Here is a 225,019-nt window from a genome sequence, read left to right as displayed (position 1 = left end):
GCGATCGCCTCGTACGAGCAGCCGCTGGACTACATCCTCATCGACTGCCCGCCCTCCCTCGGTCTGCTGACGGTCAATGCGCTTGTCGCGGGCCAGGAGGTGCTGATCCCGATCCAGTGCGAGTACTACGCGCTGGAAGGGCTGGGTCAGCTGCTCCGCAACGTCGACCTGGTTCGAGGTCACCTCAACCCGACGCTGCATGTGTCGACCATCCTGCTCACCATGTACGACGGCCGGACGCGACTCGCGTCCCAGGTCGCGGACGAGGTACGCAGCCACTTCGGCGAAGAGGTGCTGCGGACGAGCATTCCCCGCTCGGTCCGTATCTCCGAGGCCCCGAGCTACGGGCAGACGGTACTGACCTACGATCCAGGATCGAGTGGAGCCCTCTCCTATCTGGAGGCGGCACGTGAGATGGCGCTGAAGGGCGTGGGCGTCCAATACGAGGCGACGCACGCTCACCTCGGCGCACAGAATGACCCGAACATGGTGGAGGGGATCCAGTGAGTGAGCGACGGAGGGGGCTGGGCCGCGGTCTGGGCGCACTGATCCCCAACGCCCCGACGGAGAAGTCGGTGGCTTCGGCAGCGCTGGGGAACGCGGCCTCCGCTTCTCCGGGGACGATGCCGCTGCTGCCGAACGAGCGCGGGGTGGCCGCGGCGAAGGTGGCCACGCTGCCTCCTGTTTCACGTGAAACAGAGGAGCCGGTGGCTTCCGGTGGCGCGGAGGGCCTCCGGGCACCCATGGGGGCGCATTTCGCCGAGGTGCCTCTCGACGCCATCACGCCGAACCCGAAGCAGCCGCGTAAGGACTTCGACGACGACGCGCTGGCCGAGCTGGTCACCTCCATCAGGGAGGTCGGGCTCCTCCAGCCGGTCGTGGTCCGGCCGATCGGCCAGGGTCGCTATGAGCTGATCATGGGCGAGCGTCGTTTCCGGGCCTGCCGCGAGCTGGAGCTGGAGGCCATCCCGGCCATCGTCCGGGCCACCGAGGACGAGAAGCTTCTCCTGGACGCCCTCCTGGAGAACCTGCACCGCGCCCAGCTGAACCCGCTGGAAGAGGCCTTCGCCTACGACCAGCTGCTGAAGGACTTCAACTGCACGCACGACCAGCTGGCCGACCGGATCGGGCGCTCCCGGCCCCAGGTCTCCAACACGCTGCGTCTGCTGAAGCTCTCGCCGAAGGTGCAGAACCGGGTGGCCGCGGGGGTGCTCTCCGCAGGGCATGCCCGGGCGCTGCTCTCCGTCGACGACCCGGAGGAGCAGGACCGCCTCGCGCACCGCATCGTGGCCGAGGGGCTCTCCGTGCGGTCGGTCGAGGAGATCGTGACCCTGATGGGTTCCCGGCCCCAGAAGCCGCAGCGTGCCAAGGGCCCGCGTGCCGGTTCCCTGGTCTCCCCGGCGCTCTCCGACCTGGCGACGCGGCTGTCCGACCGCTTCGAGACCCGAGTGAAGGTCGACCTGGGACAGAAGAAGGGCAAGATCACCGTGGAGTTCGCCTCCATGGACGACCTTGAGCGGATCCTCGGAAGCCTCGCCCCCGGCGAAGGTCCCGTGCTGCAGAAGGGGCTCCTGGACGACGAGGACGAAGACCTCGACTCCTGAAGCACAGGCCGCCAGGGCGGGCCGTGTCCGGTGCATACCGGAACACGGCCCGCCCTTTGCTTTGCGTCGGTGTCGGGGCCGGTGCATCGTGGATACGATGCGATCGGGATGCGTCATCACCTGGCAGTACCTCTGAGAGGAAGGCAGGGGCCATGCGCACGATGGGCCGCACCGGACTGGTGAGCGCGGGCTTGGGGCTGGGCGCCGTCGGTGGCTTCATCGGCAGCCTGCTCAGGGAACGGAGCGCTCTGACAGCCGCTCGTGACGCGGCAGGCGAAGGAAGCGAGGAACAGCCTTCATGGGGCGCCGGCTCGTACCGCTCACGCTGGACAACCTTCAGGACCTTCCCCAGGGCTGTCGCTCGTGCGTCTTCTGGGAACTGGATCCCGTCAGCGGCGAAGCCGCGGTAAAGGCCGGGACGCCCGCCCTGGAGAAGGAGTCCTGGATCTCCGCCGTGCTGCTGGACTGGGGATCGTGCGGCCGGGTGGTCTATGTCGACGATGCGCCGGTGGGCTTCGTTCTCTATGCCCCGCCGGCCTACGTGCCCCGCTCGACAGCGTTCCCCACCAGCCCCGTCTCGTCCGACGCGGTGCAGTTGATCACGGCGTTCGTGATGCCGGGCTACCAGGGACAGGGGCTCGGGCGCGTGATGGTCCAGACGGTCGCCAAGGATCTGCTGCGCCGGGGATTCAAGGCGATCGAGGCTTTCGGGGACGCACGCTGGAAGGAGCCGGCCTGTGTCCTGCCCGCGGAGCATCTGCTGGCCGTGGGCTTCAAGACGGTCCGGCCCCACCCACGCCATCCGCGGCTGAGGCTGGACCTGCGGTCCACGCTGTCCTGGAAGGAAGACGTGGAGTTGGCGTTGGACCGTCTGCTCGGAGCCGTTCAGAAGGAACCCGCGCTGCGTCCGCTGTAGCGGTGGGCCGGGACGAGGAAGCCGCCGTACACGAAGGGGCCGACCCATCCGGGTCGGCCCCTTCGTGTTTCACGTGAAACGTCAGTCGGCGATGAAGTCCTCGAGGTCGCGAACGATCGCGGCCTTGGGCTTGGCGCCGACGATGGTCTTGGCCACCTCGCCACCCTGGTAGACGTTCAGCGTCGGGATGGACATGACGCCGTACTTGGCGGCCGTACCCGGGTTCTCGTCGATGTTCAGCTTGACGATCTCGATCTTGTCGCCGTACTCGGCGGCGATCGCCTCGAGGGACGGCGCGATCTGGCGGCACGGACCGCACCAGGCAGCCCAGAAGTCCACCAGGACGGGCTTGTCGCTCTTGAGGACGTCCTGCTCGAAGGAGTCGTCGGTCACTTGCTTCAGGGTGCCGGCCACGGCGGGCTCCTTAACTGGTTGGTGCGGGGGATGGGGGGTCAGACGGCGGTCTTCTCGGGCTCCGCCTTGTCCTCGTCGCTGAGCGCGGCGAGGAAGCGCTCGGCGTCGAGAGCGGCGGAGCAGCCGGTGCCGGCCGCGGTGATCGCCTGGCGGTAGGTGTGGTCGACCACGTCACCGGCGCCGAAGACACCGGTCAGGTTGGTGCGGGTCGACGGAGCCTCGACCTTCAGGTAGCCCTCCGGGTCCAGGTCGAGCTGGCCCTTGAAGAGCTCGGTGCGCGGGTCGTGGCCGATCGCGATGAACAAGCCCGTCACCGGCAGGTCCGAGAGTTCGCCGGTCTTCACATTGCGCAGCTTCAGGCCGGACAGCTTCTGGTCGCCCTGGACCTCCGCGATCTCGCTGTCCCAGACGAACGTGATCTTCGGGTCGGCGAAGGCGCGCTCCTGCATCGCCTTGGAGGCGCGCAGGGTGTCCCGGCGGTGGACGATCGTCACGGACTTGGCGAAGCGGGAGAGGAATGTGGCCTCCTCCATCGCCGTGTCGCCACCGCCGATCACCGCGATGTCCTGGTCCTTGAAGAAGAACCCGTCACAGGTCGCGCACCAGGAGACGCCGCGTCCGGAGAGGGCGTCCTCGTTCGGCAGGCCGAGCTTGCGGTGCTGGGAGCCGGTGGTGATGATGACGGCCTTGGCCTGGTGGACCGTGCCCGCGGTGTCGGTGACGGTCTTGATCTCGCCGGAGAGGTCGACGGCGACGACATCGTCGGGGATCAGCTCGGCGCCGAAGCGCTCGGCCTGGGCCCGCATGTTGTCCATGAGCTCAGGGCCCATGATGCCGTCCTGGAAGCCGGGGAAGTTCTCCACCTCGGTGGTGTTCATCAGTGCTCCGCCCGCGGTGACGGCTCCTTCGAATACCAGCGGCTTCAGCGAAGCGCGCGCGGTGTACAGAGCCGCCGTGTAGCCGGCGGGCCCGGAGCCGATGATGATCACGTTTCGGACGTCGCTCACGGCTGCATTCCTCGTCTCTGGACTAGCTTCTTCGGGGCCGGGTGAAGCTGCACTCGGAACTCTCACCCGACCTAACGGATCCTACGGGGCGCGCATTCCCGCCGTGCCCGGGCACACGGGAACGGCGCCGGGGCGCGGTACGGGCGCGAAGAGTCTGATCTCTACGAACGTGCGTAGGAGTGCTTCAAGAGGATCTCGGCCTTGCTGACGGCGGGCTCCCGCACGCACGACGAGTCGACGATGTAGGCGGTGACCCGCGAGTCGTTGGAGGCGTCGGGCAGGACCACGAGCAGGACGTCCTTGCCCTGGTAGATGCCCTTCTCCGTGGCGATCACAGCGTCGTCGCGGCCGATGCCCTTCTCGATGCACTCCGGGATCGTCGGCTGCTTGAAGACATGGTTCTCGGCACCAGTCTCGTTGCCGTTCTCGGACTCCGTGCCGAAGGTGCGCGGGGTACGCGGTCCGCTTTCGTTGGGCTGCCCGCCCGCGAGGAGGCCGGTGACCTTGTCCTGGAGCTTGCCCTCGGAGAAGGTGTCCGCCGGCGCCGACTGCTGTCCGTGGGCGGTTTCGTCCGATGGGCTCCCCCCGGTCAGGGAGGACACGACGACCGAACCGAGGCCGATGGCGGCTGCGGCGGCCACGGCGCCGAGTACGGCGATCCTGCGCCTGCCGCCACGACGGCGGTCCTTGCGGCCCGGGCCGGTGGAGGAGGGACGGGCGTGCCCGGCGGGACGGTCGGCTGCCGCCGATGCCGAGGGTGGTGCCGATGTTTCACGTGAAACGCGCGCGCTGCCGTCGCTGGACGCGGTTTCCTCTGTGGTGGCCCCCAGCGCCGCCTCGGCCTCGGCTGCCAGGGCGGCGTCGATACGCTGGGCCACGTCGTCCGGCATCCGTTCCGGCTCCGGCAGGGCGCCGAGCAGTCCCTGGATCTCCTCCAGTGAGGCGTAGACGTCCGAGCAGAGGTCGCACCCCTCCAGATGCCGCCGTATGTCGGTCGTCCGGGTGGTCGGGAGGAGGCCTTCGGCGAGGTCGGAGATCTCCACGACGTCCGGGTGCCCGGCCCTGTCTGTCGTCGACGACGTCACGCTCGTCCACCTCCGCCCTTCACTGCGGCTGAATCGCTCGACCCGTTCTCCGGCGGACCCGCGCGGTGCGGTCCCGCTGCCGGTGGGACGGATGTCCCCGGCGTCCGGTTCCGCTCGGCGCCGGACTTCCTGTCCTCACCGCTCCCGCCGCTGCCCTCCGGGCGCAGATGGGAGAGTTGCGGCAGGAGTCTGGCCCTCCCCCGGGCGCACCTGCTCTTGATCGTGCCGGTCGGTACGTCGAGAATCCGGGCGGCCTCGGCGACGGGGTAGCCCTGCATGTCCACCAGGACGAGGGCTGCCCGCTGGTCGGCAGGCAAGGTGCCCAGGGCCTTCAGCAGCTGGCGGTGCAGGTCGTTGCGCTCGGCGGGGGCGGAGGCCGACTCGTGCGGCTCCAGGAGCTGCTCCAGGCGCTCGGTGTCGTCGACCGGGGCGGTCTTCCGGGAAGCGGCCTTGCGTGCCCGGTCCAGACAGGCGTTCACGGTGATCCGGTGCAGCCACGTCGTGACGGCCGCCTGTCCGCGGAAGGTGTGGGCGGCCCGGTAGGCGGAGACAAGCGCGTCCTGAACGGCGTCGGCCGCCTCCTCCCGGTCTCCCAGCGTCCGCAGAGCCACGGCCCAGAGCCGATCGCGGTGACGGCGCACGAGCTCACCGAAGGCGTCGGGATGGCCGTCGACATGGCTGGCCAGAAGGTCCTGATCGCTCATGTCGCCGAGCGAAGGCTCTTCCTGCACGACTCCCCTCCCTCCGCGGGCAACTTACGAACGCGTCAGCTGGTCACCTTGACGTCCACTACTCTCCCGCGGAAATTGCCGTCGTCAGTCGGCGGCAGCTGGGTCAGCCAGACCAGCAGGTAGCGCGCCTGGAGCGGCGCACCGGGCTTGAGCGTCACCGTGGTACCGGTGCCCTCGGCGGCCTTCGTGTACCCCCCGATGCTCTGCGGCTCCGTGGTGTCCGTTCCGGCGGACCGTAGCTCGACGGAGGTGTTCCCGACGAACGATACGGTCACCTCGCCCACCTGCTGGACCTTGCCAAGGTCGAGGACGACGCCGAGCCCGGACTTCAGGCGCCCGAAGTCGGCGCTCCTGTAGTAGTCGGTCTGCCAGTAGGTACCGGAAGCGCCGTCGTAGACATTGCCGACGTCGGACGGCTTCTCGGAGCCGTCACCCAGGGGGTCGAAGTCACGCGCGCCCGTAATGGCGACCGGCTGCCCGCCGGCGGCCGGCTTCTTCGGGCTCTTGTCGTCGCCGTCCGTCGTCTGCGTCTGGTTCTGGTCGTCGGACTTGCCGCCGCGCTCCATGAGCGCGTCCGCCAGTTGCCAGCTGCCCAGGCCGAGGGCGGCGATCAGCAGAGCGGAGACGCTCCACTTCAGTGCCTTGCCGGTACGGCTCTGCAGCGGGGGCGGCGGCGCCTGCACCGCCTGGGTGGCGCCGGGGCGCGGTGCCGGACGGCCGTACGCGCCCTGCTGGTAGGCGGTGCGCTGGTAGTCGGGCGGTGCGGTGTACGAGGGCTCCGGTGGGCGGATGCGGGGCATCTCGCCGATCGCCTTCACCAGCTCCTCCGGCGTGGTGCACGGGGCCTCGTGCCGGGAAGCGGTCGCGCCGTCGTTGGCGAGCGCCCGCATGGCCAGTTCGGACAGACCGCGATGGACGCCCGCGCGGACCTGGTCCGGCGGGATCAGCCCGATGTCCTTGGGCAGACCGGCCAGACCGTGGGCGTCGCTCTCGTACGGCCAGCGCTGGGTGAGCGTGGCGTACAGCAGGGCGCCGATGGCCTCCGTGTCGGTGCGCTGGGGGGACGCGGAACTGATGCCGCGCAGTGCGGCGTTGACGGCGAGGCCGCGGATCCGCCACTGGCCCGACGACGTACGCAGCACCGCGTTGGGGCTCAGCCGCAGATGGGCGAGGCCCTCACGGTGGGCGGCCGCCATGGCGGACGACACCTGACTGACCATCTGGTAGGCGTCGTACACCTCCAGCGGGCCGGAGGCGAGGAGCGCGGTCAGCTCCGTGGCGTCGGGGAGCCACTCGTGGACGACGTAGACGAGGTCGTTGTCCTCGACGGCGTCCAGCACCTGGACGAAGCGGGGGTCGCCGAGCAGCGCGGAGGAGCGTGCCGCGGCCAGCACGGAGCGGGCCCGCGTGTGGTCGCTCGGCAGGATGTGGACTCCGACGGCGCGGCGGAGCTTCTCGTCGACGGCCCGCCAACTGCTGAAGCCGTCCAGACGGGTGACGCACTCCTCGAGGCGGTAGCGTCTGGCGAGCTTGTGCCCGCTGTGCAGTTCGGGCGGCGAGGCCTTGCCGGTTTCCTCGCTCGTGGGGGTCCCCTGTGCCTCGTCGCTGTCCGTGTCCCGCTCCCGGTTGTTGGCCACCCCGTCGGCCGTGGACTGGTCCGCCTGTGCGGTCAGCGGCTCATCACCGCTGTTGTCTGCCACGTCGACGGCAGCTGTGCTCCGTTCCGCCACCGTCGTTCCTGCCTCCCCATTCGATGCGCGTCGGCCGACTCCCGATGTGCGCGTCCGACGCCGAACCCAATTGTGCCCACAGTCCGGCGCTATGCACGACACACGGCGGCGGACGATGGTTGTGCGCCTACCCCGGGTCTCAGCGTCCCAGGCGTCCGCGCACCATGCCGACCAAAGAGTTGACCTCCTCGATGCGCATCCGGCGGGCGGCGACGAAGAAGACACCGAACAGCAGCAGCCCGCCGGCCAGCAGCGCGGCGAAGGATCCCACGACACCCTGACCGAGCGACTTGGTGATGGCGTAGCAGGCCGCGCCACTGAGCAGGACGGCCGGGACGGACGCGATGCACAGCCGGGCGTACGTCCGCAGCACCCGGGCGCCGTCGAGGTCGCCGCCGAGCCGCTTGCGCAGCCTGCGCCAGGCGATGCCCACACCGATCACGTAGGCCAGGCCGTAGGAGGCGGCCATGCCGACCACGGCCCAGCGCGCCGGCAGCAGGAGGAAACAGAGTCCCGAGGCGGCGGCGTTGACCGCGGCCACGATGACCGTGTTGTAGAAGGGCGTCCGGGTGTCCTCGTAGGCGTAGAAGGCGCGCAGGACGACGTACTGGACGGAGTACGGGATGAGTCCGAGGCCGAAGGCCATCAGCATGTAGCCCATGTTGGTGGCCTCGCCGGTGCCCGAGGAACCGAACATGAGCGTGCACATCGGAATGCCGAGCGCGACGAATGCGAAGGAGACAGGGACGATGGCGACGGCCGTGGTGCGCAGACCCTGGGAGATGTCGTCCCGCACCGCTCCGCCGTCCTCCTCGGACGCCGAGCGGGAGATGCGGGGCAGCAGGGCCGCCATCAGGGAGACGGTGATGATGGCCTGGGGCAGGCCCCAGATCAACTGCGCGTTCGCGTAGGCGGCGAAGCCGGTGCCGTCGACGGGTGAGGCCTTGCCGGCCGCGGTGGAGAGCTGAATGACGATCATGGCGCCGGCCTGGTTGGCGAGCACGAACAGGACCGTCCACTTGGCGAGGGTGACGGCCTTGCCGAGTCCGTGGCCCTTCCAGTCGAAGCGTGGCCGGAGCCGGAACCCCGTCTCTCGCAGGTAGGGAATCATGGCCAGGGACTGGACGATGAGGCCCAGCAGCACCCCGATACCGAGGAGCTTCTCGCCCTCCGGCGGGATGCTGGTGACCTTCATCCCGGAGTTCTCCGCGGTGCCGTAGACCCAGATGAACATCCCCAGGGTCACGATGATGACGATGTTGTTGAGGACCGGCGTCCACATCATCGCGCCGAACCTGCCGCGGGCGTTGAGGATCTGCCCCATCACCACGTGCAGGCCCATGAAGAAGATCGAGGGCAGGAAGTAGCGGACGAAGGTGATGCCGACCTCGTTCGCGGCCGGGTCACTGGCGACCGGGTTGGACAGCAGCCGGATCAGCAGGGGTGCGGCGAAGACCGTGATCACGGTCAGGGCGCCCAGCGCCACCATGACCAGGGTCAGCAGACGGTTGGCGAAGGCCTCGCCACCGTCCTCGTCGTCCTTCATCGCCCTGACGAGCTGCGGTACGAAGACGGAGTTGAGGCCGCCACCGACGGTGAGGATGTAGATCATCGTGGGCAGCTGGTAGGCGACCTGGAAGGTGTCTCCGAGCAGCCCGACTCCCAGAGCCGAGACGATCAGCGCCGATCGGATGAATCCGGTCAGTCGCGACACCATCGTGCCCGCGGCCATCACGGCGCTCGACTTCAGCAGGCCACCCGCGCGCCCGCCCTTCTTGGCGGTGCCGGCCGGAGCAGTCGCGGGACCCGGCTCGGGCTCCACGAGGGGGGCTTCGGCCGCTTCCGGGGTCGGGGCGACCGCGTACTGGCCGGGAGCGGGTGGCGCGTGCTGTTCGTGCCCCGGTGCAGGGCCGCCGTAATGGCCGGGTGCCGCAGGGTTTCCGTAGGGGGCGGGCCCGTGCGGGGCGCCGTACTGCGCAGGTCCCTGTGGGCCGCCGTACTGCGCAGGTCCCTGTGGGCCGCCGTACTGGGCGGGGCCCTCGGGTGCGCCGTACTGCGCCGGGCCCTGTGGGCCGCCGTACTGGGCCGGGCCCTGGGGAGCGCCGTACGGCCCCGGTGCCTGGGCGGGGGCGGGTACGCCGGCGTGGTCGTCGTACGAGGGGTGGCCGCCGCCCTGCTGCTGGTCGCGGAAGAGGTGCGCGAAGGCGTCCGGCTCGTGCCGTTGGTCACCGGCCTGGGTGACCAGGTCGTCCACGCCGACGAACTGGGTGGTCCGCGGGTCGTCGCCGTACGGCAGGTACTGCGTCGGGCCCTCCGGTTCGGGGGCCGGGGTCTGCCCCCAGACGCGCGGGTCGGGGGCGTGCGGCGACTGCGCGGGCTGGGAGTACAGCGGCTGCTGCGGCGGGTACGCGGCCGGCGGCGGCGGGGGGTGCGCGGCGCGGTCGTAGAGCGCCTCGGAGACCGGGTCCTGGGCGGAGAGGTCCTGTGCCCGGTAGGGATCCTGGTCGTAGGCGTCCTGGAGGTACATGTCCGCGGGCGGCTGCGGCGGCGTCTGACGGGGGTCCTGCGGCGGGCCCTCGGGGTGGCCCGAGCCGTCCGCGGACCGACCGCGGTCACCGTCGTACGGCGCGTTCATCGCTACCCCACCTCATCGTCCCGGGCCGACCGGCCACGACATCCTCAACGGTCCACTCTCTCACCCGTGCCGGACGGGTCCGTGCTTTCCGTTGCGGCGTTTGGTGTCGGGTCACTCGGCTGCTCGGGGTCGCCTGCCCGGGGCGGTGCCTCGGACTCCTTCTTGAGACGCCCCTCGGTGCCGTCCGGGTTCTCCGGTCCGTCCTCGGGGTCCTGGGACGCCTCCGACCCGTCGGACCCGTTCTTCTCGGCGTCCCGGGCCGCGGCGCGCTTGCGCTGCGTGTACATCCGGAAGCCGGCGAGGACGAGCAGCAGGACACCGCCGCCGATGACGAGCATCACGGTGGCCGTGATCTCGGTGACCTTCACGTCGAAGGTGACGGGCTCGCCGTACTTGCGTCCGTCCATCGTGTACAGCTGGGCGATCACCGTCGCCCGGCCGTTGGCATTGGCGGACGTGGGGAACTTCACCGACTGGCTGTGGCCGCCGGAGACCGAGATCGGCTGCTCCTCGTACCGGGCGCCGTCGATCTCCAGGCGCGTCGGGTTGGTCGAGGTGAGCCGCAGGACCAGGGGTCCGACGTCCTGCACCAGGTTGTTCTGCACCGTCACCGGGATGGTGGCGCTGCGCCCGGAGAGCTTGGTCTCGGACTTGTCGATCAGTCTGACCCGGCCGGTGAGCCCGTCGAGGTAACGCTTCACGCCGTCGCGGAACGACTCCGCCTCGGTGGCCCGGCCCCGCCAGGAGACGGACATCTCCCGGTTGAGGGCGCGTCCGAAGGGCGTCACCACGCGGGACGGGTTCGACAGGACGACCTGGAAGTTGTCGAGCGTGCCCTGGGTCCGGGCGATCTCCTCGAAGGCCGACCGCGGCAGCTCGTTCCTGCGCAGTTTCGAGGGGTACGACGAGGTCCCCGGCACCTCAGTGGTGGCGTCCGGATCCGGCTTGGCCGCCGCGGCGGCCCCCAGCTTCTGGGACTCGGACCAGGTGCTCCCCTGCAGGGCGCGCAGTGCCTCGGCCATCGCGCGTGCCTGGCTCCCGGACGGCATGCGCTGCGGTGCGATGACGACGCTGCGCTGCTTCCCGGTCTGGAGGCCCAGGCCCAGGCTCTGGGCGAGGAACCGCTGCACCGCCAGCGTGGACGAGGACGCCTTCGTCAGGTCGCCCTCGAACGCCGTGGACAGCCGGGCGTCCGCGACGACGGCCGTGGTGCCGCCGCCGACGGGGCGGGCGGCGGAAGGCGTGTACGACAGACCGTTGCCCTCCTGGAGGCTGTCGCTGCGGGCGATCACCTTGTCGGCGCCGGCGGACGTCGCGACCTTGACGATCGACCGGTCGACGGCGCCGTCCACGGGCCAGGCGAACTCGGTGCTCGGCTTCACGTGGAGGATGGTCCCGACCGTGTCCTCGATCACGTCCGTGGCGCTCTTCAGCTGGCTCAGCGAGCCGGTGACGTCCGTGCCGTTGTGGGCCAGGGACGCCAGGTCGGGGTCGGCGAAGGGGAGGGCGACGACCTCCTTGTCGGCCACCGCGTCCTGCAAGTCGGCGAGCCACTGCTTGGCGACGTCCTGATGGGTTCCGGCGACGGTGTTCTCGCCGTCCCGGACGCGGTAGCTGCCGGTCATCGCGTCGACGGAGGCCAGCAGGTCCGGGTCGACCACCCAGGTGACGTCGAGATCCTTGCCCAGCGCCAGCATCTGGTTCAGCCGGCCGCCGGGGGAGATCTCCTTGGCCAGGTCGTCATTGAGGAGGACGGGGGTCTGCTCCTCGTTCGGCCCCGTCTCGGCGGCCATGTGCGTGGTGGAGATCAGCGGCCACAGGGCCGTCGTCTTCGTCTTGGTGTCGGCCCCGCCGGGCTGCCACGGCAGGAAGGTCCGCTGGATGCCGAGGATCTGCTCCCAGGGCTGCGCGGAGGTCTGCCCGGAGAGCGAGACGGCGAACTCGTAGACGCCGTCCTCGCCGAGGTTCAGGTCGTCGGCGGGCACGGAGATGTTGAAGTGCTCGGCCACGCCCGGGACCAGCTTGGAGAACTTCTCGGTGTACTTGTTCTCGATCTCCGGGGCGATGGACCCCTGGAGGTCGTCGCTCTCCTTGGCGATCGAGTCGACGGACGAGCGGGTGTCCACCTCGGGGCCCACGCGCAGGCCCACGTGGGCGTCGGTGACGGCCTGCTTGCCGTTGTTGGTGACGGTGCCGGACACGGTCACCGTGTCCCCGTCCGTGGGTGCCGAGGGGGTGAGCGAGTCGACGGCGACGGCCACCGGGCCCGAATCGGCGTCCGCCCGGGCGGGCGGCTTGCCGTCGGCGTGTGCCGCGCCGGCCGCGGGCAGCTGGACCAGGCCGGCCAGCAGCGGCGCCCCGGCGAGCAGTGCCGTGGTGCGCCGGCGCCACCGGCGGGCAGGTGAGGGACTGGTCCCCTGGAAGTCTGCCGCCTCGGCCACGCGCTCGCCCGTCCCTCGTCGTGATCAGTGGTCGTCGGAATGTGCGTCCACGCATGGTAACGATGTGCGCCGAGAGGAAGTGCCGCGGCGTACACCACAAGATCGCCCGCGGGGGCGGGCCGCCCCGTATGTGCGCCTATAGAGGGAGCAGGGCCGGACTGGGGGATTCGGGCGGCGATCAATGGGGGCGCCTGGCTCCGCCCGGGCCACGTACCCTGTCCTGTTGTGCCGAACGTCAACGAAGCCAGCCCCAGCGCCCTGAGCCCGGAGCCGTCCCCCGCGGTGGGCGAACCGCTGCGGGTCGCCCCCGTCGCCGACGATCTTGCCCGCCGTTTCCAGGAGGCCGGGTTCTCTCTCGCCCTGGTCGGCGGCTCGGTCCGGGACGCGTTGCTCGGACGGCTCGGCAACGATCTGGACTTCACGACCGATGCCCGTCCCCAGGACGTACTGGCGATCGTGCGCCCGTGGGCGGACGCCGTCTGGGAGGTCGGGATCGCCTTCGGGACGGTCGGGGCGCAGAAGGACGGCTACCAGATCGAGGTGACCACCTACCGCTCCGAGGCGTACGACCGCACCTCGCGCAAGCCGGAGGTGTCCTACGGCGACTCCATCGAGGACGACCTCGTCCGGCGCGACTTCACGGTGAACGCGATGGCGGTCGCGCTTCCGGAGAAGGTGTTCATTGATCCGCACGGCGGGCTCGAGGACCTCGCGGCGCGTGTGCTGCGCACGCCGGGCACTCCGGAGGACTCCTTCTCGGACGATCCGCTGCGGATGATGCGTGCCGCGCGCTTCGCGGCGCAGCTCGACTTCGAGGTCGCGCCCGAGGTGGTGGCCGCCATGAAGGACATGGCCGGCCGTATCGACATCGTCTCGGCCGAGCGGGTCCGGGAGGAGCTGAACAAGCTCGTCCTCTCCTCGCACCCCCGCAAGGGACTGACCCTGCTGGTGGAGAGCGGCCTCGCCGACCGGGTCCTGCCCGAGCTGCCGGCGCTGCGTCTGGAGCGTGACGAGCACCACCGGCACAAGGATGTCTACGACCACACGCTCATCGTCCTGGAACAGGCGATGGCCCTGGAGAGTGAGGGTCCCGATCTGATCCTCCGCCTGGCCGCCCTGCTGCACGACATCGGCAAGCCCCGCACGCGCCGCTTCGAGAGCGACGGCCGGGTCTCCTTCCACCACCACGAGGTGGTCGGGGCCAAGATGACCAAGAAGCGCATGACCGCGCTCAAGTACTCCAACGACCTGGTGAAGGACGTCTCCCGCCTGGTCGAGCTGCACCTGCGCTTCCACGGCTACGGCACCGGCGAGTGGACCGATTCCGCGGTCCGCCGGTACGTCCGTGACGCCGGCCCGCTGCTCGACCGGCTCCACAAGCTGACCCGGTCCGACTGCACCACCCGCAACAAGCGCAAGGCATCGGCTCTCGCACGCGCGTATGACGGCCTGGAGGACCGGATCGCCCAGCTCCAGGAGCAGGAGGAACTGGACGCGATCCGCCCCGATCTGGACGGCAACCAGATCATGGAGGTCCTCGGAGTTCCCCCCGGTCCGGCCGTCGGCCAGGCCTACAAGCACCTGCTGGAACTCCGTCTGGAGAACGGACCGATGGAACACGACGCGGCGGTGGCTGCGCTCAAGGAATGGTGGGCGCAGCGCGCGGAGTCCGCATGAGGAGAGGGCGCTACGTTTCACGTGAAACGTAGCGCCCTCTCCTCTCTGAGGCGCTGCCGCTGTGCCGCCGTCGCACTGCTTCGGGGTCATGTTTCACGTGAAACATGACCCCGAAGCAGTGGTCGGGCTGAGCCCTGGATTCCTCAGGCCTCGCCGAGGCAGAGCAGGAACTCTTCTCCGTCGCCGGTCTCGGCGTAGAAGCCAGTGGCTCCCTCGACCTTCCGGCACTCGGTCTCGGCGCTGATCGAGGTGAAGTGCCCCTTGACCTTCTCGAGCACCTTGCCCTCGGCCTCCGAGGAGGAGCAGTCCACGACCTCCATGCGGTCCGAGGACGACGACGCGGACTTCAGGCAGTCGCCCACGCCTGCCTGGTCGGCGTCGTCACGGCTGGCGATGTACCCGCCCACCGCGACACCCACGACGACCACGGCGATGACGATGTTCTTGATCATCTTGAAGCTCGGCTTACGCCGGGCCGGCTGCGGCGGGACCGGCGCGTACGGCGCACCCTGCGGGGGGACGCCGGGCTGACCGGGCTGCTGCGGGAAGCCCTGCTGCCCCTGCGCGTAGGGGTTCTGTCCCTGGGGCTGCTGCGGAGCCTGCGGCTGGCCCTGGGCGAACGGGTTGCCCTGCGGCGGCGGCTGAGTGGTCACTGGGGGTCCCCCTGGAAAATAGGCACGTGTCGCGGACATGCCGCGAGATAAGACGCACGTAAGTTATCGGGTCCCACTGACAAGTCCGTACTCCGGTAGGGCTCTGTGTCACTGATGTGACACTTACTGGCTCTCAAACCGGGTCATAGCCGCAGTAACCGCTCCGTAGATCACGGCGACCGTCAACACCAGCGGGACCGACCGGCCGTCCGGTGGCAGCATCAGCGCGGCCACCCCGGCGGCGCCGACGAAGGCGACGTTGAACAGCACGTCGTAGACGGCGAAGATCCGGCCGCGGAAGGAGTCGTCGACCGAGAACTGCACGACCGTGTCGGTCGCGATCTTCGCCCCCTGTGTCGTCAGGCCCAGCACGAACGCCGCCGAGAGCAGCGGCACCGTGGCGAACGGCAGGCCGAGTACCGGCACCAGCACCGTGGCCGTGGCCGCGCAGACGGCCATCCAGCGGCCAGGCCCCAGCCGCCCCGCTGCCCAGGGGGTGACGACCGCGGCCGCGAAGAAGCCCGCCCCGGAGACGCCGAGAGCCAGCCCCAGCAGGGCGAGCCCTTCCTCCGTGTCCGAGGACAGGGCGTACCGGCACAGCATCAGCAGCATGACCAGCAGGGCGCCGTAGCAGAACCGCATGAGGGTCATGCCCGCGAGCGCCCAGGCCGCCTCCCGGCGAGCGGGTGCGGCGAGGTGGCGTACCCCTGCCACCAGGTCGCGGGCGGTGCCGGCGAGCGCGGAGGCGACCCGCGGCGGGATGCGCCCGGGGTCGGGGCCCAGCAGCTCGACGGCGATGCGCAGCGAGGCGAGCGCCCCGCACAGGTACAGGGCCGCGCCGAGCAGCACCACGGCCGCGTCGGAGTCCGCGATCACGAGGCGGACGACGAAGGCGAGGCCGCCTCCCGCGGTCGCGGCCAGGGTGCCGGCGGTCGGGGAGAGTGAGTTGGCGATCACCAGGCGCTCGGCGTCGACCACCCGGGGCAGCGCGGCGGACAGTCCCGCGAGGACGAAGCGGTTGACGGCGGTGACGCAGAGCGCGGAGACGTAGAAGAGCCAGTCCGGGACGGAGGCGATCATCAGTACCGCCGTCACCGAGGCCAGCACGGCGCGCAGCAGGTTGCCGTACAGGAAGACCTGGCGGCGGCGCCAGCGGTCCAGCAGGACGCCGGCGAAGGGGCCCACCAGGGAGTAGGGGAGCAGCAGGACCGCCATCGCGGAGGCGACGGCGGCGGGCGAGGTCTGCTTCTCCGGGGAGAAGACGACGTAGGTGGCGAGCGCGACCTGGTAGACGCCGTCGGCGCCCTGGGAGAGCAGGCGCACGGCGAGCAGGCGCCGAAAGCCCTTCAGGCGCAGCAGGACGCGCAGGTCACGGACGACGGGCATGGGGCACAGCCTCACATACGGGAAAGGTCCCCGGGTCACGCGACCCGGGGACCTTCTGCGGAGTTGAGTCCTCGCGCGTCAGCGCTCGACCTCGCCCGCGATGAACTTCTCGACGTTGGCACGGGCTTCGTCGTCGAAGTACTGGACCGGCGGGGACTTCATGAAGTAGCTCGACGCCGACAGGATCGGGCCGCCGATGCCGCGGTCCTTGGCGATCTTCGCGGCGCGCAGGGCGTCGATGATGACACCCGCGGAGTTCGGGGAGTCCCAGACCTCGAGCTTGTACTCCAGGTTCAGCGGGACGTCGCCGAACGCGCGGCCCTCCAGGCGGACGTAGGCCCACTTGCGGTCGTCCAGCCACGCGACGTAGTCGGACGGGCCGATGTGCACGTTCTTCTCGCCGAGGTCCCGGTCGGGGATCTGCGAGGTGACGGCCTGCGTCTTGGAGATCTTCTTCGACTCGAGGCGGTCGCGCTCGAGCATGTTCTTGAAGTCCATGTTGCCGCCGACGTTCAGCTGCATCGTGCGGTCCAGGACGACGCCCCGGTCCTCGAACAGCTTCGCCATGACGCGGTGCGTGATGGTGGCGCCGACCTGCGACTTGATGTCGTCACCGACGATCGGGACACCGGCCTCGGTGAACTTGTCCGCCCACTCCTTGGTGCCGGCGATGAAGACCGGGAGGGCGTTGACGAAGGCGACCTTGGCGTCGATGGCGCACTGGGCGTAGTACTTCGCCGCGTCCTCGGAACCGACGGGCAGGTAGCAGACCAGAACGTCGACCTGCTTGTCCTTGAGGACCTTGACGATGTCGGCCGGCTCCTCGGCGGACTCCTCGATGGTCTCGCGGTAGTACTTGCCGAGACCGTCGAGCGTGTGGCCGCGCTGGACCTGGACGCCGCTGTTCGGCACGTCGCAGATCTTGATGGTGTTGTTCTCGGAGGCGCCGATGGCGTCCGCGAGATCCAGGCCCACCTTCTTGGCGTCCACGTCGAAGGCGGCGACGAACTCGATGTCACGGACGTGGTAGTCGCCGAACTGGACGTGCATCAGGCCCGGGACCTTGGACTCCGCATCGGCGTCCTTGTAGTACTCGACGCCCTGAACCAGCGATGCGGCGCAGTTGCCCACACCGACGATGGCTACGCGAACCGAACCCATTCCGGTTGCTCCCTGTGTGTACGAGTGAGGCCCTGACTGGGCGCTCACGTGGCGGTGTCGCCGGGCGTGTCCGGCAGGGGGTCGTCCCCCGGCCGGGGCAGGCCGCCCGTCGCTCCAGATGTCGTGTCCTGATGTGCGGTCCCCTCGGCGGCGGGACCTCGCAGGTCCCGCCCCGCCCGCTCGCTCTCGATGAGCTCGTTCAGCCAGCGCACCTCGCGCTCCACGGACTCCATTCCGTGGCGCTGCAGCTCAAGCGTGTAGTCGTCGAGCCGCTCCCGGGTGCGGGCCAGGGAGGCCCGCATCTTCTCCAGGCGCTCCTCCAGCCGGCTGCGCCGGCCCTCGAGCACGCGCATGCGCACGTCACGCGACGTCTGCCCGAAGAACGCGAAGCGAGCGGCGAACGTCTCGTCGTCGTACGCGTCCGGGCCCGTCTGTGAAAGGAGCTGCTCGAAATGTTCCTTACCGTCGGCCGTCAACCGGTAGACGATCTTGGCCCGACGTCCCGTGAGGGAGGCCGCGGCCTCGCCGATGTTCCCGGGTTCCTCGATCAACCAGCCGTTGGCGACCAGCGTCTTGAGGCAGGGATAGAGCGTCCCGTAGCTGAACGCCCGGAACACACCCAGTGATGTGTTGAGCCGTTTGCGCAGCTCATAGCCGTGCATGGGGGACTCGCGGAGCAGGCCGAGTACGGCGAACTCGAGGATGCCGGATCGCCGGCTCATCGTCGCCTCCTCTCGCCCTTATGCCGCTCTGATGTATCGAGTCGATACATCAGCACGATAGAACGAGGTGGCGCGTGCGACAAGAGCGGGCGTGGTGAACGGGATCACATCAGGGTTTCATCGTGAGCAAGTTGCCTGATTTGAGGTGAACTTCGGGACTCGGGGGTTTTGGCGGTGCGTAGTCTGTGCGCCATGCAAATCACCGGGAACCGCGTGACGCATGGGGGCGTCCCTGTCCCTGGTGCAGTACGGGTGAATGCGGAAGGGGCCGCATCCGTACTTCGGGGGGACCGGAAACCAGCCGCCTTTTCCAGGTGCGCAAAGGTGCGCCTGCCCGAGGAGTAGTCGTTCGATGAGCGAGCACCGTCGCAAAGCGCCGCAGCCGCAGGGAGGCGGACGTGCCGCGGCCCGACGCGGTCAGTCCGGCTCGTCCTCCGGCCGCCGTGCGGCGCCGCGAGGCGCCACAGGGTCTCCGTCCGGCTCGTACGGTCCGGAGAGCGAGGAACGTCAGTACGGCAGTCGCGCCGAAGCCCGGCGCGCGGCACAACGGGGCGGTGGCCGCCGCAGAGCGGCCGAGCCGGGCCGCGGTGGCCGGCGAGCCGCCGCCGTGGCCGGTAAGAAGCGGATGATCGACTATCCGCGCTACGACCGGGACGGGTGGCGCCGCTGGGTGCCCTCCTGGAAGCTCGTCTCCGGGCTGTGCATCGGGTTCTTCGGCACGATGGTGGCCGCCGCGGGCATCGCCTACGCCATGGTGAGCGTCCCCGTCGTCGACGATTCGGCCACGGCGCAGAACAACGTCTACTACTGGGCCGACGGCAGCCGGATGGTCGCCACGGGTGGTGAGCGCAACCGGCAGAGCGTCGACCTCTCCCAGATTCCCAAGGAGATGCGCAACGCGATCATCTCCCAGGAGAACAAGACGTTCTACTCCGACAGCGGCATCGACCCCAAGGGCATCGCCCGCGCCGTGTTCAACATGGCCAAGGGCGGTGACACGCAGGGTGGCTCCACCATCACCCAGCAGTACGTGAAGAACGCGATGCTGAACGACCAGTCGCAGACGATCTCCCGCAAGGTGAAGGAGATCTTCGTCTCGATCAAGGTCGGCACCGATGTGTCCAAGGACGACATCCTTGAGGGCTACCTCAACTCCGCGTACTACGGCCGCGGCGCCTACGGCATCCAGGCCGCCTCACGGGCGTACTTCAACGTGGACGCCGTCGACCTGAACGCCGGGCAGTGCGCCTTCCTGTCGGCGGTCCTCAAGGGCGCCACGTACTACGACCCGGCGGGATCGACCTCGATCGACCCGGCGGCCACGCCCGAGGCCAACCAGGACCGTGCCAGGAACCAGATGCAGGACACCCTCGACAAGATGGTGGAGTACGGGCATCTGAGCCAGGCGGACCGGGCGAAGTACACCGAACTTCCCAAGTGGAAGAACCCGGAGTCGAACGCCCAGCTGGGCGGCCAGATCGGCTACCTCGTCAGGCTCGCCAAGTCCTCCGTGATCAAGAACACCGACGTGTCGGAGCAGCAGCTGGAGAAGGGTGGCTACTCGATCTACACGACCTTCGACAAGAAGAAGGTCGACGAGCTCGAGAAGGCCGTGCAGAAGGTCTACAAGAAGAACATCGACCCCAAGAAGCGCCCCGAGAAGGACACCCACGTCCAGTTCGGCGGGGCTTCGGTGAACCCCGAGACGGGTGCCATCGAGGCCATCTACGGCGGTGAGGACGCCACCAAGCACTTCACCAACAACGCCGACGTCACCGGCGCCCAGGTCGGCTCGACCTTCAAGCCGTACGTACTCGCGGCGGCGATGAAGTGGGGCGTGCGTGATCCCGACGGCGCCGAGACCCAGGCCCAGGACGAGCGCACGGTCGTCTCCCCGAAGAGCCTGTACAGCGGCAAGAACAATCTCAAGATCAAGAACTTCGACGGGTCGATCTGGCAGAACGAGAAGGGCGAGCAGTGGCGCCAGGAGAACGACGGCAAGGATTCCGTCGGTGAGGCGCCCGACTACAAGATCGACCTTCGCGAGGCCATGCGGGAGTCGGTGAACTCCGCGTTCGTCCAGCTCGGCATGGACGTCGGGCTGGACAAGGTCAAGGAGTCCGCGGTCGACGCGGGACTCCTGGAGGACAGCCTGGCGGGAGCGGGTTACCCCTCGTTCTCCATCGGTGTCTCGGACCCGAGTGCCATCCGTATGGCGGGCTCGTACGCCACCTTCGCGGACAGCGGCAAGCAGCGTGATCCGTTCTCGGTCACCAAGGTGACGAACAAGGACGGCACGCTCTTCTCGCACAAGGTGGAGACCAAGCAGGCGTTCACCGCGAAGGTCGCGGACAACGTCACGGACGTCCTCAAGACCGTCGTCGAAAAGGGCACGGGTACCAACGCCCAGCTCCAAGGGCGCGAGGTCGCGGGCAAGACCGGTACGACGGACGGCAACAAGTCGGCCTGGTTCGTCGGCTATACCCCGCAGTTGTCGACCGCGATCAGCATGTTCCGCTACCCGGACGACGAGACCATCAAGAACCGTTCGTTCCTGGAGATGTACGGGACCGGTGGCGAGGAGAAGATCCACGGTGCGTCCTTCCCGTCCGTGATCTGGCAGGACTACATGGAAGACGCGATGAAGGGCGAGAAGGTCGAGAAGTTCCCGAAGCCCGAGCCCATCGGCGAGGTCATCAACGACGCCCCGTCGCCGACCCCGACTCCCTCGCCCTCGGTGACGGAGGAGAAGCCGAGTCCGTCCCCGACGCCGTCGCCCAGCAAGACGGAGGTCACCCCCTCCCCCACGCCGACCGAGTCCTGTGGTCCCTTCGACTTCAACTGCGACGACGGGAACAACGGCGGCAACGGGAACGGTGGCAACGACGCAGGGGGGACAGGGAACAGTCCATCGCCCTCGACATCACCCAGTGAAACGGGCGGCGAAGAGGACGACGGAGGGTTCATCCGGGGTCCGAACGGCTAGCTGCCAAAACGTCCGGCTTGACTGTTTCACGTGAAACACGGGGAACAGTCGCAAGTTTCACGTGAAACAGGGGCCGCCGCATCCAGCAGGGTGCGGCGGCCCCCGCGCGTTCCCAGGTGCGTACGGCAGGATGTGCCTCATGCCCAGTGCAGAATCGACGCCAGCCAGCGTGCACGAGCCGGACCCGGTGCGGCCGACCAGGGAGGACACGGTCGCCGCGGCCGGCAGCGAGCTGATCGGCGGCCCCGTGGGCCGACGCGCCCTGCTCGGCAGGTCCTGGTGGACCCCCGTGCGCGTGATCGCACTCGTGGCGATCGGCATGTTCGCCCTCGGTCTGATCCAGAAGGCACCCTGCTACAACGGGGCCTGGTTCTTCGGTGCCAGTTCCCAGTACACGCACGCGTGCTACTCGGACATTCCGCACCTCTATCAGGGGCGTGGCTTCGTCGACGGACTCGTGCCGTACTTCGACAAGCTCCCCGGCGACATGGAGTACCTGGAGTACCCCGTGCTGACCGGTGTGTTCATGGAGGTGGCGACCTGGCTCACGCCGGGCAGCGGCACGATCCAGGACCAGGAGCAGTGGTACTGGATGGTCAACGCCGGGATGCTCATGGTCTGCGCGGCCGTCATCGCGGTCTGCGTCACCCGCACGCACGCCCGGCGCCCCTGGGACGGTCTCCTCGTCGCCCTGGCGCCCGCCTTCGCGCTGACGGCCACCGTCAACTGGGACCTGCTGGCGGTCGCCCTGACGGCCGCCGCGATGCTGATGTGGTCACGGGAGCGCCCCGTGGCCTTCGGCGTGCTGCTGGGCCTCGCCACGGCCGCCAAGCTCTATCCCTTCCTGATTCTCGGCCCCCTGCTCGTCCTGTGCTGGCGCGCGGGTAGATGGCGGGAGTTCGGAAAGGCCTTGGGAGGCGCGGCCGGCGCCTGGCTCGTGGTGAACCTGCCGGTGATGCTGTTCGCCTTCGACGGCTGGTCGAAGTTCTACACGTTCAGCCAGGAACGCGGTGTGGACTTCGGTTCCTTCTGGCTGATCCTGGTCCAGAACACCGACAGCCCGCCCAGCACCGAGACCGTCAACACCCTTGCCACCCTGCTGATGCTGCTGTGCTGCGGCGCCGTCGCGGCGCTCACACTGACCGCACCCCGGCGTCCGCGGTTCGCCCAGCTCGCCTTCCTGATCGTGGCGGCCTTCATCCTCACCAACAAGGTCTACTCACCGCAGTACGTGCTGTGGCTGGTGCCGCTGGCCGCGCTGGCCCGGCCGAAGTGGCGGGACTTCCTGATCTGGCAGGCGTGCGAGGTGGCCTACTTCCTGGGCATCTGGATGTACCTCGCGTACACGACCAGCGGCGACGCCCACAAGGGCCTGCCCACGGACGGCTACCACTGGGCCATCGCCGTTCACCTGCTGGGAACGCTGTTCCTCTGCGTGATGGTGGTGCGCGACATCCTGATGCCGGACCGGGACCCGGTCCGGCGGGCGGGTGACGACGACCCGTCGGGCGGCGTGCTCGACGGCGCCGAGGACGTCTTCGTCCTGGGCCCCGCCGCTCAGACCGATCAGCACACGGCCCGCTTCGAGGGCCCGCGGGTGAAGTGGGGCACGCGACGGCCGACCGGCACTTCGCTCTGAGCGAACGCGTGGGGGGCCGTCCATGGAGAAGGGCCGTACACGGAAACGCCGTGTACGGCCCTTGCCCCGACTGACGCGCTAGCGGTCGAGGATACGGTCGAACTGCGTGGTGGTGTGCCGCAGATGGGCCACCAGCTCGTCGCCCACCGTGGGCTCCGCCGCGTCCGAGGGCACGAACAGGATCGACACCTGCATGTGCGGAGGCTCCGCGAACCAGCGCTGCTTGCCGCTCCAGACGAACGGCGAGAGGTTGCGGTTGACCGTGGCGAGGCCGGCCCGGGCGACGCCCTTGGCTCGCGGCATGACGCCGTGCAGCGCCTTCGGGGCCTCCAGACCCACACCGTGCGACGTACCGCCCGCCACGACCACCAGGAAGCCGTCCGAGGCGGCCTTCTGCTGCCGGTAGCCGAAGCGCTCGCCCTTGGCGACCCGCGTGACGTCCAGGACCGCACCGCGGTACTCGGTCGCCTCGTGGTCGCCGAGCCACAGCCGCGTGCCGATCCGCGCGCGGAACCGGGTCTGCGGGAACTGCTGCTGGAGCCGGGCCAGTTCATCGGCCTTGAGGTGGCTGACGAACATGGTGTGCAGCGGCAGCCGGGCCGCGCGCAGCCGGTCCATCCAGCCGATGACCTCCTCGACGGCGTCCGAGCCGTCGGTACGGTCGAGCGGCAGGTGGATGGCGAAGCCCTCCAGCCGGACGTTCTCTATGGCGGCGTGCAGCTGGGGCAGGTCCTGCTCGCTGATGCCGTGCCGCTTCATCGAGGACATCACCTCGATGACCACACGGGCGCCGACGAGGCCGTACACGCCGTCGATGGACGACACCGAGCGCACGACGCGGTCGGGCAGCGGCACGGGCTCCTCGCCGCGCCGGTACGGCGTCAGGACCAGCAGGTCACCACCGAAGAAGTCCTTGATCCGGGCGGCCTCGTACGTGGTGCCGACGGCCAGGACGTCCGAGCCGAGCCGCGTGGCCTCCTCCGCCAGCCGCTCGTGCCCGAAGCCGTAGCCGTTGCCCTTGCAGACCGGGACCAGTCCCGGGAACTGCTCCTGCACGTGCTTGTGGTGCGCCCGCCAGCGCGCGGTGTCGACGTAGAGCGTGAGCGCCATGGCCGGACCTGGAACCTTTCTCGTGGCTGTCAGAGGTGCGGGATGAGGGGTGGGTGCGCGGTCAGCGGCGCGACATGTAGATGTCGAGCGCCTTGTGGAGCAGCTTGTTCAGCGGGAAGTCCCACTCGCCGAGGTACTCGGCCGCCTGACCGCCCGTACCCACCTTGAACTGGATCAGACCGAAGAGGTGGTCGCTCTCGTCCAGCGAGTCGGAGATGCCGCGCAGGTCGTAGACGGTCGCGCCGAGCGCGTAGGCGTCGCGGAGCATGGCCCACTGCATGGCGTTCGAGGGCCGGACCTCGCGGCCGATGTTGTCGGAGGCGCCGTAGGAGTACCAGACGTGCCCGCCGACCACCAGCATCGTCGCCGCCGACAGGTTCACCCCGTTGTGCCGGGCGAAGTACAGCCGCATGCGGTTGGGGTCCTCGTTGTTGAGGGCCGCCCACATGCGCTGGAAGTACGACAGCGGACGCGGCCGGAAGTGGTCGCGCACGGCCGTGATCTCGTACAGGCGCTGCCACTCCTCCAGGTCGTGGTAGCCGCCCTGGACGACCTCGACGCCGGCCTTCTCGGCCTTCTTGATGTTGCGGCGCCAGAGCTGGTTGAAGTTCTTGTGGACCTCTTCCAGCGACCGGTTGGCCAGCGGCACCTGGAAGACGTAGCGGGGCTGCACGTCGCCGAAGCCGGCGCCGCCGTCCTCGCCCTGCTGCCAGCCCATGCGGCGCAGCTTGTCGGCCACCTCGAAGGCGCGCGGCTCGATGTGGTCGGCCTCTATGTCCCGCAGGCGCTTGACGTCGGGGTCCTGGATGCCCTTCTTGATGGACGTGGCGTCCCAGCGCCGGATGATCACCGGCGGACCCATCTTCACCGAGAAGGCGCCCTGCTGCTTGAGGTGCGCCAGCATCGGCTCCATCCACTCCTGGAGGTTCGGCGCGAACCAGTTGATGACCGGGCCCTCGGGGAGGTAGGCGAGGTAGCGCTTGATCTTGGGCAGCTGCCGGTACAGCACCAGACCCGCGCCGACCAGCTCACCCGTCCGCTCGTCGAACCAGCCGAGGTTCTCCGAGCGCCATTCAGCCTTGACGTCTGCCCATGCGGGGACCTGCATGTGACTGGCCGCCGGCAGGCTCTGGATGTAGGCCAGATGCTGCTCGCGGCTGATGGTCCTCAGGGTCAGGCTCATTCGGGGCGCTCCTCGGGCTGGTGTGTCCCCATGGGTACAGGGGCTCCGGCTCTCGCGCGAAGCCTACTGCGCCCTGTGCGCGCCCCGTCCGGCGTCCGGCTGGAAGGTGTGGTCCGGCGGTCGGGCGGCGAACGGATCAGCCGATGAGCCCGCCGTGGTAGATGCCGAAGAAGAGTCCGGCCGCGGAGGCTCCCAGGCCCAGGATCAGACCGAAGCGCTCCCGCGTCGTCTCGGAGACGTACTGGCCGTATCCGCCGGTCAGGACACCGAGCAGTCCCGCCCAGGAGGTCAGGACGTGCAGACCCCGGAAGCTCGCCGTGGCGAGGGCGAGCACGCCGAGCACCACGGTCGCGGCGAGCAGCGCGTGCTGGAGGGGGTGCGGTTTGCCGTCGGTGGCCAGCAGCCCGGTCCGGGGCCTTGCCGGTCGCATGATCTGTGCCATGGGGAACCTCCTGCCGAAGGCAGTGCGTCGTCGCCCTATCACATCCGCTGGGTATCGATTGTGTCCCCTCAGGGGCGGATTTCAACCGCAAGCGCGCGGCCGGGTACTCTGTAGCTTCTGCACTGGTGTCCGCTGCCTCCCACGGCCGGGCCGCCTTCCTGGAGGAGGCCCGATTGTCAGTGGGTCCTGGTTTACTCGCTGATGCCGGTGCCAACGCATCGCAACCCTCCTGCCACGGAACGACCGTGGCCGCTGAGTCCAAAGGAGGTGGGTTCCACATGCGTCACTACGAGGTGATGGTCATCCTCGACCCCGATCTCGAGGAGCGTTCTGTCTCCCCGCTGATCGAGAACTTCCTCTCTGTCGTCCGTGACGGCGGCGGAAAGGTCGAGAAGGTCGACACCTGGGGCCGTCGTCGTCTCTCGTACGAGATCAAGAAGAAGCCCGAGGGCATCTACTCGGTCATCGACCTGCAGGCCGAGCCTGCGGTCGTCAAGGAGCTCGACCGCCAGATGAACCTGAACGAGTCGGTCCTCCGGACCAAGGTCCTCCGTCCCGAGATGCACTGAGCTTCCGCTCAGCTGATCCCGGGATCCGAGTAGCAGCAACCAAGCAGCCAGAGCAGCAAACCCGCCGAGAGGTACCCCCATGGCAGGCGAGACCGTCATCACGGTCGTCGGCAATCTTGTCGACGACCCCGAGCTGCGCTTCACCCCGTCCGGTGCGGCCGTCGCGAAGTTCCGTGTCGCGTCGACCCCCCGCACCTTCGACCGCCAGACCAACGAGTGGAAGGACGGCGAGAGCCTCTTCCTCACCTGCTCGGTCTGGCGTCAGGCGGCGGAGAACGTCGCCGAGTCGCTCCAGCGAGGCATGCGCGTCATCGTGCAGGGCCGGCTGAAGCAGCGGTCCTACGAGGACCGTGAGGGCGTCAAGCGCACGGTCTACGAGCTGGACGTCGACGAGGTCGGTGCCAGCCTGCGCAGTGCCACGGCCAAGGTCACCAAGACCTCGGGCCAGGGCCGCGGTGGCCAGGGCGGTTACGGCGGCGGTGGCGGCCAGGGTGGCGGCGGCTGGGGCGGCGGCCCCGGTGGCGGCCAGCAGGGCGGCGGCGCTCCGGCCGACGACCCCTGGGCGACCGGCGCTCCCGCCGGTGGCCAGCAGGGTGGCGGCGGTCAGGGCGGCGGCTGGGGCGGTGGCTCCAGCGGCTCCGGCGGCGGTGGCGGCTACTCGGACGAGCCCCCCTTCTAGGGCGGGCTCCACCCCACACTTCTTGATCACACAGGAGAAACATCATGGCTAAGCCGCCTGTGCGCAAGCCGAAGAAGAAGGTCTGCGCGTTCTGCAAGGACAAGGTCACGTACGTGGACTACAAGGACACGAACATGCTGCGGAAGTTCATTTCCGACCGCGGCAAGATCCGTGCCCGCCGCGTGACCGGCAACTGCACCCAGCACCAGCGTGACGTCGCCACGGCCGTGAAGAACAGCCGTGAGATGGCGCTGCTGCCCTACACCTCCACCGCGCGATAAGGGAAGGGTGACCGAACAATGAAGATCATCCTCACCCACGAGGTCTCCGGCCTCGGTGCCGCGGGCGACGTCGTCGACGTCAAGGACGGTTACGCTCGCAACTACCTGATCCCGCGGAAGTTCGCGATCCGCTGGACCAAGGGTGGCGAGAAGGACGTCGAGCAGATTCGTCGCGCTCGCAAGATCCACGAGATCCAGACCATCGAGCAGGCCAACCAGGTGAAGGCCCAGCTCGAGGGTGTGAAGGTCCGTCTGGCCGTCCGCTCCGGCGACGCCGGTCGTCTCTTCGGTTCCGTTACCCCGGCCGACGTCGCTTCGGCGATCAAGGCTGCCGGTGGCCCCGAGGTCGACAAGCGCCGCATCGAGCTGGGCTCGCCGATCAAGACCCTGGGCGCTCACGAGACGTCCGTGCGTCTGCACCCCGAGGTTGACGCCAAGGTCAGCGTCGAGGTCGTCGCTGCCTGAGCGCTCTGCTCTCGCTGAAGCGATGTGAGAGGGGGCCGTATCTCCCGACCGGGAGATACGGCCCCCTCTTCATTGTGTTTCACGTGAAACGGTCACCGCGTCGCGCCCGTGACGATCCAGCGGCCCGACCTGGTGCGCAGCCACAGCGTCACCAGACGCATCGCCATCATCAGCGTCATGGCCGCCCACAGCACGGTGAGCCCTCCGCCGACGGCGGGGACGAGAAGGGCCGCGGGAGTGAAGACCGCCAGGGTCAGCAGCATCGCCCAGGCCAGGTACGGGCCGTCACCCGCACCCATCAGGACACCGTCCAGGACGTAGACGACTCCGCAGATCGGCTGCGCGACGGCCACGATCACCAGCGCCGGCAGCGCGGCGTCCTTGACCGCGGAGTCACCGGTGAACAAGGGCAGAAACGCTGGGCGGGAGACCACCACGAGCAGTCCGAGTACGACGCCGACCGCGACGCCCCACTCCACCATCCTGCGGCAGGCTTCGCGGGCGCCCTGGGCGTCCCCGGCACCCAGGTAGCGGCCGATGATGGCTTGCCCGGCGATGGCGATGGCATCGAGCGCGAAGGCCATCAGGCTCCAGAGGGACAGAATGATCTGGTGGGCCGCGATGTCGGCGTCGCCGAGGCGGGCCGCCACGGCCGTCGCGATCATGAGGATCGCCCGCAGCGAGAGCGTGCGTACGAGCAGCGGCATCCCGGCCTGAGCGGATGCCCGGATGCCGGCGGCGTCCGGACGCAGGGACGCTCCGTGGCGTCGTGCCCCGCGCACCACGACCCACAGGTACACCGCGGCCATGCCGTACTGAGCGATGACGGTGCCCCAGGCGGAGCCCGCGATGCCGAGGTCGGCGCCGTAGACGAGCAGGACGTTGAGGACGGCGTTGGCGACGAAGCCGCCGATGGCCACGTAGAGCGGGGTCCGGGTGTTCTGGAGTCCGCGCAGGACACCGGTCGCGGCGAGGACGACGAGCATGGCGGGGATGCCGAGGGAGGAGATGCGCAGATAGGTGGTGGCGTACGGGGCCGCCGTGTCGGAGGCGCCGAAGAGTTCCACGAGCGACGGGGCCGTGGGCAGGACGACGGCGATGACGGCGGCTCCGAGCAGCAGCGCCAGCCAGATGCCGTCCATGCCCTGGCGGATCGCGGCTTGGAGGTCGCCCGCGCCCACGCGTCGGGACACGCCCGCCGTGGTGGCGTAGGCGAGGAAGACGAACACGCTGACGGCTGTGGTGAGCAGGGCCGAGGCGATCCCGAGTCCGGCGAGTTGCGCGGTGCCGAGATGGCCGACGATCGCACTGTCGGCCATCACGAAAAGGGGCTCGGCGACGAGCGCGCCGAAGGCCGGAACGGCCAGCGCGACGATCTCTCGGTCGTGCCGGCGCCGGACGGTTCGGGGACGCACGGGGGCCTGTGTCATGAGCACCAATCTAATCGTCCACAGGTAAGAGATGCAAAGCTTTTGAGACCCTTACGCATCGTCTCACCCCGTGTACTTCTGGGCACCGTTCGAAGTGATCTTGAGCTGACCGGGCAAGTTTTTCTTCTGCACAGGCCGTGGACGGTGTAGTTGCAGGTCAGGGTGGTTTCCATGATCTGGGTGCGGGCTTGTTCACAGGGCTGTCCACCGGGTCGTGCACAGGTTTGGCGGAGTTCTCCACAGCATCTGGCCCGTCGTCCACATGGCCTGTGGATAACCAGATTGGCTGACGGTGCCGACGGGCCTACGGTGGTCCGGCGCCCGCTCCGTCCGTCGGCCTGTGAACCATCACAAAACCGACGCGCCAGAACCGGAGTTGGGCGTCTTATTTGTCAGTGCCGTGCCGTAGAACTGAGGGGCACGGCGAGGTCCGCTCGGCGGACGGGAGGAGGTGGCTCGGTGAGCATTTCCGAGCCCTTGGACGACCCGTGGGCCGACAGCGGTCCCAGTGATCGTCTGCCTGCTTCCCGTCGGCGCGGTGACGGGGGCCGGGGCCGCGACGACCAGCACGAGCGCGGCTCGGACAACGGCTCGTGGGACGGCGGCGGACCGTCGTTCGAGCGTGTCCCCCCGCAGGACCTGGGCGCCGAGCAGTCCGTCCTCGGCGGCATGCTCCTGTCCAAGGACGCCATCGCCGACGTCGTCGAGATCCTCAAGGGCCACGACTTCTACAAGCCCGCCCACGAGACGGTCTACCAGGCCATCCTCGACGTCTACGCCAAGGGCGAGCCGGCCGACCCCATCACGATCGCGGCCGAACTCACCAAGCGCGGTGAGATCAACAAGGTCGGCGGCGCCTCGTATCTGCACACCCTCGTCCAGACCGTGCCGACGGCCGCGAACGCCGCCTACTACGCGGAGATCGTGCACGAGCGGGCCGTCCTGCGCCGCCTGGTGGAGGCCGGCACCCGGATCACGCAGATGGGGTACGCGGCCGACGACGACGTCGACGAGATCGTCAACCGGGCCCAGGCCGAGATCTACGCCGTCACCGAGCAGCGCACCAGCGAGGACTACCTGCCGCTCGGCGACATCATGGAGGGCGCGCTCGACGAGATCGAGGCGATCGGTTCGCGCAGCGGCGAGATGACCGGCGTGCCCACCGGCTTCACGGACTTCGACTCCCTGACCAACGGCCTGCACCCCGGTCAGATGATCGTCATCGCCGCCCGTCCCGCCATGGGCAAGTCGACGCTCGCGCTGGACTTCGCCCGCGCGGCGTCGATCAAGAACAATCTTCCGAGCGTCATCTTCTCGCTCGAAATGGGGCGCAACGAGATCGCGATGCGTCTGCTGTCCGCCGAGGCCCGCGTGGCGCTGCACCACATGCGGTCCGGCACGATGACGGACGACGACTGGACCCGCCTGGCCCGCCGGATGCCGGACGTCTCGGCGGCCCCGCTCTTCATCGACGACTCCCCGAACCTGTCGATGATGGAGATCCGGGCCAAGTGCCGCCGTCTCAAGCAGCGCAACGACATCAGGCTCGTGGTCATCGACTATCTCCAGCTGATGCAGTCCGGCGGCTCCAAGCGCGCCGAGAGCCGTCAGCAGGAGGTCTCGGACATGTCCCGCAATCTCAAGCTCCTGGCCAAGGAGCTTGAGGTCCCGGTCATCGCGCTCTCCCAGCTGAACCGTGGTCCCGAGCAGCGCACCGACAAGAAGCCGATGGTCTCCGACCTGCGTGAGTCCGGTTCGATCGAGCAGGACGCCGACATGGTCATCCTGCTGCACCGCGAGGACGCCTACGAGAAGGAGTCCCCGCGCGCGGGCGAGGCCGACCTGATCGTGGCCAAGCACCGCAACGGCCCGACGGCGACGATCACGGTCGCCTTCCAGGGCCACTACTCGCGGTTCGTGGACATGGCGCAGACCTGAGCGCGGGTCCGTCAGCCCGGCTGGAAGAACGCGAGCATCTTCTGGGCGGCGTCCGGTGAGGTCAGCAGTTCGTGGATGCCGGCGGACATCCGGGCGGCGGCGCCGGTGCGTTCGAACATCTCGCGTTCGTACGCGCTGACGGCGGCGCCCACGTCGTCCGGGCGCGCGGCCAGCCCGAGGCCGAGCAGGGCGCCGTCGAGCAGCGCCATGTTGGCGCCCTCTCCCACCGGTGGCATCAGGTGTGCGGCGTCGCCGAGCAGCGTGATGTCCGGCCTCGACTGCCAGGTCAGCCCGACCGGGAGCGTGGTGATCGGTCGCGGCACGACCGTGTCGTCGCAGGCCGCGATCAGCGCGGTGAACCGCGCGTCCCAGCCGGGGAGCAGTTCGATCAGCCGGGCCCGGGCGGCGGGCGGGTCGTCGAACGGGATCCCGCTGGTGGCGAGCCAGCCCTCGCCGGTGTTGTAGAAGCTGAGGCCGATGCGGACGCGGCCGTCGCCGTTGCGCTGCGCCGCCAGGGACAGACCGTCGCCGAGCACCCAGTAGTTGCCGCGCCCGATCATGGCCGCGAGGCCGGGATGCGTGCGGTCGATGTCGGGAATGCCGACCTCGACGATGTTCTGGCCGATGTGCGACGGGCGGGCGTCGGTGAGCAGCGAGCGGACCCGGGACTGCGCGCCGTCGGCGCCGACCAGCAGGTCGTACGGGGCACTGCCGCCGTCGGCGAAGTGCAGCAGGCCGTGATCGGCGGTCCGGAACGCGTGTCCCCAGCGCACCGTGCCCTCGGGGAGGGAGTCCAGCAGCAGGTCGCGCAGAGCGGCCCGGTCCACCTCGGGCCGGTCGAGTGGCGCGTCGTCGGGTGTGTCCTCCTGGAGGAGCAGGGTGCCGTCCGGCTCCAGAAGGCGCATGTCCTGGCCTTCACCCCGGGCGATCGCGTGGAACTGGTCGATCAGACCGGCCTCGCGCAGCGCCCGCTGGCCGGAGTGGATGTCCAGCATGCCGCCCTGACCGCGCGCGACGCGTGACGATTCCCTCTCGTAGACGACCGCGTCCATGCCGTTCACGTGCAGCACACGGGCGAGCGCGAGGCCGCCGAGACCGGCTCCGACGATGGCGATGGTCGTGGATGCCATTGGTTGTCCCTCCCTCTGATCGATACGCCGTACTGATCGATACACTGTATCGTTCCATGCGTTGTACGGTTGGCGGCATGTTGGTGTGGGAGAGGCCGGAGCCGCCGGAACGACCAGTTCCGGCCCCGCTGAACCGGGAAAAGATCGTGCGGGCCGCGATCCGGCTGGCCGACGCGGACGGCCTGGAGGCTGTCTCGCTGCGCAAGGTCGCCACCGCGCTGGGCGTGGGACCGATGCGGCTGTACGGCTACATCGCCGGCAAGGAGGAGCTGCTCGACCTGATGGTCGACGCGGTCTACGCCGAGATCCGGCCGGTCGGAGACAGCTGGCGGGAGGTGCTGCGGTCCCTTGCCGAGACGACTCGGCGGGCGGCTCACGAGCACGAATGGCTCGCCGACCTGCTCGGTGGGCGACCGCAGCTCGGGCCGCACGCGCTGGCCAGGGGCGAAGCCGTGGTGGCCGCGCTTGACGAGGTCGACACGGACGCCGTGATGCCGGTGGTCACCTCGGTCGACGCCTACGTGATCGGGGCGGTGCGCCGGGAGATCGCCGACCGGCGTGCGGAGCGGGACACCGGGATGGACGAGCGCCGTTGGCAGGCCTCACTGGGGCCCTATCTGGAACGGACCTTTGCCACGGGCCGATTCCCCGCGCTGGCCACGGTGGTGCGCGATGCCGCCCACCTGGACGCCGACGAGACCTTCCGGATGGGCCTGGACTTCCTGCTCGACGGCATCGAAGCCCGTCTCTCGAGGTGACGCGCTCGCCGAACGGGCCGCGGGCCCGGGCCGCGGCGTAATCGGCTCGACGTGGACAGCCCGGGAGGGTGGACTGGGGGGCATGACGACACCTCAGGATGAGCTGCTCCCCGCCACCCGTCGGCAGCTGCTGCACCGGATCGCCGTGGCACAGGCCGAGGGGCGCACGCCCTCGCTGGTGGCGGCGGTCGTCCGGGGCGGGCGGACCGTGTGGCACGGTGCGCGGACCTCGGTCGACGGGCACGGCCCCGACGAGAACGTGCAGTACCGCATCGGTTCGATCACCAAGACGTTCACGGCTGTCCTCGTCCTGCGGCTGCGTGACGAGGGTCTGCTCGACCTCGGTGACCCTCTGGAGAAGCATCTGCCGGGTACCGGGGCGGGTGAGGCCACGATCGCCGAACTGCTGGCCCATTCGGGCGGACTGGCCGCCGAGTCGCCCGCGCCGTGGTGGGAGCGGACGCCGGGATCACTGCGGCCCGAACTGGCCGACGTGCTGGGCAAGCGGCCGCTGCTGCACCCGGTGGGCCGTCGGCACCACTACTCCAACCCCGGCTACACCCTGCTCGGTGCGCTGGTCGAGGAGGTCCGCGGTGCCTCGTGGGAGGACGTGCTGCGGCGTGAGGTGCTGGAACCGCTGGGCCTGGAGCGCACGGCCGCGCGCCCGAGCGCTCCGCACGCGGGTGGCTGGGCGGTGCATCCGTGGGCCGACGTGTTGTTGCCCGAGCCTGCCGAGGATCTCGGCAGGATGGCCCCCGCCGGACAACTCTGGTCCACCACCGGGGACCTGGCGCGGTTCGCCGTCTTTCTGACCACGGGGGACGACCGGGTCCTGTGCGCGGACACCGTCCGGGAGATGCGGGCCCCCGCGGCAGCGGTCGAGGCCGCGGACGTCGCGGACGGAGCGGCGTACGGCCTGGGACTGCAGATCCAGCACCGGGACGGGCGGCTGCTCGTGGGGCACTCCGGCTCCCTCCCGGGCTTCCTGGCCAACCTCACCATCGCCGTGGAGGACGACGTCGCCGCGGTGGTGCTGACCAACTGCACCTCTGGACCGCTGCTCGGCGGGGTGGGTGCCGACCTCGTGCGTATCGTCGCCGAGGCGGAACCCCGGATCCCCGAACCGTGGCGTCCGCTGCCGCAGGCGGACGCCTCCGTACTGGAGTTGGCCGGGCAGTGGTACTGGGGGACGCACGCCTTCGCCCTGCGGCTGATCTCCGACGGGGGAGTGTCGCTGGAGCCCTTGTCGGGTCAGGGCCGACGGTCGCGCTTCCGGGCCAACGGTGACGGGACCTGGACGGGCCTGGAGGGCTACTACGCCGGGGAGCTGCTGGAGGCGGTACGACGTCCGGACGGAAGTGTGAGCCACCTGGACCTGGGATCGTTCGTCTTCACTCGGCAGCCGTACGACGCGGGTTCCCCCGTGCCGGGCGGGGTGGACCCGGAGGGCTGGCGAGGGATCGGTTAGGCGTTGTCCAACGGCTGGGGGTCTTGTTTCACGTGAAACAGGACCCCCAGCCGTTGAGCGCTCCGGATGGCGGTGCTGCTCACAGCTGGAGCTTGAACCCTGTGTGCGAGGCCGAGAAGCCCAGACGCTCATAGAAGCGGTGGGCGTCGGTTCGCGTCTTGTCGGACGTGAGCTGCACCAGCCGGCACCCCTGTCGACGGGACTCGTCGATCGCCCACTCGATGAGCTGTGTGCCCAGGCCGCTGCCGCGCTCGTCGGCGTGGATGCGTACACCCTCGATGATCGACCGGGTGGCGCCACGCCGGGACAGGCCGGGGACGATCGTCAGCTGGAGGGTGCCGACGACACGGCTGTCGCGGACGGCGACGACCACGTGCTGGTTCGGATCGGCGTCGAGCCGTTCGAGCGCGGCCAGATACGGTTCCAGGTCGTCCGGTGACTCACGCTGGGCGCCCAAGGGGTCGTCGGCGAGCATCGCGACGACCGCCGGGAGGTCCGCTGCGGTGGTCCGGCGTATTTCAAGATCTGCCATGACCGCACCCTATGTCCGTGGGTCGCGCTCCGGGTCGGGCTAGGCGGGCACCGGTGCCTTGAGGGTCTCCACGGCCCGGACCAGCGGGGCCAGGTCGGGGTTGGCGGCCGCCTCGTCGAGGGCCTCGCGCAGCGCGGCGTCGTTGGTGGGCCGGGCCTCGTCCAGCAGCTTGAGGCCGGCCGCTGTGACGTTGGTGTAGATGCCGCGACGGTCCGTGGGGCACAGGTAGCGCTCGAGCAGCCCGCGGTCCTCGAGCCGGGTGACGAGGCGGGTCGTCGCGCTCTGGCTGAGTACGACCGCGTCGGCGACCTGCTTCATCTGCAGGTGCCCCCCGTCGCCGTCGTGCTGCCGGCTGAGCACGTCGAGCAGGGAGTACTCGCGCACGCTCAGGTCGTGCCCGGCCTGCAGCGCGCGCTCGATGTGGGCCTCGATCCTCCCGTGCAGCAGGGAGAGTGCGCACCAGCCCTGGGAGAGGGCGGTGAGCGCGGGGTCCGTCGCTGTCATGTGGTTCCTCCGTCCCGGAGTGATTGAGACCAGGGTAGACCAGGCCCGCGATAGTCCGCGTTTGCATATAGCCCGCGCGCGCAACTATTGTGAACGCACGCAAAGCGCTCCTGCAATCTTCTGGGAAGGTGTACCCCTCCATGCCTCTCGCGCTTCTGGCCCTCGCGATCGGGGCCTTCGGTATCGGAACCACCGAATTCGTGATCATGGGCTTGCTGCCCGAGGTCGCCGGCGACTACGGGGTCTCCATCCCCACCGCCGGCTTCCTGGTGACCGGATACGCGCTCGGCGTGATGTTCGGCGCCCCGCTGATGACCGTCCTCGGCACCAAGGTCCCGCGCAAGCGGATGCTGATGCTGCTGATGGGCCTGTTCATCGTGGGCAACCTGCTCTCCGCCCTCGCGCCGGCCTTCTCCGTCATGCTGATCGGCCGCGTGGTCGCGTCCCTCGCCCACGGAGCCTTCTTCGGCATCGGCTCGGTCGTCGCGGCCGACCTGGTAGCCCCGCACAAGAAGGCCGGTGCCATCGCGATGATGTTCACCGGTCTGACCGTCGCCAATGTCGTCGGCGTCCCGCTGGGCACGCTCATCGGGCAGTCCGCCGGCTGGCGCGTCACCTTCGCCGTCGTCGCCGCGCTCGGCGTCGTCGGTCTGGCCGGTGTCGCCAAGCTGGTCCCCGACGTGCCCAAGCCCGAGGGCGTGCGGCTGCGCCACGAACTGGCCGCCTTCAAGAACGTCCAGGTCCTGCTGGCGATGGCCATGACCGTCCTCGGCTTCGGCGGCGTCTTCGCGGCCATCACCTACATCGCGCCGATGATGACCCATGTCGCGGGGTTCGCGGACGGTTCCGTCACCTGGCTGCTGGTCCTCTTCGGCCTCGGCATGGTCGGCGGCAACCTCGTCGGCGGCAAGTTCGCCGACCGCGCCCTGATGCCGATGCTGTACATCTCCCTGGGTGCCCTGGCCGTCGTACTGGCCCTCTTCACCCTCACCGCGCACGACAAGATCGCGTCGGCCGTGACCGTCTTCCTCATCGGCGCCCTGGGCTTCGCCACCGTGCCGCCGCTGCAGAAGCGCGTCCTGGACCACGCGCACGGCGCCCCGACGCTGGCCTCGGCCGTGAACATCGGCGCCTTCAACCTCGGCAACGCGCTCTCCGCCTGGCTCGGCGGCGTGGTCATCGGCGCCGGCTTCGGCTACACCGCCCCGAACTGGGTCGGTGCCGTGCTGGCCGCCGCCGCCCTGCTCCTCGCCGTCCTCTCGGCCGCGCTCGAACGGCGCGAGGGCGCGCCCGCCGCGGTCGTCGCGGGCGCCACGCCCGCGGATCAGCGCACCGCAGCCGTCCACCACTGACCGACCCGGGCCGCGGAGTGCGGGGCCAGGGCCGTCCCCGCGTCCTGCGGCTCACTCCGCCCCGGCGCTCACCGAAGCACCGGCCCAGGCGCCGCACCGCACCGCACCGCCGGCGCACTCCCGCACCGGCACCGCGCCACCCACCGCCCTCACCGGGCACCGATCAAGGAGAAACCCCATGAGCACCACCGCTGTCGCCCCGCTGACGATCGAGGACGCCGAGTCCCTCGTCACCGCTGCCCACCGCGCCGCCGAGGCCGCCGGGGTGACCGTCAGCGTCACCGTCCTCGACGCGGGCGGCCACCTGCTCGCCTTCCGGCGCGACGACCGTGCCGTCCTGATCTCCGGCGAGACCAGCACCCGCAAGGCCTACACCGCGCTCCAGCTGAACGCCCCCACCGCCGACCTCGTCGACGCCGTTCAGCCCGGAGGGCTCTTCCACACCCTGCCCACGGCGCTCGACCGCCCCCTGCTGTTCATCGCGGGCGGCGTTCCCGTGCACCGTGAGGGCCGGCTGATCGGCGCGATCGGAGTGGGCGGTGGCGCACCCGACCAGGACCACGGCTTCGCCTCCGCCGCCGTGAAGGCCCTCGCCTGACGGCAGGCGGTCAGGACGCCCCGGTCAGCCCGCCGCCACCGTCAGCGGCGCGAACCGCCGGCTCCAGTCGCCGGGCAGTTCGGTGATGCCGTACGTCATCACGGCGTTCGAGGCGACCACCGCCAGGCCGCGTTCACGCACCCAGGCCAGCAGTTCCTCGTGGCGCACGTCGATGTCCGTGCGCAGCGGACGGTCGGTGCGGGCGGCCAGGGAACCGATCAGCGCCTTCGCCGTCTCGGTGTCCCGGGCGATCAGCGGACCCACGACGTGGGTGTCCATGTTCGGCCAGGCCGCGGCGTACCCGATGATCCGGCCGTCCTCCTCGGCGACCCGCAATTGATCCGCGAAGGCGGGCAGGCGCGTGACGATGGGGGTGCGGTCGGCGCCGAACACCTCCTCGTCGAGCCGGAGGATCGTGGTGAGGTCCTCGGCCGTGGCCGCCCGCGTGGCGATCGCGGGCTCGGGCCCCACCGGGGTGAAACGCCCGCGGACCATCTCCGCCCGGCCGGTGACCTTGAAACCGAGCTCCTCGTAGAGCGGCCGGCCGTACGGGGTCGCGTGCAGGGTCAGCGGGGTGGTGCCCAGTCCGGAGACGACGCGGCGCATCAGCCTGCGGCCGACGCCTTGGCGGGCGTGGCGCTCGGCCACCAGCACCATGCCGATGGCGGCCAGGGAGGGCCGGCCGTGCGGACCGTACTCCGTGACGGTGCAGGCGGCGACGAGGCCGCCTCCGGGATCGTCGATGCCGTACCCCGTCCCGGCGGTGAGGAGGAACCCCCACTTGTGCTCCTCGCGCGGCCACCCCCGGTCCTCGGACAGGTCGGCGCAGGCGGTGAGATCGCGGAGCGTCAGACGGCGGATCGGAGCGGAGGCGGAGGAAGGTGTCGGCACGCAGGTCAGGCTGTCCGACAGCGGGTGCCCGCGTCCACCCGTTTCCGGGGGAACGGGCAAGCTTTTGGCCATGTCGTGCCCGAGCGGCTCAGCCGAGATCGGGGGCGTGCAGAGCCCGCACCCCTTCGATGTTGCCGTCCAGGTAGTGCCGCAGCGACAGCGGCACCAAGTGGACCGAGGCGATCCCGACCCGGGTGAACGGCACCCGGACGATCTCGTACTCGCCGGCGGGCTCGTCGACCTCCGGGCCGTGCCGCAGGGCCGGGTCCATGGACCCCAGACGGCAGACGAAGAAGTGCTGCACCTTCACGCCGGTCGCGCCGCCGTCCTCGCCGATGTGCTCCACCGTGTCCACGAAGCAGGGGACGACGTCGGTGATCTTGGCGCCGAGTTCCTCGTACACCTCGCGGTGCAGTGCGTCCACCACGGTGGCGTCCTCGGGCTCGACCCCGCCCCCGGGTGTGACCCAGTAGGGATCGACGCCGGGCTTGGTGCGCTTGATCAGGATCAAGTGCTCGCGGTCCAGGAGAACGGCGCGAGCGGTGCGCTTGACCACGGGTCGGACGGTCATGGGAGAAATGTGGCCCGGTTGGTTCCACGTGAAACATTGCCGCGCACCCACAGCTCGCGAGCCCGTCGGCTCAGTTCCAGTCGGCCGCCGCGCGCAGCAGCCACTCATGGGCCCGGGCGATGTGCGGCATCGCCAACGTGCCGGTCCGCACCACCAGGAAGTACGTCCGCAGCGGTGGTACCGCCGGGTCGTGCAGTGCGACCACGTCGCCGCGCTCCAGCGCCGGTGCGCACAGATAGCGGGGCAGTACGGCGAGACCCGCGCCGGCGGCCGTGCAGGCGAGAACGGCACGCAGGTCGGGGGCGACGATCGTGCCGGGGGCGGATGGGCGGGCGTCGAAGACGGAGGCCCAGTAGCGGGCGACGAAAGGCAGCGACTCGTGCACCTCGACCACGGGTACGCGCTCCAGCGCGGGCGCGTCGGTGCTGTGGGGCTTGTCGATGCCCGCTCGCTCCGCCCAGCTCGGCGCGGCGACCAGGACGTGTTCCTCGTCGCAGAGCGGAGTCGCCGTGAGCAGCACGCCCCGGGGACGCGCCGTGCCGATGGCCAGATCATGATGTCCGGCGGACAGCCCGTCCAGTGTCTCCTCCGCGTTCCCGAACGAGGCGCGCAGCGCGAAGCCCTGTCCGTCCTCACCGGTGAGTTCGGTGAGGACGGGCAGCGCCCGCTCGGCGGTGAACTCGGGCGGCCCGGCGAGATGCAGGGTCCGCAGCGAGGAGTCGTCCTGGACACCGGTCTCGGCGATCTCCACGAGGGCATCGAGATGGGGTGCGGCCTTGTGCGCGAGTTCGTCGCCGATGGTCGTCGGGGTCACGCCGCGGGCCTGGCGCAGGAACAGCGGGCGGCCGAGCTGGCGCTCCAGCGTGCGGATCTGCGAGGTCACGGCGGGCTGTGAGAGACCGAGCAGGGCTGCCGCGCGCGTGAAGGAACCGGCCCGGTGCACGGTGACGAAGGTGCGCAGCAAGGCCAGATCCACGGCATGCCCCCTCTTGCGAACGACTCCGGCCCCCGGCGTGGCCAACTATAAATATGTCGATAGGTCGCTGTCGCTACTGTGATTGGACACTGACACACAGTCAACTAGCCTTGGTCGCGCGGTTCTTCGAACGCGGAACCGGAGGGCGGTCCGAGCCACGAGGGGGGAGGCTCGGACCGCCCGTTGTACGGCCGTCGTACGGCGGTTCAGTCCGCCGTCTCGTCCAGTGCGCGCAGCAGATCGGCCACCAGGTCCTCGGGGTCCTCCGCGCCGACCGAGAGCCGCACGAAGCCCTCCGGCACCGCGTCGCCGCCCCAGCGCCCGCGCCGCTCGGCCGTGGACCGCACCCCGCCGAAGCTCGTCGCACCCTCCACCAGCCGCAGCGCGTCGAGAAAACGATCTGCCCGCGCGCGCGTGGCCAGCGTGAAGGAGACGACGCATCCGTAGCGCAGCATCTGCTGCGAGGCGATCTTGTGCGAGGGGTCGTCGGGCAGCCCCGGATACCGCAGACCGGTGACCTCGGGCCGCGCCCGGAGCGCCTCGGCGACCCGGAGCGCGGTGGCGTTCTGCCGGTCGACCCGCAGTTGGAGGGTGGCGATCGAACGGTGCGCCAACCAGGCCTCCATGGGGCCGGGGATCGCGCCGACGATCTTGCGCCAGCGCCGTACGGCGGTCATCGCCTCGGCGTCGCGGCCCGCCACGTATCCGAGGAGGACGTCTCCGTGGCCGGTGAGCTGCTTGGTGCCGCTGGCGACGGAGAAGTCGGCGCCGAGCTCCAGCGGGCGCTGTCCGAGCGGTGTGGCGAGGGTGTTGTCGACTGCGACCAGGGCGCCGCGCGTGTGTGCCGCCTCGACGAGCCGTCGTACGTCGCACACGTCGAGACCGGGGTTGGACGGCGTCTCGATCCACAGGAGCTTCGCCCCGTCCAGGACGTCGAGCTGGGCGTCCCCGCCGGTCGGCGCGGTGCGCACCTCGATGCCGTACGCCTCCAGCTGGGCACGGACCAGCGGCAGCACCTGGTAGCCGTCGCTGGGCAGCACGACCACGTCCCCGGCGCGCAGCTGCGAGAAGAGCACCGACGAGATCGCGGCCATGCCGGAGGCGAACACGAGCGTCTCGACGCCGTCCCGCCCGGGAGACTCCAGCTCGCCGATGGCCTGTTCCAGGTGCGTCCAGGTCGGGTTCTCGTCGCGGCCGTAGGTGTACGGGCCGGTCGGCTCGCCGGGCAGATGGAAGTGGGCGGCGAACACCGGACCGGGCAGGGTCGGCTCGTGCTTGACGGGTTCGGGCAGCCCGGCCCGTACCGCGCGTGTGCCGTCGCCGGTGCCGGTGGGCGTCCCCGGCCCGTGCCCGCCGTGCTCGTCGTTCGTAGCGGAATCACTCATGCCGCCCGTCCCTCCACTTGCTCGCGTACCGCGGCGAGCAGTCCTCCGCTCGCCGCCTCCACCATCTCAAGGCACTCCTCGAAGCCGTCCGTGCCCCCGTAGTACGGATCCGGAACGTCCAGGTCACCGTCGTCGGCGGCGGGATCGTAGGAGCGCAGCAGACGCACCTTGGCCGCGTCCTCCTCCGTGGGCGCCAGGCGGCGCAGGGCTCGCAGATGGCCGGCGTCGAGGGCGATCACGAGGTCGAGGCGGGAGAACCAGGACTGATGGAACTGCCGGGCGGTGTGGCCGAGGTCGTACCCGTGCTCCGCCAGGACGGCCACGGTGCGCGGGTCGGCCCCGTCGCCCTCGTGCCAGCCCCCGGTACCGGCGCTGTCGACCGTCACCAGGTCGTCGAGCCCGGCGTCCGCCACGCGCGCGTGGAAGACGGCCTCGGCCATCGGGGAACGGCAGATGTTGCCCGTGCACACGAAGCAGACGCGGTAGGTCATCGCACACGGTCCCCGTCGGGCAGGAACGCGTTGAGCGCCCAGGAGACGATCGAGATGATCAGTCCGCCCAGGACGGCGGTCCAGAAGCCGTCGACGTGGAAACTCACGTCGAGCTTGTCGGCCACCCATGAGGTGAGCAGCAGCATGAGCGCGTTGACGATCAGTGTGAACAGACCGAGGGTCAGGATGAACAGCGGGAAGGTGAGCACCTGCACGATCGGCTTCACCACCATGTTCACCAGGCCGAACACCAGCGCCACCACGATCAGCGTGACGGCCTTCTCACCGGTGCTGCCCCCAGTCAGGGTGATCTTGTCGAGCAGCCATACGGCGACCGCGAGGGCGCCGGCGTTGGCGATCGTCTTGACTAGGAAATTCTTCATGTGTCTGATCGTGGCAGACGCGATCGGAAACGAACGGTGAGGCAGGGGCGGACGAGGCGATGAAGGCATTCCGGCTGGACGAACTGGAGGCGGAACGCGCCGCCAACGACGGTGCCTACCTGCAGTTCCTGCGTGAGCGGAACATGTCGGTCGGCCTGTACGCCCTCGACGCGGGCACGTCCGATCCACAGAACCCGCACGCGCAGGACGAGGTGTACTTCGTGGTGAGCGGACGGGCAGCGATCACCGTGGGCATGGAGACCACCCAGGTCGCCCGCGGCAGTGTGGTCTACGTCCCGGCCGGGGTCGCCCACAAGTTCCACCACATCAGTGAGGATCTGCGGGTTCTCGTGGTGTTCTCTCCGCCGGAGAGCTGAGTCTCCACCCCGGGGTTCCCTAGGGGAACGGTCAGGGGGAGACAAGGGGTGCGTGCGCCCTGCGGGGACCTTCGCGGCCCTAGCATCGGGTGCAGGACATCAGAGCATTCCCAGCGGGAGACCGGGCCCACGCAGGGCCCGGTCCTCGAACGGGTGGAAGGTAAGGACGAGGGCCATGCGAGAGATCTTCACGGGACTGCCGTGGTGGGTGAAGTGGATCGCGGTGCCGGTCATCGCCCTGGTCGTGTTCGGCGGACTCATCGCCAGCGTGGTCGGGTTCGTGATCGGACTGCTGTTCAAGCTGCTCGTCTTCGTCGCGCTCGTCGGCGGACTGATCTACGTCGTGCGCAAGTTCATGTCGAGTTCGTCCTCGCGCAGCGACTGGTGAGCGCCGTGGGACAAGGGTGGCGGTAACGGGAACCACCGGTTCCCTCGGGCGGGGGAAGTTTCCCGGACGGGCCGTCGGCGGGCGGTGACCGGCGATTAGAGTCCGGAACTCCACGCGGGGGCGACCTCGCGAACGGCGCCCACCCCACCCGTGTTCCCCGCACGGACGGCCTCCTCGCGTTCCCGGGAGTGAACCTTGGCCACGGCTGACACCGCATTCGCACCGCTGCACGCCCTGCCCGTGCAGCCCTACTCGACGCCCCCGCCCCCACCCCCGTCCGCCGATCCGCCCTCGGCGACCCTCATCGGCTCCGTGCAGCGGGCGATGCGTCTCCTGGAATGCGTCGCGGAACACGAGTACGGAGCCCCCGCCAAGCAGCTGGCTCGGGAGACCCGGCTGGCGCTCCCCACGGCGTACCACCTGTTGCGCACCCTGGTGCACGAGGGGTATCTGCGCCGGGAGAAGGGGCTGTTCTTCCTCGGTGACGCCGCCGAGCGGCTGGGCGGCAGCGGGGCCGCGCAGAAACGTCGCAGCACGGTGGTCGACGCGCTCGCGCAGGTGCGCGACGCGATCGGCGCCCCCGTGTACTACGCCATGTACCGCGACGGCGAGATCGAAGTCATGTGCGTCTCCGACACCCCGGGCAACCCGGCAGTCGAGGAGTGGGCGGACTTCCGCGAGACCGGGCACGCGCACGCCGTCGGGCAGTGCCTGCTGTCGCAACTGGACGAGGACGCCCGCCGGGACCACCTGAACCGCTACTCGGTGCAGTCGCTCACGCCGTACACGGTCCGTGATGGCAATGCCCTGCTGAGACGCCTGGAGCGCATGCGGCGGACGTCTCCGGTGACCGAACGCCAGGCGTACGCCCTGGGGACGGTGTGCGCCGCGATCCCCATCACCGTCGGCACCACGGTGGCCACGATGGCCGTCTCCCTGCCCCTTCACCAGGCCGACCGGCTGCTGTCGGCCGCGGAGCGGTTGCAGGACGAGGTGGGGCGGCTCCTGGGGTCACTCGCGATCTCTATCAGTATCTGAAAACTCACTCCTTGTGATCTGGTGTGTACGTTGAGCAAGATGCCATCAGTGTTAGAGGTTTGATTCCCGGACAGTCGACGGCGAATGACGGGTGTGCGATGGGCGAGTCCGTACAGGCAGAGGTCATGATGAGCTTTCTCGTGTCCGAGGAGCTCTCGTTCCGCATTCCGGTGGAACTGCGCTACGCGACCTGTGATCCCTACGCCGTGCGGTTGACCTTCCATCTCCCCGGGGACGCCCCGGTGACCTGGGCCTTCGGCCGGGAGCTACTGGTCGACGGGGTGGGCCGGCCGTGCGGTGACGGGGACGTGCGCATCGCACCGGTAGAGCCGGAGCCGCTGGCCGAGGTGCTGATCCGCCTCCAGGTCGGCTGCGACCAGGCACTGTTCCGTTCCTCGGCGGCGCCGCTGGTGGCGTTCCTCGACCGCACCGACAAGCTGGTGCCCCTGGGCCAGGAGGGCGCGCTCGAGGACTTCGACACCCACCTCGACGAGGCGCTGGACCGCATCCTGGCGGAGGAGCAGAGCGCGGGCTGAACCGTTACGGCAGGCCCGGTGCGGGCGAAACGCTTCGCCCGGGGCGCGTCAGCGCTTGCGGCGACGGCCGCGTCCGCCGCGTACGGGAGCCGCGTCCCCGCCCGGCGTCGCCCCGGCGGACTGTGCCGGCGTCCGGTCGGCCGAGACGACGAGCGCGGCGAGGGCCGTGGTGACCGGCACGGACGCCACCAGGCCGATCGAGCCGACCAGGGTGCGCACGATCTCCTCCGCGACCAACTCACTGTTGGCGACCGTCCCCACCCCGCTCTGCGCGATCGAGAACAGCAGGAGCAGGGGCAGCGCGGCGCCCGCGTAGGCGAGCACGAGCGTGTTGACGACCGAGGCGATGTGGTCGCGGCCGATGCGGATGCCCGCGCGGTACAGCCCGCGCCAGCCCATCGTCGGGTTGGCCTCGTGCAGCTCCCAGACCGCCGACGTCTGGGTGACCGTCACGTCGTCGAGGACACCGAGCGAACCGATGATGACGCCGGCGAGCAGCAGACCGCTCATGTCGATCGACGGATACAAGCCGTGGATGAGGCCGGTGTTGTCGTCCGTGTTGCCCGTCAGCGCCGCCCAGTCGATGAACAGCGACCCGAGAACGCCGATCAGCAACAGGGAGATCAGCGTGCCGAGCACCGCCACGGACGTGCGCGCGGAGAGGCCGTGACACAGGTACAGCGCGATCAGCATGATGGCGCTGGACCCGATCACCGCGACGAGCAGCGGATTCGAACCCTGGAGGATCGCGGGGAGGATGAAGAAGTTCAGCAGCAGGAAGCTGATGGCCAGGGAGATCAGCGCCATCAGGCCCCGCAGCCTTCCGACGACCACCACGGCCAGCGCGAAGATGCCGGCGAGCAGGGCGAGGGGGAGCCGGCGGTTGATGTCGGTCACCGAGTACTGCAGGTCCCGGGGCGCGGAGGGCTCGTAGGCGACCACGACCTCCTGGCCCTCGTGCAACTGCCGTGACTGGTCCGGCTGCACGATCTCCTCGAACGTGCGGCCCTTGTCCTTGCCGCTGTCCACGCGGATCGTCGCCCGCTTGCACTCGCCGTTCGCCTGCTGCACCGCGGAGGAGCCCTCGGCGGTGGAGGTGTCGCCGGTGGGGGTGGAGCCCGAGGCGTTGACGGACTGGCAGCTCAGTTCCACCACCTTGGTCACGGTGGCCTGCTGCGTCTGCCGGTCGAAGCCGACGCCGGTGCGCTCGTGCGGCGGCGCGCCGCCCGGCCACAGGACGGCGAGCCCGATCAGGACCGCCGCGGTGAACGGGATCAGGATCGCGGCGATGACCTTCCGCAGATGCCGGGAGACGGGCGCCGCGGGGCCATGACTGTGCGAGTGCCCGTGCCCTCCTCCGGGCCCGTGGCCGCCGCCTTCTCCGGGTCCGTGGCCGCCGCCCGCTCCGGGTCCGTGGCCGCCGCCCCCTCCGGGTCCGTGGCCGTGTCCGTGGTCGCCGGCGCCACGGGCGGCGCCCTCTTCGGCGTGCGGTCCGCGGCGGGGATCGTGCGGCGGAAAGGGGGGATGCTGCGGTGTGGTCACCGACCGATCATCGCAAGAACAAGGGGGGCCCTCTGTTCACCGCGCCCGAGTGGGCGTTAGCGTGGACACACCTTTGTACACGCGGGAGCTCGGAGCACCGGGCTGAGAGGGCGCTGACCTCCGTCCCAGCGATGTTTCACGGGAAACGTCACCGAAGTCGAGTGATGTATCCCACGAAGCGTCGGCGGACGGAATCCGCTGCGTCGACCGCCGAACCTGTTACCGGGTAATGCCGGCGTAGGGAGTAGGTCTCATGACCATCAAGGACGCACGCACGCCTGCCTCCACGCAGAACTCCTCCCCGGAGGAGACCGCGGAGGCCGGGAAGTCCATCGGCTGGCACAAGGCGTACGTCGAGGGCTCGCGCCCCGACCTGCGGGTGCCGGTCCGTCAGGTGCACCTCACCAACGGGCAGTCGGTCACGCTGTACGACACCTCCGGCCCGTACACGGATCCGCTCGTCGACACCGACGTCCGCAGGGGACTGGCGCCGCTTCGGGAGAACTGGATCATCGCCCGCGGCGACACCGAGGAGTACGCGGGCCGTCCCGTCCGTCCCGAGGACGACGGCATCAAGCACACCTCGCCACGCGGCGGGCTGCGCAACCTCGACGCCGTCTTCCCCGGACGGCCGCGGCAGCCCCGACGGGGCCGGGGCGGCACTCCGGTGACGCAGCTCGCGTATGCCCGCCGGGGCGAGATCACGCCCGAGATGGAGTACGTGGCCGTCCGGGAGAACGTCTCGCCGGAGGTCGTCCGCGAGGAGATCGCGGCGGGCCGTGCCGTACTGCCGGCCAACGTCAACCACCCCGAGATCGAGCCGATGATCATCGGCAAGCGGTTCCTGGTGAAGGTCAACGCCAACATCGGCAACTCGGCGGTGACGTCCTCCATCGAGGAGGAGGTCGACAAGATGACCTGGGCGACCCGGTGGGGCGCCGACACGGTCATGGACCTCTCCACCGGCCGCAACATCCACACCACCCGCGAGTGGGTCCTGCGCAACTCCCCCGTCCCCATCGGGACCGTGCCGCTCTACCAGGCCCTGGAGAAGGTCGACGGCCGGGCCGAGGAGCTGACCTGGGAGGTCTACAAGGACACCGTGATCGAACAGGCCGAGCAGGGCGTGGACTACATGACGGTCCACGCGGGTGTGCGCCTGGCGTACGTGCCGCTGACCGCGAACCGCAAGACCGGCATCGTCTCGCGCGGCGGCTCGATCATGGCGGCGTGGTGCCTGGCGCACCACAAGGAGTCGTTCCTGTACGAGAACTTCGAGGAACTCTGCGAGATCCTCGCCGCGTACGACGTCACGTACTCCCTCGGTGACGGCCTGCGGCCGGGCTCCATCGCGGACGCCAACGACGAGGCGCAGTTCGCCGAGTTGCGCACGCTCGGGGAACTCAACCGGACCGCGAAGCGTTTGAACGTTCAGACCATGATCGAGGGCCCGGGACACGTCCCGATGCACAAGATCAAGGAGAACATCGACCTTCAGCAGGAGATCTGCGATGAAGCTCCGTTCTATACGCTCGGCCCGCTGACCACGGACGTCGCGCCGGCGTACGACCACATCACCTCCGGCATCGGTGCCGCGATGATCGCCTGGTGGGGCACGGCCATGCTCTGCTACGTCACGCCCAAGGAGCACCTGGGCCTGCCCAACCGTGACGACGTCAAGACCGGCGTCATCACCTACAAGATCGCCGCCCATGCCGCCGACCTCGCCAAGGGTCACCCAGGTGCGCAGGAGTGGGACGACGCGCTGTCCGACGCCCGCTTCGAGTTCCGGTGGGAGGACCAGTTCAACCTGGCCCTCGACCCGGACACGGCACGGGAGTTCCACGACGAGACCCTGCCGGCCGAGCCCGCCAAGACGGCCCACTTCTGCTCGATGTGCGGGCCGAAGTTCTGCTCGATGAAGATCTCGCACGACATCCGCCGCGAACACGGGGGAAGCGCGGCCGAGATCGAGGAGGGCATGGCCCAGAAGTCGAAGGAGTTCGCGGCCGCCGGCAACCGCGTGTACCTGCCACTCGCGGACTGACCAGCCGAGCGCGTCACCGTGCGGTGGGGAGGGCGGACGGTCGGTCCGCCCTCTCCCCGCCGACGGGTCCGTCTCGGCAGACTGGGGGCATGACATCCACCTCCCTGAGCAAGGGTGCCAACCTCGCCGTCGACTCCCCCGCGGTGCGGGTCGAACTCGCCTGGGCCGCCGGGCCCGGGGTTCCCGAGATCGATGCCTCCGCGCTGCTGCTCACCTCGGCCGGACGGGTGCGGGACGACGGTGACTTCGTCTTCTACAACCAGCCCCGGCACGCGTCCGGCGCGGTGGGGCACCTGGGCAAGCGGGGCGGACCCGGCGCGCCCGCGGGCGTCACTACCGACGCGGTCGAGGTGGACCTGGTCTCGGTGGAGCCGGCCGTCGAACGCATCGTGCTGTGCGCCTCGGCGGACGGCGGGACGTTCGGCCGGGTACCGGGGCTGTCGATGCGGTTGCTGGACGCCGCCTCCGGCACCGAGCTGGCCCGGTTCGACATGACCGCCGGGACGGAGACCGCCCTGGTCGGCGGCGAGCTGTACCGACGGCAGGGGAAGTGGAAGTTCCGCGCCGTCGGGCAGGGGTACGCCGCCGGACTCGCGGGGCTCGCCACCGACTTCGGCATCACCGTGGACGACGACGCTCCCCCGACGCCGACGCCGACGCCGACGCCGACGCCGACGCCGACGCCGACGCCGCCCCCTCAACCTCTGTCTCCGCCGCCGACCGCATCCACTGGGCCGGCCCGCCTCACCAAGGGCGAGGAACAGCTGCCCGTGGACATGCGCAAGCGGCTGTCCCTGCGCAAGGAGCAGGTCGCCGTCAGCCTGCGCAAGCACGGCGCCGACGGCGTCACCGCGCGCGTCATCCTCGTACTGGACGCCTCCGGTTCCATGTCGTTCCTCTACTCCAAGGGCGTCGTGGCGGACGTCGTGGAGCGGATGGCCGCCGTCGCCGCGCAGTTGGACGACGACGGCGAGATGCAGGCATGGACCTTCGCCTCGAACCCGGCCCGCCTGCCCGACCTGCGCCTGGGCGAGCTGCCCGAGTGGCTGCGGCTGCACGTTCGCGTGGGGGAGATCAGCCTCTTCCGCCGCGGCCGGAAGAAGGGCCTGGAGCCCCGGCAGGTCGACATGCGGGCGGTCGGGATCCAGAACGAGGAGCAGAAGGTGATCGCCCAGGTCCGTGACTTCGTCCGGGAGAATCCGGCACCGGTTCCGACCCTGGTCCTGTTCTTCTCCGACGGCGGTGTGTACCGCGACGCCGAGATCGAGCGGGAACTGCGGGAGGCGGTGGAGGAGCCGGTCTTCTGGCAGTTCGTGGGGCTCGGCCGGGCCAAGTACGGGGTGCTGGAGCGTTTCGACACCCTGACGGGCCGCCGCGTCGACAACGTCGGCTTCTTCGCCGTGGACGACATCGCCACCGTGCCGGACCCGGAGCTCTACGACCGCCTGCTGTCCGAGTTTCCGTCCTGGATCACAGCCGCCGGCCGGGCGGGCATCCTCTGACGCGCCGCCCGCCCGGACCGGTGGCTACTCGGGCCGGTGTTCCGGACCCCCGAAGTCCGGGCTGCTGTAGTCCGGGCTGGAGTAGCTCGGACGGTGACCGGTCTCGGGGCCGCCGTCGGGACTGGTGAACCCGGGCCGACCGTATCCGAGGTGCGGCATGCGGCTGCTCGGGGCCTTCGGTCCCGTGCGGTGCAGTGCCGCGGTGCCCGGATTGCCCAGCGCCTCCTGCAGGAAGGGCAGGATGCCGCGTTCCAGCAGGGCGTCGTGCCAGGCGTCCCTGGCCCGGGCCACTTCCTCGTCGAGTACGCCGTAGGAGCCGGACTCGGCGGACGGCCGGTTGCGCAGCGCGGTGATCAGCAGCCCCACCGCGGCGACGAGGATCGCCACCGCGGTCACGGCGCCGAACATCCATCCCGTGGTGAGCATGGTCTGCGCGAAGGCCTGCTCCGGATCCAGCATCTTCAGGATGTAGCCGACGAGCAGGAAGATCGCCGCGGCGGTGCCGGCCAGGACGGGTGCCAGGACGGCGACGACGGCGACGGCCCCCGCACCGGTCGCCTCGGCCACCTCCCCCATGGTGGCGGCGAGTCCCACCGCGTTGCCGCCCTGCTCGTCGGAGCCGGACTCGCGCGTGGCGGGCGACGTGGCGGAGGACGCGGGGTGGCGCAGTTCCTCGCGGGCCTTCACGTAGTGCTGGTACTCGGTGGTGGCCGCCGCCGTGATGAGGGCGGTCGCGTTGAGTGCCATGGTGCGCAGTTGTTCGGAGTTGAGCCGCTGTCCGACAGCGGCCAGTTCCGGGCGGTGTGGTGCGGAGCGCAGCGCCTCGTCGAGGATCCGCTCGTACTCTTGGCGGTCCTCGTTGGACAGGTGCTGCGGAACGCTGTTCATGTGCATCCCCCGATGCTCCGTAGGGCTTGGGGCTCGCATGCCAACGAGCCGTCGGGCAGAAACGGAGGGGAGCCTGCTACGGATAAGCCGATGGTAGAGCGGTGACGGTGGAGGGTGACAGGGGGTTTCCAGAAATTGGGTGCCGTCCCGTACGGGTCCCGCCGTCGAAACGCTCAACCGCCGAACGGTCAGGCGTCCAGCGGAAGTTGCTGGACCAGCAGCTTTCCGGCCATGGTCACGCCGCCGTCCATCGCGATGGCCAGCCCGTCCGCGTAGACGTGGGGTCCCTCGACCGCCGTACGGGTGTCGTCCTCGCCGTCCTCGGAGCCGACCTCGCCGAGCAGGTAGGGGATGGGGCTGTGTCCGTGAACGATCCGGGTGCCGCCGTACGTATCCAGCAGTGAGCGCACGGCCTCGGCGCCGCCCTCGTCGCGGAAGGAGAAGCGCTTGGTGAACTTGCGGAACAGGTCCCAGACCTCTTCCGCGTCGTTACGGGTGAGGGTCTCGCGGACGGTGTCGTTGACCTCTTCGATGGAGCGGCCGTAGTCGAGGTAGGTGGTGGTGTCGGAGTGGACCAGGAGGTGGTCGTCGACCTCTTCGAGGGCGTCGAGGCGGGCCATCCACTGAAGGTGGTGGTCCTGGAGACGGTCCATGTCGGTCTTCTGGCCGCCGTTCAGCAGCCAGGCCGCCTGGAAGGTGGCGGTGCCGGCGCCGGAGTTGACCGGTGTGTCGCCGAACCGCTTGGCGCCGAGCAGCAGCAGCTCGTGGTTGCCCATCAGCGCCTTGCAGTAGCCGCCGGCCGCGGCGGCCTCGGCGGACAGCCGCATCACCAGGTCGATGACGCCGATGCCGTCCGGGCCGCGGTCGGTGAAGTCGCCGAGGAACCACAGGCGTGAGGTGCCCGCGCACCACTGGCCGTCGGCGTCGACGAGGCCCTTCTCGCGCAGCGCGGCGAGCAGCTCGTCGAGGTAGCCGTGCACGTCGCCCACGACGAACAGCGGACCCTGGCCGGTGACGGACTGCCCCACCTGGATCGGCTCGGGGTCGACGGGCACCTGAACCGTGTCACCCCGACGGATGACGGGCAGATCCCGCTGCGTGGGCGTGTACCCCTCCGGGTAGGGCTCCTCGGCCCCCTCCTCGGAGGGCGGCGCGGGCTCGCCCGCCTGTGTGCCGGGGCCGGCATACGGAGCGGTCTCGTGGACGTAAGCGGGCACCCGGAAGTCGCGCACCGTCGCGGTCCGCTCCACCTCGGGTCCCTGACCGGCCCCCTGAGTCATTGACCCCTCCACCATCGCGCCGCATCTGCACCGCTTCGGACTGCCTGGTCGCAGCGGCCCGCGGTGTGTGGGCCCATCATAGGAATGCGGATCGCGCTGTGTGATGACCCAGGGGTGGTGAATCAGAACAGGACTCCGGTTCACCGCGGCTTTCGCCCCGATTGGGCCGGTCTTCGCCCGTCCATGAATGCCGTCCGGCCGTGTTGCGGGCGGGCCGGGTGTGGCGTTCGCCGCCTTTCGCGCGCCCGGTGCGCCGCCCCTTTGCGCCCCGTTTCGGACCGGGGCGCGCCGCCGTACGCGCCGAGCGTGTGGACCGGCGCGCTCCTAGTCGCTCTCCGGTGATCGCGGCGGGCTGACCGTCGTCCGGGGCGGGCGGCGCTGCGAGGACGTGCGCACGATCAGTTCGGTCGGTATGACCTGCTCGACCGGCTGGTCCGAGTGCAGCCCCTCGATCGCGTCGATCAGCACCTGGATCACGGCCGTACCGATGCGGCGGGGTTTGAGCGAGAGGGTGGTGATGGGCGGCTCGGTGCTGGCGTAGACGGTGGACTCGCTGCAACAGACCAGCAGCAGGTCCTCGGGGACGCGCAGTCCGTAGCGGCGGGCGGCGGCGAGGAGGTCGGTCCCGTTCGGGTCGAACAGGCCGTAGACGGCGTCGGGCCGGTCGGGGCGGGCCAGCAGCCGGTCGGCGGCGACCGCGCCGGCGCACGGGTCGTGGGCGGGGTAGGCCTCATAGACCGGGTCCTGCCCGACGCGCTCGCACCAGCGCAGGTAGGCGGTGGTCGACAGGTGGGTGTACGTGTCCGTCGTGGTGCCGGTGAGCAGGCCGATCCTGCGGGCGCCGGCGTCGGCGAGGTGGTCGAGGATGCCGAGGACGGCCGCCTCGTGGTCGTTGTCCACCCACGCCGTGACGGGGAGCGTGCCGGCCGGGCGGCCGTCGGAGACGACCGGTAAGCCCTGGCGGACCAGTTCGGTGACGACCGGGTCGTGGTCCGATGGGTCGATGACGACCGTCCCGTCGAGTGCGACGTTGGACCACACGTCGTGACGGGAGGTCGCCGGGAGGATGACGAGGGCGTAGCCGCGGGCGAGCGCGGCGGAGGTGGCGGCGCGCGCCATCTCCGCGAAGTACGCGAACTCGGTGAAGGTGAAAGGTTCATCCCCGTACGTCGTCACGGTCAGGCCGATGAGCCCGGACTTGCCGGTGCGGAGTGTGCGGGCGGCGGCCGAGGGCCGGTAGCCCAGACGGTCGGCGACCTCGCGCACATGGCGCCGGGTGGCATCCGGGAGTCTGCCCTTGCCGTTGAGTGCGTCGGAGACGGTAGTGATGGATACTCCGGCGGCGGCGGCCACGTCCCTGATGCCCGCCCGGCCCGGCCGGCTGCCTCGACGTGAGGTTTCCGCGCGGCTCACCTGGTGCTTCCCTGCTGCTGTCATGGCGAGCCGATAGTAGGGCTCATGGGGTGGGGTAGGGCGGACGCATATGCACGCGTTGACAGTCACGTTTCTGCATGATCATTAACGCAGAACAGCCTTGGAAAGCAAGCTAGTTGGGCCCAGTCATGCCAGTACCTGGCGTGTCGACCAGTGAGGGCCTGCCATGGGGCGGATGTTGCGAAGAGGTCTCAACTCACCTGCACGGGTGATGCGCGCCACGGCGCAAGCCACCGGCGCGTAGATATATGTGCGGCGCGCCCCCTGAATCGTGCGCCTTCGTGCCCAGATGCCCCTGTTGCCAGTGTGACGGAGGAGGTCCGGCCTCACCTATACGCAGCGGCGGCGAATCCTCATAAGGTGAGAAGTATTCGATGCCGGTGGTGGTCACGAGGAGGACTGCGGTGAGCGAGACGAGCCCCAAGCTGCGCGCCGAGCTGGAGGGAATTCCCACCTACAAGCCGGGCAAGCCCGCCGCGGCCGACGGCCCGGTGGCCTACAAGCTGTCCTCCAACGAGAACCCCTATCCGCCCCTGCCGGGCGTCATGGAGACGGTGACGGCCGCCGCCGAGTCCTTCAACCGGTACCCGGACATGGCCTGTACGTCCCTGATGAGCGAGCTGTCGGACCGCTTCGGTGTGCCCCTCACCCACCTGGCCACCGGCACCGGGTCGGTCGGCGTGGCGCAGCAGCTGATCCAGGCGACCTCGGGCCCGGGCGACGAGGTGATCTACGCCTGGCGCTCCTTCGAGGCGTACCCGATCATCACCCAGATCAGTGGCGCGACCTCCGTGAAGGTCCCGCTGACCCCGGGCGACGTGCACGACCTGGACGCGATGGCCGACGCGATCACCGAGCGGACCCGGCTGATCTTCGTCTGCAACCCCAACAACCCGACCGGCACGGTGGTGCGCCGGGCCGAGCTGGAACGCTTCCTCGACCGGGTGCCGAGCGATGTGCTGGTGGTACTGGACGAGGCCTACCGCGAGTTCATCCGCGACCCCGAGGTGCCGGACGGCGTCGAGATCTACCGGAAGCGGCCCAACGTCTGCGTCCTGCGCACCTTCTCCAAGGCGTACGGCCTCGCGGGGCTGCGGGTCGGTTTCGCGATCGCGCACGAGCCGGTGGCGGCGGCGCTGCGCAAGACCGCGGTGCCCTTCGGGGTGAGCCAGATCGCGCAGGAGGCGGCGATCGCCTCGCTGCGCGCCGAGGACGAGCTGATCGGCCGGGTCGGGTCGCTGGTGTGCGAGCGCACGCGCGTGGTCGACGCGCTGCGCGCACAGGGCTGGACGGTGCCGGAGACCCAGGCCAACTTCGTATGGCTGCGGCTGGGGGAGAGCACGGTCGCCTTCGCGAGCGCGTGCGAGCAGGCCGGCGCGGTCGTCCGACCGTTCCCGGGCGAGGGTGTGCGGGTCACGGTCGGGGAGAGCGAGGCGAACGACATCTTCCTGAAGGTGTCGGAAGCGTTCCGCAAGGAGCTGTAGGCCGGAGGGAGCCGCAGGTCAGGCGGCGGACCGGGGCGCTCCTGTCAGGCGGCGGACCGGGACACGACCGTCAGGCGTCGACGCGCTCCACGCGTACCGGGTCGCCGTTGCGCACCGTGGCCAGTAGGCGCGGGTCGCCGTCCAGGCGGCCCATGACGTTGCACGGACTCGCGAGGCGGCACTCGTCGCCTCGCGAGATCGGTGTGGGCCCGTAGGGGAGGGCCAGGGCGTCCCCGTCGGTCCAGAAGGCGACCGTGCCCGGCTCGACGACCTCCCGGGCGTCCGTTTCACGTGAAACCGACACACCTGTGTCGAAGTACACCTCCTCGCCCCAGGTGTGGGCGGAGGCGGTGAGCGGCAGGGCCTTGAGAAGCGCCTGCGTGGTCGGGGTGTCGTCGAGTGTCGCGGTGAGGTGTCCCGCAGGCCATGAGATCCGAATCTGCATGCCGCGGATTCAACAATATGTTGAAGTCCCTGCCAAGGGGTTGACGTCACAGGGGACCCCCCTTCCGATGCCGAAAAGCGGTAGGTCATAATTGCTTGTGAATGTGAACGCGTTCACAAGCGTGTCCCGGTTACGCCCGCGTTGGGTGTGACATACACGTTCAAAACGCCGCTGACCACGGCGATGTGGCGAGGTAAGGAGAGTGACGACGTGGACATGGCTCTGGCGCCGGAGACCCTGGCGCGGTGGCAGTTCGGCATCACGACCGTCTACCACTTCCTGTTCGTCCCCCTGACGATCTCACTGGCCGCCCTGACGGCCGGGCTGCAGACCGCATGGGTCCGCACGGAGAAGGAGAAGTACCTCAGGGCGACCAAGTTCTGGGGCAAGCTCTTCCTGATCAACATCGCCATGGGTGTCGTCACCGGCATCGTGCAGGAGTTCCAGTTCGGCATGAACTGGTCCGACTACTCGCGCTTCGTCGGCGACGTCTTCGGCGCCCCGCTCGCCTTCGAGGCGCTGATCGCCTTCTTCTTCGAGTCCACCTTCATCGGTCTGTGGATCTTCGGCTGGGACAAGCTGCCCAAGAAGATCCACCTGGCCTGCATCTGGATGGTCTCGATCGGCACCCTGCTGTCGGCGTACTTCATCCTCGCGGCCAACTCCTGGATGCAGCACCCCGTCGGCTACCGGATCAACGAGGAGAAGGGCCGCGCCGAACTCACCGACTTCTGGCAGGTCCTCACCCAGAACACCACCCTCAACCAGGTCTTCCACAGCTTCTCGGCGGCCTTCCTGACGGGCGGTGCCTTCATGGTCGGCATCGCCGCATTCCACCTGATGCGCAAGAAGCACATCCCGGTGATGCGGACCTCGCTGCGGCTCGGCCTGGTCACCCTGGCGGTCGGCGGCCTGCTCACCGCGGTCAGCGGCGACACCCTCGGCAAGGTCATGTACGAGCAGCAGCCGATGAAGATGGCCGCCGCCGAGGCCCTGTGGGACGGCGAGAAGCCCGCGCCCTTCTCGGTGTTCGCCTACGGGGACGTCGACAAGGGGCACAACAAGGTCGCCCTGGAGATCCCCGGACTGCTGTCCTTCCTGGCGCACAGCGACTTCGAGTCCTACGTGCCCGGCATCAACGACACCAACAAGGCCCTCCAGGAGAAGTACGGCCCCGGCGACTACAAGCCCATCGTCCCCGTCGCCTACTGGGGCTTCCGGTGGATGATCGGCTTCGGCATGGCGTCCTTCTCCCTCGGCCTGCTGGGCCTGTGGCTGACCCGTAAGAGGTTCCTCCTGCCGGCCCCGCTGCGCACCGGCGAGGACGAAGTGCCGCATCTGGTCCTGCTGAGGAAGCCGCTCGGGGCGAGGCTCACCCGGTGGTACTGGCTGCTGGCGGTCTGGACGATGGCCTTCCCGCTGATCGCCAACTCGTGGGGCTGGATCTTCACCGAGATGGGCCGCCAGCCCTGGGTGGTCTACGGCGTGATGCAGACCCGGGACGCGGTCTCCCCCGGTGTCTCCACCACCGAGGTCATCATCTCGATGACCGTCTTCACCCTGCTCTACGCCGTCCTGGCCGTGATCGAGGTCAAGCTGCTGGTGAAGTACGTCAAGGCCGGCCCGCCCGAGCTGTCCGAGGCCGACCTCAACCCGCCCAAGAAGATCGGCGGCGACCTCCGTGACGCCGACAAGCCGATGGCCTTCTCGTACTAGGCCGAGGGAGCTGCACAGTCATGGAACTGCACGACGTCTGGTTCGTACTGATCGCCGTCCTGTGGACCGGCTACTTCTTCCTGGAGGGCTTCGACTTCGGGGTCGGCGTGCTCACCAAGCTGCTCGCCCGGAACCGGCCCGAGAAGCGGGTGCTGATCAACACCATCGGCCCCGTGTGGGACGGCAACGAGGTGTGGCTGCTCACCGCCGGCGGCGCCACCTTCGCCGCCTTCCCCGAGTGGTACGCCACGCTCTTCTCCGGCTTCTACCTTCCGCTGCTGGTCATCCTGGTCTGCCTGATCGTCCGGGGCGTCGCCTTCGAGTACCGCGTGAAGCGGCCCGAGGAGAGCTGGCAGCGCAACTGGGAGACCGCGATCTTCTGGACCTCGCTGATCCCGGCGTTCCTGTGGGGCGTGGCCTTCGGCAACATCGTCCACGGGGTCAAGATCGACCGGGACCTGGAGTACGTCGGCACCGTCTGGGAGCTGCTCAACCCGTACGCGCTGCTGGGCGGACTGGTCACGTTGACCCTGTTCACCTTCCACGGAACGGTGTTCACCGCCCTCAAGACCGTCGGTGAGATCCGAGAGCGCGCACGGGTCCTGGCGCTGCGGGTCGGGCTGGTCACGGCCGTGCTGGCCCTGGTCTTCCTGATCTGGACGCAGGCCCACAGCGGGAACGGCAAGAGCCTGGTCGCCCTCGTGGTGGCCGTCGCCGCTCTGGTCGCGGCTCTGGTGGCGAACCAGGCCGGGCGTGAGGGCTGGTCGTTCGCGCTCTCCGGCGGCACCATCGTCGCCGCGGTGGCGATGCTCTTCCTGACGCTCTTCCCGAACGTCATGCCGTCCACGCTCAACCCGGACTGGAGCCTCACCGTCACCAACGCGTCCTCGAGCGCCTACACGCTGAAGATCATGACCTGGCTGGCCGTGATCGCCACACCGGTCGTCCTGCTCTACCAGGGCTGGACGTACTGGGTGTTCCGCAAGCGCATCGGCACCCAGCACCTCGCCGACGCCAAGCACTGAGTGCCGGGGAGGACTGTTTCACGTGAAACCCATCGATCCACGTCTTCTGCGGTACGCCCGCGCGACCCGGTTCTTCCTCACGGCCGTCGTCGTCCTGGGAGCCGTCGGGGCGGGACTGCTCGTCGCGCAGGCGATGCTCATCGCCGAGGTGGTGGTGGGCGCCTTCCAGCACTCCATGACCGCAGCCGAACTCCGCACTCCCCTGCTCCTGTTGGTCGCCGTGGCCTGCGGCCGCGCGCTGGTCGGCTGGCTCACCGAACTGGCCGCCCACCGGGCGAGCGCGGCGGTGAAGTCGGAGCTGCGGGGCCGGCTGCTGGAGCGGGCCACCGCGCTGGGCCCCGGCTGGCTGAGCGGACAGCGGACCGGCTCGCTGGTCGCCCTGGCCACCCGGGGCGTCGACGCCCTCGACGACTACTTCTCACGCTATCTGCCGCAGTTGGGCCTCGCGGTGGTCGTACCCGTGGCGGTGCTGGCCCGCATCGTCACCGAGGACTGGGTCTCGGCGGCCATCATCGTCGGGACCCTGCCGCTCATCCCGGTCTTCATGGTGCTGATCGGCTGGGCCACCCAGTCCCGGATGGACCGCCAGTGGCGCCTGCTGTCCCGGCTGTCCGGACACTTCCTGGACGTGATCGCGGGACTGCCGACGCTGAAGGTCTTCGGACGGGCCAAGGCCCAGGCCGAGTCGATCAAGCGCATCACCGGTGAGTACCGGCAGGCGACCATGCGGACGCTGCGGATCGCCTTCCTGTCGTCCTTCGCGCTGGAACTGCTCGCCACCCTGTCCGTGGCCCTCGTGGCGGTCACCATCGGCATGCGGCTCGTCCACGGGGACATGGCCCTGTACGACGGCCTGGTCGTCCTCGTCCTCGCACCCGAGGCCTACCTGCCCCTGCGGCAGGTGGGGGCGCAGTACCACGCGGCCGCCGAGGGGCTCGCCGCCGCCGAGGAGATCTTCGAGGTCCTGGAACGGCCCGTACCGGCATCCGGGAACGCCCCGGTTCCGGCCCGGGGCGCCCTCGCCTTCGAGGACGTCACGGTCCGCTACCCCGGACGCTCCGTGGACGCCGTCACGGACGTGAGCCTCACCGTCGAGCCCGGGGAGACCGTCGCGCTCGTCGGCCCGAGCGGGGCGGGCAAGTCGACACTGCTCAACGCCCTCCTCGGCTTCGTGACCCCGAGCGAGGGGCGGATCCGGATCGGCGGTACCGACCTCTCCTCGCTCGACCCGGGGCAGTGGCACGCCCAGGTCGCCTGGGTGCCGCAGCACCCGCACCTGTTCGCCGGGACCATCGCGGAGAACGTACGCCTGGCCCGGCCCGACGCCGACGACCTGGCAGTATGCCGGGCGTTGCGGGACGCGGGCGCGCTGGAGTTCGTGGACGCGCTGCCCGACGGCACGGGGACCGTCCTCGGGGAGGACGGGACGGGGCTGTCCGCCGGGCAGCGGCAGCGGCTCGCGCTGGCCCGGGCGTTCCTCGCGGACCGGCCGGTGCTGCTGCTGGACGAGCCGACGGCGGCCCTCGACGGGGCCACCGAGGCCGAGGTCGTGGCCGCCGTGCGCAGACTGGCGGAGGGGCGGACGGTGCTGCTGGTGGTGCACCGACCGGCGCTGCTGGAGGTGGCCGACCGGGTGGTGCGGCTCGCGGAGCCGGCGCCCGCCGACCCGTCCGACGGCACCCTTCCGGTACCGGCCGGGCGTGGTGCCGAGGAGACCGCCGCATCCGCCGTTCCCGTCGCCCCGGACGTCCCGGTGCCCGTGACGGAGGCCCGGGGCGGTGTCCTCGCCAGGGTCCGTGCCATGTCCGCCGCCCGGCGCGGACGGCTCACCCTCGGGCTGCTGCTCGGCAGCCTGGCACTGGGCAGTGCCGTGGGCCTGATGGCCACCTCCGGGTACCTCATCTCACGGGCCTCCGAGCAGCCGCCGGTGCTGTACCTGATGGTGGCCGTCACGGCGACGCGCGCCTTCGGGATCGGGCGGGCCGTGTTCCGCTACGCGGAGCGGCTCGTGACGCACGACGCCGTGCTGCGGATGCTGGCCGACACCCGGGTCGCCGTGTACCGGCGGCTGGAGCGGCTGGCGCCCGCGGGACTGCGCCGCACCCGCCGGGGCGACCTGCTGTCCCGGCTCGTCGCCGATGTCGACACCCTGCAGGACTACTGGCTGCGGTGGCTGCTGCCCGCCGGTGGCGCGGTCGTCGTCTCCGCCGCCTCGGTCGGATTCACGGCCTGGCTGCTGCCGGAGGCCGGTGCGGTCCTCGCGGCCGGTCTGCTGGCGGCCGGGGTCGGTGTCCCGCTGGTGACCGGGGCGGTGGCCCGGTGGGCCGAACGCAGGCTCGCCCCCGCGCGGGGCGTGCTCGCCACCCGGGTGGCCGACCTGCTGACCGGCACCGCGGAGCTGACCGTCGCCGGAGCCTTGCCCGGCCGGGCCGCGGAGGCACGCCGGGCCGACGGCACGCTCACCCGGATCGCCTCCCGCGCCGCCACCGCCACCGCGCTGGGCGACGGACTCACCGCGCTGATCTCCGGCCTGACCGTCGCGGGCACCGCCCTCGTCGGCGCCCAGGCGGTGGCCGACGCCCGGCTCGCCGGCGTGGCCATGGCCGTCGTCGTCCTCACGCCGCTGGCCGCCTTCGAGGCCGTACTCGGGCTGCCGCTGGCCGTGCAGTACCGGCAGCGGGTGCGCAGGAGCGCCGAGCGCGTGTACGAGGTCCTCGACGCACCCGAGCCGGTACGCGAACCGGAGACACCCCGGCAGGCTCCCTCCTCGCCGTTCCCGGTCGTCCTGAGGGGACTGTCCGCACGGCACGCCGGGCAGGACCGGGACGCCCTGGCGGGCCTGGACCTCACGCTCGCCGAGGGCCGCCGCGTCGCCGTGGTCGGGCCGTCCGGCTCCGGCAAGACCACCCTCGCGCAGACGCTGCTGCGCTTCCTCGACGCGGACGCCGGCTCCTACACGCTGGCCGGGGTGGACGCGTACGCCCTGGCCGGTGACGACGTGCGGCGCCTCGTCGGGCTGTGCGCCCAGGACGCGCACCTCTTCGACAGCTCGGTGCGCGAGAACCTGCTACTGGCCAGGAAGGACGCCACCGAGGGCGAACTGCGGGACGCGCTGGCCCGGGCCCGGCTGCTGGAGTGGGCCGACAGCCTGCCCGACGGCCTGGACACCCTGGTCGGTGCGCACGGGGCCAGGCTGTCCGGCGGCCAGCGGCAGCGGCTGGCCCTGGCCCGGGCGCTGCTCGCCGACTTCCCGGTCCTGGTGCTCGACGAGCCCGCCGAACACCTCGACCTGCCGACCGCGGACGCACTCACCGCCGATCTGCTGGCCGCAACCGAGGGCCGGACGACCCTGCTGATCACGCACCGGCTGGCGGGCTTGCGGGCCGTGGACGAGGTGCTCGTGCTGGACCGGGGCCGGGTCGTGCAGCGGGGGACGTACGCGGAACTGGCGGCCGTGCCGGGTCCGCTGCGGGAGATGGCCGGGCGCGAGGCGGCGGCGGAGCTGCTGGTGCCACAGACGCGGCCGTAGGCGCGGTCACCGGCGTGGGCATGAGCACGGGTGTGAGCACGGTCGGAAAATCTTCGGTAATCCGACTTTCCTGAACAAAGGGGTCTCATTAGGCTCGGTTCATGCACCCAGCGCCGCCCCCCGGCCCCCCGCCGCCCCGCGAGGGTGCCTCCGCCGAGCTGCTGGCCCGGGTGCCGAAGCTGCTGGAGGCGATGCGCTCCGTCGGCAGCGGACTGGAGCTGCACTCCGCGCTGAACCGGATCTGCGAGACGGCCGCCGACCTGGCGAACGCCCGGTACGCGGCCATCGGAGTCGTCGACGAGGACGGGGACGGACTGGCCGACTTCGTGCACCACGGCCTCGACGAGGCGACCGTCCGGCGCGTCGGCCACCTCCCCGACGGCCGCAAAGGGCTGCTCGGCGCCCTCATCGCCGACCCCGAGCCGGTCCTGCTCGCCGACCTGACCGAGGATCCGCGCGCGTGCGGCTTCCCCGAGGGCCACCCTCCGATGCGGAGCTTCCTCGGGGTCCCCATCCGGGTGCAGGAGGAGGTCTTCGGCAACCTCTACCTGACCGACAAGCACACGGGCGAGCCGTTCAACGACTACGACCTCGCCATGGTCCGGGTCCTGGCCACCGAGGCCGGCATCGCCATCGGCAACGCGCGACTGTACGAGGCCGCACAGCAGCGGGAGCGGTGGATCGACGGGTCGGTCGCCGTCACCACCGCGCTGCTGTCCGGCGGAGACACCGACGACGCCCTCCAGACCGTCGCCGAGCAGGCCCGCCGGCTCTCCGGAGCGGCCGCCGGCATCGTGCTGCTGCCCGCCGACGGGGGTGGCCTGGAGATCGTGGCGGTCGCCGCGCCGCACCGCACGAACGCCCTCGGCAAGGTCATTCCACCGGAGAACGGCATCGTCGCCGAACTCCTCGCCGGCCGTCCCGTGTTCGTGGACGACGCCGCCACCGACCCGCGTCTGGACGCCGGACCGGTGCGCGCCTACGGACCGATCATGCTGCTGCCGCTCTGCCGGGACGGGCGGATCCTCGGCGGCCTCGTCATGCCCCGCGCCCGCGGGGAGCGCCCGTTCACGCGGACGGAGCGCGCGCTCGGCGACCAGTTCGCCGCGCAGGCCGCACTGGCGCTGATGATGGCCGACGCCCAGCGCGACCGGGAACGGCTCGCCGTGTACGAGGACCGGGACCGCATCGCCCGGGACCTGCACGACCTCGTCATCCAGCGGCTGTTCGCGACGGGGATGATGCTGGAGAGCGCACAGCGCAGGGCGGCGGCGCCCGAGGTGCGCGACGGCGTCGGCGGCGCCGTCGACGAACTCGACGTCACCATCCAGGAGATCCGCTCGGCGATCTTCGCCCTGCGGCAGCCCGCCGAGGCACCCGCGGGGCTGCGGACCCGCCTGCTGCGCGAGATCACCATGGCCGCCGTACCGCTGGGCTTCACGCCCGCGCACCGCTTCGTCGGCCCGGTCGACACCGCCGTCGGCGAGCTGACCGGCAAGAACCTCATCGCCGCGCTGCGCGAGACCCTGTCCAACGCCTTCCGGCACGCCCACGCCACCCGGATCGAGGTGGCCGTGGACGCGACGGCAACCCTGCCGGACGGGCGGCCCGGCGTGCGGCTGACCGTCGCGGACGACGGTGTCGGCATCCCCGAGGGCGGTCGGCGCAGCGGCCTGCACAACCTGGAGCGCCGCGCCGAGACGGTCGGCGGCACCAGCGGGATCGGCCCGGGCATCGGGGCGGACGGCGGCGGTACGACGGTGTGGTGGGAGGCGCCGTACTGAACGTCGCCGGGGCGCGGTTGCCCCGGTTGCAGCAGCCGCGCTGCGCCGTGTGCAGCAACGGTTCCCCCACTCGTACGACGTGAAGGAGACCCGGCGGCCCCGCACGGTCCACGATCGCTGACATGCGCTCATCCCGCCGACATCCGCTGCTCGTTCCGGTGTTGCTGTGCGCGCTCGCCGTGCTCGCGGCCCGCCCCGCCGACGGCACGGACGCCGGATCGGGTGCCGACCCGGGCCCGGAGGTGGCACGCCTGTACGAGGACGCGGCCAAAGCGACGCAGCGGTACGAGGAGGGACGGCGCGCGGCCGAGGCGCAGCGGTCGAAGGCGCTGGCGTACGAGAAGCGGCTGGACCAGCAGCGGCAGAAGATCGACGCCATGCACGCGGACCTGGGCCGGATCGCCCGTGCCCAGTACCGGGGTGGAGGCGGCGGGCTCCCCCTGACCGCGCGGATGTTCCTCGCGGACGACCCGGACGAGCTGATGCGCGGTCAGCGGGCTTTCACCCGGGCGGATCTGGCGGTCGACAAGGCCATCGGCAAGAGTCTGCGGGCCGAGGCCCGGCTCGCCGCCGACGAGGCGAAGGCGCAGGCTGCCTGGCAGGCGCTGGAGAAGCGCAACGCCGACCTGGCGGCGCTGAAGACCGGGGTCGAGGGCAAGCTGGAGGCGGCGCGTGCGCGGCTGGAGGGACGGGCGGACGCCTCCGTGGCGGCCGGCTCGTGCCCCGGCGCGGTCCGCCTCGACCAGCAGGACCTGCCCGTCGGCCGGTCCTGGGTGGCGCCGGTGGAGGCGTACGAGCTGTCGGCGTCCTTCGGCAGCGGCGGCTCGCGGTGGGCGCACCGGCACACCGGCCAGGACTTCGCGGTGCCGGTCGGGACGCCGGTGGGTTCGGTCGGTACGGGCCGGGTGGTGCAGGTGTCCTGCGGCGGCGCCTTCGGCATCCAGGTCGTCGTCCAGCACGCGGGGGGCTACTACACGCAGTACGCCCATCTCGCCTCGGTCGCCGTCGACCAGGGCGACCGGATCCGTCCGGGTCAGTGGATCGGTCAGTCGGGCAGTACCGGCAACTCCACCGGACCGCACCTGCACTTCGAGGTACGGGTGACGCCGGAGATGGGCTCCGCGCTGGACCCGGTGCCCTGGCTGTCGCAGCGTGGAGTGCCCCTCTGACCTGACGCGGGCGCGGCCGTCAGTCCAGGCCGGCCAGCAGCCGCTCGATGACGACCGCCACGCCGTCCTCGTTGTTGGCGACCGTCCGCCCCGACGCGGCGGCGATCACGTCCGGGTGCGCGTTGCCCATCGCGTACGACTGTCCCGCCCAGGTCAGCATCTCCACGTCGTTCGGCATGTCTCCGAAGGCGACGACCTCTTCGTGCGAGATGCCGCGTTCGGCACAGCACAGGGCGAGCGTGCTGGCCTTGGACACCTCCGGCCCGCTGATCTCCAGCAGGGCGCTGGGGCTGGAGCGGGTGACGTTGGCACGGTCGCCGATGGCGAGGCGGGCGACGGTGAGGAAGCCGTCGGGGTCCAGCTCGGGGTGAAAGGCGAGGATCTTGAGGACCGGCTCGTCGGCGGCGCGGCCGCCGGGGGCCAGGATCTCCTCGGCGGGCAGGAGGTCGTCGGGCACCTCCATGTGCAGCTTCGGGTACGCGGGCTCCTGGTGGAAGCCGTACGTCTGCTCGACCGCGTACACCGTGCCGGGCGCGGCCTCGCGCAGCAGGCGTACGGCGTCCAGAGCGTTCTCCCGGGCCAGCTCCCGCACCTTCACGAAGCGGTGGGCGCCGGGGCCGCCGTGCAGGTCGACCACGGCGGCGCCGTTGCCGCAGATGGCGAGCCCGTGACCGTGGACGTGGGCGCTGACGACGTCCATCCAGCGGGCGGGGCGGCCGGTGACGAAGAAGACCTCGATGCCCGCCTTCTCCGCGGCGGCCAGTGCGGCGACCGTGCGCGGGGAGACCGACTTGTCGTCGCGCAGCAGTGTGCCGTCGAGGTCGGTGGCGATGAGCCGCGGGCGGGTGGCGGCGGCCGGGGGATCGGGCTGTCGGGTCGCTGAGGTCACCGGGTCATTGTCACGCACATGCGTGCACGCCCGTGCGGCGGTCCGCACATCTGTGAGCTACGGCTCTCAGCCCTTCAGCTGTGCCGGGGCCTCCATGGCGATCCGCTCGAAGATCTTCTCGTCGGCCGTGAAGTCCGAGTCGGCGATCGGCCAGTGGACGACCAGCTCGGTGAAGCCCAGATCGCGGTGGCGGCCGGCGAAGTCCACGAAGGCGTCGACGGACTCCAGCGGGCGGCTGCGGTCCGGGGTGAAGCCGGTGAGCAGGACCCGGTCCAGTTCGGCCACGTCGCGGCCGATCGCGGCGCAGGCGTCGGCCAGCTTGTCGCTCTGCTGCCGCAGGGCCCGGTCGGACTGCTCGGGAGTGCCGTTCTCGTAGAGCTTCGGGTCGCCGGTGGTCACCCACGCCTGTCCGTACTGGGCGGCGAGCCGCAGCCCGCGCGGACCGGTCGCGGCCACCGCGAACGGCAGCCGGGGCCGCTGCACACAGCCGGGGATGTTGCGCGCCTCGTGGGCCGAGTAGAAGTCGCCCTCGTACGAGACGGCGTCCTCCGTCAGCAGCCGGTCGAGCAGGGGCAGGAACTCGCCGAACCGGTCGGCCCGCTCACGCGGCGTCCACGGCTCCTGGCCGAGCGCGGTGGCGTCGAAGCCGGTGCCGCCTGCTCCTATGCCCAGGGTGATCCGGCCGCCCGAGATGTCGTCGAGGGAGATCAGTTCCTTGGCCAGCGTCACCGGGTGCCGGAAGTTCGGGGAGGTGACCAGCGTCCCGAGCCGCAGCCGCTCGGTGACCGCCGCGGCGGCGGTGAGCGTCGGTACGGCGCCGAACCACGGGCCGTCCCGGAAGCTCCGCCAGGACAGGTGGTCGTAGGTGTACGCGGTGTGGAAACCGAGCTGCTCGGCACGGGTCCAGGACGAACGTCCGCCTTCGTGCCAGCGGCGGTACGGAAGGATCACGGTGCTCAGACGCAGACTCATGCCCCCGAGCCTAAGCGGCCGACCCTGTTTCACGTGAAACATCACCCGCTGTCACCACACGCGACGCGGGGTCAGTGGCCGGAGGGGAAGCGCAGGTACTGCGGGGGAACGGTCCGCGTCAGCCAGACGCCGTTCGCGCTGACATGGAAGACGTGGCCGTCGCGGTGCATGGCGGCGCTGTCCACCGAGAGGACGACCGGGCGGCCGCGGCGGGAGCCCACCCGGGTGGCGGTCTGGCGGTCCGCCGAGAGGTGCACGTCGTGCCGGTTCATCGGCCGCAGTCCCTCGGTCCGGATCGCGTCCAGGTGACGGGCCACGGTCCCGTGGTAGAGGTACGGCGGCGGAGTCGCCGCGGGCAGTCCGAGATCCACGTCGACGCTGTGCCCCTGGCTGGCGCGGATCCGGGTGCCCTCGACGGCGAAGCGCTTCTTGTCGTTCGTGGCCACCACGTGGTCGAGCTCTTCGCGGGTGAACCGGAAGCCGTGCGCGGCCGCCGCGGCGATCAGCGTGTCGATCTCGGTCCAGCCGGCCTCGTCGAGGGTGAGCCCGATGCGCTCCGGCTGGTGGCGCAGATGCTTCGACAGGTACTTGGACACCTTGACGGTGCGCCTGTCGTCGCTGTGCTCGCCGCTGCGTTCGGGTCTGTGTTCGTGTTCCATGGAACCAGCCTGCCGAGAGCGACACGCTTCACGCGATCGATTTAGCCTCCGAGGTTTGATCCACAGCCAAGTCTGGTTATCCACAGGCTGGTTGGGCGTTCCTGTGGAAACTACAGCGGTGGTTTCACCCGCGCGAGACGCCGCAACACCCGTGGGGCGAAGCGGGACATGAGGTGTGCTCCGCGCGCCTCCGGCGTCACGGGGACGACGGCCCTGTTGTGCACGACGGCTTCGAGGACCGCCTCGGCCACCTTCTCCGGCGGATAGTTGCGCATCCCGTACAACCGCGCACTGCGCTGCTGACGCCGCCTCTCCTCGTCGGCGTCCACACCCGCGAAGCGCGCCGTCGAGGTGATGTTGGTGTTGACGAGGCCGGGGCAGATCGCCGTGACCCCGATCCCCTGCCCGGCCAGTTCGGCCCGCAGGCACTCGCTCAGCATCAGCACGGCCGCCTTGGACGTGCTGTACGCGGGCAGGGCCCGGGAGGGCTGGAAGGCGGCCGCCGACGCGGTGTTCACGATGTGGCCGCCCTGCCCGCGCTCGGCCATCTGCCGGCCGAACAGGCGGCAGCCGTGGATCACGCCCCACAGGTTGACGTCGAGGACCTTCCGCCAGTCCTCCGCGGTGGTGTCGAAGAAGGAGCCCGACAGCCCGATCCCGGCGTTGTTCACGAGCACGTCCAGCACGCCGTACTCGGCGGCGACCTTGGCCGCCAGCTTCTCCATCGCCTGTTCGTCGGAGACGTCGACGGTCTCGGCCCAGGCGTCCGGCGCGCCGATCAGCCGGGACAGCTCCGCGGTGCGGGCGGCGGACTCGGCGTCCCGGTCGACGGCCACCACGCGCGCCCCGGCCTCGGCGAACGCGAACGCCGTCGCCCGCCCGATGCCGTTGCCCGCCCCGGTGACCAGCACCAGCTGTCCGCCGAACCGGTCGGCGTGCCTGCCCTTCGGCGCCGTCTCGGGCCGTCCGTCCTCGGTGGAGGTGACGAAGTCCGTGATCCAGTCCGCCAGCTGGTCCGGCCGGGTGCGCGGCACCCAGTGCTTGGCGGGCAGCGTGCGGCGGGTCAGCCGGGGCGCCCACTCCTCCAGCCCGTCGTAGAGCCGCTCCGACAGGAACGCGTCGCCGAGGGGCGTGATGAGCTGCACGGGCGCGTGCGCGTGGGCGTCGTCGCGCGGGTGCCGCAGCCGGGGCCGGACGTTGTCCCGGTACAGCCATGCCCCGTGCGCCGCGTCCGTCGGCAGGGACGCGGTCGGGTAGTCACCGCCGGGCACCTGCTCCACGCGCTCCAGGATGCGCGGCCAGCGCTTGCCGAGGGGGCCGCGCCAGGCCAGTTCGGGCAGCACGGGCGTGTGCAGCAGGTAGACGTACCAGGACTTGGCGCCCTGGCCGAGGAGCTGCCCGACCCGGCGCGGGGTGGGGCGCCTGAGGCGCTTGTTGATCCAGTGCCCGAAGTGGTCGAGGGACGGACCGGACATCGAGGTGAAGGAGGCGATGCGCCCCTCGGTGCGTCCGACCGTGACGAACTCCCAGGACTGCACCGAACCCCAGTCGTGGCCCACCAGGTGCACGGGCCGGTCCGGGCTGACCGCGTCCGCCACCGCCATGAAGTCGTCCGTCAGCTTCTCCAGGGTGAACCCGCCGCGCAGCGGGCTCGGCGCCGAGGACCGACCGTGGCCCCGGACGTCGTAGAGCACCACGTGAAAGCGGTCGGCGAGGCGGCCGGCGACCTCGGACCAGACCTCCTTGCTGTCCGGATAGCCGTGCACCAGGACGACCGTGGGCTGCCGCGGATCGCCCAGCTCGGCCACGCACAGCTCGACCCCGCCCGTGCGCACCCAGCGCTCCCGCGCTCCGTCCAGCACCGTCATTTCGCCTCCGCCCAGCGCCGCACGTGCGGCAGATCGTCGTCCAGCCAGAAGGCGCTCTCCGCGGGATCCGTGGAGTCGGTGACGACCAGGATCTCCTCGAACTTCGCGCCGGTACCCCGGAAACCGAGGTGGGGTTCGACCGCCCACAGCCCCGGGCGGGGCGGGTGGTCGGAGAAGCGGTAGGGCGACCACAGCGGGGACCAGCCCTCGCGGTGGCCGTGCAGCGCGTCGCCCGCCAGGCCCTTGAGAGACTGCATGCCGAAGCCGAACAGGCGTGGCGACAGCCGCCGTTCCCGCACCCGGTCCACCTTGTGGGCGATGACGCCGAAGGGATAGGCGCGATGCCGGTTGGCATAGCCCTGACGGACCATGAGCCGGTCCACGTCCTCGTAGATCTCGCGCAGCGAACGGCGCTCGCGCACCTCGCGCAGGATCAGCTCGCGGTGAGCCGCCAGGTCGGCCGCCAGCCGGTGCTGGACCGGGTTGGGGCCGAGTGATCCGGAGTAGCCGATGTCGGCGGTGAAACCCCGGTACACCGGGGCCATGTCCAGGATGAAGGGCATCCCCGGCTCCAGGCGGCGGCCGGTGGGGAAGAACTGGAGCGGAACGCGGAAGTCCGTGAACGCCGTGCGGTCGCCGAACCAGGCGAAGGGCAGGTGGAACCAGTCCCGCACGCCCCGCTCCCGCAGCCACTCGCGCTGCATCCGGGCCGCCTCGCGCTCGGTCACCCCCGGCGCCAGCCGGGCCGCCACCGCCTCGGCGCACTCGTAGGCGAGACGTTGCACCTCCCGGAATCCCCGCAGCTCCGTACGGAGTTCCGCCGCCACTGCCGTCGCCATGCCACCCCGTTCCAGCCGTCCGGACGCGGTCCGCGCCGACGGTGCTACTCGCTCGTAACGTGACGCCGCCGAATCTCCCAGTTGTTAGACCCAACGTCAATAGGGCGGCCGACGCAGGTCCCCAAACCCCTCTTCGTGGCTCTCAAGTACGGCATCCCCTACGGGCCCGTACTACTCGAGTCTGACTCCAAGACGGCTCTGCGGTCTGACGACCTCAGTGGCGCGCGTCACTACTGTCGTGGATGTGACTGTGATCGCGACCGAAAGCCTGAGCAAGCGGTTCCCCCGGGTGACCGCGCTCGACCGGCTCTCCGTGGATGTCGGACCCGGTGTGACCGGACTCGTCGGTGCCAATGGCGCCGGCAAGTCCACTCTGATCAAGATCCTTCTGGGTCTGTCTCCCGCCACCGAGGGCCGGGCCGAAGTGCTCGGACTCGATGTCGCCACCAAGGGCGCCGCCATCCGCGAGCGGGTCGGCTACATGCCGGAACACGACTGCCTGCCGCCCGATGTCTCGGCCACCGAGTTCGTCGTCCACATGGCGCGCATGTCCGGCCTGCCGCCCACCGCCGCGCGCGAGCGTACGGCCGACACCCTGCGCCACGTCGGCCTCTACGAAGAGCGCTACCGGCCCATAGGCGGCTACTCGACCGGCATGAAGCAGCGCGTGAAGCTCGCCCAGGCCCTGGTGCACGACCCCCAGCTGGTCTTCCTCGACGAGCCGACCAACGGCCTCGACCCGGTCGGCCGCGACGAGATGCTCGGCCTCATCCGCCGCATCCACACCGACTTCGGCATCTCCGTCCTGGTCACCTCACACCTGCTGGGCGAGCTGGAACGCACCTGCGACCACGTCGTCGTCGTGGACGGCGGCAAGCTGCTGCGCTCCAGCTCCACCACGGACTTCACGCAGAACACGACGACCCTCGCCATCGAGGTCACCGACACCGACGAACACCCCGACGGCACCCGCGCGGTGCGCGACGCGCTCGACGCGCGCGGAGTGGCCGTCCAGGACGGCAGCGGCCTGCCCGGCGCCGGCCACGTCCTGCTGCTCACCGCGACCGGCGAGGAGACCTACGACCTGGTCCGGGACGTCATCGCCGACCTCGGCCTCGGCCTGGTCCGGATGGAACAGCGCCGGCACCACATCTCGGAGGTCTTCAAGGACAGCGACGAAGCACGGAAGGAGGCGGTCGGCCATGGCAGCTGAACAGCCCACAGCCACGGTCCCGGGTGACCAGACCCGTATCCACAACATCGGCTACCGCAACTACGACGGCCCCCGCCTCGGCCGCGCCTACGCCCGCCGCTCGCTGTACTCGCAGTCCCTGCGCGGCGCCTACGGACTCGGCCGCTCGGCCAAGTCCAAAGTGCTGCCGATGCTGCTGTTCGTGGTGATGTGCCTGCCCGCGGCCATCATGGTCGCCGTCGCCGTCGCGACCAAGGCGAACGACCTGCCCGTGGACTACACGCGCTACGCGATCGTCCTCCAGGCCGTCATCAGCCTGTACGTCGCCTCGCAGGCCCCCCAGTCTGTCTCGCGCGACCTGCGCTTCAAGACCGTCCCGCTGTACTTCTCCCGGCCGATCGAGACCTCCGACTACGTCCGCGCGAAGTACGCGGCGCTGTCCTCGGCCCTGTTCATCCTCACCGCCGCACCCCTGCTGGTGCTCTACGTGGGCGCGCTGCTCGCCAAACTCGACTTCGCGGACCAGACCAAGGGGTTCGCACAGGGACTCGTCTCCGTGGCACTGCTCTCGCTGCTCTTCGCCGGTCTCGGCCTGGTCGTCGCCTCGGTCACCCCGCGCCGCGGCTTCGGCATCGCGGCCGTCATCGCCGTCCTGACCATCACCTACGGCGCGGTCTCCACGCTCCAGGCGATCGCCGACGTCCAGGGCAGCTCCGGCGCCGTCTCCTGGATCGGCCTGTTCTCGCCCATCACCCTCATCGACGGGGTGCAGTCCGCCTTCCTCGGCGCCACCTCGGCCTTCCCGGGCGGGGTCGGCCCGAGCAACGGCGAGGGCCTGGTCTTCGTCCTCGTCACCCTGGGCCTGATCGCCGGCACCTACGGCCTGCTGATGCGCCGCTACAAGAAGGTGGGACTGTGAGCACCCTCAGCATCGACCACGTCTCCCGCTGGTTCGGCAACGTGGTCGCCGTCAACGACATCACCATGACGATCGGCCCCGGCGTCACCGGCCTCCTCGGCCCCAACGGCGCGGGAAAGTCCACCCTCATCAACATGATGGGCGGCTTCCTCGCCCCCTCCACCGGCAGCGTCACCCTCGACGGCCGGCCGGTCTGGCGCAACGAGGCCATCTACAAGCACATCGGCATCGTCCCCGAGCGGGAGGCGATGTACGACTTCCTCACCGGCCGCGAGTTCGTCCTGGCCAACGCCGAACTGCACGGCCTGGGCGCCAAGGCGGCCCAGGAGGCGCTCTCCACCGTGGAGATGGAGTACGCGCAGGACCGCAAGATCGCCACGTACTCCAAGGGCATGCGGCAGCGCGTGAAGATGGCCTCCGCCCTCGTCCACCAGCCGTCCCTGCTCCTGCTCGACGAGCCGTTCAACGGTATGGACCCGCGCCAGCGCATGCAGCTGATGGACCTGCTGCGGCGCATGGGCGACGAGGGCCGCACCGTGCTGTTCTCCTCGCACATCCTCGAAGAGGTCGAACAGCTCGCCTGGCACATCGAGGTGATCGTCGCCGGACGCCACGCGGCCAGCGGCGACTTCCGCAAGATCCGCCGCCTGATGACCGACCGGCCGCACCGCTACCTGGTGCGCTCCAGCGACGACCGTGCCCTCGCGGCCGCGCTGATCGCCGACCCGTCCACGTCCGGCATCGAGGTCGACCTCGCCGAGGGCGCGCTGCGCATCCAGGCCGTCGACTTCGGACGGTTCACGGCCCTGCTGCCCAAGGTCGCCCGCGACCACGGCATCCGGCTGCTCACGGTCTCGCCGTCCGACGAGTCCCTCGAGTCCGTCTTCTCGTACCTCGTCGCGGCGTAGGAGGCCGAAGAATGTACGACCCCACAGTCGCCCGGCTCACCTACCGAGCCCTGCTCGGCCGCCGCCGGGCCCTCATCCTCGGCGTGCTGCCCCTGCTGCTGCTCGTCATCGCCGTCGCGGTGCGCGCGCTCGCCGGAGTCGACGACCAGACCGCGGCGGACGTGCTGGGCGGGTTCGCCCTGGCCACCATGGTGCCGATCATCGGCGTCATCGCCGGCACCGGTGCGATCGGTCCGGAGATCGACGACGGCTCGGTGGTGTACCTGCTGTCCAAGCCGATCAAACGGCCGACGATCATCTTCACCAAGTTGATCGTCGCCATAGCGGTGACGATGGTCTTCTCCGCCGTACCCACGTTCCTCGCCGGCCTGATCCTGAACGGCAACGGCCAGCAGGTCGCCGTCGCCTACACGATCGCCGCGCTGGTCGCCTCCATCGCCTACGCCGCGCTCTTCCTGCTGCTGGGCACGGTGTCCCGGCACGCGGTGGTCTTCGGGCTCGTCTATGCCCTCGTGTGGGAGGCCCTGTTCGGCTCGCTGGTGCCGGGCGCCCGCACGCTGAGTGTCCAGCAGTGGTCCCTGGCGGTGGCCCAGAAGGTCGCCGACGGAAACCTGGTGACCTCCGACGTCGGCCTGCCGACCGCGACGGTGCTGCTGGTGGGCGTGACCGTCCTCGCCACCTGGTACGCGGGCCAGAAGCTGAGGTCGCTGACGCTCGCCGGGGAGGAGTGAGCGGGCCCCGGACCGACGGGGCCTCGCCCTGACGGGGCCTTCACCCCGGCCCGGGCACACTGGGCCGGGAAGAGAACGGGGAACACACGGGGGACGCGGGGCTGGGAGGACCGGGATGGCGGGCCAGACACCTCAGCAGGACGGCCACGGACGGCCGCGGGACGGCGGCGAGGAAGCCGCCAGGGGCGGCGCGGGACACAGCGCCGGTGACGACGGCTGGGACGGCCTCGTCCTGGACGAGGATTTCGTTCGCGAGGCCGGCACCTCCGAGCCTTCGGCCCGCGCCCGGATGCTCGCCGCCCGCTGGCGCCGCGAGAAGCCGGAGCCGCAGCCGTGGCGCTCCGACGAGCCGCCCGCCGGCTGGTTCTTCAGCAAGGGCCGACGCCGCAGGTGGCGCCGGAGCTGACGCGGCGTATGTCCGCCTTTATTCGGTGGCGCCCGGCTTTCCGCGGCGGCATTGTGGTGGATGCACGAGGCCGGACGGCGCCGGCGCATCGGGCGGCCGCTTCGAGCACGCGGGATGCCCCGCGTGGGCCGACCGACGGGGACGTCGGCGCCGTCCGGCTCGTCGGCTCCGTGCCGGGCGGATCAGCCCGACAGGCGCTCCAGGACCACCGCGATGCCGTCCTCGTCGTTCGAGGACGTCACCTCGTCGGCCACCGCCTTCAGCTCTTCGTGGGCGTTGGCCATCGCCACGCCGCGGGCGGCCCAGCCGAACATCGGGATGTCGTTGGGCATGTCGCCGAAGGCGATCGTGTCGGCCGCCTTCAGGCCGAGCCGACGGGCCGCGAGCGACAGCCCGGTCGCCTTGGACAGGCCGAGGGGGAGCAGTTCGACAATGCCCGCGCCGGCCATGGTGACCGTGACGAAGCCGCCCGCGGTGCGCCGGGCCGCCTCGGCCAGTTCGTCGTCCGACAGGGTCGGATGCTGGATGTAGATCTTGTTCAGCGGCGCCGACCACAGGTCCGAGGCGTCGGTGAAGGGCACCGCGGGGAGATCGCCGCCGACCTCGTACCCCGGGCCGACCAGGACGTCGCCGTCCAGGCCGTCCCGGCTCGCCGCCAGGTACAGCGGACCGGTCTCCGCCTCGATCTTGGCCAGCGCCACCCCGGCCAGCTGGCGGTCCAGCGTGACCGAGGTCAGCAGCCGGTGCTCCCCGGCGTGGTAGACCTGCGCGCCCTGGCCGCAGACGGCGAGACCGTCGTAGCCGAGGTCGTCGAGGATGTGCCGGGTCCACGGGACCGCGCGGCCGGTCACCACGATGTGGGCGGCGCCCGCCGCGGTGGCGGCGGCCAGGGCGTCCCGGGTGCGCGACGAGATCGTGTCGTCGCCGCGCAGCAGCGTGCCGTCGAGATCGGTCGCGATCAGCCGGTACGGGAACGTCCCGGCTCCACCGGCGTCGGCGGCCGTGGCGGAGGCGGTGTCGCTCACTTGGTCACCGGCTCCAGGACCTCCCGGCCACCCAGGTACGGGCGGAGCACCTCGGGCACGCGCACCGAGCCGTCGGCCTGCTGGTGGTTCTCCAGGATCGCCACGATCGTGCGCGGGACGGCGCACAGCGTGCCGTTGAGCGTGGCGAGCGGGCGCACCTTCCGGTCCTCGCGGACCCGGATCGACAGCCGGCGGGACTGGAACTCGGTGCAGTCCGAGGTCGAGGTCAGCTCGCGGTACTTGCCCTGGGTCGGGATCCACGCCTCGCAGTCGTACTTGCGCGCCGCCGAGGAGCCCAGGTCGGCCGAGGCCACGTCGATGACGCGGAACGGCAGCTCCAGCGATGTCAGCCACTGCTTCTCCCACTCCAGCAGGCGCTGGTGCTCGGCCTGCGAGTCCTCGGGGAGGACGTAGGAGAACATCTCGACCTTGTCGAACTGGTGCACGCGGAAGATGCCCCGGGTGTCCTTGCCGTGCGAGCCCGCCTCGCGGCGGAAGCAGGGCGAGAAGCCGGCGTAGCGCAGCGGCAGGCGGTCGGCGTCGAGGATCTCGTCCATGTGGTACGCCGCGAGGGGGACCTCGGAGGTGCCGACCAGGTACAGGTCGTCCTTGTCGAGGTGGTAGACGTCCTGGGCGGCCTGGCCGAGGAAGCCGGTGCCGGCCATCGACTGGGGGCGGACCAGCGCCGGGGTCAGCATCGGGGTGAAGCCCGCGGCCGTGGCCTGGGCGATCGCCGCGTTGACCAGGGCGAGCTCCAGGAGCGCGCCGACGCCGGTCAGGAAGTAGAAGCGCGAGCCGGAGACCTTGGCGCCGCGTTCGACGTCGATGGCGCCGAGCAGCTGGCCCAGCTCCAGGTGGTCGCGGGGCTCGAAGCCCTCGGCGGCGAAGTCGCGGTGCGTGCCGTGGGTCTCCAGCGTGACGAAGTCCTCCTCGCCGCCGACGGGGACGTCGGGGTGGACGAGGTTGCCGAGCCGCTGGAGCAGCTGCTGGGTCTCGGCGTCGGCCGCGTCGCGCTCGGCGTCGGCGGTCTTGACGTCGGTCTTCAGCTGTTCGGCGCGCTTCAGCAGCTCCGCCTTCTCGTCCCCGGAGGCCTTGCCGATGAGCTTGCCGAGGCCCTTCTGCTCGGCGCGCAGCTCGTCGAAGCGCACGCCGGACGACCTGCGTCGCTCGTCGGCGGACAGGAGGGAGTCGACGAGCGCGACGTCCTCTCCACGGGCACGCTGAGAGGCGCGCACACGGTCGGGGTCCTCACGGAGCAGGCGAAGGTCAATCACGCGGTCAAGGCTACCGGTGTGCGGTGACGGGTCTCGACCCACTATTGCCGAACGCCCGTCTCACGTTCCGTGCGGCCGGTCAATGAAATGCTGCGGCATCCCTGGAACGAGGCACCTCGGGGACGACGGGTTGACCGGATTTCCTTGTGGGGGACGGGACTTGGGGCGTGGCTGTCCACAGGAATCCACAGCCCGAAAAAGTTATCCACAGGCTGTGCGAAAGATCTGTGGACTCACGGGAGTGATCATTCCCAATTTCTGGAGGCGGCTCGTCCAAACCCTCCATGCCTGCACTTTCGAGTGGAAACGGGGCACCCGGTGTCACTCCGGAGGATGGGGTGCAAGAAACAGGTGGACGAAGGGTGGCTTGAGCCGCTGTGGACGAAGTGGGGGGCTGTAGGGGGATATATCGACTGAATGCCGTTACGTTGTCGACTTGTCCCCAGGTCGAGAAGCAGACCTGTGGATAACTCCTGTGGATAACGAAAATCAGCAGGTAGGACCGGTCGGACGGGGCAGTCGGAACCGGCAGTCAGAACCCGCTGTCGGAACCGGCAGTCAGAACCGGCAGTCAGAATCGGCCGTCCTGGCAGCGCGCCACCCAGTCCGCGGCCGCGACGAACGCCTCGTCCGAGGTGCCCGGCAGCAGTGCGTCCACATCCGCGACCCCGACCTCTGCGCGCGGGTACGAGCCCAGGTAGCGCACCTGGAGGCAGGTCCGCTTCAGGCCCATCAGCGCGTCGGCGACCCGGCGGTCGGAGATGTGCCCCTCCGCGTCGATGCAGAAGCAGTAGTTGCCGATGCCCGCGCCGGTGGGCCGGGACTGGAGCAGCATCAGGTTGATGCCCCGGGTGGCGAACTCGCCCAGCAGATCACGCAGGCCACCGGGGTGGTCGTCCCGCTGCCAGAGCACCACGGACGTCTTGTCCGCGCCGGTCGGGGCCGCGGGCCGGGCCGGACGGCCCACCAGCACGAAGCGCGTCTGCGCGTTCTCCGCGTCGTGGATGTCGGCCTCCAGCACCTCAAGACCGTATCGGGCCGCCGCGAACTCGCCGGCGAAGGCGGCGTCGTACCGCCCCTCCTGGACCAGGCGGGCGCCGTCCGCATTGGACGCGGCGGACTCCCAGGCGACGTCCGGGAGGTGTGCCTTGAGCCAGTTGCGGACCTGGGGCTGGGCGGCCGGGTGGGCGGTGACCGTCTTGACGTCCGAGAGCTTGGTGCCGGGCCGGACCAGCAGCGCGAAGGTGATGGACAGCAGCACCTCGCGGTAGATCATCAGCGGCTGTCCGGCGACCAGCTCGTCGAGGGTGGTGGTGATGCCGCCTTCGACGGAGTTCTCGATCGGCACGAACGCGGCCTCGGCCTCGCCCGTGCGCACCGCGTCGAGCGCGGACTGGACCGAAACGTACGGGACCAGCTCCCGGGTCGCCGTTTCCGGAAGTGTGCGCAGGGCGACTTCGGTGAAGGTGCCTTCAGGGCCGAGATACGCGTAACTGGCTGGCATGAACCTCACCCTAATGGGCCCGGGGAGACGCGGCTCACGTGTCTTGCACCGGCCCCTCGCACGGGTGGGACCCGGTTGCTCCCGGGCCGCCGGGTCACGCCTCCAGCAGCCGCTGGCCCACGTACTCACCCTCCGCGGCCCCGCCCGGCACCGCGAACAGACCGCTCGCCTCGTGCCGGATGAACTGCGAGAGGGCGTCGCCCCGGTCCAGCTTGCGCTGCACGGGTACGAAGCCGCGCAGTGGGTCGGCCTGCCAGCAGATGAAGAGCAGGCCCGCGTCCGGGACACCGTCGGCGTCGAAGCCGTCGTGGTACGAGAAGGGGCGGCGGACCATGGCCGCGCCGCCGTTCTGGTCGGGCCGGGTGATGCGGGCGTGGGCGTTGATCGGGACGACGAGGTTCCCCGCCTCGTCCGTCTTCTCCAGGTCCATCTCGGTCGTCTCACCGCCCCCGGACAGCGGCGCCCCGTCCGACTTGCGGCGGCCGATGACGTCCTCCTGGCCCTTGAGCGAGAGCTTCTCCCAGTCGTCGAGGAGCATGCGGATCCGGCGTACGACGGCGTAGGAGCCGTTCGCCATCCAGGTCCGATCGTTCTTCGCGGGCTGTTCGGGGACGAAGATCCGCCGGTCGAAGTCGGCCTCGGACGGCTTCGGATTGCGGGTGCCGTCGACCTGTCCCATGAGGTTGCGGGCTGTCATCGGGCGGGCGGTGGCGCCCGGTGACCGGTTGAAGCCGTTCATCTGCCAGCGGACACGGGCGGCGGCTCCGGCGTCCCGCTGGAGGGCGCGCAGGGCGTGGAAGGCGACCAGGGAGTCGTCCGCCCCGATCTGCACCCACAGGTCGCCGTTGCTGCGGTTCTTGTCGAGGTGGTCGGAGGAGAAGTCGGGGAGCGGGTCGAGGGCGACCGGGCGTTGTCCGTCCAGGCCGGTCCGGCCGAAGAAGCTGTGCCCGAAGCCGAAGGTGACGGTCAGCGAGGAGGGCCCCGAGTCCCGGGCCACGTCCGTGTCACGGGTGCCTGCCGGTTCACCCGCCATCAGCCGGCGTGCGGTGTCGGACCAGCGGCGCAGCAGCGCGGCGGCCTCCTTGCGTCCGGCGCCGGCCGCCAGGTCGAAGGCGACGAGATGGCCACAGGCCTGCATGGGGTCGGTGATGCCGGGCTGATGTTTCCCGTGAAACATCGCCCGCCCGCTGCCCAGCGAGGTGAGCGGGGCGGCCGCCGTGGAGGGGGCGGCGGCGTAGCCGGTGGCGCCGCCGGCCGCGCCGAGTACGAGCCCCGTGGCACCGGCGGTGCCGAGCAGCCGCCGACGCGAGATGCCCTCGCGGTCGGCGGTCTCGGCGTTCGGGGCTTGCGGAGTGGACTGGTCAGACATGGTGCGGTTCAGCCGATCTGCGCGTTCTTGGAGACGGTCACCTGGTCGATGTCGGAGGTCCGCACGGTCACCGAGACTTCCCAGTCGCCGCCGATCGGGATCTGCACTCCGCTCGCCGACCAGTGGCCGGTGGTGATGTGGTCCGGGGCGACGGGCAGCGGCCCGATGTCCTTGGCCTCCTGGGTCAGAGCGACCTTCACCTCGGGTAGGTCGAAGGCGGTCCCGTCCGGGCGCTCGACGTAGAGGTGCATCTCGTTGGCGCCGACCCGGGCGGGGTCGAGTTCGACCCGTACGACGCCCTTGCCGTTCTGGGCGCCGGTGTCGAAGGGCATGTCCAGGGTCACCGCGCCGGTGGACGGTGCGGGCGTGGTGGCGGAGGAGGCGCCGGTGGCCTTGGCCTCCTGCTCCGTCCGGCCCGGCTCGGTCTGGGTCAGCACGGTGGTGACGGCCAGCAGGACGACGGCGACGCCCGCCTCGGCGAGCACGGAGCGGCGCAGTCCGAAGCGGTTCGGGTCGGCGTCCCGCTGCCGCTTCTGCCGGGCGGCGTCCACGGCGGCGCGCTGCCGGGCGAGCTGAGCGGCACGCTGGGAGCCACCGGAGCCGTTCGAGGACCCGGAACCCTTCCCGCCTCCGACCCCCTTGGCGCCCGCCTTGGCACCCGTACCGGCCCCCTTGGCACCCGTACCGGCCCCCTTGGCACCCCCGGAGCCCTTCGAGCCACCGGTCGCCTTGCCGGAGGTCACCGCCTTGCCGGACGCCGCCGACTTCTCGGAACCCTTCGCCTTCTCGTTCCCGCGGCCGGACGACGCGCCCACCCGCTCCTTCTCCGCCTTCTCCCCCTTCTGGCCTTTCTCGCGCTTCTCCCCCTGCTCCCGCTGCCGGACCACGCCCGGGCTCGCGGTCCCCGCCAGCTGCGCCGTCCAGCGGCGCGAGAGGTAGGCGATGCCGACCAGCACCGCGACGAGCCCGATCTTGACGAGGAGCAGCTGTCCGTACCGCGTCTCGGTGAAGGCCGTCCAGGAGCCCAGCTGGCGCCAGGACTGGTACGTACCGGTCACCACCAGCGCGACCACGCTGCCGAAGGCGACGCGCGAGAACCGGCGTACGGCGACGGCCGGGACCGGGGTGTCCGCGGGGCCGCGGTACAGCGCGGCGAGGAGGGCGGTGAGTCCGCCGAACCAGGTGGCCACGGCGAGCAGGTGGACGATGTCGGCCGGCATGGCGAGCCCGGCCTGGAGGCCCACGGAGGCGTGCTCGGACATCGCCCAGGTCGCCGCGAGACCCGACGCGACGACGGCCCCGCCGACCGCGAGCCCGAAGGTGAGGTCCCTCTTCTCCTCGTCCTCCCGCTTGTCGTAGGCGCCGAAGAGCACGGCGACGAACAGCGCGGCGGCCGCGAGCAGCAGCAGCCGGGAGACCAGGGCGGCGCCGGTCTTGGTCTGGAGTACCTCGCCGAGCAGGTTCAGGTCGAGGATGTCACCGGCCTTCCCGGAACCGGTGTAGGAGCCGCGCAGCAGCAGGAGCATGAGGGTGGCCGCGGTCAGCGCGAGCCACCCGGAGACGACGACCCGCTGGACGACGCGGACCCCGGAGCCGCGCGGCCAGCAGGCCAGCACGAACGCGGCGCCGCCCACCATTACGGCGAACCCGGCGTACGACACGTACCGGCCGAAGCCGTAGAGAGCGCCGACGAACCCGCCGCCCGCCTCTTGGACGGAGGCGGAGACCGAGGTGTCGGACGGGGCTCCGACGGAGAAGGTGTACGCGCCGGCGACGGGGTGGCTGTCGGCGGAGACCACCTGGTAGGTCACCGTGTAGGTGCCGTCGGGCAGCCCGGTGTGCAGCTTCACGGAGTACGTCGTGCCCCCCGTGCCGGACGGGCTGCCGTCGTCGACGCGCTTGCCCTTGGGGTCCAGGACGCGCAGCGAGTCGTCGTCCACGGAGACCGACTCGGAGAAGGTGAGCGACACCTGGGCCGGAGCCCGGTCGACCACCGCCCCCTGCTGGGGGTCGCTGCCGGTCAGGGCGGCGTGCGCGGAGGCCGGTCCGGCGCCGGCGAGCAGGGCGCAGGCCGCGGCCAGGAGCAGCAGCACCAGGGTCCGGAAGCGTGGGGCGATGGTCTGCGTCAAGGTGGTCCCTCCCTCGGTGTCCGGTCAGTTTCCGGTGTGTGCGGAGTGTCCGTCGGCGGGCTGGTAGGTGGCCGCCTTCACGGGCACCTTGACCGTGACGGGGTCGGACTGGGCGAAGTGCAGTTCGACGGTGACCGACTGGCCCTGCTTCGGCTGCTGCTTCAGGTTCTCGAACATCAGGTGGTTTCCGCCGCTCTTGAACACGAGTTGACCGTCCGCGGGGATCTTGAGGCGGTCCACCTCCTTCATCGTCCCGTCGACGGTCTCGTGCACGGTGACGTCGCCGGCCCCGCTGGTGACCGAGGTCAGTTCGTCGTCCGAGTCGCCCTTGTTGGTGATGGTGAGGAACCCGGCGGCCATCGAGGCGGAGACCGGCTGCGGTATGTAGGCCGCGCCGACCGAGAGTTCGGCCCCTGAGGCACCGGAGGCGCCGGAGTCCGCGGCGCCGGAGTCCCCGCCGCCGCAGCCCGCGAGGGCCAGCGTGCCGATCACCGCGAACGCGGCGAGGGCGGGGCGGGTGCCGCGGCCGCTCACGGGTTCTCTCCCTTGACGAGCTTGGGCAGGTCCTTGGTGTAGTCGTCGACCGTGGCGTCCTCGCCGTAGAGGACATAGCCCGCGTCGGACTTCGGGGAGAAGGCGACGACCTGGGTGCCGTGGGTCGAGACGATCTTGCCGTTCTTGTCCTTGGCCGGCGGGTCGATCGAGATGCCGAGGGTGCGGGCGCCGGCCTGGATGGTGTCGAAGTCGCCGGTCAGCCCGACGATCTGCGGGTCGATGCCCTTGAGCCACTTGCCCAGCGCGGCCGGGGTGTCCCGTTCCGGGTCGGTGCTGACGAACACGACCCGGAGCTTGTCCTGCTCGGCCTGCGACAGCTGCTTCTTGGCCACGGCGATGTTGTTCATGGTCAGGGGGCAGACGTCGGGACAGTGCGTGTAGCCGAAGTAGACCAGCGTGGGCCGTCCGGCGGTCTGCTCGCGGAAGTCGTACTTCTTGCCCTGGGTGTCGGTGAGGACGAGATCGGGCTTCTCGAAGGGCTTGTCGAGGACGGTGGCGGCCTGCTGTGCGGTGTCCTCGGAGACCACGGTGACCGGCTTGTCGCTGTCGGCGCCGCTGCCGCAGGCGGACAGCGTCAGGGAGGCGGCGGCGAGCAGGGCGGCCGCGGCGAACGTCTTCTTGCGCATAGAAAAATGTCCCAGATGTGAGGTGCACCGGTGCGCGCCGAGGGCCGTCGGACCGACGGAACGGCGCGCACCGGACGTGAGGATGCGCCGACGGGGTGGCGTCGGCGCACCGGCGCGGGCGTCGTTACGCCGACGCGCCGGAGTCGCGCCGGCGGCCCGCCAGCACGCCGTAGCCGACGCCTGCCGCGCCGACGACGATGCCGACGATGCCGAGGACCCGGGCGGTGGTGTCGCTGCCGTCACCGGAGCCGCCGTCGGCGGAGGCCTCGGCGGCGGTGTCCTTGGCGGCCGCTTCGGCGTCGGCCCCGGCCTTGTCGTCCGACGAGTCCGCGGCGCCGTGGGCGTCGTCCTCGGCGGCGGCCAGCTCCAGCACGGGCGCCGGGTTCTCGGGCTCCTCCTGGCCCTCCTGCGGCACCTCGATCCAGCGCACGACCTCCTTGTTGGAGTACGTCTGGATGGCCTTGAACACCATCTGGTCGGCGTCCTCGGGCAGCGCGCCGATGGAGAGCGGGAACTTCTGGAAGTAGCCGGGCTCGACGCCCTTGCCCTCGGCGGTCCAGGTCACCTTGGAGACGGCCTCGGTGAGCTGCTTGCCGTGCGACTCGATCGGCTTTTCCAGCTTGGACTTGGTGACCTCGGCCTTCCAGCCGGGGACCGGCTGCGGCATGACGGACGCCAGTGGCTGGTCAGTGGGGAGGTTGATCTCCAGCTTGGTGGTGGAGGCGTTGTCGCGCTCGTTGGGGACCTTGAAGTTGACGGTCGCGTAGCCGCCCTTGGCGGCCGTGCCCTCCGGCTGCACGCTGACGTGCGCGAAGGCGGGGGCGGACAGGGCGAGGACGGCGATGCCGGAGACGGCGCAGGCGGCGGCGAGACGTGAAGCCTTCATAGCCTTCATGGACGGAGCACTCCGCTTCGAGTGGGCACCGGTACTGCACCGGTGCGGGTGAGGAGAGGGATGCGCGCACGCGCGCGTGCCGCACGACGACGGCCCCCTCCGTACTCCCTGGGCGGAAGCGGGGTGGTGGACGTGTCGTGTCAGGCGGCGAGGGCGAACACGTCGCTCGGCGGACCGCGCCTGATCACCGTGTGCTGGAGTGCGGTGGTACGGGGCCTCGACGGCGCCAGCAGGGCGGGACGCGGCGGGCGCGGGCCCGTACCGGGGGCGCCGGCGAGCCCGGCGTGCAGGGCGCGCACCAGGGAGAGCGCCGCGCGCAGGGCGCGTACGAACGCTCCCTCGGCCACCGAGTGCGCCGAGTGCGCCGACAGTTCGACGAGCCGGGCCAGTGCCAGGTCCCCGCGGCGCAGCAGCCAGCCGGCGGCCAGGGCCGCGAGGACGTGGCCGAGCAGCATCGGCAGGGACGGCAGCAGCGCGGCGGGGTCGCCGGCGCCGGCCAGCGCGTCGGCGGGATGGTGCGTGGCGCCGGCGGAGGCGTCCGGTGCGACCCGGGCGTCGTCGAGGATCCGCTGGGCCTGGGCCGGGCTGATCGCCGCGGCCGTGGTCCCGCAGACCAGCCGTGCCGCCTGCTGGACCAGAGAGGCGTCGGACAGCCCGCCCGTCGCTCCGGCGGCGCCGGCCCCGGCGGCCGTGCCGGATGCGGTGACCGCGGCGGTTCCGTGCTGGCCCAGTCCGAACAGGACGTGCAGCGCGGTCTGTCCGACGGCGAGCAGCGCCACGATGCCCGGCAGCGAGCGCAGCCGGCCGGCGAGGGGCGCGGCGACCACGACCGCCCCGAGGAATCCGGCCCCCAGCGACCACAGCGGAACCGTGGCGCAGGAGGCGAGGGTGTGCCCGGCCGCGGCCAGCACGACGCAGACCGCGGCGAACACCGCGGCCCGCAGGACCCGGAGATCGTTCCCGGAGCGCGCCGTTGGCGGGTGGGGGGCAGTCATGGCGGGCTCATCATCGCACTGACGCCCCCGGCGCCGTACGGCAGGTCCACAAGGTGCGGTACGCCCCGAAGTGAACCGGAAGATCACTCTCTGGTGTGAGCCGTGCCGCATACACCGGCGCACGACGGCGCCACATCCGCCAGATGAGCGGTGTCACGGCCCGGGCGTGCTTACACCGGGGTGTGAGGGGCAATACGTAACGGTATGTCGAGCCGCGGCCGGGAGGCTGGAGCATGAGCATCTGGTGGTCACTCCATTTGCGGCGCGAGGCTGCGAGCGTGCCCCTGGCCCGCCGCCTGCTGATCGGCACCATGGAGAGCGCGGGCGTCGACCCCGACATCTCCTTCGATCTCTCCGTAGCCCTGAGCGAGGCCTGCGCCAACGCCGTCGAGCACGGCGGGGACGACGGCGCGGGCGGCCCCACGGAGGCCTACCGGGTCACGGCCTACCTGGACGGCGAGCGCTGCCACATCGAGGTCTCCGACACCGGCCCCGGGTTCCCCGCCGCCGCGCCGGGCCGGCCGGGGAGCGTGGGCCGCCCGGTCTCCGCGGACGCCGAGAGCGGACGGGGCCTGTGTCTCATCCGGGAACTGGCGGACCACGTCCAGATCGGCAGCGAGCCGGGGCGCAACGGCGCGGTGGTGAGCTTCGACAAGATCCTCAAGTGGCGGGAGGACGCGCCGCTGGTGGCGGTCTGACCCGACGGCACGACCCAACGAGGAGACGACACGACCGGGCGGTACGACGACGGCCGGGCACCGTGAAGGTGCCCGGCCGTCGTTCGTGCGTCAGCCCTTCAGCGCCGCCATCCACTCCTCGACCTCGTCCGACCGGCGCGGCAGCCCGGCGGACAGGTTCCGGTTGCCGTCCGCGGTGACGAGGATGTCGTCCTCGATGCGGACGCCGATGCCCCGGTACTCCTCGGGCACGGTCAGGTCGTCGGCCTGGAAGTACAGACCCGGCTCGACGGTGAGCACCATGCCGGGCTCCAGGGTGCCGTCGACGTAGGACTCCACCCGCGCGGCGGCGCAGTCGTGCACGTCCAGGCCGAGCATGTGACCGGTGCCGTGCAGCGTCCAGCGGCGCTGGAGGCCCAGCTCCAGCACCCGCTCGACCGGTCCCTCGACCAGGCCCCACTCGACCAGCCGCTCGGCCAGCACGCGCTGCGACGCGTCGTGGAAGTCGCGGTACTTGGCGCCCGGCTTCACGGCCGCGATCCCGGCCTCCTGGGCGTCGTACACCGCGTCGTAGATCTTCTTCTGCAGCTCGCTGTAGCGGCCGTTGATCGGCAGCGTGCGCGTGACGTCCGCCGTGTAGTACGTGTGCGTCTCCACGCCGGCGTCGAGCAGCAGCAGGTCGCCGGAGCGGACCGGGCCGTCGTTGCGGACCCAGTGCAGGGTGCAGGCGTGCGGTCCTGCGGCGCAGATGGAGCCGTAGCCGACGTCGTTGCCCTCCACGCGCGCGCGGAGGAAGAAGGTGCCCTCGATGTAGCGCTCGCTGGTCGCCTCCGCCTTGTCGAGGACCTTCACGACGTCCTCGAAGCCGCGCACGGTGGAGTCGACGGCCTTCTGCAGCTCGCCGATCTCGAACTCGTCCTTGACGAGGCGGGCCTCGGAGAGGAACACGCGCAGTTCCTCGTCGCGCTCGGCGGTGACCTTGTCGGTGAGGGCGGCCTCGATGCCCGCGTCGTGGCCGCGCACGACGCGCACCGGGCCGGTGGCCTCGCGCAGGCTGTCCGGCAGCTCGCGGACGTCGGAAGCGGGGATGCCGTACAGCTTCCCGGCCTCGGTGAGGGAGTGGCGGCGGCCGACCCACAGCTCGCCCTGGCCGCTGAGCCAGAACTCGCCGTTCTCACGGTCGGAGCGGGGCAGGAGGTAGATCGTGGCGGTGTGGCCGTCGCCCCTGGGCTCCAGGACCAGGACGCCGTCCTCCGTCTGGTTGCCGGTCAGGTACGCGTACTCGACCGAGGCGCGGAAGGCGTACTCCGTGTCGTTCGACCGGGTCTTCAGGTTGCCCGCGGGGATCACCAGGCGCTCACCCGGGAAGCGGGCGGACAGCGCGGCGCGGCGGGTGGCGGTCTCGGCGGCCTGGGCGATGGGCTCCAGGTCGTACAGCTCCGTGTCGGCCCAGCCGGACTTCATGTTCTCGGCCAGCTCGTCGGACACGCCCGGGTACAGGCCGTTCTTGCGCTGCTTGACCGGCTCGTCGCCGTCCGCGTCAGCGGCGTCCTCAAGCACGGCCTCCGGGGTCTCCGGGATCTCCGGGTTCTCCTGGGTGAGCTCCTCCGCCACGGTCATCCTCCTCGATACGGCACTGGACCACCCCCATCGTACGGTCGTACGGAAGGGGGCCCAGGGGCGAAGGGCCTGTTACCGGGAGGTCGCTACCGTCCGTTATCCGCGGCCTCCGAGGCGTCATTGTCCGTTATTCGAACCGGACGGCCAGCAGGACGACGTCCTCCTCGGAGTCCGCGTCGGCCTTCCCGTCCGGCAGCACGGTGCGCAGGACGTGGTCGGCGATCGCGTCCGGATCGTGGCGCGCGGCCCTCGGTACACCGGCGGCGGCCGCGTGCAGCCGGGCGAAGGCACGGTCGGCCCGGTCCCCCGTGCGGTGCAGCAGCCCGTCCGTGTACAGCAGAACCGTCTCTCCCGCTTCGGCCTGCACCTCCACGCTGGGCGCCTCCCAGCAGGCGAGCATGCCGAGCGGCGCCGAGACGGAGGTCTCGACGAACTCCGTGCGCCGTTCCCCGATCAGCAGCGGCGGGCTGTGCCCGGCGCCGGCCAGGGTGATCCGGCGCAGCGCGGGCTCGCAGTAGCCGAACAGCGCGGTGGCCGAACGGGCGGGCTCGGTCAGGCGCAGCAGCAGCTCCAGGTCGGACAGGACGGCGACCGGGTCCTCGCCCTCCATCACGGCGTACGCCCGCAGCGAGGCGCGCATCCGCCCCATCGCGGCGACCGCGCTGGGCCCGGCTCCGGTGACGGAGCCGACGGAGAGACCGAGCGCGGCGTCCGGCAGCGGCAGCGCGTCGTACCAGTCGCCGCCGCCGCGCGGGCCGGTGCGGTGCCGGGCGGCGAGCTGGACGCCGGGCACCCGCGGCAGGCGGGAGGGCAGCAGCTCCTCGGCCATCGTCGCCATGCACGCGCGCGTGCGCTCGACCTCCAGGAGGCGGGTCAGGTGGGGCGCGGCGTACCGGACGTAGAGGCCGGCCAGGTGGCGCTGGTGCTCGTCCGGTTCGGCGGGTTCGTCGTAGAGCCACGCGGCGGCGCCGAGCCGTCCGGTGCCCTCGGCGGAGAGCGGGAGCGCGTAGCTGGCGGCGTAGCCGAGGCGGGCGGCGACCTCGCGGTGGCGCGGGTCGAGGCCCTTCTCGGCCAGCAGGTCGGGCTCGGCGACCCCGTCCTCGTCGACCGGCAGCCCGTCCAGGATCCGCCCGTAGGACAGGGAGGTCCGGGGCACGGTCTCGATGTGGCCGAGGTCGGCACGGGCCAGCCCGAGGCCGATGGTGGTGTCCGGGCCGAGTCCGTCGGCCGGCTCCAGGATGACGAGACCGCGCCGGGCGCCCACCAGGGCGGCACCGGCGCGCAGCAACTCCTGGAGGCCGTCGGAGAGGGTGTCCGTACGGACCAGGCGTTCGGTCAGTTCGTGCAGGGTCGTGAGGTCCGAGACCCAGCCGGCCAGCCGGTCCTGGAGGAGGAGGCCGGGGGCGGAGCCTTTGCCCGGGGCGTCGGCGGCGGCAGCGGCTTCCGAGGTGTCCGGCGGGGCGGCGTCGGGGGCGGCGGGCGCGACAGTGTGTGCGGGGGGCGGGACCACTGAATCGATTCCGGCCACTTTCGGAGGGTGCGGGGCGTTCATGGTGTCCGGCTTTCCGACCGGCGCTTACTGCTCAAAAGCATCGCAAACCCCCATGTCATTCTGCGCCGCTAGCAGTGTCTCCACATGTACACGCACTCGTAAGGGGATGTCCAGCATTGTCCTGCCGGGATTCCTGGTGTCCGTGGGGTGCGAGCGGCCTCCTTCCGGAACTCTTGCGGAAAAGCTAGATTGGCTTGAAACTGCCCCAGAGGACGGCTTGTTGCGGTCGACTGGGGGTGCTTCACGGAGCGTCACAGCGGTCGTGATGGGTACGTACTCGGAGAAGGCCGGGGGTGGTTGGGGGCCACCCGGAACCTGGCGACGGACCCGGGCGTCCTATCCACCGACGACCGTGCCCCATCCTCCCGTGGCGGAGGCGGAGAGAAATACGCGGAACGGCAAACGCCAGACTTCGCCACCCCCGCGCCACGCCCATGCTTTAGCCAGACGCAGTGTGGACGGACCGTCACGGACGCAGTCAGTGCTCGACCCACAGGGGTTTCCCCTGCCTTTGGCAGTGGCGTTCCCCGGCAGGGTGCCGCTCGGGGGAGCGCGCCCTGGTGTGGGGGTCGTCCCGCGGCACGGATGTGATGCGCCACCAAGCTACGCACAGCGAATGCTCGACACATGGTGTGAGTGACCACGGTGTTGCCAGGCGTGCAACGGAAAGGAACGAGCGCTCATGCGCGAGATCCTCGGAAGGCGACGCAGGCTCCTGTCCCGGCACGACGGCGGGCGGCCTGAGCTGATCGGCGCGGCCCTGACCTACGCGACGCAATGGCAGTGGCCCGTCCTCCCGGGCGTGGCGGCGGACCCGCAGGCGCGGACCCGCTGCGGCTGCCCCGATCCCGAGTGCACGGTGCCGGGCGCGCATCCCTTCGACCCCGGTCTCCTCGCGGCCACCACCGACGCGCGCATGGTGCGCTGGTGGTGGAGCAACCGGCCCTCCGCGCCGATCGTCCTGGCCACCGGCGGCGCCGCCCCGTGCGCGGTCTCGCTGCCCGCCCTGCCGGCCGCCCACGCCTTGGCCGCCCTCGACCGCGCCGGCCTGCGGGTCGGCCCGGTCGTCGCCTCGCCCACCCGCTGGTCGCTGCTGGTGCGGCCCTACTCCATGGAGCAGCTGGGCGAGCTGCTCTACGCCAAGGACTTCGTCCCCGGATCCCTGCGTTTCCACGGCGACGGCGGCTACCTCGCGCTGCCGCCGTCCGAGACCGGCGGCGGCGCCGTCCGCTGGGAGCGGGCACCGCTGCCCGGCTCCGCCTCGCCCTGGGTGCCCGACGTGGAGGCCATGGTGGACGCGGCCGTCGACGCCCTCACTCGTACGGGTGTGAGCGCGCCCGAGTTGTAGGGGTCTCCGGCGCGCGCGGAGGGTCTGCCCGGCCTTCGTCGTTATCGTCCGGACCATGCCGCTTCATGCAGGGGAGCACCGTGCCGCCGCGCCGCACCGCGTCGGCCTGCACCGCGCCGGGCCGCGCCGTGGAGGGCTGGACCGGCGGCGCGTCCGTCTGTACGGCATCGCCGGCGTCGTGGTCTGCGCGGTGGTGCTGCCGTTCGCCGTGGCGTCCGCGGGGCCGCCGCCCGACCCCGGGTCCGACACCCCCGCGACCGTCCGGCTCCTCTCGCAGGGCGGTGACTCCAAGGCGTCCGACGGTGCCGTCGGCGCCGCCGTGCCGAGTGGGGCCGCCGCTCCGCGTTCGCCGCTGCCGCCCGGCCCGGCCACGGCCGTGCGCTGCGGGCCCGAACTCACCTCGCCCGAAGGCGTCGAGGCGCAGACCTGCGTCCTGGCCCAGGGGCCGGAGACCTGGGCGCGGACCTACTACCGCAACGCCACCGGTGACCGGCTCGAAGCCGTGCTGAGCCTCATGGGGCCCGACGGGCGCAGCCTGCGGATGCGGTGCGCCGTGAGCGCCGAGGACGCGCCGGGCACCTGCGAGACACCCCGGGAACGCGCCCGGGGCGGATTGGCCGGATACACCGCGGTCGCGGAGTTCGCGAGCCGGGCCGGGTACGGGCCGCTGCTGCTGCGCACCGGCAGCAACAGGGACACCGGACGCGACGCGGAGAGCCAGGACGACGCGGGCGCCGGGAGTAGCGGAAGCAACGCGTTCGTCGGGAACCCCGACCGCGGGAGGAGCAACTCACCTGCGGAAACGGGGAGTTGACCGCCGGTCGCGGTGCGTGCGCGACCCGGGACATGGAAAGACCCGGTTGCTGGCGACGGGGGATGCACCAGCAACCGGGCTACTCGAACGGTAACAAGAGATCGGCTGTTAGCAAATTCGATCTCCTGTTTTCCGGTCACCGACTGGCTTGTCCGCGCCATGAGTTGTGACTGGAGTCACCCACTCCACGGCGGGCGCTCCGGCTGACCGGTCGGTCAGCCGGGCCGGCCCGTGCCGCCGCGCGTCAGCTGAGGGTCACCTGCCGGTTGGTCAGGCCGCCGCGCGCCCGGCGCTCGTCGTGCGTGAGCGGAGCGTCCGCGGACAGGGCCTCGGCGAGCCGCTCACCGAACTCGGCGGCGGGCTTCTCGATGTCCTGCGCGGTGACCTCGCTCGGCAGGTCCCACACCGGCACGGTGAGCCCGTGGGCGCGGAAGGAGCCGACGAGGCGCGTGCCCTCGCCGAGCGACGACCGGCCGGCCGCGTGGAGCCGCGCGAGAGCGTCCAGAAGCCGCTCCTCCTCGTGCGGCATGACCCAGCGCAGGTGGTTCTTGTCCGGCGTCTCGCACCAGTACGCGGCGTCCACGCTCTGCAACCGGACGGTCGGGATGGCCGCGGCGTTGGCCCGCTCCAGGGAGGCGGTCACCTCCGGCGTGGCGTTGTCCGGGTCCGGCACCCAGAACTCGAAGCCCGTGTGCACCTCCGGCTCGAACGCCCCCTCGGGCGCGAGCAGGTCCTGCAGCCTGGGACCCTCGGCCGGCGCGCGGCGGCCCTGCACCGGGGTGCCCGGCGCGGCCTCCAGTGCCTGCTTGAGGGTGTCGGCGAGGTCGCGGCTGATGTCGCCCGAAGCCGTGTCGTTCTGCAGGCCGAGCAGGACCGAGCCGTCGTCGCGGCGCAAGGCCGGCCAGGCCATCGGGAGCACCGTGGCCAGAGTGACGGAGGGGACGCCCTCGGGCAGGCCGTCCCGCAGGGTCAGCTCCACCGTGGCCGCCGGGACCAGCTCCCGCAGGGCCACCCAGTCGCACTCGCCGGGCAGCCCCTCGAAGGGGCGGTGCACCAGCGCGGTCGTGGCCTGCGCGGCCGCTCGGCCGTGGCACGCCTTGTAGCGGCGGCCGCTGCCGCAGGGGCAGGGTTCGCGGGCACCGACGACCGGGATCTCTCCGGCGGTGGCCTGCGGGCGCTTGGCCTTCGTCTGGGGTCGCTTCTTGGCCATCGTGGGTGTCTCCCGGTGGGCGGCTCATCTCGTACGGCGCGAGCCTAGCCGTTCGCGCGGGGACCGACGGGAACCTGTGGACAACGGGGCGTCTGTGGACAGGGGATGGGCCTGTGGGCCTGGACAGGTCCGGATGGGCCTGGGCGGCCCTGGGGGGAATCGCGACGGGCGGCTGCGCGAAGTCGGGGACCCTGCGAGGCCGACAACGGGAGTCGGCCCGGCCCGTGTCCTGGCTCGCCGCCTCTGCGCCGAACGCCGTCGCGCGCCACCACGCCTACTCGCCACCGCGCCACCGGGTCTCCCTGCCTCGCAGGGGCAAAAGGCACCGTGCGCAGTCGGCGGGGGTCAGCCCGCCTCTTCGACGACGTCCGCGAAGTCCAGACCGGGGATCTCCGACACCGCCGGTGCCGCGATGCGGGTGGCGAAGTCGTCCCGCCGATGTCCGGCGTCCGGGTCGTGCACGTCGTCGTGGACGACGACCCAGACCGTGACCTCGCCGCGCGCGTCGTCCCGTACGCCCCAGTCGTCGGCGAGCGCGGTGATGATGTTCAGCCCGCGGCCGCCGTGCGCGGTGACCGAGGGGGTCGCCGGCGTCGGTCGGGTCGGACCGCCGCCGTCCGTGACCTCCACGACCAGCCGGCCGCGCGGGTCCACCTGCCACGCGGCGCGCACGTCGCCGTCGCCGGCGAGGGCGTCGCCCAGCGGGCGGCCGTGCTTGCACGCATTGCTCAAGAGTTCGGAAAGGACCAGTACGGCGTCGTCGATGACCGGTTCCGCCACACCGCCGCTGCGCAGTTGCTCGCGCATCCGGTGCCTTGCTCTCCCCACGCCCGCAGGGCCATGGGGAACGGCCATGCTCGACGACGTGGGCACTTCCTGTGCCACCACCAACGCCACCCCCGAGACCTCCTTCGCCCCACGCCACGGTGTGGATGCCCCTCTGGCCTGAACCGGAAACCGGACCGTCCTCGCCCAGTGACGCATTCGACACGGTCGAACACGCAACGAACGCGCCGGAGCACTCCCTGTAATCACGTGGCTGGATTTCGTCGGTGTGGCCGAGACCGGAGAATGCGGCAGACGGGCCTCCGGGTCAAGGCCTGTGGACGAATCGACCCCCGATTCAGCGCCCGGTCAGCGCCCGATCAGCGCCCGAGGTGGTCCAGTACCGCGCGCGGCCGGTTGGTGATGATGGCGTCGACGCCCAGGTCGGCGCAGAGATCCACGTCGTCGGTGTCGTTCACGGTCCAGACGTGCACCTGGTGTCCGGCGCGCTTCAGGCGCTCGATGTAGGCGGGGTGGTTGCGCACGATCCGGATCGAGGGGCCCGCGATCCGGACACCCGCGGGCAGCCGCCCGTCGCGGAGCCTGGGTGAGACGAACTGCATCAGATAGACCGTCGGAAGCGTCGGCGAGGCGGCCCGCACCCGGTGCAGCGAACGTGCCGAGAAGCTCATCACGCGCACCGGGGAATCCGCGGCCGAGGCCGGGGCGTCGAGTCCGAACCGCTTCAGGAGCAGCAACAGCCGCTCCTCCACCTGCCCCGCCCACCGCGTGGGGTGCTTGGTCTCGATCGCCAGCTCCACCCGCCGTCCGGCGTCGGCCACCAGTTGGAGCAGCCGCTCCAGGGTCAGGACGGAGGTGTCCTCCCGGTCCTCGGGCCGGTGCTCCCAGTCCGGCTGCTCGTCGCGCGTGCGCCAGAACTCGCGGGTCCGGCGGGCCCCGAAGTCCAGCTCGGCCAGGTCGGCGAGCTCCAGCGCGGACACCGCGCCCCGGCCGTTCGACGTACGGTTGACGCGCCAGTCGTGAACACAGACGAGATGACCGTCCGCCGTCAGGCGCACATCGCACTCGAGGGCGTCCGCCCCGTGCTCGATCGCCTTCCGGTAGGCGGCCAGGGTGTGCTCGGGGGCCTCTTCGGAGGCTCCACGGTGGGCGACGACCTGAATCCGGTGCTGGCGTGCGTGGGTCACCGCGTCATGGTGCCACCGCGGGCGGGTAGACGTGCCATCGGGTCGAATCGACAACGCGTCCGTTTAGCCTTAAAAATCCCATATAAGGGATGGTCCGGGACGCACAGCAACCGCTTATGGTGCTCTGACGGCCCGTGGGAAAAGCTGATGGCATACAAAAAGGCCGGCACATCCGCACATCCGCATCGCGCCGGACCGTGGACCACCGCCTGAGCGCGGCCGAGCGCGACCAGGGTGACCGACACACTGCCGTGGAACTAGGAGAGAAGCTGTGAGCACCGAGAACGAGGGCACCGCGGTACCCCCGGCCCCGTCCGCACCCCCCGTGCCGGTGGACGCTCCCGCTGCCTCCGCCCAGCCCCCTGCCCCGCAGCAGGCTTCGGCTCCCCCGCCCCAGGACCCGGCCGCCACTCCCCAGGCACCGGCCGCAGCCCCGCCCGCCCAGGCACCGGCCGCGGCGGCGCCGCAGGGCCACACGCCGCCCGACGCCTCCTGGCCCCCGCCCCCGCCGCCGCCCGGCACCCCGTCGTACGGCGGAGGCGCCGGCGACGGTGGTCACGCCGGATACGGTCACGGCGGGCATGGCTTCGGCCAAGGCTCGGGCGACGGTACGGGAGGCGGCGGCTGGGGAGCCTCGTACCAGCAGCCCCCCGCGCCCAAGCCGGGCCGCGGCCGAAGTGGCCTGCTCGCCGGGATCCTGATCGCGGCGCTGGTCGCGGGCGGTCTGGGCGGCGGCCTCGGCTACACCCTGGCCAAGAACAACGACGACAGCGGCTCCACGACCGTCTCCGCGTCCGACACCGGCGGCTCCGTCAAGCGCGAGGCGGGCACGGTGGCCGGTGTGTCCAACAAGGCGCTCCCCAGCACGGTCACCATCCAGGCCGAGGGAAGCAACGGCGAGGGCGGCACCGGCACCGGCTTCGTCTTCGACAAGCAGGGCCACATCGTCACCAACAACCACGTGGTGGCGGAGGCGGTCGACGGCGGCAAGCTCAGCGCGACCTTCCCCGACGGCAAGAAGTACGACGCCAAGGTCGTCGGCAACGCGCAGGGCTACGACGTCGCGGTCATCAAGCTGGAGAACGCTCCCTCCGACCTGAACCCGCTCCCCCTCGGCGACTCCGACAAGGTGGCCGTGGGCGACTCGACGATCGCCATCGGCGCCCCCTTCGGCCTGTCCAACACGGTCACCACGGGCATCATCAGCGCCAAGAACCGTCCCGTGGCCTCCAGCGACGGCGGCGCGGACAGCAAGGCGTCCTACATGAGCGCCCTCCAGACCGACGCGTCGATCAACCCGGGCAACTCCGGCGGCCCGCTGCTGGACGCCCAGGGCAACGTCATCGGGATCAACTCCGCGATCCAGTCCACGAGCAACGGCGGCTTCGGCACCGGCCAGGCCGGCTCCATCGGCCTGGGCTTCGCGATCCCGGTCAACCAGGCGAAGTTCGTCGCCCAGCAGCTGATCAAGACCGGCAAGCCGGTCTACGCGAAGATCGGCGCCTCGGTCTCCCTGGAGGAGGCGACGAACGGCGCGAAGCTCACCGAGCAGGGCGTGGGCGGCTCCGACCCCGTCGAGGCGGGCGGCCCCGCGGCCGACGCGGGCCTCAAGCCCGGTGACGTCATCACCAAGCTCGACGACCGGGTGATCGACAGCGGCCCGACCCTGATCGGCGAGATCTGGACCCACAAGCCCGGCGACGAGGTCACGGTCACCTACGAGCGCGGCGGCAAGCAGCACACCACCGAACTCACCCTCGGCTCCAAGCTGGGCGACGACTGACCCACACCCCCGGACCGACCCGCTACCCTGGTCCCGCGCCACGATCACGACCGGCGCGGGGTGGGTTGCCCGAGCGGCCTAAGGGAACGGTCTTGAAAACCGTCGTGGCAGCGATGTCACCGTGGGTTCAAATCCCACACCCACCGCAGTGATACGGCCCCTGACCAGGCTTTACGGTCGGGGGCCGTTGGCGTGTGCGCTACCCGTCGAGCGCCGCTGTTCCCCGCGGTTTCCCGGCCGATCGGGCACGGAAGGGGCACGGCTGGGGCATGCCCTGAGGGGCCCTGCCGCATGGTCGCTTACGCGCGACTGATCGGAATCTCGTACACGATCTCGCAGTGAGCCGCGGGGACCACGATGTCCGCCGTCTCGACGGGCCGTCCCTGGTCGCTGTAGTACGTCCGCCGGATGTGCGTGACGAGCGCGGCTTTCTGGATGCCAAGTAGCGACGCCTCCTCGGCGGTCGCCTGCCTGGGCTCGGGCTGCTCCACGGCATGGCTGACGGTGATGCCGATGGCGGCCATCCGATTCACGACGCCTGCCCCTGCGTGCGGTCCTCCCTCGGGGAGGACGACGAGGCTACCGGCGGTGAGGTCGTACGGCTCCCAACTGGTGGAGAGCTGCACGGGCCTGCCGTCGGCCAGGAACTCATACGCGCTCCGGACACACAGCTCGCCCTCGGCGATCCCGAGCCGAGCGGCGATTTCCGCCGGGGCCGGCACCTTGGCGTCGGTCCTGCTCTCCCAGTCGCCCTGCCTGCCGACGGCCTTCATGTCCGCCCGGAACGGAGACCCTTCGGGCTGCTCGCGCGCCGACGACCGCACGACGCGCACGCGTTGCCGGGGATCGGCGACGTAGGTGCCCGAACCGGCTCGGCCCTCCAACACGCCTTGGGAGATCAGCAGCTCCTGAGCCCTGCGGACGACGTTCTCGCCCACGCCACACTCCTGGCCGATCTGCGCGCGGGAGGGGAGCCGGTCCCCCGGTTCCCACACGTGCTCCGCGATCCGCCGCCGTAGCTCGTCGGCGATGCGGAGATAGGGCGGCTGCTCAGGCATATGGAAAATCTAGTCCACTAGCTCTAATCTAGTTAACTAGCTTCACTCAAAGTGATCGCCGAGTGACGGAGGCTTCCCTGTGCCCGCTTCGCGAGTGAGCGCGGAGGACATCGCCGCTCGGTTATCGGCGGTCGGGCTCACCACACGCGTGGAAGAGCGCGACCGGTGCACGTCGGTCGAGGCGGAGGTGCCGGAATCGCTCTCCGCCGAGTCATGGCGGGAGGTCCTGGAAGTGCTGGCGGAGGCCGATCGATTCGGGCTCCACGCCACCAGCTTGAACGGCCGCACCCTTTGGGCGGTCGTACGCAAAGCGGCCCCCACGACGGGCGATGTCGGGGGACCGAGCTATCAGCGATAGGAGCTGAGCAGCGTGCTCAACCGTATCCGCCGTGCCGTCTCGCTCGCCAGAGCGCGGTACTTCCCCAAGGGCAGGCACCGCCGAGCCTTAACGCCGTCCCGGACGGCTGTGGCGCCCCCTCCCGTGCTCGCCGTAGAACCGCCGGCCGTCCCGGAATGGATGCCGGACACCGCTGGCCGCCTTCAGCTGCTCCTGGGCGAGGACAACGTGCTCGTCCGCCCGTACGTGCTGGCCTGGGAGCGGCAGCGTGCGCGCCAGCGCTCGATGATCATCGCGCCGCGACTGTCGGATGAGGCGTTCTCGACTCTGGCAGGTGTTCGCTGATGCCTCCACGTCAACGCCTCCACGTTTCGGAAACCGCGGCTGCCGCCTACCGGTCGACCGCATGCCGGTTGGGCACTCACGCAACCTGTGCGGAAGCGTCGCCACCCCTTGCGCCGGTCGATCTGCCGGTGATCTACGAGACGTGCGTCTGCCCCTGCCACCCCGGTCCCTGCCACCCCGGGCTGGACCACTCCACGCGACCGGCGGTGAAGCGGTGAGCGACTGGGCCCCCGGGGGTGCGCTGGTATCCAACGTCGAGATCACGGCGGCCACCGTTCTGCGGGGCGACATCATCCAAGTCGGCGGTCGAGCCTGCCGGGTTAGCGATCTCTTCCAGTTGCGCCAGGGCGCCAAGCAACTCCTGTTCGAGTCGGGAGAACTGCTGACCATAAACGGGCGGACCCGGCTCGTCGCCGTGCGGATGACGAGAAGGCGGTGACGCGGTCTATGACGTCTCGCCGCCTCGTCGTCGCCGATGACCTCAGACGAAAGATGACGACTGGCCGCCTCGGGCCTGGTGATCGGCTCCCGTCTGAATCCGACCTAGCGGACCGGTACAAGGTCAGCACGGCCACACTGCGAAGCGCCCTCGCCGTACTCCAGCGAGAAGGCCTCATCGAGAAGATCCACGGCAAGGGCAACTTCGTCCGCCGCCCACGGCGCAAGATCACGTACGTCGGTGGGTGGGGCACGCTGGATCCTCGGACTGCCGCAGACGTGGACCTGCGCGTGACGGTCCGCTCGACCGCGATGCCCGCGAGGGGACACCTGGCAGATCTTCTGAAGGTGGATGACGGCAGCCCAATGACCGAAATCCTGCGACTCAGCTACGAGGGAGAGTCGCCACACAGCCTGGCCCGCGTCTACGTACCGCGAGACCTGACACTGACCACGGCGCTCAGCAACCGGTCCTCAAGGGAGTGGGCGGAAGCCAGTCTCTCTGTGCCGGACCCGCCGCCGGCCGAGGTACAGGAGACGGTATCCGCCCGGCTCCCAACGCCGGATGAGGCGTCAACCCTGCGGATCAACACGGCCGTGGCCGTTCTCGCGATCACTCGCGTAGCGGCAGACAACGCCGGACGAGTCATTGAGGCGGCGCTACTGGTGTTCCCGGGGGATCGTGTCGACGCCGTCTTCAACACCCACCACGCGATCGAAGGAAGGCAGGCGCACAGATGACGCTGCAGAACGAACTGCGACTCCTCCCGTGGTCGGGCCCAGACGGCAAGCCGTGCTACCTGAGCACCGATGACAGCGGCGGATACATGTCCCGCTTGGCAGACAACATCGAGGCGGTACAGCTCGGGATGGCGACTGACCTCATGGAGCAGGTTTCGGCAGTACTCGGTGACCGGGACGCTGACTCAGAAGACCTGCGCCGCATGCTGACCGAACTGACCGGGGCCTTGCGAGACGTGCTCCGCGTAGCAACCAGTCGCGGTCACCGGTCCTATTGACCAGAGGGTCTGACGAAGCCCACGGCGCTGACTAGCTCAAACACCGTGGGCTTCTGTCGTGGTTGGTCCGCCTCGGTTGACCTTAGACGGCCCGGAGACGACCCAACTCTGCCGGCTGCGACTGAGGACTGGCACCCACGATTCGCCCCCGCTTGAGCCTCACCCGACGACATTCCGCCCCGATGACGGGTGCGCCGACTGACCACGCATGCATATGCCTCGCCTAACGTCTTCTGGCCCTCGCCCTGCTGGCAGTTGACCAGAACGAGCCACGACGGCCGCAGCATGACGACGGTGTCGGAGCCGGCCGTGGTGTTGCTAGAAGGACGTTCCGAGGATTCCTCCTTGCTCAGTGTCCAAGACGACCCTACGGGTGCCTTGGACGAACCACTCCTCATCCCGGACAAGATCCGGAACATCATTACTGTTCATTGTGCAGATGTACTGGCCGCCGACATTTTCTACCGTCTCATTGATCAGTCGCAGACCGGCCGCAACCTGTCGCGGATCTACGCCGTCGAATACAACTGAATCGTGAATTAGGAAACCTGGGTGATGCAGCTCATCGCTTTCGGCCATCAAAGTTAGGTCGAAACACAGGAGTTGCATACGGGTGACGCCACCACTGGCAGATGTAGAGACCCGGATAGAGAATTTGAAACCTAGGTCATCAACCTCTGCTGTTAGTACCCCTCCTACGTTATACAGATCCTGCATCATGCCGTCGAAACGCGTCGCAACAGAATCAAGCTTATGCCTATTAGTGCTGAGGTCGCGTGCTGTTTCTTGCCTGAGCTGCGCCTTCTGAACTCGAATGCCCTCTTGAGCCTCAGCGAGATCCCTCACGTTGCTTAGAGAGGTCTCAATTTCACTCACTCTCGCCGCAGCCTGCGCGCGCTCATTTTGTAGAGCGGACAGCTCTTCCAGTGCACCACCAGCGTCTAGTACTGAGAGGATGGAGTTTCGTGACGCGGTAAGTTCTCTTATCTGTTCATCTCGCTGTGCCTGCTGGACCCTGAGGCGTTCTAGCTCTGACGCGAGAAACCTCCTTCTGTTCCCCATGAGTTGCTGATGAAATGCCTCCACTTTTTCGAAGCTTTGGAGTGCTTCTGGATTGAAGGCGCGCTGCATTTCGCTGTACAGTCCAGCAACTGCCTCGCCGACGCCTTCGTCATTAGTTGTTTGCTCACCCTCGATTGACTCGGCATAGAGTTCGATCATTCGACGGTCAACCAGAGCATCGTTACGAAGTTCCTTGAGCTCCTCAGTAACTCTATCGGCTCGTGAGATAAGGCCGTCTGGATCGTCTACGACTTGGAAACCATTAACGCGAGATGAAAGTTCTTCAAGCGTGCGCTGGGCTTCCACCAATTCCAGCATGAGTTCCGGTTCAGGGCGAAGGGCACGAGGAAGCAGATTCTTCTTGGTGGCTCTTGCGATCGCCTTGTATGTATCAGAGTCCTCTTCGAGGCGAGAAAGGTCGCGCACCAATTCCCAATTGAGATTCAGCAGGTAGGCGACGTGCTCTCGACTGCTCCACGCGGGTTGCTGAGGGATGATCTTCAGAGGATCTTTGACTGCCTCTGTGCGAATTACGTAGGACAGAAGCGTCCGAGGGGAGATTCCTCTATCGCCTTGCTCGGGCACCCGATCGAGGGCAAATAGCCCCAGTCCTAGAAGAAACTTCCAATCGTCAACGGAGACCGTCGAGTTCTCATCCAGGTAGGGGTGGAGAGCACCAGTCAGCTCCGCCGGGTACGCCAACGAAAGCCTGGTGCCACCCTTGACTTTGCGCGTGACGGTTACGGTACTTCCGAAGAGATCTAGCTCAAGGCTAAATGCCCAACCGGTCGGCCCTAGCGGGGCCATTGACTTTGCAAGACTTCCTCCAAGGCAATAATTTATCGCCTGAATTAGAGTCGTTTTACCGCGAGCGTTTCTGCTGTGCCTATCGGATGCATTGGGGGCCATTTCAGCCAGGATGACATTGAATCCTGGCTTAAAGGCGATTGGTTGAAAAGATGAAAAATTGGATGAGATCCTACGCAGCATCGTTTGTCACCTTCACGAGTTGCTGGCCTTCGAGACGCAGTACGCCGAGGCCTACGAGTACATCCAACGTTAGGACGAAGCGCTCGAAGGGGAGGCTACCGAAGAGCTTTCGATAGGTCGCCCAGCCAGCACCTACCGACTCCGCAGGTGGCATGCTCCGGAATAGCTCGGCAGCGTGCACTGCGAGACTATCGGAAGGCTTCAGGTAACGGTTAGGCAGCAGGATGCTCATGCTCGAACAACTCGCAAAGTTGAAATAGGTAAGCTACAGTCGCCAGTGTCGCTGCTCGCAGCTTGTCGGTTTCCACGGGGCCAGCATTAGTCATCGCTACGGAGCAAATGAACTCGAAAAGTTCGTCTCCGGTGAGCCCTTCTGCGTAGCCGCCGTAGTATTCTCGCTTGAATCGCGCAGCGAGCCGGTTGCCGAAATTGGGGCGCATTTTGCTGATCGCGGATATGAAATCATCAACCTCGCCAGATTTTGCGAGGCCGATCCTGATTCTTTCCTCGGCTATCGTGCCGAGTCCGTTGAGTTCAATTTTTTGCTGGATGTCGATTGGGATTACGACGTCGTCGTTGGTCCTCTCGTCACCCATACCGATGAACTGACAAACGAGCTCTAGGTCGTCATAGCCGATCTTTCCCATGGCGTGACTCATTGCCCGAGCTACGGCTCGCTCGTGCTTGGTCTTGATACCTTGAAGGAACTCAACGGTGTGGTAGTTAAGTTGGGTGTCAATGACGTCATGGTGAGGCCCGCACAGGTATATGAGGTTGTCTGCGCTGCCTCGCTGGGCTGGCGTCATGCTTGCGTCGTACCGCGGTCCACCCACGCTAGCTGCCCGGATGTGGGCGACTTTTCCCACGGCCTTGTGCAAGTCCTCGGCTGCTTGGGCATCGATGCTGAGGGCTATACCGCAGCTAGGGTAAGCGCAGCAGTCACCGCTACGTTGGATGACGATTTTCTCCTGTGCCTTGGGCACTAGGTCGCGAGCCATCGCCCCCCCGATTCATCCGACTCAACCAGTGCTGCAGTTTACGACTCGCCCGAGCTGTCTCATAGGGGGCTGGGCCTCACGGCATCATCCTCCAGGACGCTAGGTCGGCGGAGCGGGTTTGGCCGGTGCCCTGCCCGGTTTGGGGTCGAGCATGATCAGGGGGCCGTACGCTGGCCGGCAACTCGGGCAGGCTGTGATCCTGCCCGGAATTTGAACGAGTGGCCCCCTGGTCTTGCTCGACGCGGGACCCTGACCGGGGAGGTGGCTAAAGCCGTGGAGCCGACCGCCCCAGCCACAGAGGGTGTCTCCCCACTTCATGCCCGCAGTCGCCGAGCGCGCCGCCGGGCGCGGCCAGCCGGGGCGAAGACAGGAGGCGGGCCGCGCCGTAGAGGCGGCGCGCGCCCGCGCCGTGCGCGGGCCTTGATGAAGTAGGGAAAGTCTTATCCCGCTGGGATGAGGTGCTTGCCGTCGTGGCTTCGTACGTGGGGGCCAGCCCCGTCTAGGGCGTCCAGGAGTCTGATCGCGTAGACCTCGGCCATGCGGTCGCTGACCTCGTCGGGTGTGAGCCAGGAGACGGCTGTTGACTCGCTGGAGGTGCGTTCGGTGCCGCCGGAGGGCTTGCAGCGGAAGACCAGGGCGACGATGCCTCGGGTGGTGTTCTTGTAGACGCCGGTGAGTTCGTCGACCTCGACGTGGATGCCGGTCTCTTCCCAGACTTCGCGGGCTACGCCGGCCTCTGGGGTCTCGTTGAGTTCGAGTACGCCGCCGGGGAGTTCCCAGGTGCCGTTGTCGGCTCGTCGGATCGCCAGGAGGCGGCCGTCTTCGCGCACGACGACTCCGGCTACGGATACGGAGTGCAGGGGCGGCGACGTTGCTTCCTGTGGTTGACTCATGTACAGGAGCATAGGAGGCAGAGAAGGACTATGGGAACTGCGGTAGAGGGGGGCAGGTCCGGGCCTCGGTACGTGCAGATCGCGGACGAGATCGTGCGGCAGATCCGGGCGGGTGTGCTCAAGCCCGGTGACATGGTGCCGAGTGAATCGGAGCTGGTGGACCGCTACGGCGTGTCCGGGGGCACGATCCGCAAGGCCATGGTCGAGGTGCGGGCGAGCGGGCTCGTCGAGACCCGGCACGGCAAGGGCTCGATCGTGAAGGACCGGCCGCCGGTGCGGCACCGTTCCTCCGATCGCTTCCGGCGCTCGCTCCGCCAGGGCGGCAAGGCCGCGTACCTCGCGGAGTCCGCGCAGTCCGGTGCCACGGCCAAGGTGAGCGTCCTCTACATCGGGCCCATGGAAGCCCCCGCGGATGCCGCCCAACGGCTCGGCGTCTCCGCCGGCACTCAGGTGCTCGCCCGGCGGCGCCTCTACTTCCGCAACGGCACCCCGGTCGAGACTGCCTCCTCCTACCTCCCGTGGGACGTCGTCAAGGACATCCCCGAGCTGTTCGCCGAGAACCCCGGCGGCGGTGGCATCTACGCCCGACTCGAAGACCACGGGCATGAGTTCGCGGAGTTCGTCGAGACGCTGCAAGCGCGGCCGGCCTCGAAGGCTGAAGCTTCCGAACTGGCGCTGAGTCCGGGTGCGCCGGTGGTTCATCTGGTCCGGGAGGCCCGTACGACGGCCGGGGTCGTGGTGGAGGTCTGCGACACGCTCATGGCCGCTGACCAGTTCGTTTTCGAGTACCGGATCCCGGGCGCCGACTGACGCTCGCTCAACTTCTCGCAACCCGTCGTGACTTCGATGCCGCAGCGGGTTGACTCATGTACAGGAGTGATGCACTCTTCTTCATGTCACTCATATACATGAGTGACGGAGTTCAGCATCTGTAGAGGAGTGTTCTGCTGTGCGTCAGATCCCCGTCGACACCTCCGCCGCGACCGTGATGGTCGCCAAGACCCCGCAGCCCAAGGTGCGTGACCGCCGTACCGGAGAGATCGCCACCGACGCCGACACCGGCGCGAAGCTGATGACCGTGGACGTGATGTTCGCGGCCAACGACGAAGTCGAGATCCTTTCCGTCACCGTCCCGGAGACCGGCATCTCCGGTGACCTGACCATGGGCACCCCGGCCGCGCTCACGGGGCTGGTCGCCCGGCCGTGGGAGAACGAGTTCAACGGCCAGAAGCGGCACGGCATCGCCTTCCGCGCGGTCGCCGTCACCTCGCTGGCCACCACGGGCACGGGCTCGAAGGCGGCCTGAGCCATGACGTGGCCGACGGTCTTACTGCTGGTGGTCGTCGCCGCTGCGGGTCTCCTGCGGTGGCGGCGTCCCGCCTGGTACTGGATGACCTTCGGGGTCACCTTCGCTGTCGTGCGCGTCCTGGTTCGCTACGCCTCCGTCATGGAGGCCTGCGGGCTGACGGTCCCGCCCTCGCGCTGGCGCCTCATGCTGGCCCGGATGGCCAACCGCCCGGCGCCGGAGTCCCGCGCGCCGCGCATCCTGCGGCTGCGGCCCACCCACACCGGCCTGGTCCTCCGGCTCAAACTCCGCCCGGGACAGGACGCCTTCGACGTCGCCGCCGCCTCGGACCGGCTGCGCCACTCCTTCGGGATGTACGGCGTCACCTCCCGTGAGCTGCGCTCCGGTGTGGTCGAGATCCGGATGACCGGCTACGACGTGCTCAAGCGGGTGCAGATGCCGGCCAAGACCGACACCCGGCCGATGTGTGTCCCGGTCGCGCTGCGGGAGGACGGCTCGGTGCACTACCGCGACTACCGCGCCGTCCCGCACGGTCTGACCCTCGGCGCCACGGAGTCTGGCAAGTCCGTCTATCAACGCAACCTCGTCGCCGGGCTCGCCCCGCACTATGTCGCGCTGGTCGGCATCGACTGCAAGCAAGGGGTCGAGCTGTTCCCGCTGGCCCGCCGGTTCTCCGCGCTCGCCGACAACCCCGACACCGCGCTGGAACTGCTGGAGGCGCTGGTGTCCCACATGCAGGACGTGTATCAGCTCATCCGCGCCGAGCAGCGGATCAGCGTTGCCGTGCCGGATGCGGAGATCGCCGCAGACATCTGGGATCTGCCCGAGGACCTGCGGCCGGTGCCGGTCGTCGTCCTGGTCGACGAGGTCGCCGAACTCGCGCTCTTCGCCAGCAAAGAGGAAGAGAAGCGCCGGGACCGGATCGTCACCGCCCTGGTCCGTCTCGCCCAGCTCGGCCGCGCGGCCGGCGTCTACCTGGAGATCTGCGGGCAGCGCTTCGGCTCCGAACTCGGCAAGGGCATCACCATGCTCCGCGCCCAGCTCACCGGCCGCACCGCCCACCGCGTCAACGACGAGACGTCCGCGAACATGGCCTTCGGCGACATCGCCCCGGACGCCGTCCTCGCCGCCATCCAGACTCCCGCCGAGACACGCGGCATCGCCATCGCCGGGGACTCCACCGGCGGCTGGCACCGCATCCGCGCCCCGCACACCACGCTGCGCCAGGCCGTGAACGTCTGCAACAAGCACGCCGATCGCACCCCCGAGCTGCCCGCCCTCGCGCCCTTCCGGCCCGCGGTTGCTCCGCTGCCCTCGGCCCGCGTGCCGCTGTCCAAGACAGCGCCCGCCACCGCCTGACTCCTTCCCCTCCCACGGTCGGCGCGACCGTCCTTCGCGCCAGGTCCCTACCCCCGCCATGCCTGATGACAGGAAGGAGCCGTGATGGCCCGCCCCGCTCTCCGTATCGACGCCGTACTTGTCCAGGCCGTCATCGCCGGGGCGCTGTCCTTCGCCCACCTCCACGACCTCGCCGCCGCTGCCGGACAGACCGGCTGGAAAGCCTGGGCCTATCCCGTCTCGGTCGATCTGCTCCTGGTCGCCGCCTGGCGACGGCTGCGTGCCGATGGGCCGTCCCGGCTGGCCTGGTGCTGGTTCCTCATCGCCCTGGTCGCCTCACTCGGTGCCAACGTGGCTACCGCCGGGCTGCTCGACCTCGGCGACGTCCCGGCCTGGCTGCGCATCCTCGTCGCGGCCTGGCCTGCCCTGGCCTTCATGGGCGGCACCCTCCTCGCCCACTCGCCCGCGGACCCCTCCCCGGCTCCGCCGGCACCCTCCGTTCCGGCTCCGGACCCCGCGCCCGAAACGGCTGCCGCTGAGCCGGGCCCGGCGCCTGAACCCCCCGTCGTCCCAAGGGTCGAGGAAGCCCCTGCTCTGCCCACGGCTGTGCCGGTCCCGGCCGCGCTCGTGGACCACGCTCGCAAAGTCGCCGACGACCACCACGCCCGCACCGGCGCCCCGATCGACACCGACACCCTCCGCGCCCGCCTCGGCGTCCCACCGCATCTCGCCGATGCCATCGCCGCCCAACTCACCTGACCCGACCGTCACCCGAGAGGAGACCGGCTGACATGCCTGCCCGCGACTTCTTCCACTCCGTCATGCGGATCGGCCCCGTGCAGATCGGCACCCACCGCGACCGGCGAGGCCAGATCAAACACGCCGCCGTGTGCACCAACGACCGCTGCGGCTGGTCCGCCGACTACTCCAGCCAGTCCGCCGCACAGCTCGCCGCCCGCACCCACCGCTGCCGCGTCAGCTAGGAGGCCCCCGATGGACGTCCCGCTCTGGCTCGCGCTCCTGGCCGTCGGCTACCTCGGCGTCAAGCTCATCCGCCCGCCCTGGTGGCTCATCGCCGTACTGCTCCTCGGCGGCTTCCTCATCGCCGACAGCGTGCTGGCCCCCGTCGTCAACGGCTTCGTCAAGTAGCACGACCCGAAGGGAGAACCCCGATGCTCCGCCCGAAGATCCCGACCAACCCCACGCCCGCCGGCCACCTCACGCCGCCCGTAGTCGTGGAGCCGACCGCCGTCGTACCGAGTGCGCAGGTTCCGCCTCCTGCTCCGGTCGCTCCGGCACCGTCCCGGCCCACGGTGCAGCTCACCCCCGGCACCGCCCTCGCCCTCGTCGGCGGCGGAACGGCCGTCGTCCTGGTCGTCGGCGCCGTCCTCGTCTCGCTGCTCCTGGCCGTCGCCATCACCGGCGCCTCGGTCGCCGTCTGCGCCCTGGTGATCCGCTCCCTCGTCCACGCCGACGCCAAGCGACGCTGACCGGCCCCCGGGCGGCCTCGATACCGCCAAGCATCCGCCACCCGGGCGCCGTCCCCAACCGATCTCACAACCGGAAGGAAGCACCCAGCATGGCGCACCGCGCCCCGACCGCGCATGCCCCGCTGCTCGACCCGACCACCCTCGGCGACCTCCTCCGCGTCGCCTCCGCCCCCGACTACACCCGCTGGGAAGACCAGATCCGCCGCACCGGCGGCTGCTCCGACCCCATCCACCTCACCGGCTGGACCCTCCACAAAGACAAGACCACCGGCGAAACCCTGCACCACTACACGACCGCCGTGGAGCCCGGCGGACGCCTCCGCCTCGCCTGCGGCAACCGCCGCGCCTCCCGCTGCCCCTCCTGCGCCTGGACCTACGCGGGCGACACCTACCACCTCATCCGCGCGGGCCTGGCCGGAGACGACCGCCGCGACATCCCCAGCACGGTCCGGGATCACCCGCGCGTGTTCGCCACGCTCACGGCCCCCTCCTTCGGCCCGGTCCACAACCGGCCCGACCACGGCACCTGCCGCTGCGGCACCCAGCACGCCCCGGACGGCCCGGAACTGGGCACCGCCCTCGACCCCACCACGTACGACTACGCGGGCGCCGTCCTGTTCAACAATCACGCAGGGCAGCTCTGGCAGCGCTTCACCACCCGCCTGCGCCGCGAACTCGCCGCCCGCGCCGGCCTCACTCGCCGAGAACTCGCCGACCGCCTCCGCGTCTCATACGGCAAGGTCGCCGAGTTCCAGAAGCGCGGCGCCCTGCACTTCCACGCGGTGATCCGGCTCGACGGACCGGACGGACCAGGAACGCCCCCGCCTGCCTGGGCAACGGTCGACCTCCTCGCCGACGCCATCCACGCTGCTGCGGCGCACTCCTACACGTCCGTCTCCGTCCCGGCCGCCGGGGACCAACCGGCCCGGTTCTTCCGTTGGGGCACACAGCTCGACGTCCGCCCGGTCAAGGCCTTCGGTGACGGCTCCGACATCACCGAACAGGCCGTCGCCTCCTACGTCGCCAAGTACTCCACCAAAGCCGCCGAGAACACCGGCACGCTTGACCGCCGCATCGGCGAACTCTCCGAACTCGACCGCCACCAGGTCCCGGACCACACCCGCCGACTCATCACCGCATGCCGGGACCTGGACCGCCTCTACCCGGACCGGCGCCTTTGGGCCTGGGCTCACATGCTCGGCTTCCGCGGCCACTTCTCCTCCAAGTCCCGCCGCTACTCCACCACCCTCGGCGCCCTCCGCCAGACACGCGCCGACTACCGAGCCGCCCAGGAACACGCCGCGCGTGAGCCGGACACCGTCCTCGTCCTCACCGATTGGCAGTACGCCGGACACGGCCACAGCCCGGGTGAATCCGTCCTCGCCAACACCATTGCGCGCGGGCTCCAGACCAATCGTGAAACTGCCCGCGACGCGTTGGCCGGACTGGCCGCAGACGAGGGGGAGTGGTGACTGTGGACCGGCTTCTCACCGTGGGCCAGGTCGCCGAACGCCTTGGTACGGGGGTCCGCTTTCCTCGACGCCTCATCGAGGAGCGCCGCATCACCTTCGTGAAGGTCGGCCGGCACGTCCGTATCCCTGAAACCGCCGTAGAGGCGTACGTGAGCGCCAACACCGTGGAACCGATCCTCCTGCGGCCCACGGGACTCCGGAGGGCTGCCTGATGGCTGGCAAGCGCAAGTCCCGTCGGGGCTTCGGCCGTGTCCGCAAGCTGCCGTCCGGCCGGTTCCAAGCTCGCTATCCGGGGCCTGATGGTGTGCTGCGCCCTGCGGACCGGACGTTCGCCACGACTACGGACGCTGACCGCTGGCTCATGCGGAAGCGCATTGAGATCGAAGAGGGGCGCTGGCTCGACCCGGCCGAGGGACAGACGACTGTTCGCGACTGGGCGGCTCGCTGGCTCGCAGCCGTGTCGCCTCAGCTCAAGCACAAGACTCAGGCGTCGTACCGATCGCTGATCAACTCGCTGATCAATCCGGCACTCGGTGACCGCGAACTCTCCAGCCTTCGGCCCATCACGGTCACCGAGTGGGTCGGTGCGATGCGGACCAAGGGGCTCAGCGCCTCGCGTATCCGGCAGGCGTATCGGGTGCTGTCGCAGATCATGCGCTCTGCCGTCGACAACGACATGATCCCGCAGACACCATGTAGGGGCGTGAGGCTGCCTCGGATGCCACAGACGGAGCCGCACATCCTCACGCCGCTGGAAGCGTCGCGGATCGTCAAGGGCGCGACCAAGCCGCATGACCTGCTGATCGCGCTCCTCGCGTACGCGGGTCTGCGTGTGGGGGAGGCGTTCGCCTTGCGGCGCGTGGACATCGACGTGTCCGGGGGCTTCGTCCTGGTCGACGAGAATCTGGCCGAGGCGAACGGCGCCCTGGTCTTCGACACTCCGAAGTCGCATCAGAAGCGACTGCTCCGCGTGGGCCCGTCCCTCGCCAGGCGGCTCGGCCGGCACCTGGAGACTCTGCCCGGCGGGGATGACGCGCTCCTCTTCACGACTCCCGGCGGCAAGCCCCTGCGCTACAACCAGTGGCGCAAGGCGTACTTCGACCCCGCCGTCTCGGCAGCTGGCCTGAACGACGTCACTCCGCATGATCTGCGTGCCTCGCACGGCACGTGGGTTGCTGACCGGTACGGCGTCATGACCGCAGCGCATCGGCTCGGGCACTCGAACGCGAGCGTCACCACCCGGCACTACGCCCGGCCGGTCGCCGGTCGGGACGATCAGGTGGCCGAGGCGGCTGACTCCTGGCTCACCGGGACTGACGACGATGATGACGGCACCGCCGGGGAGCTTGTGCGAGCCTGAGCGTCGGGCCCGTTCCGCTGCCTTCGCAGTGCTTGAAAGCCTCTGACCAGCAAGATCGGTCGGAGGCTTTCACCGTGTGCGCCTCCTCCATCACCGCAACGGCCAGGACGCGGCGCATACTGCCGTCATGCTCTCGTCGCAGCGGTTCCGGGACTCCAGGCATACGAAGTACGACTTCGTTGATCACGTGCTCGTGCGCTGCCCGAAGTGCGCCGGCATCGCGCACGTAGCTCCGGCCGCAATCGCTGGGGAAGCGAGCCCCTCGCTGTTCGCGCCGCGACGCCTCGTCTGCCGGGCCTGCGGTCTGACCCGTCATGCCTCTGGCGGTCTGAGCCTCTTTCGAGGCACGGGGGAGGCGGTAGATCCGTACTACGGTCTGCCGTTGTGGTTGCAGGCGGAGACGCGTCACGGCCGGGTGTGGGCTTACAACCCGGAGCATCTGAACCTGATCAGGCAGTTCGTTCAGGCGCCGTTGCGCGAACGTCCTTCGTGGGACTCGCGTGGGCGGAAGATGACGGTCGTTGCCAGACTGCCGACGTGGATCAAAAGCGCCAAGAACCGCGTCGAGGTTCTGCGGGCCATCGATCGCATTCGAGCCTCGCTGGTGCATTGAATGCTCCGCGGGACGCCCTGGCTCAGCGGGCACAGCCCCGGGCCATGGGGCACGTAGAGGGCACGGCAAGCAGGGCGGCGACCGAGACGGGCCGGTTTCGCTCGCCTGACCTGCACGGGAGCGGGTACGGCGCCCGACCCCCGAAAGGTCTTGAAAACCGTCGTGGCAGCGATGTCACCGTGGGTTCAAATCCCACACCCACCGCAGTGATTACGGCCCCCGACCAGGCTTTACGGTCAGGGGCCGTCATCATGGGCGCATCCGTTCGAGCACCGGTGTTCGATCTGGCGGTCGGCGTGCTTCCGCTGTCGGCCAAGCACCACGAACCAGCCCGTGGCCATCGATGTACCCGCAATGCCCGCCACGGCCAGCAGTCCCTTTGCTGGGATCATGTCGTCGCCGTTCGGGTACTTCTGGCCGCACAGCCGCACGGTTTGTGAGGCCGTGGCGGCGGCCTCGAGGCACACTGCGGCACCCGGCGTGGGGTGCGTGGTCTGTCCCACCGGCAGGTCTTCTGTGGCGAAGCGGCGGCCGTCGACGCGGTAGGACACGCGGACATCGGCCCCGCCTTTGACCTGCACCACGCTGTCGACGACTCCGCTGATCCGTACGGGAGAGGCGTCGATCCGTCGGGCGTCCCTGATCTGTCCGGCTAGGGAGCAGCCTGCTGCCAGTGCCACGCCCAGGCACCCCGCCGCGACGACGACCGGCGCCCGTCTGCCACGTATCCAGTTCCCCCACCGCATGCCGTCAGTCTCACACCTCGTGATCCCGGGCCAGGCCGGCCCAGTCCAGGTCCCGTAACGCCTCGGTCGTGTCGTGGGGGTTGGGGATGTGCGGGGTGGGCTGGAACCAGAGGACGGTGAGGGTGGAGTGGTAGAGGAGGGGGTCGTTGGTGGGGCTCAGGGGTGGGGAGGAGAGGCGGGCCGTGCAGGCGACGAGGGGGAGGAACTCGACGGGGCCGTGGGGGCCCGCGTAGTGGTCGGGGTATTCGCGGGGTGGGGGGATCAGGTGCACCGGCGTGGTGGGGGACATGCGCTCGGCGGTGTGGAGGAGGGTCTTGATGCGCAGGTCGTTGACGGGGCGGCACGGGTAGGCGTCCAGCAGGGTGCCGTAGGTCGGGGTGAGGTGCAGTTCGGCCAGGTCGACGGTGCGGCCGGAGGACAGGGCGACCCGGGTCAGTGACGCGGTCGGCACTCTGGGGCGGTTGTGCATGGGGGTCTTTCGGTTCTCGTGCCGAGTGGGTCAGGGGCGGTGGCCGGTCATGCGGGCCGCCGAGGCGATGGTCGTGCGGGCCTCGCGTTCCGTCAGGCCGGTGGCCTGCGCGGCTTCCAGGAGGGGGCCGAGGAGGGCCGGGCCGATGCCGTTCTCGTAGGCGCGGCAGGCCGCCCAGAAGAGGCGGGTGTTGCGCCGGCCCTCGTGCGCGGCGAGGACGAAGTGGATGAGGCCCCGGCCGTCGGGGGTGCCGGGCGTGCCGGGGACGGGGTGGTGGGGGCGGGGTGGGGGGAGTAAGAGGCGGAGCAGGGCGGGTGGGCAGGGGGCCGGGGGCAGGTGGGTCGTGCCGGGGGCGGTGGTGTAGACGCCGTGGCGGGTGCGGGAGCCGGGGCCGACCAGGTAGCCGCCCGCGCCTCGGATGTCGATGCCCGGAGCGAGGCGGCCGGCGGAGTTGGGGACCACGGAGTCGGGCGGGCCGGTGAGCCAGAGGTGGCGGCCGCCGCTGGGGGTCAGGACGACGACCGTGGGCGGGATCGTGAACAGGTGGCGCAGGGCCAGTTCCCGCAGGGCGGCCGAGGAGTCCGTCTCCGACTTCGTGTCCAGGTCGACGCCGACGAGGTGGTGCGGGGGCAGGCCGCAGGCGATGCCGTAGCCCGTGGCCCAGGGGGCGGCGGCGAAGAGCTCGCGGATGCGGACCGGGTCGGTCGAGGCGTCGTGGACACCGTGGCCGAAGCGGCCGCACTCGCCGTGGCAGGAGAGCGGTTCCGCCGGTGCGCCGGCGCGGTGCGGGGAGCGCAGGGCCGGGAGCTTCGTCCGGGACAGGGGGATGACCGCCAGTCCGCGTTCCGCGGCGGACAGGGCGTGTGCGAGGGCCAGCGTCGTGGCCTTCCGGTCGGTGGTGGCCATGGATCCATGTTCGTACGTATGTTCGAGAAAGGGAAGGGCAAGGGAGGGTGACGCGCCGGGGGAGGGGATGGAGTTCGTGGATGTGGCGGAACGCTTCAGCCGTTGTCGTGCTTGGGGTGGGAGTGTCCGTACCGCCCCGAGGTGAGCGGCGAAGGCGGTCAAAGGGGTTTATCGACTTGTCCTCACGCTTGAGGGCGAATCGGGGCTTCCGGGGTGGTTCGCCGGGGATTCGGTGGGCAACTCTGATCACGCGACGTCGTGCACAACGTCGGGGCGGTCGGCCAACTGCCTTGGCAACAGCCGAAGTTCAGAGTGCTTCACGCAGCTTCACGCAGGGTCACGCAGCTTCAGTCCTGGAGGAACAAACATGGCAAGCATCCGTACCGCCCGTGTCGTCGCCGCCGTCGCCGCCCTTCCGCTCGCAGCCGCGCTCCTCGGTGGCGTGGCGGCGGCGGACAACGGCGCCTTCGCGGACGACGGATCGAGCGCGACCGCCGCCAGCGCCAACGCCGGCATCCTCGGCAGCGGCGTCGGCGGCAACAACAACGGCAACTCGTCCACCACCCAGCAGCAGGCCGTCGGCTCGGGGGCCTCGAACCAGAGCAACACCGCGCAGGTCGACGGCTCCGCGTTCACGGCCATCCAGCAGGGCAACGAGAACGTGGCCGTCACCTTCTCCCCGCTGTGGTGGTGAGCTGAGGTGCCGGCGCGGGAGCGCTGCCGCGCCGGCCCTCGATCGCTCGCGGGTGTGCTTCAAGGGGTCGCAGTGCGTCTGGGCGGTGGTGCTTCGGTGCCGCCGCCCAGGCGTTTCCGGTCGTCAGCGGCCCGGGGCGGGTGCGGGCGGCCGCGGGGGCCCGGGGCCGCCCGCGGGGAAGCCCCCAAGGGGGAACCCGCAGTGTCCCTCCTCCTCTCGTCCACCTACAGGAGGTGCACCTGGCACCACCCCTACAACCTGAGGCGGACTCTGCTTCGGGACCTGCGGCCGATCCGCCGGACACCCCCTCGCTCATAGCGTGGAGCCATGACCACACCCGTCTGCACCAGCGCTTCCGAAGCCGCCACAGCCACGGCGCCAGCAAGGGCGCAGACCTTCCCGTACCCGTCGTTCTCGTCGTACGTGAAGGCACGCCAGCCGGTGCTGCTGCGTACCGCCCGGTCGCTCACCGCGAACCCGAGCGACGCGGAGGACCTGCTGCAGACCGCGCTCACCAAGACGTACGTCGCCTGGGAACGCATCGAGGACCACCGCGCCCTGGACGGCTACGTGCGCCGGGCCCTGCTGAACACCCGGACGTCGCAGTGGCGCAAGCGCAAGGTCGACGAGTTCGCCTGCGACGAGCTGCCCGAGCCGGAGCCCCTGCCGGCCGGTGACGATCCGGCGGAGCGGCAGGCGCTGCACGACGCGATGTGGCGGGCGATCATGAAGCTGCCCGCGCGGCAGCGTGCGATGGTCGTCCTCCGGTACTACGAGGACCTCAGCGAGGCCCAGACGGCCGAAGTGCTCGGCGTTTCCGTGGGCACCGTGAAGTCGGCGGTCTCCCGAGCGCTCGGCAAACTCCGCGAGGATCCTGAGCTGGGGATTGTCAGGAAATGAGAACCAACGGGGCCTTTGGGGGTGACCCCTCCGGGTGTCCCTGGGGATGTTCCTCGGAGAACCCGTACTGATCGATCACCCGGGAGTAGTGACATACCGCGCGGTATGTGCGCAGAATCAGCGCAACCCTTACCGCCGCGTAGGCAATGTCGCCCCGGGAGGACACCGTGCTGAGCACGATGCAGGACGTACCGCTGCTGATCTCGAGGATCCTGACCCACGGGTCGACGATCCACGGCAGCTCGCAGGTGACCACCTGGACCGGTGAGGACGAGCCGCACCGCCGCTCCTTCGCCGAGATCGGCGCCCGCGCCGCCCAGCTCGCGCACGCCCTGCGCGAGGACCTCGCGGTCGGCGACGACGAGCGGGTGGCGACTCTGGCCTGGAACAACGCCGAGCATGTCGAGGCCTACTTCGCGATCCCCTCCATGGGCGCGGTCCTCCACACCCTCAATCTCCGCCTCCCGCCCGAGCAGCTGGCCTGGATCGTGAACCACGCCGCCGACCGCGTCGTGATCGCCAACGGTTCGCTGCTGCCGCTGCTCGCGCCGCTGCTGCCGCACCTGAAGACGGTCGAACACGTCGTCGTCACCGGCCCCGGCGACCGCTCCCTGCTGGAGGGGGCGTCGGCCCAGGTGCACGAGTACGAGGACCTGCTCGCGGGGAAGCCGGCCACGTACGACTGGCCCGAGCTGGACGAGCGGGCCGCCGCCGCCATGTGCTACACCTCCGGCACCACCGGTGACCCCAAGGGCGTGGTCTACAGCCACCGTTCCATCTACCTGCACTCCATGCAGGTCAACATGGCCCAGTCGATGGGCCTGACCGACCAGGACACCTCGCTGGTCGTGGTCCCGCAGTTCCACGTCAACGCCTGGGGACTGCCGCACGCCACCTTCATGACCGGCGTGAACATGCTGATGCCGGACCGCTTCCTCCAGCCCGCCCCGCTCGCCGCGATGATCGAGGGCGAGCGGCCGACGCACGCCGCCGCCGTCCCCACCATCTGGCAGGGGCTGCTCGCGGAGCTGACCGCCAAGCCCCGCGACGTCTCCTCCCTCACGCAGGTCACCATCGGCGGCTCCGCCTGTCCCCCGTCCCTGATGGAGGCGTTCGACTCGCTCGGCATGCGGGTCTGCCACGCCTGGGGCATGACGGAGACCTCCCCGCTCGGCACCATCGCCCGGCCGCCGGCCCAGGCGATCGGCACGCCGGAGGAGTTCGCGTACCGCCTCACCCAGGGCCGTTTCCCGGCCGGCGTCGAGGCGCGCCTCACCGGTCCCGGCGGCGAACGGCTGCCCTGGGACGGCGAGTCCGCCGGTGAGCTGGAGGTGCGCGGCAACTGGATCGCCGGCGCCTACTACAACGGGCCGGGTACCGAGCCGCTGCGTCCCGACGACAAGTTCAGCGAGGACGGCTGGCTGAAGACGGGTGACGTCGGCACCATCTCCCCCGACGGCTTCCTGACCCTGACCGACCGGGCCAAGGACGTCATCAAGTCCGGCGGCGAGTGGATCTCGTCGGTCGAGCTGGAGAACGCCCTGATGTCCCACCCGGACGTCGCCGAGGCCGCGGTGGTCGCCGTCCCGGACGACAAGTGGGGCGAGCGTCCGCTGGCCACCGTCGTCCTCAAGGAGGGCGCGAGCGTCGGCTTCGAGGAACTGCGCGCCTTCCTCGCCGAGGACGGCAAGATCGCCAAGTGGCAGCTGCCGGAGCGGTGGACGGTCATCGAGACGGTGCCGAAGACGAGCGTGGGCAAGTTCGACAAGAAGGTGCTGCGCAGGCAGTACGCGGAGGGTGGGCTGGACGTCACGCGGCTCTGACCGTCAGGCAGAGGCCGGGCGACCCCGAGGGCGGATCCTGAGAGCGATCCCGAGGGCGGGCCCCTAGGGCGATCCCGAGGGCCACGCTGAGATCGACCCTGGGATCGACCCGAAGGCGACCCCGGCGCCCACCACCCGGGCATCGGGGTCGCCAGCCGTGCGCCGCCCGGGCCGCCGCGCTCACCTCCCCCGCACGACCGTCCCCATCCACCCCACCACAAGACCCGCCCCCGCCACCGCGCAGACGCCGCCCCAGCCCCACTGGCCGAAGGCCGGACCCGCCAGGGCCGAGGACAGGGCGCCGCCCGCGAAGCCGGAGACGACGTACGCCGTGTTGGCGGTGGCCGGCGCGGACGTGGTGGTCAGGGCGATGGTCTGGTTGGCGACGTGGGAGGCGACCAGCGCGGCGTGCACCAGGACCGCCGCCGCGCACAGGGCCGCCATCACCTGCCCGCCCAGCCAGAACAGCGGCACGGACACGGCGGCGAGCAGATACGCGGACCGTACGACCTTCGCGGCGCCGAACCGGTCGACCAGGCCGCCCGCGAGCGGCGCGACCACGCTCGCCGCCAGCCCGAACAGGCCGAACAGCCCGGCCGCGGCGGTCGTCATGCCGTAGCCGTCGTCCCCGGCGAGGAGCAGCGCCAGCGAGGTCCACAGGGCGCTCCACGCGCCGTACATCCCCGCCTGGCGCACGCACGCGCGCCACAGGTCGGGCGAGTGGCGCAGTACGCCGGGCAGCGCGGCCAGACCCGCGAACAGCGAGCCCTGCCGGCGCCGCCGCTCGGCCGGGAGTATGTACGCGGTCGCCAGGCCCAGGACCGCGGTCAGGACGGCGGCGCCCACGAACACCGCGCGCCAGCCGAAGGCCTGTCCCGCCAGTCCGCCGAGCACGCGGGCCGCCACCACACCGGTGAACAGGCCCGCGATGACGGCCGCCACATGACGGGCCCGGCGGTCGGCGGGGGCGCGTTCGGCGACCAGCGGGACCAGGAGCTGCGGAACGACGGTCGCGGCCGAGGCGACCAGGACGGCGGCCGCCAGCGCGCCGGTCCCGGCCGAGGCGGCGCCGGCCAGCAGGGCGGCGGTGGCGACCAGCGCGAGGACGGCGACCAGGCGGCGCCGGTTCACGCTGTCCCCGAGCGGGGCGAAGAAGAGCAGGCCGGCCGCGTACCCGAGCTGGGCGACGGAGGCGAGCCACGCCACCCCCGAGGGCGTCGAGCCCATGTCGTGGGCGATGAGGGGGAGCAGGGGCGCCGCCAGGTAGATGTTGGCGGCCGTCACGGCGGTGCAGAGGGCGATCAGGGGGAGGAAGAGCCGGGACGCGGCACCGGCGGGCCGGGTCGGCAGCTTGGTCTCGGCGGACGCGGACGCGGACTCGGATACGGACGCGGACGCGGACGCGGACGCGGGCACCGGCACGGAGCCGGGCACGGTGTCGGCCGCGGCTTCCGCCGGTGTTGCGGCTCGGGACGGCGATGACGGCATGAGCGGAGCGACTCCTTCGAGCGCACACTAATAACCAACTGGTTGGTTGGACTGACGCGGCCGAGTCTGCGCCCGCCCCCGGGACTCTGTCAACCAAATAGTTGGTTACCTGCTTCCCCCGGCATACCCTGTCCCCATGGGAGCAAGGGACCCCGAGGCCACCAAGGCCCGGATCTTCGCGGCGGCGGTCACCGAGTTCGCCCGGCACGGCATCGCCGGCGCGCGCATCGACCGCATCGCGGCCGAGGCCAAGGCGAACAAGCAGCTGATCTACGCCTACTACGGCAACAAGAACGAGCTGTTCGCGTCCGTCCTCGAGAAGAAGATGCTCGACCTGGCGGTCTCGGTCCCCGTCGACCCCGACGACATCGAGGGCTGGATCGACCGCCTGCTCGACTACCACACCGCCCACCCCGAGCTGCTGCGTCTGCTCTTCTGGGAGGGCATGGAGTACGGCACGGCCGAGCTGCCCCACGAGGCCGAACGCCAGGCCCACTACGTCCGCAAGGTCGCCGCCGTACGGGACGGCCAGGAACGCGGCGTGGTCACCGACGCCATCCCGGCGCCCGATCTCCTCTTCCTGCTGGTCGCGATGGCCAACTGGGCGATCGTCGTGCCCCAGATGAAGCGCATCATGGTGGGCGGCGCGGACGCCGACGCCGACCGCCTGCGCGCGTCGATCAAGGAGGCGGCGCGCCGGATCGTCGACCGGTAGCGCCCGGGCACCGCGGCGTCAGTTGGTCCCGATCCGCGAGAGCAGCTCGACGATCCGGCCCTGCACCTCGTCGCTGGTGGAACGCTCCGCCAGGAACAGCACCGTCTCGCCCGAGGCCAGCCGCGGCAGGTCGGCCTGGTCGACGGCGGCGGTGTAGACGACGAGCGGGGTGCGGTTGAGCTGCCCGTTCGCGCGCAGCCAGCCGACGATCCCGGCGGAGCCCTCCTGGCGCCGCTGCACCTGCATCAGGTCCATCACGACCAGGTTGGGCCGGAACTGCCCGGCCAGCGCCACCGCGTCGGCGTCGCTCGCCGCGCGCGCCACCTGCATCCCGCGCCGCTCCAGCGTCGAGGTCAGCGCCAGCGCGATCTCCGCGTGCTCCTCGATCAGCAGCACGCGCGGCGGGTGCTGCTCGGTGTCCCGGGGCGCGAGCGCCTTCAGCAGTACGGCCGGGTCGGCGCCGTAGGCGGCGTCCCGCGAGGCCTGTCCGAGGCCGGCCGTGACCAGCACCGGCACCTCGGCGGCCACCGCCGCCTGCCGCAGCGACTGGAGTGCGGTACGGGTGATCGGCCCGGTCAGCGGGTCCACGAACAGCGCGGCCGGGAACGCCGCGATCTGCGCGTCGACCTCCTCGCGCGAGTGCACGATCACCGGCCGGTAGCCGCGGTCGCTGAGCGCCTGCTGCGTGGAGACGTCCGGCGCGGGCCACACCAGCAGCCGGCGCGGGTTGTCCAGCGGCTCCGGCGGCAGCTCGTCGTCCATCGGCTGCGGACGCGGCGAGTCCGCCACCTCCACGGCTCCGCCGGGCCCGTCCAGCGGCTCGGGTCCCTCGGCGGCGTCCTTGTCCGGCGCTCCTATGGCGTACGACCGTCCGGCGCCCTCGGTGACCGGCGCGAGCCGCTGCTGTCCGCCGCCCAGCGAGGCGTGTTCCTGTCCCGGCGGCTGCGGCTGGGGCTGCTGCTTCGGCTGCGTGGCGGCGGTCGGCTGCTCGGTCGCCGGGTGCGGGCGCGCCGCCTGGTCCGCGCGCGGGTCGGGCGGCGTACCCAGCTTGCGGCGCCGCCCCGGCTGCTGCGGCGCGGGGGCGGCCGACGGCTGCTGCACCTGGACCGCCTGCCGGTTGAACGGCACGCCCTGGCCCAGCGTCCGGACGCTGATCGACCGTCCCTGGGTCGAGTTCGGGTCGACGGACGCCGACGTCTCGGCGGGCAGGGGCTGCGCCGCGCGGGGTGCCGGCGCGTTCTCGGGCGGCAGCGGCGTGCCCTGGCTCGGCGTGGAGCCGGGGACGCCCTGCGGGGGCGTCGGGGTGGCGCCGTCGGCCGCTGCCGGGGCGCCCTCGGGCTGGGGCGCGGCGGTCGCGGGCCAGGGCTGCGGGGCGTCGGGTGCGGACGGGGCGTCGGGTACGCCCTGACCCGCGGGGTGCTGCGGCGGCACCGGGGCGTCCGGCACGGGCGGCTGGGCCTGCGCAGGGCCACCCTGCGCCGGCACCGGCGCCGCTTCGCCGTCGGGACGGGCGGCCCCGGCCCGACGGCGGCGCCCGGTGGGTGCGTCGGCCGGGTGCGGCTGGGGCGGCGTGTGGTCCTCGGCCTGGTCGTGCGGTACGGCGTCGTGGCGGCCCTCGTCGAGCGGGGCGTCACCGGGGGCGGCCGGGCCGGGCACCTGAGTCTGTGTCTGCGCCTGCGTCTGTGGCGTGGCGTGTGCCTGGGCGTGCTCCGCGACCCGGTCCTGTGCCTGGACCTGCCCGACGTGACCGGCCGCCGGAGCGCCCTGCGCCGGGCCTTGCGCCGGTCCCTGCCCCGTCGCTGCGTCGGCGGGCCGGTCCGCGTCGGCGGGCGGCAGGGCGAACACCTGACGCGGCGCCGCCTCCTGGGCGGCGGCCCGCTCGTTCGCGGAGGCCAGGGCACGCCGTCGGCGGCCGGTCGGCCGGTCGGCGTCCGCCGGGTCCGACTCGCCGGCCTGCGCGGGCAGCGCCGGGGGCAGCGCCTGCTGCTCACCGCCGTCCTGCCTGGCACGTCCTCCCGCGGGCGCGGGCACGCCCTGCGGCGGTACGGTCCCGCCCAGACCGGTGTTGGAGGCCGCGGCCCCGCCCCGGTCACCGGCCATGACGACGGCGCCCTCGGACACCCCCGCCTGCGCTCCCGGCGGCAACTCGGCGACGTCGGTCCCCGCGGTCTCTGCGGGCCGCCCGCGCCGACGCCCGGTACCGCCGGACCCGGACCCGTCACCCGACGCCGCCTGCGCGGGCACCGGCAGTTGGGCCGGGGACTGGGCGCCCGGCACCTGGGCGACGTGCCCGACCTGCTCCCGCGCGGCCTGCTCCGGCCCGGTCTGCTCCTGCGTCTGGGCCGCGCGCCGCCTGCGCCGCCCGGTCGGTGCGGTGCCCTCGCCCTCGGGGCCGCTGGGCTCCTCGCCGCCGGCGACCTCGCTCTCCAGGAACGCGTCCACGGAGGACGCCGCCCGTCGAGCGCGCCGCCGCCCGCCCCCGGCAGCAGGCTCGCGAACGGCGAGCGCGCTGTCCGCACCCGTGGCACCCTCGCCCCCGCCGCCCTGCGCCGGAATCCGTGCCGCCGCCGGATCCGCGTCCGGCGCCTGGGCCGCCACGGCCCCGGCCCCGCCTCCGATCGGCACCTCCAGCACGTACGCGCTGCCGCTCATGCCCGGCATCTCGTGCGTCTGGAGCACGCCGCCGTGCGCCCGCACGATCCCGCGCACGATCGGCTCGTGCACCGGGTCTCCCCCGGCGTACGGCCCGCGCACCTCGATGCGGACGACCGCGCCGCGCTGCGCCGCCGCGACCACGACGGTGTTGTCCAGGTAGCCGCCCGTCGCCGACACGGGCGAGTTGCCGGTGGCGTCGACACCCGCGACGTCCGCGACGAGGTGGGCCAGCGCGGTGGCCAGCAGCCGGACGTCGACCTCGGCCTCGATGGGCGGCGCGTGCACGGCGAACTGCACCCGCCCGGGCCCGATCAGCTCCACGGCCCCGTCGACACCGGCGGCGACGACGGCGTCGAGCATCACCTTCGTACGGGCGACCTGCTCGCTGCCGACGTCGAGGCGCTGGAAGCCGAGGACGTTGTCGATGAGCGTGGTGATGCGGGAGTAGCCGGCCGACAGGTGGTGCAGCACCTGGTTGGCCTCGGGCCACAGCTGCCCGGCGTCGTCCGAGGCCAGCGCGGCCAGTTCCCGGCGCAGTTCGTCCAGCGGCCCGCGCAGGGAGCCGCCGAGAAGGGTGAGCAACTGCTCGTGCCGGGCCGCGATCGCCTCGTACCGGTCCTTCTCCCGCTCGCCGAGCGCGGCGTAGCGGTCGGCGTCCGCGGCGGTCTCCTCCGCGTGCTTCTCGCGCAGCTCCGCCAGCTCGGCCTCGTGCTGCCGGCGCAGCGCGGTCAGCTCGGAGGCGTGCTCCTCGGCGAGCCGCTCCAGTTCCTCGGCGTGCCGCTGCTCCGCCTCCTCGTGCTCCTTGACCAGAGTCTCGTGGGGGCGGCGGTCGGTGAAGGTCATCACGGCGCCGACGAGCTGGTCGCCGTCCCGCACGGGCGCCGTCGTCAGGTCGACGGACACCTGGTCGCCGTTCTTGGAGAACAGCACCTGCCCGCGCACCCGGTGCTTGCGCCCGGAGCGCAGGGTGTCGGCGAGCGGGGACTCGTCGTACGGGAAGGGCGAGCCGTCGGCCCGCGAGTGCAGGACGAGGGTGTGCAGCTCACGGCCGCCGAGTTCGCCGGCCCGGTAGCCCAGTATCTGGGCGGCGGCCGGGTTGACGAGGACGATCCGCCCGTCGGTGTCCGTGCCCACGACGCCCTCGGAGGCGGCCCGCAGGATCATCTCGGTCTGGCGCTGCGAACGGGCCAGCTCGGCCTCGGTGTCGACGGTGCCGGAGAGGTCGCGGACGACGAGCATCAGCAGTTCGTCGCCGGTGTAGCCGTAGGTGTCGTAGGCCTGCTGGCCGGTCTCCAGGTTGGCGCTGGTGACCTCGACGGGGAACTCGGCGCCGTCGGTGCGCCGGGCGACCATCCGGGTCGGCTTGGTCCGCGCCCGCGGGTCGACGTGGTCGGGCCGCCGCATGGAGCCGGGGATCAGCCGCGAGTCGAACTGCGGGAGCAGGTCCAGCAGTCCGCGGCCCACCAGCGCGGTGCCCGGAGTCTCGAACGCCTCCAGCGCGATGGTGTTCGCGTTGACCACGGTGCCGTTGGCGTTGACCAGTACCAACGCGTCGGGCAGCGCGTCCAGTATGGCTGCGAGGCGAGCAGTGCCTCGGGATGGCCTGCTGCTCACGAGACGCTTCCCTCCTGTTACCGCACTTGCCGACCGCCTGGGCCATCTTGCCAACCGGCCCCCAGGGTGTCACGCGAGGGAGTCTAAGGGTTGGGCCCCGGCGGGCGGCGTGGGATGCGACGGAGGTCGCACGAGGAAGTGACGTAGAACGTGTGAGCGGCGACCGCCGGGCGGGCGCCCGCGACCGAATTCCGCGCCCCTTACGACCGTCCAGGCGCCCCCACCTCGGGCAGCAGCGGCACCATGCGGTTCCAGCGGGAGATCTCGCAGCCGTCGCGCCGGTCGTACGTCACGTCGACGGGGCGTCCGGCCCAGATGCCGGTGACGTGCGCGGTGGCCGGGCCGCCGTACTGCATGGTGCAGATGCTGCTCTCCGGGACCGGGGCGAAGGTGTCCTGGCCCCAGCGGGTGTCGCGCTCGGCCACGGCACAGGCGCCCGCCGGGTCGGGGTGGCTGCCGCCGGCCGGGTGGCAGTACAGCTCGAACGTCCCGTCGGCGGCCGGACCGGCGTTCCGCACGGTGACGGTCAGGTGGTCGCCGTGCGGGACACCGGCACGGGCACCAGCACCGGCATCGGCGCCGACGGCCGCGGCCGGGTCGGCGGCGGAGAGGGAGGCGAGGGACGCGAAGGACAGGGCGGCGGCGCCGAGGAGGCGGGCGGCGGGGATGCGGGAGACCTGGAACATGCCCTGCCCAACGCGCGGGCGCGCCGGACGTTGCGCGGCGGCCCGCCGACCGCGCCGGAAGGGCTTTGCCCTGCGGCCCGCGCGCCTAGTACCGTAGGGGTCGATTGGTGACAGCGCGCTCAACTGTGTCATCATCGGCACGCGCCACTCGCGCTCGCCCGCGAGATGGTGATGTTGTCTGGAGGCGTCGCCTAGTCCGGTCTATGGCGCCGCACTGCTAATGCGGTTTGGGTTTTAAAGCCCATCGAGGGTTCAAATCCCTCCGCCTCCGCACCGATCACCGAAGCCCCGGCCCACAGGCCGGGGCTTCGCTGTCGTCCGGGGTCGGGCACCCGGCCCTGAAGGACGTTTTCGCAGCTCACAACGGGTGCGGCCAATGGATTTCACATGGCGGCGGCAGTCATGTAATGTTCTTCCTGTCGCCGCGAGCGGGCCGGAAGGGCCGGGAGCGGCGGTTAAACTGAAGAACACAAGCACTCGTAGCTTAACGGATAGAGCATCTGACTACGGATCAGAAGGTTGCAGGTTCGAATCCTGCCGAGTGCACATCTGTCGAAGGCCCGTCGAATCGCCGACGGGCCTTCGGTGTTTTCCGGTCGACGTGATCGTCTTTCGCAAGTGTGTCTAGGGTGTGCGCATGTTGCGAGGACGCATCTTCTTCATATCCGACCGGCCGAGCCTCGACGGAGGCACCCGGTGAACAAGCCGCTGAGGGCCGTGGCGATCTTCTGCGGGCTGCTGGTGCTCGGTCTGCTGATCCGGGCGAACTGGCTGCAGTACGTCCGTGCCCCGGAGCTCGCCTCCGACGACAAGAACCGACGGGTCCAGATCGAGCAGTTCGCCACCCCGCGCGGCGACATCGTCGTCGGCGGCCGGGCCGTCACCGGCTCCGCCGAGGTGAAGGGCACCGACCTCAAGTTCAAGCGCACCTACGCCGACGGGCCGATGTACGCCCCGGTGACGGGATACGCGTCGCAGGCCCAGGGCATGACGCTGCTGGAGAAGACCTACGACGGCATCCTCACCGGCAAGGACGACCGGCTGGCCTTCCAGCGGTTCGCCGACGTCGTCAGTGGTGAGGGACGGCGGGCCGGCTCGGTGGTCACCACCATCGACCCGAAGGCGCAGAAGGCCGCCTGGGACGGGCTGACCGACCTGAAGGGCGCCCGGGGCGCCGTGGTCGCGCTGGACCCGCAGACGGGGAAGGTGCTGGCACTGGTCTCTGCGCCCTCCTACGATCCGTCGAAGTTCGCGGGCAGCACCTTCAAGGAGTCCGACCGCTTCGTGGCGCTGGACAAGCAGAAGAACAAGCCGCTGGCCAACCGCGCGCTGCGCGAGACCTACCCGCCCGGCTCGACCTTCAAGATCCTCACCGCGGCCGCCGCCCTGGAGCACGGGATCGTCTCGGACGTCGACGCCCGCACGGACGCCGCCTCCCCGTACCAGCTGCCGCAGGCCAGCAACAAGATCGGCAGCGAGGCCGGCGACGCGGTCTGCAACAAGGCCTCGATGAAGACCGCCATGCAGTACTCCTGCAACAACGTCTTCCTGGACGCCGCCGCCAAGCTGGGGCAGGACAAGATGCGCGAGACGGCGCAGAAGTTCGGGTTCAACGAGAACGTCTACTCCGAGGAGTTCGGCGACCTGCTCGCCTCCAAGAGCCTCTACCCGGAGGACCTCGACGCGCCGGGCACCGCGCTCACCGGCATGGGCCAGGGCAGCCTGACCAGTACGCCGATGCAGATGGCCATGGTCACCGCCGGGCTGGCCAACGACGGCAAGGTGATGCAGCCGTACATCGTCGACGAGGTCAAGGGACCGGATCTCGGGACGCTGGAGAAGACCGAGCCCAAGGTGATGAGCGAGGCCGTCTCCGCCGAGACCGCGCAGAAGGTCCAGGAGATGATGGAGTTCACCGCCAAGGAGGGCAGCGCCCGTCGCGCCCAGATCGACGGGATCACGGTCGGCGGCAAGACCGGTACCGCGCAGCGCGGTGTCAACGTCAACGACGAGGTGCCCTACGGCTGGTTCGTCTCCTACGGCAAGAAGGACGACGGGTCCTCCGTCGCCGTGGCCGTCTTCATCGACCCGACCGACATGGACATCTCCCGTGAGGACATCTCCGGTGGCGGTCTCGGCGCTCCGATCGCCAAGAGCGTCATGAAGGCGGTCCTCCAGCAGTGACGCCGGAGGCGGTGGTGGCGGTGGTGGTTCAGGCTCCCGCGGCGTCGTACGCCTCGCGGGCCCGCTCGACCGCCGCCATCCGCCGCTCCGTCCACAGCGCCAGGTCCCTGACCTGCTCGGCGGCCTCCCGCCCGAGGCCGGTCAGGGAGTAGTCGACGCGCGGCGGGATCACCGGCTTGGCGTCCCGGTGGACCAGGCCGTCGCGCTCCAGGGTGCGCAGGGTCTGCGCCAGCATCTTCTCGCTGACGCTGCCGATCTCGCGGCGCAGCTCGCTGAAACGGTAGGGGCGCTCCAGCAACGCGATCAGGGCCAGCGTGCCCCAGCGGCTGGTGACGTGCTCCATGACCAGGCGCTCGGGGCACAGCGGGTCGATGTCTGCCATGTCCATACGGTACTTCCGCCGTTGTCAGTGGTGGCCTCTAGTCTCGACGGTGATGGCACAGGCATGGAAGTGCGCGGGGCTGCGCTGGACGGGCGAGGGCCCGGTGCTGACGTGGGCCGGGGGGCGGAGCAGCGCCCTGGCCCGGGGGAGACGGGTGGCCTTCGCGGTCGCCGAGGGGGGTGTCCGGACATGCGTGGGAGCGCGGGGGAACGCGTGCCCGGTGCGCGCCGGTGTGCCGCGGCGGAGCACGGGGGCGCGGTGCGAGGAGTGCGCGCGGCTGGACCGGGCGCACTCCGTGGCCGCCGACACCATCGCGGACGACCCGCGGCCGTACCGCGTCTACCTGGCCTGGTTCGGGCCCGGCCTGGTCAAGGTGGGGATCACCGCGCAGGCGCGGGGCCCGGCCCGGCTGCTGGAGCAGGGCGCCGTCTGCTTCAGCTGGCTGGGCCGCGGGCCCCTGATGGCCGCGCGGCGGACCGAGGAGCTGCTGCGGGCGGCGCTGGGCGTCCCGGACCGGATTCCGTACGCGCACAAGCGGGCGGTGCGCGCCGCGCTGCCCGGGACGGGGGCGGAGCGGTCGGCCGAGATCGCGGAGCTGCACGCGCGGGCGGTGGCGCTCGGCGGCTGGCCGGAGTCGCTGACGCCGGAGCCGTTCCGGGGTGTGGACCACGCGGGCGTCTTCGGGATCGAGGGTCCGGACCGGTGCCCGGCCGCCGTGGGAGAGGTGGCCGAGCTGGTGGCGGGCGGGGCGATCGGGGGCGCGCTGGTGGCGGCCGCCGGGCCGGATCTGCATCTGGCGACGGAGCGCGGGGTCGTCGTCCTCGACACCCGGCTGATGACGGGGTGGGAGCTGGTGTCGGCCGGCGGGGAGCCCTGTGCCGTGCCGGTGCGTGAGTACAGAGAGGCGGCCGGGGTCCAGGACGAGCTGTTCTGAGAGCCCTCCCACCCCCCTTCCCACTCCCTCTTGTCCGGGGGCGGGCCGGGCGCGATCGTGGCCCCATGAGTGATCACGAGGCCGGGCAGGTCCGGCGGTTCTGGGAGGGGCTCGGGCTGCCCGGGCTGGTCGACGTGCACACCCACTTCATGCCCGAGCGGGTGCTGGCCAAGGTCTGGGCCTACTTCGACGGCCTCGGCCCGCTGACCGGCGGATTCGAATGGCCGATCACCTACCGGCAGGAGGAGGACGAACGCGCGGCGCTGCTCCGGGAGTTCGGCGTGCGGGCCTTCACGGCGATGCTGTACCCGCACAAGGCCGGGATGGCCGAGTGGCTGAACGGCTGGGCGGTGGACTTCGCCCGCCGCACACCCGACTGCCTGCACACCTCCACCCTCTTCCCCGAGCCGGGCGTCGAGGCGTACGTCCGGCGGGCCGTCGAGTCGGGGGCGCGGGTCTTCAAGGCGCACGTGCAGGTGGGGGCGTACGACCCGGCCGACGAACTGCTCGACGCGGCCTGGGGCGTGCTCGCGGAGGCGGGGGTCCCGGTCGTCGTCCACTGCGGGTCGGGGCCCGCGCCCGGCAAGCACACCGGGCCCGAGCCGATCGCCCGGGTGCTGGCCCGGCACCCCCGGCTGCGGCTGATCGTCGCGCACCTCGGGATGCCCGAGTACGAGGACTTCCTCGACCTCGCCGAGCGGTACGGCGAGGTGCGGCTGGACACGACCATGGCCTTCACCGACTTCAGCGAACGCCTCGCGCCCTTTCCCCGCCGGGCGCTGCCCAGGCTCGCGGACCTCGGCGACCGGATCCTGCTCGGCTCGGACTTTCCCAACATTCCGTACCCCTACCTGCACCAGCTGCACGCCCTGGAGCGGCTGGACCTGGGCGACGCCTGGCTGCGGGGGGTGTGCCACGACAACGGGGCGCGGCTGTTCGGCCTGGCGGAGGGCTGAGGCGCCCCGGGGTTTCTCAGAGAATTCACAGCTTGGGGCAAGGGCGTTCTCAGGGCGTCCCGCCATCGTCTCCGGTATGACCACGACCTCGCCCCAGGGGCGCACCGAACTGCTGAGGCCGGACGGGAGCCCCGTCCGGGTGCTTGTGGTGGACGACGAGCAGTCCATCACCGAGCTGCTCTCCATGGCCCTGCGCTACGAGGGCTGGCAGATCCGCAGCGCCGGGGACGGCCACGGCGCCGTCCAGTCCGCGCGGGACTTCCGGCCCGACGCCGTCGTGCTGGACATGATGCTGCCCGACATGGACGGCCTGAGCGTGCTGGGGCGGCTGCGCCGCGACCTGCCGGACGTGCCGGTGCTGTTCCTGACCGCCAAGGACGCGGTCGAGGACCGTATCGCCGGGCTGACCGCGGGCGGGGACGACTACGTCACCAAGCCGTTCAGCCTGGAGGAGGTCGTCGCCCGGCTGCGCGGCCTGATCCGGCGCTCGGGCGCCGCCGACCGGCGTTCCGAGTCCGTCCTCGTCGTCGGCGACCTCACGCTGGACGAGGACAGCCACGAGGTCACCCGGGGCGGCGACGGCATCCACCTCACCGCCACCGAGTTCGAGCTGCTGCGGTTCCTGATGCGCAACCCGCGGCGCGTGCTGAGCAAGGCGCAGATCCTGGACCGCGTGTGGTCGTACGACTTCGGCGGTCAGGCCAACGTCGTCGAGCTGTACATCTCGTACCTGCGGCGGAAGATCGACGCCGGACGCGAGCCGATGATCCACACCCGGCGCGGAGCCGGTTACCTGATCAAGCCCGCCTCCTCATGACCCGACGGCGACGACCGCGGCCGCGGACCCTGCGCACCCGGCTCGTCGTCGCGTCGGTGGCGCTGATCGCCGTGGTCTGCGCGGTGATCGGGACCGTGACGACGGTGGCGCTGCGCTCCCATCTGTACGAGCAGCTGGACAAGCAGGTGGACGAGGTCGCGATGCGGGTGTCCGGGTTCGGGCCGCCCGGCGACGGCCGGCCGGGCGGCGGGGTGCCGCAGCGGATGGACCTCGACGAGTTCGTCACCCGCGGACCGCAGCCTCGCGACACGATCGTCGCCGAGGTCCGGGACGGTGCCGTCGTCGACGCCAAGTACGGCGAGAAGGACGAGGACAGCACCAACTTCAGCGGCACCAGCCCGGTCGCCCTCACCGAGGCGGAGCGCGCCGCGCTGGCGTCCGTTCCCCGCGACGGCGGCCGGCACACCGTCGAGATCGGCGACCTCGGCGACTACCGCGTGGAGTACAAGGACGGCTACTACGCCGCCGTTCCGACCTCCGAGGTGACCAGCACCGTCAACACCCTGATCCTGGTGGAGGCCAGCGTCACCGCCGCCGGTCTCATCGCCGCCTCCCTCGCCGGGACCGTCATCGTCGGCGTCGCCACCCGCCCCCTGCGCCGGGTCGCCGCCACCGCCGGCCGGGTCTCCGAACTCCCCCTGCACGCGGGCGAGGTGAACCTCGACGAACGCGTCCCGGAGTCCGAGTGCGACCCGCACACCGAGGTCGGCCGGGTCGGGTCCGCCCTCAACCGGATGCTCGACCACGTGCACGGGGCGCTGCACGCACGGCAGGAGAGCGAGACGCGGGTACGGCAGTTCGTCGCGGACGCCAGCCACGAGCTGCGCACCCCGCTGTCCTCCATCCGCGGGTACGCCGAACTCACCCGCAGGGGACGCGAAGAGGTCGGCCCCGACACCCGGCACGCCCTCGGCCGCATCGAGTCCGAGGCCGGGCGGATGACCCTCCTGGTCGAGGATCTGCTGCTGCTCGCCCGCCTGGACGCCGGGCGGCCGTTGCGGTTCGAGTGGACCGACCTCGTACCGCTGGTCGTGGACTCCGTCAGCGACGCCCGCGCGGCCGGGCTCGGCCACAACTGGCGGCTCGACCTGCCCGAGGAACCGGCACCGGTCCCGGCGGACGCCGCCCGTCTCCAGCAGGTGCTGGTCAACCTGCTGGGCAACGCCCGCAACCACACCCCGCCCGGCACCACCGTCACCGCGCGGGTGCGGGCGAGCGGCGGGTGGCTGTGCGTGGACGTCGAGGACAACGGGCCCGGGATCCCGGCGGAGTTGTTGCCGCACGTCTTCGAACGGTTCGCGCGGGGCGACTCCGCGCGCTCCCGGGCCACCGGCTCGACGGGGCTCGGGCTCGCCATCGTGCACGCCGTGACGACCGCGCACGGCGGCGGTGTGACGGTCGCGAGCGTGCCGGGGCGGACGGTCTTCACCGTGCGTCTGCCCGCCGTTCACGACCGGCCGGACACGGGGGCGCACTCACAGGCGCGGCACAGCCTCACCACACGGGTGCGACAGGGGAGTTGAGAAGAGTCGGTCCCATGCGAACCGACTCTTCTCCCGGCTCCCTGCCGGCGCGGGAGCATCTCCCGGCCACAGGAGCCGGTACGCCTGTCCTGGACGTAGTGGTCCCCGTCTACAACGAGGAGAAGGACCTGCGGCCGTGCGTCCTGCGGCTGCACGAGCACCTCACCCGGACGTTCCCCTACGCCTTCCGCATCACCGTCGCGGACAACGCCTCCACCGACGCCACCGCGCACGTCGCGGCCCGGCTGGCGGCGGACCTCGTGGAGGTCAGGTCCGTACGGCTCGAGCAGAAGGGCCGGGGACGGGCCCTGCGCACCGTCTGGTCCGCCTCGGACGCCCCGGTCCTCGCCTACATGGACGTGGACCTCTCCACCGACCTCAACGCGCTGCTGCCCCTGGTGGCGCCGCTGATCTCCGGGCACTCCGACCTCGCGATCGGCTCACGGCTCGCCCGCAGCTCGCGGGTGGTGCGCGGCGCCAAGCGGGAGTTCATCTCCCGCACCTACAACCTCATCCTGCGCGGCTCCCTCCAGGCCCGCTTCTCCGACGCCCAGTGCGGCTTCAAGGCGATCCGCCGGGACGTCGCCCAGGTGCTGCTGCCGCTGGTGGAGGACACCGGCTGGTTCTTCGACACCGAGATGCTGGTGCTCGCCGAGCGTGCCGGGTGCCGGATACACGAGGTGCCGGTCGACTGGGTCGACGACCCCCACTCCACCGTGCACATCGTCCGGACCGCGACCGACGACCTCAAGGGCGTGTGGCGGGTCGGCAGGGCGCTGGCCACCGGATCGCTGCCGCTGGACCGGCTGGCCCGGCCCTTCGGCGACGACCCGCGCGACCGTGAGCTGACGGGCGTACCGCAGGGGCTGGCCCGGCAGCTCGTCGGGTTCTGCGTCGTGGGCGTCCTGTCCACCCTCTTCTACCTGCTCCTCTACAGCGGCTTTCGCCACTTCGCCGGCTCCCAGGTCGCCAACGCGCTCGCCCTGCTGGTCTCGGCGGTCGCCAACACCGCCGCCAACCGGCGGCTGACCTTCGGGGTGCGGGGCCGGGGCGGTGCCGTGCGGCACCAGGCGCAGGGGCTGGTCGTCTTCGGCATCGGCCTCGCGCTGACCAGCGGCTCGCTCGCCGCCCTGAGCGCGGCGACGACCGACCCGGACCACTCCACCGAGCTGGCGGTGCTGATCGCGGCCAACCTCGCGGCCACCGTCCTGCGCTTCCTGCTCTTCCGCGCCTGGGTGTTCCCGGAGACGCCGGCCACCGACGCCGGCCATGTACCGGAGCCCGGGGTTCCTGATCAGTACCTGGTCTGGAGCGACGCGACCGCGCGCCTCCAGCCGGTCCACCCCGCCGCCGACACCGACCCGAGGGACGGACGATGACGACGCACTACGAACGGCCCGCGCCCGCGGGGGACACCCGGACCCCAGGCGCCGAGGGCGGGGAGCCGCCGTCCCGCGCACCGTCCGCGCACCGCGGTACCCGCCACTCCCGGGTGCACGGACTGTGGCGGGGCCGCCCCGAGGACCCCCGCTGGGTCCGCCCGGCCTTCCTCGGCCTGCTGCTGGCCACCACGCTGCTCTACCTCTGGAACCTGAGCGCCTCGGGCTACGCCAACTCCTTCTACTCGGCGGCCGTGCAGGCGGGCAGCGAGTCCTGGAAGGCGTTCTTCTTCGGCTCGCTCGACGCGGGCAACGCCATCACCGTCGACAAGCCCCCGGCCGCCCTGTGGCCGATGGCGCTGGCGGTGCGGATCTTCGGGCTCTCCTCCTGGTCGATCCTCGTCCCCGAGGTGCTGATGGGCGTCGGGACGGTCGCCGTCGTGTACGCGGCCGTGCGCCGCCGGTTCAGCCCCGCGGCCGGCCTGATCGCCGGTGCGGTGCTGGCGCTCACGCCGGTCGCCGCGCTGATGTTCCGCTTCAACAACCCGGACGCGCTGCTGGCGCTGCTGATGTCCGTCGCCTGCTACCTCGTCGTACGGGCGCTGGAGGACGGCCGGACCAAGTGGCTGGTGTGGGCGGGGGCCGCGATCGGCTTCGCGTTCCTGGCGAAGACCCTCCAGGCCTTCCTGATCCTGCCCGCGCTCGCCCTCGTCTACGGCGTCTGCGCGCCGGTGCGGCTGCGCAGGCGGCTCGGGCAGCTCGCGCTGGCGGCCCTCGCGATCGTCGTCTCCGGCGGCTGGTGGGTCGCGGTCGTGGAGCTGTGGCCCGCGTCGTCCCGCCCCTATGTCGGCGGCTCGCAGAACAACAGCTTCCTGGAGCTGACCTTCGGCTACAACGGCCTCGGGCGGCTCAACGGCGAGGAGACCGGCAGCGTCGGCGGCGGTGGGGGTCCCGGTGGCGCGGGCGGCGGGATGTGGGGCGAGACCGGCTGGGACCGGATGTTCAACTCCGAGATCGGCGGCCAGATCTCCTGGCTGCTGCCGGCCGCCCTGATCCTGCTCGTCGCGGGCCTGGTCGCCACGCGCCGCGCGGGCCGCACGGACACCGCACGCGGGTCCCTCCTGGTCTGGGGCGGTTCGCTGCTGATGACCACGGCCGTCTTCAGCTACATGGCCGGCATCTTCCACCAGTACTACACGGTGGCCCTCGCGCCCTACCTGGCGGCCGTGGTCGGCATGGGCGCCGCGGCGCTGTGGGAGCGGCGGGAGCGGATCTGGGCCTCGCTCGCCCTCGCGGCAGCGGTCACGGCGACCGCGGCGTGGGGATACGTGCTGCTCAACCGCACGCCTGACTACCTGCCGTGGCTGAAGTGGCTGGTCCTGGTCGGCGGCCTGGTCGCCGCGCTCGGGCTCGTCTTCGCCGGGCGGCTGGGGCGCCGGATCGTCCTCGCGGTCGCCGGGCTGGGCCTCGCGGCGTCGCTGGCGGCGCCGACGGCGTACACGCTGAGCACCGTGCGGGAGGGGCACAGCGGCTCCATCGTCACGGCCGGTCCGTCCGGCGCGAGCATGATGGGCGGCCCGGGCGGCGGCCGCGGCGGCTTCCCGGGCGGCGGCGACTTCCCCGGCGGGGGAACCATGCCCGGCCAAGGTCAGGGCCAGGGGCAAGGCCAGGGCCAGGGGCAAGGCCAGGGCCAGGGCGGTACCGGCAACGGTGGCTTCCCGGGCGGCGCGCCGGGCCAGAACGGCCAGATGCCGGGCGGCCAGGCCCCGAACGGTCAGACGGCACCGAACGGCCGGACCGGCGAGGGCGGCCGCACGGGCGCCGGCGGGACGGGCGGCGGCGCGGGCGGGCTGCTCAACGGCGCCCAGGTCGACTCCGAGGCCAAGAAGCTCCTGGAGACGGACGCCGGGGACTACACCTGGGCGGCCGCCGCGATCGGCTCCCAGAACGCCGCGAGCTACCAGCTCAGCACCGGCGACCCGGTGATGGCGATCGGCGGCTTCAACGGCACGGACCCGTCACCGACGCTGGCCCAGTTCAAGAAGTACGTGGCCGACGGCAGGATCCACTACTTCATCGGCGGCGGCGGCATGGGAGGCGGCATGGGAGGCGACTCCGGCACCGCGTCGCAGATCACCTCCTGGGTCGAGGCCAACTTCAAGGAGGTCACGGCCGGTTCGGCCACGTTCTACGACCTCACCCGGCCGACGAGCTGAGACCATCGTGTTGTACAGCGTATGGGAGACCTATACGCTGTACAACATGACGACGTCCTCCCAGGAACAGAAGGCCGCCCCCACGGTCCAGGGCCACCCGCAGCGCTGGCTGATCCTCGGTGTCATCAGCCTCGCCCAGCTCACGGTGGTCCTGGACAACACCGTGCTCAACGTGGCCATCCCCTCGCTCACCGGCGAACTGGGCGCGTCCACCTCCGACATCCAGTGGATGATCAACGCCTACTCGCTGGTCCAGTCCGGCCTGCTGCTCACCGCGGGCAGCGCCGCCGACCGCTACGGCCGCAAGAAGATGCTCGCGACCGGCCTCGCCCTGTTCGGCCTGGGCTCGCTGGCCGCGGGGCTCGCGGAGACCACCGGTCAGCTGATCGCGGCACGGGCCGGGATGGGCGTCGGCGGCGCCATGCTGCTGACGACCACGCTCGCCGTGGTCATGCAGATCTTCGCACCCGCCGAGCACGCGAAGGCCATCGGCATCTGGAGCGCGGTCAGCGCGCTCGGCTTCGCCTGCGGTCCGCTGATCGGCGGGTTCGTGCTCGACCACTTCTGGTGGGGCGCGATCTTCCTGATCAACCTGCCGGTCGTCGCCCTCGGTCTGGTCGCGGTCGTGACCCTGGTCCCCGAGTCGAAGGACCGGCGGGGCGACCGCCCGGATCTGCTCGGCGCCGTCCTCTCCACGATCGGGATGGCCGCGCTCGTCTACGCGATCATCTCCGGCCCCGAGCACGGCTGGTCGTCGGGGAGAGTCCTGGCCACGGCCGCCCTCGCGGTGGGGGTGCTCGGTCTCTTCGCGTACTGGGAGAGCCGGGTCCCGTATCCGATGCTCGACCTCCAGTTCTTCCGCGACCTGCGGTTCACCGGCGCGGTGGCCGGTCTGGTGCTGATCACCTTCGGGATGGGCGGCGCCCTGTTCCTGCTGACCCAGCACCTCCAGTTCGTGCTCGGCTACGGCCCGTTGGAGGCGGGGCTGCGGACGGCGCCGCTCGCCCTGACGGTGGTGCTGCTCAACTTCTCCGGCGTGGCGGCGAAGTGGCTGGCCCGGCTGGGCACGCCGGTGGCCGTGCTGCTGAGCATGGTGCTGATGTCGGCGGGCCTGGTGTGCATCGCCACCCTGGCCGGGCAGGGCTACGCCGGCACGCTGCTGGGGCTGCTGCTGATCGGCGTGGGGTGCGCGCTCGGCAACCCGGCCATGGCACACGCCCTGATGAGCGCGATTCCGCCGGCCAAGGCCGGGGTCGGCGCGGGGGTGAACGGTACGTTGGCGGAGTTCGGCAACGGGCTGGGGGTGGCCGTGCTGGGGGCGGTGCTGAACTCGCGGTTCGCGGCGCTGGTGCCCGTCGCGGCGACGTCGTTGCCGGGCGCTCTGGCCGCGGCTCAGGGCGAGGCGGAGCGGGAGCGGGTGACCGGCGCGTTCTCCTCCGGCCTCGAGAGCAGTCAGTTGGTGGGGGCGGTGGCCGTGCTGCTCGGTGGGGTGGTGGCGGCGGTGCTGCTGCGGCGGGCGGAGAAGCTGGCCGCCTGAGGGGCGGGGTGGCAGGGTAGTCGTGCGGCTGCCGGCCCGTCGTGGCTGGTCGCGCCGTTCCCCGCGCCCCTCATGGGGCGTGCGGCTGACCGGCGTTCGACGAGTCGAGGAGAAGACGCGCATGGCGAAGGCAGGGCGGCAGGGGCCCCGGGCCAGTGTCTGGATGGCGGACGCGGAGCGCCGCGGCGGGCGGCGCGGCGGGCAGCCGTCGGGGCTGGACCGGGAGCGCATCACCGCGGCCACGGTCCGGCTGCTGGACGCCGAGGGACTGGCCGGCTTCTCCATGCGCCGCCTGGCCGCCGAGCTGAACGTCACCGCGATGTCCGTCTACTGGTACGTCGACACCAAGGACGAGCTGCTCGAACTCGCCCTGGACGCGGTCTTCGGCGAGCTGCGCCACCCCGACCCGGAGGCCGGCCGGGACTGGCGCGCGCAGTTGCGCACGCTGGCCAGGGAGAACCGCGCGCTGCTGGTGCGCCACCCGTGGCTGGCCCCGCTGCTGGGCACGTACCTCAACATCGGGCCGCACTCGCTGGCGTTCTCCCGGGCCGTGCAGACCGTCATGCGCGGCAGCGGCCTGCCCGAGCACCGGCTGACGGGGGCCATCTCCGCCGTCTTCCAGTTCGTCAACGGCTACGGCACCGTCGAGGGCCGCTTCCTCGCCCGGGCGGCGGACCACGGCCGGAGCCCGGACGAGTACTTCCGGGACTCGATGGACGCGGCGACCGAGGTGCCGGACTCCGCGGACGTCGTCGGGGAGGCCCAGGAGATCATGGCGGCCCGCGGCGGCGGCACCGTCGCGGAGATGCTCGACCGGGACTTCGAGTTCGCGCTCGACCTGCTGGTCGCGGGCATCGACGCGATGGTCGAACGCGGCTGACCCCGCGTCAGCCGTGGCGCCCGGGCACTCTCAGTCGTCCGCCGCAAGCCGCGCCGGGAAGCCGCCCGTCGCCACCGGCCCCCACCGCTCCGGCGTCACCCGGACGATCGACTTGCCCTGCCGGACCATGGCCTCCCGGTACTCGTCCCAGTCGGGGTGCTCGCCGGAGATGTTGCGGAAGTACTCCACCAACGGCTCCACGGAGTCGGGCGAGTCGATGACCTCCGCCGTGCCGTCGATCTGCACCCAGGGGCCGTTCCACTCGTCGCTGAGCACGACGAGACCGACCCGCGGGTCGCGGCGCGCGTTGCGGGTCTTGGCCCGCTCCGGGTAGGTGGAGACGACGATCCGGCCGGAGTCGTCGACCCCGCAGGTCAGCGGCGACGCCTGGGGGCCGCCGTCGCCCCGCCGGGTGAGCAGGATCGCCCGGTGCCGGGGGCGGACGAAGTCCAGCAACTCGGCGAGGGAGACACGGGTGTTCGTCGCGATGTTCGGTGCCATACGACCAGCCTAGGCCGCCACGCCCCGGCGAGGGGCCCGCCGTCCCGCCGGCCGGGGCGCCGTCGCGCAGGCCCTAAGCCCCCGCGCGCAACGCCTCCGCGAGGTTGTCGTGCACCGGGACGTCGCGGCGCAGGCCGGAGAGTTCCAGGACGCGGCTCGGTACGGTCTTCGGCACGGCCACCACCCGCAGGCGGGCTTCGGCGGGGAGGCGGTGGCGTACCGCGGTGAGGAGGCGGACGCCCTGGGAGTCCATGAAACGGGTCGCGGACAGGTCCAGGACGAGGAGGCGGAAGCCGGCGGACCGCTGGTCCACGGCGGCCATGATCAGCGGCAGCAGCCCCGAGGCGTTGCAGAAGTCGATCTCTCCGGGCATGTCGAGCACCGCGCAGCCGGGTGGGTCACACGGCTCGCGCCGCCCGCAGGGTTGGGGGAGGAAGGTCACAGCACTCACCTGACAGACGTCCGTCCGGCATCCGGCCGGGCCGCTTCCTGACCCGCTGTCCATTCCACCACGCGGCCGGGCGGTACGGAAGGCGGCCTCCCGCTCCTTCGGCCGGGCGTCACCGGCACGCAACCAAGCAGCTAAAGTGCTGTTCGTCCTGTGCTCGCAGTCGGGAATGTGCTGCGGAGCTCTCCTGCGCACGGCCGTTTGGCCGGGCATGCCGAAGAGGTTCGTGGTGGCTGCGTCCGAATTTCCTGATTTGCCGCGTTTTCCGGTGGGCTTCGAGCTGGCCGAGTCCCTGACGGCGGTCGCACGCCACCTGCACGGCACGGCCACCCCCGACGACACCATGAACGCCGCCGTCGAGCTGGCCGTGCGCCTGCTCCCCGACGCGGAGCACGCGGGCATCGCGGAGATCCAGCGCAGCGGCCGGCTGCGCACCCTCGCCTGGACCGACGAGACCGTACGGTTCGCCGCCGAGCCCCGCCACGGCGGCGCCCACACCCCGCACCCGGACTGGGAGCGCCTGTGGACCACGCCCGTGGTGCGGACCGCCGACAGCGAGGCCGACGGCGCCCACAACGCCCTGTCCGGCCTCGGCCTGCGCTCGGCACTCTCGCTGCGGCTGCGCGCCGACCGGCGCCGCCTGACCGTGCTGACGGCGTACGCGCGTAAACCGCAGGCCTTCGACGAGGACGCCACCCGCGTCGGACGGCTGTTCACCGCCCATGTCTCGCTCGCCCTGGACTCGGCGACGGTGCGCGAGCAGCTCACCGAGGCGATGCGCACCCGGGACCTGATCGGCCAGGCCACCGGCATCCTCATGGAGCGCCTGGACATCGACGCGGCCGGCGCCTTCGAGTCCCTGGTCAAGGCGTCCCAGCGGGAGAACGTGAAACTGCGCGATCTGGCCCGGCGCATCGTCGACGCGAACACGGGTTCGGGCGGCCGAGGAGTCAACGAGCGGTGACGGGACAGACGTAGGGGCATGACCTCGCAGACCCCCGACACCCTCGACCGGGCGCTGGCGCGCAGCCAGGGTCTCGACACCCTGCTGCGTGACGTGACCGACCGCGCGGTCGCGGAGGTGGCCGGCGCCGCCGCCTGCTCCATCACCGTGCGCCGGTCCGACCGGCTGATGACCCTGGCGGGCAGCACCGGTCTGCCCAGCGGCCTGGACCTGCGCCAGTACGAGAACGGCTCGGGCCCTTGTGTGGACGCCGCCGACACGCAGACCCCGCAGTACGCGGCCGACCTGGCGACGGAGACCCGCTGGCCCGCGTACACCGAGTACGCGCTGGGCGCCGGCGTGCGCTGCGTGCTGGCGCTGCCGCTGCCCGTCGACGGCGAGCCGGACGCCGCGCTCAACCTCTACGGCCTCGAACCGGACGCCCTCGCCGACGGACGGGACGCCGCCCGCGCCTTCGTGGAGCGGACGGCGGCGGCCGTGAACGAGGCCCTGCGCATCGAACGGGAGCAGGCGTCGGCCGCCGACGTGCGTACCGCCCTGCTCTCCCGGAGCGTCATCGACCAGGCGGTCGGCATGGTCATGGCCGGGGAGCGGGTGGACGCCCACCAGGCCATGGAGCGGCTGCGCCGGGCCTCGCAGAACCGGAACGTCAAGCTCCGGGATCTCTGCGCCGAACTGGTGGCCCGGGCGCCCCGCGACGGCTCAGACGGCCGGCAGTGACTCCCCCTGGACCGCCTGGATGTCCAGTTCGACCCTGAGGGTCGTCCCGATGGCGGCGATGCCGGCCTGGACGACCTGGTTGTAGTTCATCGCGAAGTCCTCGCGGCGCAGCTCGGTCGTCGCGCGGAACGCCGCCCGGGTGCCGCCCCACGGGTCCGCTCCGGTGCCGAGGTAGGCCAGGTCCAGGTCGACCGGGCGGACCACGCCGTGCAGCCCCAGCTCGCCGTGGACGGTCCAGCGGTCGGGGCCGGCCTCGGACACCCCGGTGGAGCGGTAGGTGATCTCCGGGAACCGCTCGACGTCCAGGAAGTCCGGCGAGCGCAGGTGGGTGTCGCGCATGCCGTTGCCGGTGTCGATGGAGGCGGCCCGGATCACCGCCTCGACCCGGGACTTGGCGACGTCGTCCGGGGCGATCTCCACGAGGGCGGCGAAGTCGGTGAAGCGGCCCCGCACGCTGGAGATGCCGAGGTGCTGGGCGACGGCGGAGACGGCGGAGTGCGCCGGGTCGACCGTCCACGGTCCCGGCGGCGGCAGCTCGGTGCCGCCGTGCCGGGCCAGCGTCACCGTGCCGACCTCGGCCCGGCCGCTCGCGGTGACGATCGCGCTGGACGCGGCGGGCGCGTACCCGACGGCCGTGACGATGACGGTGTACGCCCCCGGCGCGAGCGGGGTGGCGTTCCGCACGGTGCCCTCGGTGTCCGCCTCGGCGCGCAGCACCTGGGTGCCGGTCATGTCGGTCACCGTGACGACCGCGTGCGACACGGCCCATCCGTCCCGCGTTCGGATCCTCGCGGTCAGTCCCATCCCGTTTTCTCCCTGCAAAGGCTCAGAAAGTGGTCGTAAAGAAGCCGGCCCGTGGTGGGCGGGCGCACCTCCGCTCAGAGCGCGCACGCCACCACGGGCCGGGGTCTCGCTACTCGCCGGGGTGGGCGAGTTCGATGTCGTGGCCGTCGGCACCCGGGCCGGCGACCGTCAGGGCCGTCGCCACCGGCGGGTAGCCGGTCGCGATGACGGTGTACTCACCGGCGTCCAGGTCGGTGAAGGCGTACGCCCCGTCCGCGCCGGTGGTGGCCGTGCCGACCACGTTGCCCGCCGCGTCGACCAGGGTGACGCGGGCGTCGGCCAGCGCGCCGTGCGGCGCCTTGACGACGCCCTGGACCCGGGCGCCGGCCTGGAGGTCGACCTCGACCCGGGTGACCCCGGTGCCGCCGACCTCGATGGGCAGGGCGCGCGGCCGGTAGCCGACGGCGTTGACCGCGACGGTCACCGTGCCCGGCACCAACTCGGCGAAGGAGAACTCGCCCTGCTCACCGGTGGCGGCGCTGGCCAGCAGGTCGCCGCGCACATCGGTCACGATCACCATGGCGTCCTTGACCGGCAGCCCGTTCTCCAGCGCCCGGACCAGACCGGTCAGACCGCTGGTCCCGCTGAGCAGGATGTCGAAGGCGACCGGCTCGTCGTTGACGACGATCGTGGAGGCCTGCGGCTGGAAACCGTCGGCGGAGGCGATCAGGACGTACGATCCCGCGCTCGGCGCGTCCAGCACGTAGGAGCCGTCGGCCTGGGCGACCGACCGGCCCAGCTGCCGGCCCGCCAGCGAGATCAGCGTGACGGCGGCCTGCGGGACCGGGGCGGACTCGGCGCCGCGGACGAAGCCGCGGACCGCGATGCCGCCGGCGACGGAGGCCGTCGGCTCACCGGAGCCGGCCGCCGTGGCGACGGCACCGAGCCGCTGGGTGGCCGCGCTCGCGGCGACCTGGGTGTCCGAGACGGCCGACGGTGCGGCGGGAGCCGCCACGGCCGCCATCGCGGCGGCCGGAACCGGCTCGCCGGCGATCCGGGTGGCCTCGGCGGGGGCGCCCGCGGTGGGCGGGGTGGCCTCGGCGGCGGCCTCCGCGGCCTGGGCGAGGGCGCCCGAGGTGCGCAGCGGGACCTCCTTGATGAACAGGGTCACCAGGAAGCCGATCAGGGCGATCGGGGCGACGTACAGGAAGATGTCGGCGATGCCGTGCCCGTAGGCGCTCTCCAGCCACTCGCGGATGCCGTGGGGCAGCATGTCCATGTCGGGGATGGCGCCGCTGCCGGAGGCCTTGGCGGCCGCCGCCTGCTCCTGCGGGCTGAGCTGCCCGATGGTGTCGGAGGCGTAGTGGCTGATCCGGCTGGACATCACGGAGCCGAGCACCGAGACGCCCACCGCGCCGCCCAGGGACCGGAAGAAGGTCACCGTGGAGGAGGCCGCGCCCAGGTCGCTCGGGGCCACCTGGTTCTGCGTGCAGAGCACCAGGTTCTGCATCATCATGCCGACGCCGAGACCCATCAGCGCCATGAAGATCGCGATGTGCCAGTACGGGGTGTCGTAGCGCATGGTGCTGAGCAGGCCCAGGCCCGCCGTGAGCAGCACGCCGCCGGCCAGCAGCCACCGCTTCCACTTGCCGGTCTTGGTGATGACGATGCCGGAGACCGTGGACGAGACGAACAGGCCGCCGATCATCGGGATCGTCATGAGCCCGGACATCGTCGGGGACTTGTCCCGCGCCAGCTGGAAGTACTGGCTGAAGTAGACGGTGCCCGCGAACATCGCGATACCGACGAACAGCGAGGCCAGCGAGGCCAGCGTGATGGTGCGGTTCTTGAACAGGCGCAGCGGGATGATCGGCTCGCTGGCCCTGGACTCGACGAAGAGGAAGATCAGGGTCAGCAGGACGGCGCCGCCGACCATGGCAGCCGTCTGCCAGGAGGCCCAGGAGTACTTGTCGTCGGCGAAGGTGACCCAGACGAGCAGCAGGCAGACGGCCGCGGTGATGAAGAAGGCGCCGGTCCAGTCGACCTTGACCTTCCGCTTGTTCACCGGCAGGTGCAGCGTCTTCTGCAGCACGATCAGCGCGATGATCGCGAAGGGCACGCCGACGTAGAGGCACCAGCGCCAGCCGAGCCAGCTGGTGTCGGTGATGACGCCGCCGAGCAGCGGGCCGCCGACGGTGGCGACGGCGAAGGTGGCGCCGAGGTAGCCGGAGTAGCGCCCGCGCTCACGCGGGGCGATCATCGCGGCCATGATGATCTGCGCCAGGGCGGAGAGACCGCCGCCGCCGAGGCCCTGGATGGCGCGGGCGGTGATCAGCATCGCCGGGTTCTGCGCCAGACCGGCGATGACGGAGCCTATGACGAAGACGACGAGGGCCGTCTGGACCAGCGCCTTCTTGCTGATCTGGTCGGCGAGCTTGCCCCACAGGGGGGTCGAGGCCGTCATCGTCAGCAGCGAGGCGGTGACGACCCAGGTGTAGGCGCTCTGGCCGCCGCCGAGGTCGCCGATGATCTCGGGCAGCGCGTTGGTGACGATGGTCGAGGACAGAATGGCGCAGAACATGCCGAGCAGCAGCCCGGACAGCGCTTCCATGATCTGCCGGTGCGTCATCGGAGCGTCTCCGGTGGAGCCTCCCCCGTGCTTGGCATGAGCCCGCACACCGGCTGGTGTGGTCGTTGCCATGGACTTCCTTTGCTTACGTGGTGATCGCGGGTGTACGGGTGGACTGTTCGTCCCCGGACAGTGCGGGAGGCCGGACCGCGGGGGCCCGGCAGTCGTCGAAGCTGGCCCTGAGGCGGGCCATGAGCCGGGAGAGCTGACCGACCTCGTCGTCGGACCAGTCGCTCAGCCGGTGGGCGAGCAGCTGGGTGGTCCGCTCGGCGATGTCGTCGAGCTGGGCGTGGCCCTCGGGCGTCAGGCGCAGGATGCGCGAGCGCTTGTCGGCGGGGTCGGGGAAGCGTTCGATCCAGCCCCGGTCCGCGACATGGGCGACATGGCGGCTGGTCACCGACATGTCCACGGCGAGCAGCTCGGCGAGCTTGCTCATGCGCATGTCCCCGTGCCGGCCGAGCAGCGTCATCACGGCCGCCGATCCGCCGGGGCAGTCGGCCGGCAGCAGCCGGCCCATCTCGCGTTTCACGGCGCCGAAGGCACTGAACTGACGGATCAGCTCCTCGTACTGCGCCTTCCCGGCCATGCGCGCACCTCCCGATTCGTTGCTTAGGGCAACGATAAGTTCCGTTGGTTGCTACAGGCAAACAAAAACGGTCGTTGCGCCATAAAAAGTTGGCAAAGGCAAGTATTACGAAAGTAAACACGCAGGTGGCGGCCTGTGGGCCGGGACAAGGCCGGTCGGGAGCCCCGCACTTGGGCGGTACCCGCGGATTCGCTAGTGTCTCGGCCCATGGCTAACAACCAGGGCCCCCAGGGCACCAACGACCCCGCAGGCAGCACCCAGATGTTCCGCGCGTTCGTCGACGACGCCCCGCAGACCCGCCAGGCGGCCCCCGCCGCCTCCTCCGGGCCCCGCATCGGCCTGATCGTCGGCATCGTCGCCGCCGTGATCGTCGTCGCGGCGGTGGCCTGGCTGGCGCTGGGCTAGACGGCACGGGGGCGGCCCTCGGGCGGGCAGGTATCCCTACGGGCACGGGCACGGGGTTCGGCGTGCCCGTGGCCTCGGCGCCGCCTTGACCTGGCGGCCGGCGTCAGGTGGCGGCTCGGCGTGCCCGTGGTCCGGCGGACCGGGCTGGACGGCTCGGTCCCGTGGCCCTGGGGCCGGCACCTGGGCTGGTCCAGTGTCCCCTTGTCCCAGCGGGTCGGCCTCCGGTTGACCGGGTCACCCGGCGGCCCGGCGGGCTCGGCATCCGTCCAGCCCAGGGGTCGGCTCCTAATGGCCCGGCGGGCTCATCGTCCGGGTGGCCGGGCGGACCGGCATCCGGATGGGCTCGGTGTCTTCTCGGCCGAGCGCATAGGCATACGGAAGCCTCGGCACCCTGGTGGCCCGACGGACCGTGGCCCGGGTGTCACCGCGGCTCGGCCGACCGGCGGCGCCCTCGGCCCGGCACTCGGCACCCGGGCGGGGCAGCCAACCCCCGGAACCGGTCCCAGGCACCCACCCGGCACAGCACCCGCACCCTGAGTGGGACGCGCACCCGCGCCCGGGTCGGGAACAGGCGCCCGGCACAGCACCCGCACCCCGGCCGCAACAGGCACCCGGCACAGCACCGCACCCGGCAACCCCCACGTCCGGCAGGGACTAGCACCCGGCACCACACCCGCGCCCCGCAGGGACAGGCCCCCGGCGCAACACCCGCACCCGGCCGCAATGGCACCCGGCGACCCCCGCGTCCGGCAGGGACTAGCACCCGGCACCACACCCGCGCCCCGCGGGGACAGGCCCCCGGCGCAAACACCCGCACCCGGCGGCAGTCGGCACCCCCGCGCCCGGCCGGGACAAGCACCCCGGCACCACACCCGCGCCCCGCAGGGCCACGCCCGGCACCCGGGACCGACCCCCGGCGTGCGACGGCGGTCGCCGTGGCACCCCCGAGGTGCCGCGGTGACCGCCGGGCCGTTGGCCGAGGCGCCGCAGGGACGGCGCTCAGTCGGAGATGAGGCCCTCGCGCAGCTGCGACAGGGTCCGGGTGAGCAGCCGGGAGACGTGCATCTGCGAGATGCCGACCTCCTCGCCGATCTGCGACTGGGTCATGTTGGCGAAGAAGCGCAGCATGATGATCCGGCGCTCCCGGGGCGGCAGCTTGGCCAGCAGCGGCTTGAGGGACTCGCGGTACTCCACACCCTCCAGCGCCGTGTCCTCGTAGCCCAGGCGGTCCGCCAGCGAGCCCTCGCCGCCGTCGTCCTCAGGGGCGGGGGAGTCCAGCGAGGAGGCGGTGTAGGCGTTGCCGACCGCGAGGCCGTCGACGACGTCCTCCTCGGACACGCCCAGCACGGCGGCCAGCTCGGCGACCGTCGGGGACCGGTCCAGCTTCTGGGACAGCTCGTCGCTGGCCTTCGTCAGCGCCAGCCGCAGCTCCTGGAGGCGGCGCGGGACGCGCACCGACCACGAGGTGTCGCGGAAGAACCGCTTGATCTCACCGACGACGGTGGGCATCGCGAACGTCGGGAACTCGACGCCCCGTTCGCAGTCGAAGCGGTCGATCGCCTTGATCAGGCCGATGGTGCCGACCTGGACGATGTCCTCCATCGGCTCGTTGCGGGAGCGGAAGCGCGCGGCGGCGTAGCGCACCAGCGGGAGATTGAGCTCGATCAGGGTGTCCCGGACGTAGCCACGTTCCGGACTGTCCTCGTCGAGGGCGGCGAGCCGCAGGAACAGGGAGCGGGACAGGGTGCGGGTGTCGATGGCCTCCGTGGCCGGGAGAGTCTGGGCCGGCACGGCGTCGAGGGTCGGAACGGCTTCGATGGCCTGGACGTCATCGACGGGGCCGAGCGCCTCGATCGTGTCGGGCGCGGTCTCGCTCTCCGCGAGCGCGAGCACCTTCGAGCTGCCCTGGTCTGCGGACATGCCACCCCCTTTGGGTCGCGGGACGGTCGCGGCACACGCTCCCACGCCGGGAACGCAGCCTTCACCTGAATACCGGAGCCGGGGCTCCGGCAAACGCGTCTCCGGAAGAATGTCACATGTCGGCAACGCGCTGTAGTGACATGTCGACATCCGAGACGCGAATACCCCCTGGAAACAGGGGGTCTGACGGCCTTTCAGCCCGATTTGGCGAGCAACGGCCCTGGTGAGCGATTCGCTCGCCCCGGTGACGTCTCGCTCGTGCTTTCGACCGCGTCCCGAGTCGGTTCCGAGGTTACGCGTCGATCCGGTTCGCGGACCTCAATCGCTGGAAACTACGCGCCAGTAGCCGCGACACGTGCATCTGGGAGACGCCGAGTTCCGCGCTGATCTGCGACTGGGTGAGGTTGCTGTAGTAGCGCAGCAGCAGGATCCGCTGCTCCCGCTCCGGGAGCTGGACCAGCAGGTGCCGTACGAGGTCGCGGTGTTCGACGCCGTCGAGGGCCGGGTCCTCGTAGCCGAGCCGGTCGAGCAGGCCGGGCAGCCCGTCGCCCTCCTGGGCGGCCTCCAGCGAGGTGGCGTGGTACGACCGTCCCGCCTCGATGCAGGACAGCACCTCGTCCTCGGTGATGCGCAGCCGCTCGGCGATCTCGGCGGTCGTCGGGGACCGCCCGAAGGAGGTCGTCAGGTCCTCGGTCGCGCTGTTGACCTGCACCCACAGCTCGTGCAGCCGGCGCGGCACGTGCACCGTGCGGACGTTGTCGCGGAAGTACCGCTTGATCTCGCCGACGACGGTGGGCATCGCGAAGGTCGGGAACTGCACGCCCCGCTCCGGGTCGAAGCGGTCGATGGCGTTGATGAGCCCGATGGTGCCGACCTGGACGACGTCCTCCATCGGCTCGTTGCGGGAGCGGAAGCGGGCGGCGGCGTAGCGCACGAGCGGGAGGTTGGCCTCGATGAGCGCCGCGCGCACCCGGTCGTGCTCCGGCGTGCCCGGGGTGAGGTCCTTGAGTTCACCGAAGAGCACCTGGGTCAGGGCGCGAGTGTCGGCGCCCCGGCTGCGTGGCGGCGCGGGTGCCTCCGGTTCCTGGGGCTGGGCCTCGGTCGAGGCCTGGGCGGGTGGTGCGGGCGGTGCTTGAGGCGCAGTACTGGCCGGCACGGTCAACTCCACCTCGTGATCAGTCAGCTCTTCCGTCAACTCATCCGTCAAAAGCGGTCATAGCATCACAAGACATGTCCACTGTGTGCAAGCACCGCATAGTGCCGTGTTGAGTGAAAGCGGAACGGCCCCGCACCGAGTGGGTGCGGGGCCGGGGAGCGCGCGGGCCGTACCGGAGCCCGTCCGTGGTGGAACTCGGACCGCTAGAACTCGTAGTCGGCGATCACCCAGGTGGCGAACTCGCGCCAGAGCGCGACGCCGGCCTGGTGCGCCGGGTGTTCGAGGTAGCGGGTGAGGGCGTCGGCGTCGTCCACGGCCGAGTTGATGGCGAAGTCGTAGGCGATGGGCCGGTCGCTGATGTTCCAGGCGCACTCCCAGAAGCGCAGCTCCTCGATCCGGCCGCCGAGCGCCCGGAAGGCCTCGACGCCCTTCACGACGCGCGGGTCGTCGCGCTCGACGCCGTCGTTCAGCTTGAACAGCACGAGGTGGCGGATCATCACTCTCCTCCATTGGCGGCCCAGGTCATGAAGTCGCCCACGGCGCCCGCCGCGTCGGATATGCCCTGGAAACCTATCTGGACGTAGTCGGCGGCCTTCGCCGGATCGGTGATGATCACATACAGCACGAAGACCACGAGCACGTAGACGGCGATCTTCTTCGAGTTCACCGCCACCGCGGCCTCCCCTGTCCCTTTCGACGCACGCCTTTCGGTCGAACATGATCGCACGAAGGGCCCCGTCTTTCGACGGGGCCCTTCAAGAGCGGTAGCGGAGGGATTTGAACCCTCGGTGACTTGCGCCACACTCGCTTTCGAGGCGAGCTCCTTCGGCCGCTCGGACACGCTACCGAGAGAGACCTTACAACAGAGTGCGGCCTGGTCTGAAATCGGTTCTGGACGCCCGGCACGGGGCCGTCAGCGGTCCCGGAAGAAGTCCGTGAGCAGCAGGGCGCAGTCGTCCGCGAGCACGCCCTCGATCACCTCGGGACGGTGGTTGAGCCGGCGGTCGCGCACGACGTCCCACAGGGAGCCGGCCGCCCCCGCCTTGTCGTCGCGCGCGCCGTAGACGACGCGGTCCACGCGGGACTGCACCAGCGCGCCCGCGCACATCGTGCACGGCTCCAGGGTCACGACGAGCGTGCAGCCGGCCAGCCGCCACTCTCCGAGTACCGCGGCCGCCCGCCGGACGGCGAGCACCTCGGCGTGGGCCGTCGGGTCGCCGGTGGCCTCGCGTTCGTTGTGCCCGGCCGCCAGGACGGTCCGGCCGTCCGGCGCCAGCAGGACGGCGCCGACCGGGACGTCCCCGCCGCGCGCGGCCCGCCCGGCCTCGGCCAGGGCGAGCCGCATCGCGGTCCGCCACCGGTCGCGCACCGGGTCGGGCGGTACGGCGGGGTCCGTGTCGTGCTCCTGCTCCGGTCCGGTCAGCGGACGGTCTCCAGCACGTCGGAGGCGCCCAGCGCCTCGGCGATCTCCCCGACCGCGTCCCCGGACATCGAGCGCAGTTCCTTCTCGCTCACGCCGAGGTCGTCGAGGACCTCCGGGTCACCGACCGGGCCGTGCGGCACGGCCTCGCCGGCGCCGGCGGCACCGTCGGAGCCCTCGGCACCGTCCTCGTCGTCGTCGTCGGACTCGCCGTCCTCGGTGCCGTCGAGGTCGAGGGCGTCGAGGTCGTCGTCGTCACCGGGGTCCCGGCCGAGCAACTCGTCGGTGAGCAGGATCTCGCCGTAGCTGCTGCGGGCGGCCGCGGCGGCGTCCGATACGTAGATGCGCGGGTCCTCCTCGCCGTCCACCCGGACGACTCCGAACCACGCGTCCTCCTGCTCGATCAGCACGAGCACCGTGTCCTCGTCGGGTGAGGCCTCCCGGGCCAGGTCGGCCAGATCCGACAGGGTCTCCACATCGTCGAGCTCCGTGTCGCTCGCTTCCCACCCGTCTTCGGTGCGCGCGAGCAGTGCGGCGAAGTACACCGTGACTCTCCCACTGGTCATAGGCGTGCCGGTTGGGGGTCCCCCCGGCGGAGGCTGTGGGCGGGGGAGCGGTGCTCCGAGCCCACCCACTCGGAATCGTGGCAGAAACAAGGCGCTGAGGGGACGTCTTCGGAGCCCTGTGTCCGGCAGTTTTGCCCGGCGTCCCGGGAATTGCGTACCCGGGCAGCCGCCCTGCCGCCGCCACGTGCGGATCGTACGCGGATTCTTCCGACTCCCCGCATACGCCCGTTCCGACCAACGTCGGCGCGGCGCGCGATCTTCCCCGGCCGGGGCGGAAAGTCACCAGCGGAAGGTGCGCATGCGCATCGCGTGCCGCAGCCGGGCGACCTTGACGCGGCGCGGCTGCACGCGGTCCCGCAGCTCACGGGCCTCCGCGAGGTCGCGCAGGAACTGGGCCCGGCGCCGTCGCCGCTCGGCTCCCCGGTCCCGCTCCGTCTCCGTACCGCGTCGGGCCCCGGGCTCCTCGCCGCGGGCCGGCATGTCGTGGAAGTTCCGGTCAGGCACAGTCTCACCACCCAGTCTCCGTCCCTCCCACCTTCCCCCGCCCGGGCGGTTTGACTCCGGCGAATGAGTGGCGCGGGTGTCCGGTGGCTTGCCCGCCGCGGGGACGACGGCCCCACGGGGCCCGGTTACTGTGGGGGACATGCGTCTCCACGTCGTCGACCACCCCCTGGTCGCCCACAAGCTCACCACGCTGCGCGACCAGCGCACCGACTCCGCGACCTTCCGCCGTCTCGCCGACGAGCTGGTCACCCTGCTCGCCTACGAGGCCACGCGCGACGTGCGCACCGAACAGGTCGACATCCGCACGCCTGTCTCGCAGACCACGGGCGTCAAGCTCTCCCACCCGCGCCCGCTGGTGGTGCCGATCCTGCGGGCCGGCCTCGGCATGCTCGACGGCATGGTCCGGCTGCTGCCGACCGCGGAGGTGGGCTTCCTCGGCATGATCCGCAACGAGGAGACGCTCCAGGCCTCCACCTACGCGACCCGCATGCCGGAGGACCTGTCCGGTCGCCAGGTGTACGTCCTGGACCCGATGCTGGCCACCGGCGGCACCCTGGTCGCGTCGATCCGTGAGCTGATCAAGCGCGGCGCCGACGACGTGACGGCCGTGGTGCTGCTCGCGGCCCCCGAGGGCGTCGAGCTGATGGAGCGCGAGCTGGCCGGCACCCCGGTGACCGTGGTGACGGCCTCGGTGGACGAGCGCCTGAACGAGCAGGGCTACATCGTCCCGGGCCTCGGCGACGCGGGCGACCGCATGTACGGAGCGGCCGAGTAGCACCCGCGGAGACCGAGCGGCCGAGCACTACCCCGCAAGGCCGCCCGGCAGCCACTCCCCAGCGCCGCTCAGCAGCTCTTCTTCTCCGCGGTGGGCGTCGGCTGCGGCGCGCTCAGCCGGGTGAGCGCCGCGTCGGCGTCCGCCGGTTTCGCCAGCCCCTTGAAGGCGTTGCCGATGATCAGGTCGACCTCGGCGCCCTTGCGGGCCGCGTCGACGCGGGGTTCGGCACCGGCCAACTGGGTGCCGAGCACGGTGAGCGAGCTCTTCAGGGAGGCGGCCGGGCCGAGCAGGAGGCCCGTGCCGTCGACCTTCTTGTCGTACTCCTTGGGCGCGTTGCTCACGTCGCCGATGCGGAAGCCGCGCTTCTTCAGCTCGTCGGCGGTCTTCTGCGCGAGCCCGCCGCGGGTCGTCGCGTTGAGGACGTTGACGGTGACCTGACCGGGCTTCGGCAGCTTGGCCGCGGCGGGCGCCGCGCTCGTCCTCGCGGACGCGGTGACACACCCCGCGGCACCGGCCGCCGAGGCCTTGTCACCGCCGGTGAAGACGTCCACGAGCTGGAGCGTGCCCCAGCCGAGCACGCCGAGGACGGTGACGCACGCGACGCCGAGGAACGCGAGCCTGCCGCGTCGCCGGGCCGGGCGCATCCGGGGGTACTTGTCCCCCGTGATCTTGTACTGGCCACCCATGCCGGGAGGAGTCAGCATGCTCATGGGCGCAGCGTAGTGCGCCGGAACGGCGATGCCTATTAGATGATCAGTAGACGTTCCGCGGTTCGCGGCAAGGCAACCCGAAAGGGTCAGTCGAGTTCGAGAACCCGCGCGTGCAGCACCTGCCGCTGCTGGAGCGCGGCGCGCACCGCGCGGTGCAGACCGTCCTCCAGATACAGGTCGCCCTGCCACTTCACGACGTGCGCGAAGAGGTCGCCGTAGAAGGTGGAGTCCTCGGCGAGGAGGGTTTCCAGATCGAGCTGGCCCTTGGTCGTCACGAGCTGATCGAGGCGGACCGGACGCGGAGCGACGTCCGCCCACTGCCGGGTGCTTTCCCGGCCGTGGTCGGGGTACGGCCGGCCGTTTCCGATGCGCTTGAAGATCACACGGAAAGCCTACCGGCCCGGACGTTGCGGGCGCAGCCATGGCGCCCTAGTGCGGCGCTGGAAATGACGCCGTAAAGGGGATCAATCGGGAAGGCGGGCGCGCCGCCGGCGGTGGAGGCGGTCCCGAACCCGCCTCCACCGCCCGGTCCGTCGCCTCAGCCGCGGCTCCCTTCCCGCGTGGGGAGCGGCCGTTCGGCCGGAGCCTGCGGCGCGTGGCCGGACTTGGGGGTGCTGCGGGCGGCCTCGGCACGCAGGAGGGCGCGCAGGACGGCGTAGGGGTCGTTGGGCATGACTGCTCCTGTCTCCGTGTACGGGATTCCGTGCTGCTGGAGCCCGGTCCCGTCAGCAGCGCAGAACCACGGAGCGCCTCCCGCGCGCGCGGGACGCGGGCACGGCGGGAACAGAGGGTGCGCGGCGCGCACGGCGTGCCGCCCGCCGGACCACGCGCCGCTCCGGCCCGGCCCGCCGCTCACGGCGCACGGGAGCGCGGAGCGCGCTGTCGGCCTGGTCGTACTCCCCCACCGCCCCGGCGGCCACCGTCGCGGTGGACACCGCCTCCGCCTCGGCCGTGGCGTGCGCGCAGGGCACGGCCAGGGCGAGCAGCAGCACGAGCACCCGCAGCCAGGCGGTGCGCCCGGCGCGTGCGGTGGCGGCGTGCGGTGCGGGGCTCACGTCACTCGTGTCCCCGCCCGGCGTACGCGGTCCATCGCGTCGGGTATGAGAACCGCTCGCTCGGCGTAGGCGCGGGCGCCGTTCACAGCTCGTGCGGGGCCTGACGCGCGCGTCCGCGCAGCCGCAGCGAGGTGACGGTCTCGACGAGGCCGACGACGACCAGCCACCAGCCGCCGACCAGCATGAGGACGGAGGCCGACTCGACGGGCGAGTCGATCAGGACGATGCCGGCCACCACGGTGACGACGCCGAGGAAGACGTGCCAGCCGCGCGCGGGCATCGCCGGGTCGTGCACGGCGGCCACGATCTGGGTGACGCCGCGGAACAGCCAGCCGATGCCGATCCACAGGGCGAGCAGCAGCACGGACTGGAGGGGGCCGCGGAAGCAGAACAGCCCCAGCAGGATCGACACGGCGCCGCTGATGAACGCCAGCACCCGCAGCGAGGTCGTCCGGTGCGTGCCGAAGGCGGCGGCCAGCTGGAGGACGCCGCTGAAGACGAGGTAGAGCCCGAAGAGCACGCCGGCGACGCGCAGCGAGGCGCTGGGCCACACGAGGACGAGCAGACCGAGGACCAGTGAGGCGATGCCGGTGAACAGCACGGTCCGCCATGCGGCGCGGGACAGCAGCTGCAAGGGCCCCTCGAACGCGGGCTCAGGCTCGGACCGACCGCCGTCGGTGCCGCGCGCACCGTGCCGCGCGTGCACCCCGCGATCGTCGTACGGCGTCCCTCCGGGAGGCCCACTCGGTGGCTCGGTCATGCTCCATGCTGGGAACGCCCCCGCCGCTCCCGCCACTTGAGACGGTCCACGGGACTGACACGGCTACCTGTCCGCCGCCCACACGGCACCCGGCGTGAATGCGGGCCGGGGGTGGGTGTCGCGGGCCGGCGCTTGCCGGGTGCGACGGGTGCCGCCCCAGCGGCACGACTGCCCGCAGCTGAGGCGGAAGCGGCAGCCGGCAGCCCGACCCGCAACGCACCGCGCTACACGCACGCCCACCGAAGCAGCCACAGGCCGCCGCAGGCGGCCCACCCCTACTTGCCGGCGGCCTTCGCCTTGGCCGCCGCCTTCATCTCCTGCTTGTGGGCCCGCACCTTCGTCAGCGACTCCGGCCCCGTGATGTCCGCGACGGAGCGAAACGCGTCCGCCTCCCCGTACGCGCCGGCCGCCTCCCGCCACCCCTCGGGCCGTACGCCAAGCTGCTTGCCCAGCAGTGCCAGGAAGATCTGCGCCTTCTGCTTGCCGAACCCCGGCAGCGCCTGGAGCCGCTTCAGCAGCTCCGCCCCCGTCTCGACCCCCCGCCAGACTCCCTCGGCGTCACCGTCGTACGTCTCCACGAGGTACCGGCACAGCTGCTGGATGCGCCCCGCCATCGATCCCGGGTACCGGTGCACGGCCGGCTTGTCGGAGAGCAGCGCCGCGAACCCCTCGGGGTCGTACGCCGCGATGTCGTGCGCGTCCAGGTCCTCCGCCCCCATGCGCCGCGCGATGGTCGACGGCCCCTTGAACGCCCACTCCATCGGCACTTGCTGGTCGAGCAGCATGCCGACGAGCGCGGCGAGGGGACTGCGGCCGAGGAGTTCGTCGGCCTCGGGGTCCTGGGCGAGGTGCAGTGTGACGTCCATGCCCCGATGATCGCGCGTACCGGCTCAGGACGCGCGCCAGTACCCCAGCGCGTTCACCCGCTGCTTGGGCAGCCCCAGCTCCTTACGGGCGTACGAGGCCAGCGCACGCGTGGTCGCCGTGTCGCACGCGATCCAGACGTACGGCTCGCCCCCGGCACTCCGCACCAGCTCCGGCAGCTCCTCCTTCACCCGGGCCACCAGATGCGCCCCCGCGTCCCGGCGCGGCACCGCACGCACCTCGTGCCGCCCGGGATCGGTACGGAAGGGCAGCCCGTCGTCCGCGTCCCCCTCGAACCAGATCGTCGCCGGCACCGGCCCCAGCGCGTCGAGCAGCGAGTTCAGCGCGGGCAGCGACGCCGGATCCGCGACCGCGAACACGCGCGAGGGAGCGGGCTCCGGAAAGTCGAACCCGGTTCCCTGGACCGTCGCCTCGATGGTGTCCCCCGGCTTCGCCGCCCGCGCCCAGTCGCTCGCGCACCCCTCGTGCAGGGCGAACTCCATGCTGAAGGTGCCGGCCGCCGCGTCCGGGTCGACCAGCGTGTAGCCCCGCTGGTGCGGCTTGCCCGCGTTCTCGAACCACAGCCGCACCCACATCGTCGGATGCACCCCGGTCGCCGCCAGCATGCCGCCGTCGGTCAGCCGCAGCCGCCGGAACTCCGGGGTCACGTCCTCCGCGTCCGTCACCGTGAACTCGAAGTCCTTCGCGCGCATCAGCTTGAGGACCGCGCCCTCCCAACCCCGCCCCTGCCCCATCGTTTCTTCACCCTTCACGTACTATTCGGCCACCACGGCAATACTTAGGTGAGCCTAACCTAAAGGAAAGTAGAGGCACAGGGGTGAGCGCCGAGACATACCGCGACGCCTGGGGGATCCCCCACCTGCGCGCGGACAGCGCGGACGAACTCGCCCGCGCCCAGGGCCGGGTCACCGCCCTGGACCGGGCCTGGCAGCTGGAGGTCGAACGGCACCGCGCCCAGGGCACCTCCGCGTCCTTCCTCGGCCCCGAGGCCCTCTCGTGGGACCGCCTCGCCCGGCGGGCGCGCCTCGCCGACACCGCCCGCCGCTGCCACGCGGCCCTGGAGGAGAAGGACCCGGAGACGGCCGCGTGGGTGCGGTCCTACGTCGACGGCGTGAACGAGGGCCTCGCCGAAGTGGGCACCACCCACGACACGGCCCGCCCCCACGCCCCCGAATTCACCCGCACCGGCCTCACCCCGGGCCGCTGGGAACCCTGGACTCCGCTCGCGGTCTGGCTCGCCACGCACATCCTCTTCGCCGGCTTCCCCGCCAAGCTCTGGCGCGAGCACATCACCACCCACCTCGGCCCGGAGGCCGTCGCCCTCTTCGCCACCGACGGCCCGGGCACCGCCGGCAGCAACGGCTGGCTGGTCGGCGGCGACCGGACCACGACCGGGCACGCGGTCATCGCGGGCGACCCGCACCGCTGGATCGAGGACCCCGGCGTCTACCAGCAGATCCACCTGTCCTGCCCGGAGTTCGACGTCGTCGGCCTCGCCGTCCCCGGCATCCCCGGCATCGCCCACTTCGGCCACACCGGAACGGTCGCCTGGGCCATCACCAACGCGATGTCCGACTACCAGGACCTGTACCAGGAGCGACTGCGCCGCACCGGCGCCGGCGTCGAGGCCCTGGGGCCCGACGGCACCTGGCACCGCGCCGCCCGGCACACCGAACTCATCAGGGTCGCGGGGGAGAAGGGGACGGAGGGGGAGACCGTGGAGGTGGAGGTCATCGAGACCGACCGCGGCCCGGTGATCGCCGGCGGCCCCGAGGGCCTCGACGACGGCACCCCGGCCGCCCTCAGCCTCCGCTACCCGCCCCGCGTCACCGCCGACCTCGGCTTCGGCGCCCTGCTGCCCCTGCTCCGCGCGCGCGGCGTCGCCGACGTGGACCGGGCCCTGGACGCGTGGGCGGAGCCGGTCAACGTGGTGCAGGCCGCCGACACCGAGGGCGGGCTGCTGCACCGGGTGGCCGGACGCGTCCCGGTACGACCGGACGCCAACCGCCTGCGCCCGGTACCCGCCTGGGAGCCCGGCCACGAGTGGGACGGCTGGCACACCCCGCCCCGGGCCGGCCTCACCGACGGCGTCGCCGTGATGGCCAACCAGCGCGGCCCCGCGACCCCGCTCGGCATCGAGTTCGCCCCGCCGCACCGCGCCGACCGCATCACCGCCCTGCTCGCCGCACGGGAGCGCTGGTCGGCGGCGGACATGCCGGCCATCCACATGGACACCCACCTCGGCTCGGCCGCCGCCCTCCTCGACCGCCTCGCCGGCCTGGACGGCCTGACCCCCGAGGCCGCCGCCCTCCGCGACCGCCTCCTGGCCTGGGACCGGCACATGGACGCCGACAGCGCCGACGCGGCCCGCTACGCCGCCGTGCGCACGGCCGTCGTACGGCGGCTGGCGGCGCACCCGGTCCTCGCCCCGGCGTCCGTGCCGCCCGCCTACCCCGAGGTGCTCCAGCCGTGGCTCGCGCTCGTGCCGCGCGTCGGACACGCCCTCGAACACCTGCTGCGCGCGGAGGACCTGTACGGCATCGACCGCGCCGCCGCCGTCCGCGCCGCGCTGGAGGAGGTCGCCGCGCGGCCCCCGGCCGGCACCTGGGGCGACACCCACCGCCTCGCCGCCTGGCGGGCGCTGCCGGACACCACGTCCACCCCCGCACCCGGCCCGCGGCTCTCCGGCGACCACGACTGCGTCCTGTGCACGTCCCCCGTGCCCGGCGTCACCGACCGAGCCGCCCGCGGCCCCGCCGCCCGCTACGTCTGGGACCTGGCCGACCGGGGGAACAGCCGCTGGACGGTGCCCCACGGCGCCTCCGGCACCCCCGGTTCGCCGCACCACCAGGACCAGCAACGCCTGTGGCTCGGCGGGGACCTCGCCCCCGTGATCACGGACTTCGACCAGCTCACGAAGGAATCACATGCCTGACCCGCGCACCCCCTCGTACGCCACCCGCACCTCCCTCCACGAGCAGCACCTCGACGGCTTCGGCACCGTCCGCGTCCTCCCCCTCGACGCCGCCGAGGACGCCGGCGTGATCCACCGCTGGGTGAGCGAGGAGCGGGCGGCGTTCTGGGGGATGACGGAACTGACGCGGGACCAGGTCGAGGCCGTCTACGCGCACATGGACACCCTCGACACCCACCACGCCCGCCTGGTCGTCAAGGACGGCGAACCGGTCGCCCTGCTCCAGACCTACGACCCCGGGGCCGACCGGGTGAGCGAGTGCTACGACGTCGAGCCCGGCGACATCGGCGTCCACCTGCTGCTGGCCCCGGCCGGGGCACGGGGCGCCCGGCCCGGCTGGACCGCCGCACTGGCCGGGGCCCTCATGGCGTACGTACTGCTCGGCCTGGACCGGACCCGGATCGTGGTCGACCCGGACATCGGCAACGAGAAGGCGATCGCCCGCTTCCTGAGGCAGGGCTTCACCGCCGGACCCGCGGTCGTCCTGCCCGTGGTCGACCTGCCGGACGTCCACCTGCCCGAGAAGAAGGCGCAACTCGCCTTCCTCCGCCGGGAGGTAGCGTTCCCGGCGTGACTTCGCCGCCCACCGCAGAAGACCTGATCGCGCACTACGGACTGGAGCCCATCCCCCGCGAGGGCGGCCTGTTCCGGCGTACCTGGGCAGGCCCCGAAGGCCCGGACGGACACCCCGCGGGATCGGCCATCGTCGCCCTGCTCACCGCCCGCCCGGGCGACTTCTCCGCCCTGCACCGCCTGCCCACCGACGAGGTCTGGCACTTCTACCTCGGCGACCCGCTGGAACTGCTGCTCCTCTCCCCCGACGGCGGCACCCGTACGGCCGTACTGGGACCGGACGTCCTGGGCGGCCAGCACGTGCAGTTCACGGTCCCCGCCGGCACCTGGATGGGCGCCCGCGTGGCGGCCGGCGGCGCGTGGACGCTCTTCGGGTGCACGATGGCGCCCGGATTCACCTACGGGGACTACGAGCACGGCGACGCGGCCGGCCTCACGGCGCGCTATCCCGACCGGGCCGCGCGGATCGTGGAACTGTGCCGCCCATGAACCCGCACACGCGGCTCCTCGACGGTCAGGTGGCGCTCGTCACGGGCGCCGGCGGCTCCATCGGCCGCGGCATCGCGCTGCGCCTCGCCGAGGAGGGCGCGGCGGTCGCGCTGCACTGCCGTACGTCGGTCGCGGCGGCGCGGGAGACGGCCGGCCGGGTCCGGGAACGCGGCGGGAGCGCCACCGTCCTGCGGGCCGACCTCACCGACGAGGACGCCGCCCGGCGCCTGGTCGAGGAGGCCGCCGACTGGGGCGGCGGACGGCTGACGGCGCTGGTCAACAACGCGGGTGTGCAGCCGCTGCGGGACCTGCCCGGCATGACGGCCGCCGAGTGGCGTGCGGTCGTGGACACCAACCTCACCGGCGTCTTCGCCTGCACCCAGGCCGCGGCCGGGCTCATGCGGGCCCAGGACGGCGGCGGCTCGGTCACCCACATCGCCTCCATCGAGGCGTCCGCCCCCGCGCCCGCCCACGCGCACTACAGCGCCTCCAAGGCGGCGGTGGTGATGCACGCCCGTTCGGCGGCCCTGGAGTACGGCCCGTGGGGCGTCAGGGTCAACTCCGTCTCGCCCGGCCTCATCGACCGCGCAGGGCTCGACGAGGCGTGGCCGGAGGGCGTACGGCGGTGGCGGCGGGCGGCGCCCACGGGACGGCTGGGACGCCCGGAGGACGTGGGCGACGCGTGCGTGTTCCTCGCCTCCCGGCTGGCGTCCTGGATCACCGGGCACGACCTCGTGGTGGACGGCGGGGTGACGGCCCGCCCGTCGTGGTGAGGATCCGCGCGGCGGGCGGGTGAGCGGGGCGGCCTCCGTGTCCGTACGTATCCCCGAGGCAGTGGGTCCCGACGACGGAGATGCGACGTGAGGTGTGTGGGCGGTGCACGCGCTGGAGCCCGAGGACGGGGAGGCAGGCCGGACGGACGGGCGGGAGGGGAGCGCCGGGACCGCCGGCCGGACCGGGGAGGAGTCCGGCGGCTGGTGCTGCTGGGCGCCGTGCTGGTCCTGCTCCTCCTCGGCGGCGCGGGCCCCGCGTCCGCCCACGCCGCCCTCGGCTCGGCCGACCCCGGCGACGGAACCGTCCTCCAGCGGGCCCCCCGCCACGTCACCCTGACCTTCAGCGAGTCCGTCGGCCTGCGCGACGACTCCTTCCGCGTCCTCGACCCCGGCGGCCACCGGGTGCGCACGGGGGAGGCCGGTCACGCCGACGGCCGCTCCGACACGGCCCGCGTCGGCCTGCCCGCCGAGCTGGGGGAGGGCACCTACACCGTGGCCTGGCGGGTGGTGTCGGCCGACAGCCACCCCATATCCGGCGCCTTCACCTTCTCGGTCGGGCAGCCCTCCACGACGACCGCGGCGGTGGACACGGGCCCCACCGAGGACCCCCTGACGGCCACCCTCCACAAAGTCGCCCGCTACCTCTCCTACCTCGCCGCCGCCCTGCTCATCGGGGTCGCCGCCTTCGCCGTCCTGTGCCGCCCGCCCCACGTCTGCGCCCTGCGCCGCCCTCTGGTCGCGGGCTGGTGGACGCTGCTGGGCGCGACGCTCGCCCTGCTGGTGCTGCGCGCCCCGTACGAGGCGGGCACGGGACCGGCGGACGCCCTGGACGCGGGCGCGCTCGCCGACACCCTCACGACCCGCCCCGGCGTACTGCTGCTGGCCAGGCTGGCGCTGCTCGCGCCGGTGGCCCTGTTCCTGGTGCGCGCGGGCCGCGCGGACCGCCACCGGGAGCGCCGCCCGGTGACCGCCGCCGTGGGGGCCGTACTCGCCCTCGCCCTCGCGTCGACCTGGGGCGCCGCCGAACACGCCTCCGCCGGCATCCAGGTGCCGCTCGCGGTGACGTCCTTCGTACTGCACCTGCTGGCCACGGCGGTCTGGCTCGGCGGCCTCGTCGCCCTGCTCGTCACCCTGCGCTCGGCCCCGGACGCCGCCACGGTCGCGCGCTTCTCGCGCGTCGCCCTGGCCTCCGTGACCGTCCTGGTCGCCACCGGCGTCTACCAGTCCTGGCGCGGCCTCGGCTCCTGGCAGGCGCTCACCGGGACGACGTACGGCAGGCTGCTGCTCGCCAAGGTGGCCCTGGTGACCGTACTGCTGGCCGCGGCGGCCGTGTCCCGGCGCTGGACGGCCGCACTGGCGACGGCCCGGACACCGGTACGGCAGCGGGAGCGCGAGCGGGTACCGGAACCGGTCCCGGCCGGCGGCCCGCCCACTCCGGAGCCGGAACCGGAGCCGGAGGCCGCCGAACCCGCTCCGCCCGCCCCCGAGGCCCCCTCCACCGCCGCGGACGACCTCCGCCGCGGACTGCGCCGCTCCGTCCTGGCCGAGGCGGTCGTCGCCGCCGTCGTCCTGGTGGTCACGACCGTGCTCACCAGCACCCTGCCGGGCCGGGCGGCGGACGAGGCGGCGCGGGCCGTGCCGGCCGGCGGGGTGCTGCCCGCGTCCGTGACCACGATCCCCTTCGACCTCGGCGGCTCCGGCCGCGGCACGGTCCAGATCACCCTGGACCCCGGCCGCACCGGCGACAACGCCGTCCAGGCCGTGGTCTTCGGCCCCGACGGCGCCCTGGCCGCCGTACCCGAACTCCGCCTCTCCTTCACCCTCCCCGACAAGGATGTCGGCCCCATCGAAGCGCGGCTCGTCGACCGGGGCGGCTACTGGAGCGCCAACACCCTCGCCCTCCCCCTCCCCGGCACCTGGACCATGCGCACGACGGTCCGCGTCTCGGAGATCGACCAGGTGAGCGTGGAGCGGCGGATCCGGATCGAACGATGACGGGCGGCCGTCCCGGGCGGCCGGCCACAACGTCGAAGGGCCCCACCGCGAACGGTGGGGCCCTTCGACTTCGTGCCCGGTGAGGCACTGGCGGAGGATACGAGATTCGAACTCGTGAGGGGTTGCCCCCAACACGCTTTCCAAGCGTGCGCCCTAGGCCTCTAGGCGAATCCTCCGCCGAGAACATTACATGACGCCGAGGAGTGCTTGCGAACTCGTTCTGAGCGCCCCACATCGGGTAACGTGTGGCCCAGCCCCTCACGCGGCGCTATCTGACTGAACTCCCCCAGGGCCGGAAGGCAGCAAGGGTAGGTTGGCTCTGGCGGGTGCGTGGGGGGCGTTCGCGTTCGCGGGCGAATCCGGTTGTCAGTGGACGCCTATAACCTCGTATGCGTGTCGTCTCTCGCGCTCTACCGCCGTTACCGCCCGGAGTCCTTCGCCGAGGTCATCGGGCAGGGGCATGTCACCGACCCGCTGCAGCAGGCGCTGCGGAACAACCGGGTCAATCACGCGTACCTGTTCAGCGGTCCGCGCGGATGCGGCAAGACGACCAGCGCCCGGATCCTGGCCCGCTGTCTGAACTGCGAGCAGGGCCCCACCCCGACCCCCTGCGGCGAGTGCCAGTCGTGCCAGGACCTCGCGAGGAACGGGCCGGGGTCCATCGACGTCATCGAGATCGACGCCGCCTCGCACGGAGGCGTGGACGACGCCCGCGACCTGCGCGAGAAGGCCTTCTTCGGGCCCGCCCGGAGCCGGTACAAGATCTACATCATCGACGAGGCCCACATGGTCTCCCCGCAGGGCTTCAACGCCCTGCTGAAGGTCGTCGAGGAGCCCCCGGAGCACCTCAAGTTCATCTTCGCGACGACCGAGCCCGAGAAGGTCATCGGGACCATCCGCTCGCGCACCCACCACTACCCCTTCCGCCTCGTGCCGCCCGGCACCCTGCGCGACTACCTCGCCGAGGTCTGCGGCAAGGAGCAGATCCCGGTCGCGGACGGGGTGCTGCCGCTGGTCGTCCGGGCCGGCGCGGGATCCGTCCGCGACTCGATGTCCGTCATGGACCAGCTCCTCGCGGGCGCCGGCGCCGACGGTGTGACGTACGACATGACGACCGCGCTGCTCGGCTACACGGACGGCTCGCTGCTCGACTCCGTCGTCGAGGCGTTCGTCACAGGGGACGGCTCGGCCGCCTTCGGGGTCGTGGACCGGATCATCGAGGGCGGCAACGACCCGCGGCGCTTCGTCACCGACCTGCTGGAGCGCCTGCGCGACCTGGTGATCCTCGCCGCCGTGCCCGACGCGGCGGAGAAGGGGCTCATCGACGCCCCCGCCGACGTCATCGAGCGGATGCAGGCGCAGGCGCGGTCCTTCGGCGCCGCCGAGCTGAGCCGCGCCGCCGACATCGTCAACGAGGGGCTCACCGAGATGCGCGGCGCCCAGTCGCCCCGTCTCCAGCTGGAGCTGATCTGCGCGCGCGTGCTGCTGCCCGCCGCGTACGGCGACGAGCGGTCGGTGATGGCCCGCCTGGACCGGATCGAGCGCGGGGTGCAGTTCTCCGCGGGCGCGGGCGCTCCTGCCATGGGGTACGTGCCGGGGCCGGAGGCGCACAGCGGTGGCGGGGGGGCCGCCGCTCCGGTCGCGCCGGGCGGCGGGCCCGCGGCGGCCCGGGCGGCCGTAAGGGCACCGGGTGGCATGACGGCTCCGGCGACCGGTGCCGGTCCCGGGGAGGGCGAGGGCGGCGGTCCCCACGGTGGTGGGCAGGCGCCTGCCGCACCGGCACCGGCACCCGCTCCCGAACCCCCGGCTCCGGCTCCGGCTCCGGCTCCAACCTCTACTCCCACTCCCACTCCCGCCCCTGCCCCCGCCGCCGAGCCCGGTCCCGCATCCACGCCGGGTGCCTGGCCGACCGCGGCACCCGCCGGTGGCGGGCGACGGCCGGGAGGGTGGCCCACGGCGGCACCGGCGGGCGGCGGACAGGCCCGGACACCGGCCGCTCCCGGCCCGGCCGCGGCCCCGCCCGCCGCTTCGGCGCCCGCACCGGCCGCTTCCACGCCGGCGCCCGCACCGGCCGCCTCCACGCCGGCGCCCGCCTCACCACCGCCGGGCGGAGGGGTCGACCCCCGCTCGCTCTGGCCCAACATCCTGGAGGCGGTCAAGAACCGCCGCCGGTTCACCTGGATCCTGCTCAGCCAGAACGCCCAGGTGACCGGCTTCGACGGCACCTCCCTCCAGATCGGCTTCGTCAACGCCGGTGCTCGTGACAACTTCGTGAGCAGCGGCAGCGAGGACGTGCTGCGCCAGGCCCTGGCCGAGCAGTTCAACGTGCAGTGGAAGATCGACGCGGTCGTCGACCCCTCGGGCGGTTCGGCACCTCCGCCTCCCGCCGGGCCATCGGGCGGCCACGGCGGTTCCGGGGGCGGGGGCGGCGGCTTCGGTGGAGCCGGCGGAAGTGGCGGCACCGGCGGTGGCTTCGGGGGCGGCGCGCCCGCCCCGCGGCCGTCGGCGCCCGCGCCCGCCGCCGCGCCGCCCGCCGCGCCCGCTCCGGACTCCGGCCGCTCCTCGGCGCCGTCCGCACCCGCGCCCCGCCCGCCGGCGCCCGAGCCGCGCCAGGTCTCCCCCGAGGACGACATCCCCGAGGAGGACGACCCGGACCTCGACGAGTCCGCGCTCTCCGGCAGGGATCTGCTGGTACGGGAGCTGGGAGCGACGGTCGTCGAGGAGATCGCGCACGAGTAGCAGCCGGGGCGCGGGGCGCGGGTGCGTCACGCCGCGCTCGGCCTGGAGGAATCCACAAGGCCGTGCCGCCCCGTCCTTCGGAAGCCCGCACAAGGGGCCCGGGTCCTTTCCCATTAGGCTGGCCCCGTGAAGGTCCTTGTCATCGGCGGCGGCGCCCGCGAACACGCCCTGTGCCGTTCCCTGTCCCTCGACCCCGACGTGACCGCGCTGCACTGCGCACCCGGCAACGCCGGTATCGCCGAGGTCGCCGAACTGCACCAGGTCGACGCCCTCGACGGCGCGGCCGTCACCGCGCTGGCCGAACGCCTCGGTGCCGAGCTGGTCGTGGTCGGCCCGGAGGCGCCCCTGGTCGCCGGGGTCGCCGACGCCGTGCGCGAGGCCGGCATCCCGGTCTTCGGCCCCTCCGGGGAGGCCGCGCGGCTGGAGGGCTCCAAGGCCTTCGCCAAGGACGTCATGGCAGGCGCCGGCGTCCCCACCGCCCGCTCGTACGTCTGCACCACCCCGGCCGAGGTCGACGCGGCCCTCGACGCCTTCGGCGCCCCCTACGTCGTCAAGGACGACGGGCTGGCCGCCGGCAAGGGCGTCGTCGTCACCGACGACATCGAGGCGGCCCGGGAGCACGCCGCGGCCTGCGACCGGGTCGTCATCGAGGAGTTCCTGGACGGCCCCGAGGTCTCCCTCTTCGCCATCACCGACGGCGACAACGTCCGCCCGCTCCAGCCCGCCCAGGACTTCAAGCGGGCCCTCGACGGCGACGAGGGCCCCAACACCGGCGGCATGGGCGCCTACTCGCCGCTGCCGTGGGCCGACCCCAAGCTGGTCGACGAGGTCGTCCAGAGCGTGCTTCAGCCGACCGTCGACGAGATGCGCCGGCGCGGCACCCCGTTCTCCGGGCTCCTCTACGCCGGTCTGGCGATCACCTCGCGCGGCGTCCGCGTGATCGAGTTCAACGCCCGCTTCGGCGACCCCGAGACCCAGGTCGTGCTGGCCCGCCTGCGGACCCCGCTGGCCGGTCTCCTGATGGCCTCCGCCACCGGCAACCTCGCCGACCTGGAGCCGCTGCGCTGGAGCGACGACGCGGCCGTCACCGTGGTCGTGGCCTCCCACAACTACCCGGGCACCCCGCGCACCGGCGACCCGATCACCGGCCTCGCCGAGGTGGCCGCCCAGGACGCCCCGCACGCCTACGTCCTGCACGCCGGCACCCGCGCCGAGGGCGACGCCGTCGTCAGCGCCGGTGGCCGCGTCCTGTCCGTCACGGCCACCGGCACGGACCTCACCGAGGCCCGCGACCGGGCCTACCGGGCCGTCGCCCGCATCGGCCTCGACGGCTCGCAGCACCGTACGGACATCGCCGCGAAGGCGGCCGCGGGCGCCTGACCGGCCCCGCGGGACCCGCCCGCGCACTGCGACCCGACAGGCCCCGGCTCCGTCCCAGGAACCGGGGCCTGATCCTTGCAATCCGTCATCCACCTTTCCCCAAAGCCATTCCATCGAGTGACCGATAGGCCATACGGCTGACGGGCGCGAAGGCCCCAACTATGGTGCCGCGCAGGCGTTCCGGCACATGGCCCACCGACATTGCGATGTCAGTGGCGGGTGCCACAGTGGGGGAGTGAGCACCAGCAGACGAGCAGTGGACGAGCCAGGACAGACAGGACGTCGATGAGGGGGTGAGGTCCGGCCGTGACCGGTACCGGTGGTGAGGAGATGGGCGCGCGGGCCGCGCGTTCCCGGGCGTTGGCCGTGCTGCGCGTCCGCAGCCGCGCGCTGGCCGTCGCCCTGCTGCCCGCTGCCCTCGCCGTGATCCTGCTCGTGGGCGGCTCCACCGGGCGCCTGGCGGGCGCGGGCTGGGACGCCGCCCGCTGGGCCGTCTCCGTCCTCGCGGTGCTCGTGCTGGTGGCCGCGGCCGCGGTGGCCCTCGTCGTGGCCCGCTCCCGGCCCGCCGTCACCCCCACCGTCACCATCGCCGAGGAGTCGGCGCCGGACCTCTACCGGATGGTGCGCGACCTGGCCGACCGGCTCGACGTGCCCGCCCCCTCCGCGATAGCGCTCACGCCGGACTGCGACAGCTGGCTGGAGGACCGCACCCACCCGGCCCACGGACCGCCCGCCCGGGCGGCGGAGCGCGACGCCCCGGCCGTCCCGGGCGGCTCCGCCCGCCCCCGGGGCGCCACCGCGCCCGTCCTCGTCATCGGCTCGCCCTTCCTGTGGTGGATGCGCGTGGGCGAGCTGCGCGCCGTCCTCGCCCCGGTCGTCGCCGGCACGGGACCCTCGGCGCACCCCGACATAGCCGCCGCCCGCCGTTTCATACGCGGCCTGGACGCCGCGGTGGCCGTGGCCTCGGCGGACCGGCGCGACCCGCTCTCCCGGGCGGCCTGCGCGGGCCTGGGCCGGGTGTCCCGGCTGCTGCTGCGCGGTTGCCGGGTGCACGCGGCCGAGATGGAGCGCGGCGTCGCGTCGGCGGCGGCCGAGCGTGCACAGGCTGTGGACTACGGCCTGCGGATCGTCGCCCAGGAGCAGGTCGGGCTCGCCTACGCGGGCTGGGACCGGCTGCTGACCCGGGTGGCGCTGCCCGCCTGGCGGATGGGCCGCTGGCCCTCCCGGCTGGACGTGGGGGTCGTCGCCGCCCTCACCGAGCTGTCCCGCCGCGACCGGCTGGCCGAGGGCTTCGCCTCGCGCCTCGGGGAGCGCCCCGCCTGCGACCTGCTGGAGGAGCCCGGCGCGATGGACGAGGCGGTCTCGCTGCTCACCGCGCGCCTCTTCCACGGCGGGCCCGAGACCGGCCCGGACTGGTCGCCGGTGGACTGGGACGAGTATCCCGAGGAGGTCGTGGACCGCACCTGGCGGACGGACGCGGCCCGCCTCCACCGCGTCCTGGACACCCTGGGCGTCCGCCGCGCCGCCGACGGCGCCGCACCGGGCACCGAGGGCCCGACCCTGGCCCGCGTCCTGGACCACCTCACGACGGACACCGCGACGCCCGCCGACGACCCCCGGCCCACCGGGGACAGGGACGCACCCTTCCCGGCGACCGCCCCGACCGCCCAGGTGGGCCCGGAACCCGACCCGCACCCGGCGGCCACCGGCCCCGCACACCCCGAGGACGACGACGATCTGGCGGGCACCACCACCCGCGGCGCCGCCCTCGCCGCCGGACTCAGCGCCCAGCTGGCCCGCGAGGAGGCCGCCGCACAGCCGACCGGAGCCGGCGCCGGAGCCGCCGCCACCCCCTCGGCCGCCGCCGGACCCGACGCCGCCCTCTGGGACGACCGCGCGCTCCCCCTGTTCCCCCTGCAACCTCCGCGCACCGGCCGCGAGATCCTCACCGCGCACATCACCGCGATGGTGTGCTGCGCGGCGATGGACACCGCCGGCGCGGCCCCGGGCCTCGACTGGCTGGACGGACCGTCGCTCTTGTTCGACGGAGCCCGCGCCGCCGACCTGGCCCCCAGCGTGCTCAGCCTGGTCGAGTCCGGCGACCCGGGCCCCCTGCGCGCCTGGATGACCGACCTGGGCATACGCCCGGAGAAGCCGGTGCGCCTGGTCTGACGCGCCCGGACGGACCGTCCCGCCGAATCGGACCCCCCAATTCCACTTTCGGCCGCTTCGCGACGAACAGTGACCGCACGCGTGCCACATGTGATGTGCTGGGACCGAATCGAGCACATGGCAAGGGCGTTCGTCATACGCATGACCACGGGGGCACGAGGGAGGGGGCGGTTCCATGGGGTCCGAGCAGATCCGCCGCTGGGAGTCGGGAGCACTCGCGCACGCCGTGACGGACCCCTTCGGACAGGGGCCGCTCCCGTGGCTGCGCGGCGGCGAGACGTACTTCGGCGACAACGGCCGGGTCGTCGCCTGGTACGCGGACCAGGACACCGTCCCCGCCCAGCGCGGCGGCCCGCGCGCCGCCGACGACGTCCGCCGCCAGATCAAGGGCTTCACCGCCACCGGCGCCGCCGCCCCCGGCGAGGCCATCGACTTCCACGTCACCGTCGACCCGCCGCAGCAGTTCAGTGTCGACGTCTACCGGATCGGCCACTACGGCGGCGACGGCGCCGCCAAGATCACCACCAGCCCCCGCCTGTCCGGCATGGTCCAGCCCCCGCCGCTCACCGCCGACCGCACCGTCTCCTGCCACCACTGGTGGCTGTCCTGGCGGCTCCAGATCCCGTCGTACTGGAGCATCGGCGCCTACGTCGCCGTCCTCACCACCGCCGACGGCCACCGCTCCCACGTCCCCTTCACAGTCCGCGACAGCCACCCGGCCGACCTGCTGCTCCTGCTGCCGGACATCACCTGGCAGGCGTACAACCTGTACCCGGAGGACGGCCGCACCGGCGCCAGCCTCTACCACGCCTGGGACGAGGAGGGCCGGCTGCTCGGCGAGGCGGACGCCGCCACGACCGTCTCCTTCGACCGGCCGTACGCGGGCGCGGGGCTGCCGCTGCACGTCGGCCACGCCTACGACTTCATCCGCTTCGCCGAGCGCTACGGATACGACCTCGCCTACGCCGACGCCCGCGACCTGCACTCCGGCCGGATCGACCCGGCCCGCTACCGGGGCCTGGTCTTCCCCGGCCACGACGAGTACTGGTCCGCCGCCATGCGCCGCACCACGGAACTCGCCCGCGAGCGGGGCACGTCCCTGGTCTTCCTCTCCGCCAACACCATGTACTGGCAGGTGGAGCTGGCCCCGTCGCCGTCCGGCGCCCTCGACCGCCTGCTGACCTGCCGCAAGCGCCGGGGCCCGGGCCGGCCGACGCTGTGGCGGGAGATCGACCGCCCCGAGCAGCAGCTGCTCGGCATCCAGTACGCCGGCCGCGTCCCCGAACCGCACCCGATGATCGTCCGCAACGCCGGGCACTGGCTCTGGGAAGCCACCGGCGCCCACGAGGGCGACCCGATCGAGGACCTGGTGGCGGGCGAGGCCGACCGCTACTTCCCGCGCACCGCGCTCCCCGCGCACGACGAGCGGGTCCTGCTCGCCCACTCCCCGTACACCGACGCGCACGGCGCCCGGCGCCACCAGGAGACCTCGCTGTACCGGGCCCCGTCGGGCGCCTGGGTCTTCGCGTCCGGGACGTTCGCGTGGTCCCCGGCCCTGGACCGCCCCGGCCACGTCGACCCACGCGTCCAGCGCGCCACCGCCAACCTCCTGGACCGCATCTGCAAACGCGACTGACCCGCGCACACGGGGGCCGCCCCGCCGGTCGCCCTCCCCGCGGCGTACGGGACAATCGACGTACTTGGACAGAACCACGGGGAGGAACCGTGTCCGGATTCGTTGAAAAGCCCGAGCCGATCCAGGTTCCGGGTCTGGTGCACCTGCACACCGGAAAGGTGCGCGAGCTGTACCGGAACGAGGCGGGCGACCTCGTGATGGTCGCCAGCGACCGCATCTCCGCCTACGACTGGGTGCTGCCGACCGAGATCCCGGACAAGGGCCGGGTCCTCACCCAGCTCTCCCTGTGGTGGTTCGACCAGCTCGCCGACCTGGCCCCCAACCACGTCCTGAGCACCGAGCTGCCCCCCGGCGCCCCCGCCGACTGGGAGGGCCGCGCCCTGGTCTGCAAGTCGCTGCGGATGGTCCCCGTGGAGTGCGTGGCCCGCGGCTACCTCACCGGCTCCGGGCTCGCCGAGTACGACCAGACCCGTACCGTCTGCGGCCTCGCCCTCCCCGAGGGCCTCGTCGACGGCTCGGAGCTGCCCGCCCCGATCTTCACCCCGGCCACCAAGGCCGAGGTCGGCGAGCACGACGAGAACGTCTCCTACGAGGAGGTCGCCCGCCAGGTCGGCGCGGACACCGCCGCCGCCCTGCGCCAAGCCACCCTCGCCGTCTACTCCCGCGCCCGCGACATCGCCCGCGAGCGCGGCATCGTCCTCGCGGACACCAAGTTCGAGTTCGGCTTCGACGGGGACGACCTGGTCCTCGCCGACGAGGTCCTCACCCCGGACTCGTCCCGGTTCTGGCCGGCCGACCAGTGGCAGCCGGGCCGCGCGCAGCCGTCGTACGACAAGCAGTTCGTGCGGGACTGGCTGACCTCGGCGGAGTCCGGCTGGGACCGCGGGAGCGAGCTGCCCCCGCCGCCGCTGCCGCAGCAGGTCGTGGACGCCACCCGCGCCAAGTACATCGAGGCGTACGAACTCCTGACCGGCCTGAGCTGGTCGTAGCGGCCGCGGCCCCGCGGACACGAAGAAGCCCCCGGCCGGAGCCGGGGGCTTCTCACACGGAGCGAACGACGAGGTTCGAACTCGCGACCTCAACCTTGGCAAGGTTGCGCTCTACCAACTGAGCTACGTTCGCACTGCGCCGTGGCGCGTCAGCCACTATACCCAACCCCGCTCCCGTGCGAGACGCACCGCCGCGTGCCGGTTCTCCGCCCCGAGCTTGCCGGCGGCCGACGACAGGTAGTTCCGCACGGTCCCCTCGGCGAGCGCGGCACGCTCCGCGATCTCCGACACGGGTGCTCCGTCGGCGGCGTGTTCCAGTACTTCCGTCTCGCGCGCGGTCAGCGGCGAGTCCCCGGCGGAGATCGCGTCGGCGGCCAACTCCGGGTCGACGTAACGGTTTCCGGCGTGCACCGTGCGGATCAGCTCGGCCAGCCGCTGGGCGCTGGTCGTCTTGGGCACGAACCCGCGCACCCCCGCCGCGAGCGCCCGTTTCAGGTGCCCGGGCCGGCCGTGACTGGTCACGATCAGCACCTTGCAAGCGGGCAGCTCGGCCCGCAGCGATGTGGCGACCTTCACACCGTCGGCGCCGGGCATCTGCAGATCCAGTACGGCGACGTCCGGCCTGTGGGCCCGCGCCATCGCCAGGGCCTCGGGACCGGTGGCCGCCTCGGCGACCACGACGAGGTCGTCCTCCAGGGAGAGCAGGGCGGCCAGGGCGCCGCGGATCAGGTGCTCGTCGTCGGCGAGCAGCACGCGCACGGGGTCCGTCACGACGTCACCTCCCGCGCGGCCGGGGTGTGCGGTGGCAGCGGCACCTCGGCCGTCACCCGGAACACGCCCTTGCGCACGGTCCCCGCCTCCAGTGCCCCGTCCACCACGGACAGCCGCTCCCGCAGCCCGGCCAGCCCGGAACCGCCGGACCCGGTGGGCGCGTCCGCGTCCGCCGAGGGACCGGTCCCGTCCGGGACCCCGTCGTTCTCCACCGTCAGCACTACCCGCCCCTCCGACATCCGCACCGCCACGGCCACCCTCTTGGCGTCCCCGTGCCGCAGCACGTTCGTGGTCGCCTCCCGCACCACCCACCCCAGCGCCGACTGCACCTCGGCGGGCAGCCCGGCCGTCTTACCGGTGACCTCCGCCACGATGCCCGCCGCCGAGAGCACACCCCGGGCACCGGCCAGCTCGACCTCCAGGTCGACCTCCCGGTAGCCGCGTACGACGTCCCGGACCTCGCGCTGCGACTCCTGCGCGATGCGCTGCGCCTCGATCATCTGCTCCACCGCCTCCGGCCGCCCGCGCCGGGACAACTGGACGGCCAGTTCGCTCTTGAGCGCGATCACCGCCAGGTTCCTCCCCATCACGTCGTGCAGGTCCCGGCCGAACCGCAGCCGTTCCTCGGCGACCGCCAGCCGGGCCCGGGTCTCCTTGGCGTCGTCGAGCGCGTAGACCGCCTTGAGCAGCCAGACGGAGAACACCGCGGTGGCGGCGAGGAACGCCCCGGCCAGCAGCAGAACGCCTCCGGTGGCCAGCGCGCCGCTCCAGGACAGGCCCACCGCGAAGGCCACGAGTCCCGCGCCCACCGCGAACCCGGCGACCAGCGCCATGACGCGCCGCCGCCGGTCGTGCACCCCGAGGGCCAGCGCACCGACGCCGAAGCCCTGGACGCCCACGAAGACCCCGAGGGCCGCCGCGTCCACGTCCTCGCCCGCCGGACCGTGCTCCGCCAGTGCGATCGCGACGACCGCGACGACGGCGGTGAGCACGCCGAGCCCCCACAGCTGACGCATCGGCGGCGGCCGGCGGCCGAGCGTCCAGTCCAGGGCCCGCGAGGCGGTCGCCATGCACGCCGCGGCGTGGGTGACGACCATCAGGGACAGCAAGGTCGCGAACCCCGGCCCGACCTGGCTGAAGGTCGCCAGGCCGATGCCGCCGATCTCGCTCACCCCGAAGAAGTGGAACGACCACCGCGTGTACGTCTCCACCTTCTCCGGCGTGTTCTTCCGCCGCCACCATCCGCCTGGCCTGCGCATCCGCCCGCCGCTCCCGCTCATCCCGTACGTCTCGCCCGTCCCGTACGTCAGTGCCGTGGCTCCCAGCGGAACCACCGTCGTACAGCAAACACCGCGACCACGATCCAGGCCACCGCCGTCACCACGGCGCCCAGTGCCTCACCGCCCGACAGGTCGCCGGTCCAGCCGCCGCGCACCAGGGTGATCACCGGCGTCATCGGCAGCAGTTCGCAGACGGCGGCCAGGCGGTCGGGAAGCAGCTCCAGCGGCACGAACATGCCGGAGCCGAGCATCGAGACGAACATGAAGGGCAGCGGCGTGACCTGCGCGCTCTCACCGGTCCGGGTGAAGCTCGCGGTGACCCCGGCGAGCGCGGCGCACAGCACGAGACCGAGCAGCAGCCCGAGGACGGAGAGGTGGACCGCGGACGGCGCGGACAGGTCGAGCAGCACGGCGCAGCCCACGGCGAGCAGCAGGGACTGCACGAGCCCGCTGAGCAGGGCCGGCGTCGCGGATCCGGCGAGGATCTCGACGTCGCGCAGCTCACCGGTGCGCAGCCGCTTGAGGACGAGTTCCTCGCGGCGGACGACGAAGACGCCGACGAGCGCCGAGTAGACGGCGAACAGCAGGGAGAAGCCGATCGCGGCGGGCAGGACCAGCGTGCCGGTGGTCAGACCGGCCCCGGCGAGGTCCATCTCCTTGGCCGCCGACTTCACGCTGAACGGCAGCACCAGCGGCACGAACAGGGCGGCGAAGAGGGTGCCCTTGTTCCGTCCGAGGAGGGTGAGTTCGGCGCGGGCGAGGGCGGCCATGCGCGTCCTCGGCGTGCTGACGGGGGTGTTCACGGCGGGTGCCGCGGCCCGGGTGCCGGTGGCGCTCATGTCGCGTACTCCTTCGTCGTCTTCGGGGCGGTTGGGTCGGACGCCCCGTCGGCGGTCCTCGCGGACACCTCTTTGGCGATGCTCAGGAAGGCCTCTTCCAGGGAGGCCGAGCGGACGTCCAGGCGGCGCAGCTCCACTCCGGCCTGGCCGGCCCACACCAGCAGACCGGTGGCCGCGCGCTGGAGTTCGTGGGTGCGCAGCCTCACCATCCGGCCCTCGACCTCGTGGCCGCTGACCCCCAGGCCGTCGAGCGGGGGCAGGTCGCCGACGAAGTAGCCCGCGGGCAGTTCGAAGGAGATCCGGGACGGCTGTGCGGCGGTCACCTCGGCCGGGGTGCCGGTGGCGGCGATCCGGCCCTCGTGCATGATCGCGAGCCGGTCGGCGAGGTTCTCGGCCTCTTCGAGGTAGTGCGTGGTCAGCAGCACGGTCGTGCCCTGGTCGCGCAGCGCGCTCACCAACTCCCAGGTGTCCCGGCGGCCTTCGGCGTCCAGTCCGGTGCTGGGTTCGTCGAGGAAGAGCACCTCGGGGTCGCCGAGCAGCGCGAGCGCCAGGTCGAGCCGGCGCCGCTGGCCCCCGGAGAGCTGCTTGACGCGGGTGCCGGTCTTCGACTCCAGTCCGACCAGCCCCAGGACCTCGGCCGGCGGGCGGGCGCCGCTCACGCACCCTGCCCACATGCGGGCCGTCTCGGCGACGGTCAGCTCGGAGGGGAAGCCGCCCTCCTGGAGCATGACCCCGGTGCGGGGGCGTACGGCGGCACGCTCGGTGTAGGGGTCGTGCCCGAGGACGCGTACCCGGCCGCCGGCCGGGGCGGCGAGCCCCTCCAGCAGTTCGACCGTCGAGGTCTTGCCGGCGCCGTTGGTGCCCAGCAGCGCGAAGACCTCGCCGCGGCGCACGGAGAAGTCGATACCGCGCACGGCCTCGAACCCGCCCCCGTACACCCGCCGCAGGTCGGTGACCTCAATCACGTGTTCGTGTCCGTTGGTTTGCATGCTTCAAGCCTTCCGGGCATCCGGGCCGCGTAACAGTGCGGGCCGTCATCACCGGACATGACAAATGTCAGGGGTGATGTCGCCGGGTGTCACCGGGCGCACGAAAAGACCCCGGTCCGTGGAGGACCGGGGTCTGATTCCCGAGCGGACGACGAGGCTCGAACTCGCGACCTCAACCTTGGCAAGGTTGCGCTCTACCAACTGAGCTACGTCCGCATTGCCGCCGACCGGCCTTCACCGATCGGTGCGAGCACCAGCCTACCTGATCCAATCGGGTCATCGGTACGGCTGTGCAGAGCGGGTGACAGGAATTGCACACTGCGCCTTCCCCCTGGAAGGGGGATGTTCTACTACTGAACTACACCCGCATGTTCCGTGGGCCCGGCCCTTCGGCCTCGCCCCTCGGCGTGCTCCAGACTTTAGCTGATCACCCGGGGTGCCGCGCAAGTCGGTTGCCGCGAGGGGCGACTGAGCGGCCGTCGGCCGCCGCCGGGCTCACCGGGCCGCGGCGAACGCCTCGTAGACCTTCTTCGGGATCCGGCCCCGCGCGGGCACGTCCATCTTGTTGGCCTGGGCCCAGGCCCGGACCGCCGCCGGGTCCGGCGCGACCTCCGTCTGCCGGTACGCCTTGCCGGACCTCGACCGCTTGCGGCCGGCCGACACGTACGGCTCCAGGGCCTTGCGCAGTTTCCGGGCATTGGTTTCGTTCAGGTCGATCTCGTACATCCGGCCGTCCACACCGAAGGCGATCGTCTCCGCCGCTTCCGAGCCGTCGATGTCGTCAAAGAGAGTGACCACGACACGCTGCGCCACGAATATCGGTCCCTTCGTGCGGCATCTCCGCGATGACGTGCCAGGACGCCGCGATGATGCCGACTGTTCGCCTGTAATTGGGCAAAGTATCGGCTAATGACATTTCATTTGTACAGTGCCCGGCATTGCAATGGGAAGCCCGACTAAATCTCTTGGCGTGTCCGCCGCGCAATAGGTGTCCGGGGCCGATCCGGGATCTTTCCCGAAGCTTTTCTCCGGCGTCCCCCGCCGATGCCCAATCGTGATCGGGCTCACGTAGTTTCCTCCAAGGCTACGCGCGTAGAAATTTTGTACGGGTAGTCTGAAGGGACCTGCTCAGCACCACACACCGGGAGTGCCAGTGGCACGCGTCGTAGTCGACGTCATGCTCAAGCCGGAGATCCTCGACCCCCAGGGCCAGGCGGTGCAGCGCGCACTGCCGCGGCTGGGTTTCGAAGGGATCTCGGACGTCCGCCAGGGAAAGCGATTCGAACTGGAAGTGGATGGGCCCGTCGACGACGCCGCCCTCGCCCGCATCCATGATCTTGCGGAATCCTTCCTCGCCAACACCGTGATCGAGGACTTCACCGTCAAGGTCGAGTCGGAAGACGCAGTCGCGGAGGCCGTGAAGTGACCGCTCGTATTGGCGTCGTCACTTTCCCCGGCAGTCTCGACGACAGGGACACGCAGCGCGCGATCCGCGTCGCCGGCGCCGAACCCGTCGCCCTCTGGCACAAGGACAAGGACCTCAAGCAGGTCGACGCCGTGGTGCTCTGCGGTGGTTTCTCTTACGGCGACTATCTGCGGGCCGGCGCCATCGCGCGTTTCTCGCCGGTGATGGACACCGTCATCGACCAGGCGAAGGCCGGTCTTCCGGTACTGGGCATCTGCAACGGCTTCCAGATCCTCACGGAGGCCCACCTGCTGCCCGGCGGCATGCTCGGCAACGACCACCTGCACTTCATCTGCCGCGACCAGAAGCTGCGGGTGGAGAACGCGGGCACGGCCTGGACCAGCGACTACACCGCCGGCCAGGAGATCCACATCCCGCTGAAGAACATGGACGGCCGGTACGTCGCCGACCGGCGGACGCTGGACGAGCTGGAGGCCGAGGGCCGCGTCGCCTTCCGCTACGTGGACTTCAATCCGAACGGTTCGCTCAACGACATCGCGGGCATCACCAACGCCGCGGGCAACGTCGTCGGCCTCATGCCGCACCCCGAGCACGCCGTCGAGCCGCTGATCGGCACCGGCCGCACCGACGGCCTCCCGTTCTTCACCTCGATCCTCAAGAAGCTGGTCAACGCATGAGCCGGACGCCTCTGGACACGGTCGAGCACGCGACCGCGACCCCCGACGTCGAGCTGCCCTGGGCCGAACTGGGCCTGAAGAAGGACGAGTACGAGCGGGTGGTGGAGATCCTCGGCCGCCGCCCGACCGGCGCGGAACTCGCCATGTACTCCGTCATGTGGTCCGAGCACTGCTCGTACAAGAGCAGCAAGGTCCACCTGCGCCAGTTCGGCGAGAAGGCCCCCCAGTCCGACGCGATGCTCGTCGGCATCGGCGAGAACGCCGGTGTCGTCGACGTCGGCCAGGGCTACGCGGTCACCTTCAAGGTCGAGTCGCACAACCACCCGTCGTACGTCGAGCCCTACCAGGGCGCGGCGACCGGCGTCGGCGGCATCGTGCGCGACATCATCGCGATGGGCGCGCGTCCCGTCGCCGTCGTGGACCCGCTCCGCTTCGGCGCCGCGGACCACCCCGACACCAAGCGCGTGCTGCCCGGCGTCGTCGCCGGCATCGGCGGCTACGGCAACTGCCTGGGTCTGCCCAACATCGGCGGCGAGGTCGTCTTCGACGCCTGCTACCAGGGCAACCCGCTGGTCAACGCCGGTGCCATCGGCGTCATGCGGCACGAGGACATCCACCTCGCCAAGGCGTCCGGCGCGGGCAACAAGGTCATCCTGTACGGCGCCCGCACCGGCGGCGACGGCATCGGCGGCGCGTCGATCCTGGCCTCCGAGACCTTCGACGACGCCAAGCCGTCCAAGCGCCCGGCCGTCCAGGTCGGCGACCCCTTCCAGGAGAAGCTGCTCATCGAGTGCACCCTGGAGGCGTTCGCCGAGAAGCTGGTCGTCGGCATCCAGGACCTCGGCGCGGCCGGCCTGTCCTGCGCGACCAGCGAGCTGGCGTCCAACGGCTCCGGCGGCATGCGCGTGACGCTGGACGACGTACCCCTGCGCGACTCGACCCTCTCTCCCGAGGAAATCCTCATGAGCGAGTCGCAGGAACGCATGTGCGCGGTCGTCGAGCCGGAGAAGGTCGACCGCTTCCTGGAGATCTGCGAGAAGTGGGACGTCATCGCCACGGTGATCGGTGAGGTCACGGACGGCGACCGTCTGGAGATCTTCTGGCACGGCGGCAAGATCGTCGACGTCGACCCGCGCACCGTCGCCCACGACGGCCCGGTCTACGAGCGCCCCTACGCCCGCCCCGAGTGGCAGGACGCCCTCCAGGCCGACGACGCGAACAAGCTGCCCCGGCCGCAGTCGTCCGACGAGCTGAGGGACCAGGTCCTGAAGCTGGTCGGCTCGCCGAACCAGGCGTCCAAGCAGTGGATCACCCAGCAGTACGACCACTTCGTGCAGGGCAACACCGTCCTCGCCCAGCCCGAGGACTCGGGCATGATCCGCGTGGACGAGGAGTCCGGCCTCGGCGTCGCCATCGCCACCGACGGCAACGGCCGCTTCGCCAAGCTCGACCCCTACACGGGCGCGCAGCTGGCCCTCGCGGAGGCGTACCGGAACGTCGCGACGACCGGCGCCAAGCCGCTCGCGGTCTCCGACTGCCTCAACTTCGGCTCGCCGGAGGACCCCGCGGTCATGTGGCAGTTCGCGGAGGCCGTGCGCGGCCTGGCCGACGGCTGCCTCCAGCTCGGCACCCCGGTGACCGGCGGCAACGTCTCGCTCTACAACCAGACCGGCGAGGCGGCCATCCACCCGACCCCGGTCGTGGCGGTCCTCGGCGTCATCGACGACGTGGCCCGGCGCACGCCGGTCGCCTTCCAGGAGGACGGCCAGCTGCTGTACCTCCTCGGCGACACCCGTGAGGAGTTCGGCGGCTCGGCCTGGTCCCAGGTGGTCCACGACCACCTCGGCGGCCTGCCCCCGAAGGTCGACCTGGAGCGCGAGCGGCTGCTCGGCGAGATCCTGATCTCCGCTTCCCGCGACGGCATGATCGACTCCGCGCACGACCTGTCCGACGGCGGTCTGGTCCAGGCGGTCGTCGAGTCGGCGCTGCTCGGCGGCAAGGGCGCGCGTCTGGTCGTACCGGACGGGCTCGACGCCTTCACCTTCCTCTTCTCGGAGTCGGCGGGCCGCGCGGTCGTCGCCGTCCCGCGCTCGGAGGAGGTCCGCTTCAACGACATGTGCGGCGCGCGCGGCCTGCCCGTCACCCGCATCGGCGTGGTCGACGGCGACGCGGTGGAGGTCCAGGGCGAGTTCTCCCTCTCCCTGACCGACCTGCGCGAGGTCCACGAGGGGACGATCCCGGGGCTGCTGGCCTAGGAGTCGCACCAGGTGAAAGGGCCGTCCGGAACCTTCCGGGCGGCCCTTCCGCATGTCCGGGCGGCGCCGGGCCGCGGACCGCGGGCCTTGCGCGAGATTACGTAGTTACGTAATCTCAAACGAGTGGAGCAACTGGAACAACGCGTCGCCGATCTCGAACGGCGGCTGGCGGCACTGGAGGAGGTCGGGGAGCGTCCCGCTCCCCGACCCGGTGAGGGCGACTTCTGGGCCCTGGAGGGACTGAAGGCGCAGCTCACCGAGTTGGGCGCGGCGGACGGCGGCGTCCTGTTCACCGGCTCCGTCCGCCTCGCGACCGGGGAGCAGTACGCCTGGCAGCACGGAGCGCTCACCGAGGGACTGTTGGACGCCGACTGGGCCGAGTCCGCCGAGGTGTTCGCCGCGCTCGGCCACCCGGTACGGCTGCGGCTGCTCCGCGAGATCCTCGGCGGCCGGCGCACCGCGGCCGAACTCGCCGAGCTGGACGGCGTCGGCACGACCGGCCAGATCTACCACCACCTGCGCCAGCTCACCGGCGCCGGCTGGCTGCACACCACCGGCCGGGGACGCCACGAGGTGCCGCCGGGGCGGGTCGTACCGCTGCTCGTGGCGCTCTCGACGACCCGGCACTGACCGGGAACACCGCGACCAAGGGGGAACCATGTCCGGACGCAAGCTCGCCATGACGGCCTTCCGCATGTTGCAACTGGCCTTCGTCGGCGCGGTCGCGGCCAGTGTGCTCTTCGACCTCGAACACCCCTGGTGGTGGACCTTCCTGCCGCTGGTCCTCGCGTACGTCCTCATCACCGTGGTCAACCGTTGGGGCGGCGCCCCGGACGCCCCCGGCACCGCCCGCGAACCCGTCGAGGTCGGCCCGCCCGTGACCGGCCGCTGGTCCGCGCTGAACAGCCCGGCCGACCGCACCCCGAGCCACGGCATCCACGCCTACGGGCAGACCTTCGCCATCGACCTCGTCGCCGAGCCGGAGCCCGGCGCCCGCCCCGGCTTCCGCGCGCTGTGGCCGATCGCCCGCCGCAACCGCGACTTCCCGGCGTTCGGCGCCCCGCTGCTCGCGGTGGCCGACGGCACCGTCGTCCGGGTCTGCGACACCCAGCGCGACCACCTGAGCCGCACCTCGCTGCCCGCGCTGCTGTACCTGATGATCCTGGAGGGCTCGGTCCGCGAAATGGCCGGCGTCCGCCGCATCATCGGCAACCACGTCGTCCTCGACCTCGGCGACGGCATCCACGCCCTGTACGCCCACGTCCGGCGCGGCTCCCTGGCCGTCCGCGAGGGCGACCGGGTCACCGCCGGTCAGGTCCTGGGGCGCTGCGGCAACTCCGGCAACTCCACCGAGCCGCACGTCCACTTCCAGCTGATGGACGGCCCCGACCCGGACACCGCCCGAGGGGTCCCCTTCACCTGGCACGACCTCGGCGTCCCCCGCAACGGCGAGGTCTTCGAGGCCCCCTCGCCGACCGGCGCATCCGCATAGGCTCGCCCCATGCCGCCCGCCAGAAGACGCCCCCGCGCCTACGACCCCGCCCGCACCCGTGCCGCCGTTCTCGCTCAGTTCGGGAACGTGCGGGCGGCCGTCCGCGGCCTCACGGCCGAGCAGCTCGCGTTGCCGACCCGGCTCGGGGACTGGACCGTGCGGGAGCTGGTCGCGCACGTCGGGATGGCGCTGACCGCCGTGGACCGGCTGCTCGGCGAGCCCGAGCCCGCGCGGCAGGACGGGCGGCTGCTCGACTGGCCGTTCGCGATCGCCGCCGACGCGGACGCCATCGCCGGCACCGCCCGGCGGCTGGCCGCCGACCACCCCGACCTCGACGCCCACCTCTCCGACGTCGAACGGCGCTTCACCGAGCGCCTCGACACCCACCCGGGCAGCCGCCTGCTCCCCACCAGCGCGGGCGCGCTGCCGCTCGCCGACTACGTCGTCACCCGCACCGTCGAACTCGTCGTGCACACCGACGACCTCACCGCTGCCGTGCCCGGCCTCGAGATCCCCCTCGACCGGCAGGCCCTGGCCGCCGCCACCCGGCTGCTCGCCGACGCGCTCGCCGTGAAGGCGCCCGGCGCCTCGACCGAGGTGCGGATCCCGCCCTACGCAGTCGTCCAGTGCGTCGAGGGCCCCCGGCACACCCGGGGCACTCCGCCCAACGTCGTCGAGACCGACCCGCTGACCTGGGTCCGGCTGGCCACCGGGCGGCTGACCTGGAAGGACGCCGTGGCCGAGGCGAAGCTGAGCGCGAGCGGCGAGCGGGCCGACCTGGGTGCGCTGCTGCCCCTGCTCGCCTGACCGGGCGACGGCCGCCGCCGGCCACGGGGAGAGCGGGGGGAACCAGATCCTCCAGTCCTCCGTCGAATCGCCATGTACAGGCAGAAGCAGCAGCGAAGGAAGACCCTGACCGTGGCGGCCGTCGCCGCGCTCGTCCCGCTCGCCGCGGCCTGCGGCAGCGAGAAGGCGGACGACGGCAGCGCCTCCGTAGGCGCCGGAAAGCCCATCACCGGCGTGCAGTGGAGCATCGACAGCGTCACCGTCGACGGCACCACCCACAAGGCACCGGACGAGGCGCGGGTCCGGATCGACGACGCCGGCGAGGCGGAGGGCAGCACCGGCTGCAACACCTTCAGCGCGCGCGCCGACGTCAAGGGCGAGAGCGTCCGGCTCACCGACGCCATGTTCACCGAGAAGGCCTGCGACAAGACGCCCGTCGAGTTCGAGAAGTCCCTCGGCCGCGCCCTCACCACCGGCACGCTCACCACCGAGAGCGAGGGCGACGGCCTGACGTTCACCACCTCCGGGGGCGACACCGTCGAGCTGAGCCGGGCGAAGGACGCGTCCCTGTACGGCACCAAGTGGACCGTCACCAGCCCGGCCCAGCAGGACCGCGCCCACCTCACCTTCGACCCGGAGGCCAAGACCGTCTCCGGCCGCCTCCCCTGCAACCGCGTCAACGCCAAGGCCACCGTCAGCGACGGCCGTATCACCGTCGGCGCCCCTTCCACGACCCGAATGATGTGCGAAGGCTCACTCATGGACGCCGAGAAGCGGATGCTGAGCTTCCTCAAGGGTCCGGTCGATTACCGGATCGATCAGGAAACCCTCACCCTGACCAGCGAAGACGGGAAGACCGTGCGAGCCGTGGCCGATCGGTGACCCACTGGTGAGCCGAAATCCCAAATTCGGACCAGTGGTCGATCTCGCCTACACTCGGTGGCGTGCCACGTGGTGACGGTCGACTCAATCACGATCTGCTTCCAGGCGAGAAGGGCCCCCAGGACGCATGCGGCGTCTTCGGTGTCTGGGCTCCGGGCGAAGAGGTCGCAAAGCTCTCCTACTTCGGGCTCTACGCCCTCCAGCATCGAGGCCAGGAATCCGCGGGTATCGCGGTAAGCAACGGTTCCCAGATCCTCGTCTTCAAGGACATGGGCCTGGTCTCCCAGGTCTTCGACGAGACCTCACTCGGTTCGCTCCAGGGTCACATCGCGGTCGGTCACGCCCGCTACTCGACCACCGGTGCCTCCGTGTGGGAGAACGCCCAGCCGACGTTCCGTGCCACCGCGCAGGGTTCCATCGCGCTCGGGCACAACGGCAACCTCGTCAACACCGCCCAGCTCGCCGAGATGGTCGCCGACCTGCCCAAGCAGGACGGCCGCTCCACCCGGGTCGCGGCGACCAACGACACCGACCTGGTCACGGCCCTGCTCGCGGGCCAGGTGGACGACGACGGCAAGCCGCTGACCATCGAGGAGGCGGCCGCCAAGGTGCTGCCCCAGGTGCGCGGCGCCTTCTCCCTCGTCTTCATGGACGAGCACACCCTCTACGCCGCCCGTGACCCGCAGGGCATCCGCCCGCTGGTCCTCGGGCGGCTGGAGCGCGGCTGGGTGGTCGCCTCCGAGTCCGCCGCCCTCGACATCTGCGGCGCCAGCTTCGTCCGGGAGATCGAGCCGGGCGAGTTCGTCGCCATCGACGAGAACGGCCTGCGCACGTCGCGATTCGCAGAAGCGAAGCCCAAGGGCTGTGTCTTCGAATACGTGTACCTGGCCCGCCCGGACACCGACATCGCCGGCCGCAACGTCTACCTCTCGCGCGTCGAGATGGGCCGCAAGCTGGCGAAGGAGGCCCCCGCCGAGGCCGACCTGGTCATAGCGACCCCGGAGTCCGGCACGCCCGCCGCCATCGGGTACGCCGAGGCCTCCGGCATCCCCTTCGGCAACGGTCTGGTCAAGAACGCCTACGTCGGCCGCACCTTCATCCAGCCTTCGCAGACCATCCGCCAGCTGGGCATCCGCCTGAAGCTGAACCCCCTGAAGGAAGTCATCAAGGGCAAGCGGCTGGTCGTCGTGGACGACTCCATCGTCCGCGGCAACACCCAGCGGGCCCTGGTCCGCATGCTCCGCGAGGCCGGCGCCGCCGAGGTCCACATCCGGATCTCGTCCCCGCCGGTGAAGTGGCCCTGCTTCTTCGGCATCGACTTCGCGACCCGCGCCGAGCTCATCGCCAACGGCATGAGCGTCGAGGAGATCGGCACCTCCATGGGCGCCGACTCGCTCGCCTACATCTCCATCGACGGCATGATCGAGGCGACCACCATCGCCAAGCCGAACCTGTGCCGCGCCTGCTTCGACGGCGAGTACCCGATGGAGCTGCCCGACCCCGAGCTGCTCGGCAAGCAGCTCCTGGAGACCGAGCTGGCCGCCGGGCCCGCCGGTACGGCCGCCGCCGACGCCATCCGTCGCCCGTAGCCGTCCGTCCGCAATACCTGCCGTACGACACGAAGGTCTTAATCGTCATGCCTGACACAACTGGTGCCAGCTACGCAGCCGCGGGCGTCGACATCGAGGCGGGCGACCGCGCCGTCGAGCTGATGAAGGAGTGGGTGAAGAAGACCCGCCGCCCCGAGGTCCTCGGCGGCATCGGCGGCTTCGCCGGCCTCTTCGACGCCTCCGCCCTCAAGAACTACGAGCGCCCCCTGCTCGCCTCCGCCACCGACGGCGTGGGCACCAAGGTCGACATCGCCCGGCAGCTGGGCGTCTACGACAGCATCGGCCACGACCTGGTCGCCATGGTCATGGACGACATCGTGGTGTGCGGCGCCGAGCCGCTCTTCATGACCGACTACATCTGCGTCGGCAAGGTCCACCCCGAGCGCGTCGCCGCGATCGTCAAGGGCATCGCCGAAGGGTGTGTACTGGCCGGCTGCGCCCTGGTGGGCGGCGAGACCGCCGAGCACCCCGGCCTGCTCGGCGAGGACGACTTCGACGTCGCCGGCGCCGGTACGGGCGTCGTGGAGGCCGACCGGGTTCTCGGCGCGGATCGCATCCGTACGGGTGACGCGGTGATCGCCATGGCGTCCTCCGGGCTTCACTCGAACGGGTACTCGCTCGTCCGGCACGTCCTGCTGAACGAGGGCGGCCTGGCCCTCGACGCCCACCTGGACGGTCTGGGCCGCACCCTCGGCGAGGAGCTGCTGGAGCCGACCAAGATCTACTCCCTGGACTGCCTGGCCCTCCTGCGCACCACCGAGGTCCACGCCTTCAGCCACGTCACCGGCGGTGGCCTCGCGGCCAACCTGGCCCGTGTGATCCCCGACGGGCTGCACGCCGTCGTCGACCGCTCCACCTGGACCCCGGGCGCGATCTTCGACCTCGTCGGCCGTACCGGCCGGGTCGAGCGCCTGGAGCTGGAGAAGACCCTGAACATGGGCGTGGGCATGATCGCGATCGTGCCCGAGGAATCGGCGGACGTGGCCCTGACGACCCTGGCCGACCGCGGCGTGGACGCCTGGGTGGCCGGCGAGATCACCGACCGCACGGACCACGAGACGGGCGCGGCACTGGTGGGCGACTACGCCGGCTGAGACCCCGCGGGTAGCACAGAACCCGGCCGGTGACATACGTCACCGACCGGGAACCTGCTCAGTGCAAGGTCAAGCGCCGCGTCGCTGTTGGCCCGGGGACTGGCCGTCCTCGTCCTCGTCGTCGTCCTCATAGAGGTCGGCGTACTTGGCGTACACGTCATCGTCTTGCTCATCGTCCTCGAATTGCTCGCCATTCGGCGGTTGCGAATTCGACGGCGATGCGCCCAGCTCCTCGGCCAGGCGGGAGAGATCAGTCCCACCGCTGTTGTACTTCAGCTGGCGGGCGACCTTCGTCTGCTTGGCCTTGGCCCGGCCGCGCCCCATGGCTCGACCCCCTCAACGACGGGGCTCGACGGCCCCAGAGTCTTGACACGCGTTCATGGTCCGGAACGGGCTCTCCGTGGAGAGACCGGTCCGTAGGGCTTCCACGGTACCTGAGCCCACGCCCATACGGTACGTCGCCCGCAGCACGTGGCCATCCCCAGGACCCTCGAGGCGCCCCGTCCTCGCTGGTCAACGGCGATTTTAACCACCTTTCGACGGTCGACCCGCCGGGATAAGTGAGAGTTCTCTCCAACTCCCCCCGACGGGTACCGGTCAAACCTGCGAGGGCCCTGCCCGATCACCGGAGGACCGCCGCGGGATCACCCCCGCGGGCGTGCCTCCGCCATCCGCTGCTCGGCGATCCGGTCGGCCGCGGCGGCCGGCGGAATACCGTCCTCATTCGCACGTGCGAATATGGCCAGCGTGGTGTCGAAGATCTTCGCCGCCTTCGCCTTGCACCGCTCGAAGTCGAAGCCGTGCAGCTCGTCGGCGACCTGGATGACACCGCCGGCGTTCACCACGTAGTCCGGCGCGTAGAGGATCCCGCGGTCGGCGAGGTCCTTCTCCACTCCGGGGTGGGCGAGCTGGTTGTTGGCGGCGCCGCACACCACCCGGGCGGTCAGCACCGGCACCGAGTCGTCGTCGAGCGCGCCCCCGAGCGCGCACGGCGCGTAGATGTCGAGGTTCTCCACCCGGATCAGCGCCTCGGTGTCGGCGACGGCGACCACCGAGGGGTGCCGCTCGGTGAGGGCCCGCACGACGTCCTTGCGCACGTCGGTGACGACCACGTGCGCGCCCTCGGCGAGCAGGTGCTCGACCAGGTGGTGGCCGACCTTGCCGACGCCCGCGATGCCGACGGTGCGGTCGCGCAGCGTCGGGTCGCCCCACAGGTGCTGGGCGGAGGCCCGCATGCCCTGGTAGACGCCGAACGCGGTGAGCACGGAGGAGTCGCCGGCGCCGCCGTTCTCGGGGGAGCGCCCGGTGGTCCACTGGCACTCGCGGGCCACGACGTCCATGTCGGCCACGTAGGTGCCGACGTCGCACGCGGTGACGTAGCGGCCGCCGAGCGAGGCGACGAACCGGCCGTAGGCGAGGAGCAGTTCCTCGCTCTTGATCTGCTCCGGGTCGCCGATGATCACGGCCTTGCCGCCGCCGTGGTCGAGACCGGCCATGGCGTTCTTGTACGACATCCCGCGCGCGAGGTTCAGCGCGTCGGCGACGGCGTCCGCCTCGTTCGCGTAGGGGTAGAAGCGGGTACCGCCGAGCGCGGGGCCCAGTGCGGTGTTGTGGAGGGCGATGACGGCCTTGAGGCCGCTGGCCCGGTCCTGGCAGAGCACGACTTGCTCATGACCCCCCTGGTCCGAGTGGAACAGGGTGTGCAGTACATCAGCAGGTGCGCCGGTTACGTCGGTCACGGTGGTGACTCCTGTGTAGGTTCGGCGGGTGGAGACCTGTCCCCGTGCGGGTGGCGGGGACTGTGGCACGAGATTAGGGCCTGGCGGGGTCTCCCCGCCGCACCGTGCTCAGGATCACCACCGCACGGAGTACGGGCGTGCGACGATTTGCAGAGATTCCCGCGCGTTTGTGATCGGCTCCGGCAGGTTTTCGGTGCGGAGCGCGGGGGAGGGAGCAGGCGTGCCCAAGGTGTCCTCGGTGATCGTCCCCTACGCGGCGTACCTGCGCGTGTACGAACCGCTGGCCGCCTTCCGCGAGCCGGAGCGCGAGCACTGGGCCCGCTACGCCCGCCGCCCCGACCTCCCCTCCTACCAGGTGGAGCTGCGCCGCTCCCTGGCCGACCTGCTGCCCACCCCGCCGGTGGCGGTGCCGGTGCACGAGAGCGCCGACGCCTTCGTGGCGGAGGTCGACGGAGTGGTCTGCGTCTGCCCCTGGCGGACCCGGCTGCGCGGGTGGCAGGCCCTGGGAGAACTGGCCGGGGAGTACCCGGAGCCCGTCCTGGACGCCCTGATCCCCCCGGTCGTACGCCGGGAGACCACCCAGGACTACGAGCGCTGGCTGGAGCGCAACCCCGACGCCCGCCCCTGGATCCGTACCGCCACCTGGCAGGTGCCGATCAACTGGTTCGTGCTGGTCTCCGACGCGGAGCGGGAGTACGACAAGGGCGGCGACGACGAGGGGCCGACCGCGCCGGTACTGCGCTACCGGACGCCGATGGTGCAGGCCCGGCGGCGCGTGGCCCGGGGGCTGCGGGCGCTGAAGGAGGCCGTGGACGAGGGCCCGCTGATCGACGGGCTGATGGACGTCGGGCGCTGGCTGGAGGAGTTCCACCCGCGCTCCCTCGTGGAGCTGGACTACGGGGGGCTCGTGCACGCCGTGCCGGCCGGGGAGCTGGAGGACGACCACTCCGCGGCGGACGTGGCCGAGGGGATCGAGGCGCTGCGCGAGGGCGACCCGGCCACCGCGGGGGAGGCGTACGGGCGACTGGTGGAGCGCTGGCGGGCCGTGCGGGACCGGCGCTCGGCGAACTGACGTTTGACGTACCGCCCGTTTTGAGGTTTCGTCTTCCGATCCGACACCCGTCACGGATGTGCTGATGCCTTGTCAACAAGGGACGTAGGTCCCGATCCGGGCGTATGCGTCAAGCGTGACGGACCGCACGTACATCACTCTTGCGCCGCTTCCCCCTCCTCATGCCAAAATAGGACAAGGAGCCCGGGGAGGGCTCCTTCCGTCCTGCTGTGATGCACTGTGGGCGGAATCTCAGCATTGCACGCTTTGGGGGGTCTCGTGACTCCTGATCGCCCTGTGACTGATCGTCACAGTGGCGTGACTGTCCGCTATGGCATGGTCCATCGGCTTCCGTCGCTGATGAACACCTGGGAGGGCAATTCCATCGGTTTGGCCGACGCGGCTGGACAGATGGTGTAGTTGTAGTGCCGAGGACAAGCCGTTCGTCCTATAACCGACTCGACTCGCGTCCGCCATTTCGGGCAACGCGGGTCAAGGTGCAGAATTTAGAGGAATGAACCGAGAAGGTTCGGTTCTCCCGAGGAGGCCGCTCATGACCGCTCGCACCCCTGATGCCGAGCCGCTGCTGACCCCGGCTGAGGTCGCCACCATGTTCCGCGTCGACCCGAAGACGGTCACGCGCTGGGCGAAGGCCGGCAAGCTCACGTCGATCCGCACGCTCGGCGGGCATCGCCGCTACCGCGAAGCCGAGGTCCGCGCTCTGCTCGCGGGCATTCCGCAGCAGCGCAGCGAGGCCTGAAACAACTGAATAACCGGGCAGAACGGCAGGTCCCCCAACCTGTCGAGGCGCTCGGAACCACAGCTCCAAGTGACGCCGTTCCTGCCCCAACAGGGGGTGCGTCGTTGATCGCGCTGGACTCCGCCGGGTCCAGCGCGATCTTTTTGTGTCCGGACCTGTGCGCCGCGGCGGGGCGTCGGTCGGTTCTGTGAGCGGCCTTGTCGGAGTCTGGGGAGGGGTGTCGGATCGGCTGTGCGAGCACTGCGAGACCCAGTGCAATTGCACATATTAAATTGACCAGTTGTAGGAGAGCCATAAGTGCCACGGTTTCAAAAACTCATGCGGTGACACCCGTCACATGGCACGGTGGTTGTTGGCCGCCCTGCCCGTGCGCTAGTGGAGGCATCGCTTCCAGGAGGTCTGCGTGGCAAGGGTGTTGGGATCCTCCGGGGATCACGCCACGGGCACGCTCTCGTCGTCGAGGCCCTCTTGACGTCCGGTCGGAGACTGTGGCCCCGGAGCGTCCAGCGCCAGGCGCAACAGCCGGTGGCAGATCGCGCAGTGGCGTGTCGCGTGGCGGTACGACGACGCGGCCGACAGATGCGCGCGGAGCAGGGCTCGCGTCTCGTGCCTGACCGATGCCGCCATATGCCACCTCCGGGGCCCTGCACGGGACGTTCCCTGTCCTTTTGAAGTACCGACCGAATGTGACCCCGTCAAGGCCGGGAGAGGGGCGCTGAGGGCCTCTGGGGGGTGTGGGGCGGGATGCGCCTGGAGACACGAAAGAGGCCCGCACCAAACGGTGCGGGCCTCTCGATGCGGTCCTGACGGGATTTGAACCCGCGGCCTCCACCTTGACAGGGTGGCGAGCACTCCAAACTGCTCCACAGGACCAGGTTTCGCGGCGCCTCTTCTGCGTTGCGCTGCGAGAAGAGACTGTACAGGAGGGTTGCGCCCGGGTCGAACTCACCCTCCGCACAGGCTCCGTTACCAGCCGGGCGCTACGGTGCGAGCGCGTCGATCGCCTTCACGATCCGCTTGTCGGAGACGGGGTACGCGGTGCCCAGCGCGTGCGCGAAGTAGCTGACCCGCAGCTCCTCGATCATCCAGCGGACCTCCCGCACCTGCTGCGGCACCGGCCGGCCCTGCGGCAGCTGCTCCAGCAGCCACGCGTACTCGTCCCGCATCTCGTGGACCTTCTCCATGCGCGACGTGTCCCGCTGCACACCGGTCGGCATCTGCTGAAGGCGCCGGTCGGCGGCGACCAGGTAGCGCATCAGGTCCGGCAGCCGCCTGATCCCCGCCTCGGTGACGAAGCCGGGCTTCACGAGGGCGTCCAGCTGCCCCCGTACGTCCTGGAGGTTCGCCAGCAACGCGGGGCTCCGTACGGACTTCAGGCGCCGCTCGCAGGCCTGCCAGGCCGCCAGTACCTGCTGTACCTGGCCCACCGTGCGGACGGTGGTGTCGACGATCTCCGCGCGGACCCGCTCGTAGAGCTTGCGGTAGGACTCCTCGTCCCACGCCGGGCCCCCGAAGTCCGCGATCAGCTTGTCGGCCGCGGCGGTCGCGCAGTCGTCGAACAGGGCCTGGATCGAACCGTGCGGGTTCGCCGACAGGTTCAGCTTCTGCTGGTTGGTCAGTTTCTCGGACGCGAACTTCGCCGGGCTGACCGGGATGTTGCGCAGGATCAGCCGGCGCGTGCCCTTCCACATCGCCTGCGCCTGCTCGGCCTCGGTGTCGAAGAGGCGCACGGACACGGTGTCGCCGTCGTCGACCAGCGCCGGGTACGCCTTCACCGGCTGACCGGCCCGGCGGGTCTCGAAGACCCGGGAGAGGCTGCCGATCGTCCAGTCGGTCAGGCCCGAACGCTCCAGCGACTCACCGCCGCTGCGTTCGGCGGTGGCCGCCGCGGCCTGCGACAGGGCCTTGCGGGCCTTCGGCCGCAGCTGGAGCTTGAGCGCCTCCAGGTCCTTGTCCTCGGCCAGCTTGCGGCGCCGTTCGTCGACGATCCGGAACGTGATCTTCAGGTGGTCGGGGACCTTCGCCCAGTCGAAGTCCTCGGCGTCGAACGGCACCCCCACCATGCGCTTCAGCTCCCGCGCCATGGTGAGCGTGAGCGGTTCTTGGAGCGGCACCGCCCGCTCCAGGAACTTCTGCGCGAAGTTCGGGGCCGGTACGTAGTTGCGGCGGATCGGCTTGGGCAGGGACCGGATCAGCTCCGTGACCACCTGCTCCCGCAGCCCCGGGATCTGCCAGTCGAATCCCTCGTCCGTGACCTGGTTGAGCACCTGGAGCGGCACGTGCACCGTCACGCCGTCGGCGTCCGCCCCCGGCTCGAACTGGTACGTCACCCGGAACTTCAGCGGCCCCTGCCGCCACGAGTCCGGATAGTCGTCCTTGGTGACCGCCCCCGCCTTCTCGTTGATGAGCATCTCGCGCTCGAAGTCGAGGAAGTCGGGCTGCTCGTGGCGCTTGTGCTTCCACCACGAGTCGAAGTGCGCACCCGAGACGACGTGTTCGGGCACCCGCTGGTCGTAGAAGTCGTACAGCGTCTCGTCGTCGACCAGGATGTCCCGGCGCCGCGCCCGGTGCTCCAGCTCCTCGACCTCGGTGAGCAGCCGGCGGTTGTCCGCGAAGAACTTGTGGTGGGTGCGCCAGTCGCCCTCCACGAGGGCGTTGCGGATGAACAGCTCGCGGCTGACCTCGGGGTCGATCCGCCCGTAGTTCACCTTGCGCTGCGCCACGATCGGCACGCCGTACAGCGTGACCTTCTCGTACGCCATCACCGCCGCCTGGTCCTTCTCCCAGTGCGGCTCGCTGTAGGTGCGCTTGAGGAGGTGGCCGGCGAGCGGCTCCACCCACTCCGGCTCGATCTTCGCGTTGACCCGGGCCCAGAGCCGGGAGGTCTCCACCAGCTCGGCGGACATCACGAACCGCGGGGGCTTCTTGAAGAGCGCCGATCCCGGGAAGATCGCGAACTTGGCGTTCCGGGCGCCCAGGTACTCGTTCTTCGCGCCCTCCTTCACGTCCTTCATGCCCACGTGGGAGAGCAGTCCGGCCAGCAGGGAGACGTGCACGCGGTCGTCGGGAGCGTCCTGCTCGTCGAGGTGGATGCCCATCTGCTTGGCGACCGTACGAAGCTGCGTGTAGATGTCCTGCCACTCGCGGATCCGCAGGAAGTTGAGGTACTCCTGCTTGCACATGCGGCGGAAGGACGAGGAACCCCGCTCCTTCTGCTGCTCGCGGACGTACCGCCACAGGTTGAGGAAGGCGAGGAAGTCGCTGGTCTCGTCCTTGAAGCGGGCGTGCTGCTGGTCGGCCTGGGCCTGCTTGTCCGACGGCCGCTCCCGCGGGTCCTGGATGGACAGCGCGGCGGCTATCACCATGACTTCGCGGACGCAGCCGTTCTTGTCGGCCTCCAGCACCATCCGGGCCAGCCGCGGGTCCACGGGCAGCTGGGCCAGCTTGCGGCCGGTGTCGGTCAGCCGCTTGCGTACGTCCTTCTGCGCCGGGTCGAGCGCGCCCAGCTCCTGGAGGAGCTGCACGCCGTCGCGGATGTTGCGGTGGTCCGGCGGGTCGATGAAGGGGAACTTCTCGATGTCGCCGAGGCCCGCCGCGGTCATCTGAAGGATGACGGAGGCCAGGTTGGTCCGCAGGATCTCGGCGTCCGTGAACTCCGGGCGCGCCTCGAAGTCGTCCTCGGCGTAGAGCCGGATGCAGATGCCGTCGCTGGTCCGCCCGCAGCGGCCCTTGCGCTGGTTGGCGCTGGCCTGCGAGATCGGCTCGATCGGCAGCCGCTGCACCTTGGTGCGGTGGCTGTACCGCGAGATCCGGGCGAAGCCGGGGTCGATCACGTACTTGATGCCCGGCACGGTCAGCGAGGTCTCGGCGACGTTGGTGGCCAGAACGATCCTGCGCCCGGTGTGCTGCTGGAACACCCGGTGCTGCTCGGCGTGCGACAGCCGCGCGTACAGCGGCAGCACTTCGGTGAATCTGTACTTCTTCTTCTCCAGCGCGTCCGCCGTGTCCCGGATCTCCCGCTCACCGGAGAGGAAGACGAGGATGTCGCCCTTGCCCTCCCCCATCAGCTCCTCGACGGCGTCGGTGATGGCCGTGATCTGGTCCCGGTCGGCGTCGTCACCCTCCTCCTCCAGTAGCGGACGGTAACGCACCTCCACCGGGTAGGTCCGGCCGCTGACCTCGACGATCGGCGCGTCCCCGAAGTGCCGGGAGAAGCGCTCCGGGTCGATGGTCGCCGACGTGATGACGACCTTCAGGTCCGGCCGCTTGGGCAGCAGCTGGGCGAGATAGCCCAGCAGGAAGTCGATGTTGAGGGACCGCTCGTGGGCCTCGTCGATGATGATCGTGTCGTAGGCGCGCAGCTCGCGGTCGGTCTGGATCTCGGCGAGCAGGATGCCGTCCGTCATCAGCTTGATGAAGGTGGACTCCGGGTTCACCTGGTCGGTGAACCGGACCTTCCAGCCGACCGTCTCCCCGAGCGGCGTGTCCAGCTCGTCCGCCACCCGCTCGGCGACGGTGCGTGCGGCGATCCGGCGGGGCTGGGTGTGGCCGATCATGCCGCGGACGCCCCGGCCCAGCTCGACGCAGATCTTCGGGATCTGGGTGGTCTTGCCGGAGCCCGTCTCGCCCGCCACGATCACCACCTGGTGATCACGGATGGCGGCCGCGATCTCATCCTTCTTCTGACTGACCGGGAGCTGCTCGGGGTAGCTGACGACGGGCACCCGCGCCCGGCGCTCCCCGACGCGCTGCTCGGCCTTGGCCACCTCCGTCTCGATCTCGGCGAGAACGGCGGCGCGGGCCTCGGGCTTACGGATCTTCCGCGCACCTTCGAGCCGCCGGCCGAGCCGGTGCGCGTCGCGCAGTGACAGCTCGGCCAGCCGGGGCGCGAGGGAACCGAGGGCGGGGGCGGGATGCGTAGACATACGGGTTCCAGGATCTCATCCCCGGGAAAAACCTGGCGAACGATTTCCGTCCGGGCAACACAGAACCCCCGTCGAAGATCTCGACGGGGGTTCATATGTGGCTGGGGCCGGGGTCGAACCGGCGACCTATCGCTTTTCAGGCGATCGCTCGTACCAACTGAGCTACCCAGCCGCGAGGTTTCACGTGAAACGAAACCTCAGCGGTCCTGACGGGATTTGAACCCGCGGCCTCCACCTTGACAGGGTGGCGAGCACTCCAAACTGCTCCACAGGACCAAGCTTCGTACGACAGTGTCGCACATGTACTGCGTGCCCCCAACGGGATTCGAACCCGTGCTACCGCCTTGAAAGGGCGGCGTCCTAGGCCGCTAGACGATGAGGGCTATCGGCCCGCCTGGGCGCTTCGCAGCGCGTCGGGGACGTGAGAAGCATATGGGATGGCGGGAGGTATCGCCAAAACGGTTTACGAGGGGCTGGGGGAAGGGGTGGCGCCCGGCTGGTTCTCCTTGGGGAGATGGCGGCTGACCTCGGCCGTCGTCAGGCCCAGACCACCCAGCTTGATCTCGTCCCAGGCCTGGAGGCGCCGGGTGTCCCGGTCGAAGTAGAGGATGGACGCCTGGATCGGGTCGGGGTACTTGCCCTCGACCGCGCGCAGCCCGCTGCCGCCGGTGGAGCCCTCCACGCGCAGGCGGGTGCCGTACTTCATGACCTCCATGTCCTCGCGGTGGAGGTGGCCGGCGAGGACCAGCGGCACCGCGCCGTCGACCTCGCGGGCGGCCGACGGCTCGTGGGCGATGGCGACGTCCACGGGGGTGCCGGCGGTGCTCTGGTCGCGCAGGGCGGAGGCCAGGCGGGCGCCGGCCAGTTCCTGGGAGGCCTCGGCGCCGTCCGACTGGGAGCGGTCGGGGGTGAACTGGGGGTCGCCGATGCCGGCGAAGCGCAGGCCCGCGACGTTCCGGGCCCGGCCGTCGTCGAGGACGTGCACGTTCTTCAGGCTCCGCAGGTACTTCTGGGTCTCCCGGGAGTCGTGGTTGCCGCGGACCCACACATAGGGCGCGCCGAGGTCCTCGATCGGGTCGAGGAAGCCGTTCTCCGCGGCGGTGCCGTGGTCCATCGTGTCGCCGGAGTCGACGATCACGTTCACCTTGTACTGCTGCACCAGCGAGGCGATGATCTTCCAGCTCGCCGGGTTGAGGTGGATGTCGGACACGTGCAGGACGCGGATCGTGGTCGGGTCGGGCTGGTAGGCGGGGAGCGTGGAGGTGACGTCGTAGAGCTTGGTCACGTTGGTGACCAGGCGGGCCAGTTCCTTCTGGTAGACGTCGAACTCGGTCACGATGCTGCGCGCGTTGCCGACCAGGGAGGGCGCGGAGGAGAGCAGGCCGGAGAACCTGGGTTCCAGGACGGAGTCGGGGTTCCAGGTCGCGTAGGCGGTGCCGCCGGAGGCGACCAGGAGGGTGAGGGCGAGCCCGCCCGCGGTCAGGGCTCGCCGGGGGCGCCGGTAGACGGCGAGGCCGAGGGCGGTGGCGCCGGTGACGACGGCGACGCAGGAGCGGACGGCGAGGTCGAGGGTGCCGTGTTCGACGTCGCGGGCGACCTCGTCCTGGAGGCCGGAGAGGCGTTCGGGGTGGTCGACGAGGGCCTGGGCGCGGTCGGGGTCGAGCTGGTCGACGTTGACGTCGAGGCGGACCGGGGCGATGTGGCTGTCGAGCTGGAGGGCGCCCAGCGGAGAGACGTTGATCTTCGTGCCGCCGGCGACGGACGGGCGCAGCGTCATCGTCGTGTTCATGGGGCCGACGGGGACGCGGACGTTGCCGACGACCAGCAGGCCGAGCCAGGCGCCGAGCAGGACGACGGCGACGAGGCCGGCGGCGCGGGTCCAGGGCCGGGGGCGGCCGGCCAGTTCGGGTGTGGTGGTGGGCGTCCGGCGGGGGCGGAGTCGGCGGGAGAGGGCGCGCGGGGCGTTGCGGATGGAGTTCATCACCTGGGCCAGGGCGTGCGGGGCTGCGGCTGGGACGCGGGCCATTGGTCCCGTATGCCCATGGCCCCGGGCGGATATGCGGGTCGTACCGCTAGGTCGTACCCGACAATGGGTCTGTGCTGGAGATGACGCGCGAGGAGTTCGAGGAACTGGTCGCCGAGGCGCTGGACCGGATTCCGCCGGAGTTGACGCGGCTGATGGACAACGTCGCGGTGTTCGTCGAGGACGAGCCGCCGGCGGAGGATCCCGAGCTGCTCGGGCTGTACGAGGGGACGCCGCTGACGGAGCGCGGGGAGTGGTACGCGGGGGTGCTGCCGGACCGGATCACGATCTACCGGGGGCCGACGCTGCGGTTCTGCGAGACGCGCGAGGACGTGGTGGCGGAGACCGAGGTGACGGTGGTCCACGAGATCGCGCACCACTTCGGGATCGACGACGAGCGGTTGCACGCGCTCGGGTACGGGTGAGCCTTAGGGGGCGCGGGTGAACGTCCGCGGGTACGGGTGACGCGCTCGGGTCAAGTCCGCCTCGCCGGGCGCGTGTCCTCTTGTGGGTGAAGGGAGTTGGGCACGGCGACTCCTTGAACCCCGGAGGTGGCCGCCCGTGCGCCCCTTGTACGTACCCGTCCGTCTGGCCGCCACGGCCATGGCCGTCGTCGCCGCGACCGGCTGCATGAGCGTCGGCGACGACCAGTCCGGAGGGGGCGTCAGGCCGTCGCACTCCGCCGGGGAGCGGGGCGGCGAGGCGCCCGGGGGCGGCCCCGTGGGCCCGGGAGGGAGCGCCGGACACGAGGCGGCGGCCGGCGGCAAGGGGGACGGCAGGGGCAAGCGGGCCAAGGGCGGGGAGAAGCGCGACGGCAAGGGGAAGGCCGGGGACGCGAAGGGCAAGGGCGGGTCCGCGCCCGAGCGGCCGGAGGAGGGCGCACCCGGGACCCCGCCGCCGAAGGGCGGGGGCGCCGGGCCGGGGCCCACCTGGACGCCGCCCGCTGAGCCCTCCCGGACGGTGGAGCCGGAGCCGACGCCGACCGAGCAGCCGCCGACGACCCCTGCCCCGGAGCCGACGGTGGCGGAGCCGTCCTCGTCGGCGCACGAGCCGCCGGGGACCCAGCTCGCGCAGCGGGAGCCGGCACCCGAGGCCGGTGCGCCGGCCTAGCCGCATCCCCCGGCTGACCTGGGCATTGCGGGCCAGTTTGCCTTCGGGGGTGTGAGGTGCGTATGGTGGTAGATCGTTTGATCCCATTTGCCCGGCGCCACCGCAGAGCGCGCCGTGTGGCGCGTTCTCTCCCCCTGCCGTGGTGGACCGCATTGAGGCGGTCGTATTGCGAATCGCGATTCACGGAGTTGACGGGCGCGTGCCGACGAGAGACTCCGGAAGGTTTCGCATTCGCATGTCCATCACCAGTACCGATCACGCCGTCATGCCCGAGAACGCCGAAGGCGTCGAGGGCGCGACGGAGGCCGTAGAGGCCGCCGAGACCCCCGCCACCCCCGAGGTGACCTTCGCCGAGCTGGGCCTGCCCGAGGGCGTCGTGCGCAAGCTCGCGCAGAACGGCGTGACCACCCCCTTCCCCATCCAGGCCGCGACCATTCCGGACGCGCTGGCGGGCAAGGACATCCTCGGCCGGGGCCGCACCGGCTCCGGCAAGACCCTCTCCTTCGGTCTGCCGACCCTGGCCACGCTGGCCGGCGGCCGCACCGAGAAGCACAAGCCGCGTGCCGTCATCCTCACCCCGACCCGTGAGCTGGCCATGCAGGTCGCCGACGCGCTCCAGCCGTACGGCGACGTCCTCGGCCTGAAGATGAAGGTCGTCTGCGGCGGCACCTCGATGGGCAACCAGATCTACGCCCTCGAGCGCGGCGTCGACATCCTGGTCGCCACCCCGGGCCGCCTGCGCGACATCATCAACCGCGGCGCCTGCTCCCTGGAGAACGTGCAGATCGCCGTTCTCGACGAGGCCGACCAGATGTCCGACCTGGGCTTCATGCCCGAGGTCACCGAGCTGCTCGACCAGGTCCCGGCGGGCGGCCAGCGGATGCTGTTCTCCGCGACCATGGAGAACGAGATCAAGACCCTGGTCGACCGGTACCTGGACAAGCCGGTCAGCCACGAGGTCGACGCCGCCCAGGGCGCCGTGACGACCATGTCGCACCACATCCTGGTCGTGAAGCCCAAGGACAAGGCGCCGGTCACCGCGGCCATCGCCTCCCGCAAGGGCCGCACCATCATCTTCGTCCGCACCCAGCTGGGCGCCGACCGCGTCGCCGAGCAGCTGCGCGACGCGGGCGCCAAGGCGGACGCGCTGCACGGCGGCATGACCCAGGGCGCGCGCACCCGCACGCTGGCCGACTTCAAGGACGGCTACGTCAACGTCCTGGTCGCCACCGACGTCGCCGCGCGCGGCATCCACGTCGACGGCATCGACCTGGTCCTGAACGTGGACCCGGCCGGCGACCACAAGGACTACCTGCACCGCGCCGGCCGCACCGCCCGCGCCGGCCGCACCGGCACCGTGGTCTCGCTCTCCCTGCCGCACCAGCGCCGCCAGATCTTCCGGCTGATGGAGGACGCGGGCGTCGACGCCACGCGCCACATCATCCAGGGCGGCGCGGCCTTCGAGCCGGAGGTCGCCGAGATCACCGGCGCCCGGTCGATGACCGAGGTCCAGGCCGAGTCGGCGGGCAACGCCGCGCAGCAGGCCGAGCGCGAGGTCGCCCAGCTCACCAAGGAGCTGGAGCGGGCCCAGCGCCGCGCCACCGAGCTGCGCGAGGACGCGGACCGCCTGGTCGCCAGGGTCGCGCGGGAGCGCGGCGAGGACCCGGAGACGGTGCTGGCCGAGGTGGCGGCCGCCGCGACCGAGGTCTCGCTGCCCGAGCAGCCCGGCGCGCGCGACGTCGAGAAGGTGGAGAAGCCGGAGCGCGGCGCCTCGGCCGGCCGCGACCGCTTCGCCGACCGCGGCGACCGCGGTGACCGTCGTGACGACCGTGGTGGCCGTTCGTTCGAGCGTCGTGACGACCGTGGCGGTTTCCGCCGTGACGACCGCCGTGATGACCGTGGTGGCCGTTCGTTCGAGCGTCGTGACGACCGTGGCGGTTTCCGCCGTGACGACCGCCGTGATGACCGTGGTGGCCGTTCGTTCGAGCGTCGTGACGACCGTGGCGGTTTCCGCCGTGACGACCGCCGTGACGACCGTGGTGGCCGTTCGTTCGAGCGTCGTGACGACCGTGGCGGTTTCCGCCGTGACGACCGCGGTGAGCGCGGCGGACACCGCGGCAGCGACCGCCCGTTCAACCGCGACCGCCAGGGCGACCGTCCCGGCTTCCGGTCCGGCGGCCACGACCGCCCGTACGGCCGCCGCGACGACCACCGCGGTTCGTCCGGCTCGTCCTTCGGCCGCCGTGACGACAAGCCCCGCTGGAAGCGCAACGGCTGACGCCTGAACGTCCTTGCGCGCCGCGGCCCCTGCCCTGACGGGTTGGGGGCCGCGGCGCTCTCGTTTCGGCCACGTGGTGACGCATGTCACGCCCGCCCCGAGGGAATTGCTGGGGTCATGACAGATGACGCCAAGGTGAGTGGGCTGTCGGACGAGGAACGGCTGGCCCAGCTCGGCTACACCCAGGTTCTGGCCCGCCGCATGTCGGCGTTCTCCAACTACGCGGTCTCCTTCACCATCATCTCGGTCCTCTCCGGCTGCCTGACCCTGTATCTCTTCGGCATGAACACGGGCGGCCCCGCCGTCATCACGTGGGGCTGGGTCGCCGTCGGCCTGATGACCCTCTTCGTCGGCCTGGCGATGGCCGAGATCTGCTCGGCGTACCCGACCTCGGCGGGACTGTACTTCTGGGCGCACCGCCTGGCGCCGCCCCGTACGGCGGCGGCCTGGGCGTGGTTCACGGGCTGGTTCAACGTGCTGGGCCAGGTCGCGGTGACCGCCGGCATCGACTTCGGTGCCGCGTCCTTCCTGGGCGCGTACCTGAACCTGCAGTTCGACTTCGAGGTCACACCGGGCCGCACGATCCTGCTCTTCGCGGGCATCCTCGTCCTCCACGGCCTGCTGAACACCTTCGGCGTCCGCATCGTCGGCCTGCTGAACAGCGTCAGCGTCTGGTGGCACGTCCTCGGCGTCGCGGTCATCGTCGGCGCGCTGACCTTCGCCCCCGACCGGCACCAGTCGGCGTCGTTCGTCTTCGGCGAGTTCGTCAACAACACCGGCTGGGGCAGCGGCGTCTACGTCGTCCTGATCGGCCTGCTGATGGCCCAGTACACCTTCACCGGCTACGACGCCTCCGCCCACATGACGGAGGAGACGCACGACGCGTCCACCGCCGGGCCGAAGGGCATCGTCCGCTCCATCTGGACGTCGTGGATCGCCGGCTTCGTCCTCCTCCTCGGCTTCACCTTCGCCATCCAGTCCTACGAGGGCGCCCTCACCTCCCCGACCGGCGCGCCGCCCGCCCAGATCCTCCTGGACGCGCTCGGCGCCACCGCGGGCAAGCTGCTGCTCCTGGTCGTCATCGGGGCCCAGCTGTTCTGCGGGATGGCGTCGGTGACGGCGAACAGCCGCATGATCTACGCCTTCTCCCGCGACGGCGCGCTGCCCTTCTCCCACGTCTGGCACACCGTGAACCCGCGCACCCGCACGCCGGTCGCGGCGGTCTGGCTGGCGGCCCTGTCCGCGCTGGCCCTCGGCCTGCCGTACCTGATCAACGTCACGGCTTACGCGGCGGTGACGTCGATCGCCGTCATCGGCCTCTACATCGCGTACGTCATCCCGACCCTGCTGCGGGTCCGCAAGGGCGACGCCTTCGAGCGCGGCCCGTGGCACCTGGGCCGCTGGTCCCGGGCGATCGGCGTGGTCGCGGTGACGTGGGTCGGCGTCATCACGGTGCTGTTCATGCTGCCCCAGGTCTCCCCGGTCACCTGGGAGACCTTCAACTACGCGCCGATCGCGGTCCTGGTCGTCCTCGGCTTCGCGGCGACCTGGTGGCTGGCCTCGGCCCGCCACTGGTTCCTCAACCCCGACCACGCCCGCACCCGCGCCCGCGCGGCCGCCCGCGCGAACGCCCCCGAGCCGGTGGATCCGTAGGCCGGCGCTCCCACCGCCCGCCGACGCGGCCGTGACCCCGATACCCGATCGGCGTCCCGGCCGCGTCGGGCTATGCTCGGTGTGGCAACATCACGCAGCACCGCGTGGTACCCCCTGGGCCCTTAGCTCAATTGGCAGAGCAGTGGACTTTTAATCCATTGGTTGTGGGTTCGAGTCCCACAGGGCCTACGCGTTGGACCCCAGCTCACGGCAGGACCGAGCTGGGGTCCTGTTCGTGTCGCACGGCGGTCACCCGCGCACGTGCAGCCCGAAACCCGTGCGGCCCGCGGGCTCCAGCCCCTCCTTCAGCCGCAGCGAAGGCATCTCGTAGTCGCCGAAGTTCTGCCGCCGGAAGGCGATCGGCTCGGTCGACTCCAGTGTGAGCAGGCGCTGCTCCCACGCCTTGGCGACGTCCGGGTAGTCCTCGACGGTCATCCGGTCGGCGCCGTACACGACGAACGGCGGCACGGCCTCGATGCCGGGGTAGTAGAGGATGCCGTGGTGGATCGGGAACAGGAGATCCTCGATGGGGCCGTTGATGCCGCGGGCGCCGTAGTGCGACTCCTGGCCGCCGATGGTCACCGACAGCAGGGCCTTCCTGCCCGCGAGGGTGCCTTCGCCGTAGCGCTCGCCGTACTTGGTGTCGCTGTGCTCGCCGACGCCGTACGCGAAGCGGAAGGTGAACACCCGGTCCACCCAGCCCTTGAGGATCGCGGGCATCGAGTACCACCACAGCGGGAACTGGAAGACGACGGTGTCGGCCCACAGCAGCTTCTCCTGCTCGGCACGCACGTCCGGAGTGAGCGTCCCGCCCTCGAAGGCCCGGCCCGAGTCCCGGGCGACCTTGAGCGGACTGGAGGCCTCGGGGCCGTAGTCCGCGGCGTCGACGACCGCCTTCCAGCCCATCGCGTACAGGTCACTCACCCGTACCTCGTGCCCGGCGGCCTCCAGGGTGGAGACCGCGAGGTCCTTCAGCGAGCCGTTGAGCGACTTCGGCTCCGGGTGGGCGTGGACGATCAGCGTCTTCACGGGGACTCCTTCGGATCGGATGCCTTCGATCCTGGACGCCGCGGCGCCCGTCGTTCAGGGACGCCTCGACCGTCGGACGGGACTTCCTGGTACCGGCAGGGCCACCCTCACGGTCCCCGCCCGTGGCCATACTGGGGGCATGGACGATCTCGCTGGATTCCTGCGGACCCGGCGCTCCCGCGTCGACCCGGCGTCCGCCGGCATCCCCACCGACAGCCGCCGCCGGGTCGAAGGGCTGCGCCGCGAAGAGGTGGCGCACCTGTCCGGAGTCAGTGTCGACTACTACGTACGCCTGGAGCAGGGCCGCGCCACCCAGCCCTCCGAGCAGGTCCTCGACGCGCTCGCCCGCGTCCTCGGCCTCGACGAGACCGAACGAGGGCACCTCCACCGGCTCGCCCGGCAGCGCCGCCGCCGGGCGAAGGCACCGGCCTCCCGCGTCCGGCCGGAACTGCTGCGCGTCCTCGACCTGGTCGCCGACGCACCCGCGGTCATCATGAACCACCGCCTGGACGTGCTCGCCGGGAACCGCCTCGCCGGGCTCCTCTACGGCCGGCCGCTGCCGGGACTGAACACCGCCCGGCACATCTTCCTGGAGGAGGCCGAGCGGGGCCTCTACGCCGACTGGGAGAACTGCACCCTCGACGCGGTCGGGCACCTGCGGCTGGCCGCGGGCAAGTACCCCGAGGATCCCCGCCTGGCCTCGCTCATCGGCGAGTTGGCGATGGGCAGCGAGCGCTTCCGCCGCCTCTGGGCCCGCGCGGACGTCTGCGCCCGCACCCACGGCCGCAAGGCCTACCAGCACCCGCTGGTCGGACTGCTGGAACTGCACCAGGAGAACTTCTCGTTGCCGGACGCGTCGGGCATGGAACTGCTGGTGCTCTCCGCGCCCCCCGGCAGCCCCACCGAGGACGGGCTGCGCCTGCTCGCGGGGCTGGGCGCGGACGGCGACGACGCGCATTCGTCCGTGAACGCGCAGGCCCGCGAGTAACCGAACCACGCCGGCGTGGGACGGCTACCGTGACGGCGAGTACGGCCCCGGCGGGTACGGCCCGCCGGGCGGTTCCGCGACCGGGGCCGAAGCACGAAGGAGCACGTCCGGACATGACCGCCCACGAGAGGGCCGGCAGGCCCCTCCCCTATGTCCTTCTCTCCGCCGCCGTCTCCCTGGACGGCTACCTCGACGACACCGGGCCCGACCGGCTTCTGCTGTCCAGCCCCGCGGACTTCGAGCGGGTCGACGAGGTGCGGGCGTCGGTCGACGCGATCCTGGTCGGGGCCGGGACGATCCGGGCCGACAATCCGCGGCTGCTGGTGAACTCCGCCGAGCGGCGGGCGGCGCGGGTGGCGGAGGGCAAGGCCGAGTACCCGCTCAAGGTCACCGTCAGCGGCAGCGGCGAGCTGGACCCGGCGGCGCGGTTCTGGCACACCGGCGGGGAGAAGGCGCTGCTGACCACGGACGAGGGGGCCGGGCGGGCCCGGGCGGCGGGGATCGCCGGCGAGGTCGTCGTCCCGCTCGGCGACGCGCTCCACTGGCGGGCGGTGCTCGAGTACCTGTACGACCGGCGCGGGGTGCGGCGGCTCATGGTGGAGGGGGGCGGGACCGTCCACACGCAGCTGCTCCAGCAGGAACTCGCCGACGAGCTGCAACTCGTACTCGCGCCCCTGTTCGTCGGCGACCCGGCCGCGCCCCGGCTCTTCGGGCCCGGCGCCTACCAGGGCGGGCGGCTGCGGCTGGTGGAGTCGCGGCGGATCGAGGACGTCGTGCTGACGCGGTACCTGCCGACCGCACCCGGCACCGGCGACCGCGTGAGCGCCGCCGACCGGCACTGGCTTGCGCTCGCCTGCGAGCTGGCGGAGCTGTGCCCGCCGTCCCGGACGGCGTTCAGCGTGGGCGCGGTCGTGGTCGCCGCCGACGGGAGCGAGCTGGCGCGGGGGTACTCGCGGGAGGGCGGCGACGCCGTCGTGCACGCCGAGGAGGCCGCGCTCGCCAAGGCCGACCGCTCCGATCCGCGGCTCGCGGGGGCCACCGTGTACAGCAGCCTGGAGCCCTGTGCGCGCCGCGCCTCCCGGCCCGCGCCCTGCGCCCGGCTGATCCTCGACGCCGGGGTGCGTCGCGTGGTCACGGCCTGGCGGGAGCCGGACACCTTCGTGCCGGGCGCGGACGGCGGCGGGGTGCTCGCCGCCGGGGGCGCCGCCGTCGTCCTACTGCCGGAGTACGAGGAGCGGGCGAAGGCCCCCAACGGTCACCTGTGGGGTGCCTGAGATACCTGTGTGCGTTCCGCCTCCGACATGACGTACACTGGTGACACAACGACGCGGGGTGGAGCAGCTCGGTAGCTCGCTGGGCTCATAACCCAGAGGTCGCAGGTTCAAATCCTGTCCCCGCTACTGAAGGCCGAGGGCCGGAATCCGAAAGGGTTCCGGCCCTCGGTGCGTTCACCCGCTCGGCCCTCACCACTCGCCGCCCACCCCCGTCGCGGGAAACCTGGAGTACGCACGGCAAGCGGCGCGGACAGGGGGCGGCGGGAGACCAGTGGTGCGGGCAGGCGATGTGGAGGACGAGGGAGCGTACGCCAGGGCCGGCGGCCGGCTCCCCGGCGATCCCGTGCCCGACCCGGGCCTCGGCGACGAGCCGGCGCCCGTGCCGACCGCCGGGCAGCCGCGGCCGTGGCGCACGTCCTACGGCCGGGCCCTCGCGCGCTCGCTCCCCGTACTGCTGATCGTCGTCGCCGTCCTGTACGACATCCTCACCCCGCGCTACTTCACCGCCGGGCCCCTCTACACCGCCGCGCCGCTGGTCGCCGCCCCGATCTACTCCCGGCGGGGCACCGCGCTCACCGGGATCGCCGTGGTCGCCTCGGTCGTCGGGCTGCAACTCGGCAAGGGCGTCATCCACTACGTCGACTCCCTCACCGAGCTGATCACCATCGCGACGGTCGCCGCGCTCGCCGTCTTCGTCAACGCCTTCGTCCGCCGCACCGACGAGCGCCTCGCCATCGCCCGGGAGATCGCCGAGACCGCCCAGCGCGCCGTACTGCCCGAGCCGGCCGAGCGGATCGCCGGCTTCGAGATCGCCGCCTGCTACGAGGCCGCGCAGGCCGGCGCCTTCATCGGCGGTGACCTGTACGCGGTGCAGGACAGCGCGCGCGGCGTCCGGCTCATCGTGGGGGACGTGCGGGGCAAGGGCATGGGAGCGGTGGCCGCCGTCGCCGTGGTGATCGGCGCCTTCCGGGAGGCCGCCGAACAGGAGGCGACGCTGGAGGCGGTGGCGCAGCGCCTGGAGCGGGCGCTGGCCCGCGAGGGCACCCGGCGCGAGGGCCTGGACGCCTTCGAGGGCTTCACCACCGCCGTCCTCGCCGAACTCCCGCACGGCGCCGGGACCGTACGCATCGTCAACCGCGGGCATCCGCCGCCCCTGCTGCTCCACGGCGACGGCACCGTGGGGCCGCTGCCCGCCCGGGAGTCGGCGCTGCCGCTCGGCATGGGCGAGCTGGGTGTGTGGCCCGACCGCGCGGAGGAGACGGCCTTCCCCGGTGGGGCCACGCTGCTGCTGTACACCGACGGACTGTCGGAAGCCCGGGACGAGCGGGGGGAGTTCTACGATCCGAACGCGCGGCTGTCCGGTCGCGTCTTCCGCCATCCGGCGAAGCTGCTCGAGACCCTCGCCCGCGACGTGCGCCGCCACTCGGGGGGCGGGATGGCGGACGACATGGCGCTGCTCGCCGTCCGGCGGCCACGGCACGGCGACCATGATCATTGTCACGAGCCGTGACGGGTCGGCGTCCCTCCGCATAACAACTGACGCACCGTCAGAAAGAAGTGACGTGAAGGGGAATACCGAGCAGCGGTCAACTCGCCCGATTTTCACCGATCCTGAGGCGTACGTCCCGGCCGTATTCGTTAATGATCAAGAGGAACGGCTTGGAATCCGGCCCCCGGGTCTATTAACGTTCGATAACGCAGCGCGGTCGTCCCAGCCGTCACAGAAGGCGGCTCCGTGCGCACGCGCCGAATCCCGCAAGGGAACCGGGGAACCACCACATTGGGGTGAATCGGGCGTTTGACGCCGTGGCGACACGGTTGCATGCGCGCGTAGGAGACCTTCCTGCTCCGAACCCGTCAGCTAACCCGGTAGGCGAAAGGAAGGAAAGGAGTACGCCCACGTGGCGTCCAACCGGCCTGCCCCCGAGGCCCCGTTCGTGCCCAGTCGGCACGACACCGACACCTTCGGTTACGAGAACCACCGCACCGAAGAGGGTCCTTGGGAGGAGTGGAATCCCACCGAGGACTCCATCCGCCCCGTACGCGGCCGGCACCGCGTCGCCAAGCAGCGTGGCGGGCTCGCCCGCAGCTCCACCGTCCTCGGCGTCGGTGTCATAGCCGCCGTCGGCGCGGGCGGCATGGCCAGCGCGCAGACCGGCAAGCCGCCGGTGTCGATCTCCATGCCGGACCTGCCCAACGTCGGCTCGCTCATCTCCGACGACGACGCGCCGGAGCCGGAGGGCTCCAGCACCCCGCTCAGCGGCATCGGCGTGACCGCCGCCGCCGACACCGCCGAGGGCACCGACACCGCCGGCGCCGGTGAGTCCCTGCGGGCCCGGATCATGGCGCAGGCCGAGCAGCAGCAGGCCCAGGTCGAGACCAAGGCCGCCGCCGAGGCCGCCGCGGCCGCCGAGAAGAAGGCCGCGGAAGCCGCCGCCAAGGCGGAGAAGGAGGCCGAGGCCAAGGCCGCCGCCGCCAAGAAGAAGGCGGAGGAGGAGGCCGCGAAGAAGGCCGAGGCCGAGCGCCTGGCCAAGCTGGCCAAGCAGTTCACGCTGCCGACCTCCTCGTACACGATCTCCTCGACCTTCGGTCAGGCCGGCGCCTACTGGTCCTCCGGCCACCACACCGGCCTCGACTTCGCCGCGCCCACGGGCACGCTGCTCAAGGCCGTGCACAGCGGCACCATCACGTCGGCGGGCTGGGACGGGTCGTACGGCTACAAGACCGTGCTCACCCTGGATGACGGCACCGAGATCTGGTACGCCCACCAGTCGTCGATCAGCGTCAGCGTCGGCCAGGAGGTCACCACCGGTGACGTCATCGGCCGCGTCGGCGCCACCGGCAACGTCACCGGCGCCCACCTCCACATGGAGGTCCACCCCGGCGGCGGCTCCGGCATCGACCCGATGGCGTGGCTCCAGAGCAAGGGCCTCACCCCCTGAGCCGCGGCCCATCCGCTTCCCCGCTGGTCCCCGGCGGTCCTGACGACAACCCCCCGACGTCAGGGCTGCCGGTTTGCGGGGTTTTTGCGTCTGCGCCGGAATGACCTGATCCGGTGCGTTCGTTGACGCACTACATGACTTCTCTGCGCAAGCTCGGCTCCTCCGACCTGGAGGTCTTCCCCCTCGCCCTCGGCGGCAACGTCTTCGGCTGGACCGCCGACCAGGACCGGTCCTTCGCCGTCCTGGACGCCTACACGGCGGCCGGCGGCAACTTCGTGGACACCGCCGACTCGTACTCCGCCTGGGTCGACGGCAACAGCGGCGGCGAGTCCGAGACCGTCCTCGGCCGGTGGTTCGCGGCCCGCGGCAACCGTGACGACGTCGTCCTCGCCACCAAGGTCAGCCAGCACCCCGAGTACCCGGGCCTGTCCGCCGCGAACATCAAGGCGGCGGCCGACGCCTCGCTGCGCCGCCTGGGCACCGATCACATCGACCTCTACTACACGCACTTCGACAAGCCCGAGGTGCCGGTCGAGGAGATCATCGGCGCGCTGGACGAACTGGTGAAGGCGGGCAAGGTGCGGCACATCGCCGCCTCCAACATCTCCGCCGAGCGGCTCGCGGCCTCCCTGGAGTTCTCCGACCGCGAGGGCCTCGCCCGGTACGTTGCCCTCCAGCCGCACTACAACCTGGTCTCGCGCGACACCTACGAGGGCGGGCTGCGCGACCTCGCCGAGCGGTCGGGCCTGGCCGCCGTGCCGTACTACGCCCTCGCGGCCGGCTTCCTCACCGGCAAGTACCGGCCCGGCGCGAGCGTGGACAGCCCGCGTGCGGGCGGTGCGGCCAAGCACCTGGAGACCGAGCGCGGCCGGCGGGTGCTCGCCGCCCTGGACGAGATCGCCGAGGTCCACGACGCCCCCGTCGCCACGGTCGCCCTCGCCTGGCTGGCCGCGCAGCCGACGGTGGCCGCGCCGATCGCGTCCGCGCGCACGGTGGAGCAGCTGCCCGCGCTGCTGGGCGTCGCGGAGCTGAGCCTGACGGACGACGAGGTCGCGCGGCTGACGCGGGCCTCGGCCTGAGCGTGACGCCGCCGGTGCCCGCCTACGGGCGGTAGGGGCCCGGCGGCGCGTACGGGTGGGCGTACGGGACGTACGGCGTCTGGGCCGGGTATGGCGTCTGGGCCTGGTACGGCGCCGGAGGGCCGCCGCCGTACGGGCCGTACGGGTACGCCCAGGGCGGCGCGGGCCGGGGTACGGGCGGTGCCGTCGAGCGGGCGGCGTGGTCCAGGGCCGGGCGGGCCGCGCCGCGCCGGTGCCACAGGGCATCCAGCATCTCCCGCTCCCGCACGGCGTAGTCGGCGCCCGCCCGGCCCCGGCGGCCGCGCTGCCGCAGGAACGCCAGCGAGGTCGCGTACGCCTCGTACTGGGCCACCGCGCGTGCCGCCTCCTTCCCACCCTGCCGCCGGGCGTGCTGCCGGGCGACGCGGCGGGCCCGCATCGAGCCGAGCGCGTGCGGCTCCGCGGGCGTCAGCCACCCGGCCAGGACATACGCGGGCAGCTCGGCCCGCACGGTGCCCAGTTCGCGCTGCCGGGTCCAGATCACCAGCCACGTCAGCAGGCCGAAGGCCGGCACCATGAAAGCCGCGTACACGGCGTAGAAGCCCCACTCGCCGAACGCGGCCGAGCCGTTCCACAGCGCGTGCACGCCCATCGCGAGCAGCAGGCCGGACAGCGGGAGCAGGGCGCGGCCCAGGCGGTGGCGGCCCGCGGAGAGCGCGGCGATGCCGAAGCCGATGCCGGTGAGCACGGTGAAGAGCGGGTGCGCGAACGGGGACATCACGACGCGGACGAAGAAGGTCGCCGCGGTGACGGAGGCGATGCCGCTGCCGCCGGTCAGCTGGTCGGTGCCGAACGCGGTGCCGAGGTACAGGATGTTCTCGGTGAAGGCGAAGCCGGTGGCGGTGACCCCGGCGATCACCACCCCGTCGACTATGCCGGTGAAGTCGCGCCTGCGGAACAGGAAGACCAGGAGGACCGCGGCGGCCTTGGCGGACTCCTCGACGACCGGCGCTATCACCGTGGCGCCCAGGGTGTCCGCGCTCGCCGGGTCCGCGGTGGCGGTCGCTATCCATCTGGTCGCGAAGCTGTTGGCGACGATCGCTATCAGCGCCGCCGCGCAGGCGCCCCAGGAGAAGCAGAACACCAGGTTGCGCCAGGGGCCGGGGTCGACCCGGTCCAGCCAGCGGAAGGCGGCCACGAGCAGCGGCACGGGCAGCACCGCGAGGCCGAGCCCGACCAGGAACCCCCGCGTGCCGGTCTGTTCGCGGACCAGGGCCAGGATCACCAGGCCGGAGAGCGCGAGCAGCGTGATCAGCGCGCCGTACCGCACCCAGGGCCGCTGCCACCAGTGCGGATGCGTACGCGGGAACGTGGGCTGACGCGTCGGACACGGGGGACTGGCCACGGCATGGACCCTAACCGGTGGGGGGCTGCTCTTCGTGGGGATCGCGGAGCTGTACGCGGCGGAAGAGCAGGTCGTTCACCACATGTCCCTTGTCCAGCCCCTGGCCCTCGAAACGGGTCAGCGGCCGGTGCGCGGGACGCGGCGCGAAACCGCCGTCCGGGGCGGTGTTCTCGAAGTCGGGGTGCGCGGTCAGCTCGTCGAGCATCTGCTCGGCGTACGGCTCCCAGTCGGTGGCGCAGTGCACGAGGGCGCCCGGCGCGAGCCGGGCCGCGGCCAGGGTGAGGAACTCCTCCTGGATGAGGCGGCGCTTGTGGTGGCGCTTCTTCGGCCACGGGTCGGGGAAGTAGACGCGCAGTCCGGCGAGCGAGCCGGGGGCGAGCATCTCGCGGAGCAGGATGATCGCGTCGCCGTTGGCCACCCGGATGTTGGACAGGCCGTTGCGCTCGGCGAGACCGAGGAGGTTGCCCTGGCCCGGGGTGTGGACGTCCACGGCGAGGATGTTGGTGCCGGGGTCGGCCTCGGCCATCTGCGCGGTGGCCTCGCCCATGCCGAAGCCGATCTCCAGGACGACCGGGCGCGCGTCGCCGAACAGCTCACCGAGGTCGAGGTCGCGCTGCCCGTCGATGTCCAGTCCCCACAGGGGCCACAGCCTTTGCAGCGCGTCCGCCTGGCCGGCCGTCACGCGGCTGCGCCGGGGCTGGAAACTGCGGATCCGCCGCTCGAAGTGCGATCCGGCGGGATCGGCCTTCGGCCCGTCCGGGAAGCGCGGCTCCCCCTTGGCACGGGTGTGCCTCAGGGGGGTGCCGGTGTGGGTGGCGGCTGGCTGGTGAGCGTCGGGGGCGCTGGGGAAATCAGACACAGTGCCCCCAATTTTACGGCCCGCCCGGGCCGGGCTCACGAGCCTCCCAGCAGGGTCAGTGCCCTGCGGCCCACCTCCCGGCCGATCGGCAGGGCGGCGGTGGCCGCGGGCGACGGCGCGTTCAGCACGTGCACCGCGTGGGGGCCCTCCTTGATCAGGAAGTCGTCCACCAGCGTCCCGTCGGCCAGCACCGCCTGGGCCCGCACGCCGGCCGGGGCCGCGACCAGGTCGCTCTCCGTCACGGACGGCAGCAGTCTGCGTACGGCGGTGGTGAAGGCCGCCTTGGACAGGGACCGGCGCAGCTCGCCGGTGCCGTACCTCCAGTGCCGCCGCGCGATGTGCCAGGAGCCGGGCCAGGCCAGCGTCGCGGCCAGCTCGCGGGGGCGGACGACACCCCAGCCGTAGCCCTCGCGGGCCAGCGCCGGCACCGCGTTCGGCCCGAGGTGGACGCCGCCGTCGATGCCGCGGGTGAGGTGAACCCCGAGGAACGGGAACGCCGGGTCGGGCACCGGGTACACCAGGCCCCGCACCAGCTCGGGACGGGCCAGCTCGTAGTACTCGCCCCGGAACGGCACGATGCGCATCCCCGGGTCGTCGCCGGTCAGGCGGGCGATCTCGTCGCAGTGCAGCCCGCCGCAGTTGACCAGGACGCGGGCGCGGAGGACCTCGCCCGAGCGGGTGCGGACGGCGACGCCGAGACCGGGGCGGCGGTCGATGTGCCGTACCTCGGCGCCGTAGCGCAGCTCCGCGCCGGACGCCTGGGCGAGCTGGCGCGCGACGGCGACGTAGTCGCAGATGCCGGTGGTGCCGACGTGTATGGCGGCGAGGCCCCTGACCTCGGGCTCGTACTCCTGGATCTGGGCGGCGCCCAGCTCGCGTACCGGAATGCCGTTCTCCCGGCCGCGCTGGACGAGGGCGTGCAGGCGGGGCAGCTCGGCGCGGTCGGTGGCGACGATCAGCTTGCCGGTGACGGCGTGGTCGATGCCGTACTCGGCGCAGAACTTGACCATCTCGGCGGCGCCCCGAACCGCGTAGCGCGCCTTGAGCGAGCCCGGGCGGTAGTAGACCCCGCTGTGGATGACGCCGCTGTTGCGGCCCGTCTGGTGCCGGGCCGGGCCCGGTTCCTTCTCCAGCACCGTGACCCGGGTGCCCGGGGCGGCGCGCGTGATCGCGTACGCCGTCGACAGGCCGACGATGCCGCCGCCGATCACCAGCACATCGCAGTCGAACACTCGTTCCATCTCCCGGTCCACCTCCCGGCTTCGATAGTGCACTGCGCCACTGACAATGCCTTCAAACCCGGAAGGGGCGGTGCATCGGGCCGGCCCCGTCAGGCCGGGGTCACCAGCAGCGGCCGCGCGCGCTCGCGCAGCTCGACCACGCGCGGCTCGTCGCCGTAGGGCTCCAGACGGTGCAGGAGGTCCTTCACGTACTCGGTGGTGCGGGCCGAGGAGATGCGGCCGGCCACCTCGACCGCCCGCTCGCCCTGCTCGCAGGCCGCGTCCAGATTGCCCGACTCCAGCTCGGCCACCGCCGAGACGACGAGCCTGAGGCCGTGCGAGCGTACGAACTCCTCCGTCGGCTTCGACAGGGCCTGCTCGGTGAAGCGGCGCACCTGGCGTGGTGCCTTCAGGTCGCGGTAGCACTCGGCCGCGTCGGCGGCGAACCGGTCGTAGGAGTAGAAACCCAGCCACGACGGGTCGCTGTCGCCGGGGCGGGCGCGCTCCAGCCAGCTCTCGGCGGCCTTCAGCGCGGCGCCGGCCGCCGGTGCGTCGCCCGCGCGCGCGTGGGCCCGGGCCTCCACCAGGCGGAAGAAGCTCATGGTGCGGGCCGTGGCCAGGCCCCGGTTGCGCTCCAGGGCTGCCTGGGCGAGGTCCACGCCCTCGTCGCCGAAGCCGCGGTAGGTGGCCTGAAGGGACATCGAGGCGAGGACGTAGCCGCCCAGGGGGACGTCGGCCGCCGCGCGGGCCAGGCGCAGGGCCTGGATGTAGTACCGCTGGGCCGCCTCCTGCTGGCCGGTGTCGAAGGCCATCCACCCGGCCAACCGGGTCAGTTCGGCCGAGGCGCCGAACAGGGCGCGGCCGACCTCGTCGGAGTAGGAGCCGAGCAGCAGGGGCGCCGCCTCGACGCGTAAGCACTCGGGGACCATCGACGAACGCCAGTCGCCACCCCCGTACTTGGAGTCCCAGCGGCGGGCGTCCTCGGCCGCCTCCCGCAGTTTCTGCACGTCGCTGTGGCCGACTTTGAGCGGTGCGCCGGAGCCCTCGGCCGGACCCACGTCGCGCGCCACCGAGCTGTCGGCCGGGGTTATCAGCCACCGGGAGGCGGGCGTCGCGTACGCGCTCACCGCGAACGAACCGGCCAGCGACTGCCAGATGCCGCCGCCGGCCCGGCGGCCGGCGAGGTCCAGACGGTACAGCTCGGTGGCGGACCGCACCGCCTGGCCGACGTCCCGCGGGAAGGCGAGGCCCACTTCGGGGGCGGGGTCCGCGTCCGCCAGGCCGATCTCGTGGAGCGGCACCGGGCGGCCGAGCTTCTGGCCGATGGCGGCGGCGATGAGGTGCGGCGCCGCACCCTGCGGCACCATCCCCTTCGACACCCAGCGCGCCACCGACGTCTTGTCGTAGCGCAGTGTCAACCCGCGTTGGGCGCCGAGGTCGTTGACGCGCCGTGCGAGTCCTGCGTTGCTGATTCCCGCGAGGGCGAGAACGGCGCCGAGCTTTTCGTTCGGCCCGCGTTGCTCCCTGGACATGCGCCACCCCTCGACACAGACGGCTGCCGCGCTGGCATAACCACGCGGCATTCGTAAACCCAGCGTAGTTCGCCGGATCCCAGGCGTTAAGAGGCATTGTTCCGGATGGCGGGATTGTGGTCCGTACTCAAGTGCGGTGCGTGCACGGTCCGTTGCGGCGTGCTCCCGTTGTGTGGCCGTGCGCCCGTCCGTGCGCTCTTCTCCGGCCATCGCGGGAGCGATTCCATGGGCGGTGCGTGGGTCGGCCCGCTGTACTGGATCCAGTGGGCTGGGGGACACCGCCGCCTACATCCCCGCGGGCGGCGGACCGGCCCGGGGGGCGAGTCCCGCCTCCCGGGCCGAACGCCGGCGAGTGGGGCGGGGGCCTGTACGCAGCGTGTTCGAGTCTGTCCGTGTGTCGTCGATTTGGCTGAAAATCGTTCGTGGTATTTCGGGCGTACATCCGTCCTCACCACGGGAGTTGAGGGCGCGTTGGGGAGCCAAACGGCGCGTTGTGGGGGCGCATTCGAGTCGTCTTCACGCCCACGGACAGAGCGCGGACCGACCGCGGATCGACCGCCGAGCGGAAGCGGAAGGGGAGTTGACGTCCTCGCGCGAGTGACCGCGAGGACGCATTCACGGGAGCCAGTGCGGCTCCGCCGCTGCTCTGTGGCGCGCCCTTCATGGCAGCATGGGGAACCAGTTCGTACGGTGCACTGGTTGTCCCCAGCCTGTGGAGGCGTCGATGCGGTGGTTGGTGGGGTGGAGCAGCGCCGCCGTGGGAGCCGCGGGGATCACCGGCGCGGCCGGCTCCGCGGGCGCCACCGGGTACGACGGCGAGACCGTGCAGCCCGTCGGCGCCCAGCCGTTGTGGGGTGACCCCGACCCTCTGTGGGCGGTCGGCGACTGGCGCCCCGACGAGGTCCGCGTCGTCGACGCCGATCCGCAGACCCGGATCGCCGTCCTCGGCATCTGCGGCGCCTCCGACGAGCAGCTGCGGGTCGCCCTGTTCGCCGCGCGCGGCGGCGCCCTCCGGCACCTGACGGCGTGGCCCGGCAGCTACACGGCCGTCGTCCAGGTGGGGAGACGGATCACCGTCTGCGGCGATCTCGCGGGCGCGCGGCCGGTGTTCCACACCCCCTGGTCCGGCGGCACCGCCTACGCGACCGCCGCGCTCCCCCTCGCCGACCTCGTCGAGGCCAACCTCGACTTCGGCCACCTCGCCGCGCTGCTCGCCGCGCCCGACGTGCCCGCCGCGCTGGACGACTCCACCCCGTACGACGGCGTCAAGCGCGTTCCGCCGGGGCATGCGCTGATCCTGCGCGCCGGGGCGCGCGAGATCGCCGGGTACGAACCGGTGGCCTCGCTCGCCGTCGCGGCGCCCTCCGCCGACCCCGACCGCGCGGTGGACGGGGTGCGGGACGCGCTCGTGGAGGCCGTGCGCACCCGGCTCGCCGCGCCGCGGCACGTACCCGGCGACGGCATCGACCCCGGGCCCGTCCCGGGCATGGGACCCGCGGAACGGCGTGCCGCGCGCGGGATGCCCGTTCCGGGGATCGGGGCCGACCTGTCCGGCGGGCCGGCATCGGGCACGCTGGCGCTGCTGGCCGCCGGGCTGCCGGGGATGCCGGGGACCGTGCTCGGGCACGGCACCGGGGCCGGGGAGCGGCTGCTGGCCGTCACCTTCAACGACCTCGCCGTGGGCGGTCAGGAGTCCGAGCTGGCGCGGGCGGGCGCGCTGGCGGCCAACCCGCGGCTCCACCACGTGGTGGTCACCGGCGGGGAGGACATGCTGCCCTACGCCGACCTGGACGGGCCGCTCACCGACGAACCGGGCTCGTCCCTGGTCGCGGCCGCGCGGCACCGGGCGCGGCTGGCGGCGGGCAGCGCGGACCACTTCACCGGGTACGGGGCGCGGCAGGTCCTCGACGCCCATCCGGCGCGCCTGGCCGACCTGCTGATGGACCGCAAACGGCGCCATCTCGTGCGGCCGGTCGCGGCACTGGCCAAGGCCGACGGGTCGGTGCTGGTCCCCGCGCGCGTGTACGGGGCGGCGCGGCGGCTGGCGCGGACGCCGTACCGGACGGGTCTCGAGGTGCTCGCCGAGCGGCTGCTGAGGCGGCGGTTCGACGCGCTCGGTGACGGGGCGATGGACGCGTCCCTGGCCGCGCTGACCTGGGCCGGGCCCGGGCCGGCGGCGCGGTGGCTGACCGGAGAGGCGCTGGCTGAAGTATCGGTTCGCCTCCAGACCTCGTCGCAGCGGTCGGGGGTGGGTCCCGGGCAGCGGCCGGGTGACTTCCGCGCGCGTACGGCGCTGGCCCGGCAGGCCGCGGACGTACGGGTACTGGAGCAGGCGGCCGAGATCCGCTTCCAGCGGCTGCACGCGCCGTTCCTCGACAACCAGGTCGTACGCGCGTGCCGTGCCCTGCCGGAGGCGCTGCGGGTGCAGCCGGGGGCGCGGGCGTCGATCCTGCGGACGGTCCTGGAGGGGGCGGGGGTGAGCGAGCTGCCGAGCGGGTGGGGGGCGCCGACGCAGGCGCTGGCCGCGTCGGCCGCACGGGCGGGGCTGCGGGTCTCCGCGGACTCCCTGCTCGGCCTCTTCGACACGCCGTTGCTCGCGCAGGCGGGGCTGGTGGAGGCGCGGGTGGTGCGCAAGGCGGTGCGCGCGGTGGCGGCGGGCGAGGCACTGCCGCTGGACGGCGTGGCCGACCTGGTCTCCCTGGAGCTGTGGCTGCGGCGCCTGCTGGCCCGCCGGGGCACGTGCTGGACGGGCACGCCGGCCCGCCAACGCGCGGTACCGGGCGGGATCGCGCCGGAGCGGGGCGCGCTGGGCGGGGCGGGGGCGGTGGTGCGGCGGGGGTGATGCGGCGGCGGCCTGTGCGGGTGGGGGTGCGCGTGGCGCGGCGGGTGGGATGCCTGCGGCGGCCTGTGGCTGCTTCGGTGGGGGTGCGCGTAGCGCGTTGGGTTCGGTGGTGGGTCGGGGTCGCGCCGTACGCGGCTCTCCCGCGTAGCTGCGGGCAGTCGTGCCTCCCCCAGTGCCTGAACGGCCTGGGAGGTACCCCCAGGGGCGGCACGGGTGGGCGCAGCGGCACCCGGCAAGCGCCGGCCCGCGACACCCACCCCCGGCCCGCACCCGCGCCGGGCACCGCGTTGTGCCGGGACGCGGAACCCACCTCGTACTCGCCCCCGTCGCACGGGCCGCGCAGACCCACCCCGGGACACGACCCGCGCCGCGCCACGTGAACGCCGAGACCCCACCGCCCGCCTCCGGCGACAATGAACCCGTGCGGTACAGAATCCTGGGCGTCGCCCAGACGGAGGACCACGGCACCGTCGTCACCCCCGGCGGGCCCCGCCTCCGTACGCTGCTCGCCGCCCTCGCCCTGCGACCCGGCCAGATCGTCACCCCCGCCACCCTGATCGACGAGGTCTGGGCGGAGGACCCGCCGAAGGACGCCCCCGCCGCCCTCCAGGCACTGGTCGGCCGTCTGCGCCGTACCGTCGGCAAGGACGCCGTCGCCTCCGCCCCCGGTGGCTACCGGCTCGCCGCGACCCGGGACGACGTGGACCTGTACGTCTTCGAGCGCCTCGTACGGCACGGCACCGCCGCCCTAGAGCGCGGTGACGCCGCGGGCGCCGCCCGGCAGCTGGACGAGGCCCTCGGGCTCTGGCGCGGGCCCGCCCTCGCCGACCTCCCCGACGCCGCCGCCCGCCCCGAGGCCCTGCGCCTGGAGGCGACCCGGGCCCGGATCGAGGCCGGCCTGCGTCTCGGCGACGCCCACGACGCCGTACCGCGACTGCGGGAGCTGACCGCCGCGCACCCGTACGACGAACCGCTGCACGCCCTCCTCGTCCGCGCCCTGCGCGCCGCGGGCCGCGACGCCGACGCCCTGGCCGCCTACGAGGACGCCCGGCGCGCTCTGGACGAGGGACTCGGGACCGGACCGGGGCCGCGGCTGCGCGCCCTGCACGCCGAACTGCTCGCCGAGCCCGTCGAGGAACGGCGGCCGGCGCCCCCTGCCCGGACGGGCAACATCCGCCCCCGGCTGACCTCCTTCGTGGGACGCGAACGCGAACTCGACGCCATCCGTTCCGACCTGCGCACGGCCCGGCTGGTCACCCTCACCGGCCCCGGCGGCTCCGGGAAGACCCGCCTCGCCGAGGAGGCAGCCGCCGCGCTCCCGCAGGCCTGGCTGGTCGAACTGGCCCCTCTCGACCGGCCCGAGGCCGTGCCCGGCGCGGTCGTCAACGCGCTCGGGCTGCGCGAGACCGTCCTGGTGAGCAGCGACCGGGCCGCAGTCCCGCACGACCCCGTCGCCCTGCTCGTCGAGTACTGCGCGGCTCGCGACCTGCTTCTCGTCCTTGACAACTGCGAACACGTCATCGAGGAGGTGGCCCGGCTCGCCGAGACGCTGCTGACCCGCTGTCCCGGCCTCACCGTCCTCGCCACCAGCCGTGAACCCCTCGGTGTCCCGGGGGAGTCGGTGCGCCCGGTCGAGCCGCTCACCCCGGATCAGGCCCGGCGCCTCTTCGCCGCCCGCGCGGCCGCCGCACGGCCCGACGTGGGGACCGTGCTGCGCGACGAGACCGCCGTCGCCGAGATCTGCCGCCGACTGGACGGGCTCCCCCTCGCGATCGAGCTGGCGGTGGCCCGCCTGCGGGTGCTCACGCCCCGGGAGATCGCCGACCGGCTCGACGACCGCTTCCGCCTGCTCACCTCCGGCAGCCGCACCGTCCTGCCCCGCCAGCAGACCCTGCGCGCGGTGGTCGACTGGTCCTGGGACCTCCTCGACGATGCCGAACGGACCATGCTGTGCGAGCTGTCCGTCTTCGCCGGCGGCTGGGAGCTGGACGCCGCGGAGGCCGTCGGCACCGGGCCCGCGGCCGACCTCGTCGGGGCCCTAGTCGACAAGTCCCTCGTCGTCGCCGCCCCCGGCACCCACGGCGCCGGCACGCGCTACCGGATGCTGGAGACCATCCACGAGTACGCCGGTGAACGCGCCGCCGAGCTGCCCGAGCTGCGCGCCCGCGCGGAAGAGGCCCACCGCGCGTGGGTACGCGCGCTGGTCGAGGAGGCCGACCCCCAGCTGCGGTCCGCCGGGCAGCTGCCCTGGATCGCCCGGCTGGAGGCCGAGCACGACAACATCCGCGCGGCCCTCGACCGCACCCTCGGCGCCGGTGACGAACGGGAGGCCGCCGCCCTCGCCCTCGCCATGGGCTGGTTCTGGTGGCTGCGCAACTACCGGCACGAGGGCGTCCGGTGGTTCGACCGGACGCTGCGTCTCGGAGCCGCCCTGGACGCGGGCGGCGGGGAGGTGCCGGCGCCGGACGTCCTCGCCCGTCGTACGGCCGCCGCCGACCCCGTAGCCGCCCTCCTCGCCGTACCGGAGGGCGACACCCGGCACCCGCTGCACTCCCTGCGCATGCGGGTGCGCATGATGCACCTCCTCCTCACCTTCGAGTCCGGGCCGGGGGAGGGGCGGCTGGACGAACGGATGCGGCGCTACGTCGTCCGGCTGCGGGACCACTTCGCCGCCGGTGGCCCCGAAGCGGCCCGGGTACCCGGCCTCATCTGGCCGTTGACCCAGTTCTTCGTCAGCGACTCGGACGACGTACGCGAGGTCATGGACGCCTCCGTCGCCAATTGCCGCGCCCACGGGGGCGAGTGGGAGATCGCCGCCAGCCTCATGTTCCGCACGCACACGGTGGTCGACTCCTCCGGAGGTCTGGCCGGCGTCGACGAGGACCTGGCGGAACTGCGCGTGCTCAGCCGCCGGATCGGCGACCGCCTGGTGGAGGCGCAGGTGTGCAGCGCCTTCGGCGAGCACGCCATGGCCCTCGGCCGCTACGAGGAGGCCAGGGCCGAGTACGAGGAGGCCCTGAGGTTCGCCGATGAGGTGGGCGCCTTCGCGGAGTCGCCCTTCCTGATCGCCAGGCTCGCCGAGATCGCCTACCGCGCGGGCGACCGAGACACGGCGCTCACCGTGCTCGACCGGGCCGGCGCCGCCGCCGACCGGTACGGCGTGGTGGACTCCAAGGCGTTCGTCCTGATGCTGCGGGCTGGACTCGCGGTGGAGGACGCGGACTTCGCGCGCGGGCGTGCCCTGTGCGAGGCGGCGCGCGAGGAGTGCGTGCGCGGGACGCCTCCACCGCAGTTCCTGGCGACGCTGGGGCTGGTGGACGCCCTCGTTACGGCGGGCGAGTCGGGGCCGCGCGAGGGTCTGCCGCTGCTGGTGGAGACCTTCCGTACGGCCGTGCACAAGCGGTGCGCCGACCTGGTCGTGGCGGCCCTCGTGGACGGCTCGGCCGAACTGCTGTGCCGCCTCGGCGACCACGCCCGGTCGGCACGGCTGCTCGGCGCGGCCGCACACTGGCGCGGCGGCCGCCCGCGCCCCATGCCCGACCGCGCGCACGCCGAGCGGGCCGGGGCCGCCGCCCGGACCGCCCTCGGCGGTGAGCGGTACGCCGCCGAGCAGGCCGAAGGCGCCGCCCTCGACCGGGGCGACGTCCTGGCCGAACTGGACGAGGCGGTGCGCGACCTCCGGCCGCGGCAGCCGGTCCCGTAGCGCGCGGGGTGGTGCGGGGCGCTACCCGCAGGTGAAGCGCGACTGCGCCCAGTCGGCCAGCGCCGCCGAGTCGAGCGGCCCGTGCGGCTCGGCCACCAGGCGTACGGTCTCGCGCCCCGAGACGTCCACATGGACGGGCACCGCCGGGTCACCGCCCTCGACCGGCCCGGAGTTCCACAGCCGGACACCGTCGGCGAACACCGAGAAGTGGACCTTGCCGAACTTCATCGTCAGGTCGTCGACGCCGGCCAGCGCGTCGTAGGACGAGCAGGAGCGGTTGAGGTCGATGGTGACGGAGGAGCGGCCGTGCACGGTGACGCCGTGCGCGTACCGCACGCCGTCGATCGACAGGGCGGAGCGCTGCCACACCCAACTGCTCCCGGCCAGCCGCATCTCGGGCCGGGTGCCGTCACCGGTCACGTCGTACGCCAGCTCGTTCCACTGGTAGACGGTCCGGGCGGGTGGGGGCGGTGACGCGGGCGGCGGGGGTGTGGGGGAGGGCGTGGGCGCGGGGGGTGACGGGGGCGGGGTCGGCTTGGGGGTGGGCTTCGGGGTGGGCGTCGGCTTCGGTGTCCGGGGCGGTTCGGGTGTCGGGGTGGGGGTCGGGGTCGGCTCGGGCGCGGCCGCCGGGGGCTGGGGGCGGGGTGGGCGCGGTGAGGGCGTGGGGGAGTCGGGGGCGGGCTGTGCCACCGGTGAGGAGGCGGGCGGGGCGGCCTTCGAGGGACGGTCCTCCGGCTCGTCGTCGCCGGCCAGCGCGAAGACCAGCGCCGCCGCGGCGGCCACCGCCACCACACCGGCCGCGATGCCCGCCTTCACCGGCGCGCCCAGCCCTTCGGAGGCCGCGGCACCGCCGCCCGCACCGCCGCCGCCCGCGCCGGACGTACCGCCGGCCGCCGCCGCACCCGCCGCGCCGACGCCCGCGCCGCCCGCGACGATCCCGGCGGCCTTGGCGTACCCGGCGGCGCCGAACCAGCCGATGACGGCGACCGGCACCACGGCGGGGATGCCGCTCGCCACCTCCTCGATCTGCGTGGCGGCCAGCCTGCACCGCGCGCACTCCTCCAAGTGCTTGCGCAGCCCGCGTTCGGCCCGCACGCGCAGCCTGCCGCGCGCGTACGTGCCGAGCTGATCGGCGTAGCGGGCGCACTCCTCGTCGCCGGTGAGGGTGTCGCTGACGTGGGCCTGGAGGTACGCCTGCTTCAGGCCCTCGCGGGCGCGGCTGGCGAGTACCCGGGTGCCGTTGGCGTCCAGCCCGAAGAGCACGGCCACCTCGCTCGGCGACTCGTCCTCGACCTCGGTGTGCCACAGCACGGCCTGCCACCGCTCCGGCAGCGACCGGAAGGCCCGCATCGCCATCGACTGCTCGGCCTGGTGCATGGCCCGGACCTCGGCGCCCAGTTCCAGGGTGTCGTCGTCCGGGCCTTCGGCGGTCCGCGCGGACTGGGCGGCGAACACGGCGAAGTCGTCGACCAACTGCTCCCGCCCGGCCGAGCGCGTCCAGCCCGCGGCGACCCGCCGGACCGCGGTGAGCAGGTAGGCGCGCACGGCGTGCTCGGGCCCCGACCCCCCGCGCACCGCCTGGAGCATGCGGGCGAAGACCTCGGCGGTGAGGTCGTCCGCGGTGTGGGCGTCGCGGCAGCAGGTGCGCGCGTACCGGCGTACCGCGTCCGCGTGGCGCCGGAACAGCTCCTCGTAGGCCGTGTCGTCGCCCGCGCGCATGCCCTCGATCAGCTCGGCGTCGGACGACGGGACCTCGCGCGGCGGCGGCAGGACGCTGTCCTCGTGCAGCTCGCGCTGGGCCGGGACGCCGGACCCCGCCGGAGAGCCGGCCCCGGCCGCACCCCCGCCTTGGCCGGGCCGACTCGCGTCCGTCGGACCGCCGCCCCACGGGGACCTGGCCCGTCCGCCCTGGCCCGGCACCTGTGGTGAGCCGGCGGGACCCGTGTCACCGGGCCCGCCTTCGCCGTCACCGAGTGACCCGCCCCGCCCGTCAACGCTCATCGCGGAAAGCCCCCGCCGCCTGCCCAGCCAGTCCGAACACGGCGCCAGAGTGCCATATTGGCTTTTGTTCAGGACCTCCGCGGGCCGATCACCACTCGTCCGTGGGGACTTGCCCTGCGGCGGTAATGACGCTCAGCCGTTCGGGGAAGGAGAAGTACCTCGGTCCCCCGCCCCGACGGCCGCCGCGGTCAGGAGGGACGCGAACGCAGCCCCTCCAGCAGGATGTCCAGCAGCCGCGCCGAGGCCGCCGCCTGCTGCGCCGGGTCCGGCAGCGAGGGCGCCGCCGTGGCTATCACCAGCAGCACGTCCGACACGGAGACGCCCGGCCGCAGTTCGCCCGCCGCACGGGCCCGCTCCACGAGCCGGCCCACGACCTCCAGCAGCGCCGCCGCACCGTGATCGACCTCCACGGACACCGCGGCATCGGCCGCCGCACCGGCGGCACCGTGCTCCTCCGACACCAGCCGCAGCTCGCCCGAGCCCGGCTGTATCCGCTGCTGCGGCACCCGCGGCTCACCGCCCGGAACGGCGGCGCCGTCACCGCCCGCACCGTCGCCGGCGGAGTCCGACACCCCGACCCGCAGCACCTGCGGCGGCAGCAGCCGGCCGGCGCCCGAGGCCACCGACGTACGCAGGAAGCGGGACAGCGCCGACCACGGTTCGTCCTCCTGCCCGAGCGCCGTCCGGGCCTGGTCGGTCAGCCGCGCCGTCTCCTCCTCGGCTATCCGCCGGACCAGCACGTCCTTGCTCGGAAAGCGCCGGTACACGGTGCCGACACCGACCCGGGCGCGCCGCGCCACGTCCTCCATGGGCGCGCCGTAACCCAGCTCGCCGAAGACCTCGCGGGCCGCGCGCAGGACGTGCTCCAGATTGCGCTGGGCGTCCACGCGCAACGGAGCGTTCCGTGCCGCGTCCCCGCGTGCGCCACCCGCCGCCGCACTCATCGCGCCACCGGGCGCGACAGCCGACGCGGACGACCAATGAGAGTCCTGAACATGCATAGACAATCCCCCGGTAATGACGTCTCCCCCCGGAGACTCTCCCCGCCATCGAAAGCCGGAGTGCGCGGAACTGGCCCCTGCCGCGGTCCGCCCGTCGCGGACCCGGTGAGCGCATCCCCCTGCACCCCGTCGGAAAGAACATAGTTGAGCGAGGGTCAATTCAGAAGGGGCACGTTCCGCACGGAGCGCCCCCCGATCGGAGCACGGATCACATACGCCCCGAATGTGCCGCCCCCCGCCCCCTTCTCCACCCCCGCTGACCTGCACGACCGCGCCTCACCACGGTCCCGCGGCCGTGACCGCGCCTACGCGATCTCCGGTCACACAAATCGACGAGCCTGTGGACAAACGCAAGCGCCGGGTGCGTCATGGGATGGTGAAGGAACGTGCGCGCATTCTCGTTGTCGGCGGTGGCTACGTCGGGATGTACACGGCCCTGCGTCTACAGCGGAACCTCAGGGGCGAACTCCGGCGGGGCGAAGCCGAGATCACGGTCGTCACCCCCGACCCCTACATGACGTACCAGCCCTTCCTGCCGGAGGCGGCGGCCGGCTCCATCTCCCCGCGGCACGTCGTCGTGCCCCTGCGCCGCCTCCTCGGCCAGTGCCGCCTCGTCATCGGCGAGGCCCGGTCCATCGACCACACGGCACGCACCGCCACCATCACCACCCTGGCCACCGACGAGGAGAGCACCGGCGCCCGCCGGCTGACCTACGACGAACTCGTGCTCGCGCCCGGCTCGGTCTCCCGCACCCTGCCCGTCCCCGGCCTCGCCGACCACGGCGTCGGCTTCAAGACCCTCGAGGAGGCCATCGGCCTGCGCAACCACGTCCTCGAACAGATGGACATCGCCTCCTCCACCCGCGACCCCGCCATCCGCGACGCCGCCCTCACCTTCGTGTTCGTCGGCGGCGGCTACGCGGGCGTGGAGGCCCTGGGCGAGCTGGAGGACATGGCCCGTTACGCCGCGCGGTACTACCACAACGTCACCCCCGAGGACATGAAGTGGATCCTCGTCGAGGCATCGGGCCGCATCCTGCCCGAGGTCGGCGAGGACCTGGGCCGCTACACGGTCACCGAACTGCGCCGCCGCAACATCGACGTACGCCTGGACACCCGCCTGGACTCCTGCGCCGACCGCGTCGCCGTCCTCAGCGACGGCTCCCGCTTCCCCACCCGCACGGTCGTCTGGACCGCCGGCGTCAAACCCCACCCGGTCCTCGCCGCCACCGACCTCCCCCTCGACGACCGCGGCCGCCTCACCTGCACCGCCCACCTGTCGGTCGACGGCGCCCCGCACGCGTGGGCCGCGGGAGACGCCGCCGCCGTCCCGGACGTCACCGCGCCCGACACCGGCCGGGAGTGCGCCCCCAACGCCCAGCACGCCGTCCGCCAGGCCAAGGTCCTCGCCGACAACGTCACGCACACCCTGCGCGGCGAGCCCCTAGACATGTACGCGCACAAATACGCCGGTTCCGTCGCCTCCCTCGGCTTCCACAAGGGCGTCGCGCACGTCTACGGACGCAAGCTGAAGGGCTACCCCGCGTGGTTCATGCACCGCGCGTACCACCTCAGCCGCGTCCCCACCGTCAACCGCAAGGCGCGCGTGCTGGCCGAATGGGCCCTCGCCGGACTCTTCAAACGGGAGATCGTCTCCCTGGGTTCACTCGAACATCCCCGAGCGGAGTTCGAACTCGCGGCCGGTGGAAAGCCTTCCCAGGAACCGCCGCACAACCCGAAGGGGTCGTCCTGAGCGGAGTCCGGAACTCCTCCGCCGACTGAGGCGTCTGACGGATGTCGGCCAGGCCGGCACCCTGCCAGACTGGTCCACCACCGCGGGCGAGCCGCCGCTCGCCCCGCGCGGCCCCCGGGGCCCCGGCCGGTCCCGGCCGTCCCGGTCTCCGGCCGCCGACAACTACACGAGGCAAGGATTCGTGAACTTCACGCGCTGGAGCGCCCGACTCCCCGGAACGCAGCGCCGCGCCGCAGCGCGGACCGACACGACGGTCTCCCCCGACCGGCGGAGCGACGGCTCCGTACCCGCCGCCCGCGTTGAGCAGCTGACCGAGGAGGCCCCGCCCGTCCCCGCCGTGGACGAGCTGCCCGTGCGCGACGTCCTCGACCGCGTCCCGGCCCTCGTCGCCCTCGTGCACGGCCCCGAACACCGCCTCGCCTACGTCAACGACGCCTACGTCGCCGCCTTCGGCATGCGCGACCTGGGCGCACGCGCGCGTGAAGCCCTCCCGGAGCTGGACGAACCGGGTCTCTTCCTGCTCCTGGACCAGGTCCAGCGCAGCGGCAGACCCCGCACCCTCAAGTCCCGCAAGGCCTCCGACGGCCGCTCCTACACCTTCACCTGCACCCCGGTCACCGAGGGCGGCGGCGGAGACCGGGGTGACCGCGGCGTCCTGGTCTTCGCCACCGACGTCACCGACCACGCCGAGGCCGCGGCCCGCCTCCGCGCGAGCGAACGCCGCCAGCGCGAAACCGCCGTCACCCTCCAGCGCTCCCTCCTCCCGCAGGAACTGGAGGAGCCCGACGACCTGCGCGTCGCCGCCACCTACCACCCCGGCGGCACCGAGGCCGCGGTCGGCGGCGACTGGTACGACGTGATCACCCTCGGCGGCGGCCGCACCGCCCTGGTCATCGGCGACGTCATGGGCAGAGGCGTCCGCGCGGCCGCCGTCATGGGCCAGCTCCGTACGGCGGTCAGGGCCTACGCCCGCCTCGACCTGCCCCCGCACGAGGTGCTCCAGCTCCTCGACGGCCTCGCCACCGAGATCGACGCCAACCAGATCGCCACCTGCGTCTACGCCATCCACGACCCGAACGAAGGACGGCTGGTCTACGCGTCCGCCGGGCACCTGCCCATCCTGGTCCGCGACGAGAACGGCACCGTCCAGCGCGCCGACGAGCCCACCGGCCCGCCGCTCGGCACCGGCGGCTGGGTGCACACCTCCGGCTCGATCTCCCTGACCCCCGGCTCCACCGCCGTCCTCTACACCGACGGCCTGGTGGAACGCCGCGACGAGGACCTGGACGAGGGCATCGCCGCCCTGGAGCGCGCCCTGTCCGGCGCGACCGGCACCCCGCAGGTGATCTGCGACCGCCTGGTCCGCTCCGCGGGGGTCACCCCGGACCACGACGACGACGTCGCCGTGCTGGTCCTCCAGCACCCCGCCCGCACCGGCGCGGACGCCGAACTGTTCCGCAACGCCGCCCTCGAACTGCTCGGCGGCGTGGAAGCGGCCCCACGCGCGCGTGCCTTCGCCTCCGGCGTACTGACCAGCTGGCGCTTCCCCACCGACCTGCACGACCTGGGCGTCCTGGCCACCAGCGAACTGGTCGCCAACTCCCTCCAGCACGGCACGCCACCCATGCGGCTGCGCCTGCGCCGCACCGACCGCCGCCTGATCATCGAGGTCACCGACGGCGACGACCACCTGCCCAGGCGCCGCCGCGCGGAGCCCGGGGACGAGTCCGGCCGGGGTATCGCCATCGTCGCGACCATCGCCACCAACTGGGGGTCCCGGCGCACACCCGGCGGCGGCAAGGCCGTCTGGTGCGAGTTCGTCCTGCCGAAGGCGTGACGGACCGGAGTCCGCCACGGCCTCACACCCGGCTCACGCCTCCGCGGCCGCCACCGCGTCCGCGGGCGCCCGGCCCTGCGTGACCACCCGGCTCCGAGCCAGCGACGGCTGGTTCTGTACGTCGGTCAGCTGCCGCCCCAGCCGCACCGCCAGCACCGTGATGCCCAGCGAGAACAACAGGAACGCCACGATGTACGGCGCGTGCAGCGAGGCCCCGAGCGGGCCGCCGACCGCCGGCCCGATCGCCAGGGCGAGCTGCTTCACCAGGGCGAAGGCGGAGTTGTACTGCCCGGCCAGCCCGGTCGGCGCCAGGTCCGCCACCAGCGGGGCCAGCGTCGGCGACAGCATCGCCTCACCCAGACCGAACAGCGCGTACGTCGAGATGAAGGCGGCCGTCGCCATCGTCTGGCTGCCGTGCCCGAGCCCGGCGTACCCGGCCACGGCCCACGCCACGGCCCAGATCAGACCCACGGCGGCGATCACGCGCGACCGCTTCCGCCGCTCCACGAACTTCAGCACCGCGAACTGCGCGATCACGATCATCAGCGTGTTCGCGGCCAGCGCCGTCCCCAGCGCGGACGTGGTGATCCCGGCGGCCTCGACGCCGTACGCGCTCAGCCCCGACTCGAACTGTCCGTAGCAGGCGAAGAACAGCACGAAGCCCAGCACGCACAGCTGCACCATCGCGCGGTTGCCCAGCAGCTGCTTCCAGCTGCCCCCGGACGCCTGGCCCGGAACGGCCTCCACGCGCGGGGCGCGCGGTACCCGCACGGTCGCCATCACCGCGACCAGCACCAGGAACATGGCCGCCTCGATGGCGAACAGCAGGGTGAAGGACGAGGCGCTGGTCGCGTCGACCAGGTGACCGCCGATGAGTCCGCCGACGCCGAGTCCCAGGTTCTGCAGGAAGAACTGCATGGCGAAGGCCCGCGACCGGGTCTCCGTCGTGGAGCAGTCCACGATCATCGTCGCGAGCGCCGGCTGCATCACGGCCTGCCCCGCGCCCAGCGCGGCGGCGGACAGCAGCACGGTGGCCGCCGAGGCCGAGAGCCCCAGGCTCAGCGCACCGAGCGCGGCGGTGACCAGGGCCATGAGCAGCACCGGCAGCGGGCCCCGCCGGACGATGGCCCGCCCGGCGAACGGCAGCACGATCAGCGCGGCCACCGCGAAGACGGCGAGCACGAGGCCCGCCGTCATGGAGCCGAGCCCCCGGACCTGCGCCACATAGACGTACAGGTAGGGGACGGTGAAGCCGAGTCCGAACGCGCTGAGTGCGTTGCCCACGTGAATCCGGCGCATCGCGGCGCCCATTGCCCTGGTCACGTTCACCCTCTCTTGGGTCGATCGCTCCAGCCGTTAGAGCTGAAGACTTAGAAGCTAAAGTTCGAAGGTAAAGAGTACATAGCGAAGGACTTCAAGGCAAAGGAGCGGCGTGCCATACTGCGGCCATGGGCGACACCTCCGGCGCCGGCGAACCGCCACTCGAAGAACAGATCGCCGCCTACCAGCGCGAGTTCCAGGGCCTCGACCCCCAGGTCGAGAAGATCGTCTCGGCGCTGTCCCGCCTCAACCGCCGCATGAACGTCGCGTACGGCCGGCAGACCGCCGAGCTGGGCATCAGCAACACCGACTGGGAAGTGCTCAAGGCGCTGGTCCTCTCCGGCGCCCCCTACCGGCTGGGTCCCGGCGACCTCGCCAAGCGTCTCGGCCTGACCCCCGCGGCGATGACCCACCGCATCGACCGCATGGTGACCGAGGGCCTGGTCACCCGGGAGCGCGACGAGTCGAACCGGGTCCGTGTCATCGTCGAGCTGACGTCGGAGGGGCGCGAGAAGTGGCTGGAGGCCATGCGCCTCGCCTCGGTCTTCGAGGAGGACCTGCTCCAGGACCTCTCCCCGGACGACCGGACCGCGCTCGGCGAGGTGCTCACCCGCCTCCTGCGCCGGGTCGAGCACGCCCAGCCAGACGCGGGCGGCCGGCTCAGTGACCTCGATTAAAGATCTTGACAGAGATGCTTGACAGCCCTCTGCGGGGTCCGTACAGTTCTTCGGGTTGCCACGTCACCGTAACGGTTCTGCGGCAGCACCTCCGCCGCAGCAGCGGCACCCAAACCACCAGCACGAGCCCCCAGTGGGAATGACTTCGGCATGTCCGAATTCAATTCCGATTGTCGCTCGACGGCCCGGTAGCCCCCGATTGGGAAACACCGAGACAGTCCGCTAAGGTTTGAGACGTCGGAACGGCCCAACCGCCGGGAAGACAACCCCCTCTGACGGGGAATCAGAGCCCGAAAGGATCTGATACAGTCGGAACCGCCGGAAAGGGAAACGCGAAAGCGAGAACCT

General features: G+C 71.5%; 200 protein-coding genes, 14 tRNA genes, 1 other RNA gene and 1 riboswitch (1 of these 216 cut by a window edge). Of the genes, 110 read left to right on the top strand and 105 right to left on the bottom strand.

Annotation, left to right across the window (positions count from 1 at the left end; translation table 11 throughout):
* The 3 genes from ACZ67M_RS21320 to ACZ67M_RS21310 all read left to right on the top strand — a co-directional run.
* Positions 1–507 carry the 3' end of a ParA family protein gene (locus tag ACZ67M_RS21320; RefSeq protein ID WP_163015882.1) on the top strand. The gene continues 567 nt to the left of window position 1, outside the view, so 507 of the gene's 1,074 nt are visible here — the last part of the coding sequence; its start codon lies off the left edge, out of view; it ends in the stop codon at positions 505–507.
* Positions 504–1,604: a ParB/RepB/Spo0J family partition protein gene (locus ACZ67M_RS21315; RefSeq protein ID WP_385803134.1), complete on the top strand. Its 1,101-nt coding sequence runs from the start codon at positions 504–506 to the stop codon at positions 1,602–1,604. The genes ACZ67M_RS21320 and ACZ67M_RS21315 overlap by 4 nt, the downstream gene beginning before the upstream one ends.
* A 298-nt stretch (positions 1,605–1,902) precedes the next feature.
* Positions 1,903–2,520, top strand: a complete 618-nt coding sequence (locus ACZ67M_RS21310) for a GNAT family N-acetyltransferase (protein ID WP_361356724.1) — start codon at positions 1,903–1,905, stop codon at positions 2,518–2,520.
* A gap of 81 nt (positions 2,521–2,601) precedes the next feature.
* On the opposite strand, the gene trxA is transcribed toward ACZ67M_RS21310, so the two are convergent.
* The 7 genes from trxA to ACZ67M_RS21275 all read right to left on the bottom strand — a co-directional run bounded on the left by trxA (position 2,602) and on the right by ACZ67M_RS21275 (position 12,563).
* Positions 2,602–2,934 carry a thioredoxin gene (trxA, locus tag ACZ67M_RS21305; protein WP_063482508.1) on the bottom strand — a complete coding sequence of 111 codons (333 nt, stop codon included), beginning with the start codon at positions 2,932–2,934 and terminating at the stop codon, positions 2,602–2,604.
* A gap of 38 nt (positions 2,935–2,972) precedes the next feature.
* The gene (gene trxB / locus ACZ67M_RS21300; RefSeq protein ID WP_361356721.1) at positions 2,973–3,941 is read right to left on the bottom strand and encodes a thioredoxin-disulfide reductase; all 969 of its coding nucleotides are present in this window, start codon (positions 3,939–3,941) and stop codon (positions 2,973–2,975) included.
* Positions 3,942–4,102: 161 nt separating this feature from the next.
* Positions 4,103–5,026: an anti-sigma factor family protein gene (locus ACZ67M_RS21295; protein ID WP_469852214.1), complete on the bottom strand. Its 924-nt coding sequence runs from the start codon at positions 5,024–5,026 to the stop codon at positions 4,103–4,105.
* Positions 5,023–5,757, bottom strand: coding sequence for an RNA polymerase sigma factor SigM (sigM, locus tag ACZ67M_RS21290; RefSeq protein ID WP_392099928.1), 735 nt, complete (start codon positions 5,755–5,757; stop codon positions 5,023–5,025). The genes ACZ67M_RS21295 and sigM overlap by 4 nt, the downstream gene beginning before the upstream one ends.
* 35 nt (positions 5,758–5,792) lie before the next feature.
* Positions 5,793–7,487 carry a protein kinase family protein gene (locus ACZ67M_RS21285; RefSeq protein ID WP_392099927.1) on the bottom strand — a complete coding sequence of 565 codons (1,695 nt, stop codon included), beginning with the start codon at positions 7,485–7,487 and terminating at the stop codon, positions 5,793–5,795.
* Positions 7,488–7,626: 139 nt separating this feature from the next.
* Complete coding sequence (murJ, locus tag ACZ67M_RS21280) at positions 7,627–10,122, bottom strand: murein biosynthesis integral membrane protein MurJ (RefSeq protein ID WP_469852211.1); 2,496 nt, start codon at positions 10,120–10,122, stop codon at positions 7,627–7,629.
* Between the two features lie 44 nt (positions 10,123–10,166).
* Positions 10,167–12,563, bottom strand: a complete 2,397-nt coding sequence (locus tag ACZ67M_RS21275) for a DUF6049 family protein (RefSeq protein ID WP_469852209.1) — start codon at positions 12,561–12,563, stop codon at positions 10,167–10,169.
* Positions 12,564–12,788: 225 nt separating this feature from the next.
* Here ACZ67M_RS21275 and ACZ67M_RS21270 point away from each other — a divergent pair, with 225 nt between their 5' ends.
* Complete coding sequence (locus tag ACZ67M_RS21270) at positions 12,789–14,240, top strand: CCA tRNA nucleotidyltransferase (RefSeq protein WP_469852207.1); 1,452 nt, start codon at positions 12,789–12,791, stop codon at positions 14,238–14,240.
* Between the two features lie 143 nt (positions 14,241–14,383).
* Here ACZ67M_RS21270 and ACZ67M_RS21265 read toward each other — a convergent pair whose 3' ends face one another.
* The 4 genes from ACZ67M_RS21265 to ACZ67M_RS21250 all read right to left on the bottom strand — a co-directional run bounded on the left by ACZ67M_RS21265 (position 14,384) and on the right by ACZ67M_RS21250 (position 18,162).
* Positions 14,384–14,893, bottom strand: a complete 510-nt coding sequence (locus ACZ67M_RS21265; RefSeq protein ID WP_346346142.1) for an LppU/SCO3897 family protein — start codon at positions 14,891–14,893, stop codon at positions 14,384–14,386.
* A 123-nt stretch (positions 14,894–15,016) separates the two neighbouring features.
* Positions 15,017–16,279 carry an MFS transporter gene (locus tag ACZ67M_RS21260; protein ID WP_469852205.1) on the bottom strand — a complete coding sequence of 421 codons (1,263 nt, stop codon included), beginning with the start codon at positions 16,277–16,279 and terminating at the stop codon, positions 15,017–15,019.
* Positions 16,280–16,357: 78 nt separating this feature from the next.
* On the bottom strand, positions 16,358–17,440 hold the full coding sequence (locus ACZ67M_RS21255; protein WP_125491303.1) for an inositol-3-phosphate synthase: 1,083 nt from the start codon (positions 17,438–17,440) through the stop codon (positions 16,358–16,360).
* A gap of 44 nt (positions 17,441–17,484) precedes the next feature.
* Positions 17,485–18,162, bottom strand: a complete 678-nt coding sequence (locus ACZ67M_RS21250) for a PadR family transcriptional regulator (RefSeq protein ID WP_122616544.1) — start codon at positions 18,160–18,162, stop codon at positions 17,485–17,487.
* A gap of 625 nt (positions 18,163–18,787) precedes the next feature.
* On the opposite strand from ACZ67M_RS21250, the gene ACZ67M_RS21245 reads away from it, so the two are divergent.
* Together ACZ67M_RS21245 and ACZ67M_RS21240 are read left to right on the top strand one after the other, a co-directional pair.
* Positions 18,788–21,148: a transglycosylase domain-containing protein gene (locus tag ACZ67M_RS21245; RefSeq protein ID WP_450732353.1), complete on the top strand. Its 2,361-nt coding sequence runs from the start codon at positions 18,788–18,790 to the stop codon at positions 21,146–21,148.
* A gap of 130 nt (positions 21,149–21,278) precedes the next feature.
* On the top strand, positions 21,279–22,787 hold the full coding sequence (locus ACZ67M_RS21240) for a glycosyltransferase family 87 protein (protein WP_469852202.1): 1,509 nt from the start codon (positions 21,279–21,281) through the stop codon (positions 22,785–22,787).
* Positions 22,788–22,865: 78 nt separating this feature from the next.
* Here the strand turns inward: ACZ67M_RS21240 and ACZ67M_RS21235 are convergent, their stop codons facing one another.
* The 3 genes from ACZ67M_RS21235 to ACZ67M_RS21225 form a co-directional block, all read right to left on the bottom strand.
* Positions 22,866–23,897 carry an alanine racemase gene (locus tag ACZ67M_RS21235; protein WP_064728797.1) on the bottom strand — a complete coding sequence of 344 codons (1,032 nt, stop codon included), beginning with the start codon at positions 23,895–23,897 and terminating at the stop codon, positions 22,866–22,868.
* A 61-nt stretch (positions 23,898–23,958) separates the two neighbouring features.
* On the bottom strand, positions 23,959–25,080 hold the full coding sequence (femX, locus tag ACZ67M_RS21230; RefSeq protein WP_361356691.1) for a peptidoglycan bridge formation glycyltransferase FemX: 1,122 nt from the start codon (positions 25,078–25,080) through the stop codon (positions 23,959–23,961).
* Between the two features lie 136 nt (positions 25,081–25,216).
* Complete coding sequence (locus ACZ67M_RS21225; protein ID WP_125491306.1) at positions 25,217–25,522, bottom strand: hypothetical protein; 306 nt, start codon at positions 25,520–25,522, stop codon at positions 25,217–25,219.
* A 278-nt stretch (positions 25,523–25,800) separates the two neighbouring features.
* On the opposite strand from ACZ67M_RS21225, the gene rpsF reads away from it, so the two are divergent.
* From rpsF to rplI, 4 genes are all read left to right on the top strand, one after another.
* A complete protein-coding gene (rpsF, locus tag ACZ67M_RS21220) occupies positions 25,801–26,091 on the top strand; it encodes a 30S ribosomal protein S6 (RefSeq protein ID WP_003975025.1) in 291 nt (96 codons plus the stop codon).
* Between the two features lie 79 nt (positions 26,092–26,170).
* Positions 26,171–26,770 carry a single-stranded DNA-binding protein gene (locus ACZ67M_RS21215; protein WP_122616540.1) on the top strand — a complete coding sequence of 200 codons (600 nt, stop codon included), beginning with the start codon at positions 26,171–26,173 and terminating at the stop codon, positions 26,768–26,770.
* Positions 26,771–26,814: 44 nt separating this feature from the next.
* Entirely contained in the window at positions 26,815–27,051 is a 237-nt protein-coding gene (rpsR, locus tag ACZ67M_RS21210; protein ID WP_003949403.1) for a 30S ribosomal protein S18, read from the top strand.
* Between the two features lie 18 nt (positions 27,052–27,069).
* Positions 27,070–27,516 carry a 50S ribosomal protein L9 gene (rplI, locus tag ACZ67M_RS21205; protein WP_007388913.1) on the top strand — a complete coding sequence of 149 codons (447 nt, stop codon included), beginning with the start codon at positions 27,070–27,072 and terminating at the stop codon, positions 27,514–27,516.
* 92 nt (positions 27,517–27,608) lie between these two features.
* On the opposite strand, the gene ACZ67M_RS21200 is transcribed toward rplI, so the two are convergent.
* A complete protein-coding gene (locus ACZ67M_RS21200; RefSeq protein ID WP_361356688.1) occupies positions 27,609–28,946 on the bottom strand; it encodes an MATE family efflux transporter in 1,338 nt (445 codons plus the stop codon).
* A gap of 459 nt (positions 28,947–29,405) precedes the next feature.
* On the opposite strand from ACZ67M_RS21200, the gene dnaB reads away from it, so the two are divergent.
* Entirely contained in the window at positions 29,406–30,884 is a 1,479-nt protein-coding gene (gene dnaB, locus ACZ67M_RS21195) for a replicative DNA helicase (RefSeq protein WP_469852199.1), read from the top strand.
* 11 nt (positions 30,885–30,895) lie between these two features.
* Here dnaB and ACZ67M_RS21190 read toward each other — a convergent pair whose 3' ends face one another.
* Positions 30,896–32,014, bottom strand: coding sequence for an FAD-dependent oxidoreductase (locus ACZ67M_RS21190; RefSeq protein WP_469852197.1), 1,119 nt, complete (start codon positions 32,012–32,014; stop codon positions 30,896–30,898).
* A gap of 77 nt (positions 32,015–32,091) precedes the next feature.
* Between ACZ67M_RS21190 and ACZ67M_RS21185 the strand changes: the two genes are divergently transcribed.
* Both ACZ67M_RS21185 and ACZ67M_RS21180 read left to right on the top strand, forming a co-directional pair.
* Positions 32,092–32,772 carry a TetR/AcrR family transcriptional regulator gene (locus ACZ67M_RS21185; protein WP_392237173.1) on the top strand — a complete coding sequence of 227 codons (681 nt, stop codon included), beginning with the start codon at positions 32,092–32,094 and terminating at the stop codon, positions 32,770–32,772.
* Between the two features lie 82 nt (positions 32,773–32,854).
* Positions 32,855–34,240, top strand: a complete 1,386-nt coding sequence (locus ACZ67M_RS21180) for a serine hydrolase domain-containing protein (RefSeq protein WP_469852194.1) — start codon at positions 32,855–32,857, stop codon at positions 34,238–34,240.
* A 79-nt stretch (positions 34,241–34,319) separates the two neighbouring features.
* Here ACZ67M_RS21180 and ACZ67M_RS21175 read toward each other — a convergent pair whose 3' ends face one another.
* Positions 34,320–34,772: a GNAT family N-acetyltransferase gene (locus ACZ67M_RS21175; protein WP_469852192.1), complete on the bottom strand. Its 453-nt coding sequence runs from the start codon at positions 34,770–34,772 to the stop codon at positions 34,320–34,322.
* Positions 34,773–34,811: 39 nt separating this feature from the next.
* Positions 34,812–35,276: a MarR family winged helix-turn-helix transcriptional regulator gene (locus tag ACZ67M_RS21170; RefSeq protein WP_361356670.1), complete on the bottom strand. Its 465-nt coding sequence runs from the start codon at positions 35,274–35,276 to the stop codon at positions 34,812–34,814.
* A gap of 140 nt (positions 35,277–35,416) precedes the next feature.
* On the opposite strand from ACZ67M_RS21170, the gene ACZ67M_RS21165 reads away from it, so the two are divergent.
* Entirely contained in the window at positions 35,417–36,628 is a 1,212-nt protein-coding gene (locus ACZ67M_RS21165) for an MFS transporter (protein ID WP_392237165.1), read from the top strand.
* Between the two features lie 178 nt (positions 36,629–36,806).
* On the top strand, positions 36,807–37,226 hold the full coding sequence (locus tag ACZ67M_RS21160; RefSeq protein ID WP_125491315.1) for a GlcG/HbpS family heme-binding protein: 420 nt from the start codon (positions 36,807–36,809) through the stop codon (positions 37,224–37,226).
* Positions 37,227–37,250: 24 nt separating this feature from the next.
* Here the strand turns inward: ACZ67M_RS21160 and ACZ67M_RS21155 are convergent, their stop codons facing one another.
* The 6 genes from ACZ67M_RS21155 to ACZ67M_RS21130 all read right to left on the bottom strand — a co-directional run bounded on the left by ACZ67M_RS21155 (position 37,251) and on the right by ACZ67M_RS21130 (position 41,923).
* Entirely contained in the window at positions 37,251–38,117 is an 867-nt protein-coding gene (locus ACZ67M_RS21155; RefSeq protein WP_469852189.1) for a GNAT family N-acetyltransferase, read from the bottom strand.
* 88 nt (positions 38,118–38,205) lie between these two features.
* Positions 38,206–38,688, bottom strand: a complete 483-nt coding sequence (locus tag ACZ67M_RS21150) for an NUDIX domain-containing protein (RefSeq protein WP_161343320.1) — start codon at positions 38,686–38,688, stop codon at positions 38,206–38,208.
* A gap of 70 nt (positions 38,689–38,758) precedes the next feature.
* The gene (locus ACZ67M_RS21145) at positions 38,759–39,664 is read right to left on the bottom strand and encodes a LysR family transcriptional regulator (RefSeq protein WP_469852187.1); all 906 of its coding nucleotides are present in this window, start codon (positions 39,662–39,664) and stop codon (positions 38,759–38,761) included.
* Positions 39,665–39,870: 206 nt separating this feature from the next.
* Complete coding sequence (locus tag ACZ67M_RS21140; RefSeq protein ID WP_385802677.1) at positions 39,871–41,049, bottom strand: cystathionine gamma-lyase; 1,179 nt, start codon at positions 41,047–41,049, stop codon at positions 39,871–39,873.
* Complete coding sequence (locus ACZ67M_RS21135) at positions 41,046–41,540, bottom strand: low molecular weight protein-tyrosine-phosphatase (RefSeq protein ID WP_392011140.1); 495 nt, start codon at positions 41,538–41,540, stop codon at positions 41,046–41,048. The genes ACZ67M_RS21140 and ACZ67M_RS21135 overlap by 4 nt, the downstream gene beginning before the upstream one ends.
* Complete coding sequence (locus ACZ67M_RS21130; RefSeq protein WP_361356650.1) at positions 41,537–41,923, bottom strand: phage holin family protein; 387 nt, start codon at positions 41,921–41,923, stop codon at positions 41,537–41,539. Before ACZ67M_RS21130 ends, ACZ67M_RS21135 begins: the two co-directional genes overlap by 4 nt.
* Before the next feature lie 59 nt (positions 41,924–41,982).
* Here ACZ67M_RS21130 and ACZ67M_RS21125 point away from each other — a divergent pair, with 59 nt between their 5' ends.
* The 4 genes from ACZ67M_RS21125 (at position 41,983) to ACZ67M_RS21110 (ending at position 44,262) form a co-directional block, all read left to right on the top strand.
* Positions 41,983–42,300, top strand: coding sequence for a cupin domain-containing protein (locus ACZ67M_RS21125; protein WP_114528306.1), 318 nt, complete (start codon positions 41,983–41,985; stop codon positions 42,298–42,300).
* 175 nt (positions 42,301–42,475) lie between these two features.
* The gene (locus tag ACZ67M_RS21120; protein WP_007388908.1) at positions 42,476–42,688 is read left to right on the top strand and encodes a DUF5326 family protein; all 213 of its coding nucleotides are present in this window, start codon (positions 42,476–42,478) and stop codon (positions 42,686–42,688) included.
* Between the two features lie 324 nt (positions 42,689–43,012).
* Positions 43,013–43,726 (top strand): IclR family transcriptional regulator, encoded by a 714-nt coding sequence (locus ACZ67M_RS21115; RefSeq protein WP_206328636.1) that lies wholly within the window; start codon positions 43,013–43,015, stop codon positions 43,724–43,726.
* A gap of 98 nt (positions 43,727–43,824) precedes the next feature.
* On the top strand, positions 43,825–44,262 hold the full coding sequence (locus tag ACZ67M_RS21110) for an SsgA family sporulation/cell division regulator (protein WP_361356649.1): 438 nt from the start codon (positions 43,825–43,827) through the stop codon (positions 44,260–44,262).
* Positions 44,263–44,310: 48 nt separating this feature from the next.
* On the opposite strand, the gene ACZ67M_RS21105 is transcribed toward ACZ67M_RS21110, so the two are convergent.
* Positions 44,311–45,804 carry a YibE/F family protein gene (locus ACZ67M_RS21105; RefSeq protein WP_469852184.1) on the bottom strand — a complete coding sequence of 498 codons (1,494 nt, stop codon included), beginning with the start codon at positions 45,802–45,804 and terminating at the stop codon, positions 44,311–44,313.
* 253 nt (positions 45,805–46,057) lie between these two features.
* On the opposite strand from ACZ67M_RS21105, the gene thiC reads away from it, so the two are divergent.
* Together thiC and ACZ67M_RS21095 are read left to right on the top strand one after the other, a co-directional pair.
* On the top strand, positions 46,058–47,851 hold the full coding sequence (gene thiC, locus ACZ67M_RS21100; protein WP_385802685.1) for a phosphomethylpyrimidine synthase ThiC: 1,794 nt from the start codon (positions 46,058–46,060) through the stop codon (positions 47,849–47,851).
* Positions 47,852–47,940: 89 nt separating this feature from the next.
* Positions 47,941–49,353: a VWA domain-containing protein gene (locus ACZ67M_RS21095; protein ID WP_469852182.1), complete on the top strand. Its 1,413-nt coding sequence runs from the start codon at positions 47,941–47,943 to the stop codon at positions 49,351–49,353.
* A 24-nt stretch (positions 49,354–49,377) separates the two neighbouring features.
* On the opposite strand, the gene ACZ67M_RS21090 is transcribed toward ACZ67M_RS21095, so the two are convergent.
* The 3 genes from ACZ67M_RS21090 to ACZ67M_RS21080 all read right to left on the bottom strand — a co-directional run bounded on the left by ACZ67M_RS21090 (position 49,378) and on the right by ACZ67M_RS21080 (position 52,958).
* Complete coding sequence (locus ACZ67M_RS21090; RefSeq protein ID WP_385802689.1) at positions 49,378–50,247, bottom strand: hypothetical protein; 870 nt, start codon at positions 50,245–50,247, stop codon at positions 49,378–49,380.
* A 182-nt stretch (positions 50,248–50,429) separates the two neighbouring features.
* Positions 50,430–51,536 (bottom strand): metallophosphoesterase, encoded by a 1,107-nt coding sequence (locus tag ACZ67M_RS21085; protein ID WP_361356641.1) that lies wholly within the window; start codon positions 51,534–51,536, stop codon positions 50,430–50,432.
* Positions 51,537–51,845: 309 nt separating this feature from the next.
* On the bottom strand, positions 51,846–52,958 hold the full coding sequence (locus ACZ67M_RS21080) for a LacI family DNA-binding transcriptional regulator (protein WP_122616520.1): 1,113 nt from the start codon (positions 52,956–52,958) through the stop codon (positions 51,846–51,848).
* Positions 52,959–53,359: 401 nt separating this feature from the next.
* Between ACZ67M_RS21080 and hisC the strand changes: the two genes are divergently transcribed.
* Positions 53,360–54,439 (top strand): histidinol-phosphate transaminase, encoded by a 1,080-nt coding sequence (gene hisC, locus ACZ67M_RS21075; protein ID WP_361356639.1) that lies wholly within the window; start codon positions 53,360–53,362, stop codon positions 54,437–54,439.
* 70 nt (positions 54,440–54,509) lie between these two features.
* Here hisC and ACZ67M_RS21070 read toward each other — a convergent pair whose 3' ends face one another.
* The gene (locus ACZ67M_RS21070; protein ID WP_355827547.1) at positions 54,510–54,884 is read right to left on the bottom strand and encodes a cyclophilin-like fold protein; all 375 of its coding nucleotides are present in this window, start codon (positions 54,882–54,884) and stop codon (positions 54,510–54,512) included.
* A 210-nt stretch (positions 54,885–55,094) separates the two neighbouring features.
* Here ACZ67M_RS21070 and ACZ67M_RS21065 point away from each other — a divergent pair, with 210 nt between their 5' ends.
* The 5 genes from ACZ67M_RS21065 (at position 55,095) to ACZ67M_RS21045 (ending at position 64,107) form a co-directional block, all read left to right on the top strand.
* Positions 55,095–56,600, top strand: a complete 1,506-nt coding sequence (locus tag ACZ67M_RS21065) for a cytochrome ubiquinol oxidase subunit I (RefSeq protein WP_361356637.1) — start codon at positions 55,095–55,097, stop codon at positions 56,598–56,600.
* A 20-nt stretch (positions 56,601–56,620) separates the two neighbouring features.
* A complete protein-coding gene (gene cydB, locus ACZ67M_RS21060) occupies positions 56,621–57,625 on the top strand; it encodes a cytochrome d ubiquinol oxidase subunit II (RefSeq protein ID WP_385802694.1) in 1,005 nt (334 codons plus the stop codon).
* Positions 57,626–57,647: 22 nt separating this feature from the next.
* Positions 57,648–61,154 carry a thiol reductant ABC exporter subunit CydD gene (gene cydD, locus ACZ67M_RS21055; RefSeq protein ID WP_469852179.1) on the top strand — a complete coding sequence of 1,169 codons (3,507 nt, stop codon included), beginning with the start codon at positions 57,648–57,650 and terminating at the stop codon, positions 61,152–61,154.
* Between the two features lie 101 nt (positions 61,155–61,255).
* Positions 61,256–62,938 (top strand): sensor histidine kinase, encoded by a 1,683-nt coding sequence (locus tag ACZ67M_RS21050; protein ID WP_392011122.1) that lies wholly within the window; start codon positions 61,256–61,258, stop codon positions 62,936–62,938.
* A 122-nt stretch (positions 62,939–63,060) separates the two neighbouring features.
* The gene (locus ACZ67M_RS21045) at positions 63,061–64,107 is read left to right on the top strand and encodes a M23 family metallopeptidase (RefSeq protein ID WP_469852178.1); all 1,047 of its coding nucleotides are present in this window, start codon (positions 63,061–63,063) and stop codon (positions 64,105–64,107) included.
* Positions 64,108–64,126: 19 nt separating this feature from the next.
* On the opposite strand, the gene ACZ67M_RS21040 is transcribed toward ACZ67M_RS21045, so the two are convergent.
* The 5 genes from ACZ67M_RS21040 to ACZ67M_RS21020 form a co-directional block, all read right to left on the bottom strand.
* The gene (locus ACZ67M_RS21040; RefSeq protein ID WP_361356627.1) at positions 64,127–65,014 is read right to left on the bottom strand and encodes a Cof-type HAD-IIB family hydrolase; all 888 of its coding nucleotides are present in this window, start codon (positions 65,012–65,014) and stop codon (positions 64,127–64,129) included.
* 48 nt (positions 65,015–65,062) lie between these two features.
* A complete protein-coding gene (locus ACZ67M_RS21035) occupies positions 65,063–65,968 on the bottom strand; it encodes an LLM class flavin-dependent oxidoreductase (RefSeq protein ID WP_469852176.1) in 906 nt (301 codons plus the stop codon).
* Between the two features lie 71 nt (positions 65,969–66,039).
* A complete protein-coding gene (locus tag ACZ67M_RS21030) occupies positions 66,040–66,627 on the bottom strand; it encodes an RNA 2'-phosphotransferase (protein ID WP_469852175.1) in 588 nt (195 codons plus the stop codon).
* Positions 66,628–66,737: 110 nt separating this feature from the next.
* On the bottom strand, positions 66,738–68,495 hold the full coding sequence (locus ACZ67M_RS21025; RefSeq protein ID WP_469852173.1) for an SDR family oxidoreductase: 1,758 nt from the start codon (positions 68,493–68,495) through the stop codon (positions 66,738–66,740).
* Positions 68,492–69,334, bottom strand: coding sequence for a M24 family metallopeptidase (locus tag ACZ67M_RS21020; protein ID WP_392011111.1), 843 nt, complete (start codon positions 69,332–69,334; stop codon positions 68,492–68,494). Before ACZ67M_RS21020 ends, ACZ67M_RS21025 begins: the two co-directional genes overlap by 4 nt.
* 250 nt (positions 69,335–69,584) lie before the next feature.
* On the opposite strand from ACZ67M_RS21020, the gene ACZ67M_RS21015 reads away from it, so the two are divergent.
* The 5 genes from ACZ67M_RS21015 to ACZ67M_RS20995 all read left to right on the top strand — a co-directional run bounded on the left by ACZ67M_RS21015 (position 69,585) and on the right by ACZ67M_RS20995 (position 73,490).
* Positions 69,585–70,547 carry an ABC transporter ATP-binding protein gene (locus ACZ67M_RS21015; RefSeq protein WP_392100316.1) on the top strand — a complete coding sequence of 321 codons (963 nt, stop codon included), beginning with the start codon at positions 69,585–69,587 and terminating at the stop codon, positions 70,545–70,547.
* A complete protein-coding gene (locus ACZ67M_RS21010; RefSeq protein WP_125491852.1) occupies positions 70,537–71,445 on the top strand; it encodes an ABC transporter permease in 909 nt (302 codons plus the stop codon). Before ACZ67M_RS21015 ends, ACZ67M_RS21010 begins: the two co-directional genes overlap by 11 nt.
* Positions 71,442–72,353, top strand: a complete 912-nt coding sequence (locus tag ACZ67M_RS21005; RefSeq protein ID WP_361356617.1) for an ABC transporter ATP-binding protein — start codon at positions 71,442–71,444, stop codon at positions 72,351–72,353. The genes ACZ67M_RS21010 and ACZ67M_RS21005 overlap by 4 nt, the downstream gene beginning before the upstream one ends.
* An 11-nt stretch (positions 72,354–72,364) precedes the next feature.
* A complete protein-coding gene (locus ACZ67M_RS21000; protein ID WP_361356615.1) occupies positions 72,365–73,084 on the top strand; it encodes an ABC transporter permease in 720 nt (239 codons plus the stop codon).
* A gap of 115 nt (positions 73,085–73,199) precedes the next feature.
* Positions 73,200–73,490, top strand: coding sequence for an SGM_3592 family protein (locus ACZ67M_RS20995; protein WP_385802711.1), 291 nt, complete (start codon positions 73,200–73,202; stop codon positions 73,488–73,490).
* Between the two features lie 182 nt (positions 73,491–73,672).
* On the opposite strand, the gene ACZ67M_RS20990 is transcribed toward ACZ67M_RS20995, so the two are convergent.
* The 9 genes from ACZ67M_RS20990 to ACZ67M_RS20950 form a co-directional block, all read right to left on the bottom strand.
* On the bottom strand, positions 73,673–74,515 hold the full coding sequence (locus ACZ67M_RS20990) for an HAD family hydrolase (protein WP_385802713.1): 843 nt from the start codon (positions 74,513–74,515) through the stop codon (positions 73,673–73,675).
* Positions 74,512–75,789, bottom strand: a complete 1,278-nt coding sequence (gene serS, locus ACZ67M_RS20985) for a serine--tRNA ligase (RefSeq protein WP_125491856.1) — start codon at positions 75,787–75,789, stop codon at positions 74,512–74,514. The genes ACZ67M_RS20990 and serS overlap by 4 nt, the downstream gene beginning before the upstream one ends.
* A 571-nt stretch (positions 75,790–76,360) precedes the next feature.
* The gene (gene pheA / locus ACZ67M_RS20980; RefSeq protein ID WP_122616501.1) at positions 76,361–77,293 is read right to left on the bottom strand and encodes a prephenate dehydratase; all 933 of its coding nucleotides are present in this window, start codon (positions 77,291–77,293) and stop codon (positions 76,361–76,363) included.
* A 94-nt stretch (positions 77,294–77,387) separates the two neighbouring features.
* A complete protein-coding gene (gene efeB, locus ACZ67M_RS20975) occupies positions 77,388–78,662 on the bottom strand; it encodes an iron uptake transporter deferrochelatase/peroxidase subunit (RefSeq protein ID WP_469852170.1) in 1,275 nt (424 codons plus the stop codon).
* 8 nt (positions 78,663–78,670) lie between these two features.
* Positions 78,671–80,791 carry a copper resistance CopC/CopD family protein gene (locus ACZ67M_RS20970; RefSeq protein WP_469852168.1) on the bottom strand — a complete coding sequence of 707 codons (2,121 nt, stop codon included), beginning with the start codon at positions 80,789–80,791 and terminating at the stop codon, positions 78,671–78,673.
* 24 nt (positions 80,792–80,815) lie between these two features.
* Positions 80,816–81,325: a copper chaperone PCu(A)C gene (locus tag ACZ67M_RS20965; protein ID WP_469852166.1), complete on the bottom strand. Its 510-nt coding sequence runs from the start codon at positions 81,323–81,325 to the stop codon at positions 80,816–80,818.
* A complete protein-coding gene (locus ACZ67M_RS20960; RefSeq protein WP_392011090.1) occupies positions 81,322–81,972 on the bottom strand; it encodes an SCO family protein in 651 nt (216 codons plus the stop codon). The genes ACZ67M_RS20965 and ACZ67M_RS20960 overlap by 4 nt, the downstream gene beginning before the upstream one ends.
* Positions 81,973–82,096: 124 nt before the next feature.
* Positions 82,097–82,858, bottom strand: coding sequence for a YcnI family copper-binding membrane protein (locus ACZ67M_RS20955; RefSeq protein WP_385802724.1), 762 nt, complete (start codon positions 82,856–82,858; stop codon positions 82,097–82,099).
* Positions 82,859–83,007: 149 nt separating this feature from the next.
* Positions 83,008–83,862 (bottom strand): hypothetical protein, encoded by an 855-nt coding sequence (locus ACZ67M_RS20950; RefSeq protein WP_469852163.1) that lies wholly within the window; start codon positions 83,860–83,862, stop codon positions 83,008–83,010.
* A 233-nt stretch (positions 83,863–84,095) separates the two neighbouring features.
* Here ACZ67M_RS20950 and ACZ67M_RS20945 point away from each other — a divergent pair, with 233 nt between their 5' ends.
* Positions 84,096–84,560, top strand: a complete 465-nt coding sequence (locus ACZ67M_RS20945) for an ATP-binding protein (RefSeq protein ID WP_392011085.1) — start codon at positions 84,096–84,098, stop codon at positions 84,558–84,560.
* A gap of 90 nt (positions 84,561–84,650) precedes the next feature.
* Here ACZ67M_RS20945 and ACZ67M_RS20940 read toward each other — a convergent pair whose 3' ends face one another.
* Positions 84,651–86,153, bottom strand: coding sequence for an aminopeptidase P family protein (locus ACZ67M_RS20940; protein WP_451853975.1), 1,503 nt, complete (start codon positions 86,151–86,153; stop codon positions 84,651–84,653).
* Between the two features lie 133 nt (positions 86,154–86,286).
* Positions 86,287–87,711 (bottom strand): PP2C family protein-serine/threonine phosphatase, encoded by a 1,425-nt coding sequence (locus ACZ67M_RS20935; protein ID WP_469852161.1) that lies wholly within the window; start codon positions 87,709–87,711, stop codon positions 86,287–86,289.
* A 682-nt stretch (positions 87,712–88,393) separates the two neighbouring features.
* Between ACZ67M_RS20935 and ACZ67M_RS20930 the strand changes: the two genes are divergently transcribed.
* Together ACZ67M_RS20930 and ACZ67M_RS20925 are read left to right on the top strand one after the other, a co-directional pair.
* Positions 88,394–89,059 carry a bifunctional DNA primase/polymerase gene (locus ACZ67M_RS20930; RefSeq protein WP_469852160.1) on the top strand — a complete coding sequence of 222 codons (666 nt, stop codon included), beginning with the start codon at positions 88,394–88,396 and terminating at the stop codon, positions 89,057–89,059.
* A 55-nt stretch (positions 89,060–89,114) separates the two neighbouring features.
* The gene (locus ACZ67M_RS20925; protein ID WP_469852158.1) at positions 89,115–89,873 is read left to right on the top strand and encodes a hypothetical protein; all 759 of its coding nucleotides are present in this window, start codon (positions 89,115–89,117) and stop codon (positions 89,871–89,873) included.
* A gap of 244 nt (positions 89,874–90,117) precedes the next feature.
* On the opposite strand, the gene ACZ67M_RS20920 is transcribed toward ACZ67M_RS20925, so the two are convergent.
* From ACZ67M_RS20920 to ACZ67M_RS20910, 3 genes are all read right to left on the bottom strand, one after another.
* Positions 90,118–91,083 (bottom strand): DUF5926 family protein, encoded by a 966-nt coding sequence (locus tag ACZ67M_RS20920; RefSeq protein ID WP_361356592.1) that lies wholly within the window; start codon positions 91,081–91,083, stop codon positions 90,118–90,120.
* 345 nt (positions 91,084–91,428) lie between these two features.
* On the bottom strand, positions 91,429–92,067 hold the full coding sequence (locus ACZ67M_RS20915) for an ATP-binding protein (RefSeq protein WP_361356591.1): 639 nt from the start codon (positions 92,065–92,067) through the stop codon (positions 91,429–91,431).
* Between the two features lie 161 nt (positions 92,068–92,228).
* Positions 92,229–93,056: a glycerophosphodiester phosphodiesterase gene (locus ACZ67M_RS20910; protein ID WP_392011069.1), complete on the bottom strand. Its 828-nt coding sequence runs from the start codon at positions 93,054–93,056 to the stop codon at positions 92,229–92,231.
* 271 nt (positions 93,057–93,327) lie between these two features.
* Between ACZ67M_RS20910 and ACZ67M_RS20905 the strand changes: the two genes are divergently transcribed.
* Positions 93,328–94,839, top strand: coding sequence for a S1C family serine protease (locus ACZ67M_RS20905; RefSeq protein WP_467320441.1), 1,512 nt, complete (start codon positions 93,328–93,330; stop codon positions 94,837–94,839).
* Positions 94,840–94,898: 59 nt separating this feature from the next.
* Positions 94,899–94,985, top strand: a tRNA-Ser gene (locus tag ACZ67M_RS20900).
* Positions 94,986–95,138: 153 nt separating this feature from the next.
* On the opposite strand, the gene ACZ67M_RS20895 is transcribed toward ACZ67M_RS20900, so the two are convergent.
* Positions 95,139–95,897 carry a GntR family transcriptional regulator gene (locus ACZ67M_RS20895; RefSeq protein WP_469852157.1) on the bottom strand — a complete coding sequence of 253 codons (759 nt, stop codon included), beginning with the start codon at positions 95,895–95,897 and terminating at the stop codon, positions 95,139–95,141.
* Positions 95,898–95,976: 79 nt separating this feature from the next.
* Here ACZ67M_RS20895 and ACZ67M_RS20890 point away from each other — a divergent pair, with 79 nt between their 5' ends.
* From ACZ67M_RS20890 to ACZ67M_RS20870, 5 genes are all read left to right on the top strand, one after another.
* Complete coding sequence (locus ACZ67M_RS20890) at positions 95,977–96,255, top strand: hypothetical protein (RefSeq protein ID WP_469852155.1); 279 nt, start codon at positions 95,977–95,979, stop codon at positions 96,253–96,255.
* Positions 96,256–96,267: 12 nt separating this feature from the next.
* Positions 96,268–96,579: a hypothetical protein gene (locus tag ACZ67M_RS20885; RefSeq protein ID WP_469852153.1), complete on the top strand. Its 312-nt coding sequence runs from the start codon at positions 96,268–96,270 to the stop codon at positions 96,577–96,579.
* 214 nt (positions 96,580–96,793) lie between these two features.
* Positions 96,794–97,018, top strand: a complete 225-nt coding sequence (locus tag ACZ67M_RS20880) for a hypothetical protein (protein WP_469852151.1) — start codon at positions 96,794–96,796, stop codon at positions 97,016–97,018.
* An 8-nt stretch (positions 97,019–97,026) separates the two neighbouring features.
* On the top strand, positions 97,027–97,758 hold the full coding sequence (locus ACZ67M_RS20875) for a GntR family transcriptional regulator (RefSeq protein ID WP_469852150.1): 732 nt from the start codon (positions 97,027–97,029) through the stop codon (positions 97,756–97,758).
* A complete protein-coding gene (locus ACZ67M_RS20870) occupies positions 97,755–98,036 on the top strand; it encodes a hypothetical protein (RefSeq protein ID WP_469852149.1) in 282 nt (93 codons plus the stop codon). Before ACZ67M_RS20875 ends, ACZ67M_RS20870 begins: the two co-directional genes overlap by 4 nt.
* Before the next feature lie 318 nt (positions 98,037–98,354).
* Here ACZ67M_RS20870 and ACZ67M_RS20865 read toward each other — a convergent pair whose 3' ends face one another.
* The 3 genes from ACZ67M_RS20865 to ACZ67M_RS20855 form a co-directional block, all read right to left on the bottom strand.
* Positions 98,355–100,088 (bottom strand): DUF2326 domain-containing protein, encoded by a 1,734-nt coding sequence (locus ACZ67M_RS20865; RefSeq protein ID WP_469852147.1) that lies wholly within the window; start codon positions 100,086–100,088, stop codon positions 98,355–98,357.
* 212 nt (positions 100,089–100,300) lie between these two features.
* A complete protein-coding gene (locus tag ACZ67M_RS20860) occupies positions 100,301–100,894 on the bottom strand; it encodes an ABC-three component system protein (protein ID WP_469852145.1) in 594 nt (197 codons plus the stop codon).
* Between the two features lie 632 nt (positions 100,895–101,526).
* Complete coding sequence (locus ACZ67M_RS20855; RefSeq protein WP_263240237.1) at positions 101,527–101,991, bottom strand: NUDIX hydrolase; 465 nt, start codon at positions 101,989–101,991, stop codon at positions 101,527–101,529.
* Positions 101,992–102,009: 18 nt separating this feature from the next.
* On the opposite strand from ACZ67M_RS20855, the gene ACZ67M_RS20850 reads away from it, so the two are divergent.
* The 11 genes from ACZ67M_RS20850 to ACZ67M_RS20800 all read left to right on the top strand — a co-directional run bounded on the left by ACZ67M_RS20850 (position 102,010) and on the right by ACZ67M_RS20800 (position 109,558).
* Entirely contained in the window at positions 102,010–102,789 is a 780-nt protein-coding gene (locus ACZ67M_RS20850) for a GntR family transcriptional regulator (RefSeq protein ID WP_469852144.1), read from the top strand.
* A 139-nt stretch (positions 102,790–102,928) separates the two neighbouring features.
* Positions 102,929–103,285 (top strand): SCO3933 family regulatory protein, encoded by a 357-nt coding sequence (locus ACZ67M_RS20845; protein WP_355571121.1) that lies wholly within the window; start codon positions 102,929–102,931, stop codon positions 103,283–103,285.
* A 3-nt stretch (positions 103,286–103,288) separates the two neighbouring features.
* Entirely contained in the window at positions 103,289–104,644 is a 1,356-nt protein-coding gene (locus tag ACZ67M_RS20840; protein WP_469852142.1) for an FtsK/SpoIIIE domain-containing protein, read from the top strand.
* Between the two features lie 84 nt (positions 104,645–104,728).
* Positions 104,729–105,382 carry a DUF2637 domain-containing protein gene (locus ACZ67M_RS20835; protein ID WP_469852140.1) on the top strand — a complete coding sequence of 218 codons (654 nt, stop codon included), beginning with the start codon at positions 104,729–104,731 and terminating at the stop codon, positions 105,380–105,382.
* Positions 105,383–105,414: 32 nt separating this feature from the next.
* Positions 105,415–105,606 carry a mobile element transfer protein gene (locus tag ACZ67M_RS20830; RefSeq protein WP_216724658.1) on the top strand — a complete coding sequence of 64 codons (192 nt, stop codon included), beginning with the start codon at positions 105,415–105,417 and terminating at the stop codon, positions 105,604–105,606.
* A 10-nt stretch (positions 105,607–105,616) separates the two neighbouring features.
* Positions 105,617–105,772, top strand: a complete 156-nt coding sequence (locus ACZ67M_RS20825; RefSeq protein WP_003950175.1) for a hypothetical protein — start codon at positions 105,617–105,619, stop codon at positions 105,770–105,772.
* 23 nt (positions 105,773–105,795) lie between these two features.
* Positions 105,796–106,113, top strand: a complete 318-nt coding sequence (locus ACZ67M_RS20820) for a SpdD-like protein (RefSeq protein ID WP_469852138.1) — start codon at positions 105,796–105,798, stop codon at positions 106,111–106,113.
* 89 nt (positions 106,114–106,202) lie between these two features.
* Complete coding sequence (gene repSA, locus ACZ67M_RS20815; RefSeq protein ID WP_469852136.1) at positions 106,203–107,585, top strand: replication initiator protein RepSA; 1,383 nt, start codon at positions 106,203–106,205, stop codon at positions 107,583–107,585.
* On the top strand, positions 107,579–107,797 hold the full coding sequence (locus ACZ67M_RS20810) for a helix-turn-helix domain-containing protein (RefSeq protein ID WP_466326118.1): 219 nt from the start codon (positions 107,579–107,581) through the stop codon (positions 107,795–107,797). The genes repSA and ACZ67M_RS20810 overlap by 7 nt, the downstream gene beginning before the upstream one ends.
* Complete coding sequence (locus ACZ67M_RS20805; RefSeq protein WP_469852134.1) at positions 107,797–108,945, top strand: tyrosine-type recombinase/integrase; 1,149 nt, start codon at positions 107,797–107,799, stop codon at positions 108,943–108,945. The genes ACZ67M_RS20810 and ACZ67M_RS20805 overlap by 1 nt, the downstream gene beginning before the upstream one ends.
* 127 nt (positions 108,946–109,072) lie before the next feature.
* Complete coding sequence (locus ACZ67M_RS20800) at positions 109,073–109,558, top strand: hypothetical protein (protein ID WP_469852132.1); 486 nt, start codon at positions 109,073–109,075, stop codon at positions 109,556–109,558.
* A gap of 236 nt (positions 109,559–109,794) precedes the next feature.
* On the opposite strand, the gene ACZ67M_RS20795 is transcribed toward ACZ67M_RS20800, so the two are convergent.
* The 3 genes from ACZ67M_RS20795 to ACZ67M_RS20785 form a co-directional block, all read right to left on the bottom strand.
* On the bottom strand, positions 109,795–110,238 hold the full coding sequence (locus tag ACZ67M_RS20795) for a hypothetical protein (RefSeq protein ID WP_469852130.1): 444 nt from the start codon (positions 110,236–110,238) through the stop codon (positions 109,795–109,797).
* A gap of 76 nt (positions 110,239–110,314) precedes the next feature.
* Complete coding sequence (locus ACZ67M_RS20790; RefSeq protein ID WP_392011051.1) at positions 110,315–110,773, bottom strand: hypothetical protein; 459 nt, start codon at positions 110,771–110,773, stop codon at positions 110,315–110,317.
* A 30-nt stretch (positions 110,774–110,803) separates the two neighbouring features.
* Complete coding sequence (locus ACZ67M_RS20785; protein ID WP_469852128.1) at positions 110,804–111,679, bottom strand: bifunctional DNA primase/polymerase; 876 nt, start codon at positions 111,677–111,679, stop codon at positions 110,804–110,806.
* Positions 111,680–112,046: 367 nt separating this feature from the next.
* Here ACZ67M_RS20785 and ACZ67M_RS20780 point away from each other — a divergent pair, with 367 nt between their 5' ends.
* From ACZ67M_RS20780 to ACZ67M_RS20770, 3 genes are all read left to right on the top strand, one after another.
* Positions 112,047–112,373: a hypothetical protein gene (locus ACZ67M_RS20780; RefSeq protein ID WP_125495747.1), complete on the top strand. Its 327-nt coding sequence runs from the start codon at positions 112,047–112,049 to the stop codon at positions 112,371–112,373.
* Positions 112,374–112,700: 327 nt separating this feature from the next.
* The gene (locus ACZ67M_RS20775) at positions 112,701–113,273 is read left to right on the top strand and encodes a SigE family RNA polymerase sigma factor (RefSeq protein ID WP_361356575.1); all 573 of its coding nucleotides are present in this window, start codon (positions 112,701–112,703) and stop codon (positions 113,271–113,273) included.
* A gap of 146 nt (positions 113,274–113,419) precedes the next feature.
* On the top strand, positions 113,420–115,096 hold the full coding sequence (locus tag ACZ67M_RS20770) for a long-chain fatty acid--CoA ligase (RefSeq protein ID WP_392011045.1): 1,677 nt from the start codon (positions 113,420–113,422) through the stop codon (positions 115,094–115,096).
* A gap of 180 nt (positions 115,097–115,276) precedes the next feature.
* Here ACZ67M_RS20770 and ACZ67M_RS20765 read toward each other — a convergent pair whose 3' ends face one another.
* A complete protein-coding gene (locus ACZ67M_RS20765; RefSeq protein ID WP_469852125.1) occupies positions 115,277–116,584 on the bottom strand; it encodes an MFS transporter in 1,308 nt (435 codons plus the stop codon).
* Positions 116,585–116,720: 136 nt separating this feature from the next.
* On the opposite strand from ACZ67M_RS20765, the gene ACZ67M_RS20760 reads away from it, so the two are divergent.
* A complete protein-coding gene (locus ACZ67M_RS20760; protein WP_361356569.1) occupies positions 116,721–117,299 on the top strand; it encodes a TetR/AcrR family transcriptional regulator in 579 nt (192 codons plus the stop codon).
* An 18-nt stretch (positions 117,300–117,317) separates the two neighbouring features.
* Here ACZ67M_RS20760 and ACZ67M_RS20755 read toward each other — a convergent pair whose 3' ends face one another.
* The gene (locus ACZ67M_RS20755; RefSeq protein ID WP_469852123.1) at positions 117,318–121,568 is read right to left on the bottom strand and encodes a PAS domain-containing protein; all 4,251 of its coding nucleotides are present in this window, start codon (positions 121,566–121,568) and stop codon (positions 117,318–117,320) included.
* Positions 121,569–121,768: 200 nt separating this feature from the next.
* The gene (locus ACZ67M_RS20750; protein ID WP_469852121.1) at positions 121,769–122,254 is read right to left on the bottom strand and encodes an SSI family serine proteinase inhibitor; all 486 of its coding nucleotides are present in this window, start codon (positions 122,252–122,254) and stop codon (positions 121,769–121,771) included.
* 180 nt (positions 122,255–122,434) lie between these two features.
* Between ACZ67M_RS20750 and ACZ67M_RS20745 the strand changes: the two genes are divergently transcribed.
* The 3 genes from ACZ67M_RS20745 (at position 122,435) to ACZ67M_RS20735 (ending at position 124,438) form a co-directional block, all read left to right on the top strand.
* A tRNA-Ser gene (locus ACZ67M_RS20745) sits at positions 122,435–122,525 on the top strand.
* Between the two features lie 202 nt (positions 122,526–122,727).
* A tRNA-Arg gene (locus ACZ67M_RS20740) sits at positions 122,728–122,800 on the top strand.
* A 150-nt stretch (positions 122,801–122,950) separates the two neighbouring features.
* A complete protein-coding gene (locus ACZ67M_RS20735; RefSeq protein WP_361356563.1) occupies positions 122,951–124,438 on the top strand; it encodes a peptidoglycan D,D-transpeptidase FtsI family protein in 1,488 nt (495 codons plus the stop codon).
* A gap of 28 nt (positions 124,439–124,466) precedes the next feature.
* On the opposite strand, the gene ACZ67M_RS20730 is transcribed toward ACZ67M_RS20735, so the two are convergent.
* Positions 124,467–124,826, bottom strand: coding sequence for a winged helix-turn-helix transcriptional regulator (locus ACZ67M_RS20730; RefSeq protein WP_125494988.1), 360 nt, complete (start codon positions 124,824–124,826; stop codon positions 124,467–124,469).
* Positions 124,827–124,872: 46 nt separating this feature from the next.
* On the opposite strand from ACZ67M_RS20730, the gene ACZ67M_RS20725 reads away from it, so the two are divergent.
* The 8 genes from ACZ67M_RS20725 to ACZ67M_RS20690 all read left to right on the top strand — a co-directional run bounded on the left by ACZ67M_RS20725 (position 124,873) and on the right by ACZ67M_RS20690 (position 135,083).
* The gene (locus ACZ67M_RS20725; RefSeq protein ID WP_469852119.1) at positions 124,873–125,754 is read left to right on the top strand and encodes a DUF2797 domain-containing protein; all 882 of its coding nucleotides are present in this window, start codon (positions 124,873–124,875) and stop codon (positions 125,752–125,754) included.
* A gap of 65 nt (positions 125,755–125,819) precedes the next feature.
* Positions 125,820–126,710 (top strand): amidohydrolase family protein, encoded by an 891-nt coding sequence (locus ACZ67M_RS20720; RefSeq protein ID WP_361356559.1) that lies wholly within the window; start codon positions 125,820–125,822, stop codon positions 126,708–126,710.
* 76 nt (positions 126,711–126,786) lie between these two features.
* Complete coding sequence (locus ACZ67M_RS20715; RefSeq protein ID WP_125494991.1) at positions 126,787–127,527, top strand: response regulator transcription factor; 741 nt, start codon at positions 126,787–126,789, stop codon at positions 127,525–127,527.
* Entirely contained in the window at positions 127,524–129,071 is a 1,548-nt protein-coding gene (locus ACZ67M_RS20710; RefSeq protein ID WP_469852117.1) for a sensor histidine kinase, read from the top strand. The genes ACZ67M_RS20715 and ACZ67M_RS20710 overlap by 4 nt, the downstream gene beginning before the upstream one ends.
* A gap of 14 nt (positions 129,072–129,085) precedes the next feature.
* Positions 129,086–130,450 carry a bifunctional glycosyltransferase family 2/GtrA family protein gene (locus ACZ67M_RS20705; protein WP_392011026.1) on the top strand — a complete coding sequence of 455 codons (1,365 nt, stop codon included), beginning with the start codon at positions 129,086–129,088 and terminating at the stop codon, positions 130,448–130,450.
* Positions 130,447–132,666, top strand: coding sequence for an ArnT family glycosyltransferase (locus ACZ67M_RS20700; RefSeq protein ID WP_469852116.1), 2,220 nt, complete (start codon positions 130,447–130,449; stop codon positions 132,664–132,666). The genes ACZ67M_RS20705 and ACZ67M_RS20700 overlap by 4 nt, the downstream gene beginning before the upstream one ends.
* A gap of 46 nt (positions 132,667–132,712) precedes the next feature.
* A complete protein-coding gene (locus tag ACZ67M_RS20695) occupies positions 132,713–134,203 on the top strand; it encodes an MFS transporter (protein WP_469852114.1) in 1,491 nt (496 codons plus the stop codon).
* Positions 134,204–134,324: 121 nt separating this feature from the next.
* Positions 134,325–135,083 carry a TetR/AcrR family transcriptional regulator gene (locus ACZ67M_RS20690; protein ID WP_361356550.1) on the top strand — a complete coding sequence of 253 codons (759 nt, stop codon included), beginning with the start codon at positions 134,325–134,327 and terminating at the stop codon, positions 135,081–135,083.
* 30 nt (positions 135,084–135,113) lie between these two features.
* On the opposite strand, the gene ACZ67M_RS20685 is transcribed toward ACZ67M_RS20690, so the two are convergent.
* Together ACZ67M_RS20685 and ACZ67M_RS20680 are read right to left on the bottom strand one after the other, a co-directional pair.
* Entirely contained in the window at positions 135,114–135,584 is a 471-nt protein-coding gene (locus tag ACZ67M_RS20685) for a PPOX class F420-dependent oxidoreductase (protein ID WP_125493770.1), read from the bottom strand.
* Positions 135,585–135,657: 73 nt separating this feature from the next.
* Positions 135,658–136,026: an STAS domain-containing protein gene (locus tag ACZ67M_RS20680; protein WP_469852113.1), complete on the bottom strand. Its 369-nt coding sequence runs from the start codon at positions 136,024–136,026 to the stop codon at positions 135,658–135,660.
* Between the two features lie 217 nt (positions 136,027–136,243).
* On the opposite strand from ACZ67M_RS20680, the gene ACZ67M_RS20675 reads away from it, so the two are divergent.
* Positions 136,244–136,996, top strand: a complete 753-nt coding sequence (locus ACZ67M_RS20675; protein ID WP_392237107.1) for an ANTAR domain-containing protein — start codon at positions 136,244–136,246, stop codon at positions 136,994–136,996.
* Positions 136,997–137,014: 18 nt separating this feature from the next.
* Complete coding sequence (locus tag ACZ67M_RS20670) at positions 137,015–137,716, top strand: ANTAR domain-containing protein (protein WP_385800557.1); 702 nt, start codon at positions 137,015–137,017, stop codon at positions 137,714–137,716.
* Here the strand turns inward: ACZ67M_RS20670 and ACZ67M_RS20665 are convergent.
* From ACZ67M_RS20665 to ACZ67M_RS20655, 3 genes are all read right to left on the bottom strand, one after another.
* Positions 137,699–138,520 carry a YceI family protein gene (locus tag ACZ67M_RS20665; protein WP_125493766.1) on the bottom strand — a complete coding sequence of 274 codons (822 nt, stop codon included), beginning with the start codon at positions 138,518–138,520 and terminating at the stop codon, positions 137,699–137,701. The genes ACZ67M_RS20670 and ACZ67M_RS20665 overlap by 18 nt on opposite strands.
* A gap of 109 nt (positions 138,521–138,629) precedes the next feature.
* Positions 138,630–141,128: an MFS transporter gene (locus ACZ67M_RS20660; protein WP_467320432.1), complete on the bottom strand. Its 2,499-nt coding sequence runs from the start codon at positions 141,126–141,128 to the stop codon at positions 138,630–138,632.
* A gap of 85 nt (positions 141,129–141,213) precedes the next feature.
* On the bottom strand, positions 141,214–141,714 hold the full coding sequence (locus ACZ67M_RS20655) for a MarR family winged helix-turn-helix transcriptional regulator (RefSeq protein WP_064728712.1): 501 nt from the start codon (positions 141,712–141,714) through the stop codon (positions 141,214–141,216).
* Between the two features lie 207 nt (positions 141,715–141,921).
* Between ACZ67M_RS20655 and ACZ67M_RS20650 the strand changes: the two genes are divergently transcribed.
* Positions 141,922–142,119 (top strand): hypothetical protein, encoded by a 198-nt coding sequence (locus ACZ67M_RS20650; protein WP_361356539.1) that lies wholly within the window; start codon positions 141,922–141,924, stop codon positions 142,117–142,119.
* Between the two features lie 999 nt (positions 142,120–143,118).
* Here the strand turns inward: ACZ67M_RS20650 and ACZ67M_RS20645 are convergent.
* The 8 genes from ACZ67M_RS20645 to ACZ67M_RS20610 form a co-directional block, all read right to left on the bottom strand.
* Positions 143,119–144,039, bottom strand: coding sequence for an RNA polymerase sigma factor SigF (locus ACZ67M_RS20645; protein WP_361356538.1), 921 nt, complete (start codon positions 144,037–144,039; stop codon positions 143,119–143,121).
* A gap of 292 nt (positions 144,040–144,331) precedes the next feature.
* The gene (locus ACZ67M_RS20640; RefSeq protein ID WP_382814231.1) at positions 144,332–145,195 is read right to left on the bottom strand and encodes an RNA polymerase sigma factor SigF; all 864 of its coding nucleotides are present in this window, start codon (positions 145,193–145,195) and stop codon (positions 144,332–144,334) included.
* A gap of 203 nt (positions 145,196–145,398) precedes the next feature.
* Positions 145,399–145,692, bottom strand: a complete 294-nt coding sequence (locus ACZ67M_RS20635) for a Dabb family protein (protein WP_161329153.1) — start codon at positions 145,690–145,692, stop codon at positions 145,399–145,401.
* On the bottom strand, positions 145,692–145,868 hold the full coding sequence (locus tag ACZ67M_RS20630) for a hypothetical protein (protein ID WP_052836888.1): 177 nt from the start codon (positions 145,866–145,868) through the stop codon (positions 145,692–145,694). The genes ACZ67M_RS20635 and ACZ67M_RS20630 overlap by 1 nt, the downstream gene beginning before the upstream one ends.
* 89 nt (positions 145,869–145,957) lie before the next feature.
* A tRNA-Ser gene (locus tag ACZ67M_RS20625) sits at positions 145,958–146,042 on the bottom strand.
* 66 nt (positions 146,043–146,108) lie between these two features.
* The gene (gene tadA, locus ACZ67M_RS20620; RefSeq protein WP_122616895.1) at positions 146,109–146,540 is read right to left on the bottom strand and encodes a tRNA adenosine(34) deaminase TadA; all 432 of its coding nucleotides are present in this window, start codon (positions 146,538–146,540) and stop codon (positions 146,109–146,111) included.
* A gap of 74 nt (positions 146,541–146,614) precedes the next feature.
* A complete protein-coding gene (locus tag ACZ67M_RS20615; RefSeq protein ID WP_469852588.1) occupies positions 146,615–147,160 on the bottom strand; it encodes a tRNA adenosine deaminase-associated protein in 546 nt (181 codons plus the stop codon).
* Between the two features lie 300 nt (positions 147,161–147,460).
* Entirely contained in the window at positions 147,461–147,685 is a 225-nt protein-coding gene (locus ACZ67M_RS20610; protein WP_161329154.1) for a DUF4461 domain-containing protein, read from the bottom strand.
* Positions 147,686–147,824: 139 nt separating this feature from the next.
* On the opposite strand from ACZ67M_RS20610, the gene upp reads away from it, so the two are divergent.
* A complete protein-coding gene (gene upp, locus ACZ67M_RS20605) occupies positions 147,825–148,460 on the top strand; it encodes a uracil phosphoribosyltransferase (RefSeq protein WP_031036926.1) in 636 nt (211 codons plus the stop codon).
* Between the two features lie 68 nt (positions 148,461–148,528).
* Here the strand turns inward: upp and ACZ67M_RS20600 are convergent, their stop codons facing one another.
* The 7 genes from ACZ67M_RS20600 to ACZ67M_RS20570 all read right to left on the bottom strand — a co-directional run bounded on the left by ACZ67M_RS20600 (position 148,529) and on the right by ACZ67M_RS20570 (position 152,604).
* Complete coding sequence (locus tag ACZ67M_RS20600; protein ID WP_361357190.1) at positions 148,529–149,146, bottom strand: LytR C-terminal domain-containing protein; 618 nt, start codon at positions 149,144–149,146, stop codon at positions 148,529–148,531.
* Positions 149,147–149,256: 110 nt separating this feature from the next.
* Positions 149,257–149,553: a type II toxin-antitoxin system VapB family antitoxin gene (locus ACZ67M_RS20595; protein WP_003999914.1), complete on the bottom strand. Its 297-nt coding sequence runs from the start codon at positions 149,551–149,553 to the stop codon at positions 149,257–149,259.
* Between the two features lie 155 nt (positions 149,554–149,708).
* Entirely contained in the window at positions 149,709–149,843 is a 135-nt protein-coding gene (locus tag ACZ67M_RS20590) for a hypothetical protein (protein ID WP_260474341.1), read from the bottom strand.
* A gap of 52 nt (positions 149,844–149,895) precedes the next feature.
* The gene (locus ACZ67M_RS20585) at positions 149,896–150,225 is read right to left on the bottom strand and encodes a hypothetical protein (RefSeq protein ID WP_469852110.1); all 330 of its coding nucleotides are present in this window, start codon (positions 150,223–150,225) and stop codon (positions 149,896–149,898) included.
* Positions 150,226–150,307: 82 nt separating this feature from the next.
* Positions 150,308–150,985 carry an HdeD family acid-resistance protein gene (locus ACZ67M_RS20580; protein ID WP_469852108.1) on the bottom strand — a complete coding sequence of 226 codons (678 nt, stop codon included), beginning with the start codon at positions 150,983–150,985 and terminating at the stop codon, positions 150,308–150,310.
* Between the two features lie 275 nt (positions 150,986–151,260).
* Positions 151,261–151,851: an HhH-GPD-type base excision DNA repair protein gene (locus tag ACZ67M_RS20575; RefSeq protein ID WP_392237101.1), complete on the bottom strand. Its 591-nt coding sequence runs from the start codon at positions 151,849–151,851 to the stop codon at positions 151,261–151,263.
* Between the two features lie 24 nt (positions 151,852–151,875).
* Positions 151,876–152,604 (bottom strand): siderophore-interacting protein, encoded by a 729-nt coding sequence (locus ACZ67M_RS20570; protein WP_392011003.1) that lies wholly within the window; start codon positions 152,602–152,604, stop codon positions 151,876–151,878.
* Between the two features lie 83 nt (positions 152,605–152,687).
* On the opposite strand from ACZ67M_RS20570, the gene ACZ67M_RS20565 reads away from it, so the two are divergent.
* The 5 genes from ACZ67M_RS20565 to ACZ67M_RS20545 all read left to right on the top strand — a co-directional run bounded on the left by ACZ67M_RS20565 (position 152,688) and on the right by ACZ67M_RS20545 (position 158,674).
* Complete coding sequence (locus tag ACZ67M_RS20565; RefSeq protein ID WP_469852106.1) at positions 152,688–154,805, top strand: penicillin acylase family protein; 2,118 nt, start codon at positions 152,688–152,690, stop codon at positions 154,803–154,805.
* Positions 154,798–155,418, top strand: coding sequence for a GNAT family N-acetyltransferase (locus tag ACZ67M_RS20560; RefSeq protein WP_469852104.1), 621 nt, complete (start codon positions 154,798–154,800; stop codon positions 155,416–155,418). The genes ACZ67M_RS20565 and ACZ67M_RS20560 overlap by 8 nt, the downstream gene beginning before the upstream one ends.
* On the top strand, positions 155,415–155,906 hold the full coding sequence (locus tag ACZ67M_RS20555; RefSeq protein WP_467320430.1) for a cupin domain-containing protein: 492 nt from the start codon (positions 155,415–155,417) through the stop codon (positions 155,904–155,906). The genes ACZ67M_RS20560 and ACZ67M_RS20555 overlap by 4 nt, the downstream gene beginning before the upstream one ends.
* The gene (locus ACZ67M_RS20550) at positions 155,903–156,679 is read left to right on the top strand and encodes an SDR family NAD(P)-dependent oxidoreductase (protein ID WP_469852102.1); all 777 of its coding nucleotides are present in this window, start codon (positions 155,903–155,905) and stop codon (positions 156,677–156,679) included. The genes ACZ67M_RS20555 and ACZ67M_RS20550 overlap by 4 nt, the downstream gene beginning before the upstream one ends.
* A gap of 204 nt (positions 156,680–156,883) precedes the next feature.
* Entirely contained in the window at positions 156,884–158,674 is a 1,791-nt protein-coding gene (locus ACZ67M_RS20545; protein ID WP_469852100.1) for a copper resistance CopC/CopD family protein, read from the top strand.
* A gap of 88 nt (positions 158,675–158,762) precedes the next feature.
* On the opposite strand, the gene ACZ67M_RS20540 is transcribed toward ACZ67M_RS20545, so the two are convergent.
* Positions 158,763–158,850: transfer RNA gene (locus ACZ67M_RS20540), tRNA-Ser, on the bottom strand.
* 74 nt (positions 158,851–158,924) lie between these two features.
* On the opposite strand from ACZ67M_RS20540, the gene ffs reads away from it, so the two are divergent.
* The 6 genes from ffs to ACZ67M_RS20510 all read left to right on the top strand — a co-directional run bounded on the left by ffs (position 158,925) and on the right by ACZ67M_RS20510 (position 167,590).
* An RNA gene (gene ffs, locus ACZ67M_RS20535) (signal recognition particle sRNA small type) lies at positions 158,925–159,019 on the top strand.
* Between the two features lie 48 nt (positions 159,020–159,067).
* Positions 159,068–161,413 carry a DNA polymerase III subunit gamma and tau gene (locus ACZ67M_RS20530; RefSeq protein ID WP_469852098.1) on the top strand — a complete coding sequence of 782 codons (2,346 nt, stop codon included), beginning with the start codon at positions 159,068–159,070 and terminating at the stop codon, positions 161,411–161,413.
* Between the two features lie 126 nt (positions 161,414–161,539).
* Positions 161,540–162,793 (top strand): phosphoribosylamine--glycine ligase, encoded by a 1,254-nt coding sequence (purD, locus tag ACZ67M_RS20525; RefSeq protein WP_361356515.1) that lies wholly within the window; start codon positions 161,540–161,542, stop codon positions 162,791–162,793.
* Positions 162,794–163,099: 306 nt separating this feature from the next.
* A complete protein-coding gene (locus ACZ67M_RS20520; protein WP_469852096.1) occupies positions 163,100–164,965 on the top strand; it encodes a M48 family metalloprotease in 1,866 nt (621 codons plus the stop codon).
* Positions 164,966–165,140: 175 nt separating this feature from the next.
* The gene (locus tag ACZ67M_RS20515) at positions 165,141–166,601 is read left to right on the top strand and encodes a N,N-dimethylformamidase beta subunit family domain-containing protein (protein ID WP_469852094.1); all 1,461 of its coding nucleotides are present in this window, start codon (positions 165,141–165,143) and stop codon (positions 166,599–166,601) included.
* An 89-nt stretch (positions 166,602–166,690) separates the two neighbouring features.
* A complete protein-coding gene (locus ACZ67M_RS20510) occupies positions 166,691–167,590 on the top strand; it encodes a phosphoribosylaminoimidazolesuccinocarboxamide synthase (RefSeq protein ID WP_392010978.1) in 900 nt (299 codons plus the stop codon).
* 60 nt (positions 167,591–167,650) lie between these two features.
* Here the strand turns inward: ACZ67M_RS20510 and ACZ67M_RS20505 are convergent.
* From ACZ67M_RS20505 to ACZ67M_RS20470, 8 genes are all read right to left on the bottom strand, one after another.
* Positions 167,651–167,723, bottom strand: a tRNA-Gly gene (locus ACZ67M_RS20505).
* A 23-nt stretch (positions 167,724–167,746) separates the two neighbouring features.
* Complete coding sequence (locus ACZ67M_RS20500; RefSeq protein ID WP_361356507.1) at positions 167,747–168,361, bottom strand: response regulator transcription factor; 615 nt, start codon at positions 168,359–168,361, stop codon at positions 167,747–167,749.
* Positions 168,358–169,620, bottom strand: coding sequence for a sensor histidine kinase (locus tag ACZ67M_RS20495; RefSeq protein WP_469852585.1), 1,263 nt, complete (start codon positions 169,618–169,620; stop codon positions 168,358–168,360). The genes ACZ67M_RS20500 and ACZ67M_RS20495 overlap by 4 nt, the downstream gene beginning before the upstream one ends.
* Positions 169,621–169,667: 47 nt before the next feature.
* Entirely contained in the window at positions 169,668–170,480 is an 813-nt protein-coding gene (locus ACZ67M_RS20490) for an ABC transporter permease (protein WP_469852092.1), read from the bottom strand.
* On the bottom strand, positions 170,477–171,469 hold the full coding sequence (locus ACZ67M_RS20485) for an ABC transporter ATP-binding protein (RefSeq protein ID WP_469852091.1): 993 nt from the start codon (positions 171,467–171,469) through the stop codon (positions 170,477–170,479). Before ACZ67M_RS20485 ends, ACZ67M_RS20490 begins: the two co-directional genes overlap by 4 nt.
* A 143-nt stretch (positions 171,470–171,612) precedes the next feature.
* Positions 171,613–171,685, bottom strand: a tRNA-Gly gene (locus tag ACZ67M_RS20480).
* Between the two features lie 80 nt (positions 171,686–171,765).
* Positions 171,766–171,837 (bottom strand) — tRNA-Gly (locus ACZ67M_RS20475).
* Between the two features lie 127 nt (positions 171,838–171,964).
* On the bottom strand, positions 171,965–172,282 hold the full coding sequence (locus ACZ67M_RS20470) for a histone-like nucleoid-structuring protein Lsr2 (RefSeq protein WP_064728688.1): 318 nt from the start codon (positions 172,280–172,282) through the stop codon (positions 171,965–171,967).
* Between the two features lie 340 nt (positions 172,283–172,622).
* Here ACZ67M_RS20470 and purS point away from each other — a divergent pair, with 340 nt between their 5' ends.
* The 9 genes from purS (at position 172,623) to purM (ending at position 181,691) form a co-directional block, all read left to right on the top strand.
* The gene (purS, locus tag ACZ67M_RS20465; protein WP_122616955.1) at positions 172,623–172,895 is read left to right on the top strand and encodes a phosphoribosylformylglycinamidine synthase subunit PurS; all 273 of its coding nucleotides are present in this window, start codon (positions 172,623–172,625) and stop codon (positions 172,893–172,895) included.
* Positions 172,892–173,572, top strand: a complete 681-nt coding sequence (purQ, locus tag ACZ67M_RS20460) for a phosphoribosylformylglycinamidine synthase subunit PurQ (RefSeq protein ID WP_061443786.1) — start codon at positions 172,892–172,894, stop codon at positions 173,570–173,572. Before purS ends, purQ begins: the two co-directional genes overlap by 4 nt.
* Positions 173,569–175,827 carry a phosphoribosylformylglycinamidine synthase subunit PurL gene (purL, locus tag ACZ67M_RS20455; RefSeq protein ID WP_392010966.1) on the top strand — a complete coding sequence of 753 codons (2,259 nt, stop codon included), beginning with the start codon at positions 173,569–173,571 and terminating at the stop codon, positions 175,825–175,827. Before purQ ends, purL begins: the two co-directional genes overlap by 4 nt.
* Before the next feature lie 123 nt (positions 175,828–175,950).
* Positions 175,951–176,457, top strand: a complete 507-nt coding sequence (locus ACZ67M_RS20450) for an ArsR/SmtB family transcription factor (RefSeq protein ID WP_469852088.1) — start codon at positions 175,951–175,953, stop codon at positions 176,455–176,457.
* A gap of 28 nt (positions 176,458–176,485) precedes the next feature.
* Positions 176,486–177,319, top strand: a complete 834-nt coding sequence (locus ACZ67M_RS20445) for a M23 family metallopeptidase (protein ID WP_467320424.1) — start codon at positions 176,486–176,488, stop codon at positions 177,317–177,319.
* 9 nt (positions 177,320–177,328) lie between these two features.
* Complete coding sequence (locus ACZ67M_RS20440) at positions 177,329–178,126, top strand: maleylpyruvate isomerase family mycothiol-dependent enzyme (protein ID WP_469852086.1); 798 nt, start codon at positions 177,329–177,331, stop codon at positions 178,124–178,126.
* A 72-nt stretch (positions 178,127–178,198) separates the two neighbouring features.
* Positions 178,199–178,987, top strand: coding sequence for an META domain-containing protein (locus ACZ67M_RS20435; RefSeq protein ID WP_361356492.1), 789 nt, complete (start codon positions 178,199–178,201; stop codon positions 178,985–178,987).
* Positions 178,988–179,049: 62 nt separating this feature from the next.
* Positions 179,050–180,576, top strand: a complete 1,527-nt coding sequence (purF, locus tag ACZ67M_RS20430; protein ID WP_392010954.1) for an amidophosphoribosyltransferase — start codon at positions 179,050–179,052, stop codon at positions 180,574–180,576.
* A gap of 47 nt (positions 180,577–180,623) precedes the next feature.
* A complete protein-coding gene (purM, locus tag ACZ67M_RS20425; protein WP_392010951.1) occupies positions 180,624–181,691 on the top strand; it encodes a phosphoribosylformylglycinamidine cyclo-ligase in 1,068 nt (355 codons plus the stop codon).
* Positions 181,692–181,760: 69 nt separating this feature from the next.
* On the opposite strand, the gene ACZ67M_RS20420 is transcribed toward purM, so the two are convergent.
* Together ACZ67M_RS20420 and ACZ67M_RS20415 are read right to left on the bottom strand one after the other, a co-directional pair.
* On the bottom strand, positions 181,761–182,015 hold the full coding sequence (locus ACZ67M_RS20420) for a DUF3073 domain-containing protein (RefSeq protein WP_122616965.1): 255 nt from the start codon (positions 182,013–182,015) through the stop codon (positions 181,761–181,763).
* Between the two features lie 320 nt (positions 182,016–182,335).
* Positions 182,336–183,430 (bottom strand): Leu/Phe/Val dehydrogenase, encoded by a 1,095-nt coding sequence (locus ACZ67M_RS20415; RefSeq protein WP_125492941.1) that lies wholly within the window; start codon positions 183,428–183,430, stop codon positions 182,336–182,338.
* Between the two features lie 220 nt (positions 183,431–183,650).
* Here ACZ67M_RS20415 and ACZ67M_RS20410 point away from each other — a divergent pair, with 220 nt between their 5' ends.
* Both ACZ67M_RS20410 and bldC read left to right on the top strand, forming a co-directional pair.
* Positions 183,651–184,502 carry a DUF8083 family protein gene (locus ACZ67M_RS20410; RefSeq protein ID WP_385800505.1) on the top strand — a complete coding sequence of 284 codons (852 nt, stop codon included), beginning with the start codon at positions 183,651–183,653 and terminating at the stop codon, positions 184,500–184,502.
* Between the two features lie 532 nt (positions 184,503–185,034).
* Positions 185,035–185,241 carry a developmental transcriptional regulator BldC gene (gene bldC / locus ACZ67M_RS20405; protein ID WP_003949541.1) on the top strand — a complete coding sequence of 69 codons (207 nt, stop codon included), beginning with the start codon at positions 185,035–185,037 and terminating at the stop codon, positions 185,239–185,241.
* 432 nt (positions 185,242–185,673) lie between these two features.
* Here bldC and ACZ67M_RS20400 read toward each other — a convergent pair whose 3' ends face one another.
* From ACZ67M_RS20400 to ACZ67M_RS20370, 7 genes are all read right to left on the bottom strand, one after another.
* Positions 185,674–185,868, bottom strand: a complete 195-nt coding sequence (locus tag ACZ67M_RS20400; RefSeq protein ID WP_361356484.1) for a DUF6274 family protein — start codon at positions 185,866–185,868, stop codon at positions 185,674–185,676.
* Between the two features lie 171 nt (positions 185,869–186,039).
* Positions 186,040–186,114, bottom strand: a tRNA-Asp gene (locus ACZ67M_RS20395).
* 107 nt (positions 186,115–186,221) lie between these two features.
* On the bottom strand, positions 186,222–190,166 hold the full coding sequence (hrpA, locus tag ACZ67M_RS20390) for an ATP-dependent RNA helicase HrpA (protein ID WP_469852085.1): 3,945 nt from the start codon (positions 190,164–190,166) through the stop codon (positions 186,222–186,224).
* A gap of 98 nt (positions 190,167–190,264) precedes the next feature.
* Positions 190,265–190,338 (bottom strand) — tRNA-Phe (locus ACZ67M_RS20385).
* Between the two features lie 29 nt (positions 190,339–190,367).
* Positions 190,368–190,442 (bottom strand) — tRNA-Asp (locus ACZ67M_RS20380).
* 34 nt (positions 190,443–190,476) lie between these two features.
* Positions 190,477–190,549 (bottom strand) — tRNA-Glu (locus ACZ67M_RS20375).
* Positions 190,550–190,629: 80 nt separating this feature from the next.
* Positions 190,630–192,192, bottom strand: a complete 1,563-nt coding sequence (locus ACZ67M_RS20370; protein ID WP_469852083.1) for a metallophosphoesterase family protein — start codon at positions 192,190–192,192, stop codon at positions 190,630–190,632.
* Between the two features lie 71 nt (positions 192,193–192,263).
* On the opposite strand from ACZ67M_RS20370, the gene ACZ67M_RS20365 reads away from it, so the two are divergent.
* The 5 genes from ACZ67M_RS20365 (at position 192,264) to ACZ67M_RS20345 (ending at position 197,419) form a co-directional block, all read left to right on the top strand.
* A complete protein-coding gene (locus ACZ67M_RS20365) occupies positions 192,264–192,614 on the top strand; it encodes a metallopeptidase family protein (protein ID WP_064728673.1) in 351 nt (116 codons plus the stop codon).
* A 136-nt stretch (positions 192,615–192,750) separates the two neighbouring features.
* Positions 192,751–193,299 carry a hypothetical protein gene (locus ACZ67M_RS20360; RefSeq protein WP_392010944.1) on the top strand — a complete coding sequence of 183 codons (549 nt, stop codon included), beginning with the start codon at positions 192,751–192,753 and terminating at the stop codon, positions 193,297–193,299.
* Between the two features lie 235 nt (positions 193,300–193,534).
* Complete coding sequence (locus ACZ67M_RS20355) at positions 193,535–195,577, top strand: DEAD/DEAH box helicase (protein ID WP_469821287.1); 2,043 nt, start codon at positions 193,535–193,537, stop codon at positions 195,575–195,577.
* 117 nt (positions 195,578–195,694) lie between these two features.
* Positions 195,695–197,230, top strand: a complete 1,536-nt coding sequence (locus ACZ67M_RS20350) for an amino acid permease (protein ID WP_361356474.1) — start codon at positions 195,695–195,697, stop codon at positions 197,228–197,230.
* Between the two features lie 116 nt (positions 197,231–197,346).
* A tRNA-Lys gene (locus tag ACZ67M_RS20345) sits at positions 197,347–197,419 on the top strand.
* Between the two features lie 60 nt (positions 197,420–197,479).
* On the opposite strand, the gene ACZ67M_RS20340 is transcribed toward ACZ67M_RS20345, so the two are convergent.
* Positions 197,480–198,259 (bottom strand): NAD(P)H-dependent oxidoreductase, encoded by a 780-nt coding sequence (locus ACZ67M_RS20340; RefSeq protein WP_469852081.1) that lies wholly within the window; start codon positions 198,257–198,259, stop codon positions 197,480–197,482.
* 139 nt (positions 198,260–198,398) lie between these two features.
* Here ACZ67M_RS20340 and ACZ67M_RS20335 point away from each other — a divergent pair, with 139 nt between their 5' ends.
* The 6 genes from ACZ67M_RS20335 to ACZ67M_RS20310 all read left to right on the top strand — a co-directional run bounded on the left by ACZ67M_RS20335 (position 198,399) and on the right by ACZ67M_RS20310 (position 204,542).
* Positions 198,399–199,247, top strand: a complete 849-nt coding sequence (locus ACZ67M_RS20335; RefSeq protein WP_469852079.1) for a helix-turn-helix transcriptional regulator — start codon at positions 198,399–198,401, stop codon at positions 199,245–199,247.
* 113 nt (positions 199,248–199,360) lie between these two features.
* The gene (locus ACZ67M_RS20330; RefSeq protein WP_469852077.1) at positions 199,361–200,521 is read left to right on the top strand and encodes a dihydrofolate reductase family protein; all 1,161 of its coding nucleotides are present in this window, start codon (positions 199,361–199,363) and stop codon (positions 200,519–200,521) included.
* A 52-nt stretch (positions 200,522–200,573) separates the two neighbouring features.
* Positions 200,574–200,647, top strand: a tRNA-Met gene (locus tag ACZ67M_RS20325).
* Positions 200,648–200,795: 148 nt separating this feature from the next.
* The gene (locus ACZ67M_RS20320; protein ID WP_469852076.1) at positions 200,796–202,031 is read left to right on the top strand and encodes a PP2C family protein-serine/threonine phosphatase; all 1,236 of its coding nucleotides are present in this window, start codon (positions 200,796–200,798) and stop codon (positions 202,029–202,031) included.
* Positions 202,032–202,255: 224 nt separating this feature from the next.
* Positions 202,256–202,412: riboswitch (cyclic di-AMP (ydaO/yuaA leader) on the top strand.
* 10 nt (positions 202,413–202,422) lie between these two features.
* A complete protein-coding gene (locus ACZ67M_RS20315; RefSeq protein ID WP_122616977.1) occupies positions 202,423–203,463 on the top strand; it encodes a M23 family metallopeptidase in 1,041 nt (346 codons plus the stop codon).
* A gap of 134 nt (positions 203,464–203,597) precedes the next feature.
* Entirely contained in the window at positions 203,598–204,542 is a 945-nt protein-coding gene (locus tag ACZ67M_RS20310; protein WP_469852075.1) for an aldo/keto reductase, read from the top strand.
* Between the two features lie 22 nt (positions 204,543–204,564).
* Here ACZ67M_RS20310 and ACZ67M_RS20305 read toward each other — a convergent pair whose 3' ends face one another.
* The 4 genes from ACZ67M_RS20305 to ACZ67M_RS20290 all read right to left on the bottom strand — a co-directional run bounded on the left by ACZ67M_RS20305 (position 204,565) and on the right by ACZ67M_RS20290 (position 209,537).
* Complete coding sequence (locus ACZ67M_RS20305) at positions 204,565–205,926, bottom strand: PrsW family intramembrane metalloprotease (RefSeq protein ID WP_469852074.1); 1,362 nt, start codon at positions 205,924–205,926, stop codon at positions 204,565–204,567.
* Positions 205,927–205,936: 10 nt separating this feature from the next.
* Positions 205,937–206,785 (bottom strand): tRNA (guanosine(46)-N7)-methyltransferase TrmB, encoded by an 849-nt coding sequence (trmB, locus tag ACZ67M_RS20300; protein ID WP_385800481.1) that lies wholly within the window; start codon positions 206,783–206,785, stop codon positions 205,937–205,939.
* 35 nt (positions 206,786–206,820) lie between these two features.
* Positions 206,821–208,026 carry an L-2-hydroxyglutarate oxidase gene (gene lhgO / locus ACZ67M_RS20295; protein ID WP_161326199.1) on the bottom strand — a complete coding sequence of 402 codons (1,206 nt, stop codon included), beginning with the start codon at positions 208,024–208,026 and terminating at the stop codon, positions 206,821–206,823.
* An 89-nt stretch (positions 208,027–208,115) separates the two neighbouring features.
* Positions 208,116–209,537, bottom strand: coding sequence for an MFS transporter (locus ACZ67M_RS20290; protein ID WP_361356459.1), 1,422 nt, complete (start codon positions 209,535–209,537; stop codon positions 208,116–208,118).
* Positions 209,538–210,261: 724 nt separating this feature from the next.
* On the opposite strand from ACZ67M_RS20290, the gene ACZ67M_RS20285 reads away from it, so the two are divergent.
* Positions 210,262–212,379: an asparagine synthase-related protein gene (locus ACZ67M_RS20285; protein ID WP_161326197.1), complete on the top strand. Its 2,118-nt coding sequence runs from the start codon at positions 210,262–210,264 to the stop codon at positions 212,377–212,379.
* A gap of 421 nt (positions 212,380–212,800) precedes the next feature.
* On the top strand, positions 212,801–216,082 hold the full coding sequence (locus tag ACZ67M_RS20280) for a BTAD domain-containing putative transcriptional regulator (RefSeq protein ID WP_469852072.1): 3,282 nt from the start codon (positions 212,801–212,803) through the stop codon (positions 216,080–216,082).
* A gap of 21 nt (positions 216,083–216,103) precedes the next feature.
* Here the strand turns inward: ACZ67M_RS20280 and ACZ67M_RS20275 are convergent, their stop codons facing one another.
* Both ACZ67M_RS20275 and ACZ67M_RS20270 read right to left on the bottom strand, forming a co-directional pair.
* Positions 216,104–218,083 carry a sigma-70 family RNA polymerase sigma factor gene (locus tag ACZ67M_RS20275; protein WP_469852070.1) on the bottom strand — a complete coding sequence of 660 codons (1,980 nt, stop codon included), beginning with the start codon at positions 218,081–218,083 and terminating at the stop codon, positions 216,104–216,106.
* Between the two features lie 188 nt (positions 218,084–218,271).
* A complete protein-coding gene (locus ACZ67M_RS20270; RefSeq protein WP_469852068.1) occupies positions 218,272–219,084 on the bottom strand; it encodes a TetR family transcriptional regulator in 813 nt (270 codons plus the stop codon).
* 373 nt (positions 219,085–219,457) lie between these two features.
* Between ACZ67M_RS20270 and ACZ67M_RS20265 the strand changes: the two genes are divergently transcribed.
* Together ACZ67M_RS20265 and ACZ67M_RS20260 are read left to right on the top strand one after the other, a co-directional pair.
* Entirely contained in the window at positions 219,458–220,837 is a 1,380-nt protein-coding gene (locus tag ACZ67M_RS20265) for an NAD(P)/FAD-dependent oxidoreductase (RefSeq protein WP_469852066.1), read from the top strand.
* A gap of 181 nt (positions 220,838–221,018) precedes the next feature.
* Positions 221,019–222,674 (top strand): ATP-binding SpoIIE family protein phosphatase, encoded by a 1,656-nt coding sequence (locus tag ACZ67M_RS20260; protein WP_469852065.1) that lies wholly within the window; start codon positions 221,019–221,021, stop codon positions 222,672–222,674.
* Between the two features lie 33 nt (positions 222,675–222,707).
* Here the strand turns inward: ACZ67M_RS20260 and ACZ67M_RS20255 are convergent, their stop codons facing one another.
* Positions 222,708–223,985: an MFS transporter gene (locus tag ACZ67M_RS20255; RefSeq protein WP_469852583.1), complete on the bottom strand. Its 1,278-nt coding sequence runs from the start codon at positions 223,983–223,985 to the stop codon at positions 222,708–222,710.
* A gap of 137 nt (positions 223,986–224,122) precedes the next feature.
* Here ACZ67M_RS20255 and ACZ67M_RS20250 point away from each other — a divergent pair, with 137 nt between their 5' ends.
* The gene (locus ACZ67M_RS20250; RefSeq protein ID WP_122614663.1) at positions 224,123–224,671 is read left to right on the top strand and encodes a MarR family winged helix-turn-helix transcriptional regulator; all 549 of its coding nucleotides are present in this window, start codon (positions 224,123–224,125) and stop codon (positions 224,669–224,671) included.
* Positions 224,672–225,019 lie beyond the last annotated feature (348 nt).

The sequence above is a fragment of the Streptomyces sp. NPDC107500 genome (assembly GCF_055582785.1).
The sequence above is the reverse complement of the archived record's forward strand: the minus strand, read 5'-3'. Positions and strand labels throughout refer to the sequence as shown.

What these genes read in the sequence shown, in the direction of transcription:
- ACZ67M_RS20700 (WP_469852116.1), top strand. Translation starts at nt 130,447, where the DNA reads ATGACGACGCACTACGAACGGCCCGCGCCCGCGGGGGACACCCGGACC.
- ACZ67M_RS20935 (WP_469852161.1), bottom strand. Translation starts at nt 87,711, where the DNA reads ATGAACGCCCCGCACCCTCCGAAAGTGGCCGGAATCGATTCAGTGGTC.
- ACZ67M_RS21130 (WP_361356650.1), bottom strand. Translation starts at nt 41,923, where the DNA reads ATGAAGAATTTCCTAGTCAAGACGATCGCCAACGCCGGCGCCCTCGCG.
- ACZ67M_RS20770 (WP_392011045.1), top strand. Translation starts at nt 113,420, where the DNA reads ATGTCGCCCCGGGAGGACACCGTGCTGAGCACGATGCAGGACGTACCG.
- ACZ67M_RS21245 (WP_450732353.1), top strand. Translation starts at nt 18,788, where the DNA reads ATGATCGACTATCCGCGCTACGACCGGGACGGGTGGCGCCGCTGGGTG.
- ACZ67M_RS20250 (WP_122614663.1), top strand. Translation starts at nt 224,123, where the DNA reads ATGGGCGACACCTCCGGCGCCGGCGAACCGCCACTCGAAGAACAGATC.
- ACZ67M_RS20350 (WP_361356474.1), top strand. Translation starts at nt 195,695, where the DNA reads ATGACAGATGACGCCAAGGTGAGTGGGCTGTCGGACGAGGAACGGCTG.
- ACZ67M_RS20825 (WP_003950175.1), top strand. Translation starts at nt 105,617, where the DNA reads ATGGACGTCCCGCTCTGGCTCGCGCTCCTGGCCGTCGGCTACCTCGGC.
- ACZ67M_RS20570 (WP_392011003.1), bottom strand. Translation starts at nt 152,604, where the DNA reads ATGGGGCAGGGGCGGGGTTGGGAGGGCGCGGTCCTCAAGCTGATGCGC.
- ACZ67M_RS20750 (WP_469852121.1), bottom strand. Translation starts at nt 122,254, where the DNA reads ATGTTCCAGGTCTCCCGCATCCCCGCCGCCCGCCTCCTCGGCGCCGCC.
- ACZ67M_RS20850 (WP_469852144.1), top strand. Translation starts at nt 102,010, where the DNA reads ATGGGAACTGCGGTAGAGGGGGGCAGGTCCGGGCCTCGGTACGTGCAG.
- ACZ67M_RS21000 (WP_361356615.1), top strand. Translation starts at nt 72,365, where the DNA reads ATGTACGACCCCACAGTCGCCCGGCTCACCTACCGAGCCCTGCTCGGC.
- ACZ67M_RS20840 (WP_469852142.1), top strand. Translation starts at nt 103,289, where the DNA reads ATGACGTGGCCGACGGTCTTACTGCTGGTGGTCGTCGCCGCTGCGGGT.
- ACZ67M_RS20685 (WP_125493770.1), bottom strand. Translation starts at nt 135,584, where the DNA reads ATGGCACCGAACATCGCGACGAACACCCGTGTCTCCCTCGCCGAGTTG.
- ACZ67M_RS20720 (WP_361356559.1), top strand. Translation starts at nt 125,820, where the DNA reads ATGAGTGATCACGAGGCCGGGCAGGTCCGGCGGTTCTGGGAGGGGCTC.
- ACZ67M_RS20800 (WP_469852132.1), top strand. Translation starts at nt 109,073, where the DNA reads ATGCTCTCGTCGCAGCGGTTCCGGGACTCCAGGCATACGAAGTACGAC.
- ACZ67M_RS20925 (WP_469852158.1), top strand. Translation starts at nt 89,115, where the DNA reads ATGCCGCTTCATGCAGGGGAGCACCGTGCCGCCGCGCCGCACCGCGTC.
- ACZ67M_RS21045 (WP_469852178.1), top strand. Translation starts at nt 63,061, where the DNA reads ATGCGCTCATCCCGCCGACATCCGCTGCTCGTTCCGGTGTTGCTGTGC.
- ACZ67M_RS20855 (WP_263240237.1), bottom strand. Translation starts at nt 101,991, where the DNA reads ATGCTCCTGTACATGAGTCAACCACAGGAAGCAACGTCGCCGCCCCTG.
- ACZ67M_RS21115 (WP_206328636.1), top strand. Translation starts at nt 43,013, where the DNA reads ATGCGTCTCCTGGAATGCGTCGCGGAACACGAGTACGGAGCCCCCGCC.
- ACZ67M_RS20370 (WP_469852083.1), bottom strand. Translation starts at nt 192,192, where the DNA reads ATGGCCCGCGTCCCAGCCGCAGCCCCGCACGCCCTGGCCCAGGTGATG.
- ACZ67M_RS21090 (WP_385802689.1), bottom strand. Translation starts at nt 50,247, where the DNA reads ATGCACATGAACAGCGTTCCGCAGCACCTGTCCAACGAGGACCGCCAA.
- ACZ67M_RS21170 (WP_361356670.1), bottom strand. Translation starts at nt 35,276, where the DNA reads ATGACAGCGACGGACCCCGCGCTCACCGCCCTCTCCCAGGGCTGGTGC.
- efeB (WP_469852170.1), bottom strand. Translation starts at nt 78,662, where the DNA reads ATGTCTGACCAGTCCACTCCGCAAGCCCCGAACGCCGAGACCGCCGAC.
- ACZ67M_RS20765 (WP_469852125.1), bottom strand. Translation starts at nt 116,584, where the DNA reads ATGCCGTCATCGCCGTCCCGAGCCGCAACACCGGCGGAAGCCGCGGCC.
- ACZ67M_RS20960 (WP_392011090.1), bottom strand. Translation starts at nt 81,972, where the DNA reads ATGCGCAAGAAGACGTTCGCCGCGGCCGCCCTGCTCGCCGCCGCCTCC.
- ACZ67M_RS21240 (WP_469852202.1), top strand. Translation starts at nt 21,279, where the DNA reads ATGTGCCTCATGCCCAGTGCAGAATCGACGCCAGCCAGCGTGCACGAG.
- ACZ67M_RS20330 (WP_469852077.1), top strand. Translation starts at nt 199,361, where the DNA reads ATGACCGCCCACGAGAGGGCCGGCAGGCCCCTCCCCTATGTCCTTCTC.
- ACZ67M_RS20440 (WP_469852086.1), top strand. Translation starts at nt 177,329, where the DNA reads ATGCCGCCCGCCAGAAGACGCCCCCGCGCCTACGACCCCGCCCGCACC.
- ACZ67M_RS20310 (WP_469852075.1), top strand. Translation starts at nt 203,598, where the DNA reads ATGACTTCTCTGCGCAAGCTCGGCTCCTCCGACCTGGAGGTCTTCCCC.
- upp (WP_031036926.1), top strand. Translation starts at nt 147,825, where the DNA reads ATGCGTCTCCACGTCGTCGACCACCCCCTGGTCGCCCACAAGCTCACC.
- ACZ67M_RS21260 (WP_469852205.1), bottom strand. Translation starts at nt 16,279, where the DNA reads ATGCCCGTCGTCCGTGACCTGCGCGTCCTGCTGCGCCTGAAGGGCTTT.
- ACZ67M_RS20945 (WP_392011085.1), top strand. Translation starts at nt 84,096, where the DNA reads ATGAGCATCTGGTGGTCACTCCATTTGCGGCGCGAGGCTGCGAGCGTG.
- ACZ67M_RS20675 (WP_392237107.1), top strand. Translation starts at nt 136,244, where the DNA reads ATGCCGAAGAGGTTCGTGGTGGCTGCGTCCGAATTTCCTGATTTGCCG.
- ACZ67M_RS21125 (WP_114528306.1), top strand. Translation starts at nt 41,983, where the DNA reads ATGAAGGCATTCCGGCTGGACGAACTGGAGGCGGAACGCGCCGCCAAC.
- bldC (WP_003949541.1), top strand. Translation starts at nt 185,035, where the DNA reads ATGACCGCTCGCACCCCTGATGCCGAGCCGCTGCTGACCCCGGCTGAG.
- ACZ67M_RS21180 (WP_469852194.1), top strand. Translation starts at nt 32,855, where the DNA reads ATGACGACACCTCAGGATGAGCTGCTCCCCGCCACCCGTCGGCAGCTG.
- purM (WP_392010951.1), top strand. Translation starts at nt 180,624, where the DNA reads ATGCCTGACACAACTGGTGCCAGCTACGCAGCCGCGGGCGTCGACATC.
- ACZ67M_RS20600 (WP_361357190.1), bottom strand. Translation starts at nt 149,146, where the DNA reads ATGGGTGGCCAGTACAAGATCACGGGGGACAAGTACCCCCGGATGCGC.
- ACZ67M_RS21255 (WP_125491303.1), bottom strand. Translation starts at nt 17,440, where the DNA reads ATGGGTTCGGTTCGCGTAGCCATCGTCGGTGTGGGCAACTGCGCCGCA.
- ACZ67M_RS21225 (WP_125491306.1), bottom strand. Translation starts at nt 25,522, where the DNA reads ATGGCACAGATCATGCGACCGGCAAGGCCCCGGACCGGGCTGCTGGCC.
- ACZ67M_RS21120 (WP_007388908.1), top strand. Translation starts at nt 42,476, where the DNA reads ATGCGAGAGATCTTCACGGGACTGCCGTGGTGGGTGAAGTGGATCGCG.
- ACZ67M_RS20400 (WP_361356484.1), bottom strand. Translation starts at nt 185,868, where the DNA reads ATGGCGGCATCGGTCAGGCACGAGACGCGAGCCCTGCTCCGCGCGCAT.
- ACZ67M_RS20690 (WP_361356550.1), top strand. Translation starts at nt 134,325, where the DNA reads ATGGCGAAGGCAGGGCGGCAGGGGCCCCGGGCCAGTGTCTGGATGGCG.
- ACZ67M_RS21215 (WP_122616540.1), top strand. Translation starts at nt 26,171, where the DNA reads ATGGCAGGCGAGACCGTCATCACGGTCGTCGGCAATCTTGTCGACGAC.
- ACZ67M_RS20725 (WP_469852119.1), top strand. Translation starts at nt 124,873, where the DNA reads ATGGCACAGGCATGGAAGTGCGCGGGGCTGCGCTGGACGGGCGAGGGC.
- ACZ67M_RS20995 (WP_385802711.1), top strand. Translation starts at nt 73,200, where the DNA reads ATGGCGGGCCAGACACCTCAGCAGGACGGCCACGGACGGCCGCGGGAC.
- ACZ67M_RS20660 (WP_467320432.1), bottom strand. Translation starts at nt 141,128, where the DNA reads ATGACGCACCGGCAGATCATGGAAGCGCTGTCCGGGCTGCTGCTCGGC.
- thiC (WP_385802685.1), top strand. Translation starts at nt 46,058, where the DNA reads ATGACCATCAAGGACGCACGCACGCCTGCCTCCACGCAGAACTCCTCC.
- ACZ67M_RS20915 (WP_361356591.1), bottom strand. Translation starts at nt 92,067, where the DNA reads ATGCGTCACTGGGCGAGGACGGTCCGGTTTCCGGTTCAGGCCAGAGGG.
- ACZ67M_RS20805 (WP_469852134.1), top strand. Translation starts at nt 107,797, where the DNA reads ATGGCTGGCAAGCGCAAGTCCCGTCGGGGCTTCGGCCGTGTCCGCAAG.
- ACZ67M_RS21010 (WP_125491852.1), top strand. Translation starts at nt 70,537, where the DNA reads ATGGCAGCTGAACAGCCCACAGCCACGGTCCCGGGTGACCAGACCCGT.
- ACZ67M_RS21190 (WP_469852197.1), bottom strand. Translation starts at nt 32,014, where the DNA reads ATGGCATCCACGACCATCGCCATCGTCGGAGCCGGTCTCGGCGGCCTC.
- tadA (WP_122616895.1), bottom strand. Translation starts at nt 146,540, where the DNA reads ATGCGGCTCGCCCTGGCCGAGGCCGGGCGGGCCGCGCGCGGCGGGGAC.
- ACZ67M_RS20785 (WP_469852128.1), bottom strand. Translation starts at nt 111,679, where the DNA reads ATGGCCACCACCGACCGGAAGGCCACGACGCTGGCCCTCGCACACGCC.
- rplI (WP_007388913.1), top strand. Translation starts at nt 27,070, where the DNA reads ATGAAGATCATCCTCACCCACGAGGTCTCCGGCCTCGGTGCCGCGGGC.
- ACZ67M_RS20435 (WP_361356492.1), top strand. Translation starts at nt 178,199, where the DNA reads ATGTACAGGCAGAAGCAGCAGCGAAGGAAGACCCTGACCGTGGCGGCC.
- ACZ67M_RS20650 (WP_361356539.1), top strand. Translation starts at nt 141,922, where the DNA reads ATGGCTAACAACCAGGGCCCCCAGGGCACCAACGACCCCGCAGGCAGC.
- ACZ67M_RS20710 (WP_469852117.1), top strand. Translation starts at nt 127,524, where the DNA reads ATGACCCGACGGCGACGACCGCGGCCGCGGACCCTGCGCACCCGGCTC.
- murJ (WP_469852211.1), bottom strand. Translation starts at nt 10,122, where the DNA reads ATGAACGCGCCGTACGACGGTGACCGCGGTCGGTCCGCGGACGGCTCG.
- ACZ67M_RS20895 (WP_469852157.1), bottom strand. Translation starts at nt 95,897, where the DNA reads ATGCCTGAGCAGCCGCCCTATCTCCGCATCGCCGACGAGCTACGGCGG.
- ACZ67M_RS21165 (WP_392237165.1), top strand. Translation starts at nt 35,417, where the DNA reads ATGCCTCTCGCGCTTCTGGCCCTCGCGATCGGGGCCTTCGGTATCGGA.
- ACZ67M_RS21020 (WP_392011111.1), bottom strand. Translation starts at nt 69,334, where the DNA reads ATGGCGACGGCAGTGGCGGCGGAACTCCGTACGGAGCTGCGGGGATTC.
- ACZ67M_RS20635 (WP_161329153.1), bottom strand. Translation starts at nt 145,692, where the DNA reads ATGATCCGCCACCTCGTGCTGTTCAAGCTGAACGACGGCGTCGAGCGC.
- ACZ67M_RS21080 (WP_122616520.1), bottom strand. Translation starts at nt 52,958, where the DNA reads ATGACAGCAGCAGGGAAGCACCAGGTGAGCCGCGCGGAAACCTCACGT.
- ACZ67M_RS20355 (WP_469821287.1), top strand. Translation starts at nt 193,535, where the DNA reads ATGTCCATCACCAGTACCGATCACGCCGTCATGCCCGAGAACGCCGAA.
- hrpA (WP_469852085.1), bottom strand. Translation starts at nt 190,166, where the DNA reads ATGTCTACGCATCCCGCCCCCGCCCTCGGTTCCCTCGCGCCCCGGCTG.
- ACZ67M_RS20920 (WP_361356592.1), bottom strand. Translation starts at nt 91,083, where the DNA reads ATGGCCAAGAAGCGACCCCAGACGAAGGCCAAGCGCCCGCAGGCCACC.
- ACZ67M_RS21200 (WP_361356688.1), bottom strand. Translation starts at nt 28,946, where the DNA reads ATGACACAGGCCCCCGTGCGTCCCCGAACCGTCCGGCGCCGGCACGAC.
- ACZ67M_RS20590 (WP_260474341.1), bottom strand. Translation starts at nt 149,843, where the DNA reads ATGCCCAACGACCCCTACGCCGTCCTGCGCGCCCTCCTGCGTGCCGAG.
- pheA (WP_122616501.1), bottom strand. Translation starts at nt 77,293, where the DNA reads ATGCCAGCCAGTTACGCGTATCTCGGCCCTGAAGGCACCTTCACCGAA.
- ACZ67M_RS20820 (WP_469852138.1), top strand. Translation starts at nt 105,796, where the DNA reads ATGCTCCGCCCGAAGATCCCGACCAACCCCACGCCCGCCGGCCACCTC.
- ACZ67M_RS20730 (WP_125494988.1), bottom strand. Translation starts at nt 124,826, where the DNA reads ATGGACATGGCAGACATCGACCCGCTGTGCCCCGAGCGCCTGGTCATG.
- ACZ67M_RS20950 (WP_469852163.1), bottom strand. Translation starts at nt 83,862, where the DNA reads ATGACTGCCCCCCACCCGCCAACGGCGCGCTCCGGGAACGATCTCCGG.
- ACZ67M_RS20445 (WP_467320424.1), top strand. Translation starts at nt 176,486, where the DNA reads ATGTCCGGACGCAAGCTCGCCATGACGGCCTTCCGCATGTTGCAACTG.
- ACZ67M_RS20420 (WP_122616965.1), bottom strand. Translation starts at nt 182,015, where the DNA reads ATGGGGCGCGGCCGGGCCAAGGCCAAGCAGACGAAGGTCGCCCGCCAG.
- ACZ67M_RS21035 (WP_469852176.1), bottom strand. Translation starts at nt 65,968, where the DNA reads ATGAGTCTGCGTCTGAGCACCGTGATCCTTCCGTACCGCCGCTGGCAC.
- ACZ67M_RS20830 (WP_216724658.1), top strand. Translation starts at nt 105,415, where the DNA reads ATGCCTGCCCGCGACTTCTTCCACTCCGTCATGCGGATCGGCCCCGTG.
- ACZ67M_RS20835 (WP_469852140.1), top strand. Translation starts at nt 104,729, where the DNA reads ATGGCCCGCCCCGCTCTCCGTATCGACGCCGTACTTGTCCAGGCCGTC.
- ACZ67M_RS21250 (WP_122616544.1), bottom strand. Translation starts at nt 18,162, where the DNA reads ATGAGCCGGCGATCCGGCATCCTCGAGTTCGCCGTACTCGGCCTGCTC.
- femX (WP_361356691.1), bottom strand. Translation starts at nt 25,080, where the DNA reads ATGAGCCTGACCCTGAGGACCATCAGCCGCGAGCAGCATCTGGCCTAC.
- ACZ67M_RS21160 (WP_125491315.1), top strand. Translation starts at nt 36,807, where the DNA reads ATGAGCACCACCGCTGTCGCCCCGCTGACGATCGAGGACGCCGAGTCC.
- ACZ67M_RS20670 (WP_385800557.1), top strand. Translation starts at nt 137,015, where the DNA reads ATGACCTCGCAGACCCCCGACACCCTCGACCGGGCGCTGGCGCGCAGC.
- ACZ67M_RS21235 (WP_064728797.1), bottom strand. Translation starts at nt 23,897, where the DNA reads ATGGCGCTCACGCTCTACGTCGACACCGCGCGCTGGCGGGCGCACCAC.
- lhgO (WP_161326199.1), bottom strand. Translation starts at nt 208,026, where the DNA reads ATGGAACGAGTGTTCGACTGCGATGTGCTGGTGATCGGCGGCGGCATC.
- ACZ67M_RS20335 (WP_469852079.1), top strand. Translation starts at nt 198,399, where the DNA reads ATGGACGATCTCGCTGGATTCCTGCGGACCCGGCGCTCCCGCGTCGAC.
- ACZ67M_RS21135 (WP_392011140.1), bottom strand. Translation starts at nt 41,540, where the DNA reads ATGACCTACCGCGTCTGCTTCGTGTGCACGGGCAACATCTGCCGTTCC.
- ACZ67M_RS21070 (WP_355827547.1), bottom strand. Translation starts at nt 54,884, where the DNA reads ATGCAGATTCGGATCTCATGGCCTGCGGGACACCTCACCGCGACACTC.
- ACZ67M_RS20515 (WP_469852094.1), top strand. Translation starts at nt 165,141, where the DNA reads ATGGGGTCCGAGCAGATCCGCCGCTGGGAGTCGGGAGCACTCGCGCAC.
- ACZ67M_RS20655 (WP_064728712.1), bottom strand. Translation starts at nt 141,714, where the DNA reads ATGGCCGGGAAGGCGCAGTACGAGGAGCTGATCCGTCAGTTCAGTGCC.
- ACZ67M_RS20495 (WP_469852585.1), bottom strand. Translation starts at nt 169,620, where the DNA reads ATGCGCAGGCCAGGCGGATGGTGGCGGCGGAAGAACACGCCGGAGAAG.
- ACZ67M_RS21050 (WP_392011122.1), top strand. Translation starts at nt 61,256, where the DNA reads ATGCACCCAGCGCCGCCCCCCGGCCCCCCGCCGCCCCGCGAGGGTGCC.
- repSA (WP_469852136.1), top strand. Translation starts at nt 106,203, where the DNA reads ATGGCGCACCGCGCCCCGACCGCGCATGCCCCGCTGCTCGACCCGACC.
- rpsF (WP_003975025.1), top strand. Translation starts at nt 25,801, where the DNA reads ATGCGTCACTACGAGGTGATGGTCATCCTCGACCCCGATCTCGAGGAG.
- ACZ67M_RS21185 (WP_392237173.1), top strand. Translation starts at nt 32,092, where the DNA reads ATGTTGGTGTGGGAGAGGCCGGAGCCGCCGGAACGACCAGTTCCGGCC.
- ACZ67M_RS20870 (WP_469852149.1), top strand. Translation starts at nt 97,755, where the DNA reads ATGACGCTGCAGAACGAACTGCGACTCCTCCCGTGGTCGGGCCCAGAC.
- ACZ67M_RS20665 (WP_125493766.1), bottom strand. Translation starts at nt 138,520, where the DNA reads ATGGGACTGACCGCGAGGATCCGAACGCGGGACGGATGGGCCGTGTCG.
- ACZ67M_RS20580 (WP_469852108.1), bottom strand. Translation starts at nt 150,985, where the DNA reads ATGACCGAGCCACCGAGTGGGCCTCCCGGAGGGACGCCGTACGACGAT.
- ACZ67M_RS20575 (WP_392237101.1), bottom strand. Translation starts at nt 151,851, where the DNA reads ATGGACGTCACACTGCACCTCGCCCAGGACCCCGAGGCCGACGAACTC.
- ACZ67M_RS21140 (WP_385802677.1), bottom strand. Translation starts at nt 41,049, where the DNA reads ATGAGTGATTCCGCTACGAACGACGAGCACGGCGGGCACGGGCCGGGG.
- ACZ67M_RS21030 (WP_469852175.1), bottom strand. Translation starts at nt 66,627, where the DNA reads ATGGAACACGAACACAGACCCGAACGCAGCGGCGAGCACAGCGACGAC.
- ACZ67M_RS20875 (WP_469852150.1), top strand. Translation starts at nt 97,027, where the DNA reads ATGACGTCTCGCCGCCTCGTCGTCGCCGATGACCTCAGACGAAAGATG.
- ACZ67M_RS21175 (WP_469852192.1), bottom strand. Translation starts at nt 34,772, where the DNA reads ATGGCAGATCTTGAAATACGCCGGACCACCGCAGCGGACCTCCCGGCG.
- cydB (WP_385802694.1), top strand. Translation starts at nt 56,621, where the DNA reads ATGGAACTGCACGACGTCTGGTTCGTACTGATCGCCGTCCTGTGGACC.
- purL (WP_392010966.1), top strand. Translation starts at nt 173,569, where the DNA reads ATGAGCCGGACGCCTCTGGACACGGTCGAGCACGCGACCGCGACCCCC.
- ACZ67M_RS20255 (WP_469852583.1), bottom strand. Translation starts at nt 223,985, where the DNA reads ATGGGCGCCGCGATGCGCCGGATTCACGTGGGCAACGCACTCAGCGCG.
- ACZ67M_RS20955 (WP_385802724.1), bottom strand. Translation starts at nt 82,858, where the DNA reads ATGAAGGCTTCACGTCTCGCCGCCGCCTGCGCCGTCTCCGGCATCGCC.
- ACZ67M_RS21310 (WP_361356724.1), top strand. Translation starts at nt 1,903, where the DNA reads ATGGGGCGCCGGCTCGTACCGCTCACGCTGGACAACCTTCAGGACCTT.
- ACZ67M_RS20780 (WP_125495747.1), top strand. Translation starts at nt 112,047, where the DNA reads ATGGCAAGCATCCGTACCGCCCGTGTCGTCGCCGCCGTCGCCGCCCTT.
- rpsR (WP_003949403.1), top strand. Translation starts at nt 26,815, where the DNA reads ATGGCTAAGCCGCCTGTGCGCAAGCCGAAGAAGAAGGTCTGCGCGTTC.
- ACZ67M_RS20560 (WP_469852104.1), top strand. Translation starts at nt 154,798, where the DNA reads ATGCCTGACCCGCGCACCCCCTCGTACGCCACCCGCACCTCCCTCCAC.
- ACZ67M_RS20760 (WP_361356569.1), top strand. Translation starts at nt 116,721, where the DNA reads ATGGGAGCAAGGGACCCCGAGGCCACCAAGGCCCGGATCTTCGCGGCG.
- ACZ67M_RS20705 (WP_392011026.1), top strand. Translation starts at nt 129,086, where the DNA reads ATGCGAACCGACTCTTCTCCCGGCTCCCTGCCGGCGCGGGAGCATCTC.
- ACZ67M_RS20270 (WP_469852068.1), bottom strand. Translation starts at nt 219,084, where the DNA reads ATGCATGTTCAGGACTCTCATTGGTCGTCCGCGTCGGCTGTCGCGCCC.
- ACZ67M_RS20930 (WP_469852160.1), top strand. Translation starts at nt 88,394, where the DNA reads ATGCGCGAGATCCTCGGAAGGCGACGCAGGCTCCTGTCCCGGCACGAC.
- ACZ67M_RS21025 (WP_469852173.1), bottom strand. Translation starts at nt 68,495, where the DNA reads ATGACGGTGCTGGACGGAGCGCGGGAGCGCTGGGTGCGCACGGGCGGG.
- ACZ67M_RS20485 (WP_469852091.1), bottom strand. Translation starts at nt 171,469, where the DNA reads ATGCAAACCAACGGACACGAACACGTGATTGAGGTCACCGACCTGCGG.
- ACZ67M_RS20285 (WP_161326197.1), top strand. Translation starts at nt 210,262, where the DNA reads ATGCGGTGGTTGGTGGGGTGGAGCAGCGCCGCCGTGGGAGCCGCGGGG.
- ACZ67M_RS20265 (WP_469852066.1), top strand. Translation starts at nt 219,458, where the DNA reads ATGGTGAAGGAACGTGCGCGCATTCTCGTTGTCGGCGGTGGCTACGTC.
- ACZ67M_RS20290 (WP_361356459.1), bottom strand. Translation starts at nt 209,537, where the DNA reads ATGTCCAGGGAGCAACGCGGGCCGAACGAAAAGCTCGGCGCCGTTCTC.
- ACZ67M_RS20775 (WP_361356575.1), top strand. Translation starts at nt 112,701, where the DNA reads ATGACCACACCCGTCTGCACCAGCGCTTCCGAAGCCGCCACAGCCACG.
- ACZ67M_RS20790 (WP_392011051.1), bottom strand. Translation starts at nt 110,773, where the DNA reads ATGCACAACCGCCCCAGAGTGCCGACCGCGTCACTGACCCGGGTCGCC.
- ACZ67M_RS20865 (WP_469852147.1), bottom strand. Translation starts at nt 100,088, where the DNA reads ATGCTGCGTAGGATCTCATCCAATTTTTCATCTTTTCAACCAATCGCC.
- ACZ67M_RS20860 (WP_469852145.1), bottom strand. Translation starts at nt 100,894, where the DNA reads ATGACGCCAGCCCAGCGAGGCAGCGCAGACAACCTCATATACCTGTGC.
- ACZ67M_RS20645 (WP_361356538.1), bottom strand. Translation starts at nt 144,039, where the DNA reads ATGTCCGCAGACCAGGGCAGCTCGAAGGTGCTCGCGCTCGCGGAGAGC.
- ACZ67M_RS20275 (WP_469852070.1), bottom strand. Translation starts at nt 218,083, where the DNA reads ATGAGCGTTGACGGGCGGGGCGGGTCACTCGGTGACGGCGAAGGCGGG.
- ACZ67M_RS20715 (WP_125494991.1), top strand. Translation starts at nt 126,787, where the DNA reads ATGACCACGACCTCGCCCCAGGGGCGCACCGAACTGCTGAGGCCGGAC.
- ACZ67M_RS21095 (WP_469852182.1), top strand. Translation starts at nt 47,941, where the DNA reads ATGACATCCACCTCCCTGAGCAAGGGTGCCAACCTCGCCGTCGACTCC.
- ACZ67M_RS20695 (WP_469852114.1), top strand. Translation starts at nt 132,713, where the DNA reads ATGACGACGTCCTCCCAGGAACAGAAGGCCGCCCCCACGGTCCAGGGC.
- ACZ67M_RS20490 (WP_469852092.1), bottom strand. Translation starts at nt 170,480, where the DNA reads ATGAGCGCCACCGGCACCCGGGCCGCGGCACCCGCCGTGAACACCCCC.
- ACZ67M_RS21110 (WP_361356649.1), top strand. Translation starts at nt 43,825, where the DNA reads ATGGGCGAGTCCGTACAGGCAGAGGTCATGATGAGCTTTCTCGTGTCC.
- ACZ67M_RS21085 (WP_361356641.1), bottom strand. Translation starts at nt 51,536, where the DNA reads ATGGTGGAGGGGTCAATGACTCAGGGGGCCGGTCAGGGACCCGAGGTG.
- ACZ67M_RS20550 (WP_469852102.1), top strand. Translation starts at nt 155,903, where the DNA reads ATGAACCCGCACACGCGGCTCCTCGACGGTCAGGTGGCGCTCGTCACG.
- ACZ67M_RS21150 (WP_161343320.1), bottom strand. Translation starts at nt 38,688, where the DNA reads ATGACCGTCCGACCCGTGGTCAAGCGCACCGCTCGCGCCGTTCTCCTG.